This is a genomic window from Salmonella sp. K21076, assembly GCF_039650795.1.
GTDB classification, from domain to species: Bacteria; Pseudomonadota; Gammaproteobacteria; order Enterobacterales; family Enterobacteriaceae; genus Salmonella; species Salmonella enterica.
In genome coordinates this window covers 1-222,112 of record NZ_JBCLYA010000048.1, presented here as the reverse complement: position 1 = coordinate 222,112, position 222,112 = coordinate 1, and the positions used below count along the sequence as shown (strand labels likewise).

Genomic DNA, 222,112 nt, shown 5'->3' with positions numbered 1-222,112 from the left:
TGGCGGCGGAGTATTGCCAACGCCGGACGCAAAGCAGACGGCACTGGTAAATGAGAAACGCCGGGCTGCGCTGAATATGCTTTATATCGACCCGCAGAACAGTAGCCAGATTATTGCTGAGCAGGTAATCCCGGAAACTGAGGGCGGGTGGTGGATTCGTGAAGTTGGCCTGTTTGATGAAACCGGTGCGCTGATCGCTGTGGGTAACTGCCCTGAGAGCTACAAGCCGCAGCTGACAGAAGGGAGCGGACGTACGCAGACCGTGCGCATGGTACTGATTACCAGCAGCACCGATAACATCACCCTGAAAATTGACCCTGCAGTAGTGCTGGCAACCCGTAAATATGTAGATGATAAGGCGCTGGAGCTGAAGGTATATGTAGACGACCTGATGGCAAAGCATCTTGCTGCGCCGGACCCGCATTCACAGTATGCGCAGAAGGACAGCCCGACACTCACAGGGATTCCAAAGGTACCGACGCCAGCGGCGGGTAACAGCACTAAACAGATTGCGAACACGGAATTTGTGGCATCGTCTATTGCGGCAATGGTGGATTCTGCGCCTGCAGCACTGGATACGCTGAACGAGCTGGCAGCGGCTCTGGGGAATGACCCGAATTTTGCCACAACGATGTTAAACGCTCTTGGTGGAAAGCAGCCGCTGGACAATACGCTGACGAATTTAAGCGGAAAAGATGTCGCCGGCCTTCTCGCATACTTCGGTTTAGGAGAAACGATAAATCGTGCCGCCGATGCGCTACAAAAATCACAGAACGGTGCAGACATTCCTGACAAGCCGCGGTTTGTACAAAATATCGGTTTAAAAGAAACCCTGAACCCGACAAAACGCGTGAGTATAGGCAATATCGGAACCGGCGTTTTTGACGGCAGCACACCGTGTATAAATATCGGTGACAGTGACAGTGGATTTATCGGCAGCGCGGATGGCGTACTGGATATTTACTGTAACGGTGCCAAAGTGGGTTATATCAATGGTAACGGATTACACATGCTCACTGATATTCATTTCGATAATGCGAGCATGACCACTAATGGTGACATTTTTAGTTCAGTGTGGGGGGATAACTGGCTGAGTATCTGGATTACTAATCAGCTAAATACCCGTGGAACGATTGACTGGATCAATAGTGAACTGGCAATTCGTGACAACAACATCAACACCCGCGCCACCATTGATTATGTTAACCAGACTTTCGCCCGTAAAAATACCGGCAGCATTCAGGACTGGGGCTGGATTCTGGACGACAGCACCGGATTTATAATGCAGTGGGGAACACTTGGTAACTCAAACGGAACCTACAATTTCCCGCGCGCTTTCCCTGTTGGTTGCTTTGCCGTTTTTGTAACCAATACCAACGCTCAGGGCACCCAGGTGGATAACGCATTCGGATACCCGGTGAGCAACAGTCAGTTTTTTGCCGCCACCAAGTCATCAGGAATGGCCAATCTGGTCAATAATTTTCCTGTAGCCTGGTTTGCGATTGGGAGATAAATATCAATGAGCGAATATTATTACAGCTTTAAAGAAAAAGGTTTTTTCTGGCAACCGGATACCGAATCCGATAATTACCCTGACGATTTAATTCCCCTGACAGATGAGTATTATCGCGAGCTGATGCAGGGCCAGGTGGACGGAAAATATATCGAGCACAGGAAAGGAGGCCCGGTACTGGTTGAGCATCGCGAATATACGCCTGAAGAGCTGGTTGCACAGGCTGAAGCCAGAAAAGCGGAACTTCTTGCTGAGGCAGAGTCAGTTATTGCGCCACTGGCGCGGGCGGTAAAACTGAAAATTGCCACAGATGAAGAGATTAAACGGCTGGAAGCATGGGAACTTTATAGCGTAATGGTAAACCGGGTGGATACAGCTAACCCAGACTGGCCGGAGAAACCAGCTCAGATATAAAAATATAGATATGTAGTAGAGACTGCTGCTATATGTTATATAGCAGCAATGGCTATTTTTTTTGATGGTTGAGTGTATAATTTTAGCACTGGTAAATGACGGTTTAGCTCCGGAGTTAGTTCCTGGGGAAAATTATGGATACTATTGGTTCATATTAATCAGGAAGAGGCTCCGCATATTTTTTGGTTTTTCTGTGTTCAGGGAGTGTATTGTATATATTTATTAGCAATGTTTTCTAGTATCAGTTGGAATTGCTGTGGAGTCGGCATAGCACACTCATTAAACAGTGGTGCAACTTCTGTCATAATGATCTTCTCCGCATAGATTTTAAAGGATGCCTGCTGATGTTGATTGATAAACATACGTGGATACTTACTGTTTGCTGATGAAATCAACGGAGTTATAAAAGGATTGGCCCCTGCGCCGCTTGGCGTAAAAACGTCATTTTTGGTTGTTCCGGGCAGACCTGCATTTTTCGCTGCTTCGCCAATTTCCTGAAGAAAAGGCGCTATGTTGATCCCTTTGCTGATGAGCAAATTACAACACTGATCTTTATTCTTGCTGTAAACTGCCGATAGTATAGCTTCACGGGTCTGGCTGGCGTATGCGGGGTCTTTACTCGCACTACCTCTAATATCTATATCATTGAGCGTTTGAAGCATAAAATCTTTAACGACTTTATTTGTCAACACTGCCCGGCCCTCAGATGCGCTTCCTCGGTGAAAGTGTGTTGCAGAAGACTCAGTGTTCTTATGCGAAATAAAACGTTCCGATAATTTTGACCTTAATTCGATGAAGTGATTTTTTACTGCGAGAATACTTTTTGCTAAAGAATTTTTCTCGGTTGATTTTTCTTTTAGTAGTGTGGTTTCCTGTTTTTGGATTCTAAAATTCTGGGGAGATAAAGTTATTTTTGTCACGGTAATGATCCTTTTATATGTACATAACTCATTTATATATAGATAGCAGGAATACTTTTATTTTTTATAGCAAATGCTATGTCCATCTGATTGATGAATTAGAAAAATTCGGCTGATTCAATTAATGCTACAAATAGTACTATTTTTATTTTCCAGAAACTTTCAAAAAAAGTCCTTTTCGCTCAGGAGGAGCCTTGCCGTTCTGGCATTGAAATGGAGTGTGAGCTGATCGTTGAGCGTACCAGCGCCGGGTTGGAAGTGGTGCGTTCAAAAGGTCGTATTGGTGGCAGGCGTCCAAAGCTCACCCCGGAACAATGGGAGCAGGCCGGACGGTTGCTTGCCGCCGGTGAAACTCGTCATCGTGTTGGATTGCTTTTTGATGTTAGCATTTCCACTCTTTACAAGAAATTCCCTGTAAATCAGTCGCGTTGAAAGTGGCGATATTGTACCAGCACTGACACATCGTGAAATACGTGCGCCGCACGCCTGGCAACCAGAACATAAGGTATCCCTGTCAACCGGAGAGACTGCCTTATGGCTCAGGATTACCACCACGGGGTGCGCGTTGTTGAAATCAACGAGGGCACCCGACCTATTACCACGGTGAGCACTGCCATCGTGGGCATGGTCTGCACCGGCGATGATGCTGATGCGTCCGTGTTCCCCATCAATAAGCCTGTCCTGCTGACTGATGTGCTCACCGCCAGCGGTAAAGCGGGGGAGTCCGGCACGCTGGCCCGCTCGCTGGACGCGATTGCAGATCAGGCAAAACCCGTGACTGTCGTTGTGCGTGTGGCGCAGGGCGAAACCGAAGCGGAAACCACCTCCAATATTATCGGCGGCGTAACTTCCGACGGTAAGAAAACGGGCATGAAAGCGCTACTGTCGGCGCAGTCGCAGCTCGGTGTCAAGCCGCGCATTCTTGGGGTGCCGGGACATGACACTCAGGCCGTTGCTACTGAACTGCTGGGCGTGGCGCAAAGCTTGCGCGGGTTTGCCTACCTTGCTGCTAATGGCTGCAAAACGGTGGAGGAAGCTATTGCCTATCGCGAGAATTTCAGTCAGCGCGAGGGAATGCTGATCTGGCCTGACTTCATCAACTTTGACACCGTGCTGAAAGCAGACGCGACGGCTTACGCCTCCGCCCGTGCGCTCGGCCTGCGTGCCAAAATCGACGAGCAGATCGGCTGGCATAAAACCCTGTCCAATGTGGGTGTGAACGGTGTCACCGGCATTTCCGCTGATGTGTTCTGGGATCTGCAGGACCCGGCAACCGATGCGGGACTGCTGAACAAAAATGACGTCACCACATTGATCCGCAAAGACGGCTTCCGCTTCTGGGGGTCCCGTTGTCTCAGTGACGATCCGCTGTTTGCCTTTGAGAACTACACCCGCACGGCGCAGGTGCTGGCTGACACTATGGCGGAGGCGCACATGTGGGCGGTGGATGGCGTGCTTAATCCGTCGCTGGCCCGCGACATTATTGAAGGACTACGCGCCAAGATGCGCAGTCTGGTCAACCAGGGATACCTGATTGGTGGTGACTGCTGGCTGGATGAGTCTGTTAACGATAAAGACACCCTTAAAGCCGGGAAACTGACCATCGATTATGACTACACGCCGGTGCCTCCGCTTGAAAACCTGATGCTGCGCCAGCGCATCACCGATCGTTACCTGGTCGATTTTGCCAGCCGTGTCGCTGCATAAGGGGGAATCATGGCTTTACCACGCAAGTTAAAACACCTGAACCTGTTCAACGACGGGAACAACTGGCAGGGGATCGTTGAGTCCCTGACCCTGCCGAAATTCACCCGCAAGTTTGAGAAGTATCGCGGCGGCGGTATGCCGGGCGCGGTGGACGTAGACATGGGGCTGGATGACGGCGCACTGGACACGGAATTTTCAATCGGCGGCACCGAACTGCTGTTATTCAAGCAGATGGGCAAGGCAACCGTTGACGGCATCCAGTTGCGTTTCACCGGTTCCATTCAGCGTGACGATACCGGCGAAGTGCAGGCCGTTGAGCTGGTTGTGCGCGGGCGTCATAAAGAGGTGGATTCCGGCGAGTGGAAAACCGGCGAGAGCAGCAGCACCAAAGTCAGCAGTACCAACAGCTACGCGAAGCTGACCATTAATGGTGAGGTGCTCTATGAGGTCGATCTGGTCAACATGGTAGAAATCGTTGGCGGCGTGGACCTGATGGAAGAACACCGTAATGCCCTCGGCCTCTGATTAACCTTAACGGCGCGGGCAGCCGCGCCAGTATTTCATTAACAGGAAACGAACATGAGCGACAAGCTGACTGAAAAGACCGTAAAACTGGATACCCCCATCATGCGCGGTAAAACTGAAATTACCGAAATTGTGCTGCGCAAGCCTCAGTCCGGCGCGCTGCGTGGCACCCGTCTGCAGGCCATTATGGATATGGACGTGGGCGCGATGATGACTGTGATCCCGCGAATCTCTTCCCCGACGCTGACCGCGCAGGAAATGGCAGAGCTGGACCCCGCCGATCTGACAGCAATGGCTGTAGAGGTGGTGACTTTTTTGTTGCCGAAGTCGGTGCTTGCCGATTTGCCGACAACCTGACGGTTGATGATCTGGTGGCAGACATTGCCACCATCTTTCACTGGTCGCCGTCCATCACTGACGTTATGCCGCTGACTGATGTGCTGGAGTGGCGGCATAAGGCAATTCAGAGAAGCGGGGCCAGCGATGAGTGATAATAACCTGCGACTGCAGGTAGTTCTGGGGGCGGTGGATAAGTTAACCCGCCCATTTAAAAATGCACAGGCTGGCTCTAAGGAGCTGGCATCAGCTATTAGACAAACCCGCGATCAGATTAAAAAGCTGAGTGATGCTGGAGGTCAGCTTAAATCTTTCGATCAGCTAACTCAAAGTGTTAGCCGTACTGGTGCCGAACTGGATCAGGCGAGGCTACGCGCTCAAATGATGACGCGCGAAATGTCTTCTTTGGAATCCCCGACAAAAAAACAAACGCAGGCGCTTGAAGCTCAGTGGCGTGCTGTTTCACGTCTTGAACAAAAACAGCAACAGGAAACTCGCCAGATGGCGGCAGCCAGAGCTGAGCTTTATCGGCTGGGGTTATCTGCTGGGGGCGGAGCGCGTGAGACGGCACGGATTGCACGAGAAACTGAGCGGTATAACCGACAGTTGGCTGAGCAGGAGCGCAGGCTGCGTGAAGTTGGCGAGCGTCAGCGAAAGCTCAACGCCATCAAAGCCAAGGCTGAAAAGACCCGCGAGTTAAGGAACTCTCTGGCAGGTAATGGTGCAGGGGCGATGGCGGCTGGGGTAACTACTGGCATGACGTTGCTGGCTCCAGTAAAAGCCTATTCAGAATCAGAAAATGCAGCGAATCAACTCGCCGGTTCCATGATGGGGCCGGGCGGAAAGGTAGCGCCTGAATTTGAAAAAATTAACCGGCTTGCAGTTGCTTTGGGTGATAAGCTGCCGGGAACAACAGCCGACTTTCAGAACATGATGACTATGCTACGCCGTCAGGGTATGTCGGCGCAGGTCATCCTGGGAGGCTTGGGAGAGTCAGCAGCTTATCTTGGCGTGCAGTTACAGATGGCTCCCACTGCAGCAGCTGAGTTTGCGGCTAAGTTACAAGATGCTACTCAGACCTCCGAAAAAGACATGATGAATCTGATGGACGTGATCCAGAAAGGATTCTACGCGGGGGTAGATTCAGGAAATATGCTGCAGGGTTTCTCAAAAATCAGCAGCGCGATGAATATCATCAATAAGAAGGGGTTGGAAGCGGTCAAAACTTTCGCGCCTTTGTTGGTTATGGCTGATCAGGGGAGTATGGCTGGTGAGTCTGCCGGTAATGCATACCGAAAGATTTTTCAGGCCGCTCTGGATGCTGACAATATTAAGGCGGTTAACGATGACCTGAAAGAAAAGGGCGCGGGTATTAAATTCAACTTCTCTGACGGGAAGGGTGGGTTTGGTGGTCTGGAAAATATGTATGCCCAGCTGGAGAAACTTAAAAAATTAAATCCAGAAACCCAAATGGCAACCATGAAAGATTTGTTTGGCAATGATGCGGAAACGCTACAAGCGCTGAACATTATGCTATCTAAAGGGATTGAAGGATATAGAGAAACTGCAGCAAAGCTTGAAAATCAGGCATCGCTTAGGGAGCGTGTTGATGCATCGCTGAACACCCTGGGGAATAAATGGGAGGCTGCTACCGGGACATTCACTAATGCGATGGCGAGTATTGGTGAAACCGTAGCACCTGCATTAAAGAACCTCGCCGATTGGCTGGGGGAGTTAGCCTCTCGTTTGGACGGTTTTGTTAAACGCCATCCCTCGCTTACGTCTGCCTTATTCAAGATGGCTGCAGGATTTGCCGTTGCTGCAACGGCTGTAGGGGCTATCTCTTTGGCGCTGGCATCAATCCTTGGTCCGATGGCAATCATCAGAGTGAGCGCGGGCATGTTGGGCCTGAAGTTTGCGTCGGTGGGTGGCTTGGTTCGTGCTGCGCTGGGAGGGCTCGGGAAATCAGTTTTATGGCTGGGCCGATTGATGTTTGCAAACCCTATACTGGCTGTCATAGGGCTGATCGCCGCTGGTGCTATTTATATCTGGCAGAACTGGGACACGCTTGGGCCAAAGTTCAAGGCCATGTGGGATGCCGTATGTAATGCCACAGGTACGGCATGGGATTGGATTAAAGAAAAGGCCAGCGCCGCGTGGGAGGGGATTAAGTCACTGTTCTTTAATTATACCTTGCCGGGATTAATAGCTAAAAATTGGGATGCAATAAAATCTGGCGTTTCTGAGGCGTGGGCCAATATCAGACAATCTATCAGTGATAAATGGAATGCGATCCTGGCTGATGTTTCCGCGCTTCCTGCGAAGTTTCAGGACACGGGCAGCGCCATTATTGACAGCATTCTCGATGGAATTAATGCCAAATGGGAGACACTCAAAAGCAAGCTTTCCTCAGTCACCGATTATCTGCCTGACTGGATGACTGAAAATAATAAAACACAAGACAAAGCACAGGTGCAGGTGGTTGGTGGCGCAGCGGCTGCTGCTGTTCCGTTTGCCGGGATGTATGACAGCGGTGGGATTATTCCGCGCGGTCAGTTCGGTATTGTTGGGGAGAACGGCCCTGAAATTGTGAACGGCCCCGCAAAAGTGACCAGTAGGCGGCGCACTGCCGCGTTGGCTTCCATCGTTGCAGGTGTCATGGGCGTAGCGGCAGCGCCTGCAGAGGCTGCTCCACTACATCCTTACAGTCTGCCTACTGCGGCATATAAACAAAGCCAGCCTGCGAAATCTGCCAGCGCGCCGCCAGTGATGCACTTTGAAACTCACGCGCCGATCACTATCTATGCTCAGCCAGGGCAGAGTGCGCAGGATATTGCCCGTGAAGTTGCCCGACAGCTTGACGAACGCGAGCGCAAGACCAGGGCTAAAGCACGCAGTAATTTCAGTGATCAAGGGGGATATGAATAATGATGATGGTACTGGGGTTATATGTCTTCATGCTGCGTACAGTGCCATATCAGGAGCTGCAGTATCAGCGAAGCTGGCGACACGCCGCCAACAGTCGGGTGAACCGGCGACCATCAACGCAGTTTCTTGGCCCGGATAATGACCCGCTGACGTTATCTGGCGTACTGCTGCCGGAAGTCACCGGCGGCAGGCTGTCATTGCTGGCACTTGAGCAAATGGCAGAGCTTGGCAAAGCATGGCCCCTGATTGAGGGAAGTGGGACCATTTACGGCATGTTTGTGATCGAGAGCCTGAGTCAGACAAAAACAGAGTTTTTTGAAAGCGGAATGTCTCGCCGTATTGAGTTTACGCTGACCCTGAAAAGGGTTGATGAGTCGCTGTCTGATATGTTCGGCAGTCTCAGCGATCAGCTCAGTAACCTGCAGGACTCTGCAACGTCTGCGATAGGTAATATTAAAAATACGGTTGGAGGGTTGCTGCAGTGAATTTTAGCTCTGATCTTTTTGGCCTGAACAGCAGAAGCCCGGCTTTCAGTATCACTATTGAAGGTAAGGACGTGACCACCGCGCTGGATGCGCGCCTGATGAGTCTGACGCTGACCGATAACCGGGGTTTTGAGGCTGACCAGCTTGATCTGGAGCTGGACGACGCCGACGGGCAGATCGTTCTGCCGCGACGTGGTGCCGTTATTCAACTGGCGCTGGGGTGGAAGGGCCAGCCGCTTTTCCCAAAAGGGGCATTTACGGTAGATGAGATTGAGCACAGCGGTGCTCCTGATCGTCTGACTATCCGTGCCCGTAGCGCTGATTTCCGTGAAACCCTCAATACCCGGCGCGAAAAATCATGGCATCAGACAACGGTGGGGGAGGTGGTAAAGGAAATCGCCGCCCGGCATAACCTCAAAGTGGCGCTGGGTAAAGACCTGACGGATAAGGTGCTGGATCATATGGACCAGACCAATGAAAGCGATGCAAGTTTTCTGATGAAACTGGCGAGACAGTATGGGGCGATTGCTTCCGTTAAGGACGGGAACCTGCTGTTTATCCGGCAGGGACAGGGAAGAACGGCGAGCGGCAAGCCGCTGCCGGTTATCACTATCACGCGCAAAGCCGGTGACGGTCATCGTTTTACCTTGGCTGATCGTGGCGCGTATACGGGCGTTATTGCCAGTTGGCTGCATACACGTGAACCAAAGAAGAAAGAAACAACGCAGGTAAAGCGCCGTCACAAGAAAGTCGCCACACCCAAAGAGCCGGAAGCAAAACAGGGTGATTATCTGGTGGGAACGGATGAAAACGTGCTGGTTCTTAATCGTACCTACGCCAACCGCGGCAACGCTGAGCGTGCGGCAAAAATGCAATGGGAGCGCCTGCAACGTGGTGTTGCGTCTTTCTCCCTGCAGCTCGCAGAGGGGCGGGCAGATCTCTACACCGAAATGCCAGTAAAGGTGAGCGGTTTTAAGCAGCCTATCGACGATGCCGAATGGACCATTACAACGTTGACGCATACGGTCAGCCCGGATAATGGTTTTACTACCAGTCTGGAGCTAGAAGTAAAGATTGATGATTTAGAAATAGAATAAATAAGTTCTCAATAATAATTTCTTGTGTATCATTATTGAGAACTTAATGGCGGCGGAGAAACTCAAAATGATGAATTGTCCAAAGTGTGGACACTCAGCGCACACTAGGAGCAGCTTTCAGGTTACGGACAGCACAAAAGAGCGTTACTGCCAGTGCCAGAACATTAACTGTGGTAGCACCTTTGTCACCCATGAAACGGTAGTGCGCTTTATAGTTACGCCAGCATTGGTAAATAACGCTCCTCCACATCCAACAGTGAGTGGGCAAGGGCACATGAATTTTTAAGGTAAGTTGATGGCATTCTTACTCAAAAAGACAAGGGAGGAATGCCGCAAGAAACCAAAGAAAATCATGGGTTTCATTAAACTTCATTATTGAAGAGGTTTAATAAAGCTGGTTCTATAGGTGCGCGCCTGCTCGTCTTTCATTGTGCCAGCTTTTCTACACTCATCCCCTCCAGCATTGATTTCAAAGCCCTGATCGCTAGTGACATTAAGAAGTGTAATTCTCTTGATCGTGCCAGGTTTCCACTTGTTCATATAATAATCATTACAGATGCCTTGGAACATCGATTCAGCTGCATCTACCAGCAAAAGTCGTTTGTTATATCTGATAGTCAGCCCACCATCTTCTAGGCTGTGCGTCCTGGTATCGTAAACAGCAATCAGGTTTTGGATAGAAGATGGGATTTTGTCAGCAGATGCGCTGAAGCTGGTGATGAGCAATAAGGCTATTAGAGGTTTATTCATATCTGTAGTCCTTTAATCGATAAATGCTTGCCGCCATTTTGTCGCCACTACCAAAGAAAAAGGGGCTACGTTTTCACGTAACCCATTGTTTTATTTGGTGGAGCTGGCGGGAGTTGAACCCGCGTCCGAAATTCCTGCATACCCTGTCCTCTATCCTGAAGAGCTGCAGATATTCGGTGTAGTGATCGCATTCGTACACAAAACCCGGAGTAAAGACTGATGTTCGCCCTGGCTGACGTCAACAGCTTCTACGCGAGCTGTGAAAAAGTATTTCGTCCCGATTTACGTAATACACCTGTTGTGGTGCTCAGTAACAACGATGGATGTGTTATCGCGCGTTCAAAAGAAGCGAAGCAACTGGGCATTAAAATGGGGGTTCCGTGGTTTCAACTGAAAACAACCGAATTTCCTGTACCTGTCGTTGCGTTCTCGAGTAACTACGAACTCTACGCGTCGATGTCGAACCGTGTTATGGCGCATCTCGAAGAACTGGCACCTCGCGTTGAGCAGTATTCTATCGACGAAATGTTTCTTGATGTGCGCAATATTGACAGTTGTATCGATTTTGAAGACTTCGGCCGGCAGTTGCGCGAGCATGTACATTCAGGAACCGGACTGACCATCGGAGTTGGGATGGGACCGACCAAGACACTGGCAAAAAGCGCACAATGGGCGTCTAAGGAATGGCGGCAGTTTGAGGGCGTGCTTGCTCTGACTTCAGGCAATCCAAAGCGAACGGAGAAACTATTGTCACTGCAGCCAGTAGACGAAATCTGGGGGGTTGGTCGCCGGATCTCGAAGAAACTGCACACAATGGGGATAACAACTGCACTGCAGCTGGCGCGCGCGAACCCAACATTTATCAGGAAAAATTTCAGTGTTGTTCTCGAGAGAACTGTCCGTGAACTGAACGGGGAAAGCTGTATTTCACTGGAGGAGGCTCCGCCACCCAAGCAGCAGATTGTCTGCAGCCGATCCTTTGGGGAGCGCGTCACAACATATGAAGCCATGCGCCAGGCAGTCTGTCAGTATGCTGAGCGTGCAGCTGAAAAGCTGCGCGGCGAGCGGCAATTCTGCAGACATGTTGCTGTATTTGTGAAGACGTCACCGTTCGCTGTGAACGAACCGTATTACGGGAATGTGGCCAGTGAGAAACTGACGACTCCCACGCAGGATACCAGGGACATCATAGCCGCAGCGGTGAAAGCACTGGATCGGATCTGGGTGAAAGGGCATAGATATGCAAAAGCGGGTTGCATGCTCAATGATTTCACACCAACCGGGATTTCTCAGTTAAATCTTTTTGATGAAGTGCAGCCGCACGAACGAAGTGAGCAGTTGATGAAAGTTCTCGACAGTATCAACCATTCAGGTATGGGAAAAGTGTGGTTTGCCGGAAGAGGGATAGCCCCTGAGTGGCAGATGAAAAGAGAGCTACTCTCTCCAGCTTATACCACTCGCTGGGCTGAATTACCTGTTGCACGATTGCGCTGAATCAGCTCATTGAGACTCAGTGAAAAAGGCTGAATTTCATGGTTGAAAATCAATACATTGCCATCTGAAGAACTGCTATCGTAGTGCCAATAACCATTCTTTTAATGTGCATGTTAACAAAAGAGGTTTAAATGAGAATAAACGTACTATTACTAACCAGTCTGTTAGTAGCTGGACCGGCACTGGCAGGAGAAGCTCACGTTTGTAAATCACAGACGGTAGCGAACTCTGCAGCGAATGCCGAGTTGACGGATAACACGGTATTTAAATGCGGCGAAAGCATTTCCGGAACTATCCCGTCACTTGCCCGGGAGGGATGGAAAATTGTGCAACAGACAGATCAGGCAGATGTCACCGATCCATCAAAAACATACGCACAATTGATCATCCAGAAGGATTAATGCTGTCGTTGATAATTCATCACACTTTCGTGCACGCTCCCTGACGGGAATACCCCCGTCAGGGTAAGATTTTACGCGGGTCCGGAGACCCGCTCAGTTTTAACACTCGATCTTAAATTCTTCGTTGCTGGCCGTGATATACAGCGGTTTCCTCTCGTTCAGAATGCGGTTAATCATGCTTTTCGTCAGATTTATCGTCTCACCAAAATCATCACCCCCTACTTCTGCCCGGGCGGTATCCCACCAGGCCTCATCCTTTTCTGGATGGCATCCCTTCGCATAAGCCACTTTTCGGCCACGCGGAGTGAGCTCACCGGTTTCAGACATAATATAAACGCCATGATCCTTGACCAGTACCACGCCACAGTGGTTTTTACGTGCCTCAAGCAGTACCGGTTTTAAGTCTTTTGCACTGAATTTCAGCATGATGTTTCTCCTGTAAAAAAAGGGGAGAAACATCCCCACCGGGAGAGTTTCTCCCCGGTGGGTTTACCGTTGATTTATGCAGCCAGTCGTGGCTGCTGTGGTACCGGTTGATCAATCACCGGCTGCTCAAACTGCTCACGTACCCAGCTGATGGCCTGGCTCATCGCCTCACCATAATCGCTGCTGGTCATCCTGTTGATGTTATCCACCTCACTGTCCCAGGTGAACGACTCCAGCAAAATGCCGTTTTTATAGTAAACATTCACCACAAAGCAGACTGGAGTAAAAAGCCCGTCCGCGACTTTGTCGACCCAGGACACGATGTATTCCGGATTGAACTCCAGAATGTCTATCTCATCGATATCCTGCGGCCCCACAAATAAACGCAGTGAACCGTACTCCCCGCGGAATTCGCGCAGCTGCCTGGGCTCTGTCGTGCAGTTCGCCACAAAGCATTTCAGTTTCTGATAGCAATGCTGAGTAATGTCCTGCAACTGCTGCGCCAGCCAGCTCTCAAAACGGTGCCAGTATCGTACCGTTTTGCTGAATATCACCTGTGGAATACGCCGGTGTGCCGGTAAATCCTGCTGGCCGGTCACCCGCAGGTACGTTTCTTCGTCCGCCTCCGTCAGCGCCGCAGGGTTTCCCTTCAGCAGCAGGTCGCACTGACCACTGCTGTGAGGGTGAACCCGGGGAAGCCAGTCAGGTTGTTCTGCCTCCTTCAACAGCATATCCAGTCCGGCTATCCACAGCGTCAGTACCTGCCGGCAGCGCGCCAGCGTGGTTTCATCACTGTCCAGACCGGACAGCATGACATCCATCACCGCCATCAGTTTTTCCCGGTCAAACTGTATCCGGGTATTCACGTAGTCGGAACGGCTGCCGCGAAGCTGCCAGGTAATATCCTCTTCGGTTACGTCCAGACACAGCCGCTCTGAGAAATGCTGGCTGATATATTCGTCAATAATGCTCACGGGAAAATCCTCTCTGGTTTATTAAAGGGATTTTCCCCCTCAGGGGAAAATCCCCTGAGGGTATAGTGGTTAATCAGGCGGCCAGTTTCAGTGCCGGCCGGGTTAAAGGTATCTCAACCAGCGACGTCCGTTCCTGGCGTAGCCAGTCCAGGGCCTCGCTGACAACATTCTGCCAGTCGCTGACATGGGGATGTTCCACATCAATCACGTCGGCGTCTCGCCTGAAGACGTTCAGCTCCGAATCGTTGCGGTATATTACCCGCACTTCAAAGCGAACCGGCGTCAGATTACCGGCCATAATTTCCTCCAGATAATCTTCCAGCGATGCGTCGTCATACGCGTAGAGATACTGACATTCATCAATATCCCGTCCGGACATATGCAGCTCAATACGTCCGAAAGCCAGGTTAAAGCACCGTATTTTCCTGGGCTCCACGTGCAGCCGGCGATAAAGACGCCCGAGTTGCACCAGACAACGATCTTCCACCTGATAAAGTTCACGGGCTATCCACGCCATAAAACGCGTCCAGTAAGGCATCGTCGCTGCAAGCTGTTCCCGGGGGAACTGCTCTCCGGACATCAGGTGACACTGGGCGGTCAGGCGTAAGAATGCATCATCCGGCAGCGCCAGCAGTGCCTGTGGGTCCCCCGGCAGCAGACGATCAACTCGTCCACTGCACTCCGTAATCGTCCGGGGCAGTATCGACATATCCTCAGACACTGTTGCCAGCGCGTCGAGACCACGAATCCATAGTGTCAGAATACGCTCTGCCTGACGGCATCTTTCCCGGAGCTCCGGATTAAGCGCCACGTCATCCAGCATAAACTGCATCACGGACAATAACCGGTCACGGTTCAGTACCATATCGGTATTGACGTAATCCGACTCCCGATCGTCCACCTGGTAAAAAACCTCCTCAGCGTTCACACTGAGGCCCAGTGCTTTACTGAGCTGCCGTTGAATATAGAAACTGGCCAGCATAAGTGACTCCTGTTCAGAACAGGAATTCTCCCCACAGGGAGAACCCTGTCGGGATGAAGATAAATACGCAACTAGGCCGCTTTACGCGTCCGATCTGCCTGCCACCGGTGATGCCAACGACCCAGTACAAACATTGGTGTTGCCATCTCCCGTTTAATCTCCACGGTCAGGCTGTTGCCGGTAGCCACAATGGCCGGAATACCCATCAGGGATAGCTGGATGTAACACATCATCGAGGCCACCGGGTCAATATCGACACAGTACGCTACCATCTGTTTCTGCGGATTAAATCCCGCCTCCAGCATGGCTTCTGCCAGCGCAACGACCATACTTCCGGCACCACTGGCAGGATCGCTGACAGTAATAAAGTCTCGTTCCCCGCTGGAAAGTTCAGGTATACGGTCACTGAGTGTCATTCGCGCCATCGCGTACGAAACGCTGTAAGGCGTGAAATACTGTGCGTTATGAAAATTTCCCAGTCCGGATATCATATAAATTCGCCCCAGGAAATCTGTTGGACTGAATTCCAGCCCCATAACAACTTCTGACAGTAAACGGGCCATGTTGTTTGCATCTTCAGCTGAATAGTGGGATACCCGCCTCATGTAGTCCGCTTCAAAATCAGGATCCCGATGTACAGCGTTGTACAGTGAACAGGCCGCCATATGGACGAAATCACTGAATACCTGCCAGCGGCTTTCATGAGGTGCAATACCGTTAAAGATACTGACAAAACGATGTATATGCGGGTTCTCCTTTCCCCTGCGGGCAGCCCAGGGCAGCGCCACAACATTGTCATTACCATCCGGGTCATCAGGCCCGTCATCATTCGCCGCACTCTTACCTTCCGACACCGCCGGTGCCAGGAGCAAAGGTAAACTTTCGACCTGCACCGCTTCCGCTTTCCTGTCCGGTATACCGGATGGCACAGGCACGCGGTAACAGGTCAGCAGTTCGGGACGAATTTCAGACAAAGTCAGTATTTCACTGTCTGGTCCTGCTTCGTTGATAAACAGCGACCGCTGAGGCTGGTCGTAGCGTTCCCACTGGTAAATGCGGGCCAGTGCATTAATCGCCATCAGTGGAGTGATCCCACATTCAATATGCCGCTCAACCACACTGCGACATCCCAGCGTGGTGTCATCGAGAGAAAAACCGTAATGCGTTTCAAGAATCAATGAGGCCATCTTCTGCCACATCTCCACTGTCGTCATCGAGGGTCTTCGCTCTTTCAGCCACATCATCGCCTTTCGCGCTGCTTCCGCAGCCCGAAAGAGACGCCACGGGTCCCCCTGTAAATATGTCACCCAGGGTGCCACATCCAGCCTGGATAGCATCGCTCCCGGTAATCCCAGAGCAGCCGAGAGAAATGCGGCGCCCAGTTCTGCAACCAGGGCCTCATGAACCTCATCGGTACGTGTATCCACTGTTAATCCGAAGCGATGTAAGCGCTGCGGATGTCCGGTAGCCTGAACCAGCAGATTCAGTATGTCCTGCCAGTATGTCTCCTCTCCGACATACGATGCCACGGGTGGAAGCTCAATCCGGTCATGCAATGCCCGGTATACCGGCAAAACGTTGTCCCTGTGGATCACGGGAACCCCACTGTTCTGAAGCAGGTCGCGGATCACATTCAGTGACGGCTGAGGTCGTGGAGGCAGTGGCCACCCCGGTTGCAGCGTATCCGGCAGACCATCACACTGTTCAGGGTTAATTACCTTGAAAAGCGATAACGAAGGCCGGTAGCGGACCAGGGTGACTGGCTTTTCACCGGATCTGACCTGACCGCCCAGTTGGCGGAGGTCATCTCCGGTCAGCCACCTTCCTGAACGAAGCGAACGCTGCTGCATGGCCTGCCACAATAACAGTACGTTAATACCGGTAAACGGCACGCCCGTAAGCGCGTGTTCCGGTAACCCGGGAATTGTGCCCCGCCACGGTACCTGGCCTGCAGCCAGGCTACTGATAAGTCGGCCGGAGATAAACCGGCTGATATCATCCGGATGTAACGATGTGTTCATATGCTCTCCTGAAAAAAAGGGAGAGCGCCCCCACAGGGAGTCACTCTCCCTACGGGATAAGGTTCAGTAACGCAGGATGCGTACGTGATTACGGTACCAGCCGACCAACAAATCCGAGGATACGGCCAGGCAACGTCGCCAGCTCCTGTCCGATCAGCAAAAACTGCTCAGGATGAAAGTGACCGTATAACAACACTGATGTCACCACGCCCGTTAAGGTCATCCCCAACAGCAGACGGTTACGCCGCCGCCGGAACTGCGCCTCTTTTTGCTGTACCTGCAGATGCAGGTACAGCCCCAGCGTCTGCAGCTCGGCAAAGCGGGCAAATTCTTCCCGCCTTAAGGCCTCGCATGCCTCGTCATAGCGCAGCAGCTCCGTCGGATGGTTCTTCTTCAGAAAGCTGCGATAACCGCCATCCCTCATCGTGTGATAATGTCGGTCAAATTCCGCCTGTAACCACTGGTTGAAACGGTTACGGGTTCTTCGAAAAACTTCCGGTTCTGCTACTGTGGATGCAGGGGTTTCGTTAGTGGTCATTACGCTCATACAGACTCCTTTTGAGTAAAAAGATCTGACGGCGTCCCCCTCACGGGTTTCCCCGTCAGGGTAGGTGGTAAAACTGATTAACGATCGAAAGTGAGTGTCACCTGACCGTCTGAATATTCACGTTTAATACATACGTTCTGCCACAATGGGGCATGGAGGTCACCATCAGGCGGGAGACAGAAATAGCCAAACTCCACTATTCCCTGCCCCGAAGGTGCCTGACTGAGTGCCTGAAAACCGTGGTATATCAACCGCTGCAGCCGTTCGTTTTCACAGTCCGGAGCCTGGGGGTATTTTACCAGTTGTTCCCAGACCGGCTCCTCGATAGCGACGGCCGGCGGCGTGCTGCTCAGCAGCGCCATTATATCCATCATGCGGCCTCATCATTAACCGGGGCTGTTGTCACTACGTCAGTAACCAGCACTGACACTGGAGCATTTCGCCGGTTCTGCCGCCGGTGCCGGCTGCCAAGAAACCGCAGCAACATCTGCTCAGCCACCATCACGGATTCCCTGTCGTCTACAAATTGTCTCTCGCTGTAATACGGCTCCGCAGCCTCTTCACCGAAGTAAAGCAGCTCCACGCCGGGTTTCAGCGCATCCCTGAGCCGGAGAACAACGGCCCGACCGCAGAACTGACCATCATCGGCCAGCTGCCAGCGACCGGTATACACCGTTCGGGGGCGCCAGTCGGAGGCCTGCAGTCTGGCCTGTCTTCGACGATATAACACCGAAATACCGTGATACACCGTCAGCCCGGTCCAGCGCATGACGCGCCAGAGATGGTGCAACAAAAATACAAACAAGCGGGTGGTTAACATCATTGTGAATCTCCTTCTTCTCAGAACAGACGCAGCACCAGTAACAACATTGCCAGCATGAGGGTTCCCGCCAGCTTCAGCAGGAGCATCAGGCCAATAAGCTTTATCAGTGCTGCGCGGTCGCGGGAATAACACTCCTCATGCACCAGATGGCGCACGCGGTTTTCCTGCTCCGGAGTCAGTGTGTTGCCGGTTTTTTCACAAACCGACGGAAGGTGAATGTGAGACATAGGATCCCTGTAGAAATAAAGGAACCTGCCCCTGACGGGGCTGGGCCCCGGGGTGTGAAACAAAACAATACGACCCCGTCAACAACGACGGAAAATATGAATAATAGAATTATCAACCCATATCAGGCCTCCTGCGTAAAATGCGGGAGCCCTTGCGGGCATCCCCGCAAGGGTAAAAAAGTTGATACTATGGCATTCCCCGTCTTTCAACCGCCAGCTGTTCCCTTATCGGGTTGCCACTGACAGACGAAAAACAGGAATGGTTAGCCGGTAATGTTCCGGGGAGCACCACAAAACAACGGCAGCGCTCAGCCAGCCGCCCCAGACAGGCCTGTAGTACAGACCTCAAAAAGTTAAAAACAATCTCATGCTAAGCAGGATCATACAGCCAGCCATCCGCTTCTGCAGCGCATATAGCCCGGTCTGCCCGGGCTTCATTGCGCCCCAGAAGAACAGCCTGTGTCCAAACGGGTTCACACAACATTCTCCCCATATGTTCAATCGAGCCAGTCAGTTCATGTCCGGCTGTTGTCAGAACGTCAATATCTTCTGATTCAAGCCTTTCCATAAATTCTCCGAAAGCCATACCACAGTTAAATACCGCACATTCAAACTCCGGTTCCTCCTGCCTGTCATCATAAAGCGGATATAAACCGGCGTTCAGAGAAGCCTGGATACTCAGCAAATCGCCCTCAATCAGCGAAAGCCAGATCAAAACGTCAGTGCGGTTTTTCAGTTGATAAACGTTCATAAATCCTCCTGTCAGAACAGCAACAGAGGGATTTACCCCCTACGGGGAAAAATCCCCTGTTGGGTGGTAACGTTAATGCAGTGGAAATTCGTTTTCTAATCGGTCAGTTCCCAGGCATAGCGAAGATGTGCAAGTTCAAGTGCCTGGGAGTACGCGGTATTCATGGCACAGTGAAATGAATCAAACTTGCCACAATCCACCACCTGTTCATAGCGTGGATTCATCCAGCCGGAACGTTTGTTGACGACTGCGTGAAAATGGTCGTTATCATCCAGCCAGACCTCTGCCTGAAAACGCAGATAACCGGTGTGATTGGCGATCCATTCACTTTTGCCGTGACGTATACGTGGAAGTGCCTTACGCAGAATACTGACCAGAGAAGTCAGAAAGATGTTCATAGTTTTCTCCAGAAGTAAAACGGAGAAAACCATCACCGTATCGGGGAGGCTTTCCCCGATGGGCAGGATGTAAGATTTGTGGTTTAAACGTCTCAAAGCGAGCGATACGAACGAGCGCTCCTTCAAAGAAGACACTGGACCAAAATGATCAACAGTCTGTACCCGGAATACCGGTATAAAACCTGCCACAGTGGGAAGATTTCCCACCGGAAATGCTGAAAGACGAGTATCGAAGTGTGAATGTTGAGGATATCTTCATCGCAAAAAATGCGACAGCCATTTCCAAAGATTAAAGGGCTGTACCACCCGAAGGCGTCACCTCTCAGGCTACGGTGACATTGGTGTGCAATCACCCGAAGGCGTTCCTCTCAGATTGCCGGAACATTGGTTATGTGATCACCCAAAGGCGTTCCTCTCAGATCACTGGAACATTGGTGGTTGCCTAAGGCAACGTTTTAAGCGCTATCATATTAACCAGAGCGAGAATGAAAATTCAAGACCGTAACTGAAGTTTTTTAACGTGCTAAAGACAGGTACATGAGAAGTCTGCACGAGATAAAGCTGGAAATTTCAGGTACTAAAAAACACTCCACTGAAAGTCAATCTTTCATACTGACGCAAATAATCACTTTCTGTGTATCTGCTTTTATGAATTAATGTAAACCCTCATTAGAATCAGCAAATCCCTAAAAAACATTCCCTGCCTCATCGACTGAACATGAGTTACTCATCTTCAGTACCATCTCTGAAATAAACCTGTTTTACATATCTCCCTCTTCCGTCTCCATGACCTAAATCCATTGACACCTGAGCATATATTTCCTTACCAGAAAAACCATTCTTCTCATAATATTCCCGAGCTTCCTGTGAAAAATGATAACGCATACTGTGAGGTGCTTTTTCACCTGTCAGACCCGCACGTCTGACATGATAACGGTAGGTATCAATCGCCTTACGAATATCAGGACGATCAATCAATTTACCGTTATTTTCCTTCATTACTTTTTCAGCATAATTTATTGCATGCCTTAAAGCGTCCTTATCAACAATCAGCGTATTTCGTCCTCTTCCTCCTTTCGTACCAAAAATTACACGAACTGAATGTTCCCCTGACTCAAGAGCACGTTTCCATGTCATCACGGATTTACAGGACTCCACTGCCTCTTTAGTTCTTAAACCCAGCGTATAAGAAAGTAACATTGTTGCTGCAACCCCCCGGTTGCTTTTCTCAACCTCCTTAAATGCCTTTTGAAATTCTTCCGGGCTTAACGGTAATTTTGTTCCCGACCTGCTACTTTTTTCTAATCCAAGAGCCTTATTACTCAGGAGCGGATTATTCGGGTCTGCCAGCTTATAACGTCCCGCCTTATTCAAAACGCCACGAATAGCAGCCCGCTCATTCTGAATTGTCCGCACGGAAATCCCCTGTGATTTTCTGAACTGGAGATATCCGGTGACATGACGTGTTTTAATACTGTCGGTATGACGTAGCTTAATACCGTTATCACGAAGGTAGTTCAGAAAGTATTTCGCGATACGCATGCTGTCTGCAGCCGTCGCGTATGCCCTGCCGGCATCCCGGGCTAAGGTCACAAAATCGCGACGGAATTTCTCCACTTTTGAACGAGCTGTTTTCCCTGCCATATTGCCCCCTGTATGACACTGGTGAAAAAAGACACACTAATCCCTCAGCGCATCCCATCAGTCAGAACACTTGTCGATAGTTCTCACTCATGAAATGAACTGTCATAACCAGCTGGAAATATTAGTTTTTCGTCATCACAGACGTTCCCTGCGTGTCGGTGCGTTCGTCTTCCTGACTCGTCTGATATTGTGTAGCAGGGTAGCGCTATGTTGAGTTTTTGCAGGAGTTCAACCAGTACGCAGTACGGCGAATTTAACTCCCCGTCAGTAATTACTGACGCCTCAATATCATGACGATAAAACCTCCATTAATCATTACGTTAAGCTTCACAGATGAAACCTTAACAACGGGTTAAACACGGGCCCTGAGCGGCCGTCCGTGGAAAACGGACGCGACGGGCGTTGTAGAAAACGTTTTTTCAGCGCATTCCTCAAACTGGTTTCACGAACGAATGCACTTTTTAAACTGTTCGGAAGATCAGGAAATACGTGCTGAAGATGTTTTACGCCTTGCGGCGTCACTTGGTTCTCGTTTTACTCGAACGCAAGTGACGCCGCGTATACTCAAACTGTCCAATGCATCGTCCGGAAGATGCCCCAAATGTTGCGACGTTCGTCGCGCCAAATGGCTGGCATACCCGTACATGCAAAGGTTGTCTGAGCACGGAGGCTTAAGAAGTGAGTACTAAAAGATACGGTATAAAACCGTAGAAAGAAGAAGCGATCGTCCACTGTTCGTGAAGACAGGTCAAAAATCTGATACCGAAAAACGGTACTTACATGTAGTAAAAATATCTTCGTCGCAGAAGTACACGACAGCCGTTTCCAAAGATTAAAGGGCTGTACCACCCGAAGGCGCCACCTCTCAGGCTACGGTGACATTGGTATGCAATCACCCGAAGGCGCCCCTCTCAGATCACCGGGGCATTGGTGGGTGCAGCTAATGCACCATTACAACGTTCGTATAGTAGATCATTGATGCCACGTTGATCAATACAACTCCCCCCTGCTTAAAAGGCTAAATATCATATTCCGCTTCATCAAAGGCAAGCCTGCGGGTTACGACGCCAATATTAATTTAACGCATATATCTGAAGAAGACTTCTTTGATAGTCTGATCGTATCGCTTCAGTCGTTGACAGGATGGTAGTGTTGGAAATCTTTTTTTAACCCACTGAAAAATATCTTCTGATTATTTTTCACACACAAATCTCTATGGTCCGTTCCATACAGATCCGGTTTTGTATGGGTAAAAAAGGTTAATTATGAAAGTAACATGGACTGTCACTCCTGTGGGGTATCAGCACATCGCAAAACGCTGTCCGTCATGCAATGTAAAAAGAGACTTCACGCCGTCAGGTGCATTCAGGATTAATTCACAAAAGAAAATACTGGACGTATGGAGTATCTATAAATGTACTCACTGCGATTACACCTGGAATATAGCGCTGTATTCCCGCCTTCCTGTAAGCAAAATAAATCAGGAACTTCATCACCGGCTGATGACAAACGATGAATCCACAATCAGGCATTTTGCCTATGACACTGCTGTTCTGAAGCAAAACAATGCAAAACTATCAGGTCAACTTGATTTCCGTATTCAGGAGCGCTGTCTGACCAGTATAACGAGGCAATATCAGATATGTGTCCGAATCAGGTTAACCCGCTCTTTCCAGGTAAGCCTGCTGTCCATAATGAAAATACAACTTATGCTGAGTTCGGCAGATATCAGGAGGCGAATAGACTCCGGGCAGATAACTGGCGTTACGGCAAAAATGCTTAAATCGAGAAAGTTAAGGCAGACTTAATATTGTCTTGAGATAACGGAGGAAACATTCTATGCCAGACGCAGAATTAAGTTGATACAGGCTTAATAACTTTTAACCTGCTTTTATAACCGGGAGAACAGGGGGCAAAATGCCCCCTGTTCTTATACGGAAATCTTTATTGGTAATCATTAAATAATAATTCAGGTCACCGGCCGAAATAGTTTTATTTGCGATAAGATGCTGTCCACTTTAGCGAACCGTCCAGGCCGGACTGAAGTCCTCTTCTTCAAATAATTCTGTCAGTCCACTTATCTGCTTCAGACGAAGAACTTCATCCCTGTCCATTCCCAGCTCCTTGCCAATACGTTCATCTGCCCATCCGAGACGGGCAAGGTCTCTGACAATATCTGACATCGACGCTATCTGATGCTTCCCTCGGGCGCGGTTATGCCTGATCGTCGAGGCAATTCGTTCAGCCTTCCCCTTTCGTTCGGGATTGATACAGGTGACGGGCAACCAGCCTTTCAGGCGTTTTCCTGCTCCTGACTCGCGTCTGCCCAGCAACTGCCGGTGAAAACCATCCACGACCAGGTACTGCCCTTTCTCTTCAGATACAACGACGGGCTGGGTAAAGCCGTCCTCCTGCAGTGAGTGCTGCAGCAATTTTTTCTCTCCGGCAGCCATAACATTGGGGTTGTAATCGTTGGCCACCACTTCGCTGGCTTTCACCCACAGCACCAGGTCCACAGGCTCCCGGGCAAAGGGGCTGAGCTCATGAAGTGTCAGGCGAAAATGATTGAGGGCTGCCACTTTTTCGTCATCTGAAAGCTGCTGACTGAAATACCGGGTAATGAGACTGGCCACCTGTTCCCTGGTTACAATATCCCCCATTCCTTCCTCCTTTGTTTCATACGCTCCAGGTAACGTTCGTAATGCCGGGGCTTATTAGGACTGAAAGATAAGGTCCGGCACCAGAAGTCATTTTTAATCAGTGTCTTGCATATCCTACGCCAGGAGGGAATATCCCTGCTGCCCAGGTCATTCTCCTGTTCATCCGGAATATCTTCCGGATAACCGTGCGTCTGATACCAGCGCAGGTATACCGCTATCTTGTTCCGGTAATGCTCGGCTGTTTTTTGTGGCATGACATCAAGAAGAAACATGGCATAGCTGCGCCAGGTATGATGTGCTGGTCTGGAGATGCGTTTGCGCAGGGCAAAATAAGCGCCACTTTCATTAGCATAAATGGCCCCGCTGGCCGCTCCGGAGACGCGGGCACACATTCGCGCCCAGGTCTCAGGCTCCAGTACATGATAAAGCCACAGACCGCGGCGCTGTTCGGGGCCAAAAGGTTCACAGACCCGCATATTCCGCAGGGGGACGCCGGCTCTGTACATCAGGTCATACAGCGGGTTGTAAATGGCGCCCGTACGGGCATGGTAAATCCAGATGTCCCGGGCTTTCCAGTCATACAGAGGACACATCGTGTAATAAAACCCCTCAGGAGAGGCGGTGGTCCAGGGTTTGTCATCGGCATAACGAAGCTTTCGCTGGCTGGTAAGGCCTATAAACCTGTTAAGGGACTCATCTGCACGAACGCCAGTCAGTATGGCCACTCCACACTGATTGCCCGTGAACCAAGTCGAAAATGCCGGGACAAACTCTTCAAATGTCATGGCGTAACGGTAAAAAGGAAAATACGTCGTATCAGTAATGGCATCTGTCGGCGGCTGACGCACCCACTCCACATCGGGCTCCCAGCAGACCCATTCTGGCTGAAACTGTGAAACACCATTTACCGTCGTCAGCGGGAGAGCCACCCAGAAAAACGTCTCCGTCACATCACTGTAGAGATCCTTCATTTTCTGAACATGCTCAATCGTGCACTGATACTGGGCTTCCCAGTCAATAAAAAGGACAGAGAAACGCCGGTGTTTCCTGCGGGCTATTGTGGCGGCGATATGAAACAGAACGGTGGAGTCTTTTCCACCTGAAAAAGACAGACAAACCTGAGAAAAGGTATCAAATATCCACTCCACACGGCCTGTAACCGCAGACAGCACATCCTCCCCGGTTCTGATCTTCTGTATTTGATTACGTTGCATAATGACGTTATCTGACATGAGTGTCTGAAAACCATCTCCCTGCTATGTTGAATAATTACCCTGCTAAGCATTAGTTCAGTTGTTAGTGAAATGACAATATTAAAATGTGCTTTCTTAATTATATTTGATCTGTGCCCCGAAAACGGGAATATAAAGAATGGAAACCAGAGTTTCCAGTATGCCACTTAATATATGCACAAGGATGATTCCAAACACTTTAATAATTAATTTTAACAGGTGTATTATCGTTACCGTCTGAAATTGTAATAACTATTATATACATAAGAAATTCTTAAGGATCGGTTATGTGTAGAAGTATTTACAGGTTTAGTGTAATTTCATCTTTAATATTTCCTCTTGTGGTTTTCAATGTCTCAGCCTCTCCTTGTTTCAGTGATAATTCTGTGACAAAAGGCACACAAATGATTTCAAAGTTACCCCGCGACAAGGATTGTAATGATTCAGATTCAAGTTCACGTAAATCAGTAAGTGAAAAAATCATAGAGTCCATCGCCGAGAAACAGAAGATAAATCAAGAAATTATGAAAATAGATCTTGAAATAGAGTTGTTACGAACGAAAAAAGGGAACATGACCGCACAGGATTATGATAGTAAAATGCGTGAGCTGACAAATAAACATTCGGCTTTAAAAAGAAAAATTTAATAATTTACTAAACAAAACTAAATCTCCTGGTTGGTGGTGCTAATGACTCGGTAATCTGTAAACACCCCACTCAGGAGTTACAAATTTATGTCCATTCTTTCTTCGGCCAACAATTGTTAAACCAATCAAAAACCCCACATTGATCGTCACAATGAACTTGATGTTTTCTTCGCTAGTTGAGATGCTTAAATTATGAAGATACACACATTCAGGAGCACAGCAAATGAACGCACAAGCACGCGGTGCCCGGGCCGCAAGGCTTTATAAAAGGGCTAAGTCAAAGCTGATTTCACTCGACCATTTCTGTGTTCAAAAAGCCAGAGAGCATAAGCTGCCCGCCTGGACTGGTCATCTCCCGGTGACAACCCTGACAGGGATTCTTTTTGCTGCAGTGATTTTTGGCTCACTGTTATTTGTGAGCTTAGGCTTATTTATATTTGCACTTATTCTGGTTACATCGTGGCCTGGAAAAAGAACAAACTCTGCGGACTCGTGGAGCGATAACTCTTGGGGAAGCTCAATGAGAGATGGAAGCGAGGGATTTGGTCTATACACTGGCCCAGAAAATAGCCATATACCAACAAGTAGGATAGATAATGAGGATGACCTATGAAAGCACTGTAATATTTACAGTGCTTTCACGATTTCTTATTTAGCTATTCCCGAGCCAATTTTATCACCAACTTTGCCACCATGCTGTCCAGCTGGCTGCACTCCCTTATTTAAGTTAGTGTCAACAATGCCGCCAATTCTAACCCCAGCCCAGGAAAGCGCCCCCATCCACACTGCCGGCAACACCAGGAACATCGTCCCCATAACAAAGTTCATGATCAGGTCATCTGCGCTATTCTGAAAACCGGCCACATTCCATCGGCTATGGCTGTCCGAACCATACATGATCTCCAGAAGCCAGCTATCCAGCCAGCGCGCCAGCTCCCACCAGAACGTAAGAAAATGCATCCCAAACGTCACAAAAGTGAGAGTGACTACTGTCTTATATTCATACGTCCCGAATACCAGCACCAGGGGGATTAGTACATACATGGCCATCAATAAAAGTGCCTGAACCATCGGTAACGCCTGGCGCATGGCATCAAATGCGGGGAACGCCCCAAGGGCACCCACACTGGTCCCCAGCACTGAAGCCATGCGATTTACAGCATTATCTAACGTAAAATCGGCATTACCGCCATAACCTGCATAAGTACGTCCATTCTGTGACACAGAGAGACTTGTCGGACTGACCAGACGTCGAATTAGCGCTTCCGTGTATTCCTCTTTGCTGACCATTCCCTTAAATGCTGCCGCCATGCGTGTCATCGTGGTGGTATTTACCGTATCCAGCACACGGGATTTCAGGCCTGTCTTGTTCTGAGACCACCACTCGCTACACGTTGGATACCCCCCCTGCCCGGTATTTGCGTACCCGTCATCGCGGCTTTGCGACCAGGGGAACGCTGACCTGGGCAACTTCGAATGCAGCTGCGGGTAAAAATCCTTCAAAAATATTTTCGACCCCAGCCATTCAATATCCCTGAGTACATCAATATCCGTAGTTCTCCCCGCATCCTGCCGTTTCCATAACGCAAAAGCCTGTGCATAACAGTCACTGGTAAAATCCTGCAATTCCTGAGCCAGAGCAGGATTGGTGATCTGCGTATGCTGAACGTCAAAACGCACCTGCCGCAGGTCTGGCCGGCAGGGTAAACTTGCCACAGCCGCCTGAGTGACGCCTTTGGAAATCATATGCATAAATGCCCACCACACCGGCGCAGATGCAGTCATACCACTCATTGTTGAAACCACACTACCGTAGCCTGAATCCCCGGGCTTGACCGGTGTCCAGAAACCACACTGTTTCGCACGGGTTGTATCAAACGTCAGCGTTGTCAGTGACACTGTCTGAGTGGGGACACAGCAGGCGATAATAACGATAAATGCCCCGTAAATAGCATGTTCCATCCGTCGGGCCGACAGGATACCTTTATTACCCTCATCATCCCCTTCTTCCCGTGTTTTGATCCAGATACCAATGATTTTAAAGCCCAGTGGTAATGCAAAAAGTCCCGTGCCTGTCAGAACATCCCACAAACCGTTATTAACAACCCAGCCCAGAATCGTCAGGATGTACTCAAGATAGCTCGATGTCGTCATCTTCTACCTCAACACTGAATATTCGCAAATCGCGACGAAACCAACAGAAACGACAGCAATCCGCAGAAGACTCTGACGCAGAGCCTGAGAAGAGCCATGGGAGTGATAACAACGCCATATCCCCCAACCAGTCACGCTGTAAAGCATCAGCCGCCACAGAAGCCACAACAACCAGGTTTCCTTCATCCAGATCCGGAACTGGGCTATTTCAGACTGATAACGAAACCCTAAATCAGCCAGTGCAAGGGACAGGCACGTAAGCATAACCAGCATGAACACAAGCGTCAGAATAAATCTCAGAAATGAAGTTGTTTTGATTAAGATCCTCAGTGTCATTGGCTGTCCCCTGGTTTACGCGTTTCAAGCTCACTCAGCCGGGTATCAGCATTAGTCTGCGATTCTTTTTGAGGATTGGTGACCGAACGATTTTCTTCGCGCGCAACCACAACCAGCGCGGTATTTTTTGCCACTTCCCGACGCAGTTCCATCTCCAGCTTAAGAGAGTTAAGCTCACGATCGAGAGCTTCAATACGGCGATCGGCTTCAGCCATTGCCTGAGGCTGATCAGCTGCATTGGGTTCAGACTGGCCAGTCGTTAACATGCGACGCATCGCCAGACCGGTTTCAATCGTGTCGGACATGGCCAGTTCGCCAGCCAGTCTCTGAACCAACGCACCGGCATCAGGATCGCGTTTCAGGGCATCGATGACACCACGCGTTACCTTAAGGCTGCCACTTTTAATTTTATCCAGATTGGCCTGAGTCGGAGCCTCAGTACCATTTACAAGCTTTACCAGCTGTTCCAGATTCTCTTTGGTTGTATCCTCAAGCATGGGAGCAAAACCGGTACCGGCAATTGTCGTGCCCTGGGCATTATCAATCCCGCCGCTTCCGCATTCTGTGGCATCTTTACAGGTGCGAATACTCCGATCGCCCAGAACTTTTACGACCGCTGCTGCAGCTTCTTCAGAGTTTTTAAATTTCTGGCATGCTGACCCCTTGCAACTACCGGCGGATACCGTGCTGTTGCTGGTAACGCTCAGGTTATTCATCATGTTGTATCCTGCTTTAGCCAGATCACGCGTTGGCTGAATGGCAGGCTGGCCTTTCCCTCCGGCTTTCTTCCCGCCTACCCAGGTAGCGCCCTCCTTACCTGAAGCTTTGGTTCTGGCCTCTTCTGCCCGCAGCGCATCCCCGCCACTGGCACTGACCGCCTCCTTGTACTCTTCCCTCACAGCTGATTCTGTCCAGCTGCTCTTGTCACCCAAAGTGTAATCAGCCAGCTTGTTGGCCATGCTTTCACAATTCAGTTTCGATTTGTCAAAAGCCAGACCTGCCTGAAGTACACCATTGGTGATCATTTCATACAAACCCGGATTTGCTCGCTGAAGGATCATCGCCGGCATACTTGAGACCGCCCCGGTCGCACCGGTGATCACATCCCCCATCAAATCTTTGAAACCATTCGTGACGCCATTAAGCTGGTTTCCGACAGTAGTCTTTATATCAAAGTTGCCACACATCAAATCACTGCTCAGTCCGGCATCCAGCCCGATACGTTTCATTCCGTACATCGTCCCGGGAGTGGAAATCACCGAACCACCACCAATGCTGTAAAACAGCTTGTCACTAACCGCGCCATTTACTGACTTTCCATATCCATCACCACTCAACGTGGGGGCATCCAGTAATGCAGCACTTAACGGTCCCGAACTGACGATACCCAGCATGAGACAGACGGATAAAATGGATTGAGATCTCATTTTCGATACTCCACTTAATTTATGTCGGTGCTATAGAGAAATGTTTGCCCACGGCGTTTACAGCAGCTATATGGCTGCCAGAGTGTCCAGGCGTAATTACCGTTTTCCGCAATTTTTCCTGTATCCGGGAATACGCTGCATGACATAGAGAGCGTTGGTGATAACTGCTGCCATTTATGATTTTGCGTGCCGGTATTCTCTTTAACAGGTTCGGGAGGCCAGTAACCGGCAGACGGGTTTCCGGTGAGGGGCTTATAGACGTGGATCTGGTTAGTTCGGGTGATAATGTCAGCTACACGCTGCGCAACGATTGCCCCGGATTTGTAGTCATCCTGCTGAGTAACAAAGCCGCTTCGGGGATAGAGATTTCCCCATATATTTTGTGCCGATGTGGAGCCGATTTCGCGTCTGCCAGGAATGAGTGCCTCAGGATAAACCGATTCAGGAACACCAGTACGCCAGGCAAGCGTATCAAGCGTGCTAAGAAAATAGGGTACCAGTGGTGTGGCGGCGCTGTTGCATGAGTAACCGGGGATTTGGCCGCCAATAATCGATGTTGAAGGATGGCCAATGGCATCTGCATATTTAAATCGCACATTACTCTTACGGGTACCCGGGAATTTCTGTTCCTGGTTTCCGCCACCGGCAGCAAGCCCGGATAACGCCCCCGTTACAGCATTCTCTACCCCTCCGGCCGTCTGACTCACTAATGACATTTCGGTCCACGGATTTCCACCAGACGCCTGATAAGTCGAAACAACAGCTTCCGGAATAAAGTGATGCACTTTTATCGAGGTTTTTACTGTACAACCGAAAGGGGTACACATCAGCCAGTAGCAGATACCGCTGATTCTCCAGCTGATACACGACGGAGAAATACTGCTGGCCACAATCGAGGCAGTGTTCAACGCAGCCTGAACCTCCATGCCGCCGGTGATAAGCATGACTGACAGTAACGCTCGCTTCAGACGAAGAGATTTCATTGATTCTCTCCCCTGCGCAGCGCCACTGCCCGGGATATATCAACAGTCCCGTAAACCACGTCACGGTTGTCAAAAACCACCGCCGGATATTTCAGTAAACCAAGCTGCCATGCTTCAATCATTCCCCTGTAATGTTCGATAAGCGCTTTTTGCCGTCTCTTCCAGTCAGGAGAATTCAGCAGAGAATGAGCCTGTCTGACAGCCTGTTCAGGATCAGAAGAAAGCTCTCCAAATTGTTGCTGCAGCCAGCGTTCGCTGGCATCGAGATAAACAACCCGGATAGCCGGTGTTACACCGACCGGAGGATGCCCCTGGTCGGTGTAAACAACGATTTGCGCACTTGCAGAAAAGGAGCTGATTAATATCAGCGAAGAGAGGATTCGTTTCATGCCACGCTCCTGACGATAACTATCCGGATAGCGTGCGAAAAACGCAGAGGTAATGCAGTAATAAACTCTGTTTTGCTTTTTAATAATTCCCCGCTTCAGAATATGTGGAAGCGGAATATGAAACGCCGGCTTTTACGCCGGCGAGTGTACCTGTCTACCTGATAAGCCACAGCGCCAGATAAAGGGCATCTGCGGCATCGGCAACATCGATGTACCATCGGGGATTAACGTAACTTTCCTCCGCAGGTAATGCTGTCTTTCCGCTTACCGTAATTAATATATCCAGCTTTTTTCCGCGTAAATTCTCAAGATGGATTGCCAGGCAGGCACGATGCCCGATACGCTGTGGATGACAAACCCCACGATAAGTATTGCCAAGAGCTCCCTGAATATGAGAAGTCAGACGACTCATATCCTCATCATGTTCCTTGCGGATCCACGCTTTACCCTGCGGAGGCAAACCCAGCAGCGCATCAGGCGGAATACGATGCGATTCATCTTCACCGAGAATTAACCATTGCTCATGCTTTAACAGGCTCATAATCCCCCCATTGAAATACCATCATTGAGCAAAAGAGATCCTTCACGTCCAGCCTCCCCGGACAACCACTCTGATGACATAACAATGACTCCTCTGATATTGGTAAAACTGGTCACAGGGCTTGGCCATTGCCCGTGGCTCAGGAATTGTTTTTTCAGGCCGCTTTTTGTGGACAAAAACCCCGTGCCTCATCCAGCCTGCGGGCCACCCGGATCGCTGCCTCAAGCTCACTGCACTGATACTCTCGCATCAGCCGCTGACGTTCCGCTTTTTCCTCTTTTTCAGTCATCCCCAGGGCGAGATACAGACTGGGAGGCACAACCCGGAACAGTGCCTCAACCTGCTTTGATAAAACGACGCCCTCGGTATAACAGTTTTTGAGCTTACTGGCTGATCGCAAAATAACTTTTTGCTCCTCGCTGAGGGTTTTGAAACGGGCAATCTGCTCCACCTCATCGGGAGGCATAACCAGGCACAACCACCATTCAGCCATGTTCAGCATTTTCTGCGCAATATCAGGAAAATCCTCGAGGTTCTGTGTCGCCAGCCACAGCCATGCCCCCAGTTTTCGCCACATTTTCACAACCTTGGTCATATAGGGCGACAACAAAGGATTCGTCGTGGAAATATGGGCTTCATCAAATACGGCCACAATATCCCGGGCTGTTCCCTGGTCACGTTCGGCGATATTGTTAATCGTGTTAATTAAAGAGACCATCGCCAGCGCCATTTGTGCACCATAGCCTTCACGTGCCAGATGACCTAAATCGATCAGTGTGACATCAGCCTCTGGCCATGGTGTTCCCGGACGGTTGAATAACTCTCCCTCAAATCCCTGAGTGAACATGGCCATGGCTTCTGCCATCTCAGCAGCACGATCGCGACGGGACTGATTCCGCATAGGCTCGCCATTTGCACCAATGGAATTATCACGTGAGATATTCCACAGGGCAGCCTGTAAATCCTCAGCCAGCATCTGATGTCCGTCCTGATATGTTTTCTCCGCCGCCATCATGATAGCTTCACGAATAAGACCGCGGTCAGCCCGGGTAAGACGTTCCTCCTCCCGCTTCTCGCCACCGGTGATCATCATCCGGGCTGCAATTTCCATTTCGCCAAGAATGTCACGCTCTTCACTTTCATCTTCTGCGCTGTCGGTATTGGCTGGCTCCAGCTCAGGTAGAGCTTCCTCAGAAACCACGTTTTTCTTTGGATCTACTCGCATTAAGGAATGAGCATCAGCAAACATCGGTAAAGAAATACCGCAGCCAGGTTTGATACTCAGTACATTTACGCTCAGTCCCAGCCCCCGGAAATACTCCGCCAGCAAACCAAAACTGTTGCCGGCTTCGGCAATAAAGAGGCGTGGACGATGAACGGCCATTAACTGTGATAACGCACTACATAAGGTGGCTGATTTACCCGCCCCGGTCGGACCAAAAAGCAACAGGTGAGCATTCTGCGTTCTGTCCAGACTATTTAAGGGATCAAAAGACAACAGTTCTCCGCCACGGTTAAAAAAACTAAACCCGGGGTGTCCGGTTCCCTGGCTGCGACCGGTCACGGGAAGCAATCCAGCCAGATGCTGAACCCAGGTCAGGCGGGTATACCAGTTTTTTTTATCCAGTTGCGGGTTAAAACACATAGGAAGCGCTCGCAAATAGTCATTCAGGGGCGCCACTTCGTATTCAGGTTTCGTGGGCTGGAGCCCCGCAGTCAGCAATGTAGCGGTAAGTTGCTGTATTTTTTATTCAGCTCACTGACATCAGGTGCACGCATCAAAAAAGTTATCGATGCACGATAAAGTTTGTGACGCATGCCCAGCAAACTCTTCACCTGCTCCACATCACTACGGGTCCGCCTGGATTCCGTGTTCTGCCCTATTGCATTTTTACCCAGCGTGTCAAACCCGGCTTCCAGCGTGTCCTGAGCCTGCGCCACAATAGTGAGCGATACCATTGTGCCCTCAGGCAATAAATCCATCAGAGTATTAATATTGTCGCCACGCTTAACCTCCCCCGTCAGATGACCGGGTCCCGGAGGGCGACGTAATGTTTCAACAGGAACGGCACGATGCGCCACATTATCAAACCACCACACACCATTTCGGGTATCAGAACGTGGAGGGTTAAACCACAACGTCTCAGTGAAATCATTGCCAAGAGGCAATGAATCAGGTGCATCATCATAATAACGAGCCTCCCGGTAAAGCGTATCTTTGTCTATCCAGTCGGGCTCAGGATTGAAGTGACGTAACAACCATCGATGTATCTGCTCGCCATTCTGTCGGACACTCAGAACGCCGGCTGCAGATAAGGCTGAAGTCAGGCGCTCACAAACCTGGTTGAGAGCGGCAACCGGCGAATCATCTTTGTAATTCGCTGGCAGGTATCGATATACCACCATCCTGACGGAACGATTTTGTCCCCGCCAGGGAACCCCGGTGACAAGTGAATCAGTGAACAAACCTTCCGGCCGGGTGATATTTCGCAGATGCTGTTCTGTTTCAGCCAGCCAGGCCTTCGTAAATGCCGTCCTCTGAGCATGCGGTTTGATGTAACTGGCTAACCGATTCATATAGGCACTGAAGTCAGTTTCATCCTGACAAAAAACTGTACTACCCATGGGTTAGAATCAAACTCTTCAAGGCTGTCCTGAAGTGCATCTTCAACCGAATCCCTTATTTCTTCCAGACGGGCAGCTGTGCGCCCCTCTGATGCCACTGGCGATATACTGTATACCGCACCGACAGACTGGCCATCGTCAAGCAGCAGACATTGCTCGCGACTCAGGTACTCGGCCCAGGGCAAAAAATCAATAATGGACGGACGGGTTTCGTATAAACGGGATTCATCAGCGTGACTCATCATGCCCGGGCGTTTCAGTGGGTCACGGCCATGAACAGCAAAGTCACTTTCCGGTAACTCGTCAGGCTCCCGGGGAGAAGATGACTTCAGCCTGTTTTTGTTAAACAAAGAAAAACTGACCATCACAGTGCCTCCGTCCGTTCACCAGGAAGCGCATACTGGGTTTGAGCATAAAAAGGAAAGACAGTGCTGTAGCCAGGAACAGGCGTATTTCCATTAGCCAAGTGCGGAAATATGTACATCACCATATCCGGATTAGGTAACCGGGGGAAAATCTGGCTCAGCTCATTCTCCTGAGTACGGCTGTAGCTTTCATCAATACGCCCTGAAGCCAGTGTTTCCTGAGACGAAAGACTCCGCCTGAGAGTCTCCCGCCCTTTGACAACGGCGTGAGATGTCGGAGCATTCCCCTGCCAGAGCTCCATCATTGAACTGTCTCCCGGAGGCAATAATTCATCTTTGCTGGATGAGCATCCACCAAGCGCGACACTGAACATGCCCGCTATAAAAAATAAAACGGGAGTTATTTTCACTGTACGTGAAGTGATTTTCTGATTATCAGTCAAGACCATAATGGCCTCCTGTTCCGGGCAAGCTGAAGTCATATCGAACCTTACGACCATGGTCTTCATAATCAACGGCCAGTTGACGAGTAATATGAATAGCGACATTTGCACCAGGTGGGACATACACCGCATCAAACGTCTGTCCGTAACGTTGTTTAACCCAGTCGGTAACTTCTTTAAATCCCCCTCCCAGCGTCTGCCCCAGTACCGCCTGCCCCGCATTGCCGGTTAAGGCTGATGTCACCCCACCATTCACATTGTTCTGAGTGGTATATTGATTTTGTGTTAACGCATCACCTGCGGAGCTTCCCATCCCCAGTAACGCAACCGTTGGCAGATAAGTTGAAGCATTAGATTTGCGCTCACCACTGATACAGGGAATTCCGTTGTTATCTGATATCCAGCCAATGCTGCCCCTGTCTCCGGCGTTGTCATTATTGTTGCCCTGAGTGTTTGCTACGGGTCTGGGAAGTGTTCTTATACGTCCATCGGAAAAAACAAACGTGATCGAATGTATCGTTCCTCTGACACACGAAAGCACCATATCCCCTGTAGCAGTCCCGGAAACAATAGCCCCCTCAACATCGGGCAATTCGATACCGTTTGCAGTTAGGTTATCCTTACCGATCAGGACTTTAAATGGATAAGGATCGGTGACTTTGTCATTAATTGGTATACGACCAATTAATGCCGTCATCGCCTTACTGCCTACCAGGGTTGAGTTCTCAGGCAACGTATAAACAGGCCGTGTATCGGACTCTGCACCGTTTCCGTCCAGTTCCTGCTTGTTTTTAACAACGCGATCGTACTCAGCTCGCTGACGACTGACGGGGTTATCATCCAGAAAAGAGGTGGGAAAGGTGAATTTATCATTATCACTCTGGCTTTGACCCTCTGTCTTTTTAGCATCCTGAGGAGATATCCAGATCACCTCCCCCTGAGTTGCAGAGGATGCATTCTCTGGATCCAGTCCAAGGCCAACCGGGAAATCGGTTCCTGAAGACGAACCTGTCGACACCATGTCAGTGTTTTGTCCCTGGGATTTCAGTGTTCCGGTCAGGTCATTGAGCTTCTCCAGTAGGAACGTTTTCTGTTTTTCAAGAGCCTCGTTCGTTTCCTGTTTTGCGGCATTTACAGCATTTGATATCTGGAGTCCTACCGATGAATTCTCACCCTTGAGCTTATTATTTTCAGAAATGAGTGCCTTATTTTGCTCATCCAGCACAGCCTGGCGGGCCCGGACATCACGCAACGCTCCAATAAGTGTACGTAGCGTGTCTGCTGACGTATCCCCCTCAATACCCAGTGCTTTCAAATCATCCTGGCTCAACTCAGTCAATGCATTAGTGGTTTTAGCGGGTTCAGGTTCAGTAGTATCTTTTAAACCACAGGCTTTAACGCCAATAAAACAAACCACCACGATCAATACTGGAAGTAAAACCTTCATCAGGCCATTGGCTTTAATTTGCATGCTGTTCCCCTTTTTTTACTGCCGGCAATACTGCAGGTTCAGCAATAAAGGCATTCTCAGGGCGCCCTCTGATCACAAGATAAAGAGTTGTTGTATCTTCAGGCGTACCAGCCGCCCCAAGCCAACGATGCTGGAAAGTCGCACTGACAAACGATCCTGATAAAGTCCGGGCATCAAGTATCACTTTGGAGGAAGAACGATTCCGGATTTTCAGTGCAACAACATTCAGTTCCTGAATACCCCATGCCCCTATTGGCGAAACAACTACATTCTCAGACGGATATAAAGTTGTGAGTCTCGAGGGAAGGCGTAAATTTACCGGATGAATTCCGGGTACAGCTTCAACAGTGCGTAGAGGGGCATACAGACTTTGTGCAGCATAACGAGTCAACACCACTGGCAATGGAGCACTGTACACCGGCGTTTTTCTGACAGTCTGATTTTTATCTTCTGTATCCAAAGAGGCGACTGGCAACGAAGAACCCGTTTCCATTCCTTTTTCGCTCACCGATAACACTTCTCCCGAATAAACCAGGCGAACAGGCTCAAGCGCCTTATTGTCATTTTTGGCAGCAATATCCAGTAATATAATCTCGCCCGATTCAACATCCTGCAGTTGAAGTCGGGTCTGTTCAAAAGGTTCGCTGGCCTGTAAATAAACCGTACCACCGCTGCTTTGAACCCTCAGTTTACCTTTGAGCATTGCCGGAAAACCTACACGAACGTTGCGGTCGACAAAGACAATTCGCTCATGGTTAACAGAAAGTGGAATAAGCAGAGGGATCCGTTCCCATTTCATCAGCTCCACAGCCTGTGCTGATGAAAACCATAAAAGGAGAATTATCGGCCACCATTTACACTTAAAATTAAGGACTTTAAACATCGCCATTAAAACATCCCCTTTTTCTCTGGCTCAGGGACCACTGCAGCTTCAAGTCGTTGTGGGACGCCTTTATAGCAATCAAGCGCCAGACCAAAAGCATTGCGCTCCGGATCACCTTCCCAGCGGACAATATGCAGGGGGTATCTGGCCAGTGCCCGTTTTACAGGTTCTGTGTGATAGTATTCATCGACTACCAAATCCAGACTGACCTCCCAACTGTCATCGCTCTCAATGATGACACTTTCAGGTTTGTAACCACGTTTGGGGATCTCATAAACGACGCGAACGCGATCAAGCAACTCACCTTTTTGACTCCGTAGCTCAGCATCCTTATTCAAAAAATCCTGGCATGATGGCGTAAGATAAGGACTCAACTGGGCAATTTTCATCGGATAGTCTTTTTCTCCGTCCTTCGGCCAGGCATTAATTTGCTGAAAAATATAAAAGGCAAAGCTGTAGACCGTACTCGGAGGGACCTCCCACCATTTACGCGTACTCCCGCTGCGTAAATCTGGCGGGTTATGTATTGTCAGGTCACTGGGCGCCCGCATCCATCCTGTAATAACCAGAATCAATAAGAGAAGCAGAACTCCACACGCTAATCTCAGGGTCAAAATATGCTGATCGCGATCCTTCAGAGCATGGCGAAATCGGCTCATATTCCCCCCTTGCGTACAGGCTTACTCCTGCGTAATGACCAGCGTCGATCATGACGGACCAGAACTTTGCTCCCGATACCAATATGGCTCAGTATTTTTTGAATCCGGAGGTAGAGGTAAAAATTGGGTTTATTACGTTTAAAACGAACCAGAAAGCGTCCACCGATAAAAATAAATATCAGTGGAGTGATAAGAGTACAGGTTGGAATAATTGGCCAGCCGATCCCCGTTACAAGCATCATTATCAGAGACAAAATTAAGCCTGACACGGCACCAATAAGTGCTGCATAGCCCAGTTCTGGTGTTGTAAACCCTCTGAAAACTACCGTTTCGGCATTCAGCCTGTCCGGTAAAAACTCGATTGTTTTCATGAGGCCACCTCAATTCAAAATCTTCGCGGCTTCAGTACACAACCAGACAATGACAACGAGAATGGCTATACCGACAACGACAATCGCAACAAATTTACCCCATTCTGCTTTACCGGAGCGTATTTCTGAGAATGTCGCCAGAATAGCGCCGGAAACCATATAAAATCCGACAGCACAAATGATTAGCCCCATCAGGACGAGAAACCCAGAAAACAGAAGCTTGATCGTTTGCATCATGTCACCCCCACCGCCCCCACCGGGAATATTGACCGTAGGTAATCCTGCATGAGAGGAGAAGCTCGCCACCAGTAACAGCAGAATCAAAAGACAGGGAAGTGGTACTCTTAACCCATGTTTACTCTTTGAAAGCATCATGTTTTCCTTTTAACCAAACAAATTATTCAGCTGGCGAACATCCATACTGAAAACACAACCAAAATGGCCGTACTGATAAAAAAATGGAGAGCATTTTGCTCAGTGACTTTTCCTGCCCGCCATCCACGAAACACAACTAATACCGACCAGGCAAACCACAAAAAAAGAACGCTCAGAACAAAACCCAGAACAAACTTATTAAGTACCGTAGGGTCGATACCTGACCCTGCTTTAAAAGCGTTTGCCTGTTCAGAATTCATAGCCATCAGGGCTGCTCCTTCCTGTATTGTCCAACAAGAGAACCTTTGTCTCTTGGCTGTGCCCGGGAAGGCTCCAGATAAGTTTCAATCCCCTGCTTCATGGTTTTCAAATCACGTGTTGCCCGCTCATAGTCGAAGAAGAAACGCCCGTCAGAATTGTCCTGTACCGCTACAATTTTCGCGCGTTCAAGCGCAGACTGGACCTGGTCCAGCTGCCTGAGAGCGAGGGCCAGTTCATCCTTTTCAGCTGCACTGACCATCTCTGGCAGAGAGAACAAACTGAGGACGAGTAAAAACCCTTAAAGGTCTGGAAGATAATTGACATCTTTGCATTACCACCTCTGTTTCATGGAGTACGTCTGTCACAACAGAGTGGCGAAATCAGGGAGGAGATGCAGCAGGAAACTCTTTATGCTTTTTTGAAATTTATATCCTCCCGGGGGGCTGGTGCCAGCCCCCCAGAGAAGACAATAAGTCAGCGGTTGACCCTGGCCGGTCACAGATATTTTTTGAATGTAGATGTCACTACAGTAACCGCCAGTCCCAGTAACAATGCCCCGGGCAGAAGTAACAGATTTGGATAAATCGACGCAGGCCATGACAAGTAAAGTAAGCAAGGGAGATAAACAGCCGGTTTAACAAACCGTTTGGCATGGTGATACAGAAAACTCGACTCATAACCCGCCCCGTAACGTCTCAGGTCACGACGACACAACCCGTCTATAACAGCGACGATGATAACCAGAACAAATAACGGGATGGATAAAACAAGAATTAATACCCTGACGGCAAAAACGACGGTGACATAAACCAGCGCAAGCAGATAATCGCTTAACACTGATAATAACCAGGCCTGCACTTGTCCCAGAAAAAAAACAACAGAGTCAGAACTGCTTAATGTCTCCCTTTGTTCTTTCTGAATCCAGGTGAGTAATCCACTGTCCACAAATGCCCATTGGTAAGCTGACGAAATCCAGCCCATCGTAGTTACTGATGGTGAAGAAAAAATAAGGCTTTGAGTAAAATCTGCTGATAAATAGCCAAGTTCTTTATTCATAACGGACTGGGAATGCAAAGCTCCCTGATCTGACCAGAAAAAAAACATTCCTGCCCATTCAATAAAAACACCAGCCATCCAGGATACCAGCAGAAAAGCCAAAAGCCTGACTGGCCAGATCCACAAAACAAGGGTCAGCAAACCTGGTGGCTTGCGCGGTGGTGGAGAACTTTGAGAGCTGTTTTTTTCTGTACTCATAGCGCATCCACCAGATTATCTCCGGGGAGCACACTCCCTGACCACCAGGTGTCTCCCGTTCGGTAGTGTTTACGCATTGTAGTGACAATACTCTGCAGGTTTACCGGCATCATTTCATCATCAACGGATGCCGGCAGCGGCATACGAATCTTCCATAATCGCCCTCCTTCCAGCAGTGCAAAAGCCTGCCCTTTAGGTAAATTCATTACTTCTGCAGGAGATAAAAGAGGAACACGTGTACTGCTTACTCTGTCCTGAACGTTGGATGTGAAATCACTCCCCTGATCCGGATTGGATATATCTGTCACACCGGAAACCAGTGTTTTTGTATAAATTTCAACTTCAGGTAATTGCGTTGTCAGCAACTCAGCTGTCGTTTTCTCTCTCACACGAAGCATAATCATATTATTGAAATTGCCTGTGACCTGGGCAGCTTTAGCTGCATTACCAATTTTGGCCTCAATATCTGACCAGGTCTGGGTATAGGCTGTAACTTCAATACCTGCCCCACCGCCTTTATTTATCATCGGAATGAATTCTTCTCCCATTAACTCATTGAATTCATCACAGTGAAGACTGATGGGTAACCGCTGGCTACTCCCTTCGGGCATATCATCAGACAGTCCGAACTTATAAATATATCCAGCTGTTGAAACCAGATCGGCAAACATACTGTTACCTACCGCAGAAGCAACTTCAGAATCTGAAAGAGCATCAAGACCGACGTAAACAACACCGCCTTTCCGTATAATTTCCTGCCAGTCTATTAATGGGCGCGGATCATTCATATCACTGTAGTCAGGAGATAATAGTGCCGCAGTTTTGCCTGTGGTCAGTTTTTCCAGAAGAGGTAACAATGAAGCGACTATTTTATCGAAATATGTTCGATCATAACGTACAGCGCTACGCAACCCATCCAGTACGGGATCGTATATTTTTTTGCCCTGCTCACTGGATAATGCCACTTCAATGGCCATAACCCGAATAGCATTAACCTGTCCCTGCATCGTACGTGGTAAATCATCCTCAGTCAGGATCCCCATCTGGTTTTGAACCATCAGCCACAACTCCGGAGCCTGTTGAGTCAGTAACTTCTCGGCATAGGTCTCATAAAGCTCTGCAATATTTGTTACGTACCGGAGGATAAGCGAATAATCAGGTCGCAAACCAAGAACGACAAGAGCACGAGCGATGATATTGACAAAGCGCCATGCAAACTCTTTAAACGCAGCGTTATTTCCTTCTCCCCCAAGCTGCCCGGCAACACGTGAGGCCACTTCAGATACGCGTCCAAAACGGCCGACTGCATTATAACGGGCACTGATATCTGGCCAGCCAAGATGAAAGATATAAAACTCGTCGCTACGCCCAGCTCGCCTCGTCTCAGCCCACATTCGTTTCAACAGATCAGCATCACCTTTGGGGTCAAAAACGATAGTGACATTTCCTCTGCGAATATCCTGCGTAATTAACAGTTCTGCCAGACGGGTCTTACCAACTCGTGTCGTTCCTAATACAAGAAGATGTCCAACGCGCTCGGTAAGACTCATCAAAACATTATCTTCCTCCATCTCGACACCATGTATCGCCGAATTACCACCAACAGGGGGTAATGGGCGTACCGGATTAAAAAATGAATCTCGTCTTGTCAGGCTACATAACCCAGGGAATGTATACTCATACCGTCGTTCAAACTGACGAGCCAGGGAGTAAAAAACTGACGGTTTCAGAAAGGGAGCAACTTCCGGCCGTTTCGTCTCAAGCAAACGTTGGGTATGCTTTTGCTCCCACATAAAGCCTTTCCCCAGAAACAAAAAATGTCGGCTTACCGGTATGGATTCACTGGACATCTGATACCGGGGTAACCGACGGATATTGCGTCGATAGCGCAAGATGCGCAAACCCTGACGAGTTCTGATTGTTGTGAAAATGGCAAAACCGGCTGCAGTCACATAACTGACCTGTGGTGCTAACGCCATCGACCATGGTGCGACAACCAGAACAAAAGTGGCAGCCCCGCCAGCCGCAGCTGAATAGAGTTCTACTGCTGGCCTCAATAACGCCTCCATGACATAACGGTTACTCATAGCTCCTCCTTTCACACTGTTATGTAACAACCGGCTGCCCGGCAACTGACTTTGTTACTGGCCGGTGGTACCAGCACTGGCGCCCCGCCAGCAAATCAAGTAGTCGCTGCCCGCTGATCAGTTGTATTGTTCGCCAGCACTGCAGGTAATTAACGCTCTTACTACCCGTCCGCCCTGTATGAATAAAAAATCCACAACATTGCTCCCGGGTAATCAGCTCTCCGAACTCACGTATATGCTGCGGAGAAATAGTCCGTCTGTAGCGTTTTGCCTGAATTAACCAGCGCTTTCCGTCAATAAAAACCTGCCCGTCAAGTCCGCCATCGCTACTGTAGGTCTGGTTTCTCACAACCAGGAGTCCCTGCCTCTCAAACGCCAACAACAGCAGCTCTTCAAACACATACGGGTTAATTTTTCGAAGATACTTTAGACGGGCCCCGTCTGAATCAAGCGCTGTCAGACGGCACAGCACACGCTCCGCGTTCTGTCGGTAGCGCCGGTGCCGGCGGTCGCGTGCGGACGGCATTTTCTTACGCCATATGGCAGGAATGAGAAGACAGAAAAGTAAAAGAAGAATGGCAGTGATCATGAGAGCACCCTACTGGGCCAGACCGGTGGCGGTAATCAACACCGGGTAGTGGTTGAGATGCAAACGACGCGCTATTTCGCTTGCCGATGCCGGTAGCAGAATGACATCAGGTATGATTTGCTGAAGTTCCGACAACGCGTCCTTATCGCTGACATTCACCACCAGACCTGTAGCATGAAGTCGCTTAAGCTCATCACGCCGCATCGTCAACCACTCGCGTGAAAGCGAATCATCCCCAACAAGAAAGACCGGTGTCATCCCGTTCAGATTTAACTCACGGGCTTCCACTTTCCCTGCACGCATTTCCGGTGTGGTTACGGGCAGCATATCACTTACATCCGCAGGGGCTGCGGTTACAGACGCGCCCGTGGCGTTCAGTGACCTCGGCGGAGTGAACTCGTTGTTCTTATTATTGATGGCATCAAAAAGCGGCGCTGTTGGTTCTCCGCCAAGATCAGCAATCACATTGAGTGCTGCCATCGATGATGTTGTCAGCAAAATACTGACCATTAATGTCCTGAAAAAAAAACAGACAGAATAAAGTTTCACTGACGGGACTCCCTGGGTTCAACCCATTGCAATTCACGGTTGTAGTGTGAGAAATGGCGCTGTGATGGCGATATCTGTGCGATCTGAAGTTCGGAGTACGTTACTGGCGCGTTTAAATCCAGTGTTGCCAGCTTGCGTTTCACGATGGACTTATAGATTCGTGCTGGTTTTCCACCTGCAGGATGGTGATAACACCCCGCGGCCTGTATCCAGCTTCCCGGATTGTTGTCATAACAGGATTTAAGAATACGGGCGGCAACCCGAAGGTTGGTATATGGATCCAGCGCTTCGTAGTAACTGCTGAAATAAGTTCCATTCCAGCCCAGGTTAACCTGCGCGATCCCAACATCAATCCGCTTTAACGGATAGCGACGCATGAACGACAACATTGCGTCATACGCTTCCTGGCGGGAGTTATACCGATACCCTTTCCCGGCAACATTGAGTGTCCACGGCCACGGTCGCTCTCCATGTGGTAGTTTTCGGGATGTTTCTGCAAGAGAAACTGAATACAGGGCTTCAGCGGGTACGCCGACTTCAGTTGCCACAAGGTGGTAACCCGGGGGAATTGTTTGCAGACCGCGTCCCTTTTCTACCGCAGCTGCACTACCAACACCCCCGATAAGAAGGATCAGAACAGGGACGCTGTATCTGGCTGCTGTCAGAATGCTGCGATTTGCCATCCGGAGACTCCCTGCTGAAGCATAACCGGCATATATCCCTGACCATACTTCAGCCAGTTGCCGTTATCGTGGTTGAGGGTTATCTGCCGGCTACGAACTTTATCGACCGGAATATGATGTGCAAGCGCCCACTGGCGAATGGTGTCATCACTGCCGCCACTGTCGACCAGGTAAATATCAACCGGACGGTTATCTGCCAGAACCGCACTTACTCTGGCATCGCACGGTACACAGTTGCGCTTCACAAATAACGCCAGTCTTCCCTGTGTATCATGGGCAATACCGCTGGCATTGCCCATGTTTACGGAGAGAGTATTGGGATAAAGGCGTTTCCAGGCAGCATCCACTTCCCGCTGAAAGGCCAGCTCCTTTTCACCCCGGGCATACTCTTCCTTCACCCACATTTCAGCAAAACGCCGGCGTTCGCTTGCCGAACCGGCCTCCAGCCCCAGTGCCATCAACGGGTCAATGCCAGGTGACTGAAATGCTCTGGGACCTTTAAGTACCTGTTGATACTGCTGCCATTCTTTTTCGCTGAGTCCCCATGCCGTTCCTGACGTTTGCGTCCTTCCTTCTGTAGTCGTATTTTGCTGCTGGGGTGCGCTTACACTGCGACCCGTACTCACTGATGCAAGAGCAGGCAGACTTACGATAACAGCCAGCATGACTGACGCAGTCCACTGCCGGAGGCAATTTAACGTTGATTTCATCGGTTTCATCCAATATTTCTCCCTGATTCAGAGCGTTAAACGTTGTACCTGCCCGTTAACCTGAAACTCAGCCTGGTTACCGCTGATGTTCACCAGCACCCAGCCTGACAGACTCTCTCCTGGGCTTACCATGCGCAGCTGTGTCCAGCCACTGTTCCCCGCCGGCAGAATAACGGCGTAAGCCTGCCCTCCCCTGCGTTCAATACTCACCAATGTGAAAGGCGGCTTAATGACCCGTGGTTTTGACGACTTTTTTGCGGCAGACTGTCCACCTCCGGGAGACGGGGTCGCCTTCGTGGCAGTCGCCACAGTGCGTTTGCTCCACGTGTCTTTCCAAGACGCGAGGGTATCTATACGCGAAGTCTGCTCAGTCAGCGCTTTATGAACAGCGTCGAGCTTCATGCCCGTTTCATCCTCTCGGGCAACAGCCCTGGCAGTCGCCGCCTGAGTCTCTTTAACCTCTGTAACCAGCGAAGAAAGTTGCTGCTCAAACGCGGTGAGCCGCAGCTCCTGCTCACTCAGCCTGAGCTGCCATTTTTCTCCCTGCAGTTTCGGAACGAATTGTTGCTGCCTGTCTTCTATGGCCTGCATACGATCGGGAAGTGTCTGCAGCTGTCCGCTGCGGAACGCCGCATCAAGGGTGGTAAGCTGTATCTGCTGCTGACGTACTGTCAGCCAGAGGAATAAGACAGCACCCAGTAATAAGCAGTACACCAGAACGGATGACACTTTAAATATGAGGGAACGGCGGTCTGAAGAAGGATGCCACAGACGACTCCTCTTTCCCCCCAGTCGGTATGCAGCTGACTGTGCTGAAGTATCTGGTGTAACAGTGATATCAGACGTATCAATAGCCGGTTCGGCAGGTTCAGTGAGGTGAGCGGATAAAGGTAAATCATTATCTGACGGAATATCGACAGAAGATGCCGTCGTTGTCGTCATGGTATAAGTCCTCCGGAAAACGGTTTTCGCCATGACTATGCAAAAACAGTTCAGCGGATACGACAGACAAATCAAAACTCAAAAGTGAAAATAAGGGATCCAGATTAGCGTCAGGAACACAAACTGGCAGCCTCTTGAAGATATGTGCGATATGGAGATAAAGCGTTGACGGGGCTCTTTGCCGCCCCACACCCCGCAGACTGCGTCGCCACCATTCCCCGTCAGCGGGCAATGCCGGCAACGCAGTGATGATCTCCCTGTAAGTCATCACTTCAACCCTGCGATAGGCGCCTGCCAGTTCATTAAGCCATGCCTGCAAGCGACCAGTTCCTGTGAAGGCGAAGTTTTAAGCCTAACCCCCTGTCATGGTTAGTTCACCCAGTACGTCAGTTCTTCAGCAACATGCCAGTTGACGCCATCCTTATAAGTTGTTGCCGCATTCGCAGTTCCTGATAAAGCGATAAGAACAGAGAAATACACCCGTTTTTATTTCATAAATTGATTAATCAGGAAATGCTTGGAAATTCACCCTTAGGTTTATCGAATATCATAGCAGGAATAACCGCCCCATTATCCAATGCCTGCATTTGTCGCGCTGAGAAAGTGAAATAACGTAATCGGATAGGAGGATATTTTTCTACTTTATCTTTTGTATACCCGCCAAGAGTGATACTGGTTATACGCCGCAATTGATTATATGCCTGCTGAACCTGCTCATCCTGCCAGTCTAGTGCCTGATATACCCTGAGGAGCCCGATCGGCTCACCCGAAATAAGGGGGCGATAGCGCAGACACAACCCCACACTTTGAGGTTTACGCCCCTGCTGCCAGAAGAAAATTAACTCAACCGGATCCACTGACTGAATTGACTGCAGACGGCATAACAGAGAGGGGGTCTGCACAGCCCAGTCGCGCTGGCCGTCAGCCATATCTACCGGATAGGAAGAGTTTCCCAGCAGCCAGTTAACATCCACATCAAACCATGTCGACAATTGCTGCAGCAAAGGTTTGTTCAGGAGATCAAGCGTCCTATCCTGACTCGCTAATACACTGGCCCTTATTCCCCAGGAAGCCAGTAGCTGTGCCTGTTCGATAACATTCAATCCATGAGCATCCAACAGCAGACAGAATCGCTCATAAAGCGTGGACGTTCTGTCCGCTATACTCTCTCTCGCCTCTGCTACAATGCCATCAATACACATACCAAACATAGCGGCCCGGGATATACCCAGATGCTCTGCGCACCTGTCCAGAAATACCCGAGTTTCCGGCCGTATTCTTACTGAAAACTGTGCACTGGGTGCAGATACTGATGCCCCCGTTTCAAGTGGTATTTCACCAGATCGCATTAATGCAATTAGCGCGTTATAAGTTGCATTCATACTGACAACCTTAAATATTTTCCTGGATACAAAAGAGTGAAATTCAACTCATTTCATTTTTTCAGTTCTGCGTTCCAATGTAATAGAAAGATTAATCTCATTTATTCATCAGGTATAATGGAATATTTCGGTCGATTTGTTCTAATGTATGAAGAAGATTAAAACCATGTCGACGTGAAATCGACTGAAAAATATAATTCTAAAAAAATATTTATTCCGCCAACCGATGAATGACTACCATTATCCCCTCCTCAGAAGGCAATTGAATAAGCCGCCACTCCTGTAGCAGCATTTGCGCAAAAATAGCAACACGTTCCCAGCGCGGAAGCGTAATGGGAGCGATCCGACAGCGATATCCCGTCCTGTGTGAAAGAACCTGACAGGTAAGCGCTACCTGAGCTGGCCGCATAAGATGTGAACGGAAAAAAACGGGACGCACCGGCCGCGCCACGAGGGCTGTCTCCAGTGCCTGAACAAATGCCTGGTGATAGCGTCGGGCCTGGCGGCGGTTCATCGCCCCCACCCGATCAAGCAAGGCAAGATGTACAGCCCAGTATTGACGGCGACGATACGTTACACTGAATACAGCAAACCCTTTCCAGGGCGTGAACAGCGCAATTAACGTAAAACACGGGCAATACAGCGCCAGACAGAACATCACAAACAAAGCGTACTCCACCCCTCTGTCCTTTTTTGCAGAAAATGAACGGCAGCAGCGTACCCCCTTAACGACGAGAATAAATCACGTAAATGACTATCCGTAACGGCAAATTTATCAGGCAGCACTCAAAAGAGGATGGATCATTACCCGCTCATGCTTGCCTTCCGGCAAATCCCCGGGGCGAGGCACACGCTCTCCCCGCTGAGCCGCTTTAGCCAGCGTTCGTAGCAACAGAACACCTGCAGCCTCCAGCGCACTCTCCCTCGATGCCGCTGACACTGAAAGATTGTCAAAATCGGGTAGGTGAACACGAAAACCACAACAGCCATCTGATCCTTCATTAACGGATTCAATACAGGCAGGATAAGGGACAAAATAGGGAGCAATCTTTTGTGTTTGTCTTCGGCGAGCGTCAAGTTTACTGACAAGCTGGTATGCTCTGAGATGGGTATAACGTTTGAGCATATTCAGGGAACGGTGGCCGGAAATAGCCGCCACTTCCATAACGTTGAGTGTTCCCAGTTCAAACAGTCGGCTAATTGCTTCATGACGCAGATCGTGAAAATGGAGATCGACGATATTCAGGCGCTGCAGAGCCACCCTCCAGGCGCTTTTAAAACCAGATGATGAATAGTGAAAAACATTACCGCTAAGTGCGACCGTCATTCCCTGTAGCAAATGACGCGCTTTGCGGGATAAGGGAACATCTCGCGAACTGCCGTTTTTTGTCATTGGCAAATGGGCAACGCCATGCTGCAGGTCGATATGTTCCCATCGAAGTGACAAGATCTCTCCTTGTCTCATTGCTGTTTCAATGGCGAGGTGAAATATGGCGTGAAGCGCTGGATTCTGTTCCTGGAAGTAGCGGGATAAGCGCCGTTCCTCTTGTGATGTTAAACGTCGATCTCGTCCTCCTGATATTTTTGGCTTACGAACCATTTCAACGGGGTTAGTTCTGCATGTTCCCCACTCTACGCTGGCCAGATTATACAGTGATGACAGTAAAGCGAGTTCGAGCCGGACTGTGTTTCCTGAAATACACCGGCCGGTACGCGTATTCACCTGAGACAACCGATCATCGCGGTAAGACGCAATATCCACTGTCGTGATTTCATCCATCATCTTCTCTGCCAAAGGATGTCGCTGAATGACCCTAACACGATAGAATTCCTGCTGATGCCCCCGTTTATGCACAGACACAGTGGCGTAGTATTTATCAAGGGCTTTCGACAGAGACATTTTTTTTATGCGTTGTGGGCGAGACATTGCAGATACCTTTGCGAGAAGAATTGAGGTTTTTCTCCACCGTAACGAAAAACTCTAATACCCTCAATCCTCGTAAGGACATACGTGCCAATCCGGTATCTGGGTGTCGGGTCAAAACAGATTCACTACACAGCTCTACGACATAGGGCAGAATGTGAATGCGCAGTACATAGGCATTCATGCTTATTGCAGTTGGACACATCTATTTTCTGCTCCTCTAGGGGGGCGCCAGAGGGTCTACAATGTAGGGAACGCTTGGTATGTCACGAATACCCCTTACGGAGGTTTTCAAACAGGATCGACTGTTTCCGTAACATGCCTGAATCTGCCGGGTGCAGGGCTTTAATTCATAATCCGGCGCCAGGTAAGTTCAAACAGGTTACCGAAATAGTACCTCCGGATTCGTAGTTCCCCCATCTGTAGTTAGAGATATACCAGCCGTTGGAACCGTTCGAGTGTATCTCCTGAAACCCGCCCAGAGGTGAACCATTGAGATATGTCCATGCGCAGTAGGCATGCACTCCAATATACTGATTTCTTACATTTTTACCGACGTTAAATGTCTGAATATTAAAGTTCAGCCGATAAGAACTCCAAATACCGGATTGGCACGAAAGTGTGGCACCTGCTGTATCACGACTTATTGCACCATTTACAGGACAAGCAGTGCTGGCAACATTAATCTTATCCAGCGTTAAAATACCGCCTGCCGATACGTCCCCATCCGAGCGAATCTTCCCACCGCGAATTTCACCACCGGTATAAAACCCCTTGTTATTCAGGATCCGTAACCAGTCGTTATCTGACATATACAAACCACCACCATGGGTCTCATCCATCCAACCTTTACCACTGCGGGTTACAATCCATCCCCCTGTGCTTCGAATATCTCCCCCCGCAGTGATCGGACCATTACTGACCAGACTTACGCCAAAATTCCCATTCTGGCCAGCCACATTACTGGCCGTAACAGTGCCGACGCTATTCAGGTTATTTCCTCCCATATCAATAGCTGTGTGCATCTTGTTCAAATCCGGACGACCATTGACCTGAAAACGATACAGCCTGTCCCCGTCTTCACGCGCCCCTGACAGGTCATCCGTGCTCAACATGACGGCCAGATGACCTCTTCCGGTGCTGGTCCCGTAGGAGGACAGCGGAATTCGCCAGCTGCGCATCGCTCCCACCGCCGTTTGCCCGTCTTCAACGTATCCTCCGAAGCCGGCGGTAATGTCTTTCGAGATCTGGCTTAGCGCTGTAAAAGGCATAGCATGACCACCGCGGCTGACCACCATGCCCTGAAGCAACTCCTGATTTTGCTGATTCCGGACTATCATCGCCTGATACTGCTGGCCATAACTGTTGGTCTCACTAAAGCTCGCCGGCAGCAAACCTGTATTCTTCAGCATTTGAGTTGTTACCACTGCAGGTGTAGTTGTGGTCGCTGATGCCAGCACCGTCGGATAAAACTTTCCAACATAGGATGAGACTGCCTGAGTGAAACGATTGGTTTGCATGGCCACAACCTGCCACTCACGGGATTTCAGATAATCTCCCATATATCTGGCAGCCAACGAGGCCATCACCAGAACAATGAGTAACCCGGCTCCCACGCTCATCGCCACAAAGCCGCCATCATGTTTTTGTTTTTTCATCTCAGTATCCACTCAGGCTGGTACAACCTATCCACAATGACTGGTATGCACCCTGCACACAGCCAGGGGCCCAGAACCCCACAACGCAGAAAGTCCCGATGGACTATCCACTGCCACAACATAAAACCACTCAGCCCAAAAAACGCCGCCTGCAGTGCATCCGTTACCCCCATCCAGCCTACCAGGGCACAAACCAGCCAGACATCTCCCACGCCAAGCTGAGGTCGCCGTCGGTTAACACCGTGACAAATAGACCCCATCACCACCGCCATCGCCGCAGTTTCCATAAAGCGAAGTTCCGGCTCCCGATGAAAAGCGAGACAGAACAATAATCCGCTACATAAACAGGCTGCGGTAAACGGTCGGGGCAACCAACCGCTGGTCGCATCCATCACTCCCAGTTGCAGCAAAAAACTGCACATAAACAGCATTCCGATACGTGTCATCCAGACCTGAGGTGCCATAAGTATCAGCAAACCCGTTACCGCAAACAGCCAGATACCCACCACGACGGCACAATGGCGTGAGATATCCACCTCCGCTGCGGCCAGATAAAGACGTACCGGCCTTAAAAGTACCGCCCCGAAAATGGCGCACCCGATAAAAGCAGGTATGGCATACACAGGAGGAAAAATGGTACCGATAAGAGAGACTGTCATTGAGCCCCCGTTTGCCGCTGATAAATTTTCCAGATCCGGTTTGCATAACGCTCCCGTGTTTCATGCCGGTCAGGCCGGAAACCTGCGTTATAAGAGCCCAGGCAGTTCCAGCTCACCCCACAGACCTGAAAATGTTTCGCAAGGATCCACGTTCCAATCTGCACATTCAGGCAGGGTTTGTTCAGCAAATCATTTTTGTCCCTGATGACCCCCATCGAGACAAGACGGGGAATATGCGTAGAATTCACCATCATCAGTCCATAATCCGTGCTTTTGATTTTCCCCGTTTTTTTGTCCCGGTTATCATTTGTTGCATGCGGATCAAGATTACTTTCACCAATGGCCATGGACTTAATCAGCAGCGGGGAGACATGGTATTTCGCCGCAGCGGCATCAAAGCAGAATGCCTGTACCCACAGCGGCACACTGCACAGCGTCATGAATAAAGCCAGTCGGGAAAAATATCCACACATCCCGCCTCCTCAGCCGTTGTAGTTAAAAACCAGCGTATTGGTACCGGTCCGGCCATTATCTGCAGTGCATTCACTGCTCGCGATTTCTGCCGTTACTTTCGCATCGGTGTGGTTATTGCCGTTTATTTTAATACCGGACGTGCCGCCTGAACGGCTCATACCTGTTGAAATGGATACGCAGGCAGATTGCGGAACTTTGTTTGTGGTAATGGTGAACCCATTATTAAATCCGGTTCCCCCCGCTGTATCCGGCGCCACCACAATCTGGCCACCCCATGAGTTCCACAGTGTCGCGGAACCGGAAGCAGGGTCTCCACTGACCGTCATCCCTTTTGCCGCCCCGGCCTGAATTAACGTGTCGGTCATTTTAGCGCCACTGGTAAAAGCATAACCGTCAACGCCTTTCATCATGCCAATGGTGTTCGTGGCCAGGGTCTGATAGTTTGTCAGCTCCGTACCCGCATCCTTTTTACCCCACATCGACCAGACCGCCGCGGCTATCACCCCAATGATCACCAGAATAAACAGTGCAGTGGCACCGGCATCTGCCGACATTCCCCGGTCAGGCCTGTTGCATGGATTTAATGTTGATACCTCATTCATCATCTTTCCCTCTGTTTCATTTTTCATTGAATTGCTTAACATCAGTACTGCCCCATACTCTCGGTCATCGAAGTCGCCTCAATCACCGCCACGACCACAACGCCAATAAGCGCAAATAACATCACCATTGAGAACAGCATCACGGCTATTCCCCGTCGGTTAACTCGCTTCACAGTTTCCTCGAGCCATTCCTGCCCAAAGCGCGCAATCATCTGAGCGGCCCCGTCCCCACTGACCATAGAGAGATAGTTCACGGCTTCTTTTGAGGGGAAGGCATAACCACATTCACGCAGCGCCATACCAAAAGAGGCCCCCTCCTCCACTTCCTCCATCACTGCGTTCAGACGTACAACGAGCCAGGGAGAAGCAAAGCGGTGGATAACCTGCAGCGCAGTCAGGGTTCTGACCCCAGCGCACAGCAGAGCCCCCATATTGATGAGAAAAATCGCGCCCTGAATATCACTGTAAACCGCCCAGGGTACATGTCTGTCCGCAAGACGACGCAGACGGTCCGGACGTATCCAGTTCGACAGGGACCACCTGGTCCATGCGACCAACAGTGCCAGCCCGGCCCCCATCACCACGCCATGCTCAGTAAAAAAAATCAGCAGGCCGTTAAGGCTTCCCAGCACTCCGGTCCATGTCTGCGGATCTGACATCCCGGCCAGCGTTGGAATAAGCTGCGTCTGAATAACACCCAGCGTGCCACCGAGCATCGCAATGCAACCTAGGGGATAAACGGCCATCCTCATGATCGCCTGTCGGATACGCCGCCGGCAGTCAATCAGGATTTCCGCCTCTGCGAGCGCCTCAGGTAACCGACCACTGAACATACCCGCGCTGATGAGCGCCGCCTCCTCCGCCGGAACCCAGTTTGCAAGAGCATGCTCAAGGGAGTTATCCCCGCTGTTGTCAGTGAGTGCCGCCCGGCAGTCGTCCACCAGAAAACCGAAACCATGAGTCCGCTGCCCAAAATCGGTATACATATTGCTGATTTGCTCCAGCGCCTCTAACAACTTCACGCCATTTCTCATCTGCAACGACAGCATGCGGTAAAAACGCAGACGGTATCCGGACGTAAAAAAACGTCGCGCCAGCGCCCGGCGAAGACGGTATAAAGGACTCATGCAACCTCCTTCAGCGCAGCCATCCCGGCAGCAACGCCTTCTTTAATGGCTTCCTCAACACCCTGCTTCATCCCCTCTCTGACGCTGGCTGCAATTACCATGGCAAGGCGTTCAATCAGCGACGTATCAATGTCACTCGACGATGCAACCTGATCACTTACCACCTGCATCACCTCATCCTCATCAAGAGGAATAATCAAATCGGCATCCAGTGGGTCAACCAGCCCGTCATTCAGTTTGTGAAGCAGATGAATGCGACGGGTAATCCCCCCCATTTCACGGATCCAGTAAGCTTTTGCAGCTTCCTTACCCTGCTGTAATAACAGCCTGAAAAGCGTAGAATCCGTGCGAACCACCTCCGCCACCACACTGCGTCCGGCCACCCCCTTACCGACTGTTGCCACCTGTTTGCCACCGATAATGACCGCCTTCCGGCAGGTCGGGCACCCCTCCTCATTTCTGAAATGAAGATTTTCGGGCTGACAAACCCCCTCCACTGAACAGTACTTTTCCAGATATTCACGTTCTTCGGTGGTGAGATGTTCTTTTTTAACCGACCAGGGAATACGGCACTCGGGACACAGCACCTGAACCAGACGCTGGCTGATAAGCCCGACCAACAACTGGGCATCTGCCACCAGTCCGGCATTTGCACCCATCGTTATCATTCGCTCAGGGATGGAAAAGGCCGAGTTTGAATGCAGGGTACTCAGCACCAGATGGCCGGTCTGGGCGGCAAAAATCCCGGCCAGAATGGAGATAAGGTCACGAAGTTCACCAGGTAAAATGGCATCCGGATCGAGACGTAACGCTGAGGTCAGCACCCGCTGCCAGGCCAGCCTGACTTCCGCCTCATCGGCTTTGTCACAGATAATAGGAGTCTGTATTGCCCCAACGATGCGTCCCTCCGGCGGATCTTCAACCGTCAGTAGGCGCTTTTTATACCGGGTACGCTTCAGATAGAGGTCGCTGCAGGCACGCAGGGTGGTGGATTTCCCGGCTCCGGTCGGGCCGGACAAAATAATCATCCCTTCTGGCAGGCGCAAAGTGCGCTTTATCAGGCGGATTTGTTTCGGCAGAAAACCGAGTTTTTCGAGCGTGGGAACCACATCACCATCATCCGGGATCACGCGCATCACAAAGTGAAGGCCATCTGCTGTCGGGGTGTGGCTGTAACGGGCGCCAAATAACCCCACCTTTCGCAGAAACTTTGCAGCCACACGACCATCCTGTTTTCGGCCGGCGTAGAACTGGGGTTCGGTCACATCACACATGGAAAGGATGATAGTGGCCGCCTGTGCTTTTCCGTCTTCTTCAGCCAGTTCCGAAACGGTCTCCAGTTCACCGTGCACACGCATCTCGATGCGCGTCAGTCCTGGCCGGGTGGTACCGTGAATATCAGACGCGCCGATATCTTTCGCGACCATAAAATAGTTGAGAACATCGCCCTGACGGCTGCTGACCTCTTTTTTGATGTCCTCAAGGCGAAGTCCTTTTTCTCCCTTCTCTGACTGCTGGCGAGCCATTTCACTGTACCTGAGCAACTCTGAACGGGTTACCAGCCTCATTGTGACACCGGGGTTTTCCTCCATCAGAGACATTACCTTCTGCTGCACCGCCACGTCGGTACGCCGCTGGCTGTCAACCAGCAGCTCGAGGATCGTGGTGTCCGGGTTGTGGTAAAGCAGAACCGCATCGTTGTGTTCAGACATAATTCGTCCCTAAAACGTCAGTTGCTGACCGTCACTGAGCGTGACGGATGAGAGCGTTATTGCCTTCACCTTCAGTGATGTCCCCGGAATCACACTTCCCGTCTGTACCAGGCTTTGTCGGCCATCCGGAAATGACAGCGTGGCCTGCAGGGCGTTACCACGGCCACTCACTTCCAGAACCGTAATTCGTCCAGTTGCAGGGGGGGTGTGAACAGGAGTCGCATTCATCTCTGCCGGCATTCCCATAACGAACGGACTGGTCGTGGGCACATTGCCAACATCCCCCGGAGTTTGTGCAGAAGTCAGCTCTTTTAGCAGTCGGGCTGCCTGAACCTTTGCCTCCAGGAGCAGGTTTTTCCCCTGCAGCGCCTCCAGCTGTCCGGCCGTCACGCTGTTACCGGGGAAAATGGGGACTGTATCTGATAAGTCTGCAGAGGATATCGATGCCGCTGCTTCCGTAGCGGGTTCACTGGCAGGCATTGCAGAAATCACCTCTGCGGAAGGAGGAACTGCGAGTGTGGGCTGCGAAAATGCCCCTGCGCTGAACGCCATCAGGAGAACACCACTGATGAAAACACTATTTTTTGGCATAAGCATAAAGATGCCCCTCAATCTGATAAGTAAACTGTCCCTGAGGACTCAGGGTGTAACCCACAGAACTCAGCCGTACCCCCTGCATATCGAGTCCCTGTAAAATCCACTCAGGCATGTGTTTATCAGTGATACTGAACGTGTATTCATGCCAGTCCTGTATCGGCTGGGGCGCATCGTTGCCGGCACCATCACCGGGCATCGCGGGAGGAGTTTTCACTTCGGACAGAGAAAAACTGACCTGGCGTGACTGAAACCACGACACCGCCTGCATCAACTGGGTCCCCGCATCCGGCGCAGTCTCATCCTGTAATGTGAATTTCGCCCATGGAATAAACACCACACCTTCGTTGCCACCTGAAACAAGGTTGAATACTGGTGTACGCTTAAAAACCTGCTTCACCCGCTCCGCAAAGCCTGCCGCCGTCCCACCGGGCTGCCGCTGGTACACCGTCTCCAGCCCCTCAGCACTGCAACGAATCCGTTCGAGACGCCAACGGTCAAGACTTACAGGAACTGCGGCGCGCCAGCGCTGACAGCGGTTCAGAAAGTGTCTGGCCACAGGCATATCTGCCCAGGGATGTGGAAGGTAAACAGGTTCAGGTGTTTTTTTAAACACGTCCTGCACCGGTGCCGGTAACTCCTGCACGACAGGCGCGACCGGAGGTTCGGGTAACCTGCTCCACCAGACTGCACCACCAAGCAGGGCAGCCACTGACAGCACTCCCGCCCCGTATGGCCGCAAAGGATTAGACACGCCCGCCACTCTGGCAAACCGGAGCTGTGCCGAAGATACCTGACCGACCAAAGTGTTCCAGGACAAGGGGAATTCCGGTGATGAAGGTATCGTCCATCCGTCCTCAGGAGCAGGGTTGAAGGACAGAAAGAGCTCTCTCGCCCGGATGATTTGATCTGGAGTTCCGATCACATCTGCCATCGGAGATGGCATCCCCTTCACCGTGGCCAGAAAGACCTGTCTGCCATCATCAAGCTGGTATACCCCATAGCCATTGGGTGTACACTGCTGGCTGAACAGCGCCGCCAGGGAATACAGCTTCTGGTGACGCCAGCCGGCCTCAATTTGCCCCAACGCGGTCAACCGGCTCTTGCCCTGCTTCACCGTCAACACAACGTTCAGAACACCCCGACGTTGTACAGGGGCTCGACGTACCGACTTTTGCTTTTCTTCCCAGCGAAGCCCCGCTACCCAGTTCTGGCGCTGCCAGCGCAGAACCTGCGTACGGGGCTTGCCGGATAACGGAATATCTGCCATATCAGCCACCGTTCCCCATCAGCTCCGGGGTGATAATAATGACCAGCGTACTACGAGAATCATCGCCGTCCCGACCGCCACCCAGCAGGAAATTACCCGGGGTAAAGGTGCCGTTTTTGGTCATCCGGGTATTACTCTGATCAAAACCTGTCAGCACCAGTGCCTGCCCTGCGCGAAGGTTAGTTTTCTGGCTGAGCGAGCGGAGTTTGGTGTACGGCATCTCGATGTACGAGTTGCCGTCTTTGGACGTGAAGTTACGAATAGTCGGTGGGTCAGACAGGTTGAATGCCACCTGCAGTTGCACGTCACCACCATCCTGAATCAGTGGCAGTAACGTCATGTTGAAGCCGGTAGTCATCATACCCGGCGTCAGGGATGTGGGCACCCACATCGGTTGTGGTAGTAGTTGAACTCTGTGCCACGTAGACCGTCTGGTCGGCCATCTGAATAGGTACAGGTGTAAGGTTCGTGGTCACGCTACCCTGCGAGGTGACCACACTGACATCGCCCTGCTCTGACAGAGCTTTAATCAGCAGACTGGAGCCGGCAAATTTAGCCGCACTTCCGGTTGCTGAATCCAGAATAGATACCGACGCCGACGTTGCGTTGGTGATATCACCACTTACATTATTGAGTGAAGCACCGGCTGAGCGCAGGGACTTGTAAACGATATTCCAGTCCAGTCCCAGTTGTTCCTTACGTGAAGTACTGACACTCAGTACCTGAACGTTGAGCCTGACCTGGCGGTTCATCTGACGGTTCTGCTGCTCAACATACGCCGCGATACTGTTGAGTACAGAAGGGGTATCCGTTACCGTCAGAGTGCCGGTACTGGCCGACAGCCAGAAACGTCCCTTTTGCGGAGTCACCATGGTTTCCAGCGTCTTTTTCATATCGTCATAGACATTACGGCTCTGGTCGACCGTCGTCTGCTGCGAAGAGCTTGAATCCCCTGACACCGAACTGTTTGTACTGCCACCACTGGTTCCCATACTGCTTGTTGAACCCGAGGTAACACTGGCATTACTGGTAATATTGGTATTCAGAAATGTGAACTGGAAAGTACGCGTCTCCAGGAGTGAAAACAGAATTGCCCCGTTATCCATACGCGGGGTGAGGCCTGTCCTGGCCGAAATCATGTCCAGCAGACCGGACAGTTTGCCCTGCCAGCGCAGGCCACTCAGTACCACTGGTGTGGCGGTCGCGCGTGCCGAATCAACAGCGCCGCCCAGTTGATCCAACGGAATTCTTCCATTGTTATCCGGTGTGGCTTCGGGGTTGCCTTTACCGGCAGGTATTCAGAACGGGGATGTGGTCTACCTCAATTAGGAAAATCTTTAATGATAAGAAAATATTACAAAGTCAGGCTCCGTATTGCAGCTACAGCCATCGTCGCCGCACTTTCGCTGCCGGCCTGTACTTTTCAGGAAATGGACAGGATGTCGCGCAGTGCGCAAGCCAGCGGTGATATTGCCCGCGGTCATGTCAGTGAGCAGATGCGATCCTCACAGGGAGCGCTGGTCTGGACGGATAAACCCTGGGTCAATCTCAAACCCGTCCCGACAGTGTCACGGGGTATCCCTCAGGAAAACTTCCCTGACTGTCAGATAACGCTGGCACGGGACGGACTGACTCTGCCGGAAGTTGGAGAGCGAATCACTGCGCTTTGCGGCGTCAGGGTAATTTTTTCACCCGATGCGCTGGCAGCAGGTCAGTCGTCCGGTACCACGCGGGCACTGAATGGTCCATTACCGATACCGGATAACCAGACCAGTTGCCCCTGCGTCACCGTGCCAGTTAATGCCGACCCACCTGACTGTTCACGCAGCGCATCCACCAGACCCGGGACTTCAGGCATCCAGACCCACAGCCGGTTAGCCACAATGACATGTCGGATACGGCTGTCAGGAGCCACCGGCAGGGCCAGTTCTGACAAGGCGACCGTTCCGTCCGTCAGGGTATGTCGGTAGCGCCAGTCATTAATTCCCGCAGCCAGCAATAACATTTGCCGGGCCAACAGATACGAACTCCCCGACTGCTGCGCTTTGACAACCTCGCTTCGCTGAGTGGTCTGGACATGTCCGACGACAAGCAGAAATACTGTGCCCAGAGCGACAATGAACCAGCCCATAGCTACGACCGGTCAGCCGGTTTATCCGCAACTGAAACCAGGCACTGCAGGCGGGAAGCTTCAGCAAATAAGGGCTTGTCAGCTTTCTTATAAAGGTCAAACACCTGAACCAGCGCCGTCTCAAAGTTGCCTTTAAATACCAACGGTGCGTCAATGCGGTAATCCGTAGGGGTCTGCCAGATAACCACCCAGTGTCCTCCCCCCGGACAGTCAGCTCTTCCGGCCCAGTCAGTCAGGGACTCTTTGAGCGTGCTGCCGACAACCGCCTTCCACTCAGGGCCACTGGCCACTGCAGCTACAGGCGTACCGGTTAACGGTTTTGTTGTCGTGGCCAGTACCGTAGCCGTCGCCGGATTTACAGCCTTAACGGTTGAGGGAGACGGTGTTTTAGCCTGAGCCTTCTCTCCCACAGGCGCCGGTGAATGAGACGCCGACAGGGTGGTCCCGGTCAGGTTTTTTCCTGTGAACGGATTGCGCGGAGCCGGAGAAGAGACTTGTTTCACGGGGGGGGCAGAGGACACTCCTGACGTTACCGGTGTCCCACCAGGTCTCAGGGCAGGGACAGGAAGTGACTGACTGACCGGTTTCAGTTCAGTACCTTTCTTCGCCGCCAGGTGCTGGCCGGCGATCACGGGTTCAGCTTTATTCCCCGGCAGAACGCCGGTATAAGGATTGCGGGTGGTTTCCGGGGAGGAGGTTCTTGCGGCGCCGGTCACGGCGGGTGTGACAGATGTCAGTGCTTTAGTTTTAGCCTGTACCCGATATGCATCACGCAATACGAAACAGACCTCCCGGTTGACTTCATCCACGGACATTCGCCAGGCAGGACCGGCGACCACCTGCAGTGCCTCACTGAGTCGCATCGGCCCAATTTTGCGCTGAACGGCCGGTAACGGCCGGTTCAGCAGCTCAGAAAAGTCAGCACCATAATGTCCGCACAGGGAATAACCAGACTGAAACAGCAGGTAGCGAAATCCGTCACCGACTGAGTTAACCAGTTGCCCTGGCATAGTAATATCGATGAGCTGGTTGAGCGGTTCCCGCTGCGCATCCGCACTTTTAATACTGACCAGCGTGTAACGCCCGCTGCGAGTCACCTCCGGTGATCGCTGGTAAATATCAGAGAAGACGGAAGGCTGCTGACTCTGTGCAAATGCGCTGTCGCGAGCGGTTTGGGTGGAGGTCTGCTGTGCACACCCGGCAATCACCAGCGGCAGGCTCAGGCAGAAAAGCGCTTGTGTGTTCATGAAAAATCCCGTGGATGACCGTAATTACGGCAATCGTGCGGAGATTTGGCTTAGCGCTCAATAAACAACTCTTTATGCAAAAATGAAAAAAAAAGCCAGCATCATTGCTGGCATTCTGCATACATGAATTTACTCAATGTAAAGAAGGTCGATAACCCTCGATGTTAATGACGCGGTTGTTCCAGCGTCTCGCGGTTCAGACCTGTGGATTTAATCACCACTTCCAGGCTGACACCATTGTCAAGCAAGGCATACGCAGTTTCCAGTAACGTCTTCTGCTCACGCTCAAGGCTGGCCTGACGCTCCTGCTGAATACTCTGCTGAATACCCTGCTGGATACCTTCTTCTTTCAGTTGCTGTGCAATTGTGCCCATGATCAACTCCTTATACTCCGGGATCTCACCGGCCAGTTCGTATAAAAACGGCGTGATACTCTCGCTTGTCATGCCATTGTAGATAATATAACACAGGACGGCTTCCACCTGCGCCCGGGTATTTCCGGCTAGTCAAATCAGCTGTACAACATCACGCAGCAGCGATGCAGCGTCGCGATGCCGGATATCCCGCTGAACCAGCTCCAGTAATGCCATACGACGGTGAGACTGCAGGTCGCAGTCCTCCATGACGCTGACATCCACCAGGGGCCACGGTCGGGAGTAAACCTCCCGCGCCAGCGCCGGTACATCGAAACAGTCCATCCAGTCTGTACTGTATGGGTAAGGCCGCACCATTCCCTGATAAAACAGTAACGGCACCACCACCGGCAGTGTCCCGTTACCCTTTTTCAGGTGGGCATCCATCACTGCCATCGAGTAACGCATCATCCGCCAGGCCATCATCCGGTCTGCGGTCGACTGGTGTTCCACAAGACAGTATATGTACCCGGCGTGACCTTCTGCGGTTTCCACCGAATACAGTACATCCGAGTGCAGTTCGCGAAGCTTCTGATCCACAAAACTACCCGGTTCAAGCTTCAGCGTATCGAGACGAACCTGCGCGCGGATATCTGCGGGAAGATGAACTGCCAGGAAATCCCTCGCAGTGTCCGGCTCACGCAGAAAAAGCTTAAACAGGCCATCGTGCCCGGGCCGGTTATGACCCTTTTCGTTATCCATTCCGTATCCTTCATATGTTCAAAACATAATGCCTTCCACAGGAAGGCATTATTCAGCGACAATTTTCAGGACAGCACATAAAGCGCATGTCTGGCCACACTGTGCCCGAACGGCGCGAACGGGATATCATCGTCGAAGTCCATTGGCGGCTCATTTGCAGGATGCTGTTGAGGTGGCATCCCGCTGTGAGAAGGCGCTGCTGGTTGCTGAGGCTGACCCCAGCCGCCCTGTTGCTGCCCACTTCCCGCACTATTTCGTCCGCCCAACATCTGCATCGTACCTGACTGGCTGACGACCACTTCTGTAGTGTACTTTTCAACGCCAGACTGATCCGTCCATTTGCGGGTGCGTAATGCACCTTCGATGTATACCTGGGAGCCCTTACGCAGATACTCACTGGCAATTTCGGCCAGCTTGCCGTAAAGAACCACCCTGTGCCATTCAGTGCGCTCTTTTTTGTCACCGGTCTGTTTATCTGTCCAGGTATCTGAGGTTGCCAGACTGAGGTTTACCACGGCACCGCCATTTGGCATATAACGCACCTCAGGATCCTGTCCCAGATTTCCCACCAGAATAACTTTGTTTACACCTTTAGAAGCCATGAGTATCTCTCCTTAAGCCTGTTCACGCTGTGACCATGTGCCCTGTTTGAGCGCATGTTCTGCCTGAGACTGAGTGGAAAAGTACTCAACAGATTCACGGGATACCGGCCCTTCTTCATTTTGCGTGCCGATGTAATATCCGGCACCACTGCGAAGGACCTGTAAAGGTAAGGATAACCCGGCAAATTTTGCTGCCAGTAAACCAGTAGAAGATGATGGTGAAGTTAACATTGATTGTTCCTTTTACATTAAGTCAGGAACACACCTTCCTGACGGAAAGTGTGTTTCCATCAGGAAGGGTTAAGGAGAACTCAGAACGAATCTTCCGCGTACTGCTTCTGCGCGGGCTGGCTCTGGGCCGGAGGAGTGGAATCCGGTTTTTCTGCCTTATAGACAATTGCACCGTCAATTTTTATCCAGTCAACCCGGATGAGGCGAGTCTTCAGGCTGACACGGTTTTCACCGGCATGATCACCTTTTGCAAGGGTAAAAATATCGGATTTGATCCCACTGAGAACAAAACCGATCATTACTTTTTTGTCCTCATCACAGGACTTCTGGCAGCGGTTAATTAAACTCGTTGCGTCTTTGCCTGCGACTGTGACATCAAAGCGGGTGTAGTCTGCATTATCTGTCGGACCACTAAGGGCATTCAGCGTACAACAGGTAAACTTACTGTTACCGTTGACAACCTGACGTACATTCGTGATATAGCCCAGACCGTTGATATTCAGATTAAAGTAGTTAGTTTCTTTAGACATGATGTTTCTCCATGGAATGAAATCGTTGCGGAGAAAACATCTACCCTGGCGGGATGATGGATTCCCGCAGGGATATCAACGCTGGCAAAACGCTGATGATCAATAAGTTTAAAATATCTTCATCGCAAAATGCTGCGACAGCCGTTTCCAAAGATTAAAGGGCTGTACCACCCGAAGGCGTCACCTCTCAGGCTACGATGACATTGGTGTGCAATCACCCGAAGGCGTCCCTCTCAGATTGCCGGAACATTGGTGTTGTGATCACCCGAAGGCGCTCCTCTCAGATCACTGGAACATTGGTGGTCGCTAAGCGACATAAGGTTCGCGACCATTTTTAGAACATTAGTTAACCCTGTCAACCCGTTAAATATTTTTTGTCTCGCCATAAAAAAATGGCCCTCGCTAACGCGAAGGCCATTTCTCAACCAAACTGTTGCACCAGAACATGAGGTAAAATCAAATCTCCGAAGCCGGTCAATGGCTCAGCGCGGTTTTCACGGAGTGATTGCGCTTTGAGGACGGATCCTTCGAGTAAAGATCGTTCTCCTGACTGGAGTTGCGAAAGGCATGCAAAGCTTTCGAACCGTTCCACAGCCATGGGTGCTGCTCTTATCAAAGCGATATAAGGCTACCAGAATTCAGCGAAAGAAAACAACCCGTTAGTATTCTAGGCTGGCGAAGGTTTTCGTCTGCGTCCTCTGGGGCCCTTGTTACCATTGTTCACGATACCTTTGCACTCCGGATATTTCAGGCAGCCCCAGAACAAGCCACTCTTTCCATTGCGCTGCAACGTCTTGCCGCCACATACAGGACAGGGTGGTGAAGGTGGCGCCTGCATAGTCAGTGGCTGTGATCTCCCCTGAGCGACCAGCTGACTGACCCACTGACTTTGCTTTGCCATAAAGTCATCCAGGCTCACCCTGCCTGCAGCTACCTCATCCAGCATCTGTTCCCACAGTGCCGTAAGTCCGGGATTCGTTAACGTTCCTGGCAACACATCCACCAGGTTACGTCCAAGAGGTGTTGACTTAAGCGTCTTTTTCTCACGCACCAGAAACCCACGCTTCAACAGCGTGTCGATTATCCCGGCCCGTGTTGCTTCAGTTCCTATCCCCGCATTCTCTTTGAGCACCTTTTTCAGCGCGGCGTCAGTAACGAACGCCGCCGCATTGGTCATCGCGGCAATAAGAGTTCCATCGTTGTACGGAGCAGGCGGTTTTGTCTGCAGTACCTTCTGCTCAGCGCCCTGCACCTGGCAGACCTGGCCCGCCTGCATGGCGGGCAGTGTGGTTTCACCAGTATTATCCTCATCATCTTCGGACATTTTGCCAAACAGAGATTTCCAGCCGGGTTTCACCAAAACGTTACCACGGGTACGGAAAAGCTGACCGCCAATATTAAATGTGGCCTCAGTCACGTCAATTTCCATCTGGGGCAGGAACTGGGCCAGGTAGTGCAACCTGACCAGCTGATAGACATTGCGCTCAGCATCACTGAGTTTGCTCAGATCACCAGTATGTTTTGTCGGAATGATACCGTGATGAGCGGTAATTTTTTTATCATTCCAGATACGTGACACAAACTGAGTGTCCAGACTCGCGACCACCGGCTGTAGCGCCGGATCAGTTCCGACCACAGCAGACAGTACCTGTGGGATTTCTTCTCGCATCGATAACGGCAGATAACCACAGTCAGTTCTGGGATAGGTCGTCAGTTTGTGGGTTTCATATAACTTCTGGGCGATATCAAGTACCGTCTGGGCTGGCATCCCCCAGTGTCGGGAGCAGGCCTGTTGTAGTGTGCTCAGGCTGAAAGCCAGCGGCGCTGATTGTTTTTTCCTCTCGATCTGGCAATTGATTATCGCAGCCGTTGGCGTTTGCCGACACAACTGAACCACCTGTGCCGCTACCCCCGACTGGATACAACGCTTCTCTTCATCGCAATACTGTGCAGCCGGTACCCATTTGGATGGAAACAACACGCCATTCACGGCCATCGTGGCAATAACTTCGAAGTACGGTTTCGACACGAAGTTATCAATTTCACGATCACGCTTTACCACTATCGCCAGCGTTGGCGTTTGTACCCGGCCAACTGAAAGTACGTTACCGATACCCGCTTCACGCCCCAGGAGTGTAAACAGGCGAGTCAGATTCATACCGATCAGCCAGTCAGCCCTGCTCCTGCCCACGCCAGCATAATAAAGCGATTCAGTTCGGGAAGACGGCCACAAATCAGCTAACGCTGACCGGATACTGGCATCATCCAGAGCTGACATCCACAACCGGAATACACGCCCCTGAAACTTGCAGTAATCCAGCAACTCACGGGCGATTACTTCACCTTCCCGGTCAGCATCCGTGGCAATTACCACCTCATCTACCTGTTTAAGCAGACGGTTAATTACCGCGAATTGGGCTTTTGCATCCGCTTTGACTACCAGTTTCCACTGCTGTGGTAATAAAGGAAGCACATCGGTGCGCCATGGCTTACCATACTGTTCGCCATATACTTCCGGTTCAGCTGTCTCCAGCAGATGGCCGCGAGCCCAGGTGACTGTAACTCCCGGACCATTCAGGAATCCTTCGCCTCTTTGAGTGGCGCCAAGAAACTTCGCAATATCTCTGCCCTGAGAAGGTTTTTCACACAACACCAGACGCATGATAACACTCCTTTCAGAAAACCAGCCTTTCTGCGGGCTTAACCATCGATGCGTTTCGAATCAGCGACAAATAAAGAAGGGTCAGCCACAATCTGTTCTTCTAACGGTTCTTACAGTAATTGCACAATATCTGCTTTGTCTGCTTTTGCATTTGCCGCCAGTAGAAGTTCAATACTCTCCTTACTGACTGGGGGTGAAAAAGAGGAACGTTTTTGCCCCAACAAAACAGCTTCGTCAATTTCACCTGCGTTCCTGATTGCCTCATGGTACTGAGCATTCTGTAATGCAAAATCGCGGCGGTTCACCTGAAAAAAACGATATTTCTGAGCGGCACCATAGATCTGACGGATTAGATGGCCTCCCCGTCGAAGGCTACGGTGAAGCTCTTGCCGGGAGATAAAACCATAATGCGCGGCCTGAAAAGCCTGCATTGCCAGTTGGTCAAAGCCAACCAGAAGCCATACACATCGATAACCCAGAGGTGTACGACTGAAAACTCCAATATTTAAAGGAGAAGCACAGTTGACCTCAGAAATAGTCGCCTGAGGGGGTAGCATTGACATTGACTTCTTGAGTGCAACAAGCTCTTCATTCATCTTGACCGAAGCGGACTGCAAAAGTGTCTCAAGCTCAAGCATCTTCTGATCAGCATACGGATTGTCATTAAATGAATCGGCATTAATACGACCTGCTTTTTGAATGAAGGCTGGCATACTGAAAATAAGACTCTGACGACGCTCTTTTTTCTTCCCCTCCTTTTCCCCCTCTTCTTCCGGAGGACGCCCCTGCCACAAATTTATTGCATAATCAGTATTCAACGCTATGTTCAGCGCCGAACGTAAAGCACCCGCTTTTCTGGACACTGATACCTGTTCTTTCTCACTCATCACCAACCCCTCACCATCGAATAAAACGTATTTAGTGAGGGCGATAATTAGTCAGGTAAGCCAGAAGTCACAATGCAAAATTCTTAATCCAAAGATTAGGTTTTCAATAAGTGGTCGTTTTGTACTATGCAGTCTCGGGCAGTAAAGCTCATTTTTTAACCAACAAGCCTTCTGGCAGACCCAAATACACTCACTGGTTATTTTTTATACCATGCTGCCACTGGCAGCAAAGCTCATTTTTTAACCAATACATTTTCTGGCAGACCCAAATACAGTCTCTGGTCATTTTTTATACCGTGTTGCCACTGGCAACAAAGCTCACTTTTTAACCAATATACTTTCTGGCAGACCTAAATACAGTCTCTGGTCATTTTTTATACCATGCTGCCACTGGCAGCAAAGCTCATTTTTTAACCAATACACTTTCTGGCAGACCTAAATACAGTCTCTGGTCATTTTTTATACCGTGTTGCCACTGGCAGCAAAGCTCATTTTTTAACCAACACACTTTCTGGCAGACCCAAATACAGTTTCTGGTCATTTTTTGTACCATGCTGCCACTGGCAGCAAAGTATATTTTTTAACCAGTCATTGAGAGGAATTCATTCTCTGACGAATTTGCTCCACCATCGCCTTCACGACTTCCTGACCTGCAGGGACATCAGCTTCAGCTGAGCATGTCGGGATTTTCCCGGCAGCGGATGGCTCAGCTGGCACGACAGATCTGCTCTTAACAGGCTGAGTGACAGCAGGTTCCAGACGATACAGTCCTGCCCTCGCTTGCCTGAGTGTAGTCAGCAAGTAGCCCACCGGATTGCTGATACGTTTCTGGTGCCAGCCATTCACCACGCTGAGGGCGATCTGTTCAGCCTGAACTGGTGATTTCTGTGCAAGCTGATTCAACTGTTGAGCCAGCATGGGTTGTTCACTTTCCGGCAGGATGGACTGCAGACCATCAGGCCACACGAACCCCTCGGGTATTCCGGCAACCGCATTTTTGCCACTCTGGGGAGATACGTACGTTTTTTTAATCACACTTTGTGTGAAAGAACGTACGTTATTGCAGTCCGGTTGCCGGACTCTGTCGTAACTGTCTGATTTCAGGCTGAGTCTGCTATCCGGACTCGGTGATTTCTCCCCCCTCTCACTACTGGGTCTGTTTACCGGACTAAGTGATTTATGCTCATTTTTTATGCTATTCAGACTGAGTCCGGTACCCGGATTTTGATGAGTGCGGGCAACATCACCCACCTTGGACGGGCGGGTCAGACGTTCCGCAATTTCCGTCATCCGCGAATGCCTGTGACGCATCATCGGATCATCAAGTATCCCGTTCAGTACATGAAAGGCCGTGTCGCTGACCTCTCTGTATTTGTGCTGGCAGGCTTTACCCACCATATCCAGCCATCCCGGGTCAAACATCTCTGCATCCTTCGCACTGACTGGTTCATCATGCTGGGCGTAAATATTTCCCCGTACCCGGCCCCCGGTATCACGCACCCGCTTGCACAAACTCAACCAGCCCGTTAGTCGAAGCATGGTCAGCGCACGGCTCACCGTATCGCGTGACGCCTGTCCGGAACCGGGGGAAGAAAGCAGTTTCTGAAGTTCATCATATGAGGGGAAGATGGCGCCGTCGTTCTGCAGGGCATACTGCCGTATCATTATCCAGCACATTTTATCCAGAGGAGAAAGGCGCATATCCAGGATTAGCGCCCGCGGGTAGGCGTCGTGAATATTACCTGTAAACAGCAGCCCGTTACGCTCCTGCCCCGACGACCCCGGCGTACCGTCAAGCCGTGCCTGCATCTTCGACAAGGTGTAGTCAATGATATCATCTGCAGGCAAACGGTGAACGGATGAACCGGGTTCTTCCATCACCTGAGCCGGAGTTTGCATCGTTCTTTCTGTTGTTATCGATGCGTCTCTCATCGTTTCAGTTCCCGGTTATAGGTCTGGTGAGACATAAATAACCAGCTTTTACCTGCATCCTTACTCAGCAGACGCCAGCGTAATCCCAGATCAATCTTGAGATAACCTGTCTGTCCTATCTGGCTGTAGACTCGCTTTCCCTGCTGGTACAGGGAAAGCAGTGTACGCGCCTTTGACGTGACAGCTTTACTCACATTTCTCGGGTCAGTACGGTAAAACTGAAAGGAGGGTGCCAGTGAATCCATCAGGCTACCTCCCCCGTACACCAGTTTTTGATTAATCCCCAGATCACCGTGAGACTGACATCAGCCTCTTCCGCAATAAGCATCATAGTTTCAAGAGAGTTAAGACTTTCTATATCGCTGATATTGGCCTCATGCCAGAGACGCCATATCTTCGCTTCACACTCCTCATCAGGTGACTGGCAACGTCCCTGACGTGTCTGGATCCCCTCGAGCCGCCGTTTAGAACTGACATCTGAAGCATTCAGACCAAAGAAGATCCCCATCATCTCTATTGATGCACCAAGAGCAATAGCACGATCAATTCGTTCGCTACGCTTTTGCTCACGATTGGCCTGGTCCAGCATTCGTTTTAGATTTTCATGATGTATTGCTACATTTAAAACAGAAACAGGGCTGCCTGACAGATAATGCAGTTCTTCCATCGTCAGACTTCTGAGGAGACGCATTTCTTCAGGTTTCAACCCCAGCGCCTCACATCGCCGAATATTTCCACCTCTCAGTTCCATAACCAGATTGAACAAAAGACTGTTGGCACCCTGTGCAAGTGAAAAAGTCATATCGCCTCCTGAACGTGAACACTTTCATTATCCAAGACAATTAATTGATTACAGGCCCCTGGAGCGAGAATAAACGCCAGAACGTTAACCATTGGATACCTCCTGAAGCGAATGCTCCTCACTGCGATAGTCCATAGCCGGATAAATCTCAGCCTGCCTACCAGCTGTCCATGCAGCCTGCCTCACTTTTTTGGCGTTACGACACCCTTCCGGCTGCCGTACTTTCGCAGGGGTCAGATTGCGCTGCTGCTGTGTTAACCAGCGGTCGAGTAGAACTTTTTCTGATGTTTCAGGTTCAAATGACTCCAGAACCGTCCATACTCCGGCCACCCAGTACAAACGGTATTCATCCATACGGCGACGGATAGTGGAAAGTTTCAGTAACGGATGTGCGCACGCGGTATGGAGATAATGTTCGGCATCACGCTTCAACTGACGGGAGACAACGCCAAACAGATAACCCGCCACCGCCGGACGTTCACCAAGCCCGTAAAATGTTACGCTGCGACGCTTCTTATGATCACTGTTCTGATACCAGCCGTAATAGCTGCGACAGCCCGCGGTCATGCAAACCACTGTAACCAGAGCATTCAGCCAACCCGGAACCGAAAGAGCATTACTGGGGATATTCCTGCAGGTCTCACTTGTTATTTCTCCCGGTACCACGCTCGCCGGGGTTACATCGTATTTCATCATCAATGCCTGGGCCTGCCGTAAAGCCACTGATGCCTCATAGGGATTACCTGTTTTTTCGGCCAGTACCATTAGCTTCTTGATACGTGAAAGAACTTTTTCATTCGCCGACACGAGTCACCTCCTCAATTTCCGGATATGCCACAATATCAAGCATCTCAGGACGAATACGGGTCAGCCTTAGCTGAACACCGCAACACGGGCAGGCATCAAATATTACCGACAGCCCGCGCTTTGCTGCATTCACTACGCCTCGACTTCCGACAGGAATAACCGCCAGTCCACTGCTCAGCTCCTGTGTGGTGACAACCGTGGCACCGACCCACTGGTAATGTGAGCGGGGCTTTTTCAGACTCTTCATTGTTTTTTGTCTCCTGATTCTCGCCATTCCTGACAGTACATGCACAGGCTTACCCCGGGGATGGACTCACGGCGCGAGTCAGGGATTTCATCACCACAGTCCCGACAATGTCGTCGTGATACATGTCCCTTAATCCGAAGAGCAGCCCGGATTTCGGCAAACCTGTTGTCAATGTTTACCTGCGATTCGTTCTGAGCCATCGAATCATCAACATCAATGCTCATGCCTCCTCCCGTCATTTTGTTCAGCCGCCATATTTCTCTGCAGCTCGCGCAGACGGCGAATAACACGAATAAGGCGCAGACTCTTCACTACATGCACATCGTCAAAAACAGGCGTATCTCCCGCTGATTGGGAGCCAAAGAAGTTGAGACAGAACATAAACATGTTGAATTGTTTATTCGGCACGTGACCGGAAAGCCCTGCCAGAAAAAGAGCAAATTCTCCGCCGTGTTCTGAAACAGAGAACCCGGCCGCACTGGCATTTTTATCTTCACTGACATGAACCTCACAGCCCATCGCCTCTGCAAGTTCATAAGCAAGCCGGTAAGCCATGTCCTGCAGATGTTCGATATCATCCTGCAGAGCCGGAATGACCCAGATATCAGTAACAGGCTCGAGCCCTACGTTGGCAAACTCAACTGAGGAAAGTGCTGGTTCTGTGGGTAAAAGTGAGAGACCCGGCATCTCGCTGGCAATACTAACGGCGTCAGAAGGAGTATCCGCAGTCAATCCCACCTGAGCGCCAGCGAAAGCTGATGCACTGACAGCGATATTTCCGGCGTCGGGAATAAAGTGGTACTCATCAGGAATAACATCACCGGTTAAAACTGAGGGCCCCCCGAGGAAATCGTTCTGGACTTCAGCTTTAGGTAAACGAGGTGATCCACAAGAACCGAACCATTCGCCGGTCACATCATCGTTATCCCCATTGTCATTATCTGGATCTGGTTGTTTAGGTAAGACAGGGGCGTTATTCAGCTTCGGTTTTAAAGAGGAACCGCCTTGTTGATTCTCATCGTTTGCAGTACCCGGCAATGATGCAGTGCTCTGCCATGTCTGGCGATCTGCATCCACCAGATGAGATGCCACAGGTTCTGGCTCACCAAATAACTTTCTCTGGTTACGTGCCTTAGGATCCAGCTCAAGTAGCCACCGATCATAGTTAAGAGAAGGGTGTGGTAAAACATTCACCAACATACCGATAAACTCATCTCTGAACATTTCGAAGGAATACACCTCCGGATCGTCAAACTGAGTACAGACATGACCGAAAATCTCATTAAAATCACTATCAGTCTCAGTCATCACCGAATATTGCTGCCAAATTTTTAAAGCATCAGCTCGCAAATTTAATAAATTAACTATCTGGGGCTTACCTAACCCAGAAACCAGCAACTCCGGCATAAAGGGATAAAGATATTCCACCGTATGTTCCATACGGCTGATCATTGAGTTGTGAATGGGGTATCCCTGCTGTCCGAGCAGGTCCGCCAGCTCTCGCAGGGTTACCGTTCGTCCAAGAGTTTCTTCATGAATGGCGCGGGCTTTTTTTATTCCCAGCGCTTTGTCGATAAAGGTTAGATCCCCCCTTACATCATTCTCGGCCAGATGCCCTACCAGACATTCAAGCCTGCCAGGCCATGGCTTGAACAGAGCATGGAAGCGGTAAAAGCGTTCATCCTGTGTTTCAGCAAACAGCTCTCGCAGAATGGCGTAGCGGGTGTTACCACCATCGCTGAAAATATAAGGAGAGCCGGGGATATCCGGGTTTTTCGTCACTTTCGGGACCGTATCCAGACCACGGGCTCTGATGGATTCCTTGATTTCATCGTACTTAGGATTGCGTGTTGTGCGAGGATTGTCCGGATTAGGAGCTACCTCATCGAGCGTCAGCACCATCGGCATTTCACTGGTCGGCATAATCGCAACAGCAGCGGTTGTAGCTGCAGATGATTCCTTCGCCCCCTGTAGCAGCGCATTATTAAGATTTAACAGTGGTGCTTTAGCCATAGCTCACCTCCCCATAACCAAGGTGATACTCCGAGAAGCGCATATACTCCCCCTCAAAGCGAACTTTGACAGTGCCCAGCGGCCCCTGACGTTGCTTACCCAGAATGATTTCAGCTATGCCTCTATCCGGGGAGTGCTCGTTATAAACTTCATCGCGGTACAGGAACATGATGACATCCGCATCCTGCTCCAGTGAGCCGGAATCCCGAAGGTCACTGACCATCGGACGTTTATCCTGACGCTGTTCAACGCTGCGATTGAGCTGGGATAAAGCTGCCACAGGGCACCTTATCTCTTTGGCCAGTGACTTGAGCGAACGGGAAATCTCCTGAATTTCCTGAGTGCGGTTCTCCCGGCCAGGACAACTCATTAACTGAAGATAATCAACAAGAATAAGTGAGGGCTGACCGTATTTACGCACATTACGCCGCGCGCTGATACGTAACGTGGAAGGCGTCTGATAACTGGTATCGTCTATCAGCAAACGTCCTTCCCAGGAGGTCAGTTTTGCTACGGCATCCGCAAGTAAACTCCACTGCCCTTCGCTCAGCAGACCTTTGCGCAGGTTATCGAAGGGCACTCTGGCCAGCATTGAAAGCAGACGCATTATCAGCTGCTGGGTTGGCATCTCTATGCTGTAGAACTGAACGGTCTTGCCGGGACTGCCTTCCAGCGCAGCAACGGCATGTTTCAGTGCTTCTGCCGTTTTCCCCATTGATGGCCGGGCACCCAGTAAAATCAGGTCACCGTCCTGCCAGCCACAGGTTTTCTCATCCAGTTCAGCAAAACCTGTCGCTGTACCGGTCACACCGCTTCCCCCACTGACCGATTCCAGCCAGCTGACCGTGTCAGCGACCTGAGTCGTTACGCTCAGACAAATGTCGGGGTCACAGGCCTGCTGAGCCAGACTAAATAACTGCTTTTCGGCCTTTTCAATCAGACCGGGTATATCCGCATCGCCGACTGAGGCCAGTTGATGTAGCTCATGCCCCAGCTTAACCAGCCGTCGCTTACGACTGTACTCGCGCACAATTTCGGCATAAGCAACGATATTGGCGGCGCTGGGCGTGTTTTTTGACAGTTCAGCCAGATAAGCGACCCCCCCGCACCGCTCCAGCAGATCTTTTCGCTCCATGGATTCGGACAGGGTTATCAGGTCAATGGGCAGGCCAGCACTGACCAACCGTTCTATCTCCCGAAAAATGATCTGATGCTGGCCATAATAAAAATCTCCGGAATTCAGAAGCGGCGCAATTTCATCCCAGCGGTCGTTATCGAGCATCAGTCCGCCCAGAACACCGGTTTCAGCTCCGACATTAAACAGCATGGATACTGCAGAAACAGATTTATGGCTCATACCTCATCCGCCCCCTGACCAAATCCGGGCTGAGGCCGGTTAACCAGAACCGCATCAAACTTATCTTTCCATTGAGGAAATAACTCACAGACCAGGTGGTGCATGGACTCCGCTGCCGGCAGGCTTACCCGGTCAGTTTTATATTCGAGACGATGTACTGGCTGCCCGCACGCATGCCCACGTTTGTAGACTTCCAGTTGCTCTATTTCGGTATTCAGCATTGATATGGCAATACGGTCTGACTGGGGGTACTGACCTTTATCCACGATTGCCTTGAGTTCGTTGAGGGTGTTTCGATCCAGTACAGTGGGTTCAACACAGTTGGCGAGAATTCGAATATCGGGAATATGGATACCGTAGGGTTCCAGAACCAGAAGTTTGGATAAAAGACGTACAGTGCCGCGTAGGAACTCACGTACATCGGGTAAAATCGGTTTAATAACACCCATGACGCTTTGAGTCGCAGCGAGCACCACGAGCTCCACCATCACCCCGCCAGCGCCTTTGGAATCGACGATTATGACGTCATATTGTCTGAAAAGAGGATGCTGCAGGACATTACGCAGACGCATTCTGCCATCAGCTGCATGCAGCATATCATTGGAAAGACGATCGTCAGGATCGTTGGAAATGATGACGTCAAGATTGGGAATAACCGTGCGGGAAATGATGCTGTCAGGTTTGTTAAGGTCAGCAGTCTGCATGAGTAATTCATACAGTCCGCAGGGTGCTTCATAGTGAAGTTTAAAAATACTGCTGGCTGTTGGCTGATTATAATCACCATCGATTAGCAGTGTTTTCAGACCAGCATCGGCGGTGTAACCCGCAATATTGCCTGCCTTGGTTGACTTCCCTTCTCCGCCCTTAGTGGATACTACTGGCAATACTACCGGGAATTGTTGCTCATCAGGGAGTAACAACGAATGCGGTGAAACCTGCTGTGCCAAATGAATACTGGCGTCTGGTTTTCTTTCTACAGACTCCCCGGTTGAAACCTGGGGGGAACACTTAACGCGAGATACAGTTTGCATGCAATACACTCGAAATTTATTCGAATGTGTTCGCCTGCCTGCTACCAATTCAAAAAGTCAAAGCGGTGTCTAACTTTTTGACAAGGGGATTGAAAATCCCCGTGTCCGTGGTTCGATTCCGAGTCCGGGCACCACTTATTCAGAAAATCCAGCCTATGGCTGGGTTTTTGCTTTTCTGGGAATGGAAATCCGTAGCCCCCATCTCTGGCCTGATTAGCTATAACGGGAAGGCCAGATTTTCTCTGGCGCAACGCCCAGCGCTTCGGCGATCAGCCGCTCATCTTTGGGCCTGGGTCAAAAGCTTACTTAGCTACAGGGAGATTATTACCAGTAATAACGCGTATCACTCCATCTGACGGTTCGCTAGCCTCGACAAGTGAATCCAATATCTCCGCCATGAACTTTTTCATCACTGACAACAACAATTCCTTCGCCAATTTTAGCATTTTTTCTTTTTCGGTTTCTTTATTCTTAAATACTGTTTCCGACTCTTGTTCATAATCATAAATTAATACTCAGTACATCATGACTGATGGTAGTTATCGGGGTAACAGAGCACATACTTTAAAATAATTATTCATACTGTGTTATTACGGAAAGATTTTAACCTAATGCGTGTCAGTCAGGCACGCAGATAAAAAATAACCGGGGACAAAAGTTAAACAAAATGCTGTTAGCCGGAAGTATCAGTATTGTTCTGTTGTCCGCTACAGTCAGTCCGGTATGGACAGACGATAATGCCAGTGCAGCGTCCTGCTTTTTTACCTGTATGTTGAATAACCATTTCAATAAATCATTATAGAATCACATCTGTTTATTATTGCCTGATCCGGGGTGAGTCTTTATGAAAAGTCGTTATTTACTATTTTTTCTACCACTGATCGTAGCTAAATATACATCAGCAGCAACAATGCAACCCTTTCATTCTCCTGAAGAATCAGTGAACAGTCAGTTCTACTTACCACCACCGCCAGGTAATGATGATCCGGCTTTCCGCTATGATAAGGAGGCTTATTTTAAGGGCTATGCGATAAAGGGTTCCCCACGATGGAAACAAGCTGCTGAGGATGCAGATATAAGCGTGGAAAATATAGCCAGAATATTCTCGCCAGTAGTGGGTGCTAAAATTAATCCCAAAGATACGCCAGAAACCTGGAATATGTTACAGAATCTTCTGAAAATGGGCGGCTACTACGCTACTGCTTCGGCAAAAAAATATTATATGCGTACTCGTCCCTTTGTCTTATTTAATCATTCTACCTGCCGTCCTGAAGATGAGAATACTTTGCGAAAAGATGGCTCTTACCCTTCCGGGCATACTGCTTATAGTACACTTCTGGCATTAGTATTATCCCAGGCCAGACCGGAACGCGCGCAGGAGCTCGCCAGACGAGGATGGGAGTTCGGGCAAAGCAGAGTGATATGCGGTGCTCACTGGCAAAGCGATGTTGATGCTGGCCGTTATGTGGGAGCAGTAGAGTTTGCAAGGCTGCAAACAATCCCGGCTTTTCAGAAGTCACTGGCAAAAGTCCGTGAGGAGCTGAACGACAAAAATAATTTATTGAGTAAAGAAGAACGCCCCGAACTTAATTACTGAAGGTGAAAGTCTTCCCGCAAACTGGCCACAGCAAATGAAAGGAAGTGCAACTGCGTAGGGGCGACCGGGCGTGGAGAACGCCTTTGGTTTCCCCGATTCGCATGAATTCAACGTCCCCGTTTGCAGTCCGTCCAGACCGTCATGACGTCGTTGTCCGGCTGAAGCGGTAAAACCGGTCTGGCTCACTGACTATCCACAGCGAATTCCGGCCATCAGAAGCTAAGGGATGCGTTCTGGAGTTTAAACACTCTCCACCAAATCCCCCAACGTCACCATCAACATCATCGGATCCATCGGCGACGGTACAAACCCCACCCACTGATAAAATTCCCGCGCTTCATCCGACAGGGCGTGAACCAGCATCCCACGAATGCCGATAGTCTCCGCCACCTGAATAACCCGCAGCCCTGCGTCGCGTACCAGCGCCCGAGCGACGCCCTGCCCATGAAGCGATTTATCCACCGCCAGACGCCCCAATACCACAACCGGAATCGGGTCAGGCATATTGCGACGAAAGCGACCGGGGGAGGTATTCGTCGTGACCGCGCTGGACGCCAGCGAGTAATAGGCCAGTACGTTCGAATCGCTGCCACAACACACAAAGGTACGGGACGCGCCAGTGGTCTGATTTTTCATCGCCCGCTGTTTCAGCCAGTTATCTATAGAATCCACACCGCAGCAAAACGGAGTAAGAATATGTCCGGCATGAAGCGGCTCAGGGGTGGAGATCATTTTTCCTGCTCCCACGGCGCAGGGGTCTGCATGGTTTTACGCAGTGCGGCATTAGGTGAAGGTGTTTGATCCAAACGAACGAGAAATTCCTGATAAGCCTCTGGATCGGCCATAATGATGCGTTGTTCGATAAGCACTTCTTCTGCGGCAGCACGGGCAGCTTCCAACACAAAGTCTGTGCGGTTTTTCCCTCTGGCTTTCGCCGCTCGATCAATAAGATCGCGCTCGGCGGGTTTGATACGCAGGTTCAGAGTTTCACGTTTCATCGCCATACTGTTTGCGGCTGGCATAGTGTTGTCCTCTTGTACTTCTGTGGATATTAAGTATACAACACGCGTAACGCAGATGTCATTACGATAAATTTAGAAGGAATGGAACCGGAGTAGCGAACCGAAAGGTTTTCTACTCATTTATAGATTCAGTACCAGGCTGTGCGCTGGCATTCGCTGTGAGTGATTCCTCCTCGGGGCCGACGCAGCAAAAGATTCAATACTGCCGCGCCAAAACACGCAACATTATATAATCAGAAAGCATAAACCTAACGGATACGCACAGTAAGAACCTCAATAACGTGTTACATCGTTTTTCATAAAGCCAACCATACGATTGAATGTTTCCCCTCCCCCTCAAACTTCCGGATATTGTTACACCGTCTACCCGCCGCAGTATATATTTACCGCGTTGTATGCCTTTCCTGGCCGAGATCGTTAATATTTACCTCCAAGATAAACCTTATCACAAATTAACATCAGATCTTATACCTCATGCTAACTACCCCCATGAAATTAAAGAGCTATTCTCTAAAAGAATAAGGGTAATTATTACTTAATTCAAATTTTAAAGAGATAATTTGATAATAACATGAGCCAATTCTTGTATATTTCCATCTTTTTTTTATACGCGACATAGTTTTTTAACGATACTATAATAGGTAGAAATGCAATATAAAATAGCATTTTCCATAGAAAATGAAAAGATCGCCACCTGATACCTTAAGTTCGCAAATAATTATATAGCTATATATTAGTTTTCTTTTGAAATATTTTTCAGAATAATTTTTGATTTACACGCACATTTAATAAAAGGAAATTATCATGCTAAAGGTGTTTAATCCCTCACCTGTCCAGGTGGGGAGCATTGAATGTTTACAATCAGCGCAAAACTGGCAGAGGAAATCCTTATCACTTCAGGGATTAAATTTACTGCAGTCCGTACTCATCAAGCTCACCACGGGTAAAATTTCAATTACGACATCGTCCGGGGAGTATATTACGGCATCAGGGCCAATGTTAATATTTTTAGCTAAAGATCAAACCATTCATATCACTATGGAAGAGACTCATGAACAGTTAAATTATAATTTAATTGAATTAGATTCAGCGTCAATAAAAAATGCTTATAATTTTTTTCTGTATGAACATGCAGACTTTTCGGCCCCATTAACAAAACCGACGACAAAACATCTGTTAGCGCCAATAGAAACAGGCGTAGCAAGAGTATTCAACCTCTTACACTCTTCAAATAAAAGCCAGAAATTATCCCAAGATAAAAAGGAATATTTAATAAGATTTCTGCTTTCAGAGTTCATCTATGAACCTGAAGCATTTGCTCTCTTCAGAGAACTATCGCAAAATACATTAGCCGAAAACATCTATAATATTATTATAAGCGACATAAGTCGAAAATGGGCGCTCAAGGATATTTCTGACTCACTCTATATGAGTTGTTCCACATTAAAAAGGAAATTGAAACAAGAGCACACCTCATTCAGTGAAGTTTACCTTAATGCGCGAATGAATAAAGCGACAAAACTTCTACGCAATAGTGAATATAATATTACTCGAGTGGCTTATATGTGTGGTTATGATAGTGCTTCTTATTTTACATGCGTTTTTAAAAAACATTTCAAAACTACACCATCGGAATTTTTAGCGTTTTTATCCTCCTCTCGTCATCAATATGTTAATTGAGATATCTGACAATGCAGTATAAGAACAAAGCAAAACATATTAATATAAGAGATGGAATTCTGTTGCTCGCTAAAAAATTCGATCTAACATTGAGCGAGAAAAAAGTTATTTATTACGTGGCTGCAGGATTATCTGTTAAAAGTTGCTCAAATTTATTAGATCGAAATATAAAAACGATTTCAACACAAAAGAGATCAGCCTATAAAAAAATGGATATTACTACTGATGTTGAATTAATCCATTTGATGCTGAATGAGTTTTACATATCAGTCGATATTACGTAATTTTTTCTAAAATGTTGCTAGAATGGTAGGCAAGGCAACTCTGGATATCATCTTCAGAGATCGTTCCGCAAACGCTATGGATAATTCTTCGCTGTCTATCGGCTGGCTGACGATAGACTCTACACCGCCAGTACGTTCCATGAAGAATAATAGTGATATTGGCGCCGGAGGCGATAATATCACTAACATCAATACACCGACCTTTTATTGGGTCGCTTAGAAGCTCACGCAACAATTAAGCTGACTATTGATACACAACCGTCCGCCGAACCAACGTTGGGATCGACTGTTAGCAGTCTGGATAATACCGTCAGCCTTAAGGGAGTCGTGGAGGCGCATCAGGATATTCAGGTGAAGGTCACGGTCGACGATACGGACTACACCGCCAGTGTCGATAACGATACCGGTAACTGGCATGTTTCTGTTCCGCAATCCGCTATTCTGTCGGGGGAGAATCAGTATACCATAACGGCCACCGATCCCGCCGGTAATAGCGCCGCCGCCAGTGTAACATTTACAGGTACATCGCCCACGGAAAATCCGGTCAACAAGAGTTCCGGCGTAGATGAAATGATTATGCCTGATAACTAAACATCACCATGCGAGGTCTCTTCGGAGGCCTCCTGAAAAAACAGAATAATATTCATTGTCTGTTAATTATTACAGAGAGAGTTAATTTATAAAAAAAAGCGGCAGACTACGCTGCCGCAAATATGAGGAGGACAATTACCGTTACGCTACACCACAAAGTAATCCGTTACTGAGGTAAGTAAAACATAAATATCCCCAACAATGAATCAACAAATCAAGCAATCGTCAAATCATGGTATTAACAACCTTGTTCTGTTTTAGCATGCTGTGACAGTAAAAATAGATTTTAGTCATTCTGTATATCACACGAAAATTTATAAAACAGATTTGGTTCACTCACAATATACAAATTATTTTCATTATCCATGGCAATCCCTTCTGGTTGGGGTATATCGTCTCTGAGCCCTGACCACTCCGCCGTCAGGAACAATCGATCGCGCACCCGCCACTCGGAACTGACCTCCAGAATCATTTTTGACTCGTCCGACAACACCAGCAGCGAATCCGTTGGGGCATGGTATTCAAGTCCGGAGACATCGCTCACACTCGCAGTGATGGCAGAAGGCAACGCTCTGGTGATACCATTTTTGCTCATCTCTACTTCTTTGATCATAATGGGTTTTCTTTCTTTTGCGGCATATAATCTCTCATTTTTCGCATCCCATGCCGTACCTTCCAGCCCTTTATTTTTTGCTTTGTCATAGCCCTCAAGCTTCACCATGGAGATTATCTGCATAGCGCCGCGCTGAATATCCACCTGTGTTTTATAGACCGCGCCATCTTTCTCACTGCCTATCTGGAACTGGTTGCCCCCACTCCATGCAATAGACTCCGGGTCGTGGATGCCCTGCAGCGGCATCCGCCCTACCAGCTGCCCTTCTGTCGTTAACCAGACCAGTTCAGGGGGATTATTAATAACGGCGAAAAGCATCCTGTCTTCGGCGGAGTAGGTCAAACCTGAAAGGTTACTCTTAACTCCTGCGACTGGTTTTTGCTGAATAACCGCTTTATAGCTACTCAGTGCTAGCGCCGAGGGTTTATCACCATATTTGAGGATCAGTTGATAAACATAGCGTATATCGTCCCTGACCATAAATAAAATCACGCCCAAGAGTACAACCACAATAACGCGTTTTAGTAATCTCATAAAAAATCCATAGCAGATCGCGTCACGACTGATGTCGTAACGCATTTCTTAAAAATAAAGCCGATGTCCGATAGAATCGTTATTCGGTTATGGCGAGCGCCATTAGCATAGGCAAAATGAAATAGTGAGGGTTATCACAAAAAGCCCGATTTTAATCACTAACGTACCCTTTTTGTAAATTGACATAATCAAGAGGAGGGTAGTTTCGGCTAATTATTTAAATAGTACGTCTGCAAATTCGCCCCTGTATGCAGGGCAAATGACAAAAAGTGATAATTAATGAGATGTAACACCGTAATTTGATCTGCTATTGCTGCTCCCACTTCTATTCAACCGGGCAGCAAAAAAATGAAACTCAACCTTATTACCGTCAGCCTGGCTACGCTCGTTGCCGCTGGCGCATTCCCGGCCCATGCCGGTCCTCAGGCGCATGTCGTGTGCGGCTATCACCACACGCTGGGCGATGACGCGATTATGATGTTTGGTAAAGCGAATCAGGCGATGTGGCATGACTTTTTTGGCAACACCCACACCGACGCGGTCTCTACCTACCAGACGTTGCGCGCGCAACCCGATACCACCTGTGATAATAAAGCCGACAGCTCCGGTTACTGGGCACCGTCCATGAAATTACCCGATGGTGAAATCGTAAATCCGGCCTACCAAAAGACCTATTATCAATCCACAAATGTAGCGCAATATCCGCTCCATCCATTCCCGGCCGGGCTGGAGTTACTGGCAGGCGATCATCACGGTACTGGCCCCAGTTCCGCAATCACCTTTTTATGTGCCAACGGCAAAGGTTACACCAACAAGGTAGGCGAAATATGCGGCCTGCGTAAAGCGGGCGATGCCGTCCAGTTTAATATCGGGATCGCTTTCCCCAACTGTTGGGATGACGTCAACCTGAAACCGACACATAGCCACAATAATGCTATCTATGCCGACCACGGGAAATGTTCCGCAGACTATCCGGTTAAAATCCCGACGGTTAATATGAACATCGCCTGGGTACTCCCGCAGATCTCCTCGCTGGATACGTCCAAAGTGGAATTGTCGATGGACCCGGTAATGCATGGCGAAACCCGGGAAGAGCGCTGGGGAAGTATTTATACCGCCCATGCCGATTTTATGAATGGCTGGACGGAAGATGGCGCGCAGTTTATGACGGATCTGTGTATGAATCAGGGACTGGATTGCGGCACTGCGGTTCCTTACGCCTACAGTAAAGCGGAAGAAAATACCTGGGTAAGCAGCGAAGACGACAAGCCTCATGCCAGCGTCGATACGTTGTACGTACAGGATGACTGGACAAATGGCGGACGCACGCAGCACCCGGAAACGCTCACGCTGGTGAAATTTAAGATCCCGCCCCTGCCTGCCAATATGGACGCTTCGCTATTCAAATACCGTATTCGCCTTTTTGGCGGCAAAACGGAAACGAACGGCGCCGATCAAATTTTCTTTTACCCGACCAGCAGTGACTGGCACGCCAGTAGCGTGTCATGGAACAATAAACCGGCGATCAATTACCGTTCCGATGCCGTATTATATCTAAACCATTCACATGAGTATCGCATGGTTGATGTCGATAAAGCGGTGCGCAAAGCGCTAGCGGAAGGGAAAACGGAAATATCCTGGTATATCGGCGGCGACCGTCAGGGAAATCACTACGATTTCATGCCAGCGGACTCAAAACAGAGCCTGGTGCTGATGCTGACCGGTTTCAAAAAGACGCCGGAGCTGTAATAGTAAACTGTGCCCGCTGACGCAACAGCGGGCACGATGGCGACACAAGCATTACGGCACGTCGTCAAAACCTGACCAATACCTTAGAAAAACAACCGTTTCTTCTCAGGTTGTAGCCCCTGTTGCTGCTGAACATCCTGCAGATAACAGGTCGCTACGATGGCAAGCCGGGCATAGAAGGCGCTAACGGTATTGCGTTGCAGCAATTCCAGATAGCGGAATCCCCAGGGTAGCAGATGCGCCTCCAGTAACCGGTTGGCCGCCACGTTGTCGCCTTGCGCCAGCAGATCGCTACAGGCTAATAGCATCAGGCCAAACTGATCTTCCGGCTCGCGTTCACGGTCAGTGAATACCATTCCCTGCGACTGTAAAAAAGCTCGATAATCGGCGGTGGTTTCCCCCATCAGCAAATTATCTTTTTCCAGATAGACCGATCCCCAGGGCGGGACGGGCATCTTTCCCTGGCCTTCAAACAATACGGAAAATTGCCATGTAAGCGCATCATCATCCGGTAGCGACCATGACGCGCACAGTGATTCAATATGTCCGCGATCGCGCCAGGGGTAAAGCTCAGGCAACGTTGGCAAACAATCGAACAACGCTTTCACCTCCGGCCTCTCAGGGGAGTAGTAAAACAGTGCGCCGAGGATACGCGGCAAAACAGCACGGGAAGGCATAGCAATAGCTCCTGAAATATTTCGCCTGATGACGCTACGCTTATCAGGCTTACATGGCACAAGCCGGGCAAAAACTACATTGGCAGCGTCCACAGATTGTAAAACGCAATCCTACCCGCCAACTCCGCCGCGATAACCACCACAGCCGTCATGGCCAGCACCGTAGCACTCGATTTCAGGCGCGCGCAGACCACCACCCCGACCACGCCCGCCGCCAGCAATACCGCCTGGGCGGTAAACCAGCTATGCTGCGCGGCGGTCAGAGCGCTATCGGCGCTCATCAGCGTCGCCATATAGCCCGGGCGCAGACAAAAGCTCACCAAAATCGCCAACACGCTGACCAGTAGCCCCAGACGGCGCACGCCAAACAATGCCGCCAACGCGCCGCCGCCAATCAACGGCGTCAATATCATCATTGCCGTGGTGTAAGATGAACGCCAGGTCGCCACCGTCGGCAGTTGGTAAATCTGCGGAACGGCGTATAAGAAGACCACCCCGACTATCGCCGCCAACCAGACCAACGCGTTACACAGCGGCGTCGCACGGTTCAGCAATAAACCGAGCGCCCCCAGACCGCCGAGCGCCACAAAAGCCGCCGACAAGACAATCTCGTTACTCATCGGCGAATGTCCGACGCGCAGCAGCATATTCAGCGCACGCAACGGTTGCCCGACGTGGAAGGTACCGACAACGACGCCAATCCCAAACAGGCACATCACCGAGAACAGACCGATAGCCTTACGCCGCGGCGCGACCAGCCCCATTGCGCCGCCAATCAGCAGCAGAATAAACGCGCCGACCGCGCTCTGGGTAAAGACCGTAAAAAAGACCAGCGGTAACTCATGCATGGCGCACCTCCCGAATGTTCATGATTGCGCCTTCCGTATCGCCCGTGGGTCTCGCTTTCGGATGCGGTTTAATAATGAGGTTAGGATGGGTGAACGACGCCGAAGGCAGCGGCGCGATTTGATTCTCCGTGCCATATTTTGCCCGTAATTCATCGACAGGGCCGAAATCCAGCGCTCGCTGCGGGCAAGAATCCACACAAATGGGGCGCAGATTGTTCTCCAGTCAGTCAAGACAACCGTCGCATTTACGCATCACGTTTGCCTGCGTATCAAACTGCGGCGCGCCGTAGGGGCAGCGCATTTCACAATAGCGACAGCCGACGCATACGCTGTCATCCACCACGACCAGACCATCTTCTTTGCGTTTATGCATCGCCCCGGTCGGACAGCCGGAGACACATACCGGCTCATCGCAATGGTTACAAGCAATAGAGAGGTAGTAGGTAAAGGTGTCGTGATGCCAGCTTTCCCCCTCTTTCACCCAGCTTCCGCCGCCATATTCATAGACGCGGCGCAGTTTCGGGCCGACATCCAGATCTTTATTATCCTTGCAGCTTACCTGGCAGGTTTTACAGCCTGAACAGCGCGAGGAGTCAACATAAAAGCCACACTGTTTCATCGTACATCACTCCTTAAGCGCGTTTAATTTCAACCAGATTGGTATGCTGCGGATTGCCTTTCGCCAGCGGCGAAGGGTGATGGCTGGTCAGCGTATTGATACAGCCGCCGACATCAACACCGTTGCCGTCAAGCCGCGTCCACGCGCCCTGCGGCATCGCCGCCACGCCGGGTAAAATGCGCTGGGTAACTTTACAGGGAAGCTCCACCACGCCGCGGTCATTGAATACATGCACCCGATCGCCGGACTTCAGTTGGCGGGCGCTGGCGTCAATCGGGTTAATCCAGACTTCATCCGGCACCGCCTCATGCAGCATCAGCACATTGCTGTAGGTCGAGTGGGTATGCCCTTTGGTATGGAAACCGCTTAACTGCAACGGATACTTCGCCGTCAATGCTTTGTTAAGGTGCGACTCTTTCGCTGGACAAAATTCCGGCAATGCGGGAATTCGCTCGCCTTCTGGCAACGTCCACGCTTGCGCCAGATCCGCCAGCGCCTAGGAGTAAATTTCAATTTTGCCCGACGGCGTGGAGAGTGGATTAGCCTCGGCGTCGGCGCGGAAATCAGCAAACGCAAGGCTCTGCTGCTCGGTAGCGATACGCTGGTCAATCACGCCCATCTCTTTCGCCACGCTCCACTCCGGCAGGTATGGACGTTTTTCACGGATCTGCTGATAGTGCATCTCCGCCCACTGCGCCTGAGTTCGGCCCTCGGTATATTGCTCGCGCAGTCCAAGATGCCCGGCGATATCCGCGCAGATGTCATACGTGCTGCGCACTTCCCACATCGGTTTAACGGTTTTCTGAATCGCAATCATATAGTTATGCGATCCTGCCGCATAGGAGCTGTCCACCAGGTCTTCCGCCTCAAGATAGCTGGTCTCCGGCAACAGCAGATCCGCATACATCGCGCTGGGCGTCATATGGTTTTCAATCACGATAATGGTTTCACACAGCGATTCATCCGCGAGAATTTGACGGGTGCGGTTTGTTTCGCCGTGCTGATTAAGCAAAGTATTACCGGCCTGGTTGAAAAACAGCTTAATCCCGGTTTTTAGCCTGTCCGCGCCTTTTACGCCCATTGTCGTCGCGGTCATTTTCTCCGGATGCTGAATGGCGTCCGTCCACAGATAGCAAGGAATAGAGGTTGTGATCGGATTCTTACCGACAGGCAACAATGGCACGCCATACGGCGTACCGTAAGGCCAGTTGCCATTATTGGTGCCGGGCCGCCCGAAGTGGCCGGTTAACGCTGGCAGCGTCTGAATAGCACGCACGGTTTGTTCGCCGTTGGCATGACGCTGCGGCCCCCAGCCCTGGCAAATATAGCAGGCGCGCGCGAGGCGATTTCGCGCGCCAGTTGGCGAATACGCGTTGCCGGAATTCCGGTGATATCCGCCGCCCATTCCGGGGTTTTCGCGATACCGTCATCGCCCGTGCCAAGAACATAATCTTTATAGCTGGCGTTAGGCGCAGCCGTGTCCGGCAAGGTGCTACGGTCATAGCCGACGCAATAGCGGTTTACCAGCGCCTCGTCGAGAAGCTGTTCGGTAATCAGCGTATGCGCTATGCCGGCGACTAGCGCGGCGTCCGTGGTTGGGCGAATCGGTAGCCATTCGGCGTGTTCGGTAATCACCGAATCGGTATAGCGCGGATCGATAATAATGACTCGGGCTTTCGAGGTCTCCAGCGCCCGGCGCAGCTCTTCAACCTGACCGCCGCCGGACATCCGCGTTTCTGAGAGATTCAGGCCAAATAGCACCACCAGATCGGAATGCGCGATCTGCGTAAAATGGCTACCGACATAATCACCGTGGGTATAAGGCGTGGCGGCGGCGATTTGCGCCGTGGAATAGGTGTTGTGATAATTTAAATAACCGCCGGTGAGATTTAGTAATCTTATCCAGGCGGGTCTACCCTGCGTGTGATAATACGCGCCGGATTGATAATTATAATAAATAGCTTCCCGGCCATATTTTTCGCTAACGCGCGTTAATTCCGCCGCAATAAAGGCTGTGGCCTCATCCCATGAAATACGTTTAAATTTTCCTTCGCCGCGTTTTCCCACTCTTTTCATCGGATACTTAATGCGATCCGGGCTATAAACGCGCCAGCGACTGGAACGCCCGCGCAGGCAGGGACGAATCTGATGCTCGCCGAATACCGCGTCATCTTTCGCGTCTTCCGGTTCAATACGCACAATGCGATCATTTTTCACGATAACCTTAAGCGGGCATCGGCTGCCACAGTTGACCAGACAGGCGCTGTGCCTGACGGTTTCGCCGTTGGCATCCTTCGGTATCGGGGTATCCTGCGCCTGGGCAGTGGTAGCAAAAGGCAGCGTAATCGCCTGACTTAGCGTCACCGCCGCCCCTACTTTTGCAGTAGCGACAATAGCATCACGTCGGGTTATGGTTGTGTTCAGCCATTTTTTATTTCCATTTTTTATTTCTCACATTGCTTCCATAATTATTAATAATATGTAATGAAAACTAATCATAATAGATTAAATATTAGCGCTGATTGATTGTGATCAAACGCATTCTGAACGTCAGTAAAAATAAAATGTGATACCGCATACGTTATTATAAAAATTAATGAAAAATTATTTTATGTAATTCTGATGAAAATAAATTACCCATCACGGTATCCGGCGATATTAATTAACGACATGAGCAGGTAGCGCCCCCTGCAAGACTAGACGGGCTTTTCAACACTGGAGCAACATCGCCTATGCCTTTGAATTAGACGCCTCATCAGGGATAATAACCTTACGATTCGTCCGCTCAGGTCCACTATGAAACACTCCCTGCCATGCCGGGCGTTACGCAAACGCCCCATGAAACTCGGCACTACCGTCATTCTGATGGTCAGCGCCGTTTTGTTTTCGGTGCTCGTTGTGGTCCATCTGATCTATTTTTCGCAAATCAGCAGCATGACGCGCGACGCGCTGGCAGATAAAGCGCTGGCGGTGGCTCGCTCGCTGGCGGACTCTCCGGCAATTCGCGAGGGGCTGAAAAAACCGCCTGCGGAAAGCGGCATTCAGCCGCTCTCCGAAGCGGTGAGCCAGCATAATGGCTTTTTGTTTATTGTGGTGACCAATATGCAGGGCATCCGTTATTCGCACCCAGAAACGCAGCGAATCGGTCAACCGTTCAAAGGCGATGACATTCTGCTCGCACTGCAGGGAAAGGAAAACGTTGCCATTAATCGCGGCTTTCTTGCCAAAGCGCTGCGCGTTTTCACACCGGTTTATGATGAACACCACCGACAGATCGGCGTGGTAGCGATTGGCCTGGAACTCAGTCACGTTACGCAGCAGATCAACAATAGCCGCGGCAGTATTATCTGGTCCATTCTGTTCGGCGCTCTGGTGGGATTATTAGGCACCTATGCGCTGGTCAAGGTGCTAAAACGTATCCTGTTTGGCCTCGAACCCTATGAGATCTCAACCCTGTTTGAACAACGCCAGGCGATGCTGCAGTCAATCAAAGAGGGCGTAATCGCCGTAGATGGTAGCGGCGAAGTCACGTTGATTAACCACGCGGCGCAGGCGCTGCTCGATTATCGAAAAACACAGGATGACGCCAGATTATCCACCCTGAGTCATGCCTGGCCGCAGGTGGTGGACATTAGCGAAGTGTTGCGTGACGGTACGCCGCGCCGCGATGAAGAGATTATCGTCAAAGGCCGCCTGCTGCTGGTGAATACCGTTCCGGTGCGCAGCAACGGCGAAATTATCGGCGCGATATCCACCTTCAGGGATAAAACAGAAGTTCGCCAACTGATGCAGCGGTTAGACGGGATGGTGAACTACGCGGATGCGCTCCGTGAACGATCCCACGAATTCATGAACAAATTACATGTGATTCTGGGATTATTGCACCTGAAGAGTTATAAGCAGCTTGAAGCGTATATTATCAAGACGGCCAATAACTATCAGGAAGAGATCGGTTTGCTGCTGGGTAAAATAAAGTCGCCGATTATCGCTGGCTTTTTGCTCAGTAAGATTACCCGCGCCTCTGATTTCGGGCACAGCCTGGTGATAAGCAGCGACAGCCAGTTACCGGATAATAACAATGAAGATCAGGTTACGGTGCTGATTACGGCGCTGGGTAATTTGATTGAAAACGCGCTGGAAGCGTTGAGCCAGGAATCCGGCGGCGAAATCAGCGTCTCGTTACACTACCGTCATGGCTGGCTGCATTGCGAAGTGAGCGATGACGGTCCGGGTATCGAACCTGAGCGCATCGAGGCGATTTTTGAAAAAGGCGTCTCGTCGAAAGGCGCCGAACGCGGCGTCGGTTTAGCGCTGGTTAAACAGCAGGTTGAAGCGCTTGGCGGCGTAATTTCCGTGGAGTCCGAGCCTGGGATCTTCACACAATTTTTTGTACAGTTACCCTGGGATGGAAAAAGGACCAGCCTATGATCAATGTATTAATTGTCGATGACGATGCGATGGTCGCGGAGTTAAATCGCCGCTATGTCGCGCAAATCTCCGGTTTTCATTGTTGTGGAACCGCTTCGACGCTGGAAAAAGCGAAAGAGTTTATCTTCAACAGTGAAAATCACATTGACCTAATCCTGCTGGATATCTATATGCAGCAGGAAAACGGATTGGATCTGCTGCCTGTCCTGCACAGCGCAGGCTGCAAAAGCGACGTTATTGTCATTTCTTCTGCCGCTGACGCCGCCACCATTAAAGATTCGCTTCACTACGGCGTGGTGGATTATCTGATCAAGCCTTTTCAGGCCACGCGCTTTGAAGAAGCGTTGACCGGCTGGCTACGTAAGAAAACGGCGATGGAAAAACGCCAGTATTACGAACAGTCTGAGCTTGACCTGCTCATTCACGGTAATTCATCCAGCGAGCAGGAGCCTCGTCGGCTGCCAAAAAGGCTGACCCAGCAAACGCTACGCACCTTATGCCAGTGGATTGATGCGCATCAGGAGCAGGAATTTTCTACCGACGAGTTAGCCAACGAAGTGAATATCTCGCGCGTCTCCTGCCGTAAATATCTCATCTGGCTGGTGAATTGCCATATCTTGTTTACCAGTATTCATTACGGCGTGACCGGCAGGCCGGTTTACCGCTACCGCGTTCAGCCGGAACATTACTCTTTACTGAAACAATATTGTCAGTAAGGATACCGCATAAAGCCGACGCGAAGCGTTATATCTTGGTAACATTTATTATAACAATGCCAATAAAAACGCTATCACATTAATAACAAACCTGGGAAATTGTGTCAGATCAAATATACTCAACCCAGGCCTGTTAACGTTATTTTCTATTATTACAGCGCTATGCGCTGTTTTTAATTTCAAAACGATAACAAAAGTTAATTAAGTATTATCCCATGCCGAGAGTGTGTATTTTTATTAAAAAAGGGATTTGTCCGGAATTTTCCTGACACTTAAATAAAATTATGTTTGTAGCAATGGAGCTTGTGCTACGCCTATGGACAATACGTATATTGGTGAGCAGATACGCGTCTCCACACGCCATACTAATAATTTAAAAAAATGGCGTGACAATGATCACATAAGTCACATTCTGTTCAATTTATCTCGTGATTTACCTGATGGCGAGACACAAAAATTAAATAATAAACGCCTGTTTTTAAAACAGACAAATCATAATTTACTGCTCTCGCTGACTCCACCTGCCCATCGCCAGAGGGTGCTTCCCTCTGAACATCACCATCGCAAGAAAATAATTACTTAAAGCAACTCTGTAAAAAGCTTAATCGTTAATCGTCGCCACTGACGCATTGAATATTCGCCATTTCCTGATGCTCATTCACACAAATCAGAAGATGGCTGTGATCCATTTATCAAAATTGACTGGGTTTATCGCGAGGATAAATAAAAATGTTATTTAGTATACAGCTTCTCATAATATTAATATGTCTGTTTTATGGTGCCCGAAAGGGCGGGATCGCGCTCGGGTTGTTGGGCGGTATCGGTCTGGTCATTCTGGTGTTTGTTTTCCATCTCCAGCCAGGTAAACCGCCCGTTGACGTAATGCTGGTCATTATCGCGGTAGTCGCCGCGTCGGCGACGTTGCAGGCGTCAGGCGGGCTGGATGTGATGTTGCAGATTGCCGAAAAGCTGCTGCGCCGCAACCCCAAATACGTCTCTATTGTGGCGCCGTTCGTCACCTGTACCCTGACGATTCTGTGTGGGACAGGCCACGTGGTTTACACCATTTTGCCGATTATCTATGACGTGGCGATCAAGAATAATATCCGTCCGGAACGTCCAATGGCGGCCAGTTCTATCGGCGCGCAAATGGGTATCATCGCCAGTCCGGTTTCCGTCGCCGTGGTTTCTCTGGTAGCGATGCTGGGCAACGTGACATTTGACGGAAAACATCTGGAGTTCCTCGATCTGCTGTCGATCACCATCCCGTCTACCCTGCTCGGTATCCTGGCAATCGGTATTTTTAGTTGGTTCCGCGGTAAAGATCTGGATAAAGACGAAGCGTTTCAGAAATTTATCTCCGTACCGGAAAACCGTCAGTACGTGTACGGCGATACCGCGACGCTGCTGGATAAAAAACTGCCGAAAAGCAACTGGCTGGCGATGTGGATCTTCCTGGCGGCGATTGCCGTGGTCGCTCTCCTGGGCGCGGACTCCGACTTACGTCCAACCTTCGGCGGCAAACCGTTGTTGATGGTGCTGGTCATTCAGATGTTCATGCTGCTGACCGGGGCACTCATTATCATTCTGACCAAAACCAATCCTGCGTCTATCTCAAAAAACGAAGTTTTTCGTTCCGGTATGATTGCGATTGTCGCGGTATACGGGATCGCCTGGATGGCGGAAACCATGTTCGGCGCGCATATGTCGGAAATTCAGGGCGTGCTGGGCGAAATGGTCAAAGAGTATCCGTGGGCCTACGCCATCGTTCTGCTGCTGGTCTCCAAGTTTGTTAACTCCCAAGCAGCGGCGCTGGCGGCGATTGTTCCCGTCGCGCTGGCTATCGGTGTCGATCCGGCGTATATCGTGGCCTCTGCGCCGGCATGTTATGGCTACTATATCCTGCCGACCTACCCAAGCGATCTGGCGGCGATTCAGTTTGACCGTTCCGGCACAACCCGTATTGGTCGCTTCGTCATTAACCACAGCTTCATTCTGCCGGGTTTGATTGGCGTGAGCGTCTCCTGCGTCTTTGGCTGGATCTTTGCCGCAATGTACGGATTCCTGTAATGGCCGCGCGCGCCGCCCGGCTATGCGCGGCGCGCGACTTAGAGCCTGGCCCATGAGGCTCTTAATACATTTTCTTACTATTAGGCTGGAAGCACATGTCGAAAAAAGAGTTTATCTATCAGGCGCCTTTCCCGATGGGAGAGGACAAAACAGAGTATTATCTGCTCACCTCCGATTATGTCAGCGTCAGTGAATTCAATGGAGAATCTATCCTCAACGTTGAGCCGCAGGCGTTAACGTTGCTGGCTCAGCAGGCTTTCCATGATGCGTCTTTTATGCTCCGTCCTGAACACCAGCAGCAAGTCGCCGCCATTCTCCATGACCCCGAAGCCAGCGAAAACGACAAATATGTGGCGTTGCAATTCCTGAGAAACTCCGAGATCGCCGCCAAAGGCATTCTGCCGACCTGCCAGGATACCGGCACGGCGATTATCATGGGTAAAAAAGGCCAACGCGTCTGGACGGGCGGCGGCGATGAAGCCGCGCTCTCCAAAGGCGTGTTTAATACCTATATCGAAGATAACCTGCGCTACTCGCAGAACGCGCCGCTGGATATGTACAAAGAGGTCAATACCGGCAGCAACCTGCCAGCGCAAATCGATCTCTATGCCGTCGATGGCGACGAGTACAAGTTCCTTTGCGTGGCGAAAGGCGGCGGTTCAGCAAACAAAACGTATCTCTATCAGGAGACCAAAGCGCTGCTCACCCCAGGCAAGCTGAAAAACTTCCTCGTTGAGAAAATGCGCACGCTGGGCACCGCGGCCTGTCCGCCATACCATATCGCCTTTGTCATTGGTGGCACCTCGGCGGAAAGCACGCTGAAAACCGTTAAACTCGCCAGCACCCACTATTACGACGCGCTGCCGACGGAAGGTAACGAGCACGGCCAGGCATTCCGCGATCTCCACCTGGAACAGGAACTGCTGGAAGAAGCGCAAAAACTTGGCCTCGGCGCCCAGTTCGGCGGGAAATATTTCGCCCACGATATTCGCGTAATTCGCCTGCCGCGTCACGGCGCTTCCTGTCCGGTGGGGATGGGCGTCTCCTGCTCGGCAGACCGTAACATCAAAGCGAAAATCAACCGCGAAGGCATCTGGATCGAAAAACTGGAACACAATCCGGGCCAGTATATTCCGCCAGCGCTGCGTCAGGCGGGCGAAGGCGACGCGGTGAAAGTCGATCTTAACCGTCCGATGAAAGAGATCCTCGCCCAGCTATCGCAGTACCCGGTCTCGACTCGCCTGTCGCTGACGGGCACCATTATCGTAGGTCGCGATATCGCCCACGCGAAGCTAAAAGAGCGTATTGAATCCGGCGAAGACCTGCCGCAGTATATTAAAGACCACCCCATCTATTACGCAGGTCCGGCCAAAACCCCGGCAGGTTATCCATCTGGCTCATTAGGCCCCACCACCGCAGGCCGAATGGACTCTTATGTCGATCTACTGCAATCCCACGGCGGCAGTATGATCATGCTGGCGAAAGGCAACCGTAGTCAGCAGGTCACGGATGCCTGTAAAAAACACGGCGGCTTTTATTTGGGCAGTATCGGCGGCCCGGCGGCGGTACTGGCACAGCAGAGCATTAAGCATCTGGAGTGCGTCGAGTATCCGGAACTCGGCATGGAAGCTATCTGGAAAATTGAAGTAGAAGATTTCCCGGCCTTTATTCTGGTGGATGACAAAGGCAACGATTTCTTCCAGCAGATTGTCAGCAAACAGTGCGCTAACTGCGCGAAATAACCTGGCAGGCCCGGCGTTCTCCCGGGCCGCGTTATCGGTTAATTGCCGGATGGCGCTACGCTTATCCGGCTTATCCGGCCTGCACGAGAGACCATGCTCACGCTTTTACATCGCTGGTCGCTACCACAGAAATCGCCGGGCTATCCGGCTGTTCGACGAATGGCGGCGTTTTCCGGTATTTATCCAGCAGGTGGATCTGAATCTTGCGCAGCATATCGCCGTTCAAACGGTAGTAGCGGAAGTAGAGAACCAACGTCATCATGAAAAACAGTACCGGCAGGACAATCATAATAAACTGCATCCCCTGCAGGGTTTGCGCAGACTGCGCCACGTTCGGCGTGTAGCCAATCAGCCCCAGCACCAGAGCGATAAAGAACGCCGCAAACGCCGAGCCGCCCTTCACAACCATCGTCTGTACGGAATAAGCGATACTCTCGCAGCGAATATTGAGCTTAAATTCCCCATAATCGACCGTATCCGCCACCATGATTACCTGAAGCACCCAAAAGAGCGCGGTCCCGATATTCAGGAAAATACCCGCCGCCACGATTAAAGCGGCATTATGGACATCCGCCAACGCCATCGCGAAGAGCCCTGCGCAACTCAGAACGGGCATCACGGAGGCGCCCGCCCACAATATCCGCCGCGATAACATTTTCACCAGCCGGGGGAAGACAATCAGCGTCAGCAGATTCGCCGCGCCGGCGTAAGAAAGGTAATAGGGAAAAAGATCGGCATCGCCAATCACATAGGTGAAGTAGTAGATCGCAAAGCTATTGATAATATTGGAGGCGATGTTATACGCCAGCGCCATTCCCAACAGGCAAGAGAGCTGATCGTTTTTGTATATCAATCCAACGATCGTTTTTAACGTCAGATGTGGGCGGCCCGCCGTTACACCGTTGTCGGAGGAGTACACCTCATGTACGTTGCGTAATGTCACGATAGTCGAGGCGATAAAGAACGCAATCAGTACCAGCGTAAACATCTGAAAGCCGAACCCACGATCCGCCCCGCCAACATAGTTCACAAACGGCAGCGTTATACCGGCAGTGACGAAGCCAGCCAGACTGGCGAAGAAACGCGGGAACGGCACCAGTTGTTCGCGTTCTCGCTTATCAAGCGTAATGGTCGGCACCAGCGACCAAAATGGGATATCCATAATGGTATACGTCATGCCCCACAGGATGTAGGTTACGCAGACAAATACAACCTGCGCGGTTCCCTCAAAAAGATGGGCGCTGAACAGCAGGAAAAGCACCAGCGAATTGGTTAAGGTGCCGATCAATATCCACGGCTTAAATTTCCCCCACCGCGAACGCGTGGCGTTGACAATCCAGCCCATGATGGGATCGTTTATCGCATCCCAAATTCGCGCGACCAGAAAGAGGGTGCCGACGAGGCCGACCGAGAGTCCCACCACATCGGTGTAGTAATACATCAGGTACATATACACAATGCCGATGGCGAAATCCTTACCAAACGCACCGAACCCGTAACTCAGCTTTGTTGTCAGAGAGATGCTCATAGGGTACCGGGTCGCTGTTACCAGCGCCCGCCTTCTGTTAGTAGAGGTTAAACGCCGGATCTGCCGTCCAGCGCGGCTGGAGATTAACGGCGTAACCAGGCCGGAAGCCAGTCGCCATGCGCGGCGATCAGATCGTCAACCAACGCATAGATTTCTTCGATACCCAGCACCGCCGCGGTATGAGGGTCCATCATCGCCGCGTGATACACGCGATCGCGGTTTTCCGTGAGGATGGCTTCGGTCAACAGCGTTTGCACGTTGATGTTGGTCTGCATCATTGCCGCCAGATGGGAAGGGATCGTCCCCACCTTCGTCGGTTGAATGCCGTTGGCATCTACCAGACAAGCCACCTCGACGCAGCTTCCCTGCGGCAGGTTATCAATCAGTCCCTCATTACGCACATTGCCGTAAATCACGCTCGGCTCGCCGGTCCACAGAGCGTTCATAATGGTGCTGGCGTACTCGCGGGACGGTTTGATGTCGATACGCTCGGCGGTTTTATACTCCTCCAGCTCTTTATGCCAGTTCGCCAGTTGTTCTACGCAGCGTTTCGGATATTCATCCAGCGGCACCTTGTAGCGCGCAATCAGATCCTCGCGTCCCGGTTTAATAAACCACGGCGTGTACTCGGCAAAATGCTCTGATGACTCCGTGACGAAGTAGCCCAACTTTTTGAACATCTCATAGCGCACGATGTTCTGGCAGCGTTCATTGCCGTGAATATTGGGCTTCGGCGCCTGTCCGGCGTCATAAGCCGCCAGCAATTCAGGATAGAGATTGACATAAGTCCCGTCAGCCGTTTTGCGCTCCAGTTCCAGGTAAAACGCCATGTGGTTAATGCCGACGCAGCGGTAGCGCAGCGAGGCGGGATCGATATTCAAGTCGCGCGCCAGTTCTTCCGCCGTTCCCTGTACCGAATGGCACAGGCCGACCTGTTTGATATGCGGATAGCGGGCATACATCGCCCAGGTATTCATCGCCATCGGGTTGACGTAATTGAGCATGGTGGCCTTCGGACAGACTTCCGTCATGTCTTCGCAAATCTGCCACAGATGCGGGATGGTTCGCAGCGCGCGCATGATGCCGCCCGGCCCCAGCGTATCGGCGATCGTCTGTTCCAGGCCATGACGCTTACAAACCTCAAAATCGGTCACGGTGCAGGGTTCATAGCCGCCAATCTGAAAGGCGACCACCACGAAATCCGCATCCTGTAGCGCCGCTTTCTGGTGGGTATGGCAGGTAATCCGGCCAGAAGCGCCCGCTGAGTCCATCAGTTTCCGTACCACAATGTGCGACTCTTCCAGCCGGGTTTCGTCAATATCCATCAGGGCGACATGCGCTGACTTTAGCGCCTCGCGGTGAAACACATCGCCGAGGATATTTTTGACGAAAATCGTAGAACCTGCGCCGATAAAGGTAATTTTGGGTGCCGTCATCATGACTCTCCAGAACAGTAGTGAACACCTTCATGGTGGCACGCGTTCCCGGTGAAAACCTCCGTCTTCCCCGATGAGCATTCCCGAAAACTCAGATCGTATGCTGGCGCGCGGGAGATCTGAGTTTTTGGGACAAAATGGCGTAAAAAGCAGAGTATTCGGCCTGATAGTCAGGCTACGCTCTACAATATCGACGGATTCTGTGTCCGGATTCCCGGTTTCCTCCCGGCTAAAGGGGCATAATTCTGATAATTCAGGAAATGGAGTGACGATGAGTACGCAAGCAATATCCCTCCTCCCGCCCGACCCGCACATGTGCAACGGCGATGAAAAGCAAACCCGTAGCCCGCTGTCGCTCTATTCCGAATATCAACGACTGGACGTTGAGCTGAGGCCGCCGCACAGAATGGCCAGCAGTCACTGGCATGGGCAAGTAGAAGTGAATGTTCCGTTTGACGGCGATGTGGAGTATTTAATCAACAATGAAGTCGTGCAGATAAAGCAGGGACATATCACCCTGTTTTGGGCCTGTACGCCACACCAGCTTACCCGCCCCGGCAACTGCCGCCAGATGGCGATTTTCAGTTTGCCGATGCACCTGTTTCTCTCCTGGCCGCTGGATCGCGATCTTATCAACCATGTCACGCACGGGATGGTGGTTAAATCACTGGCGACCCAGCAGCTTAGCACCTTTGAAGTGTTGCGCTGGCAGCAGGAAACAAGCAGCCCGAATGAGCAAATTCGCCAGTTGGCGATCGATGAAATCGGCTTGATGCTTAAACGCTTTAGCCTTTCCGGCTGGCAACCCATTTTGCTCAATAAAACATCACGCACCCACAAGAATAGCGTCTCACGCCATGCGCAGTTTTACGTAAGCCAGATGCTGGGATTTATTGCCGATAACTACGATCAGGCGCTAACCATTAACGACGTTGCGGAGCATGTCAAACTCAATGCTAACTACGCGATGGGAATATTCCAGCGGGTTATGCAATTGACGATGAAGCAGTACATCACGGCGATGCGCATCAATCACGTACGTGCCTTATTGAGCGATACTGACAAAACGATCCTCGATGTCGCTCTGACTGCCGGGTTCCGATCCAGCAGCCGTTTTTACAGTACTTTTAGCAAATTTGTCGGTATGTCGCCGCAACAATACCGCAAGCTAAGCCAGCAACGACGCCAGACGATGCCCGGCTAAAGCCGGATACCACTATCAGCCAAAAAAATAATTCACCTGTCGATAAACGGCGGGTGAAATTGCTCGCTATCAATAATTAACCCATTGTTTATTAAACAATAATATCAATAACTGACCATTATTCCATCACTTTACACCCCCTATTTGACGGGGTAATACTTGCCCACGTCACATTCATACGGCGGGTCGGCAAGGCGTAAATTGCACGGCCTCCACAACCGGGTAAAAGATGATGAAAGTATTAATTGTTGAAAGTGAGTTTCTGCATCAGGACACCTGGGTTGGCAACGCGGTTGAGCGTCTGGCGGATGCCTTGAGCCAACAAAATGTTACCGTCATTAAATCGACATCCTTCGATGACGGCTATGCCATCTTGTCCGCGAACGAAGCCATTGACTGTCTGATGTTTAGCTACCAAATGGAACAACCGGATGAGCACCTGAGCGTCAGGCAATTGATCGGTAAGCTTCACGAGCGTCAGCAAAACGTGCCCGTTTTCCTGTTAGGCGACAGGGAAAAAGCGACGGCATCGCTGGACCGCGACCTGCTGGAGCTTGTCGATGAATTCGCCTGGATTCTGGAAGACACCGCTGACTTTATCGCCGGACGCGCCGTTGCCGCCATGACCCGGTATCGCCAGCAACTGTTACCGCCGCTGTTTAACGCGTTGATGAAATACAGCGACATTCATGAATATTCATGGGCGGCGCCGGGACACCAGGGCGGCGTCGGTTTCACTAAAACGCCTGCCGGTCGCTTTTATCACGATTATTATGGCGAAAACCTGTTCCGCAGCGATATGGGGATTGAGCGTACCACGCTCGGTTCACTCCTCGACCATACCGGCGCGTTTGGCGAAAGCGAGAAAAACGCCGCCCGCGTATTCGGTGCTGACCGCTCCTGGTCCGTGGTTGTCGGGACCTCAGGTTCTAACCGTACTATTATGCAGGCCTGTATGACGGATAATGATGTCGTTGTACTGGATCGTAACTGCCATAAATCCATCGAACAGGGGCTGATCCTCACTGGGGCCAAACCGGTATATATGGTGCCAAGCCGTAACCGTTACGGCATTATCGGGCCAATCTACCCGCAGGAAATGCAGCCTGAAACCTTGCAGAAAAAAATCAGCGCCAGCCCGCTGACCAAAACCAAAGCCGGACAGAAACCGTCTTACAGCGTGGTGACCAACTGTACCTATGACGGCGTATGCTATAACGCCAAAGAGGCGCAGGATCTGCTGGCAAAAACCAGCGATCGCATTCACTTCGACGAAGCATGGTACGGCTATGCGCGCTTCAACCCGATTTATTGCGATCACTACGCGATGCGCGGCGAGCCAGGCGACCATAACGGTCCGACCGTGTTTGCCACCCACTCCACGCACAAATTACTGAACGCGCTTTCACAAGCTTCCTACATTCACGTCCGTGAAGGCCGTGGCGCGGTGAATTTCTCCCGCTTCAACCAGGCCTATATGATGCATGCCACCACCTCTCCGTTATATGCCATCTGCGCATCCAACGATGTGGCGGTATCGATGATGGACGGTAACAGCGGCCTGTCCCTGACTCAAGAGGTGATTGACGAAGCGGTTGATTTCCGTCAGGCGATGGCGCGTCTTTATAAAGAGTTTACCGATGAAGGCGACTGGTTCTTTAAACCGTGGAATAAAGACGTCGTCACCGATCCACAAACCGGTAAAACGTATGACTTCGCCGACGCGCCGGCAAAACTGCTGGCAACCGACCAGAACTGCTGGGTCATGCGCCCCGGGGAAACCTGGCACGGCTTTAAAGACCTGCCGGATAACTGGAGTATGCTGGACCCGATTAAAGTCAGTATCCTGGCGCCGGGTATGGGCGACGATGGCGAACTGGAAGCATCCGGCGTACCTGCTGCGCTGGTCACAGCATGGCTTGGCCGCCACGGTATCGTGCCGACCCGCACCACCGACTTCCAGATTATGTTCCTGTTCTCCATGGGGGTAACTCGCGGGAAATGGGGAACGCTGATCAACACGCTGTGCTCCTTCAAACATCATTACGACGCGAATACGCCGCTGGCGCAGGTGATGCCGGAACTGGTGCAGGATTATCCTGACACTTACGCGAACATGGGTATTCATGACCTGGGCGATAAAATGTTTGCCTGGCTACGTGAAAATAACCCGGGCGCCCGTCTCAATGCCGCCTATTCCACCCTGCCGGTTGCGGAGATTACCCCGCGCGACGCCTACAACGCGATCGTGAACAACAATATTGAAATGGTGGCGATTGAAAATCTACCGGGTCGCATTGCGGCGAACTCCGTTATTCCTTACCCGCCAGGCATCCCGATGCTGCTCTCCGGTGAAAACTTTGGCGATGAAAACAGTCCGCAGGTGGGTTACTTACGCTCACTGCAATCCTGGGATCATCACTTCCCTGGCTTTGAGCATGAAACCGAAGGCACGGAAATTATTGATGGCGTATATCACGTTATGTGCGTGAAAGCCTAATCACAAAGAGTCTTTTTTTGAGGATGGCATGTATTCCCTGAGTATTGCTGCAAAACAATAATACTGTCATACCTTTTTGCGCGGGCCCCATCCCGCGCTTTTTTTATACAAAAATGACAAGTTTCCACTCGCGTACAACTTTTTGTACACCCTAATTCATCGTACAAATATTGTAATATTATTCAGGAAAGCTATTTTAATGCAGTTTCAATTCATCACACAATTGATTCAGTCCCCGTTATCTCTCCCGTTTGGCGAGATCCGGTCTTTTATGTTCATATTCCAGGAGTTCGGGTATGAGGATTTGCAGCAACGAGCCTTGCATAGTGTTATTAACCGAAAAAGATACATGGTTACGAGTAAATGGTAAGGAGCCAATCAGTTTAAAAGCGAATCATATGGCCATTCTGGCTTGTGAAAATAACGTTATTGACATTTCATCATTAAATAGCGTGCTAGTAATACAAGTGAGTCGCAATAATATTAAAGACTATTTACAATTCCTGAATAAAGATCTCTCACACCTTCCCGTCTGGCAACGCAACGCCGATCCCTTATTGACCGCCACCTGTCTGACGCCGGATATCTTCAGGGTCGCCGCCCGCTACAGCGCGATGGAAACACCGGATGAAATTGTTAGTGAACGCACCCGTGCGCTCCTTTTCACCGTTTTATCCCGCTTTCTTGACCACAAAAAATTTATTTCTTTGTTAATGCACATGCTGCGCAGCCGCATCAGTGACAGCGTTTACCACATCATTCAGAGCGATATTCATAAAGACTGGAATCTGAGCGCCGTTGCCAGCTGCCTGTGCCTGAGTCCAAGCTTGTTAAAGAAAAAGCTCAAAAACGAGAATACCAGTTATAGCCAAATAATCACGACCTGCCGAATGCGTTATGCCGTAAACCAATTATTAATGGACGGAAAGAATATCTCGCAAGTCTCACAGCTTTGTGGGTATAACAGCACGTCGTACTTTATTTCCGTGTTTAAAGAGTTTTATGGTATGACCCCCCTGCATTATGTTAGCCAACATCGGGAACGATCGGCTGCCTAATTTTTCTACACTCAACGATAAGACACGATAATAACAGCATTGGCGATAACCCGTCTCCGATATAATTCAGCGGCATTCTGAGGGGGTATGATACGACGTAATTTATCGTAACGAAGTCACCTTTTCAGGAGTCCAAATTATGTCTTCGGATGCTGATGCTCACAAAGTGGGCCTAATCCCCGTCACCTTAATGGTATCGGGGAATATTATGGGTTCAGGGGTATTCTTACTCCCTGCCAACCTGGCGGCCACTGGCGGGATTGCAATCTACGGATGGCTGGTCACTATCATCGGCGCCCTGGCGCTGTCGATGGTTTATGCCAAAATGTCGTCCTTAGATCCCAGTCCCGGCGGTTCTTATGCCTATGCACGCCGCTGCTTCGGGCCGTTTTTGGGCTATCAAACGAACGTGCTGTACTGGCTGGCATGCTGGATCGGTAATATCGCGATGGTCGTTATCGGCGTCGGCTATCTGAGCTATTTCTTCCCGATTCTGAAAGATCCGCTGGTATTAACGCTTACCTGCGTCGCGGTGCTGTGGATTTTTGTTCTGCTGAACATCGTCGGGCCGAAAATGATTACCCGCGTACAGGCCGTCGCCACCGTACTGGCGCTGGTGCCTATCGTAGGGATTGCGGTCTTCGGCTGGTTCTGGTTTAAAGGCGAAACCTATATGGCGGCCTGGAACGTGAGCGGTATGAATACCTTCGGCGCGATTCAAAGCACGTTGAACGTCACGCTATGGTCATTCATCGGGGTAGAAAGCGCCTCCGTTGCGGCCGGTGTGGTAAAAAACCCGAAACGCAACGTGCCTATCGCCACCATCGGCGGGGTACTGATCGCCGCCGTCTGCTATGTACTCTCCACAACGGCGATTATGGGGATGATCCCCAACGCGGCGCTCCGTGTGTCAGCATCGCCTTTCGGTGACGCGGCGCGTATGGCGCTGGGCGATACCGCAGGGGCTATTGTTTCCTTCTGTGCGGCAGCGGGGTGCCTGGGCTCTCTCGGCGGCTGGACGCTGCTTGCCGGCCAAACCGCAAAAGCGGCGGCGGACGATGGTCTCTTCCCGCCGATCTTCGCGCGGGTTAATAAAGCCGGTACGCCAGTGGCTGGGTTGCTTATCGTCGGCGTGCTGATGACTATCTTCCAGTTCAGCAGTATGTCGCCGAACGCCGCGAAAGAGTTTGGTCTGGTCTCCTCCGTGTCGGTTATCTTCACCCTGGTGCCTTATCTTTACACCTGTGCCGCGCTGTTGCTATTGGGCCACGGTCACTTTGGTAAAGCGCGCCCGCTGTATCTGCTGATTACCTTCGTCGCGTTTGTATATTGCATCTGGGCGGTTATCGGTTCCGGCGCCAAAGAAGTGATGTGGTCGTTCGTCACGTTGATGGTGATCACCGCGCTGTATGCGTTGAACTACAACCGCATTCACAAAAACCCGTATCCGCTGGATGCGCCGGTTAAACAAGATTGACCACGTGTAGTTAATGTTATCGCAACAGGCCGGATAGCGCAGGTTATCCGGCCACCACCAACATTAAGTTCTTAAGGTTCACTTAATTTTACTTTGTCACGATTAGCGTCACCGAATCGATGGACGCATCAACATGTTAAAGCGCTTTCTTAAAAGACCTGTTCTTGGGCAAATCGCCTGGCTTCTGCTTTTTTCCTTTTATATTGCCGTCTGCCTGAACATTGCGTTCTACAAGCAGGTACTACAAGACCTACCGTTAAACTCGCTGCGCAATGTGCTGGTGTTTATTTCCATGCCGGTCGTCGCGTTTAGCGTGGTCAATAGTGTGCTGACGCTGGCCTCATTTATTTGGCTAAACCGACTGCTGGCCTGCATTTTTATTCTGGTCGGCGCTGCCGCGCAGTATTTTATTTTGACTTACGGCATCATCATCGATCGCTCCATGATCGCCAATATGATGGATACCACGCCCGCGGAAACTTTTGCTCTGATGACGCCGCAAATGGTGCTGACGCTGGGATTAAGCGGCGTTCTGGCAGCCGTGATTGCCTTCTGGGTCAAAATCCGTCCGGCGACGCCGCGCTTACGGAGCGGGCTTTACCGCCTGGCCAGCGTCCTGATCTCTATTTTATTAGTTATTCTGGTCGCCGCCTTTTTCTATAAAGATTACGCCTCGCTATTTCGAAATAATAAACAGTTGATCAAAGCGTTAAGCCCATCGAACAGTATTGTCGCCAGTTGGTCATGGTATTCGCATCAACGGCTGGCGAATTTGCCGCTGGTACGCATTGGCGAGGATGCCCATCGCAATCCATTAATGCTGAAAGGCGATCGCAAAAACCTGACGATTCTCATCGTTGGCGAAACCTCGCGCGGCGATGATTTCTCTCTTGGCGGCTATCCGCGCGACACCAATCCGCGGCTGGCGAAAGACGATGTGATCTACTTCCCGCATACCACCTCTTGCGGTACGGCGACCGCGATCTCCGTTCCCTGCATGTTTTCTGATATGCCGCGCAAACATTATGACGAAGAGCTGGCGCATCACCAGGAAGGGCTACTGGATATTATCCAGCGCGCGGGGATTAACGTACTGTGGAATGATAATGACGGCGGCTGTAAAGGCGCATGCGATCGCGTTCCGCATCAAAATGTCACCGAGCTAAACCTGCCCGGACAATGTATCGACGGCGAGTGCTACGATGAAGTGTTATTTCACGGTCTGGAAGACTATATCGACCATTTGAAAGGCGATGGCGTTATTGTACTGCATACCATCGGCAGCCACGGCCCAACCTATTACAACCGTTATCCACCGCAGTTTAAAAAATTTACCCCAACTTGTGACACTAACGAAATTCAGAACTGTTCCCAACAGCAGTTGATCAACACCTATGATAATACCGTGCTGTACGTGGACTATATTGTAGATAAAGCCATTAACCTGCTGAAATCTCACCAGGATAAATTCACCACCAGCCTGGTCTATCTTTCCGATCACGGCGAATCATTGGGTGAAAATGGCGTTTATTTACACGGTTTGCCGTATTCCATTGCGCCGGATACGCAAAAACATGTCCCGATGCTCATTTGGCTTTCTAAAGATTATCAACAGCGTTATCAGGTGGATCAGGCCTGCCTGCAAAAACGGGCGAGCACGCTGGATTATTCACAGGACAATCTTTTCTCAACCATGCTGGGATTAACCGGCGTACAAACGACGTATTACCAGGCCGCAGATGATATTCTGCAACCGTGCAGGAGACTAAGCGAATGAAGATACTGATTGTTGAAGACGACACGCTATTATTACAGGGGTTAATACTCGCCGCGCAAACCGAAGGCTATGCGTGTGATGGCGTTTCGACAGCGCGTGCCGCCGAGCATAGTCTGGAGTCTGGTCATTACAGTCTGATGGTGCTGGATTTAGGGCTGCCCGATGAGGATGGCCTGCATTTCCTGACGCGAATCCGACAGAAAAAATACACCCTGCCGGTACTCATTCTGACCGCCCGCGATACGCTCAACGACCGCATTAGCGGGCTGGATGTCGGCGCAGATGATTATCTGGTAAAACCCTTCGCCCTGGAGGAGCTGCACGCCCGCATCCGCGCGTTGCTGCGCCGCCATAATAACCAGGGTGAAAGTGAACTGACGGTTGGCAATCTGACGCTCAATATAGGCCGCCATCAGGCATGGAGGGATGGACAGGAACTGACCCTGACGCCTAAGGAGTACGCGCTGCTCTCACGATTGATGCTCAAGGCAGGCAGTCCGGTGCACCGGGAAATTCTTTATAACGATATCTACAACTGGGATAACGAACCCTCGACCAACACTCTGGAAGTGCATATACATAATTTGCGCGACAAAGTCGGCAAGTCGCGCATTCGCACGGTTCGCAGGTTTGGCTACATGCTGGTTGCCACTGAGGAAAGCTAAGTGAGCCTGATGCGTTTTCAGCGAAGAGCGATGACCCTTCGCCAGCGTTTAACGCTGACAATTGGTCTTATTCTGCTGGTGTTCCAGCTAATCAGTACCTTCTGGTTATGGCATGAAAGCACTGAGCAAATCCAACTGTTCGAGCAGGCGCTGCGGGATAATCGCAACAACGATCGCCATATCATGCACGAAATTCGCGAGGCGGTCGCCAGCCTGATCGTCCCCAGCGTATTTATGGTTAGCCTGACGCTGCTGGTTTGCTACCAGGCGGTACGGCGTATTACCCGCCCACTCGCCGAACTGCAAAAAGAGCTGGAAGCGCGGACGGCGGATAATCTGACGCCGATCGCCATTCACAGCTCCACGCTTGAGATTGAGTCCGTCGTCTCGGCGATCAATCAACTGGTTACGCGTTTGACCACCACGCTCGACAATGAACGCCTTTTTACCGCCGATGTGGCCCATGAGCTACGCACGCCGCTGTCGGGGGTGCGTTTGCATCTGGAATTATTGTCAAAAACCCACAATGTTGATGTCGCGCCGCTTATCGCCCGTCTTGACCAGATGATGGATAGCGTCTCCCAGCTTCTGCAACTGGCGCGCGTGGGCCAGTCATTCTCTTCCGGGAATTATCAGGAAGTAAAACTGCTGGAAGATGTGATCCTCCCCTCCTACGATGAGCTGAACACCATGCTGGAAACGCGCCAGCAAACTCTGTTGCTGCCGGAAAGCGCGGCGGACGTGGTGGTGCGCGGTGACGCGACGTTACTGCGTATGCTGCTGCGAAATCTGGTGGAAAACGCGCATCGCTATAGCCCTGAAGGAACCCATATCACTATCCACATTAGCGCCGACCCCGACGCTATTATGGCGGTCGAAGACGAGGGGCCGGGTATTGATGAAAGCAAATGCGGGAAGCTAAGCGAAGCGTTCGTGCGGATGGACAGCCGTTATGGCGGAATTGGCCTGGGGCTGAGTATCGTCAGCCGCATCACCCAGCTACATCAGGGACAGTTTTTCCTGCAAAACCGTACGGAAAGAACAGGCACCCGTGCCTGGGTGCTGTTGAAAAAGGCATAACAGGCGTTTAATACGTCGTGACCCACACATAGATAAAACTGCTGACAATCAGCACACTACACAGGGTCGTCAAACTTTTATAAATATAGCTTTTCATGACGCTCTCCTCCAAAGGTATGGAGGAGAGTATGCCCGCGAGAGATTAAGCGAACCTTAAGCGCGAAATTTATTCATCGATACGCGGATGTTGCTGTACCAGACGCGAACGTTTGACCTGCAGCTCCGCAATTTCCTGATCGATGTCGTCGATTTTCTGCTCAATATTATCGTAATGCTCGCCCAGAATTTCCTTCGCTTCCTGGATGTCCGACGCCGCTGGCGTTGCGCCTTTTAACGGACGATTGGCCGTCTCTTTCATGGAAATACCGGTAATCAAGCCTATCACCGCGATGACCATCAAATAATACGCCGGTATCATCAGATCCTGCGAGCTTTCCACCAGCCAGGCCGCCAGCGTTGGCGTCAGACCGGCAATCAATACAGAGATATTAAAAGCCGCCGCCAGCGCGCTGTAACGAATATGCGTCGGAAACATCGCCGGCAATGTCGAGGCCATCACCCCGGTAAAGCAGTTCAGAATCACCGCCAGCATCAACAAACCGGCAAAAATCAGGCCAATAACGTTACTGTTAATCAGGATGAAGGCCGGGATCGCCAGCGCGAACAGCGCAATGCTGCCCATAATCACAAATGGACGTCGACCGAAACGGTCGCTCAGCAGCCCCATCACCGGCTGCACAAACAGCATCCCGATCATAATGGCGATGATAATCAACACGCCGTGATCTTCAGAATAGTGCAGGTTATGCGACAGGTAGCTCGGCATGTAGGTGAGCAGCATGTAGTAGGTCACGTTGGTGGCAATCACCAGACCGATACATGACAACAGGCTACGCCAGTGTTTGGTGGCAATCTCTTTAAAGGAGACTTTCGGCCCATCCTGCAACCCTTCGCGGTCGCCCTGCTCCAGTTTATCCACGTGCTGCTGAAACGCTGGCGTCTCCTCCAGCGCATGGCGTAAGTAGAGACCAATAATCCCCAATGGCAGGGCGATAAAGAACGGAATACGCCAGCCCCACTCAAGGAAATTCTCCTCGCCGACAATCGTCGAGATTAAGACCACCACGCCCGCGCCCAGCACGAACCCGGCGATGGAACCAAAATCCAGCCAGCTTCCCATAAATCCGCGTTTACGATCCGGCGAATATTCCGCGACAAAGATCGACGCGCCGGTATATTCCCCGCCAACCGAGAAGCCCTGCGCCATTTTACACAGCAACAACAGTATTGGCGCCCAGATACCGATCGTCGCGTAAGAGGGGATTAACCCGATACAGAAGGTACTGATCGACATAATCACAATCGTGATCGCCAGGATCTTCTGGCGCCCGTATTTATCGCCGAGCATACCAAAGAATAACCCGCCGAGCGGACGAATCAGGAAGGGAACGGAAAACGTGGCCAGCGCGGCAATCATCTGGACGCTGGGATCGGCGCCGGGGAAAAAGACTTTACCCAACGCGTAGGCAACAAATCCATAAACACCAAAATCAAACCACTCCATCGCGTTGCCCAGCGACGCGGCGGTAATCGCTTTGCGAAGTTTACCATCATCAATGATGGTCACATCGCCCAGTGTAATCGGTTTTATTTTTTTCCTTTTCAGCATAGCTGTCCTCATAGGCTAAGCCCTGTAGCGCTATATACGGCGGGCACTGGCATACCGCGCCAGCGTCGCCGTCGAGCGGAGGGAGGGGCGCGAACGCTATCCCTCATACAAGCGTAGCAGGTTTACTTACACTGTCCGGTTACGGACTGTACAACCGAACCTGTTGACGCCTGAATGGGCAGTTAATGACCTTTTTACCCTAACAGGGTTTAAATATGTGATCAACTTCACACATATATGTCAATTTGGTCAAAAGGTGTAAACAAGGACGCCCTAATGCGCTGTAGTGGCAGTAAAAAAGCGGTTATTCGAGTGTAAACCATTGCTGACTGGCGTGGCGCAGCCCCTTTTATAAAAGCGGCAATAGTCCCGACAACACTAAGGATTTTGTGTATAATTGCGGCCTTTTTCGGCGATCTGCCATTTTTGGGCGCGTTTGCCCCCGCTGACTTTTTGAGGATACCAACATGTCATTACCCCACTGCCCGCAATGTAACTCCGAATATACCTACGAAGATAACGGCATGTTCATCTGCCCGGAATGCGCTCACGAATGGAACGATGCGGAACCCGCTCAGGAGAGCGATGAGCTGATTGTCAAAGACGCCAACGGCAACCTGCTGGCGGACGGCGATAGCGTCACCATCGTGAAAGATCTGAAAGTAAAAGGCAGCTCTTCCATGCTGAAAATCGGCACCAAAGTGAAGAACATTCGTCTGGTTGAAGGCGACCATAACATCGACTGCAAAATCGATGGTTTTGGCCCGATGAAACTGAAATCCGAGTTCGTGAAAAAGAACTGATTTACCGTATCATTGCCCGGTAGCGCCTTGCTTACCGGGCCTGAGCGGCCCTGCCACCGACAATATTGTGCCAATTTCGAACTACACTTAACGAGCATCTCTTACCTGAGGTAACCATCATGCCGTTAAGTCCCTATCTCTCTTTTGCCGGCAACTGTGCCGACGCCATCGCGTATTATCAACAAACGTTAGGCGCAGAACTGCTTTATAAACTCAGCTTCGGTGAAATGCCCCCCTCGGCGGCGGATAATGAAGAGGGCTGCCCGTCAGGAATGCGCTTTCCCGATACTGCTATCGCCCACGCCAACATGCGCATTGCGGGCAGCGATATCATGATGAGTGATGCCAGCGCGTCGGGAACGGCGCATTATTCCGGCTTTACGCTGGTGCTTGATACCCAGGATGTAGCAGAAGGGAAGCGCTGGTTTGATAACCTTGCCGCACAAGGGCAAATCGAAATGGACTGGCAGGAGACTTTCTGGGCGCAGGGTTTCGGCAAGGTCAGCGATCGTTTCGGTGTGCCGTGGATGATTAACGTGGTTAAACATCAGCCTGCCACCTAACTCCCCGGGAGGCTCGCCTTCCCCCTTGCCATCAGAGTGATCTTTGGCTGCACGTTATCCGCCGTTTAGCTGCCATAGAATAAATAATGACGGTAGTTTGCTACAGTCTGGCGAAAGATGGTTGATCCTGATGAAGCGTCGGGAGGACATTATGCCAGTCTGTGAATTACGCCACGCGACAACAGAGGATACCGATTCTGTTTACGCGCTTATCTGTGAGTTACTTAAAAATGAGCTTGATTATCAGGCTTTCAGGGATGGGTTCGCCGCTAATTTACTGGACCCCAACCTTCATTATCGTTTAGCGCTACGCAACGGAGAGGTGGTCGGCATGATCAGCCTGCATATGCAGTTTCATCTCCATCATGCCAACTGGATTGGCGAAATTCAGGAGCTGGTGGTATTACCGCAGATGCGGGGACAAAAAGTTGGCAGTCAGCTTCTGGCCTGGGCAGAAGAAGAAGCACGTCAGGCGGGTGCGGAGCTAACGGAGCTTTCCACAAATATTAAACGCCGCGATGCACACCGTTTTTATCTTCGCGAAGGTTACAAGCAAAGTCATTTCCGGTTTACGAAAGCATTGTGATCTGGCAACCGTCATCAGGAGATAAGGCATAACGTAATCAGCCGTCACCGGGTGAAGTAGCGGAGTCATCTCAATTCTACTGTCGACAAGCCTGGATAAAGGTTAAACGGGCTGACTCGCTTCTTTAACAAAAATGGCCCTTTTAAGTTGTAGAAATGTAAATTTATTGTCAACGAACTACACTTTTCTCTTTGGCATCACCGGGAGGGTTGCCTGAAAATCCCGGGATGAGGTTTTCTTAGAAGGACAGTGACGTTATGTTCGCAGCAATCATTATCGGTATTTTTATTATCAGCGTCATTTATGCGCATTCACGCGGGGTGGAAAAACAAAAACTTTCCCGTCAGCTCTTTGACCACTCGACGTTTATGGCGCCGATCAATATGTTCATGACTCGCTTCTCAACGTTACCGGCAAAGCAGCCGTACTTTGATACCACGGCATTTCCAGAGCTGCAGAAGCTGACGGAAAACTGGCAGGTGATTCGTGAAGAGGCGCTACGGCTTCAGCATCACATAAAAGCCGCGCAGGCCAATAACGACGCCGGATTCAACACCTTTTTCAAGCGCGGCTGGAAACGGTTTTATCTTAAATGGTATTCCGATGCCCACCCGTCGGCAGAAACGTTATGCCCGATAACGACAAAGCTGGTCAACAGCATCCCCTCTATCAAAGCGGCGATGTTCGCCGAGTTGCCTCCCGGGGCCTATCTGGGAAAACATCGCGACCCCTATGCCGGTTCAGTACGTTACCATCTTGGATTAAGCACACCGAATGATGACCGCTGTTTTATTGAAGTTGATCGACAGCGCCATAGCTGGCGCGACGGCGAAGCCGTCATCTTCGACGAAACCTACGTTCATTGGGCGGAAAATAAAACTGAGCAGACGCGTATTATCCTCTTTTGCGATATTGAGCGCCCAATGAAATGGCGCTGGGCGCAGAGCGTAAACCACTGGGTCGGCGCATCGTTGATGTCCGCCGCCAGTTCGCCAAACGACGAGAACGATCGCACCGGTGCGATTAATCGCATCTTTAAATACGTTCACGCAGCACGCGATGCCGGGCAACGGCTGAAAAAGAAAAACCGTACTCTCTATTACGCGCTGAAATATCTCGTTATTGCCGCTATTTTTGCCGCGATAATCCTTTTCAGCCTCCTCTGAAGCCGGGCCACGGTATGAAACTGCCTGCCGCGGCCTGTTCTATCCTGGCGTTAGTCTCAAAGCGTTCCCTGACCTTGAGTCTATCCATCCGGATAATATCCACTTCAGGCAGAGCGTTCCGCCTTATCTGGCCTGCGCTCCGCGTTTCTCCCCATAATAAATGTCATGCGGCATTTTCTTTCGACACGTCAAAACTGACGATAGCCTGTTTTTCGTCAGGGTTTTGAGCAAAATTCGCCCGTAATATCAGGGAAAGCCCATACTAAAAAAGTGGCATAAAACATGCATACTGAGGGCGACAGCGCGTATGCGCGATTTGATTAACTGGAGCGAAACCGATGAAAAAAGTCGTCACGGTTTGCCCGTATTGCGCATCAGGTTGCAAAATCAATCTGGTGGTCGATAACGGCAAAATCGTCCGGGCTGAGGCGGCGCAGGGGAAAACCAACCAGGGTACCCTGTGTCTGAAGGGCTACTATGGCTGGGATTTTATTAATGATACCCAGATCCTGACCCCGCGTCTGAAAACCCCAATGATCCGTCGCCAGCGTGGCGGCAAACTGGAATCTGTTTCCTGGGATGAAGCGCTCAATTACGTCGCTGAACGTTTGAGCGCCATCAAAGCGAAGTACGGTCCGGATGCAATCCAGACAACCGGCTCCTCTCGCGGTACCGGAAATGAAACCAACTATGTAATGCAAAAATTCGCACGCGCCGTTATTGGTACCAATAACGTTGACTGCTGCGCTCGCGTCTGACACGGCCCATCGGTTGCAGGTCTGCACCAATCGGTCGGTAACGGCGCAATGAGTAATGCGATTAACGAAATTGATAACACTGATTTAGTGTTCGTCTTCGGGTATAACCCGGCGGATTCCCACCCTATCGTGGCGAATCATGTGATTAACGCTAAACGCAACGGGGCGAAAATTATCGTCTGCGATCCGCGCAAAATTGAAACTGCGCGCATCGCTGACATGCATATCGCGTTGAAAAACGGCTCGAATATCGCGCTGCTCAACGCCATGGGACATGTCATTATTGAAGAAAACCTGTACGACAAAGCGTTTGTCGCCAGCCGTACCGAAGGTTTTGAAGAGTACAGTAAGATTGTCGAAGGCTATACGCCGGAGTCCGTTGAAGAGATCACTGGCGTGAGCGCACAGGAGATTCGTCAGGCGGCGCGGATGTATGCCAGCGCGAAAAGCGCGGCGATCTTGTGGGGTATGGGCGTCACCCAGTTCTATCAGGGTGTGGAAACCGTGCGTTCACTGACCAGCCTCGCGATGCTGACCGGTAACCTCGGCAAGCCAAGCGCGGGCGTTAACCCGGTTCGCGGCCAGAACAACGTTCAGGGCGCGTGCGATATGGGCGCGCTGCCGGATACTTATCCGGGCTACCAGTACGTTAAATTCCCGGAAAACCGCGAGAAGTTCGCTAAAGCCTGGGGCGTAGAAAGTCTGCCTGCACATACCGGCTATCGCATCAGCGAGCTGCCGCACCGTGCGGCGCATGGCGAAGTGCGCGCGGCGTACATTATGGGTGAAGATCCGCTGCAAACCGATGCGGAGCTCTCTGCGGTACGTAAAGCGTTTGAGGACCTGGAACTGGTCATCGTGCAGGGCATCTTCATGACCAAAACCGCGTCGGCGGCGGATGTGATTTTACCCTCCACCTCCTGGGGCGAGCATGAAGGCGTCTTCTCTGCGGCTGACCGTGGCTTCCAGCGCTTCTTTAAAGCCGTTGAGCCGAAGTGGGACCTGAAAACCGACTGGCAGATTATCAGTGAAATCGCCACCCGGATGGGCTATCCGATGCACTACAACAACACCCAGGAGATCTGGGATGAGTTGCGTCATCTGTGCCCGGATTTCTACGGCGCCACTTACGAGAAAATGGGCGAACTGGGCTATATCCAGTGGCCATGCCGCGACACGTCGGATGCCGATCAGGGAACCTCGTACCTCTTTAAAGAGAAGTTCGATACCCCCAACGGTCTGGCGCAGTTCTTCACCTGCGACTGGGTAGCGCCTATCGATAAACTCACCGAAGAGTACCCGATGGTACTGTCGACGGTGCGCGAAGTCGGCCACTACTCCTGCCGCTCAATGACCGGTAACTGTGCGGCGCTGGCCGCGCTGGCCGATGAACCGGGCTATGCGCAAATCAATACCGCCGACGCCGCGCGTCTGGGCATTGAAGATGAAGCGCTGGTGTGGGTTCATTCGCGTAAAGGCAAAATCATCACCCGCGCGCAGGTCAGCGATCGCCCGAACAAAGGGGCGATTTACATGACCTACCAGTGGTGGATTGGCGCCTGTAACGAGCTGGTGACTGAAAACCTCAGCCCGATTACCAAAACGCCGGAGTACAAATACTGCGCCGTACGCGTTGAGCCGATCGCCGATCAGCGAGCCGCCGAGCAGTATGTGATTGATGAGTACAACAAGCTGAAAACCCGCCTGCGCGAAAGCGCAATGGGTTGATCTGCCGGATGGCGGCATCAGAATGCTTTATTCGGCCTGCGTCTACTGTAGGCCTGATAATATGCATTAGCATCGCCATCAGGCATTTTCCCTATAACAGCCTCCGCCCGGAGGCTGTTTTTTTATCCATACGATCTCTTTATACTGTCTTTTCCGTACCCTAAATAAAATTCAAAATGAAACCACTTATTGCATTGATGTTGTTTATGACATTCTTTGCCCATGCCGCAGATCCTGAGCCGGGTAGCCAGTATTTGCAGGCAGCAGAGGCAGGTGACAGACGCGCGCAATATTTTCTGGCCGACAGTTGGTTGAGCTATGGCGATTTGAACAAAGCTGAATACTGGGCGCAAAAAGCCGCCGACAATGGCGACGCCGACGCCTGCGCGCTACTGGCGCAAATCAAAATCACTAATCCGGTAAGCCTGGATTATCCCGACGCGAAAAAGCTGGCTGAAAAGGCGGCTAACGCGGGCAGTAAAGCGGGAGAAATTACGCTGGCGCGGATCCTGGTCAACACCCAGGCCGGGCGTCCGGACTACCCAAAAGCCATCTCGCTGCTGCAAAAGGCCTCTGAAGATCTGGATAACGACTCCGCGGTGGATGCGCAAATGTTGCTTGGCCTGATTTACGCCAACGGCGTGGGCATTGCCGCCGATGATGAAAAAGCCGCCTGGTATTTCAAACGCAGTTCCGCTATTTCCCGTACCGGCTATTCAGAATACTGGGCGGGAATGATGTTTTTAAACGGTGAACCGGGCTTTATTGAAAAGAACAAGCAGAAGGCGTTGCATTGGTTGAATCTAAGCTGTCTGGAAGGGTTTGATACCGGTTGCGAAGAGTTCGAAACGCTAACAAATGGCTGATGTTTATTGCCTGATGAACGTAGTCGTTGTAGGCCTGATAAGCGTAGCGCCATCAGGCAACCCGGAGCCGGTTGTCGGATGGCGGCGTGAACGCCTTATCCGGCCTACATTCTCTTTCTCTGTAGGCCGGATAAGCAAAGCGCCATCCGGCAATCCGTTATTGGGCGGTCTTATCAAATTTGCCCAGTACGTCGCGCTCATAGGCCAGCGCTTTTTTACGGTCAAACTTGTGTTCCCACTTGGCGATAACCAGCACCGCCAGCGCATTCCCCACCACATTTAGCGCAGTACGCGCCATGTCGAGGATACGGTCGACACCGGCGATAAACGCCAGCCCTTCCAGCGGAATGCCCACGCTGCCCAGCGTCGCCAGTAACACCACGAAGGAAACGCCAGGCACGCCGGCAATCCCTTTCGACGTCACCATCAGCGTCAGCACCAGTACAATTTCCTGCCACAGCGACAGGTCGATACCGTATAGCTGCGCGATAAAAATGGCGGCGATGCTCTGGTATAACGTGGAGCCGTCGAGGTTAAATGAGTAACCGGTCGGCACCACGAAACTGGTGATAGAGGCTGGCGCGCCGTAAGCTTCCATCTTCTCGATAATGCGCGGTAGCACGCTCTCGGAGCTGGCGGTCGAGTACGCCAGAATCAATTCATCTTTCAGAATGCGAATCAGAATCCAGATACTTAACCCGCACAGGCGCGCCACGATGCCCAGCACCACCAGCGCAAAGAAGATAATGGCAAAGTGTACCAGCAGCACCAGTTTCGCCAGCGGCCACAGCGACGCGAAACCAAAATTCGCTACCGTGACGGCGATCAGCACAAAAACGCCCACTGGCGCATAGCGCATCACCATATGGGTGACTTTAAACATGGTTTCAGAGATGGAACGAAATACCGTCACCAGCGGTTCGCGGTGCGTTGCCGGCAGGGATGACAACCCCAGCCCAAACAGGACCGAGAAAAAGATAATTGGCAGCATATCCCCTTTGGCCATCGATGCGATGATATTGGTCGGCACCAGCGACAGTATCGTCCCCATCAGCCCATGTGCATGACTTTGTACTTCCGCCGTGGTGTTCTGGTATTTCGAAATATCGACGGTCGCCAGTTGCGACATATCAATGCCTGAGCCTGGCTGAAAGACATTCGCCAGCGTAATGCCGAGGATAATCGCCACCGTGGTGATCAGTTCAAAATAGAGAATGGTTTTGGCGCCGATACGGCCTAGCTGTTTTGCATCGCCAACGCCGGCGATGCCGACAATCAGAGTCGAGATCACGATTGGCACGACGATCATTTTAATCAGATGGATAAAGATATCGCCAGCAGGCGACAGCAGATTGGCAATCAGCCATTCACGGCTGTCACTGTGATAATGCAGATAGCTGCCCAGCAGAATGCCCAGCACCATAGCCAGCAAAATTTGCCAGGCCAGGCTGACTTTCAAATTTTTCATAACAACAGACTTCCTCGATGAAGCGTTGCTCTCCGCCGAAAGCATGAGAGCAATACATACTGGAAGGGTATGATTTGTGTTGCGTTGGTTTGTAGAGTTTTTTAACGCGCATAATCAGTATCATTTGCATAGCGTCTTGCGCAACCCTTTCATAACAGGGCTTTTGGCTGTTTTTATGCATAATAACGCGAGTTTATGGTGTTAATGATGAATAACTATTTGTTATGGAAAGTTTTTTACTTCGTCAAAATCGAATAATATTCTGAGGTAATTAATTTTTACCTGTGGCGCATTCGCCGTTTTTTTAAACAGCACACATGACAAAAGTCACAAAAAAGAAAAAATTATTTCTGCCGATTTTGTAACAATTTAGCCAAATTAATGGCCTCTACCAGCTGCGCGCGGTTCACTCGCGGCGAGTTTGCATCCAGTAAGGTTTGCCACAGCGACACGGCTTGCGCATAATCCGCCTGCATAAACGCATCCGCCGCCAGCAGCATCTGCGCGGTCACTTCTGTCGCATCCAGCGCTAACGCTTTATTAATCATTTCACGCGTCGCAGGCGTCATATGTTGCCCGGACTGGTAATACAGCACCGTTGCCAGCGCGGCGAAAAGCTGCGCGTTATCGCCTCGCAGACGCAACGCCTGACGATATGCCAGCAGCGCATTGTCATACGCATTGCGATAGAGATAATACTCGCCCAGCCGCGCCCATTGCTCGCTATCCTGCGGATTGGCGCGGATTTTTTCTTGCAGCCTGGAAAGCTGCGCCTCTGGCGTTTGCGGGTTCGTAAAGTCACGTAGCGGATCGGCCAGACGCTGTTGCTCGCTACGCACAGCCTGCCATTTCGGCGTCAACATATAGCCGCCGATACAGACAGCCACCATCAACACCGCCGCAGCCGTCAGACGCTTTACGGGCATGGGACGTAACGGCACAGTGGAGTGCTCAGACTGGCTCATTGTTCCCCCTCTTCTGCGTGCTGACGCTTTCTCACCCGCCAGACCACCACGCCCACCAACAATAACAGCAGGCACGGCAGCGCCCACAACAGCAGCGTTTGCTCATTCAACGGCGGGTTGTAGCGCACGAAATCACCATAACGGTCGGTCATCCAGGCGGTGATTTCCGCTTCGCTTTTACCTTCGGCCACCATGCTGTAAACCTGATGGCGCATACTGACCGCCACGGGCGCATTGGATTCCAGCAAATTCTGGTTCTGACACTGCGGACAGCGCAGTTGACCGGCAATAGACAGCGCTTTTTCCTGCTGTTGTGGATTGTCAAAGCGCCAGGTATCCACCACCTGGGCGTGGGTGGCGAATGTGATTAAAAACAGGACGATCGTTAAGAGTAAAAACTTTCTGCCGGATGGCGCTACGCTAATCCGGCCTACGGTTTGCGCATCCTGTAGGCCGGATAAGGCGCTTACGCCGCCATCCGGCAACGCTGTGAGTAATTTACGCATCACGCTTCCTCCCCCGCCATCCGCTCAGCAGCGCGCCACACACCATCAACAATCCCCCTCCCCAGATCCAGCGCACGCCGGTCTGCACGTATAAGCGCATGGCGTAACGGTCCGCTCCGGTTTTTTCGCCCATCACCGCGTACCAGTCATGTAGCAGGTTCCAGTGAATCCCCGGCTCCATCATCTGTTGACGACGCGCGGCATAGAAGCGCCTTTCAGGCTGCAGGCTGCCAATGCGTTTTTCATTCCGCCACAACGTGATCCGCGCTTTTTCACTGGTGTAGTTGCCTTTGGCTTCCAGATCCAGACGCTCGAAACGAAAGGTATAGCCCGCCAGTACCACCTGCTGCCCCGGGCTGAGGTTAAGGCTGATTTCATGCCGACTGCCGCTGGAAACCATGATCCCGGCGGCGAAGATAAATACGCCCGTATGCGCCAGCAACGCCGGAAGCTGACGATGCACAGAGACTTTGCGGCTTCTGATTGTCGCAAGCACGATAACCACCAGCATCAGCAGGCCAAACGGCAGCGTGACGCGATTAAAATAGGGCGCGCCCACCGAAAGCCTTCCCCAGCCCATCAAACCATAAATCATGGGGTAGAGCGTCCCGACCAGCACGATCAACAAGACGGCGCTAAAGAGCAGCAGCGTCGCCAGAATGAGCGTTTCGCACTTTCCGCCGCCCAAACGCGTCGCCGGATACGGCTCCCGTGCCCGCCAGCCGTACAGAGCAAGCGATGCCAGACTTAACGCGGCAAAAAGGATAAACAGCGGCACCGCGCGCACATTATCTAACGCAAAAGCATGGACGGAGAGCAGAATGCCGGAACGCACAATCAGCGTTCCCAGCAACGAGAGGATCAGCGTCAGTATCGCCAGCAGCAACGACCAGTGGCGGAAGCTCCCGCGCTGGCGGCTGACATACAGACTGTGCAGCAACGCGCTGGCGGCAAGCCACGGCAACAATGAGGCATTTTCCACCGGGTCCCAGAACCACCAGCCGCCCCAGCCCAGTTCGCAATACGCCCACCACGATCCGAGAATGATCCCCAGCGTCAGAGCGCACCAGCCGAGTAACGCCCAGCGCCAGCACACCCAGGCGGTTGCCGCGTTAAAGCCGCCGCACAGTAGCGAGGCCAGCGCTACGCTCGCCGCGGTCATCAGGCCGCCATAACCCAGATAGAGCAGCGGCGGATGTAAGATCAGCCCCAGATGTTGCAGCATGGGATTAAGGTCGCGCCCTTCCATGGCGGGAGGGAAAATACGCAGGAACGGATCGGACCACAGCACAATAAATAGCAGCAGCGAAGCCATAATGAGGGACAAGATGCTCAGGGTCAGCGGAAAAAGCGCGTCAGATTCATGCCGGGAGCGCCAGGCGAATAGCACCGTCCACCCCGAAAGAAGCAGCGCCCACAGCAGGAGCGAGCCTTCATGACCGCCCCATACCGCCGCCAGTTTCAGTCCCCATGACAACTGACTATGGCTATGCTGCGCAACATAAACGACCGAAAAATCGCTGGTCAGAAAACAGCTAAACAGAATCGCAAACGCCAGTAGCAGCAGCGTGAACGCCGTCCACGCGCCGCAGGTCGTCAGGCGCATGACGCCACGCCAATGCTGCGCCATCCCGCACCACGTCGCCAGCGGGGTTAACACGTTGACCCCGAGACTCAACAACAGCGCCAGAAATCCGGCTTCAGGAAGGAAGATGTCCAGATTATGCAACCGTTAGCTGTCCCGCATAAAGAATGAAAAAGCGCAGCAGCAGCACGCCGGTCAAACTGGCGCCGCAAACGGCCAGCACGCCGTGAAACGTGACGCTGCGGTTGGCCCAGGGTTTTAGCAGCATCGGGATAATCAATCCCAGCCCTACGACGCCAAGCCAGAACCACCAGCTCCAGAATCCGCCGCCCAGCGCCGCCGCCAGCGCCCGCATTTTGCCGTCATCGCCCAGCGCCAGACCGACGAAGAACGCCGCCAGCAGGAAAATTTCCAGCCATACCACCGGAACCTCCATGCGATGCACAAAGCGCGCTTCCGTGCTGTGCGGGTTGCTACGATGGCGTAACGCCATGGCGATCAGCGCCACCGCCGCGCCGGAGGAAATCCCGGAGAACAGGAATAGTACCGGCAGGATCGGGTTATTCAGGAACGGATAGGATTTCAGCGCCGACAGCAGAAAGCCGGTGTACGCGCCGAGCAGAACCGCCAGCACCAGCATTAACGTCTCCAGCGCACGGTGGAACGGCGCGATCAGCGTCAACACTTTCTGCACGATCTCTAACCGCGGCAGCCAACGTTGCTGCAGGGCAATCACCTCTTTTTCAAAGATTTTCGCCAGCCACAGTATCAGGACCACCATGTAAAGCTGGAACAGCATCACCCCCATCGACATCACCGAGGTAAAGCTGTAGTGAAACATCAGCTTCCAGAAGGTCCACGGGCGCGTCAGGTGGAAGACCAGAATCAGCAGACCAAGAATAATCGCCCCCGGCCCTAACACCAGCGTAGTGCGCAGCAGCGTGCTGTCCGAACCGCCCGCCTCCGGATGGAAGCGGCGTAGCAGAATCGCCAACGTAACCAGTCCGGCGGAGATGCCAATCAGGAACAGATAGATGGCGATGGGCCAGTCCCACACCAGTGATGCAAAATGAAATGCAGAAGCGGATGTCATTGGCTCACCTCCCCATAGTTAAAGGGAACGCGGTAGACCTTCGGTTTTGTGCCCAGCGCCAGCTTGTAACGATAGGTGGTTTTCTGCCGCAACAAACGGGAGATATCGCTGTTGGGATCGTCCAGATTACCAAACGTCAGCGCCTTCGTTAGACATGACTCAACGCAGGCGGGCTGTTTGCCCGCTTTCAGGTTAGTTTTCCGGCAGAAATCGCACTTATCCGCCGTCTTACTGACCGGATGGATAAAGCGCACGCGGTAGGGACACGCGGCAATGCAGTACTGACAGCCGACGCAAAGGTCCGGGTTCACGTCGACAATACCACTGGCGGCATCGCGGAATGATGCGCCGGTCGGGCAGACGTCAACGCAGGGGGCATGGTCGCAATGCTGGCACGAGTGGCGGAAGAAGCGATATTTCACATCAGGAAACGTCCCCTGCGGCTCGCTGCGAATAATCGTCAGGCGCGATACGCCTTCCGGCACGTTGTTGACTTCCCGACAGGCATCCATGCAGGCCGTGCAGCCGATGCATAATGACTCATCGTGTACCATGCCATAACGCACGCCGTTAATATTCAACGTGTTCGCTACAACGCGTCCTGCCATCCCACTGACCGCCGCCAGCGCGCCGACGCGGGTAATAAATTGACGTCGGGTGCAACTCATGGCTGCTCCTTAAGCAACGGAACGGACGCCGGGTTAAAGTGCGGGTTAGTACGCTGATCGCTGTGGCAATCCACGCATATTTTGATCCGCCCTTTCTCGTTTAGCGTCTGCATCGTGTCTTGCTGCGGATGCAGGGAATGGCAACTGGCGCAGGTCACTTTAGTAACATGAACATCGTGCGGCCAGAACGCTTTTTGCAGTTGTTCAGGCAAGTGGCAGGACATACAGACGCTGTTCTGCTGCTCTACCGTATACATCGGGTCGTTAAAACGCATCACATCTTTCACCCCTTCACGGTGGTGAAGCGACGGTTGACCGTGGCAGTTGGTACAGGTTATCGGCAATTTATTGTTCGGGTTGATAGCGCCCGTATGTTTACCGTGCATACCTTCGGTGTCCGGCTTGTGACAGTCCAGACAGGCAGCATCCGGATTACGCTGCTGGGTGACCGTCCAGCGTTGATCCGACTCCTGCGGCGTTGGCGTGGCAGTAATTCCACTCAGGCTCCAGAACAGGCCTGATGCCAGCACCCCAGCAGTTAATAACGAACGTAATACGCTCATATTCACTCCATTACATAATGCCTGATGGCGCGCAGCTTTAAGGCCTACAAGACTTCTGTAGGCCGGATAAAGCGCTTGCGCTGTCATCCGGCAAATTTGTCACATGTGAGGTTATTGGCTTAACAGACCGTTTTTACGCGCCTGATCTTCCCACTGCGGTACGACCGTTTTCAGGAAGTCCTGCTTCTCCGCGTTGATTTGTTGCATATTCAAACCAATCGCTTTCTGCGCCTTCTCTTTCGTCGAAATATCCGGCAGCGGAATTTCATGGGTAATGCCTTTGGTCGCCAGCAGTCGCGCCAGTTTAGTTCGGGCATCCGCGGCTTTATCCATCGCACTGCCTAACATCCGTAGACCTTCTTCCGGGGCATGCATATGAATACCGTGTGACGCAATCGCCAGATCCCAACGCCACTGCGCGTGGCGAATATCGTTCAGAATCGGTTTCATTTCCGCGTCTGTCGCCCCCGCATCCCATGCGGCTTTCGCTTCGAAGTGCGCATGTACCAGCTGATCTTCAACCTTGATTTTCAGGTCATGAATCGCCTGTTTACGCTCGGCGACCACTTTTTGCAGGGACGCTTTGTCCTGGGTGTGGCAGTTGGCGCAGGTTTGCGCGAAATTGTCGAACGGGTTGCCGATTTTATGGTCGGTGTAGAGCTTGCCTTCGGCGTTCTGTACTTTCGGCATGTGGCAGTCGATACAGGTCACGTTGTTCTTACCGTGAATGCCCGCGCTCCAGGTTTCATATTCCGGGTGCTGCGCTTTGAGCATTGGGGTTTTCGACAGCGAGTTAGTCCAGTCAGAGAAGGCGATGGCGTCGTAGTATTGCTCCATATTTTCGACCTTCATGCCCTCATCCCACGGGAACTTAACGGCTTTGTTCTTACCGTCGAAGTAGTACTCCACGTGGCACTGGCCGCAGACCATCGATTGCTGATCAAATCGTCCCGCTTTATCAAACGGTTTGCCGATAGCCTCCATCGCCCGTTCGGCATAGGGGCGCGACAACGTTATCGCTGGCTTCCCCTGGGCGAAATCGTCCGACGCGGTGTTATGACAGTCGGCACAGCCCAAATCGTTGACAATTTCCGGGCCGCCGCGCGCCCATTTGCCATGGAAGTAGCCGTCTTCGCCTTCTTGTTGGATAAGGCGCGCGACATCGGGGCTTTTACAGCTCCAGCAGGCCATCGGCAGCGGGCCGTCTTCCGCCGTTTTTGGCGCGCCGGTACGCAGCGTTTCGCGCACGTCGGTTACCGCATACGCGTGGCCGCGTGGTTTGTTGTAATCACGGGAGAAGGGATAGCCCGCCCACAGGATCACCAGACGAGGGTCTTCCGCCAGCGCATCTTCACGGGCAGACTGTTCTGACGTCGCTTTCCATGACTGATATTGGTCGGGGTGTTGAGGCGCGAACGTTTCATTTTTCGCTTCAACAGTAACGGTTTTTGCGGATACAGGCGTTTGCTCAGCGTAAACAGAGGTAATGAAGAAAAAAGGAAATATAAGGCTGAAGAAACGGCGTGCGCGTAGTGTTTTCCTTGCCATAGAGGTCTCATCCAGATTGCGCCATTATCTTTAATGGCGATTTTTTATCGTTTTCCATAACAGCAACCGCACAAATACTGTTATTACATTGATCTCCTCTATGTGTAACAAATAACCACACTCAAAATGTTGTCTTTAATCAATTGTAAGTGTATGTAAAATACCACTTTAGAGTTAGTAACCTGGACAAAACTCCCTCTCTTTTCTGATTTCCGGACACGGATCACTTTTTTAAAAAATTTCATATAACGTCATGTTATCCCGAAAATTTATCTAATTTTGCGGGACACAATCAAAAAATAGATTGCTGCTTATTTGCACAGCTCCCTTTTTGCGTGATCTGTCGCCCAAATACTAAACAAAACTTATTAAGACCCTACATTTAACGTTTATGCGACATATTATTAACATCCTACAAGGAGAACAACAGCATGAGCCAAACACATAAACACGCCATTCCCGCCAACATTGCGGATCGTTGCCTGATAAATCCAGAGCAGTATGAGACTAAATATAAACAGTCTATTAACGACCCCGATACGTTTTGGGGCGAACAGGGAAAAATTCTCGATTGGATCACGCCGTACCAAAAAGTGAAAAACACCTCCTTTGCGCCAGGCAATGTGTCGATTAAATGGTACGAGGACGGCACGCTGAATCTGGCGGCGAACTGTCTTGACCGCCATTTGCAGGAAAATGGCGATCGCACCGCCATTATCTGGGAAGGCGATGACGCGTCGCAGAGTAAACATATCTCTTATCGCGAACTGCATCGCGATGTCTGCCGTTTCGCGAATACACTGCTGGATCTGGGCATTAAAAAAGGCGATGTGGTAGCGATTTATATGCCGATGGTGCCGGAAGCGGCGGTGGCAATGTTGGCCTGCGCCCGCATCGGTGCGGTGCATTCGGTGATCTTCGGGGGCTTCTCGCCGGAAGCCATCGCCGGACGCATTATCGACTCCAGCTCGCGGCTGGTGATCACCGCTGACGAAGGTGTACGTGCCGGACGCAGTATCCCGCTGAAAAAGAATGTCGATGACGCGCTGAAAAACCCGAATGTCACTAGCGTTGAGCATGTGATCGTCCTGAAGCGCACCGGCAACGACATTGACTGGCAAGAAGGCCGCGACCTGTGGTGGCGCGATTTGATTGAAAAAGCCAGCCCTGAGCACCAGCCTGAAGCGATGAATGCCGAAGATCCGCTGTTTATCCTTTATACCTCCGGCTCCACCGGCAAGCCGAAAGGCGTGCTGCACACCACCGGCGGCTATCTGGTCTACGCCGCGACCACCTTTAAGTATGTCTTTGATTATCACCCTGGCGATATTTACTGGTGTACCGCCGATGTGGGTTGGGTGACGGGGCACAGCTATCTGTTGTATGGCCCGCTGGCCTGCGGCGCGACCACCTTAATGTTTGAAGGCGTGCCGAATTGGCCAACGCCCGCTCGCATGTGCCAGGTGGTCGACAAACACCAGGTCAACATTCTCTATACCGCCCCGACGGCCATCCGCGCGCTGATGGCGGAAGGCGATAAAGCCATTGAAGGCACCGACCGTTCTTCACTACGCATTCTGGGTTCCGTCGGCGAGCCGATCAATCCCGAAGCGTGGGAATGGTACTGGAAGAAGATCGGCAAGGAAAAATGTCCGGTCGTCGACACCTGGTGGCAGACTGAAACAGGCGGTTTTATGATCACGCCGCTACCAGGCGCTATCGAACTGAAAGCCGGTTCCGCCACCCGTCCTTTCTTTGGCGTACAGCCTGCGCTGGTGGATAACGAAGGCCATCCGCAAGAAGGCGCGACGGAAGGCAATCTGGTCATCACCGATTCCTGGCCGGGCCAGGCGCGCACTCTGTTCGGCGATCATGAACGTTTTGAGCAGACCTATTTCTCTACCTTTAAGAATATGTATTTCAGCGGCGACGGCGCGCGTCGCGATGAGGACGGCTATTACTGGATCACCGGTCGCGTGGATGACGTGTTAAACGTCTCCGGCCACCGTCTGGGTACGGCGGAAATCGAGTCAGCGCTGGTGGCGCATCCGAAGATCGCCGAAGCGGCGGTGGTGGGTATTCCACACGCTATCAAAGGCCAGGCGATTTACGCTTATGTGACGCTCAACCACGGCGAGGAGCCGTCGCCAGAACTGTACGCGGAGGTGCGCAACTGGGTACGTAAAGAGATTGGCCCACTGGCGACGCCGGACGTGCTGCACTGGACCGACTCACTGCCAAAAACCCGTTCCGGCAAAATTATGCGCCGCATTTTGCGCAAAATCGCGGCGGGCGATACCAGCAATCTGGGCGATACCTCGACTCTCGCCGATCCTGGCGTGGTGGAGAAACTGCTCGAAGAGAAGCAGGCCATCGCGATGCCGTCATAACCATAAATGCCGGATGGCAACGCGAACGCGTTTTATCCGGCCTACGACCCTACCCCTGCCCTCTCTCAAACCGGGAGAGGGAAATATAAAAACCCTCCCCCAAAGGATTTCGTGTTACAGGAAGGCGGCAAGCGAGCACACCCTCAGCAGCATAGTTCACTATGTGGCTGGGGCGCGCGAGTGCGGCCAGCGCGCCTGTAGCGCGAAAGACGCAGGGGGACCTCTGGAGAGCTCTGTGATGAATGACCAAATTTATCAGCGGATAGAAGACAGTGCGCGTTTCAGGGAATTAGTTGAAAAACGGCAACGGTTTGCCACGATTCTGTCGGTTATCATGCTGGCGGTTTATATCAGCTTTATTTTACTGATCGCCTTCGCGCCTGGCTGGCTGGGCACGCCTCTACATGCGGGAACCAGCGTCACCCGAGGAATTCCCATTGGCGTCGGGGTGATTGTGATTTCTTTTGTGTTGACCGGAATTTATATCTGGCGGGCGAATGGCGAATTCGATCGTCTTAATAACGCCGTACTGCATGAGGTGAAAGCATTATGAAGAGAGTTCTGACGGCGCTCGCCGCCGCACTCCCCTTCGCCGCTCATGCGGCGGATGCCATTAGCGGCGCGGTTGAACGCCAGCCCACCAACTGGCAGGCGATTATCATGTTTTTGATTTTCGTCGTGTTTACGCTCGGTATTACCTACTGGGCCTCTAAACGCGTACGTTCCCGTAGCGACTACTACACGGCTGGCGGCAATATCACCGGGTTCCAGAACGGGCTGGCGATTGCCGGCGACTATATGTCCGCCGCGTCATTTCTCGGCATTTCCGCGCTGGTGTTTACCTCCGGTTATGACGGGCTGATCTATTCGCTGGGCTTCCTTGTCGGCTGGCCAATTATCCTGTTTTTGATTGCCGAGCGCCTGCGTAATCTGGGACGTTATACTTTTGCTGACGTTGCCTCTTATCGCCTGAAACAGGGGCCAATCCGTATTCTTTCGGCCTGTGGCTCCCTGGTAGTGGTGGCGCTTTATCTCATCGCCCAAATGGTCGGCGCCGGTAAACTGATTGAACTGCTGTTCGGCCTCAACTATCACATCGCCGTAGTGCTGGTCGGCGTGCTGATGATGATGTACGTGCTGTTCGGCGGGATGCTGGCGACAACGTGGGTGCAAATTATCAAAGCCGTCCTGTTGCTGTTTGGCGCCAGTTTTATGGCCTTTATGGTGATGAAACACGTCGGCTTTAGCTTCAATAATCTGTTTACCGAAGCCATGGCGGTACACCCGAAAGGCACGGCGATTATGAGCCCAGGAGGATTGGTGCAAGATCCGATTTCGGCATTGTCGTTGGGTCTGGGACTGATATTCGGCACCGCCGGTTTGCCGCATATTCTGATGCGTTTCTTTACGGTCAGCGATGCCCGCGAAGCGCGCAAGAGCGTGTTCTACGCCACCGGTTTTATGGGCTATTTCTACATTCTGACCTTTATTATCGGCTTCGGCGCTATCATGCTGGTGGGGGCGAATCCCGCCTATAAAGATGCCGCAGGCGCGCTGATTGGCGGCAATAACATGGCGGCGGTGCATCTGGCCAACGCGGTAGGCGGCAACCTGTTCCTCGGCTTTATTTCGGCAGTGGCGTTTGCCACCATTCTGGCGGTGGTCGCAGGTCTGACGCTGGCGGGCGCATCGGCGGTGTCGCATGACTTGTACGCCAACGTGTTCCGCAAAGGCGCAACCGAACGTGAAGAGCTGAAGGTGTCGAAAATCACCGTCCTGGTGCTGGACGTGATCGCCATTATCCTCGGCGTCCTGTTTGAAAATCAGAACATCGCCTTTATGGTGGGCCTGGCATTTGCTATCGCCGCGAGCTGCAACTTCCCCATCATTCTGCTTTCCATGTACTGGTCAAAACTGACCACGCGCGGCGCTATGCTGGGCGGCTGGTTAGGTTTACTGACAGCGGTGGTGCTGATGATTCTTGGCCCTACCATTTGGGTGCAGATCCTCGGCCACGAAAAAGCGATCTTCCCGTATGAGTATCCGGCGCTGTTCTCTATCAGCGTGGCGTTCCTGGGGATCTGGTTCTTCTCGGCCACCGATAACTCGGCAGAAGGCAACCGTGAACGTGAGCAGTTCCGCGCTCAGTTTATCCGCTCCCAAACGGGATTCGGCGTACAACAAGGGCGTGCGCATTAATCTTACCGTTTCCTCCGGCCCTGTGGGTCGGAGGAAAATCAGAACATCACCCTCGCCACCAGCGGGGCTGCCAGCACCATCACCACGCCGGACAGCATCATTACCAGACTGGCGACGACGCCCTCCTGCTGACCAAGTTCATAGGAACGCGCCGTGCCTGCCCCATGTGACGCCGCGCCGAATCCTGCCCCTTTTGCCATGCCTTCCCGGATAGAGAGACGCAAAAATAGCGCGTCGCCGACCGCCATGCCAAACACGCCAGTGACGACCACGAACAGCGCCACCAGATCCGGCTGCCCGCCCAGGGGTTCTGCCGCCGCCAGCGCAAACGGCGTAGTAACGGAACGTACCGCCAGACTACGCTGAATCTCATCCGATAACGTGAACAGACGCGCCAGCCAAACGGAACTGGTGACCGCCACCACCGTCGCCGTCACTACACCCGCGGTGAGCGACATCCAGTGACGTTTGATAATCGCGAGGTTATCGTACACCGGCACCGCAAAGGCAATGGTCGCCGGGCCGAGCAGCCACAATAGCCAGTGCGATTCGCTAATATAGTTTTGCCAGGAGATATGACCGAACACCAGCATTAACACCAGCAGTGCCGGCGTCAACACTAATGGCATCAACGGCAATTTGCGAAAACGGCGATACAGACGCTTATTGGCGAAGTAAATTCCCAGCGTAATCACCAGGCACAGTACGCTTAACTGAACGTTATTCACGGTTTAGCCTGCTCATCTCATAGCGATACACTTTATCCACCACCCACGCCGTCGCGCCGAGTACCATTAAGGTACTGATCGCTATCACCGAGAAAATGCGCCAGCCGTCCACCAGTAACAGATGGGCATAGTTCACTACCGCCACGACGGCGGGAACAAAGAATAACAGCATCTCCGCCAGCAGCCAGCGTGCGCCTGCGCGTACCCAGCTAAGCGGAATAATCCGGCAAACGATCAGCGCCAACATAAGTACCATGCCGACCAGATTCGCGGGCAACGGCAGGTGCAGCCAGGAGACAAGATATTGGGAAAAAATGAATAAACCTGCATAGAGCAGTACCTGAACCGGTACCTGGAGTCGTTGCACAACGGCAGGCGTAACGCGGCTTATCGCCACAGCCATGAGGGAATGTCCTGAAAAATAATACGGAGCGCCAGTATAGAGAACCTCCGTCACGGGCAGAAATGAATTAAAATCATTGCAGGCATAGTCGGAAGGAATAATCATGGATATCAGAACGCTGCGTTATTTTGTCGAGGTGGTGCGCCAGCAAAGTTTCACCCGCGCAGCGGAGAAGTTATTTGTCACCCAGCCCACCATTAGCAAGATGCTGAAAAATCTTGAAGATGAGCTTAACTGTACGCTACTGATCCGCGACGGACGTAAGTTATTGCTGACCGATACCGGACGCGTGGTGTTTGAACGCGGTCTGGCGATCCTCGCTGAGTTTCGCCAGTTAGAGGCCGAGTTGAGCGATATTAACCATCTCAATAAGGGCGTGCTGCGGCTGGGTATTCCCCCGATGGTCGGCATGTTGATGGCTGGGCCAATCAGTTTGTTTCGACAACGCTACCCTGGCGTTGAACTCAAAATTTCGGAGTTTGGCGGCCTGACGGTACAGCAGGCGGTAATGAATGGCGAGCTGGATGTTGCGATGACCGCGCTCCCGGTGGAAGAAGCGAGCGGGCTGACGACATTATCGCTGTTCAGCCATCCGCTGTGCGTGCTGGTTCCCCGTTCCGGTCAGTGGACAACCTGCGACTCCATCGCGCCTGAAGCTCTGGCGGAGCATCCTCTTCTTATCTATAACGAAGACTTTGCCCTGAGCCGCCAGTTGATGACCTTATTTAGCCAGCATGACGTAAAACCACGGATTGCCGTGCGCAGCGGGCAATGGGATTTTCTCGCCGCCATGGTGCAAGCGGGCGTCGGCATCGCCATTTTGCCGGAGCCGATTTGTCAGCGTCTGGATAAGGCCACGCTGCGCTGGCTACCGCTGGAAAGTGATCTCCGCTGGCAGTTGGGCATGATTTGGCGCGAGGGCGTGTATCTGTCGCACAGCGCCCGGGCATGGTTAACCTGTTGCGAAGGGTTTTGGCTGAAACAACCGTAAGCCATGGGTTAAAACCCTTGCCGGATGGCGGCGCAAGCACCTTACCGGGCCTACTTGTAGGCCCGATAAGCATGGCGCCACCGGGCCACAAGGACTACTGATTTTCTATCAGTAGAGCTTCCATCAAATCCAGGTCGTGCAGCAGCTTTTGCAATGTTTCATTGCTGATTTCTCGCGTGGCGCGCAGATGATACAACTCGGCGCGTTCGGAACGCAGCGCCGCCAGACGGAAACGTCGCTCCAGGTTTTCTTCCTGTATGGAGCTTTCGACATCGTTTCGCCCATCGGCACGGCGACGCAAGTTACCAATGACACGCGAGCTTACTTCAGTAAGCAACTGATTATCGATGTTTTCTTCGGTATCCGCCGCCAGACGCTCTTCCATTTTCTGAATGGCAACAATCGCCACTTCCGCCGTCGCCGCGCGGGCGATACGCTCCTCTTTCAACTGTTGCGCATGATCGGCGACTTCCAGATGTTGCAACAGCAGCGGCAGCATGATCACGCCGACAAACAACGAGAACAGAATGACGCCAGCCGCCAGGAATACCAGTTCATAACGCGCCGGAAATCCGCTGCCATCCGGCAAAAGTAACGGTATAGAGAGCACACCAGCCAGGGTGATCGCCCCACGAACGCCAGCGAAGGAAGCAATCAGAATTTCACGCGACGTCCAGCTGGCGAACTCCATCGGTTTCTTCTTCAAAAAGCGCAGGCTGAACTTTTTCATGGTCCACAGCCAGCCGAAGCGAACCAGCATCAATGCCGCATAAATCAGCACGATATCGGTAAAGAGCATCCAGGTTTCGACATTCGGGTCAGCTTCCGCCGCCGCCAGCGAAGATTCCAGAATCCCTGGCAATTGCAGTCCCAACAGCAGAAAGACCATACCGTTAAAGACAAATTCCAGCATCGCCCAGGTACTGTTCGCGCGCAAACGCATTGCCAGCGGCGCGCGGCGCATTACGCCAGAACGGGTGATGGTCATCCCGGCGGCAACCGCGGCCAGGATGCCTGAGACGCCAATATGTTCGGCAATCAGGTAAGACGCGAAGGGCAGCAGAAACAGCAGGACGATTTGCGTCGCGGGCTCATCGCCGCCCCAGCGGCTCAAAAAACGCAGCGAGCGGCCATACAGCCAACTGACTACAAAACCCGCCAGAATACCGCCGATAGCGACCTTAAAAAATTCCAGCGTCGCGCCGCCGACGGTAAAGACCATCGTCCCCATCGCCACCGCGACGGCGAATTTCAGCGATACCAGACCGGAGGCGTCGTTCATTAACGCCTCTCCCTGCAGAATGCCCATGATTTTTTTCGGGATACGCCCCTCGCCCACAATTCCGGAGAGCGCTACCGCATCGGTCGGCGACAGCACGGCGGCCAGCGCAAATGCGGGGATCAGCGGAATGCCGGGCACCAGCCAATAAATCAGGAAGCCGATTCCCACAACCGTTACCAGGACCAGCGCCAGCGCCAGCCCGAAAATCTCTCGTCCATGCTCAAGAAATTCACGGGTCGGCGTTTTCCAGCCATCCGCAAACAGCAGCGGCGGAATAAACAGCACCAGGAAGAGTTCCGGGTCGAATTCCACATGCAAACCAAACGTCGGCCACGCCAACAGCGCGCCAATGGCGATCTGCATAAGGGGTAAAGGAAGCTGGAAGGGTAATACACGCGTAAATACCCCCGACAGCGAGACCACAAGGGTCATGATGAGTATTGTGAAGAAAATTTCCATGCGTTCCCTGTTTGCGATGTTTTTTATGATGGAGAAAGGCATCATGCCTCGGTTTCACCTTCTTCAGATTAACGCAAAAGGTAACGTGATGTGTCCTGAAAATGAAAACGGGCGACCAACGCCGCCCATTTTTCAGAATGAAGGCAGAACTAGATAGCCCAGCCGCCGGCATAAAAAGCGACCAGCGCGACCGCAATGACGACAGTTCCGATATTCAGCTTACGCCATTCACCAGAAACCAGACGCCCGACGACCAGCGTGGCAAAGCCGATCATAATCCCGGTGACGATGTTACAGGTCAGTACAATAAATACAGCCGTTACCAGCCCCGCCATCGCATCGACGAAATCAGCAAAATCGATTTTCGCCACGTTACTCAGCATCAGCAGACCGACATACATGAGCGCCGGGGCGGTTGCGTAGACGGGAACGAGATAAGAGAGCGGCGAAAGAAACAAGATCAGCAAAAACAGCACGCCCACGGTAATCGCCGTCAGGCCCGTTTTACCACCCGCCGCCGTACCGGCCGCAGACTCGATATACACCGCGGCTGGCGCCGCCCCGACCAGGCCGGAGAAAACGCTACTCAGTGAGTCGGTGGTTAGCGCTTTGCCGCCATCGATAATTTGTCCGTCTCTGTCCAGCAGATTAGCCTGCCCTGCGACCGCACGAATCGTGCCGGTCGCATCAAACACCGCCGTCATCACCAGCGCCAGCACGCTTGGCAGAACGACAGGGTTTAACGCGCCCATAATATCCAGGCTGCCGATCAGCGAGTTGCCGTTTTCATCGCTCAACGAAGGCATGGCGAAAATGCCGGAAAAATGGACGTTAGGATCGAAGAGCAAACCCACAATAGAAATGCCAATAATGGTCAACAGAATGCCGCCGGGGACTTTCAGCTTTTCCAGACCGAGAATAACAGCCAGACCCACAAGCGACATAATCACCGGGAAGGTATCGAAATCGCCCAGCGCGACCGGCAGGCCATCCAGCGGGTTTTTAATGACCAGGCCGACGCCGTTGGCGGCAATCAGCAACAAAAACAGGCCAATACCGATACCGGTTCCGTGGGCCACGCCCTGCGGCAAGTTACGCAAAATCCAGCTACGAATGCCGGTAGCGGAGATAATGGTAAACAGTACGCCCATCAGGAATACGGCGCCAAGCGCGACCGGGACGCTAATATGCTGCCCCAGGACCAGGCTAAACGCGGTAAACGCCGTCAACGAGATAGCGCAACCGATAGCCAGCGGCAGATTCGCCCATAGCCCCATAACAATAGAGCCGACGCCTGCGACCAGGCAGGTCGCTACAAAGACGGCGGCAGGCGGGAACCCGGCTTTACCCAGCATCCCTGGCACCACGATGACGGAGTAAACCATCGCGAGAAACGTGGTTAAGCCAGCAACGACTTCCTGGCGAACGGTGCTCCCGCGTTGTGAAATTTTAAACCAGGCGTCGAGTGAACCGCCGGTACGCGCTGAAGGCGTAGACATAGAAAACATCCCCTGAGAATTTATTATTCGTCGGTATACGTGGGAGGTAATCCACTAACAGCGCAACGTTATCTCCTTGTGCTACATTTACGACAGCCGGGGCGCCGCAAAAAAGCAAACGTTTAGCTCCACGTATACAAAACGGGTGGCAAAAAAAAGCAAACGATTATCCAGCGATCATCAACGCTTTTTCAACTGAACTTTGCCGCTTTTTATGCTTTTCTGCTTAGTATGCTCAATAAATAGCCAGACGATGCGCAAACGTTATCGTCCCTGCGCAATCCAGCAACAATTTTTCGCATCGCTGTTAGCAAATACGTTGCGCAATCTGCTCACAAAAACGCCATTATCCGCCGGGAATGGTAAACGGACCGCCCTGCTGAATCGCTCGCTGCCAGGCTGGACGCATTTCTACCCGCGCTTTCCATGCGTTGATATGGTCGAGATGAGCGATTCCGCCTCGGGCAAGCAGCGCAAATAGCGGGAAGCTCATCTGGATATCCGCCATACTTAACTGCTCTCCGGCAAACCAGGGGTGATTTGCCAGATGCCCGTCAATAAAGCGCGCATGGGTTTCCAGTTGCGGATTGAGGTACGCTTTTTGCGCGCCCTTACCGATCACGCCGCCCAACGTTCGCAGGCCCAATGGTACCGGCGGTTTACCCAGAGAGGTAAAGAGCAGTCTCATCAATAGCAAGGGCATGAGCGAACCTTCAGCGTAATGTAGCCAGAATCGATAGTGTTGTTTTCTCTGCGCATCCGCAGGCTTAAAGCGTCCGATATTGTCGTAAGTGTCCTGCAAATATTCCAGGATGGCGCCCGATTCCGCAATAACCATACCGTGATCTTCGATAACCGGAGACTTGCCCAGCGGATGCACTTTTTTCAATGCCGGCGGCGCCAGCATGGTCTTTTCACGCTGGTAACGCACAATCTGGTAAGGCAACGCCAGCTCTTCCAGCGCCCAGAGGATGCGCTGCGAACGAGACTGATTTAAATGGTGCACCGTCAGCATGGCTGTCTCCTGTAAGGTATGCCAACTAACTATAGAAAATTATGGCAGTTGCCGTAAAAATTTCGGCTAAAAAATCAGCATTTCGCTGGCGAACAGGGCGTCGTCGCTTACACTTACAGTATCAACACAAACCGGAACCTCCACCACGTGCTCAATATGAGAGGTGTTGACGTCGGGGGAAACCCTCCTGTAATCAGCGGGATAGAGCGAAAGACAAAGACCGGAAACAAACTAAAGCGCCCTTAGCGGCGCTTTAGTTTTAGGTGAGCTCAGCCCGATGGCCGAGTGCATGTTAATCATCTTCAAGCAGCCGGGCGCCCGTCCCGTGTTCGCCAAGCCTGTCGCCTGGATTCCGCAGCGGACAGTCGCTACGCGATAAACAGCCGCAGCCGATACAACCGTCCAGCTCATCGCGCAACGCCACCAGCGTATGAATACGTCGGTCTAACTCTTCGCGCCACTGCGAGGAGAGCTGCTTCCACTCTTTCGCGCTTAACGTATGCCCTTCCGGCAAGATACCAAACGCGTCGCCGATAGTTGCCAGCGGGATGCCGATACGCTGGGCAATCTTGATAATCGCGACATAACGCAACACGTCACGCTTGTATCGCCGTTGGTTACCGCTATTACGGATACTGGTAATTAGCCCTTTGCTTTCATAGAAGTGCAGGGCGGACACAGCAACACCGCTACGTTTCGCAACTTCCCCCGGCGTCAGTAAGGCTTTTAAACGGGGAGATTTTTTTTCCATAAATCGCTTTACCTCAAGTTAACTTGAGGAATTATACTCGCCCGCAGACAAAACGACGAATCGAATACTGTTTAAGAGGCAACAATATGTCGCATCAGCAGATAATTCAGACCCTTATCGAATGGATTGATGAACATATCAACCAACCGCTAAACATTGATGTGGTGGCAAAAAAATCGGGTTACTCCAAGTGGTATTTGCAGCGGATGTTTCGTACGGTAACGCATCAAACATTAGGCGAGTATATTCGCCAGCGCCGTCTCCTGTTAGCGGCCGTTGAGCTACGAACGACCGAGCGCCCGATTTTTGATATCGCGATGGACCTGGGCTATGTATCGCAGCAAACCTTCTCGCGTGTATTCCGCCGCGAGTTCGATCGCACTCCCAGCGATTACCGTCACCGCCTGTAGGGCGTCTGCCCGCGTATCGTCAGAGGCGCGGGCGTTTGTTGTAGCCAGACGATGAATTCCTGCGGCGGTAACGCCTTCGCAAAGTGCCATCCCTGACAATACTGCACGCCGCGTTTTAGCAACCAGCTAACCTGTTCAGCCGTTTCAACCCCCTCAGCAATGATTTTTAGCCGCAAACTTTGCGCCATTTCAATAATATGTTCCACAATCAAATGGCTGGCGCTATTAGTGGTTAGCGTATCGACAAAAGATTTATCAATTTTTAAAAGGTCGACATTTAATGAGTACAGGTTATGCAAGTTCGAATAGCCGGTACCAAAGTCATCAATTGCTACCTCGTATCCCGCCTGGCGAAACGCCTGAATAATCGGCGTCATTTTCGGCACATCAATAAATCCGCGCTCGGTCACTTCAACCTTTATCTGTTGCGCAAGCACTGAATGCTGACGCGTTTTTTCATGAATCATCACAATTAGTCGGGAAGAGAGAAAATCGGCGGCAGAGAGATTGATAGAGACATAAAGATGCGGGTGCGCGGCCAGAAAACCACCTAAATCATTAAATACCTCTTCGACGACATAATCGGTGATCTGCTCAATCATCCCCTCTTTTTCCGCCAGAGGAATAAATTCGCACGGGCTCATCACCGGACCGTGATAACCCGGCCAACGCAATAGCGCTTCGGCACCTACACATGTCCCGTTTCGGATATCAATGATCGGCTGATAATGAAGGCAAAGCTGGTGCCTGGTAATGGCCCGTTGCAGCAATCGACGCGGTGAGTAATATGCCTGCCGGGATCGTGACCACATAAATAAGACGATAATGCTACAGATGATCCCTAACGGTAGCGTTAACGTAAGCTGATGAAAGAGGTTCTGGTAAAAGCGTTGCTTTGAGGTTGAAACAATCGCGGCAACCGGTCGTTTTGCTGATTTAACCAGAGCATAGAAACGCTCACCCTGTTGGAACACAGGTTCACTCCGTTGTACCAAAGGTAATAGCTGATCAGCCTGCGCCTGTTCACTCAGGGAGAAAAAGGTGTTGGTCACCGTATCATACATTCCCCAGGCCAACGCCGGATCGTCTGACATCACCTCGCTATAAGATAAGGGATTGATAACCGCGACATAGTTTCCCCGCTGCATATATGTCATTTTATAACCGTTGAAAAAAGGCGTATCACGATAGTAATAAATAGCGATGTCAGGCTTTCGTTTATAGTCAGCGCGGGGAATAAAATAAGGACTTGTTGGCGTCATAACCGTAGAGCATAGAAAACGCTGGCCCTTAGCATAAATCAACTCATTAATGTACAAACGACCGCGGATAATATTCAGCATTCGCTGTTGATGGGCTGGCGTACAGGCTTGCCCCTGATATTGTTCAGCGGCATCGCGGGCTAAATCTGCTTGCAGGATAACCCGCTCCGTTTTATCTAATACCAACTGCGCAAATGAATGTAACTGATTTCTGGTTTCAGAGACTGCCCGGATATGAGCAAACCAGATCGCCAGCAATACAGGAAGTAATACCACAATGATCGTTCCGAGAAATCTCAACACCTTGCGTCGTGTGCTTTGACTCATTTTCAGCCTATTTCCCTGCATTATTTGTGACTATTATTGGCAAAATAAGACGTGAACCAAACGGAGGTTTACGGTGCATGAATTTATCAATATTAGCAACAGACTTTTACCGATCAACATTTACCATTAATAACTACGCGCAATCTCTTTCGCATACCAGGCAGGACACTAAATATTTTTGATAATATCAGATTTATACTCAAGTAAACGATGGGGTATACATCTTTACTCCTTTCTTTTGATAAATAACTTGATATTTTTATCAGGTCTGAATTTCACGAAAAAAAATAAAAGAGTAGTAATAATACATCTTTGCTTTCCGGCAGTTTCTCTACGGACGCGCAGAAGTCACACAAAAAATAAGGTTATAAAACGCACAAAAAATACATTGCCGATCTGGCGAATAAGCCTGTTTTTGTGATATAGTTCACAAAAACAATGAAACAGAAACAATGTTTCATTCGATGTTGATGTGACGTCCGTTGATAGCCAGAATGTCCCACGTTTCCCGGGAACAACGCCGTGCTGTCCTGGACAAAGGTCTATTCAGAGGAAATGTTTCATGGCTGCCATAACCACTGGTGTCGTTCTTCTCCGCTGGCAACTGTTGAGCGCCGTGCTCATGTTTTTAGCCAGCACGCTCAATATCCGTTTCCGTAAATCAGATTATATTGGTCTGGCGGTGATCAGTAGCGGTCTGGGCGTGGTATCCGCCTGCTGGTTTGCCACCGGTTTACTCGGTATTACCATGATGGATCTCGCTGCGATCTGGCATAACATTGAAGCCGTGATGGTCGAAACGATGAGCCAGACCCCGCCAGAATGGCCGATGGTGCTGACCTGATACGCTATCGCTGCCGCTGAAGTCGCCCACCGGTTATCTCAAGGCGGAATCGCGCGCCAGGGGTAGCCTTGCGAACCATCACGTCCCTCGCATTGCCGTTGATGAGGGCCGCCAGGTGTGGTTATCCAAAAATGGCAAGTGGAATAGCCCTAACAGAATCGAGCTAAACTTATTGAAGACGTTGCCGACTCGTTAAATGACAAAAAAAGACCCGTTTGTGCAACGGGTCTTTTTTATTAAGCAGTACCACCTGATAACAGCGACAAGCGCGGCTTATTTTACATTAATAATTTATCCGGAGAACAATCACGGATTATTTTTCCACCTTTCATTACCAGGACCCGGTCAAAATACTTTATCAGGTATCGACGATGCGTCACCATGATCAACGTTTTCCCATGAATAAACTCATCTAAGTTATCAAAAATTTGCTTCTCGGTATTCTCATCCAGATTTGATGTTGGTTCATCCCATAAAAAGACGCTGGCGTTACTGCTCAGACTACGTGCTAATAATAACTGCTGCTGCTGTCCGGATGACAGGTTTTTAGCCATAAAATTCACCGGAAACTTCAGCCCCATAGGATGTTGCAAGATAAAACCACAGTTCGCCAGATGAAGCGCCTTGAGTACTCGTCCCCTGTCGTTTTGCGGTTTTAACGCGAAATTACTTTCAATGGTTCCGGTGAATAAAACATCATGTGTCGTCACCACACTTAAATGCTGAGAAAAAAAGTTCTGCGATAAATGTCCTAAGTTATATCCATCATATAAAATGGCACCGTCTGTTGGCGAAAGGTAGCCAGATAGCATTCCCAGTAATGAGCTTTTTCCTGCACCGCATTCGCCTATCACTGCGACACGCTGCCCCGCAGGTATGTCTATAGACAGTCGATTAATAATCATCGGAGATTGAGCATCATACTGATAACTCACGCCCCGAATAGAGATATCGCCATTGCACTTTGATATTGACTGTAATGCCGGTGTTTTTTCTGCCTGATCTTCATCAAAAAAAGAAAGCAGATCCTTACCGGTTTTTTCTGCTGATAAAATAGAGATTAATGTAGAAGAAAAATTCGAAATGATCCCGGAAATACGACCAGAGACAATGACAGATGAAACAATTGCGCCAGTAGTAACATCACCCTTGATTACCATAAAAAAGGCTATTACCATAATAGTTATTTGGGTAATAGATGACATACTCCCCAATATAGATTGATAGATAAGATTTAATTTCCTTATCTTCAGGTTAAGATACGACTGTTCATTTGATGTGTTGACCCAATCAAAAAGTAAACCTTGATTATTTAAGGTATGGATCATTTTAATAGATAAGAAAACTTCTGAGATAAAAATATTCCTGTTCTTCTGTCCTTCTTTTTGTTTGTTCATTAACTCATTAGTATAATGGTGGTTAACGAGGAAAATAATAATAGAGACGATAAACATGGTAACAGGTACAATAACGACCAGACCTAAATTTACATATATAACAATGAGAAATATAATAAATATTGGAATATCGGCTATACGTTGAAAGATCGAGTTTAATAAAACGGGTTTAATTTTCTGAAACTCATTCCATAGCACAAATGCTGATGACATGGATCTGCCATTTTTCTTTTTACTATAAAGTACCGCTTCAAGAAATGCGATATCAATATCGACGTCATCCTGCCTTGCTGTGATAGACTGATAAATATCTTTCGAAGTACGAAGGATAAACTCAAAAACAATAAATACAGCAACAATTATAGCCACGCCAAATAACGATGAAACCGAAGCGCTTGGAACAAGCTTATCATAGAACAGATTACTAAATACTGGGATAGTTAACGCAAAAATTGCCATAAAAAGAGATGAAAAGAAGTATTTAGTATAAAAAATCTTGTTCATCGATAAAGAGTTTTTTATGATATTTTTTACTCTTATACTATCAACAACTTTATTTAAAGGTAGTATACTAAATGCAGATAACTCTTTTAAATATTCATCTTCAATTTCAACATAACAGAGTTCACCGCGCGCGTTTACCAACTTTATTTTTTGCCCGCCGCTCACACACACCATCCACTTCATTTCTGGTGTTAATAGTAAAATCGGCATAGGCTCATTTAGTAAATCCTCACCATTATTAAATAATATATCCTGTAGAGAAAGCCCTAACGACAAAAAGAAATTCTTCATTTGTATAGAGTCATCAGTGTTATTTCTGTCGTACTTTTTAAATCTTAAATTTATATCATCCTCTTTGATGTCAATTTTTATGTTGAATTTTTTAGACACTATAGATAATGCCGTTTCCGCACTTAAATAATAAGGTTCTAGTTTTTTATCCATAAGTAAACCCCCTCACCCAAAGGTGAGGGGCCTCCGTTATTATGCGTGTTCTTCTTGATTATCTACAGGTAGCGTAACTTCATTAACGGCGAAAACATCAATAGCGCCGTTATTGTTGTGCCCTACAGAACTCGTGGAAGGGGAATCATTAATATCATCCTCGGTCTTTCCTCTTGCATTCATTGCGTTCACAATATCCGCCGAGGAGTGATCGACTGAGAATGTTTTTTCCTTAATCAGGAAATCATCGTCCTTATCAATGAATTTCACGTCCATAGTATATTCACCATCTTCCAAAGATAGCGGAACTTCGAATATTGCTTTCTGGTTAGTTATCGGCAGAGTAAACTCTTCTCCTTCAAACATAACACTGACATTAACAATATTCTCAGGTACTGATATTTCAAAAGAAGGTGTCTGACTAATTGAACGATCTATTTCATCCCCAGAGTTAGCGTTTAACAATGTAATACTATAGGCCGTCTCCTTCACCACGCTTTCTTCCGCCGCAGACGGCACTGTACGAAGATGCGTATCGCTTTCGGCATTCACTGTTTCAGACTCCGGTGGAGTAACCGCTGTTGGCGTGGCGTCATCGCTCGCATCGTCATGCTGGCTATCCGCTGTTACCGTCACCGTTGAGTCAACCGTCACCGCTAGCGAAGCAGATTGCTGTGAGTTCCCCGCGCGATCCACCACCGTCACGCTCAGCGTGTAGGTACCATCATTCCAGGCGGCTGGCGGCGTGAAGGTCCAGCCATCCGCGCCTTGCGTCGCCTGATAGGTGTCTGTCACGCCGTTATGCGTCACGTTTACGGTCACCCCGGTCACATCAGCATCAATATGCTGCAGCGTGAACTTAGGCTGGGTGTGATTCGTCACGTTATCGCTGTCTGAAACGCCATTGTCTTCACCTGCTGCCAACGCAATCTCCGGCACCGTCAGCGTACTGTCGATCGTAACGGTAATGGGTAACGAGTTTTTCTGATTACCCGCGGCATCGCTTGCGATTACCGATATCGTATAGGAACCATCAGCTAACGGTGTACCTGGCGTAAAGAACCAAACGCCATCGGCATTTTTTTCAGCATTATATACTGTCCCATTGATATCGACCTGAACGACCACAACATCGCTTTCCAGATTCCCGATAATAAAGGTAGGTTGCTTATCGCGCGTAATATTATCGCCCACCGTACCACTGTCTGAGTCTGGAGATAATGAAATAACGGGAACCTCTTTCATGATATCGAGAGGGACATCATCACTCCGGTTACCAATCGCATCCACACTCGTAATGGTAAACTTCCCTTCCGATGGATACGGGATCGCCATACTCCATTTACCATTATCAGGAACGGTTAACGTATAAGTATTCCCATTACTATCGGTTATTATTAGCTGAGATTTGGCTTCCGCCGTTCCCTGCATAATAATTAGATCGTTGACAATGTCTGAATAAGTTACGACCGGAGCGTTTGGCGGCGTTCGATCAATAAATATTTCATGTACCTCTTCCTTACGGTTGCCTGCGTTATCCTCAATACTCAAAGTGATATCGTATTTCCCTTCCGGAAGCTGATCGGTCGATAATTCCCACTGCCCATTAGCCGCAACGACAGCGGTTGCCAGCGTGACCCCTGCCACGATTAATGATACCGTAGCGCCAATTTCCCCCATACCTCTCATGGTAATAGTGGAGCTATTACTCCACCAGTCCGTTTTCGATGATGATTTATTGTCATCAAGCTCGCTGGTAAATACCTGGATATGCGTATCGACCCAAATGGAATACTTTTCCTGATTTACGTTACCAGCACGGTCCGTAGATTTAACAGTGATATCCAGTTGGCCTTCTGTGAAATAAAGCGGGTTCACCGGCATCTGCCAGTGGCCTTTTTCATTAACCCAAACTTCCCCCACATTTAAGCCATTAATAATGATTTCTATTTTGCTATTGGGCTCGGCACTGCCACTAAACAATAAGTTACGCGTCGTGTCCGTTATATATATTTTGCCATCACTACCGGTCATCTCTGCTAACGTTTGTCCACCGATAGAATCAATGGCGACAGGCGTCGTATTAAAGGTATCGATAGTAAAGTTTAGCGTTTTCGAGGTAGCCGTGTTGCCTGCTTTATCGGTGATAACATAATAAATGCTATGGGAACCATCGCCCAACGGTGACTCAGGTCGATAAACTTGATTTCTGTCCGTCACCGTGATCGTATCGACTAACACCCCATCAATGAAAATCTGAACACTCTGGTTCATTTCTCCAAAAATACTAAACGTAGGCCGGGTCTGACTCGTTATACTATCATTACTGAAAATACCGTTATCAGAACCTGCCACCATAGCAGGATTATCGATAAACGTACTGGTATCTATCGTGACGAGTAAGCGAGGCGATTCTGCCGTATTACCTGCCGGGTCTTCGGCAACCACACGGATAGAATATTCACCATCTTTTAACGCATTATCAAACTGATAGGACCAGGTTCCATCTTCAAGCACAAGCACATTTGCCACGATCTTTTCATCCACATAAATATGGATTGTGGCTCCCGCTTCTGCGGTGCCAACTAACACAGGCTTGTTGTGATTAGTAATCAGATCGTCAAGTGAACCAGAGTTGCTCGCATCTTCAAGGTTGAGCGTTGGGAAGTCGGTTGATGAATCGACATCCACACTGTAATTCTTGCTTACTTGAGTGTTGCCAGCAACGTCAGTAATGCTGAAATGAATATTAAACGTACCATCATCTTGCAGCAGTATCGGCGCGCGCCATGAGCCATCAGCCTCAACCATAACAACGTTGACTAATTTACCATCGACAAAGATGCTGACCTGAGAACCAGCCTCCCCGACGCCTGAGACTGACAACGCCCGGTTATTAGAGAGGGCCGGTAATGAATCTTCATCAATATCAAAGACAGCAATTTGAGAATCGATTGTCACGGTCGTAATCGCAGATTCAACCCGGTTACCAGCAGTATCCGTAGCAACAAATTGCACCTGATACTCGCCGTCGGCGCTATTTGCCGGCATGGTATAGCTAATATTACCTGACGAACTCGCCTCTACTGTGCCTTGTAACACACCATTAATATAAACCTGTACCGTCGCGCCGGGATCGGTCATGGCAACCAGTACCGGAGACTTATTATTGGTAATCAGATCATATTTATCACCGCTATTAGTATCCCGACTTAATGAAATATCGCTGATTTCAATCTGCGTATCATGTTCTATCAGAATATCTTTTTGTTGGCCGTTGCCCGCTTTATCTTCCGATACCACGACAAAGGCATTACTACCTTCACGCAGATCTAATTCTGCGCTCCATCGACCATCATTGCCTACCACCAGGGTAGCAATAACCACTCCCTGCGGATTCCTGATGGTCAAAGTACTTCCGGCTTCGGCAGTACCATCGATGGTGACATGAGATTTATTGGTGATCCAGTCGCCAACTTTGCCACTGTCATCAGCTTCGCGTAATACCACGGTTAACGGCGAAATTACCGTATCCAGTATCACATTCTGCGGACCAAACTCTCTGATATTGCCGGCAACGTCTTCAACTTTAAACGTTAATTCATAATTACCGTCATTACCCAAAGCGGGTAATACTACGCCCCAGTGTCCTGCGCCTGTCGTATAAGCAATCGCTTTTTCAACGCCATTCACAAAGATAGTGATTTTGCTGTTTGGCTCACTGGTGCCGCCAATCTCCGGCGTCACCGTGTTGATATATCCGCCCTCATGCATTCCAGATATATTCCATACCAGTTCAGCAACCTCGGTATCGATAGTGACATCAACGGCGGTGGAACGCAGTTCGCTATTATCGCGAGGGTTGACGATACCCACCTGGACGACATAATGGCCATCTTTCATTTCCGATAACTGGAAAGTATATCGGCCCGCTGTATCCGCTGTCGCCTCGCCGACCTTCACGCCATCCACATAAATACTCACAATTGTATTAGGTAACGTGCTCCCAATCAGGGTCGGCGTTTTATTATTCGTCGTAAAGTCTCCTAAGGCACCACTATCGCTCTCCTCGCTGAGCTTTATGGTTGGAGGCGTGACATCAATAACAGGTATTACTACAGGAAAGTCGACCTGCGACGATTCATTACCCGCTTTATCTTTGGCAACAATGCTCACAACATAGGAGCCTGGCGCTAATACTGATGGCGGCGTCCAACTCCATTCACCATTCGCATTGGCGTTTGCCGAGCCGACCACTTTCCCATCCCACTGAATCATAATCGTCGAGAACGCTTCGGCGAGCCCTTTGAACTCAGGACGCAGGCTGGTTGCCTCATACTGATCATCAATAGATGGATCCGAAAGGCGAATGGTGGGATCGATCGTAACCGTATCGATAGTGAATCTTTCCTGCGTTTGCGCAGTATTTCCCGCGACATCTGTTGCGACGACGTTGATGGTATACATGCCATCCGGCAGTATATTCGGCGTCACACTCCAGTTGCCATCGGCGCCAACCGTAATCGTGTGTTTTAAAACCTCCCGACCTGACTTATCGTCAACAATGGTAATCACCAGTTTCGCATTGGGCTCTGCAGTACCTTCGAATTTGGGATTTTGCTTATTCGTAAGGTTATCGCTATTGGAGCTGCCGGTATCAGACGCTGGCTCCATTCTGACACTGACGCTTGTCGTGGTATCAATGGTAAAGGGCAGCTTAGTTTCAGAAGTATTTCCGGCAATATCTCTGAAGACAACAACGGCTTCATATACGCCATCGTTTAACGCAACGGGAACCTGAAATTCCCAGAGGTTATTGCCATTTGCCGTAACCGGATAAGAAACGCCGTTAATTCTGATTACAACAGTATCAATATCGGCGGGTACATTGCCAATAACGAAACGTGGTGTAGTGACACTCGTAATATTATCAACAGCGCTTTCGCCAGTATCATCCGCATCCAGCAAATCAATACTGGGATCAGAAACAATAGTGTCTATTGTGAATGATACCTCTTTGCTAATTTTATTACCTGCGATATCTTCAGCCACTATTTCTATTTTGTAAGTTCCATCCACTAACGGTGTATCAGGGGTAAACAGCCATTTATTACCTGCCCCCTGAGTCAGGGTGCTGGATTTCCCGTTTAAAATTACCGTCACGCTCTGCAACTGTTCTCTGGCTGAAATTTCAAAACGTGGAGAGGTAATATTCGTAATACCATCCGTAGAATCCTTTCCGGCGTCGTCCAGCATCACGACGCTCAGGCCGTCAATCTGCGTATCCACGGTAAAGCCCAGCGTGGAATTTGCCGTATTCCCTGCCCGATCCGTCGCCTGGACATGGAGAGTATAATGACCATCAGACAATGCGCTACCTGCAGTAAATTGCCACTGCCCGGCCGCATTTTTACTGATGGGCGTCCAGTTTACGCCATCGAAAGAAACCAGCACCGATGTCACATCATCAGGCGTTGCAATTTCAAAAGAGGGACGGGTAGCATTGGTGACATTATCGTGATCGTTGACGCCGCTATCTGTTGTTAACGTAACACTGTCAATCTGAACCTGCGTGTCGATTTCAATCTGCAGTTCGGCCGATGTTTTGGTATTACCAGCAATATCCGTTACGGTAACAGAGATCGTATGCTGACCGTCAGACAGCGGTTGATCCGGCGTAAAGGTTAAATTCCCCCCTTTGTTTTCAATGGTGTAATCCCGACCATCAAGATGAACCACAATGTGTGATACATCATTATCGACATTACCGATAATAAACACCGGTTTGTTAATCCTGGTAAGATTATCATTAGTATCATCACCAGTATCATGGGTGGGATCGAGTACAATTGTCGGCTCTCGCAGAGTCGTATCAATCGTAAACTGCAGCGTTTCTTGCGCAACGTTGCCGGCGATATCAGTCACATCAACCAAGAGAGTGTGTTGCCCATCAGGTAATGCCGAACCGACATTAAATATCCAGCGACCATCCCCTCCTTTTGTGAGTTCAATCCAATTAGCGGCGTTATCGATTTTAACGCGCACATGGGTAATATCATCAGCGGTAACAATACTAAACTGCGGCTTGTCGACTTTGGTAATGTTATCTACATCGCTATCACCGCTATCTGTAACCAACGTGACGCTTTCAATTTCAGCCGTCGTATCTATCACAACAGGTAATGGTTTCGATGTCGCGGTATTTCCGGCCTTATCTTCAACCGTAACGGTAATATTATAAGAACCATCCGGAATGGCATTGCCTGGTGTAAATTGCCAACCAGCCCCAACCTTAGTCGCGTTATAATCATGACCATCAATCGTCACCACGACTTTGATAACATCGGGGTCAACATTACCAATCGTAAAGGTGGGTCGTGAAATATTAGTAATATTATCGGCTGTATTCGCTCCGGTATCTTGTCCTGCGTCTAAAGCAATAGTCGGAACCTGTATATTAGTATCGATATTAAATACTAAATCTTTATTTGCAATATTACCTGCCTCATCCGTGGCCTCTACGCGAAGGGTATATGTGCCGTCAACCAGAGTATTCGGGCTGTCAAAAATCCACTGTCCGTCGGCATTTTTGCGTATCACATTCCAGTTAGCGCCACCATCCAGGGTTACGCGTACCTGGACGACATCACCGGGAACGTCAATTCTGAATGACGGTTTGGCAACATTCGTTAATTGATCATTCTGCACGCCAGTATCATTAAGCAATACGATATTGTTAATGGTTGTCGTGGTATCAATACGTACCTCTAACGGCGCAGATTCTTTTACATTCCCCGCCAGATCTTCCACCACAACGGCTAACTGATATGAGCCATCAGCCCAGCTCGCAGAAGGCGTAAAGCGCCATTAACCATTGGTGAATACCGCCGCTTCCTCGTGCGTTTTACCGTTGTAAGTTACTTTGACCATCACGCGCGTAACGTCAGAATCAATCTGGCGTATGTCGAACACAGGCCGATCGTGATTGGTGAGGCGATCGCCAACAGTACCGCTATCTTCGCCGGCCGCCAGCTCAATCACCGGCGTAGTCAACGTACCGTCTATCGTCACCTTTAAAGGCGCGGATGTTTGCTGATTACCGGCCACATCTGTTACCGTCACGGTGAATGTGTAGCTACCGTCCGCCAAAGCAGAATCCGGTCGATAGCGCCAGCCGTCGGCTGATTCGGTGAGTACCACCGTTTTAAACGTGCCGTTATGCTCAATACTCAATTCCACGTGTCGAACATCTTTATCGATACTCCCCAACACAAATACCGGCTGAGTGACGCTGGTCAGATTATCGTTCTTATTCTGTCCGGTATCCTGATCGGGCGCTAGCTCAATGGTTGGCGTCAACAACGTGATGTCGATAGTGAAATCGAGCGTCCCCGTCATCTTATTACCCGCACCGTCAGTCACTTCCACGATCAGGGTATGCTGTCCCTCTGGCATATCCGTCGGCCAGGTGTAATCCCAAATGCCAACCGTCGAACTCTTGATTGCAGTAACCCAGGTCGTGCCGCCGTCAATACTCAGAAGAACCTTTTCCACATCATCCGGTACCGAGATCTGGAACTGCGGACGCACATGTTTTGTCACATTATCGCCAGGGACGCCGCTATCGTTGACTAATTCAATATGATCAATGGCTATTTGCGTATCCACTGTCACCGTCAGCGGCGTAGACGGACGCGTATTTCCCGCCCGATCCTCCACTGTCACCGTCAGCGTATAATCACCGTCGCCCCACGGCGCTGGCGGTGTAAAGCTCCATCCTCCAGCCCCCTGTGTCGCGGTAAACGAGGTTGTCGTTCCATTATGCGTGACGCTGACTGTAACGTTGATAACATCCGAATCGATATTCTGCAGAATAAAAGTCGGCCGGGTGCGATTGGTCATATCATCGCCAGGCGTACCGGTATCATCCGTGCTATCCAGCGCAATGGTCGGCGTCGACAACCGGGTGTCGATGAAAAATTCAAGCGTTTGCGTCGCCGTATTGCCCGCTCTGTCGGTGACCATGACGGTTAGGGTGTGTTTTCCATCGCCCATATCCGTTGGCCAGGTATAGCCCCAGACGCCTTCGATACCCTGCGTCGCGCTCACCCAGTTTGCGCCCCCATCAATGCTCAGTTGCACAGAATTCACATCCGCCGGCACCGTGATCTCAAACTGCGGACGGGTGCTATTAGTTAGATTGTCATCAGGCACGCCATGATCATTGACCAATGTAATATCAGTAATGCTGGTTTGCGTGTCCACCGTCACCACCAGCGGCGTGGACTGACGAACGTTTCCTGCGTTATCCGTTACCTCTACCGTCAGCGTATAGCTACCGTCCGCCCAGTCAGCATCTGGCGTAAAGCGCCACTGTCCTCCAACCTGGGTTAGTGTCACTTCCTGGCTATTGCCGCCCTGTGTGATCCGCAAAATGACCGAGTGCGCATCGGCGTCAATATTGCCAATGGTAAAGCCCGGTCTTTTGACGCTCGTAATATGATCGCCAATGGCACCTGTATCGTCCCTGCTGTCCATAGCGATGGTAGGCGTTGACAGCCGGGTATCAATGGTAAAATCGAGCGTCTGCGTCGTCTTATTTCCCGCCTTATCGGTCGCTTCTACCGTCAGGGTATGTAGCCCGTCGGTCACATCTTTCGGCCAGGTGTAATCCCAGATCCCTGCCGTGCCCTGTGTTGCACGAACCCACGTATTACCGCCGTCGATACTCAGACGTACCTCGTTGACATCCCCTGGCACCGTGACGCGGAAGTGTGGACGAACGTCATTGGTCAGGTTGTCGCCGGGAATACCGTTATCATTAACCAGTTCAATAACATCGATGGTGATTTGGGTATCAACCGTGACCGTCAGCGGCGCTGAGTATTTTACGTTCCCCGCATCATCCTCCACCCTCACCGTCAGCGTATAGTCGCCATCTGCCCATGTGCCGGTCGGTGTCACGCTCCAGATGCCGGTCGCGCCTTTGGTGGCCGTCAGCACTTCTTTCGTGCCGCCATGCTGCACCTCAACCGTGACATACCGCGCGTCTGCGTCAATATTGCCCAGTAAAAACGTCGGCTTATTTACGTTGGTCAGGTTATCGCCTTTTGTTCCGCTGTCGTCCGTGTTGTCCAGCACGATAGTCGGTTCTGACAGTAGGGTATCGATGATGAAGTCCAGTTGCTGCGTCGTTTTGTTTCCCGCCTTGTCGGTCGCCTCCACTGTCAGGGTATGCTTCCCCTCTCCCACATCAGCCAGCCAGGTATAATCCCAGACACCCGGCGTCGCGCTCTGGGTCGCGTTGAACCACGTCTTGCCGCCGTCAATGCTCAGGCGCACCACGTTGACATCCGTCGGTACCGTCACCTGGAAGTGTGGACGCACATTATTAGTCAGATTATCGTTGGGAATACCGCTGTCATTGACCAGTTCAATGTTATTAATGGCGATTTGCGTGTCCACCGTCACCGTCAGCGATGCAGAATGGCTGGTGTTCCCCGCTTTATCTTCGACTGACACACTCAGGGTATAATCACCATCCGCCCACGCCCCTGTCGGCGTAAAGGTCCATCCGCCTGCGTCTTTCGTGGCGTCAAATGTGGTGGTGACGCCGCCATGCTCTACGCTGACCGTAACGCGAACGGCATCATCATCAATATGCTGCAGGGCAAATGTCGGCTGGGTGCGATTGGTCATGTTATCGCCATGGACACCACTGTCGTCCGCGCTATCCAGTACGATAACCGGCGTCGACAACGTAGTATCAATAGTGAAGTCGAGCGTCCTGGTCACCGTATTGCCTGCGTTATCAGTCGCTTTCACCGTTAACGTGTAGTCACCATCTGCCACTGTCTTTGGCCAGGTATAATTCCAGACGCCCGGCGTCGCGCTTTGCATCGCTTTAACCCAGGTTACACCGCCGTCAATGCTCAGACTGACTTCGTTAACATCCCCCGGTACCGTCACGCGGAACTGCGGATGGGCGTCGTTAGTCATATTGTCGCCGGGAATACCGTTATCATTAACCAGTTCAATAACATCAATGGTGATTTGGGTATCAACAGTGACCGTCAGCGACGCTGAGTGTTTTTCGTTCCCCGCCTCATCTTCCACCCTCACTGTCAGCGTATAGTCGCCATCTGCCCATGTGCCGATCGGTGTCACGCTCCAGTTGCCGGTCGCGTCTTTGGTGGCCGTCAGCACCTCTTTCGTGCCGCCATGCTGTACCTCAACTGTGACATACCGCGCGTCTGCGTCAATATTGCCCAGTAAAAACGTCGGCTTATTTACGTTGGTCAGGTTATCGCCTTTTGTTCCGCTGTCGTCCGTGCTGTCCAGCACGATAGTCGGTTCTGACAGTAGGGTATCGATGATGAAGTCCAGTTGCTGCGTCGTTTTGTTTCCCGCCTTGTCGGTCGCCTCCACTGTCAGGGTATGCTTACCCTCTCCCACATCAGCCAGCCAGGTATAATCCCAGACGCCCGGCGTCGCGCTCTGGGTCGCGTTGAACCACGTCTTGCCGCCGTCAATGCTCAGGCGCACCACGTTGACATCCGTCGGTACCGTCACCTGGAAGTGCGGACGCACATTATTAGTCAGATTATCGTCGGGAATACCGCTGTCATTGACCAGTTCAATATGGTCAATGGTGATTTGCGTATCGATGGTGACCGTCAACGGCGCTGAGTGGCGAATATTACCCGCCTCATCTTTCACCGTTACCGTCAGCGTATAGTCGCCATCAGTCCACGCGCTGCCGGGTACAAAACGCCACTGCCCGTTAGTCTGCGTCAGCTCCACCTCCTCGCTGTGACCATCGCGCATCACCTGCACGACGACCTGAGTCACGTCAGAATCAATACCGCCGATAATAAAACCCGGCGTTTTAACGTTAGTCTTATTATCGTTGGCGGTGCCGCTATCATCTGCGCTATCCAGCGTGATGGTCGGTGTCGACAATGTGGTATCAATGATAAAATTGAGCGTTTCCGTCGCCGTGTTGCCTGCAACATCGGTTGCTTTCACTGTCAGGGTATACGTATTTTCGACCAGATCTGTCGGCCATATATACTCCCAAACGCCGTCAGACGTCAGCGTTGCGTTAACCCAGTTGATGCCGCCATCAAGACTCAGTTGCACAGAGTTCACGTCCGTCGGTACCGTAATATGAAACTGTGGACGTGCTTCATTGGTCAGGTTATCCCCGACAATACCCGTGTCATTAAGAAGCCCAATGCGATCAATAGACGTTTGCGTATCGATAGTCACCGTCAGCGGCGCAGAATAATTTGTATTACCCGCCTTATCTTCTACCTTTACCGTCAGCGTATAGTCGCCATCGGTCCAGGCTGCGCCCGGCGTAAAGCGCCACACACCGCCGTTCTTAATCAACTCTATCTGTTGGTTCTTACCATCATGCGCCACCGTCACCACCACTTTGGTCACGTCGGCGTCGATATTACCGAGGGTAAAGCCTGGCATCTTAACGTTGGTGATGTTATCGCCAGCGGCGCTGTCATCCGCACTGTCCAGGGTAATAGTCGGTTCTGACAGCAGGGTATCGATGATGAAGTCCAGTTTCTGCGTCGTTTTGTTTCCCGCCTTGTCGGTCGCTTCCACCATCAGGGTGTGAGGGCCGTTAGCCACATTCGTCAGCCAGGTATAATCCCAGACGCCCGACGTCGCGCTCTGCGTGGCGTCAAACCACGTTTTGCCGCCATCAATGCTCAGTCTTACACCGTTAACATCCGCCGGTACTGTCACCTGAAAGTGCGGGCGCGCTTCATTGGTCAGATTATCGTCGGGGATACTGCTGTCGTTAACCAGTTCAATACGGTCAATGGCGATATGCGTGTCCACTGTCACCGTCAACGGCGCGGACTGCTTCACATTTCCGGCCCTGTCTTCTACCTTCACCGTCAGGATATAGCCGCCGTCCGCCCAGTCGCTGGTCGGCGCAAAGCGCCACTGTCCGCCGGTCTGAACCAGTGGTACCTCCTGTTTAATGCCATTGTGCATTACCTCCACTATCACCCGGCTGACATCGGTATCAATATTGTTGAGGGTAAAGCCCGGCGTTTTAACACTGGTGATATTATCGCCCGCGATGCCGCTGTCATCTGCGCTGTCCAGCGAGAGGGTCGGCACAGACAGAGTGGTATCGATGGTGAAATCGAGCGTCTGTGTTGCCTTATTTCCCGCCTCATCGGTCGCTTCTACCGTCAGGGTATAGCCTCCGTCGGCCACATCATCCGGCCAGATATAATCCCAGACGCCCGGCGTCGCGCTCTGGGTCGCGTTGAACCACGTCTTGCCGCCGTCAATGCTCAGGCGCACCACGTTGACATCCGTCGGTACCGTCACCTGGAAGTGTGGACGCACATTATTAGTCAGATTATCGTTGGGAATACCGCTGTCATTGACCAGTTCAATGTTATTAATGGCGATTTGCGTGTCCACCGTCACCGTCAGCGATGCAGAATGGCTGGTGTTCCCCGCTTTATCTTCGACTGACACACTCAGGGTATAATCACCATCCGCCCATGATGTCGGCGGCGTAAAGGTCCATCCGCCTGTGCCTTTCGTGGCGTCAAATGTGGTGGTGACGCCGCCATGCTCCACGCTGACCGTAACGCGAACGGCATCATCATCAATATGCTGCAGGGCAAATGTCGGCTGGGTGCGATTCGTCATGTTATCGCCCTGGACACCGGTATCGTCCGCGCTATTCAGTACGATGACCGGCACTGACAGCGTGGTATCCACCGCGAAATCGATGGTCTTCGTCACTGTATTGCCTGCTTTATCAGTCGCTTCCACCGTTAGCGTGTATTGACCATCTGCCAGGTCTGTCGGCCAGATATACTCCCAGCTTCCTGCCACGCCCGGGGTTGCCTGAACCCACGAATTACCACCGTCAATGCTCAGACGGACTTCATTGACATCCGTAGGTACCGTCACACGAAAGTGGGGACGGTCGTCGTTGGTCATATTGTCGCCTTTCACGCCGCTATCGTTGACCAGTTCCACCCCATCAATGGCGATTTGGGTATCGATAACGACCGTCAGCGGCGCTGAATAGCTGGTATTTCCTGCCTTATCTTCTACTTTCACCGTTAACGTGTAGCTGCCATCCGCCCACGTATTCCCTGGTGTAAATAACCAACTACCATTGAGGTGGGAAAGTTCGATCTCTTCGCTCACGCCATTGTGCATCACCTGTACGACGACCCGATGCGCATCGGCATCAACACCGGAAATAGCAAAACCTGGCTTATTGATATTGGTCAGGTTATCGCCTGTCACCCCCGTATCATCCTTAGAAAGCAGGGAAATCACCGGCGTTGATACTGTGGTATCGATAGTAAAATCGAATACCGCGCTGTTCGCTTTATTACCCGCAATGTCCTCAACCTTGACATAAACCTGATGCAAGCCTTCCGTTAAATCTGAAGTAAAGGTATAGGTCCATGAACCATCAGGTTGTTGCGTGGCAACACCGATCTGCGTATCAGACGCGGCATCCCATACCTGAACGCTGATAATGTCCGGATCAATATCTTTTAGGTGCAAGGTAGGGTTAACGATATTCGTTAAATTATCATCTGCGATTCCCGAATCTGAATCCGGGCTCAATGAAACTATCGGTATTGAAATAGCAGTATCAACGCTAATTAAGAAAGGATCCGAATGCGCAATGTTGCCAGCGATATCTTCAACTGAAGCGGTTATTCTATGATCGCCATCAACCAAACCTTGATCGGCTTTCAGGGTATACTCCCATCTGCTATCTTTATTTGTTCTGACCTCAGCGATTAGTGCGCCATCAACATAGAGTTTAACCGTTGAATAGGGTGCAGCGGTCCCTGTCAGTGCAGGATTCTTTTCATTAATAATATGGTCTGTATTATCAACCCCCGTATCGTTGACCAACTCTATTGTTGGTTTTTGCGTTTGCGTTACGATTTGGAAATTATACGCTGATGAGGAGGCAGTATTACCGGCAATATCTTCTACCTTTACCGTTACGTCATGCGAGCCATCGGACAACGCTGTGGTAAATTGAAAATTCCATACACCATCATCGCCAGCAATAGCCTCGCCACTTAACACACCGTCAACATAGATGGAAACCTTAGCATTAGCTTCAGCCATCCCGGTAAACAACGGCGTATTAATTTTAGTAATCATATCGCCTTTAACGCCAGAGCCAGCGCTATCATGCAACATAACAGTAGGGATCGGCGTAAAGCTATCAATGGTAAGCTGATAATCTACAGATGACGTTCTTCCTAAAGGATCGATAGATTCAACCGTAATCTTATAAACATTGTCAGACAGATTTCGGGAAATATCAAAATTCCAGTTACCGTCTGCATCCGCAGTCGTCACGCCTATCGTTTTACCATCGATAAGGATATTTATGGTAGCAAACCTATCCGCTGTTCCCAGTAATGTCAGAGCATTATGTTTATTGGTAATCCAGTCGCCTTTTGCACCGGAATCATCACTGGCATCGAGTTCCGCTTTTGGAGGTACAACTTCAGTTTGAATAGTAAAAGAATATTTAACAGTAGAGGATTTATTACCGGCGGCATCCTGAGAAATGATTTCAATATCATAGGCGCCCTGAAGAAATTTATTACTAAACTGATAATTCCAGGTCCCGTTTGAGTCAACCTCAATGCTGTCATATAATTTACCATCTCGCATCAATAAGATGGTAGACTTTGGCTCTGCCGTACCGACTAAAGCCGGTAAATCATTCCCTGATAAAATTATACCATTCGGTAAAACAACAAAATCCTCCAAAGAAACCGTCGGAGGTACAGGGGCAACAGTATCGATAACGTAACTAAAGGAAAAATCCTTTTTGTTGCCAGCGACATCTTCAACAGTGAACGTAAGATTGTTAACCCCTTCCACTGAGTCTGAAGTGAAATTGAACGTCCATTCGCCCTTGTCATTCGCTTTAAAAATAACCTCTTCGCCAGTCTCACTATTTATGACACTGATAATAGCATTTGGCTCAGTTTTACCTGTAAAGGTTGGGCGAGTATTGTTAGTAACGTTATCTCCAACAATACCGCTATCATCAGTCGTTTCAATCTCAGCGCTGAAATAGCTGATACGGGTATCAATAGTAAAAGGCAGATTTGCCGTCGCAGAGGTATGCCCGGCAATATCAGTAGCGGTTGCTGTTATATTGTATTCGCCATCCTTGAGCGGCGTAGTAAGCGTATAGCTCCATGTCCCATCTTTAGCAACAATGACCTCACCAAGATGTTTAAGCCCAAGATAAATAGAGACTGTAGAACCAGGTTCCGCCACACCAATAAATGTTGGCAGAGTGCTATTTGTAATGTTGTCATTTTTAATGCCGGAATCACTACTATCATCCAGCTCAATCGTCGGCTTTTCCGGAGGAATGGTGTCGGTTATGATACTATCCGTCGTTTCGTTTTTATTACCTGCTTTATCCACGGCAACGACTTTTATACTATTTTCGCCCTCAGATAATTCATTATCTTTAAATTCATAACTCCAGTTTCCATCTTTATCGACATCAACGCTGGCAACCAGTTTATTATCTACATAAATGTCAACCTTAGCATTCTCTTCCGCCGTACCAACAATTGAAGGCGTCAAGGTCGGCGTTAAGCCCTTATGACCGGACACACTACTTTCAGGCGAAAGTTCAAATGTTGGCTTATCGGTAACGGAATCGATAGTAATGACAAGTTTGGCGCTACCGCTTCCATCAGCAGTCTTGGCCTCTGCCTCCAGATTGTATGTTCCATCAGTCAATGTTTCAGGCGCTGTGAAGGTGAAGTTACCCAAACTATCCGCTACAGCCTGACCGACAGCAATACCATTAATTTTAATAATAACCGTGGCATTGGGAGCAGTGCTACCTACAAACTGAGGTTTGGTAAAATTAGTTATACTATCATCTTTGCTACCGCTGTTACTCTCGGCCGCAAGCGCTAATGTGACTTTAAGCGGCTCTTTAACAGACTCGGCATCGAGCTTATTTTCCTCATTTTTACTGCTATTACTTTTGCCAGTACTGGTATTTTTATTAATAGGTTGAGGAAGAACTTTTTCAGCATCGTTCTGTTTAGAAGCCTGCGTTGCTTTAGCCTGTGTATTTTGCTGGGAAGCATCGCTTTGCTGAGCCAGATTGTCTTTTGCTACATTGTCAGCCAAAAAGTTCTGCAGCATTTCTTCAATTTGCTTTGACGAGTTCTGTACTTCAAACGCTTCATTGAGCGTTTTTTCTGCTGCCTCCTTAGCTTTCTCTGCTTCTTCCTTCGCCTTATCAGCTTCTTTCTTTGCGTTTTCAGCCTCGTCAAGCTGCTTTTTTAATTCCTCTTCTTCCTTCTTATTTCGTCGTTTGCCATTACCTTTCTTTTCTACCTGAGCAGAATCAACTAATGAGCTGTCAATTCTCTCCAGTTGAATATCTTTTAAATCTACGCTGCCCAGAATTTTAGCGCCGGTAATAGTCTTATCTTTAAATTTAACAGCGAGGTTATTGCCTTTGATACTTGAATAAAGAGCGCCATTGACAATGATCACTGACCCATGCGGCGTGGTAATGTTCATGTCTGGCCCGGAAAGAGAAACTTTTGCGCCTTTGGCATTACCCAAAGAAGATAAATCAATTACAGAATTTTGATCGGCAAAAAACTTTTGTATGCTTTTATTTCCCATAATATTATATTCACTCTCAAGGTGTATCTAATCGTTTAGTATTAACTGGTTCTGAAAAGGCTTTGTCCACGCCTTTCATCAAAGGAGATAACAGGTATTCCATAATGCTGTGTTTTCCGGTAATTACACTGGCGTCAACAGTCATACCTGGTTTTAACCACCGTAAATCATCTTCATTAACATCGAATGCAATAATTACTTTATAATAACGCTGAATTGTTCCTCCGGTATTTTCCTCATAAGAGTCAGGGCTAATATTATCGATAGTCGCATTATACGATTTTATCTTTGGTTGAATAATTGACTGGACATCTAGCTTAACGGCTTCATCTACATATATTTGGTCACGGTATTTTGGTAGTATTTTCACATCGGCCAGCATAGTCCTTACTTTTGGTTTTATTTCAAAAAGTAAGTCCGCCGCCTGAATCACACCACCATGAGTAGTGGCACTTTTATTGATTTTATAAATTACACCGTCAACCGGTGAATAGATATCCTCCTCATTTATCTGCTTCTCTATTACTTTTAATGTAGAGTTAACAACCTCAAGTTCCTGAAGATTTTTAGATATTATTTTAGATAAAGATAATCGCAATTCATTATTAAGCGCCTCAATATCATTAACAACCAGCTCAATATCATCTTTTTTTAAAGTGATGCTACTTTCAATATCATTAATTTCAGACTTAACTTTTATATACGCCTGTTTCTTGTTAAGAAAATTGGTATATGGGCTAATTCCTTTTTTTACCAGTGGAGAAAGAATATTTATTTCTTCGGCAAGCAATGCTAGTTCTTTTTCTTTCGAACTTAGCTTCTCTTGTAATCCGCTAATCTCAGAATCAAGAGAGGTTTTTTTTAACTCTTTAGCTCTTATCTGACTATGCACTAATTCAATATTCGCTTTTACCTCTTTGTTGCTTAAAGAACGGGTGCCATCCAGGGTAATCAATCCACTCTCATTTTCTTTATCAAGAATGAAAGATATTTCGTTAACATCTTTATCCAGATACCCTTTTTGAGTTCTATACCTTTGATATTCTTTTTGCAGATCAAAGTTAACGACCTTTGCAAGGAGTTCTCCTTTTTTTACAGTATCCCCCTCGGCCACATAAATATCTTGTATCGTCCCTCCTTTAGAAAGAGATATTAACTGAGCATTATCTTTAGTAGTGATAACACCCTGACCATGAACCACTGAATTAATTTCTATAAAGTAGGTAAGGATAATAATTAAGATCGTCAAAGAAATAATTATCATCATGAGATGATCGCTTTGTCTTCTATTCATTTCATTACATTTAACTCACTTTTTAAATAATCCATTAAATGAAAAATCAATGAGAGTTGCTGTAGCTTTAAAATATACAGGCTATATTTGCTGTCGATCATGCTTACATATGCCTGAAATGCTTCATTACGGCTTGAAATTAAATCAAGCAAACTTTTTTGCCCTAACTGAAACTCCTGCTCATATAATTCAGTAAGCTGTAACGCGTTTGTATGTGAACGTTCCGCCACTGAGTAAGTCTCTTTTGCAGCGGTGTATTTTGAAAGTTGTGAATCAATGTTATAACGAGTTTTAATCAAGAAATCGTCAATTTGCAGCTTAGCCTGCGAGTAACTTGCCACCATTTTTCTTTCCTGGGCTGCATTTCTAAACCCATTAAAAATGTTGAAACTGACATTGATACCCGTTTTAAATTCATCTTCATAATCACTTTTTTTGGCACTACCGCTCGGATTATTCTGTACATAGCTGGAAACGAGATCTACAGTCGGAAAATAGGATGATTTTGCGGCATTAATATCTTCGGTCGCAGCTTTTCGGGTATTGACAAGCATCTTATAGTCATCGTTGTATTTCATCACCATGTCCATAAGTTTTTCAGGGCTTTCGACAAAGATATATTTTTTGAAGAGGTTGAATTTTTCATCGCTTTGAATCTGATCTGGTGATAAATTCAGACCAGTCATATTCTGCATTTTATACATTTCATCATCCAGCATCGACTGATACATAATACTTCTGGTATTTAATGCATCGATAGATACTTGTACTTTACGCATATCAGATTGCATAGCTACACCGGAAGATACCAGTAGCGAAAAAGTTTCCAGCATCTTTTTATAAAACTCTTTCTCCAGATTTACGCCATCAATCATTTCACGATATTTACTGATGTTGTAATAGGTTGTCACAACCTCCTGAGACACTATATTCTTTGTTTTTTCATAGTCAGTTTTACTATTATCTCTTTCGTATTCAGATTTCCTGATATTAGCCCCCCTCACTCCAAAATCCGTTATTCGGTATGATAAAGATACCTTATTTTCAACGTTTCTCTCGGTACCTGACGACTCCTTTCTGTTATTATTAAGGCCAGAGGTTAGATCCAGGGTAGGATAAAGTGCTGCCCGTGAAAGATCTAAGTCACTGTTTTTCTTTTCAGTCTCATAATATGAAACAGCAACAGAGGGCTGATGCGTTAATGCGGCATTAACTAAATCTCTTAGAGGAATGACCGGAAGCTCGCTGGCGTATGTGCTTTGTGTAATAAAAGCAGTCGTCAGAAAAAACATCTTAATCTTCATTTTTTTCCTCCTTGTTTAACAAACGTTGCTTTACTATTTCCTGATGCATAGATGTTATTTTTTCCATTAATGGCATATAGGTATCACGATAGCTAACCATTTCAGCACTAATCTCTTTAGTATTGGCAATAATCTTTTTATCAGTAGCCGATAGATCGGATAGCGCTAAATGAACATTATTCATATCCTCATCCATTTCTTTTCTCAGCCCATCGAGAGTATGAGAAATATCGGCACTGCCAGCGGCAATATCGTTTATGGTCTTACCATGTGAAAAAGATTCCTGATAACATTTATCAACTGATGCCATTATTGAATCATTCTTTTTGTCTATAATATTTTGTATTGTACTCATTGCCTCCAGTCGTGCATTATTATCAGCAAGCAGGGTATTACCTTCAGATAAACGAGAGGTAATTGTTATTACACCGTCAACTAATTTTTTGGTATTTTCGTTATTGCTTACCAGATAACCATCAATCAGCGTAGAAAGTTGTTCCAGTTTTGCTGAGTTATCCAATAGTCGGTTTTGCAAAGTGACAAAGCTATCTGATAGCATCACTCGTTTCTTTTCTTCATCCTGCGTCCGTAAGTTTTCAACTGTCAGGTAGTTATCAAAAAACGCTTTAAACAACTCTTTAAATTCTACAAGCGTCTCTGATTCAACCCGCAGGCTTCGTTGTTTATTATTGGATCTGTTACTTATGATTTTTAATTTTTTGATCTCTGTAGAAACAAGGGAATAGGAGCTGCGAACAAAAACACTTTGTGAGGTCAGGAGTATGGCGCAAACAACACCATAGATAGAAGATACAAATGCGGTATTCATCCCTTTCAATGGTTCAGAAAGCGACGCTACCATTGTCACAATCATATTGAGTGTATTACTTGCATTATCACCGCCAACATCTGATGGCGAGCTCAATAAGTTCCCGATTGAACCAATCGTAATAGACAGACCCGCAAACGTCCCCAACAGGCCAACAAGCGTCGACACATTGCTACAGCTCATAATAAATGACAATCGTTGGTTACGGGCGGTAGACACATTGTCATCTAATTCCATCAGTAAATTGAAATCACACTGTTTGGGTTCCCCGGCAAACAAAACCTGATTGAGGTTAGAAAGAATGCTATTTTTTCTACTGGCGTCCTGAGCTATTAATATGTCTTTTGCTGAAATATTTTTAAGAATAGTGAATAATGCACACAAAGAACCTGTAATATAAATGGCAATAATGACTCCATTGTAAATTGCAGAAACCATAAAATTATCAAAAACATACTCTCTTATACCGGGAAAAGATAAAGCGAAAAAAGGGAGTATGGCAAGGAAAAAACAGACAAACAAATAGCGATAATGATTTATATATTTCACTCTGACACCTTTTTATTAATAGTCGTGATAATAGCTTTACTCGTTGTACTTGATGCTGCGGAGTTAACACTCATGTCAATAACTACATCAGGATATATCTTCTTAATCTCTTTCATCAAAATAATTCCCCGTTCATATCCCAGTCGTAAAGAGTCAGAGAAAGAGATGTCTGCCTGAGGAATAACCATTTCTATCAATAAATTACTATTAGTTTTGTCTTCTAACCAAGCCTCTATTTTATGAGTATCCTCTTCAGAAAAGCTTCTCAGCCTGCCATGATACGTAATAACAAGCTCATTTTTTGTAGATGTTATATCAATTTTCTGACCATCGGCGATATCGTATACTCCAACCTCCTTACCTGACATTGTAGTCATTCCGTCCGACACATCTTGAGTATTCACTTCTTTATTAACTATTTCATTAGCATTTGAATTGTCATTGGCTCCGCTATTTTGAGCAGTAGATTTAGTCTTATTCTCTATATTTGCTTTATAAACTTTAATTGAGTTGTCATACATAATAATCATATTATTAAGTGCAAACACCAACATAAGAAATATAAAAATGCACAATACCGTAGAGAATGTATCAACAAAACTAGGCCACGGATTACTTTCGTCTTCCATGTTGTCTCCTGATATTACATTGTGAATAAAATGTTTTTGTGGATTAGAAAGGATAAAGGATGCTCAACTTATTCAGAAAGTGAACGCTACCACCCTTGGCTTCCTGCTACCAATACGCTTTATAGATTTCAGTTTTCTTACATCTCGTAATCAGAAAAATAAAAACAACGACGCCATTTTTATGCGCCCACAACAAAGATGAGTGCTTTAATTAAAAACACTCTTCATTTTTTTAATTAGGTAGACATCAATTATTGCACTAACTATATCTTCCCCAATAATAGGTATCGCATAAGCTCTCAGCTCATAAATAAAAAATAGTCATCAGCAAATTAAAACCACCCGCCGATAAATAGATTTGTTAGCTAATCATTGAAACTCTAAATCATTTTAAGGACATATTTCTTTTTAATACGCGTTATAACCATACGTATTTAATAAATTTGCCTCCAGAGGATAAAATGAATTTTCACAATTAAAACATAGGGTCATAGGGACTTCAATATAACTTAAATCATTGAAAATATAATAAGTGGGGAGTAAAAAATCAGAATTGTGTAAAAAAATACACAAATAAAACCATTTTTTATATAAAGCCAGCTATAAGTAACAATTTTATCTTCAGCAATTAAAAATAAAGCAAGATACACATATCATATTTGAGCTCATCACAAGCTAAAGCAAGCATTTAATTAACTATTGATAATACCGACCATTCTCTACCGTTATTTTATAATATCTTTTTGTTGTCAAAAAATGGCTATAAATTATATATTTTGCAGATGAGATTTCTCTTTCATATTTAAGACAATCCGGGTTATTGCAGTACATTTATGAACTTCGGCTGGATAATGATGTGCCGAGGCGAGTCGGCCAGAGGCGATAAGCGACATTTTTCCGTAAGTCATTCCGTGAGATATGCGCTTCTCTTTTTTGAAAGGGATACTAAGACAATAATACCAGGTAATAAAATGCCTGGTTTACACCAGGCATTTCAGCAGACGAGAACTATAGCGAAAATGCAAATAACGCTTTGAGTTTTTTACCAAAAATCAGAACGGAATGTCGTCGTCAAAATCCATTGGCGGTTCGTTAGACGGCGCTGGCGCGGATTGCTGTGGACGCGACTGCGCGCCGCCGCTGAACTGGTTACCGCCCTGCGGCTGCTGAGGTTGTTGCGGCTGACCCCAACCCCCCTGCTGCTGACCGCCTGCCGGTGCGCCGCCGCCCTGGCGACCACCCAGCATCTGCATCACGCCGCCGATCTGCGGAACGTTAATTTCAGTCGTATAGCGTTCCTGGCCACTCTGATCGGTCCACTTGCGGGTACGCAATTGACCTTCGATATACACCTGAGAACCTTTACGCAGATATTCGCCGGCCACTTCCGCCAGTTTGCCGAACATCACCACCCGGTGCCATTCAGTCTGCTCTTTCATTTCGCCGGTCTGCCTATCGCGCCAGGATTCAGAAGTAGCCAGCGTTAAGTTGGCGACAGCACCGCCACTCGGCATATAGCGTACTTCCGGGTCCTGGCCCAGATTACCAACGAGAATCACCTTGTTTACGCCTCTGCTGGCCATAATTGAGTCTCCTGAATACGTTTCATAAATAGTGTAAACGCGTGAGTGTACCATTTCCACGTAGCATTTTAATAGCTGCGATGCAGGTTCCAGGTCACTCGCGCGAACCTCATATTGTTGCATACTTTAGCTGAAGATGCATTCCAATACTGTATATTCAAACAGGTTAAATTGTGTCATAATTAGCCGTTTCTGCCGTTTGTCCTTCAAACAAACCAGGCATCCGAGTCTCTACCGGGAAAGGTGAATGGATAAGATCGAAGTTCGGGGCGCCCGCACCCATAATCTCAAAAATATTAACCTCGTCATCCCCCGCGACAAACTGATTGTCGTGACCGGGCTTTCGGGTTCAGGCAAATCCTCACTGGCTTTCGACACTCTGTATGCCGAAGGGCAGCGTCGTTACGTTGAATCGCTCTCCGCTTACGCGCGGCAGTTTTTGTCGCTCATGGAAAAACCGGATGTCGACCATATTGAGGGGCTATCGCCCGCGATCTCAATTGAACAGAAATCGACATCGCACAACCCGCGCTCTACGGTGGGTACTATTACCGAGATCCACGACTACCTGCGCCTGCTGTTTGCCCGCGTGGGCGAGCCGCGTTGTCCGGACCATGACGTGCCGCTGGCGGCGCAAACCGTTAGCCAGATGGTCGATAACGTGCTGTCGCAGCCGGAAGGCAAACGCCTGATGCTGCTGGCGCCGATTATTAAAGAGCGTAAAGGCGAACACACCAAAACGCTGGAAAATCTGGCAAGCCAGGGTTACATTCGCGCCCGTATTGACGGCGAAGTCTGCGATCTCTCCGATCCGCCGAAGCTGGAGCTACAAAAGAAACATACCATTGAGGTGGTGATCGATCGCTTCAAAGTTCGTAACGATCTTTCCCAACGCCTGGCGGAGTCGTTCGAAACGGCGCTGGAATTATCCGGCGGCACGGCGGTTGTTGCCGATATGGACGATGAGAAAGCGGAGGAGCTTCTGTTCTCCGCCAATTTTGCCTGCCCGATTTGCGGCTACAGTATGCGCGAGCTGGAACCGCGTCTGTTCTCGTTCAACAACCCGGCAGGCGCCTGTCCGACCTGTGACGGGCTCGGCGTTCAGCAATATTTCGATCCGGACCGCGTGATCCAGAATCCCGACCTGTCGCTGGCAGGCGGCGCGATTCGTGGTTGGGATCGTCGCAATTTTTACTACTTTCAAATGCTCAAGTCGCTGGCGGAACACTATAAGTTCGACGTGGATGCGCCGTGGGCAAGCCTCAGCGCCAACGTACACAAAGTCGTGCTGTACGGTTCCGGCAAAGAGAACATCGAATTTAAATATATGAACGATCGCGGCGATACCTCCGTGCGCCGCCATCCGTTCGAAGGCGTGCTGCATAATATGGAGCGCCGTTATAAAGAGACGGAATCCAGCGCGGTGCGCGAAGAGCTGGCGAAATTCATCAGTAATCGCCCCTGCGCCAGCTGTGAAGGAACGCGACTGAATCGCGAAGCGCGCCATGTATTTGTGGAAAATACGCCGCTGCCTGCTATTTCCGATATGAGCATTGGCCATGCGATGGATTTTTTCACTAATCTCAAGCTTTCCGGGCAACGGGCGAAAATCGCCGAAAAAGTGCTAAAAGAGATCGGCGATCGCCTCAAGTTTCTGGTGAACGTCGGCCTGAACTATCTCACGCTCTCCCGCTCGGCAGAGACGCTTTCCGGCGGCGAAGCCCAGCGTATTCGTCTGGCGAGCCAGATAGGCGCCGGGTTAGTCGGCGTGATGTATGTGCTGGATGAACCGTCCATCGGTCTGCACCAGCGCGATAACGAACGGCTGCTGGGTACGCTGATTCATCTGCGCAATCTTGGCAATACCGTGATTGTGGTGGAACACGATGAAGACGCCATCCGCGCCGCCGACCATGTGATTGATATTGGCCCCGGCGCGGGCGTTCACGGCGGCGAGGTGGTGGCGGAAGGCCCGCTGGAAGCCATTATGGCGGTACCGGAATCGCTGACCGGCCAGTACATGAGCGGTAAACGCAAAATTGAAGTGCCGAAACAACGCGTGCCGGCAAATCCAGAAAAAGTGCTCAAACTCACCGGCGCGCGCGGCAACAACCTGAAAGATGTGACCCTTACGCTACCGGTAGGGCTGTTTACCTGTATCACCGGCGTCTCGGGTTCCGGTAAATCGACGCTGATTAACGATACGCTGTTCCCCATCGCCCAGCGTCAGTTAAACGGGGCGACTATCGCCGAACCGGCGCCGTATCGGGATATTCAGGGGCTGGAACATTTCGATAAAGTGATCGATATCGACCAGAGCCCGATCGGGCGCACCCCGCGTTCCAACCCGGCGACCTATACGGGCGTCTTTACCCCGGTTCGTGAGCTTTTTGCTGGCGTGCCGGAGTCTCGCTCGCGCGGCTACACGCCAGGGCGATTCAGCTTCAACGTGCGCGGCGGTCGCTGCGAAGCGTGCCAGGGCGATGGCGTCATTAAAGTCGAAATGCACTTTCTGCCGGATATTTACGTGCCGTGCGACCAGTGCAAAGGCAAGCGCTATAACCGGGAAACGCTGGAGATTAAGTACAAAGGCAAGACCATCCACGAAGTGCTGGATATGACCATTGAAGAAGCGCGTGAGTTCTTTGATGCGGTTCCGGCGCTGGCGCGTAAGCTGCAGACGCTGATGGACGTGGGGCTGACCTATATCCGTCTTGGTCAGTCGGCGACGACGCTTTCCGGCGGCGAGGCCCAGCGCGTGAAGCTGGCGCGCGAACTGTCGAAACGTGGCACCGGGCAGACGCTGTATATTCTCGACGAGCCGACCACCGGCCTGCACTTTGCCGATATTCAGCAGTTGCTTGACGTGCTGCATCAGTTGCGCGATCAGGGCAACACCATCGTGGTGATCGAACACAACCTGGACGTCATTAAAACGGCGGACTGGATTGTCGACCTCGGCCCGGAAGGCGGCAGCGGCGGCGGCGAAATTCTCGTCGCCGGTACGCCGGAAACCGTGGCGGAGTGCGAGGCGTCGCATACCGCCCGCTTCCTTAAACCTATGCTCAAATAACCTTCACACCGCTTTCCGATTCGCCGGGAAGCGGCATCATTTTTCCTCATCCCACCTCATTGTATCCGTGTTGAGCATTTGTGATTTGCGTGCCGCCTCGCTCTGACATGTGATAGCGCAAACGGTCTGTTATGGAAAACACCATGAAGTTGCCCTACGCAATCACACTACTGCTGTGCCTGTTTTTAGCCGCCTGTACGCTGCCTGACCGCTTTAGCGCCGTGGCTTTTCAACAACTGACGCTATTACAAGCGCGCTCAACCCGCTTCCTGCAGGACGCGGCGCGAATACCGTGGCAAAAAGAGACACTGCTCAAAGATGACCGCGATATCCGCCAGACATTTTTTCAGGCTGAGCGGGTCGCCCGTCAAGGTGGGGATAAACACCGACTCGATAATCTGGCGCTGCTGAAAAATCACTATTTGCGTCTTTATGCGCGGGTTATGAAATGTAAGCAACCACTTACTTACATCCAGGCTGAGAGATACCAACAGCAAAATAATCAGGTCTGGAAATTAGCCATACAGGGTGAGTGTCTGCATTGGGGCGCCCGCTGCACTCAGGGAGAAGAAAATGGCGTCTATTAACGAAATACGTAACCTGTTTACTGCCGCCCGGGCCGAACATCCTGTAGCCTCCTCGGCAATTGCCGAGTTTATCCAGACGTATAAGCAGGCAAGAGAAGACAGCGACGACGGTATCCGCGAGTCCGCCGCGTTTATCGCCCGCGCGCTTCAGGAACATGCTCGCGGCTGGCTGGACGACGACGATATGATTATTCTGCTGGAAGGACAGCGGGACCTCGCCAGGCTACGCGCCAATAATGCGCAAATTGCCCTCGGCAGCCGTATCCGGTCTACGGTCATCCACCTCATTGATATCGCCCTGGCGTTGTTGGTCGGCGCGCTATAATCAGGACTGCGGCAACTGCTTGCGTTTATCTTCCGACAGCGCATTTACCGCCTGTTGATAAGAGGCATCGACCAGATAATAGAGTTGTGAATCCGGCAGCGAGCCGTCCAGATAGACCGTACTCCAGTGCGCTTTATTAAGGTGCCGACTCGATCGAACATCGCTGTGCTGCTGGCGTAACAACTCTGCCAGTTCCGGGCTGGTTTTGAGAGAGGCTGCCGGGCGCCCATCAACTTCTTTTACCATCGCGAAAAGTACATCTTCCACTTTAATTTGCGTCGCTTTCCAGTCGCTGTGAACGCTCTGCTCTGCGCCAGGTTTTGCCATGCAGTATTGCAGTAATTCCGAAATGGTCATTATCATTCCCCTTGTAGTGTCGCGATGATTTTACGTGGACCGCCGTGAATACGGTGCTCTCCCAACCAGATACCTTGCCATGTTCCTAACTGTAAACGCCCCTGGCGTACAGGCAGCAGCAACGAGACGCCCAATACTGACGACTTAATATGCGAAGGCATGTCATCCGCCCCTTCGTAATCATGTTCATACGCCGCATTATCGGGAACGGTTTTCAGGAAATGGCGCTCCATATCAGCGCGCACGGTGGGATCGCAGTTTTCGTTTAACGTCAGCGAGGCCGAGGTATGTAGCAACAACAGATGCAGCAAACCCGTTTCGACAGGCGGTAAGCCAGACAATTTATCGGTAATTTCATCTGTTATTAGATGAAACCCGCGCGGCTTCTCGCTCAGTGTAATGGTGCGCTGATACCACATAGGCTGCTCCTTCCTAAAAACAAACGTCTCCTGAATAGTGTGCAGCAAGTCTGGAAAAGGTAAAAGCCAGCGGGGCAAGTTTGTGCAAAAATCATGCAAAAAAGGAGAGCCTGTCGCTCTCCTGATTTTTAGTACTCCGAGTTGACAATGACTTCCTCGCCAAACGCTCCTGCCTGCGGCAGCGGTTTGTAGGTGGAGTTAGCCGCGCGCAGGATACGAATACCGCGGATACCACAATCACGAGCTGCGGTAATATCGTTATCCGAATCGCCGTAGAAGATACGCATGTTCTTCTCCTGCAGCCACTGGACTTTCGTATTTTGTCCCGGTTTATCGCCGGCGAAAATCACCGGATTCATATTCGCCGCCGGAATATGGAAGTTATCCGCCAGCGTTTTCGACACAGTTTCCGTTTTCGTCTGACTACGACCAGTGACAAAGTAAATACTGTCGCCACGGCGAACATGCATATCAATGAGCTGTCGGGCCACTTCTTTTGGAATACTGAACTCATCCCAGCCGTTGTTCATTTTTTCCCAAAAGGCCGGATTTTTCAGATAATCGTCGCTGTCCGGGGAATAGGTTTTCTTTCCGCGCCAGAATCCGGGGCTGGAAAATAACACGGTGTCGTCAATATCAAAGCCGACCGCCATCGGCGGGCGTCCGGTCAGGCTGTTTTCAATCTGGGCGACAGAGACCCAATGGACAGGTGCTTGTTCCGCGAGTTTTGCAACATTAGTGCCCGGATTGAGCGTCGAAGGGGAAGATACTAACGCATTCGCGGAATGGTTTAGCGTAAACAATAAACAGACGGCGCTCAGCGCCAGGGTTATTTTTTTCATGCTTTTCCCTTAAAATTCAAAATATTATAATTATTAAGATGAGTCTTTGGTCAAAAAACTATCTGACCATAACGCCAGTAACGGTCAAAAGGAAGGATTATTTGCGGTTTTGTTACGAAAAAAGAGGATGATCACAACAGCTATTGTCAGACCGGAGAGCACTGTTATCGCCGTCCGGCCTGAATATTACATGACAGCGGCAAATGCCTTCGCCACGCGGTGTACATTTGAAGCATTAAGCCCAGCGACACACATGCGGCCACTGGCAATCAGGTAAACGCCAAACTCATCGCGCAACCGATCGACCTGCTCCGCGCTTAACCCGGTATAGCTGAACATACCACGCTGCTGTAACAAGTAATCGAAGTTGCGGTCAGGCATCTCCGCCTTCAGCTCTTTCACCAGCGTCTGGCGCATCGATATAATGCGGGTACGCATCGCGTCGACTTCCGCCAGCCAGCTCGCTTTTAACGCCTCATCGCCCAGGACCGTAGCGACCACCTGAGCGCCGAAACACGGCGGACTGGAGTAAATTCGGCGCACCGTCGCTTTTAGCTGTCCCAGAACCCGCGCGGCGATTTCGGCATCTTCACACACCACCGACAGGCCGCCGACGCACTCGCCATACAGCGAGAAAATCTTCGAAAAAGAATTACTGACTAACGCAGGTAACCCGGCGCTGGCAATGGCGCGAATAGCGTAAGCATCCTCGTCCATGCCTGCGCCAAACCCCTGATAGGCAATATCAAGGAACGGAATCAGATCGCGCGCTTTCACTATCTCAATCACCGCATCCCATTGCGAAGGCGTTAAATCCGCCCCGGTCGGGTTGTGACAACAGGGGTGCAGCAGCACGATACTGCGCGCAGGTAACGTATTCAGCGTGGCCAGCAGATCGTTAAAACGGATGCCGTTAGTCGCGTCGTCATACCAGGGGTAAGTACTCACTTCGAATCCTGCCCCGGCAAATATCGCAATATGGTTTTCCCAGGTAGGGTCGCTCACCCATACGCCTGCGTCGGGGAAATAACGCTTCAGAAAATCCGCGCCCACTTTCAGCGCGCCTGAACCACCTAATGTCTGGATAGTGGCCACGCGCTGTTGCTGAAGAACCGGGTGATCGGCGCCAAAGAGCAAAGGCGCGATAGTATGGCGATAAGTATTGAGTCCTTCCATCGGCAGGTACAGCGAGGCGCCATGCGGCTGCGCGTTAAGCCGGGCTTCGGCTTCGGCCACCGTTTTGAGCTGTGGGATAATCCCGTCTTCGTTGTAATACAGGCCAATGCTCAGATTTACTTTGTCGTGACGGGAGTCGTCTTTAAAACGCTCCATCAGTGAAAGAATCGGATCGCCGGCATAGGCGTCAACTTTTTGAAACACGCGATGGTTCTCCAGGTTTACAGAGGGCAGGAAATAACACAATAAACCGGAAGGACGAGAAGATCGAGAGGATGTTGTGGTGGATGCGCATATTACCGGATGACGGCGTGAACGTCTTATCCGGCCTGCAGCCCATGCGCGATACAAGCCGGATAAGCGCAAGCGCCACCCGGCCCGCCGCGCATTTAATCAATATACTTCATTGCCACCCTTGAGGTCAGGCGCGTAATAAGTTCGTAAGCACTTACTTTTGTCATTTCAGCGATACGTTCAACCGGCAGACCTTCACCCCATAAGACCACCGGATCGCCCGCGTTATCCTGCGCGTTTGGCCCCAAATCCACGCAAATCATATCCATCGCCACCCGCCCGACAATCGGGACTTCACGACCATTGACCAGTACTGGCGTACCGGAAGGCGCCGCTCGTGGGTAGCCATCGCCATAACCCATCGCCACCACGCCCAGGCGCGTGTCGCGCTCACTCACCCATGTCCCGCCGTAGCCCACCGGTTCGCCCGCTTTGTGGTCACGCACCGCGATCAAACTGGAAGTTAAGGACATCACCGGCTGAAAACCAAAATCCGGCCCCCAAGGTTTGTGCTCCAGCGGCGATACGCCATACAAAATGATGCCCGGACGCGCCCAGTCAAAGTGAGACTGCGGCCACAGCAGGATACCGCCAGACGCGGCAATAGAGCGCTGACCGGGTTTACCCTGACAGAAGGCATTAAAAATGTCGAGCTGATGTTCGGTAGCGCCGCATTCCGGCTCATCCGCACGGGCAAAATGGCTGACGATATTCACCGGCTGGCGTACATTTTTACAGTGCGTCAGACGCTGGTAGAACGCCTCCGCCTCTTCGGGACGCACGCCGAGACGATGCATACCGGTATCCAGCTTCATCCAGACCGTTACCGGCTCCGCCAGCTCCACCGCCTCCAGGGCGGCAAGCTGCTCCTGATTATGTACGGCGGTATGCAGACATTGCGCGGAAATGGTAGGCAAATCGGCGGCGTCGAAAAAACCCTCCAGCAGCAGGATAGGCTGCGTAATCCCGCCCGCTCGCAGACGTAGAGCCTCTTCAAGACGCGCCACGCCAAAAGCATCAGCATCAGGGAGCGTTCGCGCGGTCTCCAGAAGACCGTGTCCATAAGCGTTCGCTTTCACCACCGCAACCAGCTTACTGGCAGGCGCCAGTTCACGCAGACGTTGCAGGTTGTGTCGCAGAGCGCGGCGGTTAATGACGACTGTTGCCGCTTGCATTTGAATTCCTTGTTAAAAGAATGACGGAGAGTTACTCATCATCGTATTGCGGTCCCGCATAGTTATCGAAGCGCGACCACTGACCATTGAACGTCAGACGAACCGTACCGATAGGACCGTTACGCTGCTTACCAATAATAATTTCAGCAATGCCTTTTAAGTCGCTGTTCTCGTGATAAACCTCATCACGGTAGATAAACATAATTAAGTCGGCATCCTGTTCAATAGAGCCGGATTCACGCAGGTCGGAGTTCACCGGACGTTTATCCGCGCGTTGTTCCAGGGAGCGGTTAAGCTGCGATAGCGCCACGACCGGCACCTGGAGTTCCTTCGCCAGCGCTTTCAACGAGCGAGAAATTTCGGCGATTTCCAGAGTACGGTTATCAGAAAGCGACGGCACACGCATCAATTGCAGGTAGTCGATCATAATCAGACTTAACCCGCCATGTTCGCGGAAAATACGCCGCGCGCGCGAACGGACTTCTGTCGGCGTAAGACCTGAGGAGTCGTCAATATACATATTGCGTTTCTCCAGCAGAATGCCCATCGTGCCGGAGATTCGCGCCCAGTCTTCATCATCGAGTTGACCGGTACGAATACGTGTCTGATCGACGCGGGACAGCGAGGCCAGCATACGCATCATGATCTGTTCGCCGGGCATCTCCAGGCTGAAGATCAGTACTGGTTTATCCTGCAACATCGCCGCATTTTCGCAGAGGTTCATCGCAAAAGTGGTTTTACCCATGGAGGGACGCGCCGCGACGATAATCAAATCCGAACGCTGTAATCCTGCCGTCTTTTTATTGAGATCCTGATAGCCGGTATCCACGCCTGTAACGCCATCGTGCGGTTGCTGGAACAACTGCTCAATACGCGCCACGGTGGCGTCGAGAATCTGGTCGATGCTTTTCGGACCTTCGTCTTTGTTGGCCCGGTTTTCCGCGATCTGGAAGACGCGCGACTCCGCCAGATCCAGCAGTTCGTCGCTATTGCGCCCCTGTGGATCGTAACCGGCGTCCGCAATTTCATGCGCCACCGCGATCATATCGCGGACCACGGCGCGTTCGCGCACAATGTCCGCATAAGCACTGATATTCGCCGCGCTTGGCGTGTTTTTAGACAGCTCCGCCAGATAGGCGAAACCGCCGACGCTGTCCAGTTGGCCCTGCCGCTCCAGCGATTCCGCGAGCGTAATCAGGTCGATAGGACTGCCGCTTTCCTGCAAGCGCCCCATCTCCGTAAAGATATGGCGATGCGGGCGGGTATAGAAATCTTCCGCCACCACGCGCTCGGCCACATCGTCCCAGCGCTCGTTATCCAGCATTAAACCGCCCAACACCGACTGTTCCGCTTCAATCGAGTGCGGCGGCACTTTTATCCCGGCAACCTGCGGATCGCGGTCGCGGGCATCAGTCTGTGGTTTGTTGAAGGGTTTATTTCCTGCCATAGTGAATGGAGTTACCGAGATAGTGATTGGGTCGAAAGATTACCACATTTCTTTTGGAGGAAGCATGGCAACGCGTATTGAATTTCACAAGCATGGTGGTCCGGAAGTGCTTCAGACCGTGGAGTTTACGCCAACGGAACCGGCGGAACACGAAATCCAGGTTGAGAACAAAGCCATTGGTATCAACTTCATCGACACCTATATCCGTAGCGGACTCTATCCGCCCCCGTCGTTGCCTGCGGGCCTGGGAACCGAAGCTGCGGGTGTGGTCAGTAAAGTCGGCAGCGGCGTGGAGCACATTCGCGTGGGCGATCGCGTCGTCTACGCGCAGTCAACGCTCGGCGCTTACAGTTCCGTCCATAACGTCCCCGCAGATAAAGCCGCGATTTTGCCTGACGCCATTTCTTTCGAACAGGCGGCAGCCTCTTTTCTCAAGGGATTGACCGTTTTTTACCTGTTGCGCAAAACCTATGAAGTGAAACCCGACGAACCCTTCCTGTTTCATGCCGCTGCGGGCGGCGTCGGTCTGATCGCCTGCCAATGGGCGAAAGCGCTGGGCGCGAAGCTTATCGGTACCGTCGGTAGCGCGCAAAAAGCGCAGCGGGCGCTGGACGCCGGCGCCTGGCAGGTGATTAATTACCGTGAGGAGAGCATTGTCGAACGGGTAAAAGAGATCACCGGCGGCAAAAAAGTCCGCGTGGTCTATGACTCCGTGGGGAAAGATACCTGGGAAGCCTCACTGGACTGCCTGCAACGTCGGGGACTGATGGTCAGTTTCGGCAATGCGTCCGGCCCCGTCACCGGCGTGAATTTAGGTATTCTGAATCAGAAAGGTTCCCTGTATGCCACGCGACCTTCACTACAGGGGTATATTACGACGCGTGAAGAACTGACCGAAGCCAGCAATGAATTGTTCTCATTGATCGCCAGCGGCGTGATTAAAGTTGATGTGGCTGAAAATCAACGCTATGCGTTAAAAGATGCCCGTCGCGCGCATGAGGTGCTGGAAAGCCGGGCCACACAGGGCTCAAGCCTGCTGATTCCGTAATAGCTCTGCAAAGAAATTGGGCTTCCACCCGGGAAGCCCTTTCTTTTTTTGTTCGGCTGTATGTAGGGTACAGCGCGATGAATTCGTTACCTGCGCAATCATGACAGATTTAATAATCGATTCCTATTTGCTTGTGACGGCAAAGTTCCAGGTTGTGACGAACCGCTCAATACCTTAGTAAAACCGACGGTTATTGCGCTGATACTGTGGGATTTTTGGCGTTTTTACTGCTTTGATCACCCACACCACAGCCACCGCCAGCAGTAGCCACGGTAACAGCTTGATCATCAGGGCGAACATTCCGCCCAAGAACATGACGGCAGTCGCTACAACCAGCGCGGCCAGAATGCCCAGCAAGGAGACGCCCGTCACCATTAACATCAGAAAAAAGCCAAGCACAAAAAGTAGTTCCAGCATAGTCGCTCCCCATAAAGATGGCATTGCCCGGCGGCACGGCGCTTACCGGGTTTGGTCAGGTAAGCTATTACAAAAATCATGCCAATATTTATGTTTTTGATATATAAAGAAAACGCCCTGCAAAACTGCGCAGAGCGTGGTGAGATTGACTAATTTTTGGCGAACTTTTAACGCTTGTCTGCTATCAGTTTTAGCGCCTGCTCCAGTACAGCAGCATCCGCGCCAGCTTTATGGGCGTTTTCGCTCAGATAGCGACGCCACTGTCGCGCGCCGGGGATACCCTGGAACAACCCCAGCATATGGCGAGTGATATGCCCCAGATACGCTCCCTGGCTCAATTCACGCTCAATATAGGGATACATCGCGCGAACCACCGCAACCGGGTCGGTATCGGTGGTATCGGCGCCAAAGATCTCCCGATCCACCGCGGCCAGTATACCCGGATTCTGATAAGCTTCGCGGCCAACCATGACGCCATCCATATGGCGCAAGTGTTCCTTCGCCTCTTCCAACGATTTGATGCCGCCGTTAATGGACATGGTCAGGTGCGGAAAATCCCGCTTTAGCTGATAGACGCGCGGGTAATCCAGCGGCGGGATCTCACGATTTTCTTTCGGGCTTAAGCCAGAAAGCCAGGCTTTGCGCGCATGGATAATAAACATCTCGCATTCGCCCTGACCGGAAACCGTATTAATGAAATCACACAGGAACGCATAACTGTCCTGATCGTCAATACCAATGCGGGTTTTTACCGTCACCGGAATCGAGACGACATCACGCATGGCTTTAACACAATCGGCGACCAGTTGCGCATTGCCCATCAAACAGGCGCCAAACATACCATTTTGCACGCGATCGGAAGGGCACCCCACGTTGAGGTTAATTTCATCGTAGCCACGCGCTTCCGCCAGCTTTGCACAATGCGCAAGCTGAGCCGGATCGCTTCCACCAAGCTGTAGAGCGACCGGATGCTCTTCTTCGCTATAAGCCAGATAGTCACCCTTACCGTGAATAATCGCGCCCGTGGTCACCATTTCGGTGTAGAGCAGCGTCTGGCGAGACAGCAAACGCAGGAAATAGCGGCAATGTCTGTCCGTCCAGTCGAGCATAGGCGCGATGGAGAAGCGATAAGCAGGTAAAGCGGAGGACTGGGTTTCAGGCTGCATGGCGAATAAATAAGCATCCGGTTAAAAAAGGGGCGTTACTATAGCATAACGCTAAACCGGAGGCGTAGCGCCTCCGGTGAAAGCACCTCAGAATGTCATTGTAAGCTGCGCGCCTGCCCCCCAGGTTTCATCTTCGCCGTACAGTCCCATTAAATCGAGATGCGCACGGTTAAAGGGCGCAAAGCCAAGACCGCCGGTAACCACATTGCTATCGTTATTTTTCACATCCGCACGATACCCTGCGCGCACCGCCAGCCATGACAACGGTCGAACTTCAGCGCCGACGCCAACGTACTGTGAATTGTCTTCGCTCTTAAAGCCTTTCGTTTCCGTCAGATCGCCATCGGCGCTTACGGTCAGCAAATCGTTATGCCATGCGATGCCCGCGGTAACCAGGGGGCGGATTTGGTATGTCTCTTTGTAGTTGGTGGTTTCTCCCGTCATACCATTAGTGATGTAAATATCTTTCGTATCGATATCGCGAGATACCAGATTTTGCCCGCTCAGCCCCAACGTCCAGTTTTCACCGATATCGGCAGCAAGCCCCGCATCAATGTTAAAACCCGTATCGTCATTGCGATAACGGCTGCTATTCCAGTCGCTACTGTCGTAGTTATAAATTGAGGTGGTGTAGTTATAGAGCCAGGTTTTTTGCAGTTTTGGCGTAACGCCAATGGAAACAGGCACCTCGCCCACCACAAACTGCTTCGCCAGCGCAATACCGTAGTCAGATACAATCGCTACCCGCCCCAACGCGGTAGAGTTTAAATGCTTTGTAATTTCGTCAGACCCCAGCAAAGCAGCGCGTCCTGCTTCACGAAGCGCGACACGTTCATCATGCTGGATATCGCGCAGATACTGAATATCGTTCTGATCAATGGACGAACTCACGCGCCCATGCGCATAACCTTTGGCGATAAACGCCACGGAAAGCGTTTGCCCTGGAATACTTACCGCCAACCCGGCGCCGGCATTGGCGCGGGCGGTTTTTCCGTTGAGATATTCCAGCTCATCGGCCAGGTCGCGCGCGGCGCCCTGAAATTGATTCAGCACGCCTCGCGGATTGAGCAGAATTTGCCCCAGCGTAAGGTTATCGACGACCTCATCGTAGTAATCCACTTTATCGCTGATATCGTCAATTTCATCCTGGAGATTGTCTTTATCCGTAATCTGGACGCCGACCGCAGGAAGGACAACAGTGATATTGTCTTCCGGTTTGGCTTTTGCCAGTAACGCCGGATTTAATAGTACTCCGCTGCCATAATTCGCGGACGCAACGCCCGTCCCGCCCATTGCGTCATTACGCGCTTCCGTCCAGGTATTGGCGGCGCCCGCCTGCTTTGTCATAAAAAGCGAGACCGCGATAGCAATCAGTGAAAGTTTGACGTTTTTGTTCACAGTTAGCCCATCTTATTATCAGGTGAAGTAATCCCTCCGCCACGCTTTACCGGACAGAGGCGAACTATTGCTGTGAAATAGTGATGTTAAATCCTGTTGTTATAATATCGACCCTCATTATGTATAGATGAGAATACTGGCGCGGAAAAGCTTAGCAGGCGATATATTGTCGCGGGGTAATTTCAGAGTTTTAAGCAGCTCGTGGTAAAGTAACGGATTAGACTTTCATGCCATTCGAGGTGCTACATGGAAAAGACCACAACGCAAGAGTTACTGGCGCAAGCTGAAAAACTCTGCGCGCAGCGCAACGTGCGCCTGACGCCTCAGCGCCTCGAAGTGCTGCGCCTGATGAGTCTGCAACAGGGTGCCATCAGCGCATACGATTTGCTCGATTTGCTGCGCGAAACGGAACCACAGGCCAAACCGCCCACCATCTACCGCGCGCTGGATTTTTTGCTCGAACAGGGTTTTGTCCATAAAGTGGAATCCACCAATAGTTATGTGGTTTGCCACCTGTTCGACCAGCCGACGCACAGCTCGGCCATGTTTATCTGCGATCGTTGCGGCGTGGTGAAGGAAGAGTGTGCCGAGGGCGTGGAAGACATCATGCATACGCTGGCGGCTAAAATGGGCTTTGCGCTACGACATAACGTTATTGAGGCGCACGGTCTGTGCCCTGCGTGCGTAGAAGTGGAAGCGTGTCGCCATCCGGGCGACTGTGGTCACGATCACTCGGTGCTGGTGAAGAAAAAACCGCGTTAGCCTGAACGGAAAAACGGGCGGCAGTAGAGAGGGGCACGCCCGCATTCATAAGCAAACAGTGGGAAGCACATCCATGTACTCCTGATAGGGGAAAACATATTACCAGCGATAGTTGTTACGGGTTTCCCAGTCAACAACCTCTTTTTCCGCCTGATCTTTCTGGTAACCGTAACGCTCCTGGATTTTACCTACCAGTTGGTCGCGTTTACCTTCGATAACGGTCATATCGTCATCGGTCAGTTTGCCCCATTGTTCTTTCATTTTACCTTTAAACTGTTTCCAGTTACCGCCGGCTTCGTCTTTATTCATCATCTTGTCCTCATCATTCGGTTAGGAATAGCAGGTGTTATTCGCCCAAATGCACTGCAATTTCTGCTGGACGTGATAATAATTGTAGGCAGGAATTCGGCCTTCGGTTTTATATTCAGAATTTTTAACCATCACGATCTGGCAAACCATGTACCCTCGCGCCAGTGACGACGCCAGATAAGGCTCAACGACAGACCGCGTAGCGCCAGAAATACGGTTAATGCCAGCCATAAACCATGATTTCCTAATACCGGCAGGGCGAAGAGCGTCAGCGCGAATCCTCCCGCGGCGACAGCCATGCTATTGCGCATTTCGGCAGCGCGCGTCGCGCCAATAAACATACCGTCGAGCAGATAGCACCATACGCCCACCAGCGGTAATACCACCTGCCAGATAAGATACCGATCCGCCAGTAGCTGTATTTGCGGCAATGAGGTTAGTAACGCGACAATATGTTCGCCTGCCAGGGCATAGACCGTGGAAAACAACAAGGCCACAATTCCTGACTGACGACACGCCGCTCGCCAGACGTCCAGTAGCTTGCTACCGTCACGCGCGCCGTAAGCCTGACCGGAGTGCGCCTCCACCGCATAAGCAAAACCGTCCAGCGCATAGGCCGTAAAGGTGAGTAAGGTCATCAGGACTGCATTTACCGCGATAATATCGCTGCCCAGCCGCGCGCCTGACACCGTGATTGCGCCAAAACAAAGCTGAAGGAGCAATGAGCGCAGCATGATATCGCGATTGAGCGCCAAAAGGCGGCGCACGTTGCCGCGCCAGGCCTGTTTTAGCATATCCAGCGACACACCGCGGAGATGGAGAACTTTACGTACCATCATGAGGCCGATCAGTAACGTGACATATTCTGCGATGACCGTCGCCAGGGCGGCACCCTGCACGTTCATATGAAGCCCCATCACCAGCCACAGGTCGAGCGCGATTTTGAGGATATTGCCCACGACCAACAAGATAACCGGCGCCCGCGCATACTGAACGCCTAACAGCCAACCGAGCAGCACCAGATTCGCCAGTGACGCGGGAGCGCTTAGCCAACGAATTTCAAGGAAGCGTCTCGCCTGCACCAGGACAGCGTCGTTCCCGCCGACAATATGTAAAGCCAGCTCGATAAGCGGCGTGCGAAATAGCACAATCATCACGCCTGCGCCCAGCGCCAGCAATAACGGTTGAATGAGCGCCCGGGCTAACGCCTGCGGATTTTTGGCGCCAAATGCCTGCGCCGTTAGGCCGGTGGTGCTCATACGTAGAAATAGCAGCAGCATGAAAAGAAAGCTGGTGGCAGTCGCGCCCACCGCCACGCCGCCCAGGAAAACAGGGCTGTCCAGATGACCAATCACCGCCGTATCGACCAGCCCCAGTAAGGGGACGGTGATGTTAGAAAAAATCATCGGCAACGCAAGACGCCAGAGAGCTTTATCAGAGGAGGTAAAAAGCGGCATGGAGAAAAGCCTGACAAGGAGTTAAACGAAACGAGCGCATTGCCGGATGGCGACGTAACGCCTTATCCGGCCTACAAATTAATCATCTCAGGAACTGCATTCCCGTAGGCCTGATAAGCGCAGCGCCATCAGGCTACACGATTGCCGGATGGCGGCTTACAAGGAGATTAAAAAGAGATTACAACCATTCCCCGTTGCGAATGACGCCTACCGCCAGCCCTTCAATCGTAAAGCTTTGTTCGCGCAGATCCACCACTATCGGTGTAAACTCGCTGTTTTCCGGCAGCAGTTCCACTTTATTGCCCTGCTTTTTCAGCCGTTTTACTGTCACTTCATCATCAATGCGAGCGACAACCACCTGGCCATTACGGACGTCCTGCGTTTTATGTACCGCCAGCAAATCCCCATCCATAATACCGATGTCTTTCATCGACATACCGCTCACGCGCAGCAGGAAATCGGCGCTGGGTTTGAACAGTGAAGGATCGACCTGGTAATGGCCTTCAATATGCTGCTGCGCCAGAAGCGGTTCACCCGCCGCGACACGCCCGACAAGCGGTAATCCGTCCTCTTCTTCCTGTAACAGACGGATACCTCGCGATGCGCCGGAAACGATTTCAAGCACCCCTTTGCGCGCCAGCGCCTTAAGGTGTTCTTCCGCAGCGTTTGGGGAACGGAACCCCAAACGCTGCGCGATTTCCGCACGCGTCGGTGGCATACCTGTCTGGCTGATGTGATCCCGGATGAGATCAAACACCTCTTGTTGCCTGGCCGTTAACGCTTTCATTCCGCCCCCTGGGTGTATATACAGTCATGCTGTGAGTATATACAGTTAAAGGTGATTTTGGAACCACAAACGGCGCAAAAAACAAGAGATTTATAAAATTTGGAACCTTTATCGAAAATGTGACCATAACAGGATGCCCCAGGTCATCAGGGCAACGAAAATAGACAGTAGCACCGCAGCCGATCCCATATCTTTCGCACGGCCGGAAAGCTCATGGTATTCAGAACCGATGCGGTCAACGACCGCTTCAATAGCGCTGTTGAGGATTTCAACAATCATGATAAGTAAAACGGAACCTATCAATAACACACGGGTAATCGCATCCACATCCAGCCAGCAGGCGATGATGACGCCCAGCAATACCGCGAGGCTTTCCTGGCGAAACGCCGCTTCGTGAGTCCATGCGGCGCGAAATCCTTTCCAGGAATATCCTGCCGCTTTGATAATTCTGGTGAATCCAGTGGTATTATTGGCCATCAAAAGAACCTTTTTACATTATTAACGTCAATGACATTATACGGTTGCCCTGCACGATTCGGACTGCCGTAACGCAGCGCGAAGTATGACGGGATACAACAGAAATTCGCTAAACTTTCTGATATCCTTGCACCGCATTTGCATTATTAACCAGAGGCTTTACATCGTTTATGTCCGGCTGGCCACGAATTTACTACAAATTACTGAATTTACCATTAAGCATACTGGTAAAAAGCAAGTCTATTCCGGCGGAACCCGCCCAGGAATTGGGGCTCGATACTTCTCGCCCCATTATGTATGTCTTGCCATACAACTCAAAAGCGGACTTACTGACGCTGCGGGCGCAATGTCTGGCGCACGATCTCCCGGATCCGCTGGAGCCGCTGGAGATCGACGGCGCGCTGTTGCCACGCTATGTATTTATTCACGGCGGACCGCGTGTCTTTACCTATTACACGCCAAAAGAAGAGTCGGTGAAACTTTTTCACGATTATCTCGATCTGCATCGGAGTAATCCAGCTTTGGACGTGCAGATGGTGCCCGTTTCCGTGATGTTTGGCCGCGCGCCGGGTCGTGAAAAAGGAGAAGAGAACCCGCCTTTACGTATGCTGAACGGCGTACAGAAATTCTTTGCCATCTCCTGGCTGGGCCGCGATAGCTTTGTCCGATTCTCGCCGTCCGTCTCATTGCGTCGCATGGCTGATGAACACGGCACCGATAAAATCATCGCGCAGAAGCTGGCTCGCGTGGCGCGTATGCACTTTGCTCGCCAGCGCCTGGCGGCGGTTGGCCCACGCCTGCCCGCCCGTCAGGATCTGTTTAACAAACTGCTGGCCTCGAAAGCGATCGCCCGCGCGGTAGAAGACGAAGCGCGCAGTAAGAAAATCTCTCATGAAAAAGCGCAGCAAAACGCCATTGCGCTGATGGAAGAGATCGCGGCGAACTTCTCTTACGAGATGATTCGTTTGACCGACAGGATTTTGGGGTTTACCTGGAACCGACTTTACCAGGGGATTAACGTGCATAACGCCGAGCGCGTACGCCAACTGGCGCACGACGGGCATGAAATCGTCTATGTACCCTGTCACCGCAGCCATATGGACTACTTGCTCCTTTCTTATGTGCTGTACCATCAGGGGCTGGTTCCGCCGCACATTGCCGCCGGTATTAACCTTAATTTCTGGCCCGCTGGCCCAATTTTCCGTCGTCTGGGCGCGTTCTTTATTCGTCGCACCTTTAAGGGGAATAAACTCTATTCCACCGTCTTTCGCGAATACCTGGGCGAGCTGTTCAGCCGCGGTTACTCGGTTGAGTATTTTGTCGAAGGAGGACGTTCGCGTACCGGACGTTTGTTAGATCCGAAAACCGGCACCCTGTCGATGACTATCCAGGCGATGCTACGCGGCGGTACCCGCCCAATTACCCTCGTACCGATCTACATTGGCTATGAGCACGTCATGGAAGTGGGCACCTATGCGAAAGAGCTGCGCGGCGCGACAAAAGAGAAAGAGAGTCTGCCGCAGATGCTGAAAGGCTTGAGCAAGCTGCGCAATCTGGGTCAGGGCTACGTTAACTTTGGCGAACCGATGCCGCTCATGACGTACCTGAACCAGCATGTGCCAGAGTGGCGCGAATCTATCGACCCTATAGAGGCCATACGCCCAGCCTGGCTGACGCCGACGGTAAATAGTATTGCCGCCGATCTGATGGTGCGTATTAACAACGCTGGCGCGGCAAACGCGATGAACCTGTGTTGTACCGCGCTGTTAGCGTCGCGTCAGCGCTCGCTCACCCGCGAGCAGCTCACCGAGCAGCTTGACTGCTATCTCGATCTGATGCGCAATGTCCCTTATTCCACAGACTCAACGGTTCCTGCCGCCAGCGCTGGCGAGCTCATCGCTCACGCGCTGCAGATGAATAAGTTTGAGGTCGAGAAAGACACCATTGGCGATATCATCATCCTGCCGCGCGAGCAGGCGGTGTTGATGACCTATTATCGTAACAATATCGCGCATATGTTGATTATGCCTTCGCTGATGGCGGCGATTATCACCCAGCATCGTCGCATTTCGCGTGATGCGTTGCAGCAGCATGTTGAAGCGCTCTATCCGATGTTAAAAGCGGAGCTGTTCCTGCGCTGGGAGCGCGAGGAGTTAGCCTCGGTCATCGACGCGCTGGCCAGTGAAATGCAGCGTCAGGGGCTAATTACCCTGCAGGATGATGAACTGCATATCAACCCGACGCATTCCCGTACGCTGCAACTGCTGGCGGCAGGCGCGCGTGAAACGCTACAGCGTTATGCCATTACGTTCTGGCTATTGAGCGCCAATCCGTCCATCAACCGCAGTACGCTGGAGAAAGAAAGCCGTACCGTGGCGCAACGTCTGTCTGTCCTGCACGGTATTAACGCGCCGGAGTTTTTCGACAAAGCGGTGTTCAGTTCACTCGTGTTGACGCTACGGGATGAGGGTTATATCAGTGATACGGGCGATGCCGAACCGGCAGAAACGATGAAGATATATCAGATGCTTGCCGATCTAATTACCTCTGATGTCCGTCTGACGATTGAAAGCGCGACGCAGGGCGAGTAAGCCAGTGCCTGAAATGCCCGATAGTGCAAGCTCATCGGGCAACTGATATGACGTATTGAAAATTTTGGCTTTGTAGGCCGGGTTCGCCCGGCATGACATCAGAAGTGCCAGTAACTCATCGCCAGCCCTAAAAATAGCACCAGGCCAACGTAGTTATTGTTCATAAAGGCTTTAAAGCAGGCTTCACGTTCACGGTTCGCAATCAGTTTTTGCTGGTAGACAAACAGCGCGCCCGCCACCAGCACAGCCCAGTAATATCCCCATCCCAGACCATTCAACCAGCCGATCAGCGCCATTAACGCCATGACGCCAAGCTGCAGAATCCCGATAATCAATGTGTCATAACGACCAAACAAGATCGCAGTCGATTTAATGCCTATCTTGATATCATCATCTCTGTCGACCATCGCATATTGCGTATCGTAAGCCACCGCCCAGAGAATATTGGCGAGGAACATCAGCCAGCAGCTCAACGGCAGGGATTCGCTCACCGCGGCGAACGCCATGGGGATTGACCAGCCGAAAGCGGCCCCCAGCACGACCTGCGGCAGGTGGGTGTAGCGTTTCATAAAGGGATAAACCCAGGCCAACGCCAGCGCCGCCACGGAAAGCAGAATCGTCATGGCGTTCAGCGTCAGCACCAACAGAAACGCCAGCAGCACCAGCACCACAAACAGGTTGCGCGCTTCTTTCTCTGTCACGGCGCCGCTGGGTAAAGGTCGGTTGACCGTACGTTTTACATGTCCGTCAAATTTACGATCGGCATAATCATTCACCACGCAGCCCGCCGCGCGCATTAACCACACGCCAGCGACAAAAACTGCCAAAATCCACAGCTGAGGCATACCCGGCGTCGCCACCCATAGCGCCCAAAGCGTCGGCCAGAGCAGCAGCAACGCGCCAATAGGCTTATCTGTACGCATCAAACGGTGAAACGCCAGCAGCTTACTCTGCGTCAGACTCCACTCCATCTTTATCTTCCTCTCAGTACAGCGGCGATGCAGGTAAAAAAAGCTCGGTAAGCAACAGCGGTTTTCCGCTCAACCGCAGTCGAGAGCGGCGCCCCCACAGCGTTGCATCGCGTCCAATTTCAATAAAATCGCGGGTCAGTGTCGATGATGTAAATAGATAACGTCCAAGCGGGGTTTTACCCAGATGTTGTAAGACCTGTTCAGGTCCGCACAGCGTGGATTCCGGTACCACGGTACGTCCGGCAAGCCAGGGCTCGCCGTCAGCGCAAAGCAGTATCTCACGTAACCAGTAGCGGGACTCGGATGGCAGTAAACCTGATGCTTCCTCGACCTCACTTTGGCCGACAAACGCTTCCCGAATCAGCGTCACGCTTACCCGCTTTCCCTGCTGCTCAAAACGTTTAGTCACAGAATCTTCCAGCAACAGCCAGTCCAGCAAATGGGGTTCAAGCGCAGGAATCGCATCAAAATAGCGCAGCGCACGCAGTTGCGTTAACGCAGGGTGTGACATGCCTTACTCTCCGATTCATAACCTAAAGTCATTGTATCTCAGAAAAGACATTACGGGGGGCGCAATCACAATTAAGTGATCTGTTGCGCAACAAAAAAATAACAATTCGCATGAAATGACAAAAAAAGGTGCGCCAGGAGACGCACCAGTTGCTGCAAAATCAGCACTGTGGGGAAACAATTACCCCTTGCCTTTTACACTGCTGATAAAGGTGGAACGGGCAGATGTCGATCCCAGACGTTCGGCCTCATCAAGCAGTTTCAGCGCTTTATCGACGTCGCCTTTCGCTACGGCATCCTTAATCGCTTTATTAAAGTAGCTTTCCGTATCGTTCAACATCGGTTCGCTTTTCTTCGGCGCGACTGGCGCTGGCGCAGCGACCGGCGCGGCGGTATTGCCTACCGTTACCGGCCCGGTACCGGACGAGCCAAACAACGGCCCGACCAATACGCTGGAGCTACTGTTGGTTTTCACCTTCAGTTTCACCACGCCATCAGTGGTATGGCGAGCAACTGGATCGGGAATATCCGGGATAGAGTTACCGACGCCTTTGGCATAGGCTTTTGCCGGATCGAGCAGCGTAGTAGTTTGCTGAAGATCTTTTTCGGTCGTAAACACCAGAACATAGAGTTTCTGCTGCCCCAACGCAGGCGTCAGGCGCATCACGCCTTCCAGCCGATCTGCGCTCATGACGCCCGGCTGCTGATAAGTAAAGTAACTGCTGGGGAAGAACGCCGAAGGCGTCATATTTTGGTCAAGAATCAACACGTTTGGCGCAAAAACGCTGGCTTGCTTATTGACCTCGCTGGTCAGAGTTAATGTCAGCTCGCCGATATTCGCCGGAACGCTATAAGCGGCGACCGGGCCGGTAATGCCGGCGACGTCAAGGCGCTGGCCGCCCGTCGCCAGTTGGGTAGACTGCGTTTTTGACTGATCTACAGGCGTCCAGGTTAATTGCTGTAGCGCAGCAGCAGGAATAGCGGGCGCGGCACTGGTATTTTGCGGTACATAGTTCACTTCCGCCAGGCTGATACCCGGCACGCTGGCGAACAGCCCTGCGGTTAAACAGAGGGCGACGAGACTTTTCTTCATTTTCATTATTCTCACCTCAATAAGGCGGGTTCAGCGGTAGCCAGGCAATAGCGCGCCAACCCAAACATATCGCCGAATGGCGGCTGGCGCCTTATTCGGCTTACAAGCATCATCAGACCTGATGTTTCAGAGGGGCTTGCGCCCCTCGTTACGTCAGATGACCATCGTATTACCACCAGATTTCCATCTGGGCGCCGAAGGTCCACTCATCGCTATCGCCACGGCTGTTGGTGGAAATGCCGGAGTTAGTCGCTGCGGCATAACGGGAAATGTTATCGCCGTCTTTGATATAGCCCCATTTCTCATCCCATTTCGCGTAGGTGGCGAAAATACGGATAGCCGGACGCGACCAGATGCTGTCGCCCGCCTGCCACTGTTGCGCCAGGGTGATTTTATATTGATTGTTACGATCGCCGGTCTGCTGAGATTTCACGTTGTCGTAGCCGACTTCCAGCAGGGTACTCATGATTGGCGTCCACTTGTACATTGGACGTACGCCCACGGTCCACCACTCAGTACCCAGGTTATTATCCCAATCGATATTCTGGTACATACCGACGTACATCAAATCCCATTTATCACCAAGCGAGATGGCGCCATGATCCAAAATACGCCACATATCGCCATTATTATTGATGACCTTATTGGCATAATTAATTTTGGTTCCATCAGGCAATTCTTCAGTGAAAGATGAAGAACCGTCGGAACCGCGCGCCTGGCCTTTACCCTGCGTGGTCATGGCATCGGTGGCATATTGCACGACAAACTTGTTATAGCCTTTCAACATGCTTTGCGTGTGTTCGGCGGTGAACATCCAGCCGTCTTTCGATGCCCCATCAGCCAGCTTATAACCATCGGTCGTATTGGCGCGACCGTAGTCAACGCCCAACTCCAGTACGCCGTCCGGGTTCGTTTGCAGACCAGCCAGACGTACGTCAAAGACGTCGTTAGCGGTATCTTTTACTTCATCATAAATATTCTGGCTGCTGAAGGTGTAAGAGCCGCCCGCTTCAGTAGACCGGGTCGCCGCCAGCGAAAGCTTACCGAAGCCCAGATCGATATTTTCGATACCTGCGCCAGGACCTGAAATATCCCAGTAGTAGAAGTCGATCATGTGTACGTCATGACGCTGATAGAAGCGCTTACCGGCCCAGATGGTAGAGCCCGGCAGCCATTCAATCAGGTTTTTACCCTGCACGTTCGCTTCGCGGAAGGCGGGATCGGTCGATTCCCAGTCGTTCTGCTGGTTAACCGAATAGGCGACGTTGGTGTCGAAATAGAAGCTCTTATCGCCCTCTTTCCACACTTCCTGGCCCAGTTTCAGTTCCGCATAGGTTTCACATTCGTTACCGAGACGGTATTTACTTTGTGCACCGGTCACCTGGAAACATTGTTGTTCGCCGCCGCTTCCCGTCCAGCCAATACCGGAACGGGCGTAACCGTGGAAATCGACAGCCATTGCCTGAGCGGACATTACGCCCGCTGCGACAGCAACCGCCAGAGGGAGTTTGCGCAGAGTAATCATCATTCTATACTCCTGAGATCATTGCTTTTCTTTAAACGCTGCCACCTTCTAAAACTGCGAATGGTTTTGCGTTTCGTTTTTTTATGGAGGCCTTAAACACCCGGCTCTTGATGCAGACGACGACATGCGCTGCCATCCTCGCGGAACAGATGACAGCGCTCTGGCGGCAGGCCGATAGCGAATGTGGCGCCCTCTTCTACCAGCACCACGTCATTCTGGCGATAAACCAGGTTTTGACGGATGGCGGGGATCTGGATATGAATTTGTGTTTCGTGCCCTAACTGCTCGACCACCTGGACTTCACCTTCCAGGGTGACATCGGCGATATCGCTCGGCAGCAGGTGTTCCGGCCGAATGCCTAAAGACATATTGGCGCCGACCTGCACGCCGCGACTTTCGACCGGCAGCCAGATTTGCTGGCGATTCGGCAGTTCGACCTGGACTTGTTCAATTGCGGTGGCGGTCACTTTCACCGGCAGGAAGTTCATCTTCGGCGAGCCGATAAAGCCCGCGACAAAGCGGTCCGCCGGATAGTGGTACAGCTCCAGCGGCTTACCGACCTGCGCGACGCGACCAGCGTCCAGCACCACGATTTTGTCGGCCAGCGTCATCGCCTCGACCTGATCGTGGGTGACGTAAATCATCGTGCGGCCCAGACGTTTATGCAGGCGAGAAATTTCAATGCGCATCTGCACGCGTAGCGCGGCATCCAGGTTAGAGAGCGGTTCATCCAGCAAAAACACACGCGGCTCCGCCACCAGCGTGCGGCCAATCGCTACGCGCTGACGCTGACCGCCGGAAAGCGCTTTTGGCTTACGTTCCAGCAGATGCGCCAGTTGCAGTACTTCCGCCACCTGATTGACGCGTTGATTCATTACCTCTTTTTTGGCGCCCGCCAGCTTGAGGCCGAAAGACATGTTTTCTGCAACGGAGAGATGGGGATAGAGCGCATAAGACTGGAATACCATGCCCACGCCGCGCTCGGCAGGCGGAATATCATTCATACGGGTTTCCCCGATAAACAGGTCGCCACTGGTGATAGTTTCAAGCCCGGCGATCATACGCAGCAAGGTCGATTTACCACAGCCTGACGGTCCGACAAACACCACGAACTCCCCGTCATGGATATCGAGGTTAATATCTTTCGATACCACCACGTCACCCCAGGCTTTCGTTACATTTCGTAGCTGTACGCTCGCCATGCCCTTCTCCCTTCGTTACAACCTGTCATTGACAGCAACATTCATGATGGCCTGACTATGCGCGATCCCTGACTGGGGTAAATCCTCCACCCCCCGGCTTTTTTATGGGGGAGGAGGCGGGAGGATGAGGACACAACGCCTGAGACCACGGGCGCGGACAGAAAAGGAATTTCGTGATGCCGCCCGCAAAAATCGGCGTGTTTTTGTGTGCGCCAGCACGCATTACTCACATTTATGCAACACAGATCACATAAAGCCGGGGTGGGGCGTAGGGGTAGGGAGGATGGAAAGAGGTTGTCGTATAAAGAAACTAGAGACCGTTAAACCACCTCTGTGTACATCACCAAAAAGGATGGGAGATATGAAGATTAAAACTGGCGTAGGCATCCTCGCATTATCCGCACTTACGACGATGATGATTTCCGCCCCGGCTCTCGCCAAAATTGAAGAAGGTAAACTGGTTATCTGGATCAACGGCGACAAGGGCTATAACGGTCTGGCCGAGGTCGGTAAAAAATTTGAGCAAGACACCGGCATTAAAGTGACCGTTGAGCACCCGGATAAGCTGGAAGAGAAATTCCCGCAGGTGGCTGCCACCGGCGACGGTCCTGACATTATCTTCTGGGCGCACGACCGTTTTGGCGGCTACGCGCAGTCTGGTCTGCTGGCGGAGGTTACTCCGGATAAAGCGTTTCAGGACAAACTCTATCCGTTTACCTGGGATGCGGTACGTTATAACGGCAAGCTGATCGCCTACCCCATCGCCGTTGAAGCCCTCTCCCTGATTTATAACAAAGACCTCGTCCCGAACCCGCCGAAAACCTGGGAAGAGATCCCGGCGCTGGATAAAGAGCTAAAAGCGAAAGGGAAGTCGGCGATAATGTTCAACCTGCAAGAGCCGTATTTCACCTGGCCTTTGATCGCCGCTGACGGCGGTTACGCGTTCAAATTTGAAAACGGCAAGTATGACGTGAAAGACGTTGGCGTCGACAACGCCGGCGCGAAAGCAGGTCTGACTTTCCTGATCGATATGATCAAGAACAAAAATATGAGCGCCGATACCGATTACTCCATCGCCGAAGCAGCCTTCAATAAAGGCGAAACGGCAATGACCATCAACGGTCCGTGGGCATGGTCGAACATCGACAAGAGCAAAGTCAACTACGGTGTCACCCTGCTGCCGACCTTCAAAGGTAAACCCTCGAAACCGTTCGTCGGCGTGCTGAGCGCGGGGATTAACGCTGCCAGCCCGAATAAAGAGCTGGCGAAAGAGTTCCTCGAAAACTACCTGCTGACCGATCAGGGTCTGGAGGCGGTGAACAAAGACAAACCGCTGGGCGCCGTGGCGCTGAAATCTTTCCAGGAGCAGTTAGCGAAAGACCCCCGTATCGCCGCCACCATGGATAACGCCCAGAAAGGCGAGATCATGCCGAATATTCCGCAGATGTCCGCCTTCTGGTATGCGGTACGTACGGCTGTGATTAACGCCGCCAGCGGCCGTCAAACCGTGGATGCCGCGCTGAAAGATGCACAAAGCCGTATCACCAAGTAATGCCGCGAGCCTGTGCCGGATGGCGGCATAAATGCCTTATCCGGCCTACAACACACCGTAGGCCTGATAAGCGCAGCGCCATCAGGCACATCTCCGGCCAGGAAGTTTCAACGCTGTAGAGGAAAACCCCCATGGATGTCATTAAAAAGAAACACTGGTGGCAAAGCGACCAGCTTAAATGGTCAGTAATTGGTCTGCTGGGCCTGCTGGTGGGTTACCTTGTAGTTTTAATGTACGTACAAGGGGAGTATCTGTTCGCCATCATGACGCTGATTTTAAGCTCTGCTGGCCTGTATATTTTCGCAAATCGTAAAACCTATGCCTGGCGCTACGTTTACCCTGGCCTCGCCGGCATGGGGCTGTTTGTGCTATTCCCGCTGGTGTGCACCATCGCCATCGCCTTTACTAACTACAGCAGCACCAACCAGCTCACCTTTGAACGCGCCCAGCAAGTGCTGATGGACCGTTCTTATCAGGCGGGAAAAACCTATAACTTCGGTCTTTACCCGGCCGGCGACGAGTGGCAACTGGCCCTCACCGACGGAGAAACGGGCAAACATTACCTGTCTGGCGCATTTTCCTTCGGCGGCGAACAAAAATTACAGCTGAAAGAGACCGATGCCCTGCCGGGCGGCGAACGCGCCAATCTGCGGATAATCACCCAGAACCGTCTGGCGCTGAACCAGATAACCGCCGTCCTGCCGGATGAAAGTAAAGTGGTTATGAGCTCGCTGCGTCAGTTTTCCGGTACCCGTCCGCTGTACACACTGGCTGATGACGGCCTGCTTACCAATAACCAGAGCGGCGTAAAATACCGGCCAAACAACGATAGCGGTTATTATCAGTCGATCAACGCCGACGGAAGCTGGGGTGATGAAAAACTCAGTCCTGGTTATACCGTTACTATCGGCGCGAAAAACTTTACGCGCGTCTTTACCGACGAAGGGATCCAGAAGCCTTTTTTCGCTATCTTCGTCTGGACCGTGGTCTTTTCGGTCCTCACTGTGGTGTTAACCGTGGCGGTTGGGATGGTATTGGCCTGCCTCGTACAGTGGGAAGCGCTGAAAGGTAAAGCTATCTACCGCGTCCTGCTGATTCTGCCCTACGCCGTACCGTCGTTTATTTCAATTTTGATTTTCAAAGGGTTATTCAACCAAAGCTTTGGCGAAATCAATATGATGCTGAGCGCGCTGTTTGGCATTAAACCTGCCTGGTTCAGCGACCCCAACACCGCGCGGGCAATGGTGATTATCGTGAATACCTGGCTGGGCTATCCCTACATGATGATCCTGTGCATGGGACTGCTGAAAGCGATTCCGGATGACCTGTACGAAGCCTCCGCAATGGACGGCGCTGGTCCATTTCAGAATTTCTTTAAAATCACCTTACCGCTGCTGATTAAGCCGCTAACGCCGCTGATGATCGCCAGCTTCGCCTTTAACTTTAATAACTTTGTCCTGATTCAGTTATTGACCAACGGCGGGCCAGACCGTCTCGGCACCACCACGCCTGCCGGTTATACCGATCTGCTCGTCAGCTACACCTACCGTATCGCCTTTGAAGGCGGCGGCGGTCAGGACTTCGGTCTGGCGGCGGCCATTGCCACGCTGATCTTCCTGCTGGTAGGCGCGCTGGCAATAGTGAACCTGAAAGCCACGCGTATGAAGTTTGATTAAGGGAGATAATAACAATGGCTATGGTCCAACCCAAATCTCAGAAACTGCGTCTCTTCATCACGCACCTGGGGCTGCTGATTTTCATCGCGGCGATTATGTTCCCGCTGCTGATGGTCATCGCTATCTCGCTACGTGAAGGGAACTTCGCCACCGGAAGCCTGATCCCGGATAAAATCTCCTGGGAACACTGGCGGCTGGCGCTGGGTTTCAGCGTGGAACATGCGGATGGTCGGGTAACGCCGCCTCCCTTCCCGGTCCTGCTGTGGCTGTGGAACTCGGTGAAAATCGCCGGTATTACCGCCATCGGCATCGTGGCGCTCTCCACCACCTGCGCCTACGCTTTCGCACGAATGCGTTTTCCAGGTAAAGCAACACTGCTCAAAGGGATGCTGATTTTCCAGATGTTTCCGGCGGTTTTGTCTCTGGTGGCGCTGTATGCGTTATTTGACCGCCTGGGACAATACATTCCATTTATCGGTCTGAATACGCATGGCGGCGTGATCTTCGCCTATCTTGGCGGCATCGCGCTGCACGTCTGGACAATTAAAGGCTACTTCGAAACTATCGACAGCTCGCTGGAAGAGGCCGCCGCGCTGGATGGCGCAACCCCGTGGCAGGCATTTCGTCTGGTGCTGCTGCCGCTTTCCGTACCGATTCTGGCGGTGGTGTTTATTCTGTCGTTCATCGCGGCGATTACCGAAGTTCCGGTCGCCTCGTTGTTACTGCGCGATGTGGACAGCTATACGCTGGCCGTGGGTATGCAGCAATATCTCAACCCGCAAAACTATTTGTGGGGCGACTTTGCCGCCGCCGCCGTCCTTTCAGCTATTCCTATCACCCTGGTGTTCCTGTTGGCGCAACGTTGGCTGGTCAACGGCCTGACGGCAGGGGGTGTGAAAGGTTAAGTTTTATCGAAGTACCTGCCCGGCAACGGGCAATGCCACTGCCCTCAAGTTATGTTATCCCCACTTATGGTCGTATTTTGGCGCTCTTCGGAGCGCTTTTTTTATGCGTTATAGACAGCGGCTAATTTATTGCCACGCCATACGTCCGTTACGGTGTGGCGACGCCTATTCTCGCCGTAGTCGGTTCGAATTACATAACCACAACGTGATAACCAACAGGAGGATCGCCGCCGAATAGAGTAATACATCCATTGGCGTTTTATGATCGACAATGATCAGACGCACAATCGCCGTGATCCCAATGTACACGAAATAGCGCAGCGGAAAGTGAAGGCCAGACTTAAAGTACTTCACAATCAGCGCAATAAATTCGAAATAAAGAAAGTAGATCACCAGCCCTTCCACCAGTTCATATTTGCTGGCTTGCTCAGGCGCGAATAATGCGTCCGCCAGATGCACCGTCTCTTTACCGAGAAAAACGACCAGGATCAGACCGAGGGTAAGCAGCCCCAAATTTAGTACGTTTTGTAAAATCGTGGCGATAAACTCAAGACGTGAGCGCGATAATGGCATCATAACAGCCCCCTCTTTCTCTGCGGCGAGGTTTCTGTATAACGCACAAATGTGACGGGCATCTATATTTTTTATTTGTGTTTATATTTTGTTCAATAAGGTAATTTGCCGGATAGCGCCGTGAACGCCTTATCCGGCCTGAGTATTAACGGAAATTTACGCTCCTGTCACTGGTCATATCATACAGGCCAAACTTACGGCCAAGCTGTTGACCACCGTCACGCGTCAGCGGCGTCCAGCCAATTGCCGCACGACTTCGGGTTGGGCCGGACGAGAAGAGATCCAGCGGTACGGAAACATATACGCCTTTGGTAAAATCCCCTTCCCCATATTCATCCGGCGACGCATCGGTAATCGTCGCGTAACCGCCGACAACGACGCCGCTATCGAAGCGTTTGGCGATCTCCAGCGTACCGCCTTTATCGCCCGCCAGATACTGACCAACGCTGGCTTTCACCAGCACATCCTGGGCGAACGACGGCGTCCAGTATGCGGTCAAATGTCCGGTCTTCACGCTGTAATCGGTAAACTTCATCATATCCTGCGCGCTACGCCAGTCACGCTGTTTCACGTAGTTGGCATCCAGACCAAACGCCCAATTGCTGTCTACCGGGCGATACAGGACTTCCGCCCCGGCACCGCCAAACATGGTCTCCAGATAACCGCCATAGACCTGCCCATAGAAACCATTGCCAAAATACTGGAAGTAGTTGGCCTGTAGGTTATTCACATAAACATCATTCTGCACATACTCACGGACATGCGTACGCACCCGCGGCAGATGCGAGTCCTTCGGTGGATTGGTGTAGTTAAATTTGTCGTAGTTGTTGGCGATATTGGCAAACACGCTGCCCGTGGTGAGCAGATGATCCGTGACCCACAGATCCGCAGTTCCCATTACGCCCAACTGATACATATAGAAGTTTTCCGGGCCGCCTACCGACTGATTCAGCACGGGATCAAGATGAAAATCAATGCGCGACTTGTCGATATACCAACCCTGTTCAGTACTCTCTGGCACGATCGGCTCCACGCGTTTTTGCGCCAGCGGAGTTTCATGTCCCAGCGGTTCGCCTTCCAGATGGCGTTTCAGGCTGGCGACATCGGTTTCAGTGGTGACCTGCGGCAGATTAAGGCGGTTTTCCGTCACGCGGATCGTGCGGATCCCCTCCGGCAGATCGTTCATGACGATCCGGTTAGCGCGCACGATCCCCTCACGGGAGTCGCGGTACTTCACCTGTTCACCGGTAACGTATAGCGTATCGCCTTTGACCTGGATTTTCGGGTCCGCCAGACCGGCATTATATTTCAATAACGTTAATTGATTAGCCACTACCGAATGTTGCAGGATGGCATCCTGCGGCTGTGGTCGGTATTGCGGGCGTGAATTGTCATGATACGCGGGACGTAAATCGTTGAAATTGGTGCGCAGCGTAACGCCAAACATAAAGGTGTTGCCGCGCTCGTAGCTGAGGTTAACGTCGGCCCAATCGGTGACGCAGTAAATGGCGCCGACGTTAAACTTGCTCTTCTGTTCCAGTTTCCCCGCAAAATCCTGCTGATAGTTATTGCCTTCATACTCCAGCTTCAGGCGTAGCGGTTGCCACGGGGTCTGGTATTCCACGCCGCCAAACAGCGAAGCCGGGCCGTGAAACATATCGCTACCGTCGACGGAACCGGCCTCTTTATAGCTGTTATCACGCGAACAGAATTTATCACTATACGAACAGAAAGGATTAGACACATTGCCGCTGGTGCCAAGATAGCCCCAGCCGAGACCTAATGAAAAATCAAATGGCCCCCAAGCCTTACTCGCTACAATATATTCCGCATCAAACAGCCCCGTCCCGCCGATATCGCGCGCGCCAACCGCCACCTGCGGCATCCAGTAACTCTCTTCCCACAACCGCAGTTTCACATCAAACGCTTTATCTTTGTAAGTCTGGTCGCCGGAGAATGATTCCACGCTGCTGTACTTTTTCGTACGGACATCGGTATAGCGCAACGTGGTTTCCAGCCACGGGAAAAGCTGAACCGAAGCCGAGTAGTAGCGGTACTGATCGTTATCGCGATAGTTCAGGCTCATCTCCCCTTCACGCGCCATACGCGCTGTCGGCGTTTGCAGCAGGCCCACGCCGCCAAAGTCAGATTGTGAAGGCCCAACAGGGGCTGGATATGTTTCGGCATGGCAGGCCGCGCTAATACCCAGCGCCAGCACGCTGAGCAGATGTGTTTTTTTCATTATTCCGGTATCCGCTGCGTCAGGGTATGAAGAATGTCGGCATTTATCGCCTCCGGCGTGCCGCGCCAAAGGGAATCGGCAAAACCGACAAAAATGATGCTGCCGGGCATCGGCTCGATATGACGTTTATTCCAGTAAGCCACCGGCGCTTTTTGGCTGCGTCCATCAGGGTAAACCACCCAGGCATAGCTACGATCCGCGCCGCTGAGTAAGCGCTGCCCCTCAAGATAACTGGCGACGTCCCGCCCAGGGACGAACGGCTGGCTGCCCGGCTGGCTAATCAAGCCAAAGAGCGTCACCTGCGTGGGTTGCGGCCCGACCCAGAGCGTGTAGTGACCTTGCAGCGGCGGGTTACCTCGTTCGCTCACCCGCACCACGTCAGGATCAAGATTCACGAATTGTCTGCCCGTCACCTTCACCGCCTGAATCTGTCGGCGTAGTGTGTTTATCGCCGCCGCATCGCCATCTTCCTCAGCGCTGAGCGCCGCCAGTCGCCCGAGAAGTTCCTGCTGCTGCTGACGCGCCGTCACGGTCGCCTGTTCTTCGCCTATCACCGCCGCAGGCCACCAGCTCGTTGCCAGGCGCGGCTGTCCGACTAAATCGAGCAGACGCTCAGCGTCTGTCAGCGTTTTAGGCTCGCTATTACCCTGGGTAAAAACGGTAACAGTGCCGCTGGCAAAGGCGGATGACGCGACAAAGGCCAGCGCCAGCGCGCTTATCGTCCTTTTCATCATGATTTTGCCGCCTTAATCAGCGTGGTTTTCACCGGAAAGTAATTCGCGCCCAGATACTGTTCCGTCTGGCGAATTTGGCCTTCGCTATCAACCCAGTAGCGATTACGCCAGCGCGTTTGATCGGTCGTCACTTCTTCATCTAACACCCGCACGGCGGTTTCCTCACTGCCGACGTTCACTCTATCGGTCCCTCGCCATGTAAAAACGGAACGGGCGGTGGCGTAACGCACCTGGCGATGTTCGGTCCAGCCCAGGGTGCGAGTCCAGGTCGCGCCATCGATAATCTGTCCTGGTTTCGCCAGCGGGTCGGTCGCCAGATTATTCACATCGATCAGGTTGTCGCCGCCGAGCAGCGTTTTGACCAGACGGCCATGCTGCGTCACGATCGTCGCGCCATCCTGCGTCACCCATTTCTGCTGCCCGTTTTCCGAGAAAGCGAGCACCACAAACAGTTGAGGACCGCCGTTAAGCTGCATGTACTGGCTGGCATAAGGCATGTTTTGAATATCGTCATCCGTTAGCTGTACGCCTGGCGTACCGAACAAACTGTCCCACAGTGAATCGCCCAGGCCTTTGGTGGTGGCCGAACACGCCTGTAATAGCAGGCAAATCAGGATAAGTGCGAGTCGCTTCACGACGCTTCTCCAGAGGGGCAAAATAACCACACCGGAGTGTGGTTATGGTTAAACGTACCGATACTACTGGGTACTGGTGGTCGTGGTGGTCGTGGTTCCGGTATTGGAACCATCGCCGCCGCCGGTTGCCGCTAACGCGACGCCCACCGCCGAACTTACGGTGCTAACGCTGGTAGCGGAGGAGCTTCCCGCCGATACCGACGTCGCTGCCGACCCTGCCGCTTCACCCACCTGAACGGGGGCTGCCGAGACAGATGTCGCCGCAAGCGCGGTTATGGCAAAAATGCCATACAGTACTTTTTTCATCATAATTTCCCTTCATTGAATGAATGGAGATTTACCCAAAAGAATTTCGGGCGCTACCGAGTATACACAACCAAAGCAGGCGGATTATGTCCGGGAGAAATAACAGCGAGGTTTTAGGATAATTAAACTTTAAAGAAGTAACGCCTATATTATTTAATTAAAAAACAAATAAAATAAATAAGTTAAAATTAAACTAAAAGACATCAGCATCCGTATAATCTGAAAATAACGCAGAGTGATTTTCTGGTTATTGCTTATTTTAGGATTAAGCTCAATATAAAATTGTGGGGATAAAGACGGACAAGCGGAATTATCTTATAAAAAAAGCCGATGTGAATATCGGCCTTTTTATTATCTTATTCTCTTTTTGCCGGATGGCGGCGAAACGCCTTATCCGGCCTACAGACGCTATGCATTACGTAGACCGGATAAGCGCAGCGCCATCAGGCGCGCCAGGCTTTATAACGGTTAATCAGACCGTTAGTAGAGCTATCATGGGACGAAATAGCTTTATCATCGCCCAGCTCCGGCAGAATACGGTTAGCCAACTGTTTACCCAACTCAACGCCCCACTGGTCGAAAGTAAAGATGTTCAGGATGACGCCCTGCGTAAAGATTTTATGCTCATACAACGCAATCAGCGCGCCCAGGCTGAACGGCGTAATTTCGCGCAGCAGTATAGAGTTGGTCGGGCGGTTGCCTTCAAACACTTTGAATGGCACAACGTGTTCAAGCTGCGCCGGATCTTTACCCTGATCGCGATATTCCTGCTCAACCACCTCGCGGGATTTACCAAACGCCAGCGCTTCGGTCTGCGCGAAGAAGTTAGACAGCAGCTTCTGATGATGATCGGATAGCGGGTTATGGGTGATAGCCGGGGCGATAAAGTCACACGGCACCATTTTAGTACCCTGGTGAATCAATTGATAAAACGCGTGCTGACCGTTGGTGCCTGGTTCGCCCCAGATAATTGGGCCTGTCTGGTAATCCACGGCGTTGCCGTTACGGTCAACGTATTTACCGTTGGATTCCATGTTGCCCTGCTGGAAGTAGGCGGCGAAACGGTGCATATACTGGTCGTACGGCAGAATGGCTTCGGTTTCCGCGCCGAAGAAATTGTTGTACCAGATGCCAATCAACGCCAGCAGAATGGGTAGGTTTTTCTCCGCCGGAGTGGTGGAGAAATGCTTGTCCATCGCGTGCGCGCCGGAAAGCAGCTCGACAAAGTTGTCGAAACCGACGGACAGAATAATGGACAGTCCGATGGCAGACCACAGCGAGTAACGACCGCCGACCCAGTCCCAGAACTCGAACATATTGGCCGTGTCGATACCAAATTCGCCGACCGCTTTGGCGTTGGTGGAGAGCGCAGCAAAGTGTTTCGCCACGTGTTTTTCATCGCCTGCACTTTTCAGGAACCAGTCGCGCGCGCTGTGGGCGTTGGTCATGGTTTCCTGCGTGGTGAAGGTTTTCGACGCCACCAGGAACAGAGTCGTTTCCGGGTTCACTTTTTTCAGCACTTCAGCGATGTGGGTACCATCAACGTTAGAGACGAAGTGCATAGTCAGATGATTTTTATACGGACGCAGCGCTTCGGTCACCATGAACGGGCCGAGGTCGGAACCGCCGATACCGATGTTCACCACGTCGGTGATGGCCTTACCGGTGTAGCCTTTCCACTGACCGGAGATAATCGCTTGCGAGAAAGTTTTCATTTTCTCAAGCACGGCGTTCACTTCCGGCATCACATCTTTGCCGTCCACAATGATCGGCGTATTGCTACGGTTACGCAGCGCCACGTGCAGCACGGCGCGGTCTTCGGTGCGGTTGATCTTCTCGCCGGAGAACATGGATTTAATCGCGCCGGCCAGATCGGTCTCTTTCGCCAGATCCTGTAATTTTGCCAGCGTCTCTTCGGTGATGCGGTTTTTGGAGAAGTCCACCAGCATCAGATCGTCAAACGTCGCGGAAAATTTAGCGAAACGGTCGCTATCGTTCGCGAAAAGCTCAGCGATCGTAACGTCTTTCATTTCGTCGTAGTGTTTCTGGAGCGCCTGCCAGGCAGAAGTCTGCGTTGGATTGATGTTTTTCATTAGCAATACTCTTCTGATTTGAGAATTGTGACTGGGATCGATTGTAACGCCAGTCACAGAAAAGTGTGATTGTTTTAGTGCCGTTGCCCCAGGCACTGTCGAATGAGGATAAAAAGTATATACCCTAAATAATTCGAGGTGCAGAAAGGCGGCAAGTGGGTGAGTCGCCGGGCGCATAGATAAGCCAACATTCCTACAAACGGGTATCGGGGTTATAAGCGCTGTTACTGAGCCTAAACTCAGCATAAAAAATCCGCATAATCCCAACGTTGACAGTCCAGTCCACAACTTTTATTTATAAATACGTTACTTGCATTTGCGCCTGCACCGGTTTCTGTTCTGCCTTTGTGCCATGGTCGCGTTTTTCATTTCCTGACACGAGGTTGATATGACAGAGATCGTTGTTTCCAAATTTGGCGGTACCAGCGTCGCTGATTTTGACGCCATGAACCGTAGCGCGGATATCGTACTTTCCGACGCCAATGTTCGTTTAGTCGTGCTTTCCGCGTCTGCCGGCATCACTAATCTGCTGGTGGCGCTGGCCGAAGGGATGGAGCCCGGCGAACGTTTCGCTACGCTCGACGCCATCCGTAAAATCCAGTTCGATATCCTTGATCGTCTGCGTCATCCGAATGTCATTCGCGAAGAGATTGAACGCCTGCTGGAAAACATCACTATTCTGGCGGAGGCGGCATCGCTGGCGACATCGGCAGCCCTGACCGATGAACTGGTCAGCCACGGCGAGCTAATGTCTACCCTGCTATTTGTTGAGATCCTGCGTGAACGCGACGTACAGGCCCACTGGTTCGACGTGCGCAAAGTGATGCGTACCAGCGATCGCTTTGGTCGTGCGGAACCGGACGTCGCAGCGCTTGCGGAACTGGCCGCGCAGCAGTTGCTCCCGCGCCTGAGCGAAACGTTGGTCATTACTCAGGGCTTTATCGGCAGTGAAAGCAAAGGCCGCACCACGACATTAGGCCGCGGCGGCAGCGACTATACGGCAGCGTTGCTGGCTGAAGCGCTCCACGCCGCGCGGGTTGATATCTGGACAGATGTGCCCGGTATTTACACCACCGACCCGCGCGTAGTGCCCGTCGCGCAGCGAATTGATGAAATCGACTTTGAAGAAGCGGCGGAGATGGCAACCTTCGGCGCAAAAGTACTGCATCCAGCCACCTTACTCCCGGCCGTGCGCAGCGATATCCCGGTCTTCGTTGGCTCCAGTAAAGATCCGCAAGCGGGCGGTACGCTGGTGTGCAATAAAACCCAAAACCCGCCGCTGTTCCGCGCGCTGGCGCTGCGCCGCAATCAAACGCTATTGACGCTGCACAGCCTGAATATGCTGCACTCACGAGGTTTCCTGGCAGAGGTGTTCGGCATTCTGGCGCGGCATAATATTTCGGTAGATCTGATTACCACTTCGGAGGTGAGCGTCGCGCTGACGCTGGATACTACCGGCTCCACCTCCACGGGCGATACGTTACTGACCCAATCCTTATTGATGGAGCTTTCCGCGCTGTGTCGGGTCGAAGTTGAAGAAGGACTGGCGCTGGTCGCGCTGATTGGCAACAACCTGTCAAAAGCCTGCGGTGTTGGTAAAGAAGTGTTTGGCGTCCTGGAACCGTTCAACATTCGCATGATTTGTTACGGCGCCTCCAGCCACAATCTGTGCTTCCTCGTGCCGGGAGACGATGCCGAGAAAGTGGTGCAAAAGCTACATCAGAACTTATTTGAATAATCGCCCTGACACGACAGCGGGTGAGCGCTATCAGGCAATACGCTGCCGGATGGCGACGCAAGCGCCTTATCCGGCGGTTCCCACGTCAGGCACTGCCGGCGGAATACTGCTCCAGAAAGCCAATTACAGAAGGCAGGAATCTGTACACCCTGCTCGTCCCATCAATATGGGCAGCTTTCCCCTATTTATGCCCTCCTCATTTTGAACCTCGTCACAAAACCACGCAAAACAACACAAAACAAAAACATAAATTTATCATTATATTTTAATAACTTACCTTTAAAAATTGAGATCGTTTGGTATAAAAGCACTTTTTCATTGTTGCTTTATTTTGTTTTAGTTGGAATTATGATTGCACTACAACACAGATAACCCCCTTACCCTATTTGAGGCCGCTATGAAAAAATTGCGATTATTGGAAGCAGTGGAGGCAACCTCTACAACCTGGGTGGCGCCGAGCCAGAGAAGTTACTCCAGGAGATTTATCAGCAGTGTGAGGCTGCGGGCGTGAATGTGGCCGCCGTACAATTTATCGCGGCAGAGGCCTCGATGGACGTCGCCAAACCGGACACCCCGGCATCGGTTTATGCATTAACCACAGAAAACCAACAAAAACCACAGCGCATATTTCAGGGTAAGCTTTCGGAGGTAAACACCTCGGTAGTAGAAAGCGATCGCCAAATCGCTGAGATGATCCGCCGCGGTGAGATCGATGGGATCGTGGTAATGAGCGCCGATCCGGTAAAGGCGAACCAAGCCGTTTTTGCCGCCGCCGTTGAGATGAAAACACCGATTGTCGGCACCGGGGGAACCTCCATGGCGCTGGTGGCGGCAAAGGGGGCGAATGTGGTCGCGACCTCCGGAACAACCGGCACCACCAGCCGTACCCGCGCCGTCTCCTTCGTGGCGTCACTATGTAAACATTGGGGTATCAAGTACAAACCACAGTTGGGTAGCGCTTCGCCCTCGCAGAGCGGTTCCGGAAAAAGCCTGCTCAAACGTTTTAACATTCGTAGCATCATGATCCCTGCGCTACCAGGCTTTATCGCCATGGCGATTGTACTCGCCCTGAGCCACATACCAGGACTGGAAAAACTTAACGATATCTTTGAAATATTACTAAAAGGTCTGCCAGTGTTAGTCGCGGTACTGGCGGCAAAACAGATTTCCGAACTGGATGAAGTTTCAATTGTGGCTGGGGTCGTCGCTGGCGTGCTTTCCGTAGAGGGCGGACTGATCGGCGGCATTATCGGCGGTGTAATGGCGGGGATTTTCGTCCGTTGGCTGTTCGAGCTGTGCCTGAACTGGCGCTTCCCAATGACTACCGTCAACATCGTCGCCGGTGGGATATCGGGCCTTGCCGCTGGGTTAATCATGCACTATCTGCTGAGTCCGCTGGCGCTATCTGCGGGTAATTACATCAAACTGGCTATCGAAAGCACGCTGGCATTCAGCCCAATTCTTGCCGGGCTGCTGGCTGGTCTGGTTATCTGGCCTGCCATTCTCGGCGGCGTCTATCACGCGGTGATCCTGCCGTTGGTACTGCTGGAGATGGAAAAATCCGGCGTCAGCTTCCTCGGCGCGGTCGATATGGTCGGTCTGGTGATGGTGGCCGCAGGTATTAACCTTGCCAATGTGATCGCCCCGCGTGAAAAAAGCGAAGCTGCCGTTGCTACGCCGGGCCTGCTCATTAACCTGGGTTTTGGCACCTTTGTTGAATCCGCCTATCCCTTCATGTTCGCCAACAAAATTGTTTTTGGCTCCGCCATTTTTTGGGCCGGAATGGGCGGCATGATGCTGGGCTTTTTTAACGTCAAAGGCGTGGCCTATGTTCCGGCTTTCGCCTCACCGTTCTTATCCAGCAATGCGCTCCAGATGGCCATCGTAATGATTGCCACAATGGCGATGACCTGCCTTACCACCATTATTGCTAACCGTTTCAAACCTGTCGTACAGAGCGAATCAACAACGACAGCCGTTAATTAATGCACCAACACCAGAGGTACACCATGTTTAAAGGCGATATGAATAAAAAACGCGCCAAAGCGTTACAGAAAGTGAAAGAAGCCATCACGCTTCACGGTGGGCAAACTATCCTCAGCACAGGAATAACTGGCGACGATGCGCGCCTGGCGAAAGCCGTGTGTGAGGCTGGCGTTAAGCTTCTGGAGCCGAACCACCCTGCGTTGGCGCTGGCGCGTGGACACAAAGGCGTGAGCAACATGCACGCGGCGGAGCAGATTCGTCACGAAATCACCAATAGCCAGATGGCTGAGGCCGTACACGGTGTTCGTAATGTGGTCCCGGACGATATTTTTATCACCGTTGGTATCGCCGGCGGTTTTACCGAAACCTTACCGGTGCCGCTCAGCGAAACGGAAATTCTGGAGATTGCCCGCGCTGGAGCCGACGGTTTACATACGCATAAATCCGACTGGGACGATCTGCAGGACATCGTTAATCTCGCCCATCAATATGGTCTGACCGTCGATGCCTACATTGGCCATCCTGACGATCTGCATACTTTCGGTATTCCTGCACGCACGCCGGAAGAGGTCGCCAGCGTGGCGAAGCGGATGCAGGATATCGGCGTGGATATGATTGGTCTGATGACAGGCATGAGCTATGAAGGCGTAGCGGCAGGCGATATCCCGCAGATGATTAAAGATCGCCTGCGGGCGTTGGTCGGCGCGGTGGATGTTCCGACGCTGGCGGAAGGCGGGATTAACCTCGCCAACGCGAAAGCGTTTAAAGATACCGGAGTCAATATTCTGGTGGTCGGTACGGCTATCGACAACATGGTGTGCAACGCCGCCAAAGAAGCCGTTACGCCGTTTATTGTTCATTGATATCAGGGAACGAGAGATGTTGTTAATCACCGATCTGGATGGAACATTACTCACCTCGCAGAAAACAATCAGCCCGCGCACGCGTCAGGCGCTGATTGCGTTCCGCCAGGACGGTAGTCTGCTGGCGGCATGTTCCGCCAGACCGGTCTCCTCAATGGTACGCCTGCTACACCAACAACAGGTTGATAGGTTGTTTAGCTGGTGCGCCGGTTTTAACTGCGGACATCTTCTGGAGATGGCGGGGCAGCGCATTATTCATGCTGCTCCGTTGTCCGCCACAGATCTGTGGAATATTGACCAGCATATTTCTCTTTCCCGCTATCACCACCATTTTTTTAGCGCCGAAGCAATTCACCATCGTGACGATAGACTGATTGCGCCCTGGACAACATATGAAGCCCGCTTATTTGGGTTGCCGCTTATAACTGAAACTACAGAAAATATCTTTAATCGTCGCGATATATATAAAATTACCCTTGTTGCCGTATCTTCGGAGATAGATACACTGTGTACAGAAGTGAATAATCACCTGCCTTATGGATATTATGCGGTCGTCACGGGAGAAAATTATATTGATATTCAAAGAACCGATGTAAATAAAGGGTGCATAATAGAACAATTAATTCATTATTTAAATATATCTTCTGACAAGGTGGTCGTGATTGGCGATCAGCAGAATGATGTCAGCATGTTTGCCGCCGCCGGAATCAGCATCGCAATGGGCAACGCGCCGGATGCAGTAAAGCGGCAGGCCGACTATGTGACTGCCACGAATGATGAGGAGGGTATCGTCCATGCGTTGGAGTGGTTGCGTTGCCTTACGCATCCAGTTACCATGCGCCAAAGGTTGACAGCGGCGAAAGATAATGAATCCAATTAAAAGACGAAAACATATTCTTGATGAATTAAACAAATTCGGTGAAGTCACCGTTATTAAATTATCGGAAATGCTCAACGTCACCTCGGAAACCATTCGTCGCGATCTCTCCTTACTGGAATCAGAAGGCAAAATCACTAAGATTCATGGGGGCGCGGTCAAAAAGCAAGTTGTCCAGGAAGATGCGTTTAGCGCAAGAATAGAGGCGCATCGCGAAGAGAAAATAGCGATTGGCAAACTTGCCGCCGAAATGATCAGTGAACGGGATACATTGTTTATTGATTCCTGTACAACTAACCTTATTCTGGCCGAGCAATTACCGCCTCTCGCTTTTTCCGTGATTACCAATTCAGCACTGATTGCCGATAAAATTAAAGAGCATAACCTGCAGGCCCGCGTGTATGTATTAGGCGGCGAATATGATTACCATTTTCGCGCTAATCTCGGCGTCTCGGTATGTCAGCAGATTAACGCGATTCACGCGGATATCTGTTTTATTGGCGCTGGCGGCATTTCTCCCCAGCATGGCGTGTTGGTGAAGAGCTTTGAAGAAGCCTACGTTGCCAAAGCCATGATTGCGATGAGCAAAAAATCAGTGATTCTCGCTGACCATACCAAATTTGGTCAGGACGGTGTGATGTGCATCGCAAGCGTAAAAGAAATCGATAACATCATCACGGATAAAGGATTTACGTCAACGGGTTATACGCCACAGGATTTCGCTGGAAAGCTGCGGATTGCTGACTGAGCGCTATCCGCCCGTTGCGTATTGCCGTAGACTAAATGCATCGGCTAACTGAGGGCACCCGTATGGCACTCCCCCGCATTACCCAAAAAGAGATGACCGAGCGCGAACAGCGCGAACTGAAAACGTTGCTGGACCGCGCCCGTATTGCGCACGGGCGTCCGCTGACCAATTCTGAGACCAACAGCGTAAAAAAGGAGTACATCGATAAGCTGATGGCGCTGCGTGAGGCTGAAGCGAAAAAAGCCCGCCAGTTGAAGAAAAAGCAGGCGTATAAACCCGATACGGAAGCGTCATTCTCCTGGTCGGCGAATACGCCGACGCGCGGCAGACGTTAACGTCCTTTCTTCTTTCGTCCCGGCGAGGTAAAGCGCTTACCGCTTGATGCCGGGCGCGCTTTCTCATTGCTTTTTTCGATCGCCACGACCGGTCGCTTAATACCCGCGGTCTTCGGCTTCGCTTTGGCCTTTGGTTTGGCTTCGGAAGAGGAACCCTCAATCAATTTAAACAGATCGATCAGCTCATCGTCCGTCAGATCGCGCCACTCGCCCAGCGGAATCCCGCTCAGGCTGACGTTCATAATGCGCGTACGCTCCAGTTTCGTCACTTCATAACCAAAGTATTCACACATACGACGGATCTGACGGTTTAATCCCTGCACCAGGGTAATGCGAAAGACAAACGGCGCCTCTTTTTTCACCTTACATTTTTTGGTGACGGTACCCAGAATCGGCACGCCAGCGCCCATACCGCGAATAAACTCGTCGGTAATCGGTTTATCCACCGTCACCAGATACTCTTTTTCGTGATCGTTACCGGCACGCAGAATCTTATTGACCAGATCGCCGTGGTTAGTCAGAAATATCAGCCCCTGCGAGTCTTTATCCAGACGACCAATCGGGAAGATACGTTTGCTGTGGTTCACAAAATCGACAATATTGTCGCGTTCGCCGTCTTCAGTGGTACTGACAATGCCAACCGGTTTATTCAGCGCAATCAGCACTAAATCATCCGCTTCTCGCGGCTCAATCAACCGACCATTTACTTTAACAACATCCCCGGCGACCACCTGATCGCCAATGGCGGCGCGTTTGCCGTTGATAAAGACATTGCCCTGTTCGATAAAACGGTCCGCCTCGCGACGCGAACAGATGCCGCTTTCACTGATATATTTATTAAGCCGGGTAGATGTGTCGGTCAGCATATTTACTCTCTGAGAAATTTTTCTACATAAACGTTGGGAATGTGACTTACCACATCAAATCGTCAGGAACTTTAAAATCGGCATACGGATCATCTTCGTCCTGCTCTTCCTGACTCAGCGCACTGTTTACGACAATACTGTCCGCATCTCGTTGTGCGATTTTATCGGCGACGCTCGCGGGAATAATCGCATATTCACATTCACCGCTGTTATTGATAACCAGACGCGCAATCGCGAGACGCCCATTAATCAGTTGTGTCTGGGTAAGCTTATCCACGTCTATTTTTTTGATGACGTTATTATCGGTGAAGTTAAAACCAATATCGCCTTTAGATACATTGATTCTATTCATTTCAATAAGTTGCTTAACCTGAGCTTTAAACTCTTTCGCTAAAACCGCTTGTTTTTGCTGTTCACTGAGTTGTTTATCACGCTCAAGTTGCGCCTTTTTATTTTCTTCCACCGCTTCTCTGGCCTCACGAGCCTGAACGCGTGATTTTTTAGCCGTGCGTTGGACTTTGGCCATTTTTTTGCTGGTCACTAATCCCGCTTGTAGCAGTTGCTCTTGTAAGGTCAGTTTTGCCATTTTCGTCTCTAAACGTGTTAAATAATTTTGCGGATTATACCTGTAATTTTTCAGGCGATACCAGATGGCAGATCTGGCCTGGCGTCACTTTTAGCGACCGCGCGTTGCCTGTAACACGCGCAACATCATGAGCCATATCAGTAAGACATTAAATGGATAATGGTAGCATTATTACGTTTTGACATTTCCTGATGAGGTGGAGAAATAATGGAACTGCTTTTATTAAGTAACTCGACGCTGCCGGGTAAAGCCTGGCTGGAACACGCTCTGCCGCTGATAGCGAATCAGTTGAACGGTCGACGCTCAGCCGTGTTTATTCCGTTTGCCGGCGTCACGCAAACATGGGACGAGTACACGGATAAAACCGCAGAGGTGCTTGCGCCATTAGGGATAAACGTCACAGGGATTCATCGTGTCGCCGATCCGCTTGCGGCGATTGAGAAAGCGGAAATCGTTATTGTCGGCGGCGGAAATACCTTCCAGCTACTGAAAGAATCGCGTGAACGCGGGCTGCTGGCGCCGGTGGCGGACAGGGTAAAACGCGGCGCGCTGTATATCGGCTGGAGCGCGGGCGCCAACCTTGCCTGCCCGACTATCCGCACGACCAACGATATGCCGATCGTCGATCCAAACGGTTTCGACGCGCTGGATCTGTTCCCGCTGCAAATTAATCCTCACTTCACTAACGCCTTGCCGGAGGGTCATAAGGGCGAGACCCGCGAGCAGCATATTCGCGAACTGCTGGTGGTCGCGCCGGAACTGACAGTGATTGGTTTGCCGGAAGGCAACTGGATTCAGGTGAGCAACGGCCAAGCGGTTCTCGGCGGCCCGAATACCACCTGGGTGTTTAAAGCGGGCGAAGAGGCCGTGGCGCTGGAAGCGGGTCATCGCTTTTAATCCCAGGCCACATTGAATGCCGAATGGCGGGCCTACGCGCATGTTTTCCGTAGGCCGGAAGACGTTTACACCGCCATCCGGCATTTCACTTAATACTCGCCCCGTTCCTCGTCCTGATCCGGCTGTTCCAGTACGCTATAGGCGACCGAACAGAACAGTGAGTTAAGACGCTTCATATCGCCCAGCAGCCCTAAATGGAGCGAGCTGGTTTCAATACTTTGCACGTTCTGCTGGTGCAGGCGGTCGACATGCGCATGTGAGCATCGGCGATTAAGTATACGGAAGCGATGTTTACTGCGGCGCAACCGACGGGCGCTGGTGACATCGCCGGAGAAAAAGACCGACATCGCCAGTTGCAGATTACTGAGCAGTTGATCGTAAAGCGCATCCAGCTCTTTCAATCCTTCTTCTGAAAATGCCCGACGCGCCGCCAGCGACTTGTCGGCAATCTCACTGCCCATTCGCTCGATAATATCCGACGCCTGTTCGAGGTTCAGGGCCATCTCAATAATCTCCGCCCACCGGCGGGACTCCTCCGCCGCCAGCTCGTCTTTCGGCATTCGCGCCAGATAAAGCTTAATCGCGGTGTAGAGCACGTTAACGTCATCCGCCAGCTTGCGCAGCGCTTTCTCTTCACGCGGTTCGCCGTGCATGACCTTTTTTAGCCCTTCCATCATCTGTTCCATCGCATCGCCAATGCGCAACACCTCACGGGCAGCATTAGCCAGCGCCAGCGTTGGCGTATCCAGCGCGCTGACATCCAGATGTTTCGGCTTCAGATGGGTATCCAGTTCAGGCTCATCACGAATAATTCGTTTACAAAAACGCGCCATCAGCTCGGCAAATGGCACCATCGCCAGGCAGCGCACCAGGTTATAGAAAACGTGGAAATAGATCACCAGCTCTGATTTCGGTAGCGGTAGCTCATCCATCAAATTCGCCAGCGGATGGACAAACGGCAGGATGACCAGGCTGCCGATCAATTTGAACAATAGGCTGCCGAGCGCTACGCGACGCGCGGCAGCATTGGCGGCGCTGTTGTTGAGCATCGCCAACAGGCCCGATCCCAGATTGGCGCCGATGACCAGGCACAACGCCACCGGGAACGATATAATCCCCGCCGCCGTCAGGGTCGCCGTCAGCAACACCGCCGCCAGGCTGGAATAACTGATAATAGCGAACATCGCGCCAATCAGCGCATCCAGCATAATGTCGCCCGTCAGCGACGCGAAAATGACCTGCACGCCATTAGCTTGAGTGATCGGCGTCACTGCCTGCACAATCAGCTCCAGCGCCAGTAGAATCAGGCCAAGCCCGATACCGACGCGACCCAGCTGCCCGGCGCGGGACTGCTTACGTCCCAAAAAGAAAATCACGCCAATAAAAATCAGCAGCGGCGATAGCCACGACAAATCAAAGGTGAGAATACGCGCCATTAGCGCAGTACCCACATCGGCGCCCAGCACAATCACCAGAGCTGGCGTCAGGGCGACAAGATCCTGGGCGACAAACGACGTTACCAATAAAGTGGTGGCGTTACTGCTTTGTACCAGCGCGGTAACACCGATACCCGCACAAAAGGCGAGCGGTTTCTTTTCCACGCTGCGGCTGAGGACAGTGCGTAGACGCGCGCCAAACACGCGCATTACGCCAGTACGAACGATATGTGTTCCCCATACCAACAGCGCAACGGCAGAAAGTAGATGGAGCAAAGTTAACACGGCGTCAGGTTCTCCTTATCGTTATACGTTTTCCTGAAGCTCACTTGCGATAAATTGCCTGATGGCGCACAGCGTTAAGGCCTGGTGGCGTTGCACGCCACCAGGCTTACCATACATGCTGGATAAGGCGTTTACGCCGCCATCCGGCAAATTCAGCGTAGAGCCTTCCTTCAGTATAAGGGTTTAATTGTAAGAAAGAGACAAGGCACCCAATGAGTGCCTTGTATGTTGTAAGGAAAAGTGACGATTTTATGAATCAGTCCGCATCGTAACCCAGGTTCGGCGCGAGCCACCGCTCAACGTCCTCAACGCTCATTCCTTTACGGAAAGCATAATCTGTCACCTGATCGCGTTGGATCTGCGCTACCGCGAAGTATTTGCTCTCAGGATGGCTGAAGTACCAGCCGGAGACCGACGCGCCAGGCCACATGGCGAAAGATTCGGTGAGCTTCATCCCGGTGTGTTTTTCGACATCCAGTAGCTGCCAGATAGTGCCTTTTTCGGTATGTTCCGGGCAGGCAGGATAACCCGGCGCCGGGCGAATCCCCTGGTAGTTTTCGCGGATTAATTCGTCGTTACTCAGGCTCTCGTTCGGCGCATATCCCCAGTAAACCTTACGTACACGCTCATGCAGATACTCGGCAAACGCTTCCGCCAGACGGTCGGCAATCGCTTTCACCATGATCTTGTTATAGTCGTCGTGTTGCGCTTCGAAGGCGTCCGCCAGCGCATCCTCCTTCAGACCGCCGGTCACCGCGAAAGCACCGATGTAGTCCGCTTTGCCGCTCAGTTTCGGCGCGACAAAATCCGCCAGACAGTAGTTAGCAAAACCAACTTTCTCGGTCTGCTGGCGCAGGTGGTGGCTGACCGTCAGAACATGAGTACTGGTTTCGTCGCGATAGATTTCGATGTCGTCACCCACACGGTTCGCCGGGAACAGGCCCACCACGCCACGCGGATTCAACAGTTTCTCGGCGCTCAGTTTATCCAGCATATCATTGGCGTCTTTAAACAGACGCTGCGCCTCAACGCCCACCACCTCATCTTCCAGAATGCGCGGGTATTTGCCGGCCAGCGACCAGGTCATAAAGAACGGCGTCCAGTCGATGTAGTTGCGCAGCGTTTCGATGCTGGCTTCCACCTCCTGCACGCCCAGACGGTGGGCTACCGGCGGGGTGTAGCGTTCCCAATCAAATGCCAGATCATTATCGCGCGCCGCTTCCAGCGTGACCGGCGGCGTGCGCGGTTTTTTGCGGGCGTGCTGAATACGCACGGTTTCGTACTCTTTGCGGGTACGGGCGACAAAGTCATCACGCTGGGTGTCGGAGAGTAGCGCCGCCACCACGCCCACGGTACGCGAAGCATTCTGCACGTAGACCGTCGGACCGCTGTAGTTCTGCTCGATTTTCACCGCCGTATGCGCTTTCGAAGTGGTTGCGCCGCCGATCAGTAGCGGGATAGTAAAGCCCTGACGCTCCATCTCTTTCGCCACGTTGACCATTTCGTCCAGCGACGGGGTGATAAGCCCGGAAAGACCAATCAGATCGGCATTCACTTCACGCGCCGTTCTGAGGATTTTCTCCGCTGGCACCATCACGCCAAGATCGACGATTTCGTAGTTGTTGCATTGCAGCACCACGCCGACAATGTTCTTGCCAATGTCGTGCACATCGCCCTTCACGGTGGCAATCACCATCTTGCCGTTGCTGGAGCCTTTTTCTTTGCTGGCTTCAATAAACGGCTCCAGGTAGGCCACCGCTTGTTTCATCACGCGAGCGGATTTCACCACCTGCGGCAGGAACATTTTCCCTTCGCCGAACAGGTCGCCGACCACGTTCATGCCGTCCATCAGCGGCCCTTCAATCACCTCAATCGGGCGGGCGGCCTGCTGACGGGCTTCTTCGGTATCCTGTTCGATAAACTCGGTAATGCCTTTCACCAGCGAGTATTCGAGACGCTTTTTCACGTCCCAGCTACGCCATTCCGCCTGCTGGGCACTGGCAGCCTCGTCGGTTTTGCTGCCGCGATATTTCTCCGCCAAATCCAGCAAACGCTCGGTGCCGTCATCGCGACGGTTAAGAATGACATCTTCAACTGCATCGCGCAGTTCGGCAGGCAGGTTGTCATAAATCGCCAGTTGCCCGGCGTTGACGATGCCCATGTCCATGCCGTTGCGGATGGCGTAGTAGAGGAATACCGCGTGGATAGCCTCACGTACCGGGTCGTTGCCGCGAAACGAGAAGGACACGTTAGACACGCCGCCGGAGATCAGCGCGTGCGGCAGCTCGCGTTTGATGTCTTCACAAGCGCCGATAAAGTCCTGCGCGTAGTTGTTGTGCTCTTCAATACCGGTGGCGACGGCGAAGATATTCGGGTCGAAGATGATGTCTTCCGGCGGAAAGCCTACCTCTTCGAGCAAAATTTTGTAAGCGCGGCGGCAAATCTCGATTTTACGTTCGCGGGTGTCGGCCTGCCCCTGCTCATCAAAAGCCATCACCACCACTGCGGCGCCGTAGCGACGTAGCAACTTCGCATGATGAATAAAGGCTTCCACGCCCTCTTTCATCGAAATAGAGTTGACGATGCCTTTACCCTGAATGCACTTCAGCCCTTTTTCGATAACCTCCCATTTGGAGGAGTCAATCATGATTGGTACACGGGCAATGTCCGGCTCACCGGCAATCAGGCTGAGGAAACGCACCATCGCCGCTTCGGCGTCGAGCATCCCCTCATCCATATTGATATCAATAATCTGCGCGCCGCTTTCGACCTGCTGACGGGCGACATCCAGCGCTTCGCTGTATTTCTCTTCTTTGATCAAGCGTTTAAATTTGGCCGAGCCGGTGACGTTAGTACGTTCGCCGACGTTGACAAACAGGCTATCGTCACCAATGTTCAGCGGCTCCAGGCCGGAAAGGCGGCAGGCCACCGGGATATCCGGCAGCTGGCGCGGCGACAAACCGGCAACGGCGCGGCTCATCGCCGCAATATGCTCCGGCGTGGTGCCGCAGCAGCCGCCAACGATATTCAGGAAGCCCGCTTCCGCCCATTCGCGAATCTGTTTCGCCATGGTGTCGGCGTCGAGGTCGTACTCGCCGAAAGCGTTCGGCAGGCCGGCGTTCGGGTGCGCGGTGACGTAGCATTCGGCAATCCGCGACAGTTCCTGGACGTACTGGCGCAGTTCATCTGGCCCCAGCGCGCAGTTAAGGCCAAAAGTGAGCGCCTCGGCGTGGCGCAGCGAGTTATAAAAGGCTTCGGTCGTCTGGCCGGAAAGCGTACGGCCAGAGGCGTCGGTGATGGTGCCGGAAATCATGATCGGCAGATCAACGCCCAGCGCTTCAAACTCTTCTTTCACCGCAAACACCGCCGCTTTGGCGTTGAGGGTGTCGAAGACAGTTTCAATCAGGATCAGGTCCGCCCCGCCTTCCACCAGCGCTTTGGTGGATTCACGGTAGGCCGCCACCAGCTGATCGAAGGTGATATTACGAAACGCCGGGTCGTTGACGTCCGGCGAAATGGAGGCCGTGCGGTTAGTTGGACCAAGCACGCCCGCAACAAAGCGTGGTTTTTCTGGTGTTCGCGCCGTCCATTCATCGGCGCAGGCGCGCGCCAGTTTGGCCGCCGCATAGTTAATTTCCGCCGACAGGGATTCCATCCGGTAATCCGCCATCGCAATGGTTGTCGAGTTAAAGGTGTTGGTTTCGATGATATCCGCGCCAGCCTCAAAGTAGGCGTTGTGGATAGCGGCGATCACCTCCGGCTTGCTGAGGACCAGCAGGTCATTGTTGCCTTTCAGGTCGCAGGGCCAGTCGGCAAAGCGCTCCCCGCGGAAATCTTCTTCATGTAGACGATAGCTCTGGATCATGGTGCCCATACCGCCGTCCAGCACCAGAATACGTTCATTTAACTGCGCACGCAGTTGTTCAACTTTGCTGCTCACACTCGCTCCCGACAACGCTCCACGTAACGAGCCATACTGGCACAAAGCGTGCTGGCGGAAAAGAGAACAACGGGCAACATGAGACATGTTCAGCTTGCCACCCACTTCTGTCGCTTTGCCGGATGGCGGCGCAAGCGCCTTATCAGTCTACAAATTACTTTGGCGGCTCCCAAAGCGTAGGCCTGATAAGCGCAGCGCCATCGGGCATCCTGTGATGTCACTCATCCGATCAGTTCAGGAACTCTTGCATTATAATTGAATAAAACGAAAATGATTTCCACGATACAGAAAAAGGAGTCTGCCATGGTTGCCCCTGTTCCCGCAAAACGCGGGAGAAAACCTGCCGCTACCACTGCACCCGTAACCGGGCAGGTTCAGTCTTTAACTCGCGGTCTGAAGCTGCTGGAGTGGATTGCCGAGTCCAACGGCAGCGTCGCGCTGACCGAACTGGCGCAACAGGCGGGTTTGCCTAATTCCACGACTCACCGTCTACTCACCACCATGCAGCAACAGGGTTTTGTCCGCCAGGTTGGTGAGCTGGGCCACTGGGCCGTAGGCGCACACGCGTTTATCGTCGGTAGCAGCTTCTTACAGAGCCGTAATCTGCTGGCGATTGTCCATCCGATTTTGCGCAAGCTGATGGAGGACTCCGGCGAAACGGTAAACCTTGCCGTACTCGACCAGAGCGACCATCAGGCTATTATTATCGACCAGGTGCAGTGCACACAATTGATGCGCATGTCCGCCCCTATTGGCGGCAAGCTGCCCATGCACGCCTCTGGCGCGGGCAAGGCGTTTTTATCACAGCTCAGTGAGGAACAGGTTACCAGTCTGCTGCACCGCAAGGGGTTGCACGCTTATACCCATGCGACGCTGGTGTCGCCGCTGCATCTGAAAGATGACCTCGCCCAAACACGCAAGCGCGGCTATTCCTTTGACGACGAAGAACATGCGCTCGGTCTGCGCTGCGTGGCCTCGTGTATTTATGACGAACACCGCGAACCGTTTGCGGCCCTCTCTATTTCCGGCCCCTGCTCACGCATTACCGACGATCGCGTCACCGAACTTGGCGCCATGGTGATTAAAGCGGCGAAAGAGGTGACGCTGGCCTATGGTGGGTTTAGATAAGCAAGGGTTGGAACTGATTTGTAGGCCTGATAAGCGCAGCGCCATCAGGCACGGCGTACATTGCCGGATGGCGGCGCAAAGGCCTTATCCGGCCTACGGTCGGTTTCATAACGCACGCTAAAGCGCTGGCGGCGACGATAGGCATACACATCTTCTACATGCCCTTCTTTAATACGCGTCTGTAGCGCGCGCCAGTAATCGGCGCGAAACAGGTCGGCATGCATCTCTTCAAACAATGGCCCGATACGCGGATCGGCACACAGCCAGTGGCGAAACTCCTCCGGGAAAACATCACCCGGCGAGACGCTATACCAGGGTTCGCTGGCCAGTTCGTCTTCCGGATAACGCGCTGGCGGAATATCGCGGAAATTCACTTCCGTCATGTAGCAAATTTCATCGTAGTCGTAGAACACCACGCGACCATGACGGGTAACGCCAAAGTTTTTAAACAACATATCGCCGGGGAAAATATTAGCGGCGGCAAGCTGGCGAATCGCATTACCATATTCTTCTATCGCATCGCGCAACTGCTGGCCTTCTACCTGTTCCAGCCAGATATTGAGCGGCACCATGCGACGTTCAATATAGAGATGGCGAATGACGATATGTTCCCCAAGATCGGTAATCTTCTCTGGCGCTTCTTGTCGTAACAGCGCCATCAGCGCCGGATCGATTTGCCGTTTATCCAGTACGAAATTCTCAAACTCCTGGGTATCCGCCATACGACCGACGCGATCATGCTCTTTTACCAGTTGATAACAGGCACGCACATGGGCGGCAGACATCTCTTTCTGCGGGGCGAATTTGTCTTTAATGATTTTAAATACCCGGTCGAAGCCTGGCAGGGTAAATACCAGCATCACCATGCCGCGGATTCCAGGCGCCTCAATGAATTTCTCATCGCTTTCAGCCAGATAACATAAATATTCGCGGTAGCTTTCGGTTTTCGCATGTTTCTGGCAGCCAATCGCCATATACAGTTCGGCAGTGGTTTTACCCGGCAGGATTTCACGCAACCACTCAACCAGCGCGGCAGGCAGCGGCGCATACACCATAAAATAAGAGCGGGCAAAACCAAACACAATGCTCGCTTCTGCCGTGGTGGTCAGGCAGGTATCGACAAACAGTTCCCCCTCATCAGTGCGATGAATCGGCAATAAAAACGGCAGCGTACCGTCAGGTGTGGTTAATTTACCTACCAGCCAGGCCGCTTTATTACGGTAAAACAACTCGTTCGCCACCTGGACATGGCAGCGAGGTAGCGCGTCCTCGCCCAGTGTTTCAGTCAGGTGCGCGATAATATAGCGGATATCCCGGCTTTTATTCTGCCAGGGTAGACACAGCGGTAAGTCACTGAGTATGCGCATCAACAGCGGCTCCCAACCGTGATCGGGAAAGAAGTCTTTGGCCAGCGGGCGCGGGATAGTACGGAAGCGACGCTCCGGTTGCGAACTGAAAATAAACAACCGCTCGGGTGTTAACGAGCGGTGGTCAAATAACCGGCAATAAACGGAGTTGAAAAAGCTCTCCGCAATCTCGAAGCGCGGGTAATCCGGCAACAGCCGGGTGTAATGCTCTTTAACGCGTAAAAGGAAATCCGCGTCGGTACTTTTGCCATCGGTAATACAGCGCAGTTGCTCCACCACCAGACCCACATGATGATCATAGAGGTGGATACGGCTTTTCATCGCCTGCTGGACGGCGTGCCAGTCGGCCTGTTCAAAACGCTGCTGCGCGCCGGAAGTCACTTCCAGAAATCGACCATACTGCGCGTCAAAGCCTTGCAGGATGGTTTGAGCAATCAGTAATTCCAGGCCACGCGGCATTTTTTCCCTCATCCGGCACCACATCATGCCGGATGGCGCGTTCGCTTATCCGGCCTACGCTATCTGTAGGCCCGGTAAGCGCAGCGCCACCGGGCATCAATCAAAACTGCGATTCTTCGGTGGAACCCGTTAACGCGGTAACGGATGACGCGCCGCCCTGAATAATGGTGGTGACTTTGTCGAAGTAACCAGTACCCACTTCCTGCTGGTGGGAAACAAAGGTGTAACCGTCTTTCGCTGCGGCGAACTCGGGTTGTTGAACCTTCTCAACATAGTGTTTCATGCCCTCACCCTGAGCGTATGCATGCGCCAGGTCGAACATGTTGAACCACATGCTGTGGATGCCCGCCAGGGTAATAAACTGGTATTTGTAACCCATGTCCGACAACTGCTGCTGGAAGCTGGCAATGGTCTTGTCGTCCAGATTCTTCTGCCAGTTGAAGGATGGCGAACAGTTATAGGCCAGCAGTTTGCCCGGATACTTCGCGTGGATAGCATCGGCAAAACGACGCGCCAGTTCGAGATCCGGCGTAGAAGTTTCGCACCATACCAGATCGGCATACGGGGCATACGCCAGACCGCGGCTGATCGCCTGCTCAATGCCCGCATGGGTGCGGTAAAAACCTTCGCTGGTGCGTTCGCCGGTAATAAAACCGCTGTCATAGGGATCGCAGTCGGAGGTGATCAGATCTGCCGCATCCGCATCGGTACGCGCAATCACCAGCGTCGGGACGCCCATCACATCAGCGGCCAGACGCGCAGCAACCAGTTTCTGAATCGCCTCCTGCGTGGGGACCAGCACCTTGCCGCCCATATGGCCGCATTTCTTCACCGACGCCAGCTGATCTTCGAAGTGAACGGCCGCTGCACCGGCTTCAATCATCGATTTCATCAGTTCGAAGGCATTCAGAACGCCGCCAAAACCGGCTTCCGCATCAGCAACGATCGGCAGGAAGTAATCCACATAGCGCGGATCGTTGGGTTCAATACCGGATGCCCACTGGATCTGATCTGCACGACGGAAAGTGTTGTTGATCCGATCCACTACCGCCGGAACAGAGTTTGCCGGGTACAACGATTGATCCGGATACATGCTGGATGCCAGGTTGGCATCTGCCACCACCTGCCAGCCTGAAAGATAAATCGCCTCAATACCGGCTTTCGCCTGCTGCAGCGCCTGACCGCCAGTCAGCGCGCCCAGGCTGTTGATATAGCCTTTTTTCGCTTCACCGTGCAACAGCCGCCACATTTTCGCGGCGCCGAGCTGCGCCAGCGTGCATTCCGGGTTAACCGAGCCGCGTAATTTCACCACCTCCTCCGCGCTGTACGGGCGGGTGATGCCTTCCCAGCGCGGTTGTGTCCACTCTTTCTGTAATTCTTCGATTTGTTGAGTACGGGTTTTCATGTGCAGATGCTCCATATTGTTATGTGGTGAATTAAGCCAGTAAGCGATAGCCCGGCAGGGTGAGGAAGTCGATTAAGTCATCTGATGTGGTGATTTGCTCCATCAGACGTGCGGCATCGTCGAAGCGCCCGCTGCTGTAGCGGTGCTCGCCCAGTTCGTCCTGGATTACCCGCATCTCTTCCGCCAACATTTCGCGGAAAAGCGCTTTCGTTACGGGTTTTCCATTGCTCAGTGTTTTCTCATGGTGAATCCACTGCCAGATAGAGGTTCGTGAGATTTCCGCCGTCGCGGCATCCTCCATCAGACCGTAAATCGGTACACAGCCATTGCCGGGGATCCACGCTTCAATGTACTGCACTGCCACGCGAATATTGGCGCGCATTCCCGCTTCTGTGCGTTCGCCTTCACATGGCTCCAGTAACTGCTCAGCGGTAATCGGCGCATCTTCATCACGGGTAATGAACAGCTGATTTTTGTACTCGCCCAGTACCTCGTTAAAGACGGCCATTGCCGTATCCGCCAACCCGGGATGCGCAATCCACGTGCCGTCGTGGCCGTTGTTCGCTTCCAGCGCTTTATCCGCTTTCACTTTGGCAAGGACCTGATTATTGCGTTCAACGTCTTTGCTCGGGATAAACGCCGCCATACCGCCCATCGCGAACGCGCCGCGCTTGTGACAGGTTTTGATCAGCAGGCGCGAGTAGGCACTCAGAAACGGTTTGTCCATCGTTACCACCTGCCTGTCCGGCAGGACGCGATCCGGGTGATTTTTCAACGTTTTGATATAGCTGAAAATATAATCCCAGCGACCACAGTTGAGACCGACGATATGATCACGCAACGCATGAAGAATCTCATCCATCTGGAAAACAGCAGGCAGCGTTTCAATCAACAGGGTCGCTTTGATCGTACCGCGCGGTAGATTGAAGCGGTCTTCGGCGTAGCTGAAAACTTCACTCCACCAGGCTGCCTCCTGCCAGGCTTGCGTTTTCGGCAGGTAAAAATACGGGCCGCTACCTTTAGCGAGCAGCGCTTTGTAGTTGTGGAAAAAGTACAGAGCAAAATCAAACAGGCTGCCGGGAATGGCTTCCCCCCGCCAGGTAACATGTTTTTCTGGCAGATGTAGACCGCGTACACGACAAATCAATACGGCCGGATCGGGCTTGAGCTGATAGATTTTTCCGGCTTCGTTGGTATAGCTAATGGTGCCGTTCACCGCATCACGCAGGTTGATTTGACCATCAATAACTTTATTCCAGTCCGGCGCCAGCGAGTCTTCAAAATCCGCCATAAACACTTTCACATTTGCGTTCAGGGCATTAATCACCATTTTACGTTCAACCGGCCCGGTAATTTCTACTCGGCGATCCTGTAAATCCGCCGGAATACCACGAATCTGCCAATTACTTTCTCTAATGGAAGTGGTTTCCGAAATAAAATCAGGCAACTTACCGTTATCAATATCCTGCTGTTGCTGGATACGTGCAGCCAGGAGTTTATTGCGTTTTGGCGTAAAACGGGTGACTAACTCCGTCAAAAACTCGACTGCCTCAGCGGTCAGGACTTGCTTTTCCAGCTCGCCTTGCGGCCTGGTAAAGGTTAATTCATCAGTTGTGGTTGCCTGTGGATTCATCATGCAGCTCCTCGTTGTTGATCCAGATACATCCCCAATGCGAACGAAGGATCACTGTGCGCTTTTCGTTCAACACAACTAAGACTACTCAATTAAATTTCAAAATCAAAAACAATTTCCATTTTTAATTTAATTACACATTAACCTATTGATAACAATATAAATTAAATTTAATTACATGATGAGGTGCGTTTCGGAAATAAAAAAGGCACCCGAAGGTGCCTGATTCAACATGCTGAAACGCTTTAGGATTGTCAGAAGCAGAAGATTAATCCAGGGTTGGATTCATGTGACGCAGATCATATGGCGTAATCTGGTAGACATAATAGTTGAGCCAGTTAGTAAACAGTAAATTGCCGTGGCTGCGCCAGGTTGTGCGCGGTATGCTTTGCGGATCGTTTTTCGGGAAATAGTTGTACGGAATCTCCGGATTTAACCCGGCCTCAACGTCACGAAAATATTCCCCCGCTAACGTATGAGCGTCATATTCAGGATGACCGGTGACAAACGCAATACGTTTATCTTTGCTGGCAAACAGGTACGCATCCCCTTCTTCTGTTTCGGCCAGAATTTCAAGATCCGTATAATCCCGTATTAGCGCCGCCGGGAAATCGGCATAGCGTGAGTGTGGCGCAAGAAACGAATCATCAAAACCACGCGTTAACAGAGCATGTGGATGAAGAATGTGATGTTCATAGACGCCGGAAAGTTTATCTGTACGGGTCTGCTTAGGGATACCATAAAGAATATTGAGTGCGGCCTGAACGGCCCAACAGACAAATAGCGTCGAAGTAACGTGATCTTTCGCCCATTCCAGCACCTGCCTAATCTGCGGCCAGTAAGCCACGTCATTAAACTCCACCAGACCCAGCGGCGCTCCGGTCACGATAAGCCCATCAAAGTTCTGATCGCAGATATCGTCGAAGTTACAGTAAAAGTTGTTCAGATGCTCGGCTGGCGTGTTCCTCGACTCGCGGGCATCTATCCGCAGTAGTTGAATATCGACCTGCAATGGCGAGTTCGATAGCAAACGCAGAAACTGATTTTCCGTTTCAATCTTCTTCGGCATCAGGTTAAGGATAAGTACCTTTAGCGGGCGAATTTCCTGACCTGATGCGCGAGAAGTCGTCATGACGAAGACATTCTCCTCACGTAAAAAATTGACGGCGGGTAGCTCGTCCAGCACGCGAATCGGCATAACCTGATAACCTCACGATATACGTTTAAACGTTTAGACATCCAGATAGCTGAAGATACTCAGAAATCAGGCGAATGTCGAGTCTGCAAGTTCAAGGTGAGAAAGTTTCACGACAGCATTTGCATTAGAATAGAAGTAAGCAAAAAAGGAGTGAAGATGATGATTAACATTCGTCGTTCAAGGCGTGAGGAAGGGGAAAAACTGATTGCGATCTGGCGTCGCTCAGTCGATGCCACGCACGATTTTCTGTCAAACGCTTATCGGGCCGAACTGGAAGAACTGGTGAGCGATTTTCTGCCAGAAGCGCCACTATGGGTTGCCGTGACCGATCAGGATGAGCCGGTAGGGTTTATGCTGCTTACCGGTGAGCATATGGATGCTCTGTTTATCGATCCGGACGTGCGTGGTCAGGGTATCGGTAAGATGCTGGTTGAACATGCGTTAACACTGGCGCCGGGATTGACAACCAATGTTAACGAGCAAAATACACAAGCTGTTGGATTTTATAAGAAAATGGGATTCAAGGTGACGGGACGTTCGGAGGTCGACGATCTTGGGAAACCGTATCCATTGTTGAATTTAATTTATCCGTGAGTAGTGGCGCTGCCTGATAAGTGCATGCAGGCCGGATAAGGCGAAGCCGCCATCCGGCGGTGCAGGTTGCCTGATGGCGCTGCGCTTATCAGGCCTACATTTTTATCAGTTACCACACACGCAAAAAAGCCCGTCCGTCAGGATGGGCTTCTTCACTTGTCTGATGCCTGGCAGTTTATGGCGGGCGTGCTGCCCGCCACCCTACGGGCCGTTACTGCGCAACGTTCAAATCCGCTCCCGGCGGATTTGTCCTCCTCAGGAGAGTGCTCACCGGCAGACCACAGATAAAACAAAAGGCCCAGTCTTTCGACTGAGCCTTTTGCTTAATTTGATGCCTGGCAGTTCCCTACTCTCGCATGGGGAGACCCCACACTACCATCGGCGCTACGGCGTTTCACTTCTGAGTTCGG

General features: G+C 51.0%; 186 protein-coding genes and 14 pseudogenes. 67 read left to right on the top strand and 133 right to left on the bottom strand.

Features of this window, described 5'->3' with window-relative positions; all coding sequences use genetic code 11:
- Together AAYN39_RS17745 and AAYN39_RS17740 are read left to right on the top strand one after the other, a co-directional pair.
- On the top strand, positions 1-1,513 hold a 1,513-nt coding region (locus AAYN39_RS17745), incomplete at its 5' end, for a phage tail protein (RefSeq protein WP_050189524.1).
- A 6-nt stretch (positions 1,514-1,519) separates the two neighbouring features.
- Positions 1,520-1,927 (top strand): tail fiber assembly protein, encoded by a 408-nt coding sequence (locus AAYN39_RS17740; protein ID WP_000006337.1) that lies wholly within the window; start codon positions 1,520-1,522, stop codon positions 1,925-1,927.
- A gap of 197 nt (positions 1,928-2,124) precedes the next feature.
- On the opposite strand, the gene sopE is transcribed toward AAYN39_RS17740, so the two are convergent.
- Positions 2,125-2,847 (bottom strand): SPI-1 type III secretion system guanine nucleotide exchange factor SopE, encoded by a 723-nt coding sequence (gene sopE, locus AAYN39_RS17735; RefSeq protein WP_000161708.1) that lies wholly within the window; start codon positions 2,845-2,847, stop codon positions 2,125-2,127.
- A gap of 210 nt (positions 2,848-3,057) precedes the next feature.
- Here sopE and AAYN39_RS17730 point away from each other — a divergent pair.
- The 9 genes and pseudogenes from AAYN39_RS17730 to AAYN39_RS17690 form a co-directional block, all read left to right on the top strand.
- Positions 3,058-3,279 (top strand): annotated as a pseudogene (locus AAYN39_RS17730) (helix-turn-helix domain-containing protein); the annotation flags it as partial.
- Between the two features lie 102 nt (positions 3,280-3,381).
- Positions 3,382-4,554 carry a phage tail sheath protein gene (locus AAYN39_RS17725; protein WP_000046101.1) on the top strand — a complete coding sequence of 391 codons (1,173 nt, stop codon included), beginning with the start codon at positions 3,382-3,384 and terminating at the stop codon, positions 4,552-4,554.
- Between the two features lie 9 nt (positions 4,555-4,563).
- Positions 4,564-5,079, top strand: coding sequence for a phage major tail tube protein (locus AAYN39_RS17720; RefSeq protein ID WP_001207653.1), 516 nt, complete (start codon positions 4,564-4,566; stop codon positions 5,077-5,079).
- Between the two features lie 54 nt (positions 5,080-5,133).
- Positions 5,134-5,436, top strand: coding sequence for a phage tail assembly protein (locus AAYN39_RS17715; protein ID WP_001280965.1), 303 nt, complete (start codon positions 5,134-5,136; stop codon positions 5,434-5,436).
- 14 nt (positions 5,437-5,450) lie between these two features.
- Positions 5,451-5,570, top strand: a complete 120-nt coding sequence (locus tag AAYN39_RS17710; RefSeq protein ID WP_000763315.1) for a GpE family phage tail protein — start codon at positions 5,451-5,453, stop codon at positions 5,568-5,570.
- On the top strand, positions 5,563-8,343 hold the full coding sequence (locus AAYN39_RS17705; RefSeq protein WP_001282813.1) for a phage tail tape measure protein: 2,781 nt from the start codon (positions 5,563-5,565) through the stop codon (positions 8,341-8,343). The genes AAYN39_RS17710 and AAYN39_RS17705 overlap by 8 nt, the downstream gene beginning before the upstream one ends.
- Positions 8,343-8,828, top strand: coding sequence for a phage tail protein (locus AAYN39_RS17700; protein WP_000980405.1), 486 nt, complete (start codon positions 8,343-8,345; stop codon positions 8,826-8,828). The genes AAYN39_RS17705 and AAYN39_RS17700 overlap by 1 nt, the downstream gene beginning before the upstream one ends.
- Positions 8,825-9,925, top strand: a complete 1,101-nt coding sequence (locus AAYN39_RS17695) for a phage late control D family protein (RefSeq protein ID WP_001011750.1) — start codon at positions 8,825-8,827, stop codon at positions 9,923-9,925. Before AAYN39_RS17700 ends, AAYN39_RS17695 begins: the two co-directional genes overlap by 4 nt.
- 67 nt (positions 9,926-9,992) lie before the next feature.
- Positions 9,993-10,211 (top strand): ogr/Delta-like zinc finger family protein, encoded by a 219-nt coding sequence (locus AAYN39_RS17690; RefSeq protein WP_001775272.1) that lies wholly within the window; start codon positions 9,993-9,995, stop codon positions 10,209-10,211.
- Positions 10,212-10,297: 86 nt separating this feature from the next.
- Here the strand turns inward: AAYN39_RS17690 and AAYN39_RS17685 are convergent, their stop codons facing one another.
- Complete coding sequence (locus tag AAYN39_RS17685; protein WP_001039750.1) at positions 10,298-10,675, bottom strand: hypothetical protein; 378 nt, start codon at positions 10,673-10,675, stop codon at positions 10,298-10,300.
- Positions 10,676-10,808: 133 nt separating this feature from the next.
- Here AAYN39_RS17685 and AAYN39_RS17680 point away from each other — a divergent pair.
- From AAYN39_RS17680 to AAYN39_RS17670, 3 genes and pseudogenes are all read left to right on the top strand, one after another.
- Positions 10,809-10,895 (top strand): annotated as a pseudogene (locus AAYN39_RS17680) (peptidase); the annotation flags it as partial.
- Positions 10,895-12,169: a Y-family DNA polymerase gene (locus tag AAYN39_RS17675; RefSeq protein ID WP_000457555.1), complete on the top strand. Its 1,275-nt coding sequence runs from the start codon at positions 10,895-10,897 to the stop codon at positions 12,167-12,169. The pseudogene AAYN39_RS17680 and the gene AAYN39_RS17675, both read left to right, overlap by 1 nt.
- Before the next feature lie 131 nt (positions 12,170-12,300).
- Positions 12,301-12,570: a hypothetical protein gene (locus AAYN39_RS17670; protein WP_001222413.1), complete on the top strand. Its 270-nt coding sequence runs from the start codon at positions 12,301-12,303 to the stop codon at positions 12,568-12,570.
- A gap of 99 nt (positions 12,571-12,669) precedes the next feature.
- Here AAYN39_RS17670 and AAYN39_RS17665 read toward each other — a convergent pair whose 3' ends face one another.
- The 11 genes from AAYN39_RS17665 to AAYN39_RS17615 form a co-directional block, all read right to left on the bottom strand.
- Positions 12,670-12,996, bottom strand: coding sequence for a DUF3085 domain-containing protein (locus tag AAYN39_RS17665; protein ID WP_000911568.1), 327 nt, complete (start codon positions 12,994-12,996; stop codon positions 12,670-12,672).
- A gap of 74 nt (positions 12,997-13,070) precedes the next feature.
- Entirely contained in the window at positions 13,071-13,970 is a 900-nt protein-coding gene (locus tag AAYN39_RS17660) for a hypothetical protein (protein ID WP_000022216.1), read from the bottom strand.
- Between the two features lie 73 nt (positions 13,971-14,043).
- A complete protein-coding gene (locus tag AAYN39_RS17655) occupies positions 14,044-14,952 on the bottom strand; it encodes a hypothetical protein (RefSeq protein WP_000881183.1) in 909 nt (302 codons plus the stop codon).
- 71 nt (positions 14,953-15,023) lie between these two features.
- Positions 15,024-16,973 (bottom strand): zincin-like metallopeptidase domain-containing protein, encoded by a 1,950-nt coding sequence (locus tag AAYN39_RS17650; RefSeq protein ID WP_001097965.1) that lies wholly within the window; start codon positions 16,971-16,973, stop codon positions 15,024-15,026.
- Between the two features lie 88 nt (positions 16,974-17,061).
- Positions 17,062-17,520: a hypothetical protein gene (locus AAYN39_RS17645; RefSeq protein ID WP_000115421.1), complete on the bottom strand. Its 459-nt coding sequence runs from the start codon at positions 17,518-17,520 to the stop codon at positions 17,062-17,064.
- Positions 17,521-17,597: 77 nt separating this feature from the next.
- Positions 17,598-17,894 carry a hypothetical protein gene (locus tag AAYN39_RS17640; protein WP_000968700.1) on the bottom strand — a complete coding sequence of 99 codons (297 nt, stop codon included), beginning with the start codon at positions 17,892-17,894 and terminating at the stop codon, positions 17,598-17,600.
- Positions 17,891-18,343, bottom strand: coding sequence for a hypothetical protein (locus tag AAYN39_RS17635; RefSeq protein ID WP_000979718.1), 453 nt, complete (start codon positions 18,341-18,343; stop codon positions 17,891-17,893). The genes AAYN39_RS17640 and AAYN39_RS17635 overlap by 4 nt, the downstream gene beginning before the upstream one ends.
- A gap of 17 nt (positions 18,344-18,360) precedes the next feature.
- Positions 18,361-18,570: a hypothetical protein gene (locus AAYN39_RS17630; protein ID WP_000018145.1), complete on the bottom strand. Its 210-nt coding sequence runs from the start codon at positions 18,568-18,570 to the stop codon at positions 18,361-18,363.
- Between the two features lie 370 nt (positions 18,571-18,940).
- Positions 18,941-19,321, bottom strand: a complete 381-nt coding sequence (locus AAYN39_RS17625) for a hypothetical protein (protein ID WP_001103837.1) — start codon at positions 19,319-19,321, stop codon at positions 18,941-18,943.
- A gap of 95 nt (positions 19,322-19,416) precedes the next feature.
- Positions 19,417-19,719, bottom strand: a complete 303-nt coding sequence (locus AAYN39_RS17620) for a hypothetical protein (RefSeq protein WP_001020123.1) — start codon at positions 19,717-19,719, stop codon at positions 19,417-19,419.
- A gap of 723 nt (positions 19,720-20,442) precedes the next feature.
- Positions 20,443-21,363, bottom strand: a complete 921-nt coding sequence (locus AAYN39_RS17615; protein ID WP_000907593.1) for an integrase domain-containing protein — start codon at positions 21,361-21,363, stop codon at positions 20,443-20,445.
- Between the two features lie 1,265 nt (positions 21,364-22,628).
- On the opposite strand from AAYN39_RS17615, the pseudogene AAYN39_RS17610 reads away from it, so the two are divergent.
- Positions 22,629-23,237 (top strand): annotated as a pseudogene (locus AAYN39_RS17610) (DUF1062 domain-containing protein).
- Positions 23,238-23,381: 144 nt separating this feature from the next.
- On the opposite strand, the gene AAYN39_RS17605 reads toward AAYN39_RS17610, so the two are convergent.
- Together AAYN39_RS17605 and AAYN39_RS17600 are read right to left on the bottom strand one after the other, a co-directional pair.
- The gene (locus AAYN39_RS17605) at positions 23,382-24,023 is read right to left on the bottom strand and encodes a ParB N-terminal domain-containing protein (RefSeq protein WP_000502502.1); all 642 of its coding nucleotides are present in this window, start codon (positions 24,021-24,023) and stop codon (positions 23,382-23,384) included.
- Positions 24,008-25,255: a phosphoadenosine phosphosulfate reductase gene (locus AAYN39_RS17600; RefSeq protein WP_001283066.1), complete on the bottom strand. Its 1,248-nt coding sequence runs from the start codon at positions 25,253-25,255 to the stop codon at positions 24,008-24,010. The genes AAYN39_RS17605 and AAYN39_RS17600 overlap by 16 nt, the downstream gene beginning before the upstream one ends.
- A 287-nt stretch (positions 25,256-25,542) precedes the next feature.
- On the opposite strand from AAYN39_RS17600, the gene AAYN39_RS17595 reads away from it, so the two are divergent.
- Both AAYN39_RS17595 and AAYN39_RS17590 read left to right on the top strand, forming a co-directional pair.
- Positions 25,543-25,902 (top strand): hypothetical protein, encoded by a 360-nt coding sequence (locus tag AAYN39_RS17595; protein ID WP_010989293.1) that lies wholly within the window; start codon positions 25,543-25,545, stop codon positions 25,900-25,902.
- Between the two features lie 223 nt (positions 25,903-26,125).
- A complete protein-coding gene (locus AAYN39_RS17590; RefSeq protein ID WP_000993574.1) occupies positions 26,126-26,515 on the top strand; it encodes a hypothetical protein in 390 nt (129 codons plus the stop codon).
- 35 nt (positions 26,516-26,550) lie between these two features.
- Here the strand turns inward: AAYN39_RS17590 and AAYN39_RS17585 are convergent, their stop codons facing one another.
- From AAYN39_RS17585 to AAYN39_RS17330, 52 genes and pseudogenes are all read right to left on the bottom strand, one after another.
- Positions 26,551-28,056, bottom strand: a complete 1,506-nt coding sequence (locus AAYN39_RS17585; RefSeq protein WP_000213770.1) for a conjugal transfer protein TraG N-terminal domain-containing protein — start codon at positions 28,054-28,056, stop codon at positions 26,551-26,553.
- Positions 28,057-28,388: 332 nt separating this feature from the next.
- A complete protein-coding gene (locus AAYN39_RS17580; RefSeq protein ID WP_014341560.1) occupies positions 28,389-29,786 on the bottom strand; it encodes an integrating conjugative element protein in 1,398 nt (465 codons plus the stop codon).
- A 47-nt stretch (positions 29,787-29,833) separates the two neighbouring features.
- Entirely contained in the window at positions 29,834-30,802 is a 969-nt protein-coding gene (locus tag AAYN39_RS17575; RefSeq protein ID WP_000838927.1) for a TIGR03756 family integrating conjugative element protein, read from the bottom strand.
- Entirely contained in the window at positions 30,799-31,191 is a 393-nt protein-coding gene (locus tag AAYN39_RS17570) for a TIGR03757 family integrating conjugative element protein (RefSeq protein ID WP_000821941.1), read from the bottom strand. Before AAYN39_RS17570 ends, AAYN39_RS17575 begins: the two co-directional genes overlap by 4 nt.
- Positions 31,192-31,345: 154 nt before the next feature.
- Positions 31,346-31,732 carry a hypothetical protein gene (locus AAYN39_RS17565; protein WP_000054770.1) on the bottom strand — a complete coding sequence of 129 codons (387 nt, stop codon included), beginning with the start codon at positions 31,730-31,732 and terminating at the stop codon, positions 31,346-31,348.
- Between the two features lie 154 nt (positions 31,733-31,886).
- A pseudogene (locus AAYN39_RS17560) lies at positions 31,887-34,599 on the bottom strand (conjugative transfer ATPase).
- Positions 34,600-34,721: 122 nt separating this feature from the next.
- On the bottom strand, positions 34,722-35,171 hold the full coding sequence (locus AAYN39_RS17555) for a TIGR03751 family conjugal transfer lipoprotein (RefSeq protein ID WP_000244536.1): 450 nt from the start codon (positions 35,169-35,171) through the stop codon (positions 34,722-34,724).
- A complete protein-coding gene (locus tag AAYN39_RS17550) occupies positions 35,158-36,636 on the bottom strand; it encodes a TIGR03752 family integrating conjugative element protein (protein WP_001165842.1) in 1,479 nt (492 codons plus the stop codon). The genes AAYN39_RS17555 and AAYN39_RS17550 overlap by 14 nt, the downstream gene beginning before the upstream one ends.
- The gene (locus AAYN39_RS17545) at positions 36,626-37,525 is read right to left on the bottom strand and encodes a TIGR03749 family integrating conjugative element protein (RefSeq protein WP_001240640.1); all 900 of its coding nucleotides are present in this window, start codon (positions 37,523-37,525) and stop codon (positions 36,626-36,628) included. The genes AAYN39_RS17550 and AAYN39_RS17545 overlap by 11 nt, the downstream gene beginning before the upstream one ends.
- The gene (locus AAYN39_RS17540; RefSeq protein WP_000086082.1) at positions 37,525-38,178 is read right to left on the bottom strand and encodes a PFL_4703 family integrating conjugative element protein; all 654 of its coding nucleotides are present in this window, start codon (positions 38,176-38,178) and stop codon (positions 37,525-37,527) included. The genes AAYN39_RS17545 and AAYN39_RS17540 overlap by 1 nt, the downstream gene beginning before the upstream one ends.
- Entirely contained in the window at positions 38,175-38,549 is a 375-nt protein-coding gene (locus AAYN39_RS17535) for a TIGR03750 family conjugal transfer protein (protein ID WP_000848326.1), read from the bottom strand. The genes AAYN39_RS17540 and AAYN39_RS17535 overlap by 4 nt, the downstream gene beginning before the upstream one ends.
- Before the next feature lie 9 nt (positions 38,550-38,558).
- A complete protein-coding gene (locus AAYN39_RS17530) occupies positions 38,559-38,924 on the bottom strand; it encodes a TIGR03745 family integrating conjugative element membrane protein (RefSeq protein ID WP_223228898.1) in 366 nt (121 codons plus the stop codon).
- Positions 38,925-38,950: 26 nt separating this feature from the next.
- Positions 38,951-39,184: a TIGR03758 family integrating conjugative element protein gene (locus AAYN39_RS17525; protein WP_015899494.1), complete on the bottom strand. Its 234-nt coding sequence runs from the start codon at positions 39,182-39,184 to the stop codon at positions 38,951-38,953.
- A gap of 5 nt (positions 39,185-39,189) precedes the next feature.
- Entirely contained in the window at positions 39,190-39,462 is a 273-nt protein-coding gene (locus AAYN39_RS17520) for an RAQPRD family integrative conjugative element protein (protein ID WP_001686573.1), read from the bottom strand.
- 218 nt (positions 39,463-39,680) lie between these two features.
- A complete protein-coding gene (locus AAYN39_RS17515) occupies positions 39,681-40,439 on the bottom strand; it encodes a TIGR03747 family integrating conjugative element membrane protein (protein ID WP_010989289.1) in 759 nt (252 codons plus the stop codon).
- Positions 40,436-42,526, bottom strand: coding sequence for a type IV conjugative transfer system coupling protein TraD (gene traD / locus AAYN39_RS17510; RefSeq protein WP_000071290.1), 2,091 nt, complete (start codon positions 42,524-42,526; stop codon positions 40,436-40,438). The genes AAYN39_RS17515 and traD overlap by 4 nt, the downstream gene beginning before the upstream one ends.
- Before the next feature lie 19 nt (positions 42,527-42,545).
- Entirely contained in the window at positions 42,546-43,115 is a 570-nt protein-coding gene (locus AAYN39_RS17505) for a restriction endonuclease (RefSeq protein WP_000626967.1), read from the bottom strand.
- 9 nt (positions 43,116-43,124) lie between these two features.
- Positions 43,125-43,664 carry an integrating conjugative element protein gene (locus AAYN39_RS17500; RefSeq protein WP_001772605.1) on the bottom strand — a complete coding sequence of 180 codons (540 nt, stop codon included), beginning with the start codon at positions 43,662-43,664 and terminating at the stop codon, positions 43,125-43,127.
- The gene (locus AAYN39_RS17495; RefSeq protein WP_000013624.1) at positions 43,661-44,347 is read right to left on the bottom strand and encodes a transglycosylase SLT domain-containing protein; all 687 of its coding nucleotides are present in this window, start codon (positions 44,345-44,347) and stop codon (positions 43,661-43,663) included. Before AAYN39_RS17495 ends, AAYN39_RS17500 begins: the two co-directional genes overlap by 4 nt.
- A complete protein-coding gene (locus tag AAYN39_RS17490) occupies positions 44,326-45,012 on the bottom strand; it encodes a TIGR03759 family integrating conjugative element protein (RefSeq protein WP_223229647.1) in 687 nt (228 codons plus the stop codon). Before AAYN39_RS17490 ends, AAYN39_RS17495 begins: the two co-directional genes overlap by 22 nt.
- A gap of 72 nt (positions 45,013-45,084) precedes the next feature.
- Positions 45,085-45,999: a hypothetical protein gene (locus tag AAYN39_RS17485; protein WP_000214158.1), complete on the bottom strand. Its 915-nt coding sequence runs from the start codon at positions 45,997-45,999 to the stop codon at positions 45,085-45,087.
- Positions 45,956-46,318: a hypothetical protein gene (locus tag AAYN39_RS17480; RefSeq protein ID WP_001149494.1), complete on the bottom strand. Its 363-nt coding sequence runs from the start codon at positions 46,316-46,318 to the stop codon at positions 45,956-45,958. The genes AAYN39_RS17485 and AAYN39_RS17480 overlap by 44 nt, the downstream gene beginning before the upstream one ends.
- 187 nt (positions 46,319-46,505) lie before the next feature.
- Positions 46,506-47,381, bottom strand: a complete 876-nt coding sequence (locus tag AAYN39_RS17475; protein WP_000994659.1) for a hypothetical protein — start codon at positions 47,379-47,381, stop codon at positions 46,506-46,508.
- Between the two features lie 211 nt (positions 47,382-47,592).
- Positions 47,593-48,060: a hypothetical protein gene (locus AAYN39_RS17470; protein ID WP_000455463.1), complete on the bottom strand. Its 468-nt coding sequence runs from the start codon at positions 48,058-48,060 to the stop codon at positions 47,593-47,595.
- A 96-nt stretch (positions 48,061-48,156) separates the two neighbouring features.
- The gene (locus tag AAYN39_RS17465) at positions 48,157-49,308 is read right to left on the bottom strand and encodes a site-specific integrase (protein WP_000089603.1); all 1,152 of its coding nucleotides are present in this window, start codon (positions 49,306-49,308) and stop codon (positions 48,157-48,159) included.
- A 347-nt stretch (positions 49,309-49,655) separates the two neighbouring features.
- Positions 49,656-50,963 (bottom strand): shufflon system plasmid conjugative transfer pilus tip adhesin PilV, encoded by a 1,308-nt coding sequence (locus AAYN39_RS17460; protein WP_000744276.1) that lies wholly within the window; start codon positions 50,961-50,963, stop codon positions 49,656-49,658.
- Positions 50,960-51,622 (bottom strand): prepilin peptidase, encoded by a 663-nt coding sequence (locus AAYN39_RS17455; protein ID WP_000218700.1) that lies wholly within the window; start codon positions 51,620-51,622, stop codon positions 50,960-50,962. The genes AAYN39_RS17460 and AAYN39_RS17455 overlap by 4 nt, the downstream gene beginning before the upstream one ends.
- Positions 51,619-52,062, bottom strand: a complete 444-nt coding sequence (locus AAYN39_RS17450; RefSeq protein WP_223228896.1) for a lytic transglycosylase domain-containing protein — start codon at positions 52,060-52,062, stop codon at positions 51,619-51,621. The genes AAYN39_RS17455 and AAYN39_RS17450 overlap by 4 nt, the downstream gene beginning before the upstream one ends.
- A gap of 42 nt (positions 52,063-52,104) precedes the next feature.
- A complete protein-coding gene (locus tag AAYN39_RS17445) occupies positions 52,105-52,701 on the bottom strand; it encodes a type 4 pilus major pilin (RefSeq protein WP_024131234.1) in 597 nt (198 codons plus the stop codon).
- Positions 52,702-52,739: 38 nt separating this feature from the next.
- Complete coding sequence (locus tag AAYN39_RS17440) at positions 52,740-53,825, bottom strand: type II secretion system F family protein (RefSeq protein WP_000074784.1); 1,086 nt, start codon at positions 53,823-53,825, stop codon at positions 52,740-52,742.
- Positions 53,822-55,537 (bottom strand): ATPase, T2SS/T4P/T4SS family, encoded by a 1,716-nt coding sequence (locus AAYN39_RS17435; RefSeq protein ID WP_001289222.1) that lies wholly within the window; start codon positions 55,535-55,537, stop codon positions 53,822-53,824. Before AAYN39_RS17435 ends, AAYN39_RS17440 begins: the two co-directional genes overlap by 4 nt.
- Before the next feature lie 9 nt (positions 55,538-55,546).
- Complete coding sequence (pilP, locus tag AAYN39_RS17430) at positions 55,547-55,927, bottom strand: type IV pilus biogenesis protein PilP (RefSeq protein WP_014341558.1); 381 nt, start codon at positions 55,925-55,927, stop codon at positions 55,547-55,549.
- A 187-nt stretch (positions 55,928-56,114) separates the two neighbouring features.
- Positions 56,115-57,401, bottom strand: a complete 1,287-nt coding sequence (gene pilO2 / locus AAYN39_RS17425; RefSeq protein ID WP_000763621.1) for a type 4b pilus protein PilO2 — start codon at positions 57,399-57,401, stop codon at positions 56,115-56,117.
- Between the two features lies 1 nt (position 57,402).
- A pseudogene (locus AAYN39_RS17420) lies at positions 57,403-58,666 on the bottom strand (PilN family type IVB pilus formation outer membrane protein); the annotation flags it as partial.
- 446 nt (positions 58,667-59,112) lie between these two features.
- Positions 59,113-59,532: a type IV pilus biogenesis protein PilM gene (pilM, locus tag AAYN39_RS17415; protein ID WP_000539682.1), complete on the bottom strand. Its 420-nt coding sequence runs from the start codon at positions 59,530-59,532 to the stop codon at positions 59,113-59,115.
- A 2-nt stretch (positions 59,533-59,534) separates the two neighbouring features.
- Positions 59,535-60,779 (bottom strand): TcpQ domain-containing protein, encoded by a 1,245-nt coding sequence (locus tag AAYN39_RS17410; RefSeq protein WP_001095932.1) that lies wholly within the window; start codon positions 60,777-60,779, stop codon positions 59,535-59,537.
- Between the two features lie 164 nt (positions 60,780-60,943).
- Positions 60,944-61,894 (bottom strand): annotated as a pseudogene (locus AAYN39_RS17405) (Rpn family recombination-promoting nuclease/putative transposase).
- A 65-nt stretch (positions 61,895-61,959) separates the two neighbouring features.
- Positions 61,960-62,496 (bottom strand): single-stranded DNA-binding protein, encoded by a 537-nt coding sequence (locus tag AAYN39_RS17400; RefSeq protein ID WP_000157067.1) that lies wholly within the window; start codon positions 62,494-62,496, stop codon positions 61,960-61,962.
- A gap of 12 nt (positions 62,497-62,508) precedes the next feature.
- Entirely contained in the window at positions 62,509-62,727 is a 219-nt protein-coding gene (locus AAYN39_RS17395; RefSeq protein ID WP_000958171.1) for a hypothetical protein, read from the bottom strand.
- 80 nt (positions 62,728-62,807) lie between these two features.
- The gene (locus tag AAYN39_RS17390; RefSeq protein WP_000032521.1) at positions 62,808-63,257 is read right to left on the bottom strand and encodes an STY4534 family ICE replication protein; all 450 of its coding nucleotides are present in this window, start codon (positions 63,255-63,257) and stop codon (positions 62,808-62,810) included.
- Between the two features lie 667 nt (positions 63,258-63,924).
- Positions 63,925-65,919, bottom strand: a complete 1,995-nt coding sequence (gene topB, locus AAYN39_RS17385) for a DNA topoisomerase III (RefSeq protein WP_001241572.1) — start codon at positions 65,917-65,919, stop codon at positions 63,925-63,927.
- A 110-nt stretch (positions 65,920-66,029) separates the two neighbouring features.
- A complete protein-coding gene (locus tag AAYN39_RS17380; RefSeq protein WP_001290445.1) occupies positions 66,030-66,806 on the bottom strand; it encodes a PFL_4669 family integrating conjugative element protein in 777 nt (258 codons plus the stop codon).
- A 588-nt stretch (positions 66,807-67,394) separates the two neighbouring features.
- Positions 67,395-68,705 carry an STY4528 family pathogenicity island replication protein gene (locus AAYN39_RS17375; protein WP_001194350.1) on the bottom strand — a complete coding sequence of 437 codons (1,311 nt, stop codon included), beginning with the start codon at positions 68,703-68,705 and terminating at the stop codon, positions 67,395-67,397.
- A 29-nt stretch (positions 68,706-68,734) separates the two neighbouring features.
- Positions 68,735-68,983, bottom strand: coding sequence for a hypothetical protein (locus AAYN39_RS17370; RefSeq protein WP_000377625.1), 249 nt, complete (start codon positions 68,981-68,983; stop codon positions 68,735-68,737).
- The gene (locus tag AAYN39_RS17365; protein WP_000144322.1) at positions 68,983-69,540 is read right to left on the bottom strand and encodes a DUF2857 domain-containing protein; all 558 of its coding nucleotides are present in this window, start codon (positions 69,538-69,540) and stop codon (positions 68,983-68,985) included. The genes AAYN39_RS17370 and AAYN39_RS17365 overlap by 1 nt, the downstream gene beginning before the upstream one ends.
- A gap of 84 nt (positions 69,541-69,624) precedes the next feature.
- Positions 69,625-70,347: a DUF2786 domain-containing protein gene (locus AAYN39_RS17360; RefSeq protein ID WP_001275616.1), complete on the bottom strand. Its 723-nt coding sequence runs from the start codon at positions 70,345-70,347 to the stop codon at positions 69,625-69,627.
- Positions 70,334-70,594: a hypothetical protein gene (locus AAYN39_RS17355; protein WP_000838568.1), complete on the bottom strand. Its 261-nt coding sequence runs from the start codon at positions 70,592-70,594 to the stop codon at positions 70,334-70,336. The genes AAYN39_RS17360 and AAYN39_RS17355 overlap by 14 nt, the downstream gene beginning before the upstream one ends.
- Entirely contained in the window at positions 70,591-70,794 is a 204-nt protein-coding gene (locus AAYN39_RS17350; RefSeq protein WP_223229648.1) for a TraR/DksA C4-type zinc finger protein, read from the bottom strand. The genes AAYN39_RS17355 and AAYN39_RS17350 overlap by 4 nt, the downstream gene beginning before the upstream one ends.
- 13 nt (positions 70,795-70,807) lie before the next feature.
- Positions 70,808-72,607 carry a ParB family protein gene (locus tag AAYN39_RS17345; protein ID WP_001029724.1) on the bottom strand — a complete coding sequence of 600 codons (1,800 nt, stop codon included), beginning with the start codon at positions 72,605-72,607 and terminating at the stop codon, positions 70,808-70,810.
- Complete coding sequence (gene dnaB-PI / locus AAYN39_RS17340) at positions 72,600-73,964, bottom strand: SPI-7-type island replicative DNA helicase (protein ID WP_000018529.1); 1,365 nt, start codon at positions 73,962-73,964, stop codon at positions 72,600-72,602. The genes AAYN39_RS17345 and dnaB-PI overlap by 8 nt, the downstream gene beginning before the upstream one ends.
- Entirely contained in the window at positions 73,961-74,995 is a 1,035-nt protein-coding gene (locus AAYN39_RS17335; protein WP_001195363.1) for a ParA family protein, read from the bottom strand. The genes dnaB-PI and AAYN39_RS17335 overlap by 4 nt, the downstream gene beginning before the upstream one ends.
- Positions 74,996-75,208: 213 nt before the next feature.
- A pseudogene (locus AAYN39_RS17330) lies at positions 75,209-75,283 on the bottom strand (helix-turn-helix domain-containing protein); the annotation flags it as partial.
- Positions 75,284-75,662: 379 nt separating this feature from the next.
- On the opposite strand from AAYN39_RS17330, the pseudogene AAYN39_RS17325 reads away from it, so the two are divergent.
- Both AAYN39_RS17325 and AAYN39_RS17320 read left to right on the top strand, forming a co-directional pair.
- Positions 75,663-75,740: pseudogene (locus tag AAYN39_RS17325) on the top strand (porin family protein); the annotation flags it as partial.
- A 99-nt stretch (positions 75,741-75,839) separates the two neighbouring features.
- The gene (locus tag AAYN39_RS17320; RefSeq protein ID WP_001785756.1) at positions 75,840-76,592 is read left to right on the top strand and encodes a non-specific acid phosphatase; all 753 of its coding nucleotides are present in this window, start codon (positions 75,840-75,842) and stop codon (positions 76,590-76,592) included.
- Positions 76,593-76,832: 240 nt separating this feature from the next.
- On the opposite strand, the gene AAYN39_RS17315 is transcribed toward AAYN39_RS17320, so the two are convergent.
- Both AAYN39_RS17315 and AAYN39_RS17310 read right to left on the bottom strand, forming a co-directional pair.
- The gene (locus AAYN39_RS17315) at positions 76,833-77,324 is read right to left on the bottom strand and encodes a GNAT family N-acetyltransferase (RefSeq protein WP_000626103.1); all 492 of its coding nucleotides are present in this window, start codon (positions 77,322-77,324) and stop codon (positions 76,833-76,835) included.
- The gene (locus tag AAYN39_RS17310; protein WP_001110456.1) at positions 77,321-77,614 is read right to left on the bottom strand and encodes a DUF1778 domain-containing protein; all 294 of its coding nucleotides are present in this window, start codon (positions 77,612-77,614) and stop codon (positions 77,321-77,323) included. The genes AAYN39_RS17315 and AAYN39_RS17310 overlap by 4 nt, the downstream gene beginning before the upstream one ends.
- Before the next feature lie 316 nt (positions 77,615-77,930).
- Between AAYN39_RS17310 and AAYN39_RS17305 the strand changes: the two are divergent.
- From AAYN39_RS17305 to AAYN39_RS17285, 5 genes and pseudogenes are all read left to right on the top strand, one after another.
- A pseudogene (locus AAYN39_RS17305) lies at positions 77,931-78,153 on the top strand (hypothetical protein).
- Between the two features lie 265 nt (positions 78,154-78,418).
- The gene (locus AAYN39_RS17300) at positions 78,419-79,294 is read left to right on the top strand and encodes an AraC family transcriptional regulator (RefSeq protein ID WP_000921674.1); all 876 of its coding nucleotides are present in this window, start codon (positions 78,419-78,421) and stop codon (positions 79,292-79,294) included.
- Positions 79,291-79,578, top strand: coding sequence for a transcriptional regulator RtsB (gene rtsB, locus AAYN39_RS17295; protein WP_001269916.1), 288 nt, complete (start codon positions 79,291-79,293; stop codon positions 79,576-79,578). Before AAYN39_RS17300 ends, rtsB begins: the two co-directional genes overlap by 4 nt.
- 22 nt (positions 79,579-79,600) lie before the next feature.
- Positions 79,601-79,817: pseudogene (locus AAYN39_RS17290) on the top strand (hypothetical protein).
- 7 nt (positions 79,818-79,824) lie between these two features.
- The gene (locus tag AAYN39_RS17285; protein ID WP_100680417.1) at positions 79,825-80,169 is read left to right on the top strand and encodes an Ig-like domain-containing protein; all 345 of its coding nucleotides are present in this window, start codon (positions 79,825-79,827) and stop codon (positions 80,167-80,169) included.
- Positions 80,170-80,455: 286 nt separating this feature from the next.
- On the opposite strand, the gene AAYN39_RS17280 is transcribed toward AAYN39_RS17285, so the two are convergent.
- Positions 80,456-81,361: a YjiK family protein gene (locus AAYN39_RS17280; RefSeq protein ID WP_001268195.1), complete on the bottom strand. Its 906-nt coding sequence runs from the start codon at positions 81,359-81,361 to the stop codon at positions 80,456-80,458.
- 303 nt (positions 81,362-81,664) lie between these two features.
- Here AAYN39_RS17280 and AAYN39_RS17275 point away from each other — a divergent pair, with 303 nt between their 5' ends.
- A complete protein-coding gene (locus AAYN39_RS17275; protein WP_000773796.1) occupies positions 81,665-83,065 on the top strand; it encodes a DUF1996 domain-containing protein in 1,401 nt (466 codons plus the stop codon).
- Between the two features lie 83 nt (positions 83,066-83,148).
- Here AAYN39_RS17275 and AAYN39_RS17270 read toward each other — a convergent pair whose 3' ends face one another.
- From AAYN39_RS17270 to AAYN39_RS17255, 4 genes and pseudogenes are all read right to left on the bottom strand, one after another.
- The gene (locus AAYN39_RS17270; protein WP_001682187.1) at positions 83,149-83,742 is read right to left on the bottom strand and encodes a molecular chaperone; all 594 of its coding nucleotides are present in this window, start codon (positions 83,740-83,742) and stop codon (positions 83,149-83,151) included.
- Between the two features lie 74 nt (positions 83,743-83,816).
- Positions 83,817-84,590 (bottom strand): dimethyl sulfoxide reductase anchor subunit family protein, encoded by a 774-nt coding sequence (locus tag AAYN39_RS17265; protein ID WP_000544919.1) that lies wholly within the window; start codon positions 84,588-84,590, stop codon positions 83,817-83,819.
- A pseudogene (locus AAYN39_RS17260) lies at positions 84,583-85,209 on the bottom strand (DMSO/selenate family reductase complex B subunit). Before AAYN39_RS17260 ends, AAYN39_RS17265 begins: the two are co-directional and overlap by 8 nt.
- Before the next feature lie 13 nt (positions 85,210-85,222).
- A pseudogene (locus AAYN39_RS17255) lies at positions 85,223-87,657 on the bottom strand (DMSO/selenate family reductase complex A subunit).
- 348 nt (positions 87,658-88,005) lie between these two features.
- On the opposite strand from AAYN39_RS17255, the gene AAYN39_RS17250 reads away from it, so the two are divergent.
- The 5 genes from AAYN39_RS17250 (at position 88,006) to fumA (ending at position 94,165) form a co-directional block, all read left to right on the top strand.
- Positions 88,006-89,637, top strand: a complete 1,632-nt coding sequence (locus AAYN39_RS17250) for a sensor histidine kinase (protein WP_000682899.1) — start codon at positions 88,006-88,008, stop codon at positions 89,635-89,637.
- Entirely contained in the window at positions 89,634-90,353 is a 720-nt protein-coding gene (dcuR, locus tag AAYN39_RS17245; protein WP_000611308.1) for a two-component system response regulator DcuR, read from the top strand. Before AAYN39_RS17250 ends, dcuR begins: the two co-directional genes overlap by 4 nt.
- A gap of 316 nt (positions 90,354-90,669) precedes the next feature.
- Entirely contained in the window at positions 90,670-90,936 is a 267-nt protein-coding gene (locus tag AAYN39_RS17240; protein ID WP_001767594.1) for a hypothetical protein, read from the top strand.
- 146 nt (positions 90,937-91,082) lie between these two features.
- Positions 91,083-92,423: an anaerobic C4-dicarboxylate transporter DcuB gene (gene dcuB / locus AAYN39_RS17235; RefSeq protein ID WP_000899146.1), complete on the top strand. Its 1,341-nt coding sequence runs from the start codon at positions 91,083-91,085 to the stop codon at positions 92,421-92,423.
- 95 nt (positions 92,424-92,518) lie between these two features.
- A complete protein-coding gene (fumA, locus tag AAYN39_RS17230) occupies positions 92,519-94,165 on the top strand; it encodes a class I fumarate hydratase FumA (RefSeq protein ID WP_000037190.1) in 1,647 nt (548 codons plus the stop codon).
- Between the two features lie 97 nt (positions 94,166-94,262).
- Here fumA and melB read toward each other — a convergent pair whose 3' ends face one another.
- Positions 94,263-95,693 carry a melibiose:sodium transporter MelB gene (gene melB / locus AAYN39_RS17225; RefSeq protein WP_000028072.1) on the bottom strand — a complete coding sequence of 477 codons (1,431 nt, stop codon included), beginning with the start codon at positions 95,691-95,693 and terminating at the stop codon, positions 94,263-94,265.
- A gap of 83 nt (positions 95,694-95,776) precedes the next feature.
- Entirely contained in the window at positions 95,777-97,132 is a 1,356-nt protein-coding gene (gene melA, locus AAYN39_RS17220; RefSeq protein ID WP_014341547.1) for an alpha-galactosidase, read from the bottom strand.
- Between the two features lie 268 nt (positions 97,133-97,400).
- Here melA and melR point away from each other — a divergent pair, with 268 nt between their 5' ends.
- The 7 genes from melR (at position 97,401) to pmrB (ending at position 106,890) form a co-directional block, all read left to right on the top strand.
- The gene (gene melR, locus AAYN39_RS17215; protein ID WP_000106992.1) at positions 97,401-98,333 is read left to right on the top strand and encodes a transcriptional regulator MelR; all 933 of its coding nucleotides are present in this window, start codon (positions 97,401-97,403) and stop codon (positions 98,331-98,333) included.
- 232 nt (positions 98,334-98,565) lie between these two features.
- Complete coding sequence (adiA, locus tag AAYN39_RS17210) at positions 98,566-100,833, top strand: arginine decarboxylase (RefSeq protein WP_001542850.1); 2,268 nt, start codon at positions 98,566-98,568, stop codon at positions 100,831-100,833.
- Positions 100,834-101,129: 296 nt separating this feature from the next.
- Entirely contained in the window at positions 101,130-101,891 is a 762-nt protein-coding gene (locus AAYN39_RS17205; protein WP_001217076.1) for an AraC family transcriptional regulator, read from the top strand.
- 139 nt (positions 101,892-102,030) lie between these two features.
- Entirely contained in the window at positions 102,031-103,368 is a 1,338-nt protein-coding gene (gene adiC, locus AAYN39_RS17200; protein ID WP_000093130.1) for an arginine/agmatine antiporter, read from the top strand.
- Between the two features lie 133 nt (positions 103,369-103,501).
- The gene (gene eptA / locus AAYN39_RS17195) at positions 103,502-105,145 is read left to right on the top strand and encodes a phosphoethanolamine transferase EptA (RefSeq protein ID WP_000919286.1); all 1,644 of its coding nucleotides are present in this window, start codon (positions 103,502-103,504) and stop codon (positions 105,143-105,145) included.
- Positions 105,142-105,810, top strand: a complete 669-nt coding sequence (pmrA, locus tag AAYN39_RS17190) for a two-component system response regulator PmrA (protein WP_000697895.1) — start codon at positions 105,142-105,144, stop codon at positions 105,808-105,810. Before eptA ends, pmrA begins: the two co-directional genes overlap by 4 nt.
- Positions 105,811-105,819: 9 nt before the next feature.
- Positions 105,820-106,890 (top strand): two-component system sensor histidine kinase PmrB, encoded by a 1,071-nt coding sequence (pmrB, locus tag AAYN39_RS17185; protein ID WP_071525114.1) that lies wholly within the window; start codon positions 105,820-105,822, stop codon positions 106,888-106,890.
- A 7-nt stretch (positions 106,891-106,897) separates the two neighbouring features.
- Here the strand turns inward: pmrB and pmrR are convergent, their stop codons facing one another.
- Positions 106,898-106,987 carry an LpxT activity modulator PmrR gene (gene pmrR / locus AAYN39_RS17180; RefSeq protein ID WP_000844399.1) on the bottom strand — a complete coding sequence of 30 codons (90 nt, stop codon included), beginning with the start codon at positions 106,985-106,987 and terminating at the stop codon, positions 106,898-106,900.
- A 69-nt stretch (positions 106,988-107,056) separates the two neighbouring features.
- Positions 107,057-108,559 (bottom strand): glycine betaine/L-proline transporter ProP, encoded by a 1,503-nt coding sequence (proP, locus tag AAYN39_RS17175; protein WP_000919708.1) that lies wholly within the window; start codon positions 108,557-108,559, stop codon positions 107,057-107,059.
- Positions 108,560-109,026: 467 nt separating this feature from the next.
- Here proP and AAYN39_RS17170 point away from each other — a divergent pair, with 467 nt between their 5' ends.
- The 6 genes from AAYN39_RS17170 (at position 109,027) to yjcO (ending at position 115,029) form a co-directional block, all read left to right on the top strand.
- Positions 109,027-109,362, top strand: a complete 336-nt coding sequence (locus tag AAYN39_RS17170; RefSeq protein ID WP_000056482.1) for a zinc ribbon domain-containing protein YjdM — start codon at positions 109,027-109,029, stop codon at positions 109,360-109,362.
- A 119-nt stretch (positions 109,363-109,481) separates the two neighbouring features.
- Entirely contained in the window at positions 109,482-109,925 is a 444-nt protein-coding gene (gene yjdN / locus AAYN39_RS17165; RefSeq protein ID WP_001131301.1) for a VOC family metalloprotein YjdN, read from the top strand.
- A gap of 151 nt (positions 109,926-110,076) precedes the next feature.
- Positions 110,077-110,511 (top strand): aminoalkylphosphonate N-acetyltransferase, encoded by a 435-nt coding sequence (gene phnO / locus AAYN39_RS17160; protein ID WP_001682184.1) that lies wholly within the window; start codon positions 110,077-110,079, stop codon positions 110,509-110,511.
- 257 nt (positions 110,512-110,768) lie between these two features.
- Positions 110,769-111,677, top strand: coding sequence for a lipid A hydroxylase LpxO (gene lpxO, locus AAYN39_RS17155; RefSeq protein WP_000457029.1), 909 nt, complete (start codon positions 110,769-110,771; stop codon positions 111,675-111,677).
- A gap of 338 nt (positions 111,678-112,015) precedes the next feature.
- Positions 112,016-114,163: a formate dehydrogenase N subunit alpha, selenocysteine-containing gene (locus AAYN39_RS17150; RefSeq protein ID WP_010989279.1), complete on the top strand. Its 2,148-nt coding sequence runs from the start codon at positions 112,016-112,018 to the stop codon at positions 114,161-114,163.
- 176 nt (positions 114,164-114,339) lie between these two features.
- Entirely contained in the window at positions 114,340-115,029 is a 690-nt protein-coding gene (gene yjcO, locus AAYN39_RS17145) for a Sel1 family TPR-like repeat protein YjcO (protein ID WP_000803225.1), read from the top strand.
- A 157-nt stretch (positions 115,030-115,186) separates the two neighbouring features.
- On the opposite strand, the gene gltP is transcribed toward yjcO, so the two are convergent.
- From gltP to nrfA, 7 genes and pseudogenes are all read right to left on the bottom strand, one after another.
- Positions 115,187-116,497, bottom strand: coding sequence for a glutamate/aspartate:proton symporter GltP (gltP, locus tag AAYN39_RS17140; protein ID WP_000793283.1), 1,311 nt, complete (start codon positions 116,495-116,497; stop codon positions 115,187-115,189).
- Between the two features lie 344 nt (positions 116,498-116,841).
- Positions 116,842-117,462, bottom strand: coding sequence for a heme lyase NrfEFG subunit NrfG (nrfG, locus tag AAYN39_RS17135; protein ID WP_000083247.1), 621 nt, complete (start codon positions 117,460-117,462; stop codon positions 116,842-116,844).
- Positions 117,459-119,697 (bottom strand): annotated as a pseudogene (gene nrfF, locus AAYN39_RS17130) (heme lyase NrfEFG subunit NrfF). Before nrfF ends, nrfG begins: the two are co-directional and overlap by 4 nt.
- A complete protein-coding gene (gene nrfD / locus AAYN39_RS17125; protein WP_000199631.1) occupies positions 119,690-120,646 on the bottom strand; it encodes a cytochrome c nitrite reductase subunit NrfD in 957 nt (318 codons plus the stop codon). Before nrfD ends, nrfF begins: the two are co-directional and overlap by 8 nt.
- Positions 120,643-121,314, bottom strand: a complete 672-nt coding sequence (gene nrfC / locus AAYN39_RS17120; protein WP_001278023.1) for a cytochrome c nitrite reductase Fe-S protein — start codon at positions 121,312-121,314, stop codon at positions 120,643-120,645. Before nrfC ends, nrfD begins: the two co-directional genes overlap by 4 nt.
- Positions 121,311-121,877 (bottom strand): cytochrome c nitrite reductase pentaheme subunit, encoded by a 567-nt coding sequence (gene nrfB, locus AAYN39_RS17115; RefSeq protein WP_000115063.1) that lies wholly within the window; start codon positions 121,875-121,877, stop codon positions 121,311-121,313. Before nrfB ends, nrfC begins: the two co-directional genes overlap by 4 nt.
- Before the next feature lie 111 nt (positions 121,878-121,988).
- Positions 121,989-123,425 (bottom strand): ammonia-forming nitrite reductase cytochrome c552 subunit, encoded by a 1,437-nt coding sequence (gene nrfA, locus AAYN39_RS17110; RefSeq protein ID WP_000101783.1) that lies wholly within the window; start codon positions 123,423-123,425, stop codon positions 121,989-121,991.
- Between the two features lie 431 nt (positions 123,426-123,856).
- On the opposite strand from nrfA, the gene acs reads away from it, so the two are divergent.
- The 3 genes from acs (at position 123,857) to actP (ending at position 128,014) form a co-directional block, all read left to right on the top strand.
- Complete coding sequence (acs, locus tag AAYN39_RS17105; protein ID WP_000083869.1) at positions 123,857-125,815, top strand: acetate--CoA ligase; 1,959 nt, start codon at positions 123,857-123,859, stop codon at positions 125,813-125,815.
- 238 nt (positions 125,816-126,053) lie between these two features.
- Positions 126,054-126,368, top strand: coding sequence for a DUF485 domain-containing protein (locus AAYN39_RS17100; RefSeq protein ID WP_000999620.1), 315 nt, complete (start codon positions 126,054-126,056; stop codon positions 126,366-126,368).
- Complete coding sequence (gene actP / locus AAYN39_RS17095) at positions 126,365-128,014, top strand: cation/acetate symporter ActP (protein ID WP_000832531.1); 1,650 nt, start codon at positions 126,365-126,367, stop codon at positions 128,012-128,014. Before AAYN39_RS17100 ends, actP begins: the two co-directional genes overlap by 4 nt.
- 38 nt (positions 128,015-128,052) lie before the next feature.
- On the opposite strand, the gene AAYN39_RS17090 is transcribed toward actP, so the two are convergent.
- Positions 128,053-128,742 (bottom strand): LrgB family protein, encoded by a 690-nt coding sequence (locus AAYN39_RS17090; RefSeq protein ID WP_001067098.1) that lies wholly within the window; start codon positions 128,740-128,742, stop codon positions 128,053-128,055.
- Positions 128,735-129,145 carry a CidA/LrgA family protein gene (locus tag AAYN39_RS17085; RefSeq protein ID WP_000257347.1) on the bottom strand — a complete coding sequence of 137 codons (411 nt, stop codon included), beginning with the start codon at positions 129,143-129,145 and terminating at the stop codon, positions 128,735-128,737. Before AAYN39_RS17085 ends, AAYN39_RS17090 begins: the two co-directional genes overlap by 8 nt.
- A gap of 103 nt (positions 129,146-129,248) precedes the next feature.
- On the opposite strand from AAYN39_RS17085, the gene AAYN39_RS17080 reads away from it, so the two are divergent.
- On the top strand, positions 129,249-130,136 hold the full coding sequence (locus tag AAYN39_RS17080; protein WP_000354962.1) for a LysR family transcriptional regulator: 888 nt from the start codon (positions 129,249-129,251) through the stop codon (positions 130,134-130,136).
- A gap of 94 nt (positions 130,137-130,230) precedes the next feature.
- Here the strand turns inward: AAYN39_RS17080 and AAYN39_RS17075 are convergent, their stop codons facing one another.
- The 4 genes from AAYN39_RS17075 to soxR all read right to left on the bottom strand — a co-directional run bounded on the left by AAYN39_RS17075 (position 130,231) and on the right by soxR (position 135,142).
- On the bottom strand, positions 130,231-131,877 hold the full coding sequence (locus AAYN39_RS17075; protein WP_000402189.1) for a Na+/H+ antiporter: 1,647 nt from the start codon (positions 131,875-131,877) through the stop codon (positions 130,231-130,233).
- Positions 131,878-132,026: 149 nt separating this feature from the next.
- Positions 132,027-133,376, bottom strand: coding sequence for a guanine/hypoxanthine transporter GhxP (gene ghxP / locus AAYN39_RS17070; protein ID WP_000106903.1), 1,350 nt, complete (start codon positions 133,374-133,376; stop codon positions 132,027-132,029).
- Positions 133,377-133,722: 346 nt separating this feature from the next.
- Positions 133,723-134,391, bottom strand: coding sequence for a glutathione S-transferase (locus tag AAYN39_RS17065; protein ID WP_000958574.1), 669 nt, complete (start codon positions 134,389-134,391; stop codon positions 133,723-133,725).
- A 292-nt stretch (positions 134,392-134,683) separates the two neighbouring features.
- Complete coding sequence (gene soxR / locus AAYN39_RS17060; protein ID WP_000412686.1) at positions 134,684-135,142, bottom strand: redox-sensitive transcriptional activator SoxR; 459 nt, start codon at positions 135,140-135,142, stop codon at positions 134,684-134,686.
- A gap of 86 nt (positions 135,143-135,228) precedes the next feature.
- Here soxR and soxS point away from each other — a divergent pair, with 86 nt between their 5' ends.
- On the top strand, positions 135,229-135,552 hold the full coding sequence (gene soxS / locus AAYN39_RS17055; RefSeq protein ID WP_000019484.1) for a superoxide response transcriptional regulator SoxS: 324 nt from the start codon (positions 135,229-135,231) through the stop codon (positions 135,550-135,552).
- Here the strand turns inward: soxS and AAYN39_RS17050 are convergent.
- Positions 135,540-137,141 carry an EAL domain-containing protein gene (locus AAYN39_RS17050; protein ID WP_000083646.1) on the bottom strand — a complete coding sequence of 534 codons (1,602 nt, stop codon included), beginning with the start codon at positions 137,139-137,141 and terminating at the stop codon, positions 135,540-135,542. The genes soxS and AAYN39_RS17050 overlap by 13 nt on opposite strands.
- Before the next feature lie 562 nt (positions 137,142-137,703).
- Between AAYN39_RS17050 and AAYN39_RS17045 the strand changes: the two genes are divergently transcribed.
- The gene (locus tag AAYN39_RS17045; protein WP_000719058.1) at positions 137,704-137,985 is read left to right on the top strand and encodes a YjcB family protein; all 282 of its coding nucleotides are present in this window, start codon (positions 137,704-137,706) and stop codon (positions 137,983-137,985) included.
- Between the two features lie 278 nt (positions 137,986-138,263).
- Here AAYN39_RS17045 and siiF read toward each other — a convergent pair whose 3' ends face one another.
- From siiF to ssb1, 7 genes and pseudogenes are all read right to left on the bottom strand, one after another.
- Positions 138,264-140,330, bottom strand: coding sequence for an SPI-4 type I secretion system protein SiiF (siiF, locus tag AAYN39_RS17040; protein WP_000358570.1), 2,067 nt, complete (start codon positions 140,328-140,330; stop codon positions 138,264-138,266).
- A 39-nt stretch (positions 140,331-140,369) separates the two neighbouring features.
- Positions 140,370-157,049, bottom strand: a pseudogene (gene siiE / locus AAYN39_RS17035) (non-fimbrial adhesin SiiE).
- 16 nt (positions 157,050-157,065) lie between these two features.
- Positions 157,066-158,343 (bottom strand): SPI-4 type I secretion system protein SiiD, encoded by a 1,278-nt coding sequence (siiD, locus tag AAYN39_RS17030; RefSeq protein ID WP_001081932.1) that lies wholly within the window; start codon positions 158,341-158,343, stop codon positions 157,066-157,068.
- Positions 158,340-159,647: an SPI-4 type I secretion system protein SiiC gene (siiC, locus tag AAYN39_RS17025; RefSeq protein WP_010989277.1), complete on the bottom strand. Its 1,308-nt coding sequence runs from the start codon at positions 159,645-159,647 to the stop codon at positions 158,340-158,342. The genes siiD and siiC overlap by 4 nt, the downstream gene beginning before the upstream one ends.
- Positions 159,637-161,025 carry a MotA/TolQ/ExbB proton channel family protein gene (locus AAYN39_RS17020; protein WP_000875187.1) on the bottom strand — a complete coding sequence of 463 codons (1,389 nt, stop codon included), beginning with the start codon at positions 161,023-161,025 and terminating at the stop codon, positions 159,637-159,639. Before AAYN39_RS17020 ends, siiC begins: the two co-directional genes overlap by 11 nt.
- Complete coding sequence (gene siiA / locus AAYN39_RS17015; RefSeq protein ID WP_000389235.1) at positions 161,022-161,654, bottom strand: SPI-4 type I secretion system auxiliary protein SiiA; 633 nt, start codon at positions 161,652-161,654, stop codon at positions 161,022-161,024. The genes AAYN39_RS17020 and siiA overlap by 4 nt, the downstream gene beginning before the upstream one ends.
- A gap of 1,052 nt (positions 161,655-162,706) precedes the next feature.
- The gene (ssb1, locus tag AAYN39_RS17010) at positions 162,707-163,237 is read right to left on the bottom strand and encodes a single-stranded DNA-binding protein SSB1 (protein WP_000168329.1); all 531 of its coding nucleotides are present in this window, start codon (positions 163,235-163,237) and stop codon (positions 162,707-162,709) included.
- Positions 163,238-163,484: 247 nt separating this feature from the next.
- On the opposite strand from ssb1, the gene uvrA reads away from it, so the two are divergent.
- From uvrA to AAYN39_RS16995, 3 genes are all read left to right on the top strand, one after another.
- Positions 163,485-166,310, top strand: coding sequence for an excinuclease ABC subunit UvrA (uvrA, locus tag AAYN39_RS17005; RefSeq protein ID WP_000357724.1), 2,826 nt, complete (start codon positions 163,485-163,487; stop codon positions 166,308-166,310).
- Positions 166,311-166,441: 131 nt separating this feature from the next.
- Positions 166,442-166,897, top strand: coding sequence for a lipoprotein (locus AAYN39_RS17000; RefSeq protein WP_000432193.1), 456 nt, complete (start codon positions 166,442-166,444; stop codon positions 166,895-166,897).
- On the top strand, positions 166,884-167,222 hold the full coding sequence (locus AAYN39_RS16995) for a hypothetical protein (RefSeq protein ID WP_000146604.1): 339 nt from the start codon (positions 166,884-166,886) through the stop codon (positions 167,220-167,222). Before AAYN39_RS17000 ends, AAYN39_RS16995 begins: the two co-directional genes overlap by 14 nt.
- Here the strand turns inward: AAYN39_RS16995 and AAYN39_RS16990 are convergent, their stop codons facing one another.
- From AAYN39_RS16990 to dnaB, 6 genes are all read right to left on the bottom strand, one after another.
- Positions 167,223-167,579, bottom strand: a complete 357-nt coding sequence (locus tag AAYN39_RS16990) for an MmcQ/YjbR family DNA-binding protein (RefSeq protein WP_000155664.1) — start codon at positions 167,577-167,579, stop codon at positions 167,223-167,225.
- Between the two features lie 2 nt (positions 167,580-167,581).
- Complete coding sequence (locus tag AAYN39_RS16985) at positions 167,582-167,998, bottom strand: secondary thiamine-phosphate synthase enzyme YjbQ (RefSeq protein ID WP_000270393.1); 417 nt, start codon at positions 167,996-167,998, stop codon at positions 167,582-167,584.
- Positions 167,999-168,126: 128 nt separating this feature from the next.
- Positions 168,127-168,840: an acid phosphatase AphA gene (gene aphA, locus AAYN39_RS16980; protein ID WP_000724436.1), complete on the bottom strand. Its 714-nt coding sequence runs from the start codon at positions 168,838-168,840 to the stop codon at positions 168,127-168,129.
- Between the two features lie 186 nt (positions 168,841-169,026).
- Positions 169,027-170,220: an aromatic amino acid transaminase gene (tyrB, locus tag AAYN39_RS16975; RefSeq protein ID WP_000486904.1), complete on the bottom strand. Its 1,194-nt coding sequence runs from the start codon at positions 170,218-170,220 to the stop codon at positions 169,027-169,029.
- Positions 170,221-170,405: 185 nt separating this feature from the next.
- On the bottom strand, positions 170,406-171,485 hold the full coding sequence (gene alr / locus AAYN39_RS16970) for an alanine racemase (protein WP_001147297.1): 1,080 nt from the start codon (positions 171,483-171,485) through the stop codon (positions 170,406-170,408).
- 31 nt (positions 171,486-171,516) lie between these two features.
- The gene (dnaB, locus tag AAYN39_RS16965; RefSeq protein ID WP_000918353.1) at positions 171,517-172,932 is read right to left on the bottom strand and encodes a replicative DNA helicase; all 1,416 of its coding nucleotides are present in this window, start codon (positions 172,930-172,932) and stop codon (positions 171,517-171,519) included.
- Between the two features lie 64 nt (positions 172,933-172,996).
- On the opposite strand from dnaB, the gene AAYN39_RS16960 reads away from it, so the two are divergent.
- Positions 172,997-173,980: a quinone oxidoreductase gene (locus AAYN39_RS16960; RefSeq protein ID WP_000235562.1), complete on the top strand. Its 984-nt coding sequence runs from the start codon at positions 172,997-172,999 to the stop codon at positions 173,978-173,980.
- Positions 173,981-174,154: 174 nt separating this feature from the next.
- On the opposite strand, the gene pspG is transcribed toward AAYN39_RS16960, so the two are convergent.
- The 3 genes from pspG to AAYN39_RS16945 form a co-directional block, all read right to left on the bottom strand.
- A complete protein-coding gene (gene pspG, locus AAYN39_RS16955; RefSeq protein ID WP_000891414.1) occupies positions 174,155-174,397 on the bottom strand; it encodes an envelope stress response protein PspG in 243 nt (80 codons plus the stop codon).
- A 167-nt stretch (positions 174,398-174,564) separates the two neighbouring features.
- Entirely contained in the window at positions 174,565-175,563 is a 999-nt protein-coding gene (dusA, locus tag AAYN39_RS16950; protein ID WP_001182236.1) for a tRNA dihydrouridine(20/20a) synthase DusA, read from the bottom strand.
- 87 nt (positions 175,564-175,650) lie between these two features.
- Positions 175,651-176,961, bottom strand: coding sequence for a conjugal transfer protein TraF (locus AAYN39_RS16945; RefSeq protein ID WP_001039344.1), 1,311 nt, complete (start codon positions 176,959-176,961; stop codon positions 175,651-175,653).
- A gap of 246 nt (positions 176,962-177,207) precedes the next feature.
- Here AAYN39_RS16945 and zur point away from each other — a divergent pair, with 246 nt between their 5' ends.
- Positions 177,208-177,723, top strand: coding sequence for a zinc uptake transcriptional repressor Zur (gene zur, locus AAYN39_RS16940; RefSeq protein WP_000416271.1), 516 nt, complete (start codon positions 177,208-177,210; stop codon positions 177,721-177,723).
- Between the two features lie 99 nt (positions 177,724-177,822).
- On the opposite strand, the gene AAYN39_RS16935 is transcribed toward zur, so the two are convergent.
- The 5 genes from AAYN39_RS16935 to AAYN39_RS16915 all read right to left on the bottom strand — a co-directional run bounded on the left by AAYN39_RS16935 (position 177,823) and on the right by AAYN39_RS16915 (position 180,753).
- Positions 177,823-178,032, bottom strand: a complete 210-nt coding sequence (locus tag AAYN39_RS16935; protein ID WP_001030592.1) for a CsbD family protein — start codon at positions 178,030-178,032, stop codon at positions 177,823-177,825.
- 21 nt (positions 178,033-178,053) lie between these two features.
- Positions 178,054-178,167, bottom strand: a complete 114-nt coding sequence (locus AAYN39_RS16930; RefSeq protein ID WP_077905026.1) for a hypothetical protein — start codon at positions 178,165-178,167, stop codon at positions 178,054-178,056.
- On the bottom strand, positions 178,164-179,489 hold the full coding sequence (gene dinF, locus AAYN39_RS16925; RefSeq protein ID WP_001128110.1) for an MATE family efflux transporter DinF: 1,326 nt from the start codon (positions 179,487-179,489) through the stop codon (positions 178,164-178,166). The genes AAYN39_RS16930 and dinF overlap by 4 nt, the downstream gene beginning before the upstream one ends.
- Positions 179,490-179,667: 178 nt before the next feature.
- Positions 179,668-180,276 carry a transcriptional repressor LexA gene (gene lexA, locus AAYN39_RS16920; RefSeq protein WP_000646079.1) on the bottom strand — a complete coding sequence of 203 codons (609 nt, stop codon included), beginning with the start codon at positions 180,274-180,276 and terminating at the stop codon, positions 179,668-179,670.
- A 108-nt stretch (positions 180,277-180,384) separates the two neighbouring features.
- Positions 180,385-180,753, bottom strand: coding sequence for a diacylglycerol kinase (locus AAYN39_RS16915; RefSeq protein ID WP_000002902.1), 369 nt, complete (start codon positions 180,751-180,753; stop codon positions 180,385-180,387).
- Between the two features lie 170 nt (positions 180,754-180,923).
- Between AAYN39_RS16915 and plsB the strand changes: the two genes are divergently transcribed.
- Positions 180,924-183,344 carry a glycerol-3-phosphate 1-O-acyltransferase PlsB gene (gene plsB, locus AAYN39_RS16910; RefSeq protein WP_000017366.1) on the top strand — a complete coding sequence of 807 codons (2,421 nt, stop codon included), beginning with the start codon at positions 180,924-180,926 and terminating at the stop codon, positions 183,342-183,344.
- Between the two features lie 98 nt (positions 183,345-183,442).
- On the opposite strand, the gene ubiA is transcribed toward plsB, so the two are convergent.
- From ubiA to malK, 5 genes are all read right to left on the bottom strand, one after another.
- Complete coding sequence (gene ubiA / locus AAYN39_RS16905) at positions 183,443-184,315, bottom strand: 4-hydroxybenzoate octaprenyltransferase (RefSeq protein WP_000455249.1); 873 nt, start codon at positions 184,313-184,315, stop codon at positions 183,443-183,445.
- A gap of 13 nt (positions 184,316-184,328) precedes the next feature.
- Positions 184,329-184,826 (bottom strand): chorismate lyase, encoded by a 498-nt coding sequence (ubiC, locus tag AAYN39_RS16900; RefSeq protein ID WP_000019220.1) that lies wholly within the window; start codon positions 184,824-184,826, stop codon positions 184,329-184,331.
- 180 nt (positions 184,827-185,006) lie between these two features.
- Positions 185,007-185,924 (bottom strand): maltose operon protein MalM, encoded by a 918-nt coding sequence (malM, locus tag AAYN39_RS16895; RefSeq protein WP_000782497.1) that lies wholly within the window; start codon positions 185,922-185,924, stop codon positions 185,007-185,009.
- Between the two features lie 163 nt (positions 185,925-186,087).
- Entirely contained in the window at positions 186,088-187,446 is a 1,359-nt protein-coding gene (locus AAYN39_RS16890) for a maltoporin (protein WP_000973678.1), read from the bottom strand.
- Positions 187,447-187,535: 89 nt separating this feature from the next.
- Positions 187,536-188,645 carry a maltose/maltodextrin ABC transporter ATP-binding protein MalK gene (gene malK, locus AAYN39_RS16885; RefSeq protein ID WP_000179176.1) on the bottom strand — a complete coding sequence of 370 codons (1,110 nt, stop codon included), beginning with the start codon at positions 188,643-188,645 and terminating at the stop codon, positions 187,536-187,538.
- Between the two features lie 361 nt (positions 188,646-189,006).
- Here malK and malE point away from each other — a divergent pair, with 361 nt between their 5' ends.
- From malE to malG, 3 genes are all read left to right on the top strand, one after another.
- Positions 189,007-190,197 carry a maltose/maltodextrin ABC transporter substrate-binding protein MalE gene (gene malE / locus AAYN39_RS16880; protein ID WP_000695415.1) on the top strand — a complete coding sequence of 397 codons (1,191 nt, stop codon included), beginning with the start codon at positions 189,007-189,009 and terminating at the stop codon, positions 190,195-190,197.
- A 131-nt stretch (positions 190,198-190,328) separates the two neighbouring features.
- Entirely contained in the window at positions 190,329-191,873 is a 1,545-nt protein-coding gene (gene malF, locus AAYN39_RS16875; RefSeq protein WP_000382568.1) for a maltose ABC transporter permease MalF, read from the top strand.
- Positions 191,874-191,887: 14 nt separating this feature from the next.
- Positions 191,888-192,778: a maltose ABC transporter permease MalG gene (malG, locus tag AAYN39_RS16870; RefSeq protein WP_001252081.1), complete on the top strand. Its 891-nt coding sequence runs from the start codon at positions 191,888-191,890 to the stop codon at positions 192,776-192,778.
- A 165-nt stretch (positions 192,779-192,943) separates the two neighbouring features.
- Here malG and psiE read toward each other — a convergent pair whose 3' ends face one another.
- The 6 genes from psiE to pgi all read right to left on the bottom strand — a co-directional run bounded on the left by psiE (position 192,944) and on the right by pgi (position 199,361).
- On the bottom strand, positions 192,944-193,354 hold the full coding sequence (gene psiE, locus AAYN39_RS16865; protein WP_000982749.1) for a phosphate-starvation-inducible protein PsiE: 411 nt from the start codon (positions 193,352-193,354) through the stop codon (positions 192,944-192,946).
- Positions 193,355-193,496: 142 nt separating this feature from the next.
- A complete protein-coding gene (locus AAYN39_RS16860; RefSeq protein ID WP_000750797.1) occupies positions 193,497-195,593 on the bottom strand; it encodes a YjbH domain-containing protein in 2,097 nt (698 codons plus the stop codon).
- Positions 195,593-196,327 (bottom strand): capsule biosynthesis GfcC family protein, encoded by a 735-nt coding sequence (locus tag AAYN39_RS16855; protein WP_000977977.1) that lies wholly within the window; start codon positions 196,325-196,327, stop codon positions 195,593-195,595. The genes AAYN39_RS16860 and AAYN39_RS16855 overlap by 1 nt, the downstream gene beginning before the upstream one ends.
- Entirely contained in the window at positions 196,324-196,962 is a 639-nt protein-coding gene (locus AAYN39_RS16850) for a YjbF family lipoprotein (RefSeq protein ID WP_000824800.1), read from the bottom strand. The genes AAYN39_RS16855 and AAYN39_RS16850 overlap by 4 nt, the downstream gene beginning before the upstream one ends.
- A 63-nt stretch (positions 196,963-197,025) precedes the next feature.
- Complete coding sequence (yjbE, locus tag AAYN39_RS16845; protein WP_001541297.1) at positions 197,026-197,268, bottom strand: exopolysaccharide production protein YjbE; 243 nt, start codon at positions 197,266-197,268, stop codon at positions 197,026-197,028.
- Between the two features lie 443 nt (positions 197,269-197,711).
- A complete protein-coding gene (gene pgi, locus AAYN39_RS16840; protein ID WP_000790033.1) occupies positions 197,712-199,361 on the bottom strand; it encodes a glucose-6-phosphate isomerase in 1,650 nt (549 codons plus the stop codon).
- 388 nt (positions 199,362-199,749) lie between these two features.
- Between pgi and lysC the strand changes: the two genes are divergently transcribed.
- The 6 genes from lysC to AAYN39_RS16810 all read left to right on the top strand — a co-directional run bounded on the left by lysC (position 199,750) and on the right by AAYN39_RS16810 (position 205,908).
- Positions 199,750-201,099: a lysine-sensitive aspartokinase 3 gene (lysC, locus tag AAYN39_RS16835; protein ID WP_000136394.1), complete on the top strand. Its 1,350-nt coding sequence runs from the start codon at positions 199,750-199,752 to the stop codon at positions 201,097-201,099.
- Between the two features lie 507 nt (positions 201,100-201,606).
- Positions 201,607-203,085, top strand: a complete 1,479-nt coding sequence (locus AAYN39_RS16830; RefSeq protein ID WP_001099738.1) for a PTS sugar transporter — start codon at positions 201,607-201,609, stop codon at positions 203,083-203,085.
- 23 nt (positions 203,086-203,108) lie between these two features.
- Positions 203,109-203,948: a hypothetical protein gene (locus AAYN39_RS16825; protein ID WP_000472332.1), complete on the top strand. Its 840-nt coding sequence runs from the start codon at positions 203,109-203,111 to the stop codon at positions 203,946-203,948.
- Between the two features lie 16 nt (positions 203,949-203,964).
- The gene (locus tag AAYN39_RS16820; protein ID WP_000924650.1) at positions 203,965-204,828 is read left to right on the top strand and encodes a Cof-type HAD-IIB family hydrolase; all 864 of its coding nucleotides are present in this window, start codon (positions 203,965-203,967) and stop codon (positions 204,826-204,828) included.
- Positions 204,815-205,573 (top strand): DeoR/GlpR family DNA-binding transcription regulator, encoded by a 759-nt coding sequence (locus AAYN39_RS16815; protein ID WP_001068169.1) that lies wholly within the window; start codon positions 204,815-204,817, stop codon positions 205,571-205,573. The genes AAYN39_RS16820 and AAYN39_RS16815 overlap by 14 nt, the downstream gene beginning before the upstream one ends.
- Before the next feature lie 62 nt (positions 205,574-205,635).
- Positions 205,636-205,908: a DUF3811 domain-containing protein gene (locus AAYN39_RS16810; protein WP_001207628.1), complete on the top strand. Its 273-nt coding sequence runs from the start codon at positions 205,636-205,638 to the stop codon at positions 205,906-205,908.
- On the opposite strand, the gene rluF is transcribed toward AAYN39_RS16810, so the two are convergent.
- Genes rluF through AAYN39_RS16795 form a run of 3 tightly spaced genes read right to left on the bottom strand, consistent with a single transcriptional unit; the run spans position 205,905 to position 207,496 of the window.
- A complete protein-coding gene (gene rluF / locus AAYN39_RS16805) occupies positions 205,905-206,774 on the bottom strand; it encodes a 23S rRNA pseudouridine(2604) synthase RluF (RefSeq protein ID WP_000954615.1) in 870 nt (289 codons plus the stop codon). The two genes, AAYN39_RS16810 and rluF, sit on opposite strands and share 4 nt — an antisense overlap.
- Positions 206,775-206,820: 46 nt before the next feature.
- Complete coding sequence (locus AAYN39_RS16800) at positions 206,821-207,360, bottom strand: DUF2058 domain-containing protein (RefSeq protein WP_001096724.1); 540 nt, start codon at positions 207,358-207,360, stop codon at positions 206,821-206,823.
- A 34-nt stretch (positions 207,361-207,394) separates the two neighbouring features.
- A complete protein-coding gene (locus AAYN39_RS16795) occupies positions 207,395-207,496 on the bottom strand; it encodes a hypothetical protein (protein ID WP_010989276.1) in 102 nt (33 codons plus the stop codon).
- A 71-nt stretch (positions 207,497-207,567) separates the two neighbouring features.
- Between AAYN39_RS16795 and pepE the strand changes: the two genes are divergently transcribed.
- Positions 207,568-208,257: a dipeptidase PepE gene (gene pepE / locus AAYN39_RS16790; RefSeq protein WP_000421788.1), complete on the top strand. Its 690-nt coding sequence runs from the start codon at positions 207,568-207,570 to the stop codon at positions 208,255-208,257.
- 89 nt (positions 208,258-208,346) lie between these two features.
- Here pepE and AAYN39_RS16785 read toward each other — a convergent pair whose 3' ends face one another.
- Positions 208,347-209,978: a Na/Pi cotransporter family protein gene (locus AAYN39_RS16785; RefSeq protein ID WP_000956807.1), complete on the bottom strand. Its 1,632-nt coding sequence runs from the start codon at positions 209,976-209,978 to the stop codon at positions 208,347-208,349.
- A gap of 256 nt (positions 209,979-210,234) precedes the next feature.
- A complete protein-coding gene (gene metH / locus AAYN39_RS16780; protein ID WP_000095967.1) occupies positions 210,235-213,918 on the bottom strand; it encodes a methionine synthase in 3,684 nt (1,227 codons plus the stop codon).
- A 303-nt stretch (positions 213,919-214,221) separates the two neighbouring features.
- On the opposite strand from metH, the gene iclR reads away from it, so the two are divergent.
- The gene (iclR, locus tag AAYN39_RS16775; RefSeq protein WP_000226433.1) at positions 214,222-215,046 is read left to right on the top strand and encodes a glyoxylate bypass operon transcriptional repressor IclR; all 825 of its coding nucleotides are present in this window, start codon (positions 214,222-214,224) and stop codon (positions 215,044-215,046) included.
- 44 nt (positions 215,047-215,090) lie between these two features.
- Here the strand turns inward: iclR and aceK are convergent, their stop codons facing one another.
- The 4 genes from aceK to metA form a co-directional block, all read right to left on the bottom strand.
- Complete coding sequence (aceK, locus tag AAYN39_RS16770; RefSeq protein WP_001137261.1) at positions 215,091-216,872, bottom strand: bifunctional isocitrate dehydrogenase kinase/phosphatase; 1,782 nt, start codon at positions 216,870-216,872, stop codon at positions 215,091-215,093.
- A gap of 100 nt (positions 216,873-216,972) precedes the next feature.
- Complete coding sequence (aceA, locus tag AAYN39_RS16765; RefSeq protein WP_000857886.1) at positions 216,973-218,277, bottom strand: isocitrate lyase; 1,305 nt, start codon at positions 218,275-218,277, stop codon at positions 216,973-216,975.
- 31 nt (positions 218,278-218,308) lie between these two features.
- Positions 218,309-219,910: a malate synthase A gene (gene aceB / locus AAYN39_RS16760; protein ID WP_001069374.1), complete on the bottom strand. Its 1,602-nt coding sequence runs from the start codon at positions 219,908-219,910 to the stop codon at positions 218,309-218,311.
- Positions 219,911-220,178: 268 nt separating this feature from the next.
- Positions 220,179-221,108, bottom strand: coding sequence for a homoserine O-succinyltransferase (metA, locus tag AAYN39_RS16755; protein WP_001122765.1), 930 nt, complete (start codon positions 221,106-221,108; stop codon positions 220,179-220,181).
- A 156-nt stretch (positions 221,109-221,264) separates the two neighbouring features.
- Between metA and AAYN39_RS16750 the strand changes: the two genes are divergently transcribed.
- On the top strand, positions 221,265-221,702 hold the full coding sequence (locus AAYN39_RS16750) for an acetyltransferase (RefSeq protein ID WP_000973251.1): 438 nt from the start codon (positions 221,265-221,267) through the stop codon (positions 221,700-221,702).
- Positions 221,703-222,112: the final 410 nt, after the last annotated feature.

Coding starts and splice junctions, on each gene's coding strand:
- AAYN39_RS17740 (WP_000006337.1), top strand. CDS start 1,520: ATGAGCGAATATTATTACAGCTTTAAAGAAAAAGGTTTTTTCTGGCAA.
- AAYN39_RS17725 (WP_000046101.1), top strand. CDS start 3,382: ATGGCTCAGGATTACCACCACGGGGTGCGCGTTGTTGAAATCAACGAG.
- AAYN39_RS17720 (WP_001207653.1), top strand. CDS start 4,564: ATGGCTTTACCACGCAAGTTAAAACACCTGAACCTGTTCAACGACGGG.
- AAYN39_RS17715 (WP_001280965.1), top strand. CDS start 5,134: ATGAGCGACAAGCTGACTGAAAAGACCGTAAAACTGGATACCCCCATC.
- AAYN39_RS17705 (WP_001282813.1), top strand. CDS start 5,563: ATGAGTGATAATAACCTGCGACTGCAGGTAGTTCTGGGGGCGGTGGAT.
- AAYN39_RS17700 (WP_000980405.1), top strand. CDS start 8,343: ATGATGATGGTACTGGGGTTATATGTCTTCATGCTGCGTACAGTGCCA.
- AAYN39_RS17690 (WP_001775272.1), top strand. CDS start 9,993: ATGATGAATTGTCCAAAGTGTGGACACTCAGCGCACACTAGGAGCAGC.
- AAYN39_RS17685 (WP_001039750.1), bottom strand. CDS start 10,675: ATGAATAAACCTCTAATAGCCTTATTGCTCATCACCAGCTTCAGCGCA.
- AAYN39_RS17675 (WP_000457555.1), top strand. CDS start 10,895: ATGTTCGCCCTGGCTGACGTCAACAGCTTCTACGCGAGCTGTGAAAAA.
- AAYN39_RS17670 (WP_001222413.1), top strand. CDS start 12,301: ATGAGAATAAACGTACTATTACTAACCAGTCTGTTAGTAGCTGGACCG.
- AAYN39_RS17665 (WP_000911568.1), bottom strand. CDS start 12,996: ATGCTGAAATTCAGTGCAAAAGACTTAAAACCGGTACTGCTTGAGGCA.
- AAYN39_RS17655 (WP_000881183.1), bottom strand. CDS start 14,952: ATGCTGGCCAGTTTCTATATTCAACGGCAGCTCAGTAAAGCACTGGGC.
- AAYN39_RS17650 (WP_001097965.1), bottom strand. CDS start 16,973: ATGAACACATCGTTACATCCGGATGATATCAGCCGGTTTATCTCCGGC.
- AAYN39_RS17645 (WP_000115421.1), bottom strand. CDS start 17,520: ATGAGCGTAATGACCACTAACGAAACCCCTGCATCCACAGTAGCAGAA.
- AAYN39_RS17640 (WP_000968700.1), bottom strand. CDS start 17,894: ATGATGGATATAATGGCGCTGCTGAGCAGCACGCCGCCGGCCGTCGCT.
- AAYN39_RS17635 (WP_000979718.1), bottom strand. CDS start 18,343: ATGATGTTAACCACCCGCTTGTTTGTATTTTTGTTGCACCATCTCTGG.
- AAYN39_RS17630 (WP_000018145.1), bottom strand. CDS start 18,570: ATGTCTCACATTCACCTTCCGTCGGTTTGTGAAAAAACCGGCAACACA.
- AAYN39_RS17625 (WP_001103837.1), bottom strand. CDS start 19,321: ATGAACGTTTATCAACTGAAAAACCGCACTGACGTTTTGATCTGGCTT.
- AAYN39_RS17620 (WP_001020123.1), bottom strand. CDS start 19,719: ATGAACATCTTTCTGACTTCTCTGGTCAGTATTCTGCGTAAGGCACTT.
- AAYN39_RS17615 (WP_000907593.1), bottom strand. CDS start 21,363: ATGGCAGGGAAAACAGCTCGTTCAAAAGTGGAGAAATTCCGTCGCGAT.
- AAYN39_RS17605 (WP_000502502.1), bottom strand. CDS start 24,023: ATGGGGGATATTGTAACCAGGGAACAGGTGGCCAGTCTCATTACCCGG.
- AAYN39_RS17600 (WP_001283066.1), bottom strand. CDS start 25,255: ATGTCAGATAACGTCATTATGCAACGTAATCAAATACAGAAGATCAGA.
- AAYN39_RS17595 (WP_010989293.1), top strand. CDS start 25,543: ATGTGTAGAAGTATTTACAGGTTTAGTGTAATTTCATCTTTAATATTT.
- AAYN39_RS17590 (WP_000993574.1), top strand. CDS start 26,126: ATGAACGCACAAGCACGCGGTGCCCGGGCCGCAAGGCTTTATAAAAGG.
- AAYN39_RS17585 (WP_000213770.1), bottom strand. CDS start 28,056: ATGACGACATCGAGCTATCTTGAGTACATCCTGACGATTCTGGGCTGG.
- AAYN39_RS17580 (WP_014341560.1), bottom strand. CDS start 29,786: ATGCTGGGTATCGTCAGTTCGGGACCGTTAAGTGCTGCATTACTGGAT.
- AAYN39_RS17575 (WP_000838927.1), bottom strand. CDS start 30,802: ATGAAATCTCTTCGTCTGAAGCGAGCGTTACTGTCAGTCATGCTTATC.
- AAYN39_RS17570 (WP_000821941.1), bottom strand. CDS start 31,191: ATGAAACGAATCCTCTCTTCGCTGATATTAATCAGCTCCTTTTCTGCA.
- AAYN39_RS17565 (WP_000054770.1), bottom strand. CDS start 31,732: ATGAGCCTGTTAAAGCATGAGCAATGGTTAATTCTCGGTGAAGATGAA.
- AAYN39_RS17555 (WP_000244536.1), bottom strand. CDS start 35,171: ATGGTCTTGACTGATAATCAGAAAATCACTTCACGTACAGTGAAAATA.
- AAYN39_RS17550 (WP_001165842.1), bottom strand. CDS start 36,636: ATGCAAATTAAAGCCAATGGCCTGATGAAGGTTTTACTTCCAGTATTG.
- AAYN39_RS17545 (WP_001240640.1), bottom strand. CDS start 37,525: ATGGCGATGTTTAAAGTCCTTAATTTTAAGTGTAAATGGTGGCCGATA.
- AAYN39_RS17540 (WP_000086082.1), bottom strand. CDS start 38,178: ATGAGCCGATTTCGCCATGCTCTGAAGGATCGCGATCAGCATATTTTG.
- AAYN39_RS17535 (WP_000848326.1), bottom strand. CDS start 38,549: ATGAAAACAATCGAGTTTTTACCGGACAGGCTGAATGCCGAAACGGTA.
- AAYN39_RS17530 (WP_223228898.1), bottom strand. CDS start 38,924: ATGATGCTTTCAAAGAGTAAACATGGGTTAAGAGTACCACTTCCCTGT.
- AAYN39_RS17525 (WP_015899494.1), bottom strand. CDS start 39,184: ATGAATTCTGAACAGGCAAACGCTTTTAAAGCAGGGTCAGGTATCGAC.
- AAYN39_RS17515 (WP_010989289.1), bottom strand. CDS start 40,439: ATGAGTACAGAAAAAAACAGCTCTCAAAGTTCTCCACCACCGCGCAAG.
- traD (WP_000071290.1), bottom strand. CDS start 42,526: ATGAGTAACCGTTATGTCATGGAGGCGTTATTGAGGCCAGCAGTAGAA.
- AAYN39_RS17505 (WP_000626967.1), bottom strand. CDS start 43,115: ATGATCACTGCCATTCTTCTTTTACTTTTCTGTCTTCTCATTCCTGCC.
- AAYN39_RS17495 (WP_000013624.1), bottom strand. CDS start 44,347: ATGGCAAATCGCAGCATTCTGACAGCAGCCAGATACAGCGTCCCTGTT.
- AAYN39_RS17490 (WP_223229647.1), bottom strand. CDS start 45,012: ATGCTGGCTGTTATCGTAAGTCTGCCTGCTCTTGCATCAGTGAGTACG.
- AAYN39_RS17485 (WP_000214158.1), bottom strand. CDS start 45,999: ATGACGACAACGACGGCATCTTCTGTCGATATTCCGTCAGATAATGAT.
- AAYN39_RS17475 (WP_000994659.1), bottom strand. CDS start 47,381: ATGAATGCAACTTATAACGCGCTAATTGCATTAATGCGATCTGGTGAA.
- AAYN39_RS17465 (WP_000089603.1), bottom strand. CDS start 49,308: ATGTCTCGCCCACAACGCATAAAAAAAATGTCTCTGTCGAAAGCCCTT.
- AAYN39_RS17460 (WP_000744276.1), bottom strand. CDS start 50,963: ATGAAAAAACAAAAACATGATGGCGGCTTTGTGGCGATGAGCGTGGGA.
- AAYN39_RS17455 (WP_000218700.1), bottom strand. CDS start 51,622: ATGACAGTCTCTCTTATCGGTACCATTTTTCCTCCTGTGTATGCCATA.
- AAYN39_RS17450 (WP_223228896.1), bottom strand. CDS start 52,062: ATGACGCTGTGCAGTGTGCCGCTGTGGGTACAGGCATTCTGCTTTGAT.
- AAYN39_RS17445 (WP_024131234.1), bottom strand. CDS start 52,701: ATGATGAATGAGGTATCAACATTAAATCCATGCAACAGGCCTGACCGG.
- AAYN39_RS17440 (WP_000074784.1), bottom strand. CDS start 53,825: ATGAGTCCTTTATACCGTCTTCGCCGGGCGCTGGCGCGACGTTTTTTT.
- AAYN39_RS17435 (WP_001289222.1), bottom strand. CDS start 55,537: ATGTCTGAACACAACGATGCGGTTCTGCTTTACCACAACCCGGACACC.
- pilO2 (WP_000763621.1), bottom strand. CDS start 57,401: ATGGCAGATATTCCGTTATCCGGCAAGCCCCGTACGCAGGTTCTGCGC.
- pilM (WP_000539682.1), bottom strand. CDS start 59,532: ATGGGCTGGTTCATTGTCGCTCTGGGCACAGTATTTCTGCTTGTCGTC.
- AAYN39_RS17410 (WP_001095932.1), bottom strand. CDS start 60,779: ATGAACACACAAGCGCTTTTCTGCCTGAGCCTGCCGCTGGTGATTGCC.
- AAYN39_RS17400 (WP_000157067.1), bottom strand. CDS start 62,496: ATGGCTTCTAAAGGTGTAAACAAAGTTATTCTGGTGGGAAATCTGGGA.
- AAYN39_RS17395 (WP_000958171.1), bottom strand. CDS start 62,727: ATGTTAACTTCACCATCATCTTCTACTGGTTTACTGGCAGCAAAATTT.
- AAYN39_RS17390 (WP_000032521.1), bottom strand. CDS start 63,257: ATGTCTAAAGAAACTAACTACTTTAATCTGAATATCAACGGTCTGGGC.
- topB (WP_001241572.1), bottom strand. CDS start 65,919: ATGCGTCTGGTGTTGTGTGAAAAACCTTCTCAGGGCAGAGATATTGCG.
- AAYN39_RS17380 (WP_001290445.1), bottom strand. CDS start 66,806: ATGAGTGAGAAAGAACAGGTATCAGTGTCCAGAAAAGCGGGTGCTTTA.
- AAYN39_RS17375 (WP_001194350.1), bottom strand. CDS start 68,705: ATGCAAACTCCGGCTCAGGTGATGGAAGAACCCGGTTCATCCGTTCAC.
- AAYN39_RS17370 (WP_000377625.1), bottom strand. CDS start 68,983: ATGGATTCACTGGCACCCTCCTTTCAGTTTTACCGTACTGACCCGAGA.
- AAYN39_RS17365 (WP_000144322.1), bottom strand. CDS start 69,540: ATGACTTTTTCACTTGCACAGGGTGCCAACAGTCTTTTGTTCAATCTG.
- AAYN39_RS17355 (WP_000838568.1), bottom strand. CDS start 70,594: ATGAAGAGTCTGAAAAAGCCCCGCTCACATTACCAGTGGGTCGGTGCC.
- AAYN39_RS17350 (WP_223229648.1), bottom strand. CDS start 70,794: ATGGCTCAGAACGAATCGCAGGTAAACATTGACAACAGGTTTGCCGAA.
- AAYN39_RS17345 (WP_001029724.1), bottom strand. CDS start 72,607: ATGGCTAAAGCACCACTGTTAAATCTTAATAATGCGCTGCTACAGGGG.
- dnaB-PI (WP_000018529.1), bottom strand. CDS start 73,964: ATGAGCCATAAATCTGTTTCTGCAGTATCCATGCTGTTTAATGTCGGA.
- AAYN39_RS17335 (WP_001195363.1), bottom strand. CDS start 74,995: ATGCAAACTGTATCTCGCGTTAAGTGTTCCCCCCAGGTTTCAACCGGG.
- AAYN39_RS17320 (WP_001785756.1), top strand. CDS start 75,840: ATGAAAAGTCGTTATTTACTATTTTTTCTACCACTGATCGTAGCTAAA.
- AAYN39_RS17315 (WP_000626103.1), bottom strand. CDS start 77,324: ATGATCTCCACCCCTGAGCCGCTTCATGCCGGACATATTCTTACTCCG.
- AAYN39_RS17310 (WP_001110456.1), bottom strand. CDS start 77,614: ATGCCAGCCGCAAACAGTATGGCGATGAAACGTGAAACTCTGAACCTG.
- AAYN39_RS17300 (WP_000921674.1), top strand. CDS start 78,419: ATGCTAAAGGTGTTTAATCCCTCACCTGTCCAGGTGGGGAGCATTGAA.
- AAYN39_RS17280 (WP_001268195.1), bottom strand. CDS start 81,361: ATGCGTTACGACATCAGTCGTGACGCGATCTGCTATGGATTTTTTATG.
- AAYN39_RS17275 (WP_000773796.1), top strand. CDS start 81,665: ATGAAACTCAACCTTATTACCGTCAGCCTGGCTACGCTCGTTGCCGCT.
- AAYN39_RS17270 (WP_001682187.1), bottom strand. CDS start 83,742: ATGCCTTCCCGTGCTGTTTTGCCGCGTATCCTCGGCGCACTGTTTTAC.
- AAYN39_RS17265 (WP_000544919.1), bottom strand. CDS start 84,590: ATGCATGAGTTACCGCTGGTCTTTTTTACGGTCTTTACCCAGAGCGCG.
- AAYN39_RS17250 (WP_000682899.1), top strand. CDS start 88,006: ATGAAACACTCCCTGCCATGCCGGGCGTTACGCAAACGCCCCATGAAA.
- dcuR (WP_000611308.1), top strand. CDS start 89,634: ATGATCAATGTATTAATTGTCGATGACGATGCGATGGTCGCGGAGTTA.
- AAYN39_RS17240 (WP_001767594.1), top strand. CDS start 90,670: ATGGACAATACGTATATTGGTGAGCAGATACGCGTCTCCACACGCCAT.
- dcuB (WP_000899146.1), top strand. CDS start 91,083: ATGTTATTTAGTATACAGCTTCTCATAATATTAATATGTCTGTTTTAT.
- fumA (WP_000037190.1), top strand. CDS start 92,519: ATGTCGAAAAAAGAGTTTATCTATCAGGCGCCTTTCCCGATGGGAGAG.
- melB (WP_000028072.1), bottom strand. CDS start 95,693: ATGAGCATCTCTCTGACAACAAAGCTGAGTTACGGGTTCGGTGCGTTT.
- melA (WP_014341547.1), bottom strand. CDS start 97,132: ATGATGACGGCACCCAAAATTACCTTTATCGGCGCAGGTTCTACGATT.
- melR (WP_000106992.1), top strand. CDS start 97,401: ATGAGTACGCAAGCAATATCCCTCCTCCCGCCCGACCCGCACATGTGC.
- adiA (WP_001542850.1), top strand. CDS start 98,566: ATGAAAGTATTAATTGTTGAAAGTGAGTTTCTGCATCAGGACACCTGG.
- AAYN39_RS17205 (WP_001217076.1), top strand. CDS start 101,130: ATGAGGATTTGCAGCAACGAGCCTTGCATAGTGTTATTAACCGAAAAA.
- adiC (WP_000093130.1), top strand. CDS start 102,031: ATGTCTTCGGATGCTGATGCTCACAAAGTGGGCCTAATCCCCGTCACC.
- eptA (WP_000919286.1), top strand. CDS start 103,502: ATGTTAAAGCGCTTTCTTAAAAGACCTGTTCTTGGGCAAATCGCCTGG.
- pmrA (WP_000697895.1), top strand. CDS start 105,142: ATGAAGATACTGATTGTTGAAGACGACACGCTATTATTACAGGGGTTA.
- pmrB (WP_071525114.1), top strand. CDS start 105,820: ATGCGTTTTCAGCGAAGAGCGATGACCCTTCGCCAGCGTTTAACGCTG.
- pmrR (WP_000844399.1), bottom strand. CDS start 106,987: ATGAAAAGCTATATTTATAAAAGTTTGACGACCCTGTGTAGTGTGCTG.
- proP (WP_000919708.1), bottom strand. CDS start 108,559: ATGCTGAAAAGGAAAAAAATAAAACCGATTACACTGGGCGATGTGACC.
- AAYN39_RS17170 (WP_000056482.1), top strand. CDS start 109,027: ATGTCATTACCCCACTGCCCGCAATGTAACTCCGAATATACCTACGAA.
- yjdN (WP_001131301.1), top strand. CDS start 109,482: ATGCCGTTAAGTCCCTATCTCTCTTTTGCCGGCAACTGTGCCGACGCC.
- phnO (WP_001682184.1), top strand. CDS start 110,077: ATGCCAGTCTGTGAATTACGCCACGCGACAACAGAGGATACCGATTCT.
- lpxO (WP_000457029.1), top strand. CDS start 110,769: ATGTTCGCAGCAATCATTATCGGTATTTTTATTATCAGCGTCATTTAT.
- yjcO (WP_000803225.1), top strand. CDS start 114,340: ATGAAACCACTTATTGCATTGATGTTGTTTATGACATTCTTTGCCCAT.
- gltP (WP_000793283.1), bottom strand. CDS start 116,497: ATGAAAAATTTGAAAGTCAGCCTGGCCTGGCAAATTTTGCTGGCTATG.
- nrfG (WP_000083247.1), bottom strand. CDS start 117,462: ATGAGCCAGTCTGAGCACTCCACTGTGCCGTTACGTCCCATGCCCGTA.
- nrfD (WP_000199631.1), bottom strand. CDS start 120,646: ATGACATCCGCTTCTGCATTTCATTTTGCATCACTGGTGTGGGACTGG.
- nrfC (WP_001278023.1), bottom strand. CDS start 121,314: ATGAGTTGCACCCGACGTCAATTTATTACCCGCGTCGGCGCGCTGGCG.
- nrfB (WP_000115063.1), bottom strand. CDS start 121,877: ATGAGCGTATTACGTTCGTTATTAACTGCTGGGGTGCTGGCATCAGGC.
- nrfA (WP_000101783.1), bottom strand. CDS start 123,425: ATGGCAAGGAAAACACTACGCGCACGCCGTTTCTTCAGCCTTATATTT.
- acs (WP_000083869.1), top strand. CDS start 123,857: ATGAGCCAAACACATAAACACGCCATTCCCGCCAACATTGCGGATCGT.
- AAYN39_RS17100 (WP_000999620.1), top strand. CDS start 126,054: ATGAATGACCAAATTTATCAGCGGATAGAAGACAGTGCGCGTTTCAGG.
- actP (WP_000832531.1), top strand. CDS start 126,365: ATGAAGAGAGTTCTGACGGCGCTCGCCGCCGCACTCCCCTTCGCCGCT.
- AAYN39_RS17085 (WP_000257347.1), bottom strand. CDS start 129,145: ATGGCTGTGGCGATAAGCCGCGTTACGCCTGCCGTTGTGCAACGACTC.
- AAYN39_RS17080 (WP_000354962.1), top strand. CDS start 129,249: ATGGATATCAGAACGCTGCGTTATTTTGTCGAGGTGGTGCGCCAGCAA.
- AAYN39_RS17075 (WP_000402189.1), bottom strand. CDS start 131,877: ATGGAAATTTTCTTCACAATACTCATCATGACCCTTGTGGTCTCGCTG.
- ghxP (WP_000106903.1), bottom strand. CDS start 133,376: ATGTCTACGCCTTCAGCGCGTACCGGCGGTTCACTCGACGCCTGGTTT.
- AAYN39_RS17065 (WP_000958574.1), bottom strand. CDS start 134,391: ATGCTGACGGTGCACCATTTAAATCAGTCTCGTTCGCAGCGCATCCTC.
- soxR (WP_000412686.1), bottom strand. CDS start 135,142: ATGGAAAAAAAATCTCCCCGTTTAAAAGCCTTACTGACGCCGGGGGAA.
- soxS (WP_000019484.1), top strand. CDS start 135,229: ATGTCGCATCAGCAGATAATTCAGACCCTTATCGAATGGATTGATGAA.
- AAYN39_RS17050 (WP_000083646.1), bottom strand. CDS start 137,141: ATGAGTCAAAGCACACGACGCAAGGTGTTGAGATTTCTCGGAACGATC.
- AAYN39_RS17045 (WP_000719058.1), top strand. CDS start 137,704: ATGGCTGCCATAACCACTGGTGTCGTTCTTCTCCGCTGGCAACTGTTG.
- siiF (WP_000358570.1), bottom strand. CDS start 140,330: ATGGATAAAAAACTAGAACCTTATTATTTAAGTGCGGAAACGGCATTA.
- siiD (WP_001081932.1), bottom strand. CDS start 158,343: ATGAATAGAAGACAAAGCGATCATCTCATGATGATAATTATTTCTTTG.
- siiC (WP_010989277.1), bottom strand. CDS start 159,647: ATGAAGATTAAGATGTTTTTTCTGACGACTGCTTTTATTACACAAAGC.
- siiA (WP_000389235.1), bottom strand. CDS start 161,654: ATGGAAGACGAAAGTAATCCGTGGCCTAGTTTTGTTGATACATTCTCT.
- ssb1 (WP_000168329.1), bottom strand. CDS start 163,237: ATGGCCAGCAGAGGCGTAAACAAGGTGATTCTCGTTGGTAATCTGGGC.
- uvrA (WP_000357724.1), top strand. CDS start 163,485: ATGGATAAGATCGAAGTTCGGGGCGCCCGCACCCATAATCTCAAAAAT.
- AAYN39_RS17000 (WP_000432193.1), top strand. CDS start 166,442: ATGGAAAACACCATGAAGTTGCCCTACGCAATCACACTACTGCTGTGC.
- AAYN39_RS16995 (WP_000146604.1), top strand. CDS start 166,884: ATGGCGTCTATTAACGAAATACGTAACCTGTTTACTGCCGCCCGGGCC.
- AAYN39_RS16990 (WP_000155664.1), bottom strand. CDS start 167,579: ATGACCATTTCGGAATTACTGCAATACTGCATGGCAAAACCTGGCGCA.
- AAYN39_RS16985 (WP_000270393.1), bottom strand. CDS start 167,998: ATGTGGTATCAGCGCACCATTACACTGAGCGAGAAGCCGCGCGGGTTT.
- aphA (WP_000724436.1), bottom strand. CDS start 168,840: ATGAAAAAAATAACCCTGGCGCTGAGCGCCGTCTGTTTATTGTTTACG.
- alr (WP_001147297.1), bottom strand. CDS start 171,485: ATGCAAGCGGCAACAGTCGTCATTAACCGCCGCGCTCTGCGACACAAC.
- dnaB (WP_000918353.1), bottom strand. CDS start 172,932: ATGGCAGGAAATAAACCCTTCAACAAACCACAGACTGATGCCCGCGAC.
- AAYN39_RS16960 (WP_000235562.1), top strand. CDS start 172,997: ATGGCAACGCGTATTGAATTTCACAAGCATGGTGGTCCGGAAGTGCTT.
- pspG (WP_000891414.1), bottom strand. CDS start 174,397: ATGCTGGAACTACTTTTTGTGCTTGGCTTTTTTCTGATGTTAATGGTG.
- dusA (WP_001182236.1), bottom strand. CDS start 175,563: ATGCAGCCTGAAACCCAGTCCTCCGCTTTACCTGCTTATCGCTTCTCC.
- zur (WP_000416271.1), top strand. CDS start 177,208: ATGGAAAAGACCACAACGCAAGAGTTACTGGCGCAAGCTGAAAAACTC.
- AAYN39_RS16935 (WP_001030592.1), bottom strand. CDS start 178,032: ATGAATAAAGACGAAGCCGGCGGTAACTGGAAACAGTTTAAAGGTAAA.
- dinF (WP_001128110.1), bottom strand. CDS start 179,489: ATGCCGCTTTTTACCTCCTCTGATAAAGCTCTCTGGCGTCTTGCGTTG.
- lexA (WP_000646079.1), bottom strand. CDS start 180,276: ATGAAAGCGTTAACGGCCAGGCAACAAGAGGTGTTTGATCTCATCCGG.
- AAYN39_RS16915 (WP_000002902.1), bottom strand. CDS start 180,753: ATGGCCAATAATACCACTGGATTCACCAGAATTATCAAAGCGGCAGGA.
- plsB (WP_000017366.1), top strand. CDS start 180,924: ATGTCCGGCTGGCCACGAATTTACTACAAATTACTGAATTTACCATTA.
- ubiA (WP_000455249.1), bottom strand. CDS start 184,315: ATGGAGTGGAGTCTGACGCAGAGTAAGCTGCTGGCGTTTCACCGTTTG.
- ubiC (WP_000019220.1), bottom strand. CDS start 184,826: ATGTCACACCCTGCGTTAACGCAACTGCGTGCGCTGCGCTATTTTGAT.
- malM (WP_000782497.1), bottom strand. CDS start 185,924: ATGAAAATGAAGAAAAGTCTCGTCGCCCTCTGTTTAACCGCAGGGCTG.
- AAYN39_RS16890 (WP_000973678.1), bottom strand. CDS start 187,446: ATGATGATTACTCTGCGCAAACTCCCTCTGGCGGTTGCTGTCGCAGCG.
- malK (WP_000179176.1), bottom strand. CDS start 188,645: ATGGCGAGCGTACAGCTACGAAATGTAACGAAAGCCTGGGGTGACGTG.
- malE (WP_000695415.1), top strand. CDS start 189,007: ATGAAGATTAAAACTGGCGTAGGCATCCTCGCATTATCCGCACTTACG.
- malF (WP_000382568.1), top strand. CDS start 190,329: ATGGATGTCATTAAAAAGAAACACTGGTGGCAAAGCGACCAGCTTAAA.
- malG (WP_001252081.1), top strand. CDS start 191,888: ATGGCTATGGTCCAACCCAAATCTCAGAAACTGCGTCTCTTCATCACG.
- psiE (WP_000982749.1), bottom strand. CDS start 193,354: ATGATGCCATTATCGCGCTCACGTCTTGAGTTTATCGCCACGATTTTA.
- AAYN39_RS16860 (WP_000750797.1), bottom strand. CDS start 195,593: ATGAAAAAAACACATCTGCTCAGCGTGCTGGCGCTGGGTATTAGCGCG.
- AAYN39_RS16855 (WP_000977977.1), bottom strand. CDS start 196,327: ATGATGAAAAGGACGATAAGCGCGCTGGCGCTGGCCTTTGTCGCGTCA.
- yjbE (WP_001541297.1), bottom strand. CDS start 197,268: ATGAAAAAAGTACTGTATGGCATTTTTGCCATAACCGCGCTTGCGGCG.
- pgi (WP_000790033.1), bottom strand. CDS start 199,361: ATGAAAAACATCAATCCAACGCAGACTTCTGCCTGGCAGGCGCTCCAG.
- lysC (WP_000136394.1), top strand. CDS start 199,750: ATGACAGAGATCGTTGTTTCCAAATTTGGCGGTACCAGCGTCGCTGAT.
- AAYN39_RS16825 (WP_000472332.1), top strand. CDS start 203,109: ATGTTTAAAGGCGATATGAATAAAAAACGCGCCAAAGCGTTACAGAAA.
- AAYN39_RS16820 (WP_000924650.1), top strand. CDS start 203,965: ATGTTGTTAATCACCGATCTGGATGGAACATTACTCACCTCGCAGAAA.
- AAYN39_RS16815 (WP_001068169.1), top strand. CDS start 204,815: ATGAATCCAATTAAAAGACGAAAACATATTCTTGATGAATTAAACAAA.
- AAYN39_RS16810 (WP_001207628.1), top strand. CDS start 205,636: ATGGCACTCCCCCGCATTACCCAAAAAGAGATGACCGAGCGCGAACAG.
- rluF (WP_000954615.1), bottom strand. CDS start 206,774: ATGCTGACCGACACATCTACCCGGCTTAATAAATATATCAGTGAAAGC.
- AAYN39_RS16800 (WP_001096724.1), bottom strand. CDS start 207,360: ATGGCAAAACTGACCTTACAAGAGCAACTGCTACAAGCGGGATTAGTG.
- AAYN39_RS16795 (WP_010989276.1), bottom strand. CDS start 207,496: ATGGCTCATGATGTTGCGCGTGTTACAGGCAACGCGCGGTCGCTAAAA.
- pepE (WP_000421788.1), top strand. CDS start 207,568: ATGGAACTGCTTTTATTAAGTAACTCGACGCTGCCGGGTAAAGCCTGG.
- iclR (WP_000226433.1), top strand. CDS start 214,222: ATGGTTGCCCCTGTTCCCGCAAAACGCGGGAGAAAACCTGCCGCTACC.
- aceK (WP_001137261.1), bottom strand. CDS start 216,872: ATGCCGCGTGGCCTGGAATTACTGATTGCTCAAACCATCCTGCAAGGC.
- aceA (WP_000857886.1), bottom strand. CDS start 218,277: ATGAAAACCCGTACTCAACAAATCGAAGAATTACAGAAAGAGTGGACA.
- aceB (WP_001069374.1), bottom strand. CDS start 219,910: ATGAATCCACAGGCAACCACAACTGATGAATTAACCTTTACCAGGCCG.
- metA (WP_001122765.1), bottom strand. CDS start 221,108: ATGCCGATTCGCGTGCTGGACGAGCTACCCGCCGTCAATTTTTTACGT.
- AAYN39_RS16750 (WP_000973251.1), top strand. CDS start 221,265: ATGATGATTAACATTCGTCGTTCAAGGCGTGAGGAAGGGGAAAAACTG.